Annotated in this window: 201 protein-coding genes, 2 tRNA genes and 3 pseudogenes (1 of these 206 only partly in view); 84 read left to right on the forward strand and 122 right to left on the reverse strand. The window is 57.2% G+C overall.

What is annotated here, in order from left to right; all coding sequences use genetic code 11:
• The 12 genes and pseudogenes from ETAA8_RS22045 to ETAA8_RS22100 all read right to left on the reverse strand — a co-directional run.
• On the reverse strand, positions 1–953 hold the 5' portion of the coding sequence (locus ETAA8_RS22045) for a DUF1501 domain-containing protein (protein WP_145093389.1). The gene continues 544 nt to the left of window position 1, outside the view; 953 of the gene's 1,497 nt are visible here — the first part of the coding sequence; it begins with the start codon at positions 951–953; its stop codon lies beyond the left edge, outside the window.
• A gap of 16 nt (positions 954–969) precedes the next feature.
• Complete coding sequence (locus tag ETAA8_RS22050) at positions 970–2,304, reverse strand: DUF1552 domain-containing protein (protein ID WP_145093392.1); 1,335 nt, start codon at positions 2,302–2,304, stop codon at positions 970–972.
• Positions 2,305–2,322: 18 nt separating this feature from the next.
• Positions 2,323–4,821: a DUF1592 domain-containing protein gene (locus ETAA8_RS22055; RefSeq protein ID WP_145093395.1), complete on the reverse strand. Its 2,499-nt coding sequence runs from the start codon at positions 4,819–4,821 to the stop codon at positions 2,323–2,325.
• Positions 4,818–5,756: a WD40 repeat domain-containing protein gene (locus ETAA8_RS22060; RefSeq protein WP_145093398.1), complete on the reverse strand. Its 939-nt coding sequence runs from the start codon at positions 5,754–5,756 to the stop codon at positions 4,818–4,820. Before ETAA8_RS22060 ends, ETAA8_RS22055 begins: the two co-directional genes overlap by 4 nt.
• 26 nt (positions 5,757–5,782) lie before the next feature.
• Complete coding sequence (locus tag ETAA8_RS22065) at positions 5,783–7,177, reverse strand: DUF1552 domain-containing protein (protein ID WP_145093401.1); 1,395 nt, start codon at positions 7,175–7,177, stop codon at positions 5,783–5,785.
• 60 nt (positions 7,178–7,237) lie between these two features.
• Positions 7,238–9,442 carry a DUF1588 domain-containing protein gene (locus tag ETAA8_RS22070; protein WP_145093404.1) on the reverse strand — a complete coding sequence of 735 codons (2,205 nt, stop codon included), beginning with the start codon at positions 9,440–9,442 and terminating at the stop codon, positions 7,238–7,240.
• 27 nt (positions 9,443–9,469) lie between these two features.
• The gene (locus ETAA8_RS22075; RefSeq protein WP_145093407.1) at positions 9,470–11,104 is read right to left on the reverse strand and encodes a DUF1549 domain-containing protein; all 1,635 of its coding nucleotides are present in this window, start codon (positions 11,102–11,104) and stop codon (positions 9,470–9,472) included.
• 38 nt (positions 11,105–11,142) lie between these two features.
• Entirely contained in the window at positions 11,143–12,183 is a 1,041-nt protein-coding gene (locus ETAA8_RS22080) for a WD40 repeat domain-containing protein (protein WP_145093410.1), read from the reverse strand.
• 9 nt (positions 12,184–12,192) lie between these two features.
• Positions 12,193–13,497: a DUF1501 domain-containing protein gene (locus ETAA8_RS22085; protein ID WP_145093413.1), complete on the reverse strand. Its 1,305-nt coding sequence runs from the start codon at positions 13,495–13,497 to the stop codon at positions 12,193–12,195.
• Positions 13,494–14,228: a GntR family transcriptional regulator gene (locus tag ETAA8_RS22090; RefSeq protein ID WP_202921183.1), complete on the reverse strand. Its 735-nt coding sequence runs from the start codon at positions 14,226–14,228 to the stop codon at positions 13,494–13,496. The genes ETAA8_RS22085 and ETAA8_RS22090 overlap by 4 nt, the downstream gene beginning before the upstream one ends.
• Positions 14,229–14,649: 421 nt before the next feature.
• Positions 14,650–15,669 (reverse strand): annotated as a pseudogene (locus ETAA8_RS22095) (IS4 family transposase); the annotation flags it as partial.
• Positions 15,670–15,687: 18 nt separating this feature from the next.
• Positions 15,688–16,038 carry a hypothetical protein gene (locus ETAA8_RS22100; RefSeq protein ID WP_145093422.1) on the reverse strand — a complete coding sequence of 117 codons (351 nt, stop codon included), beginning with the start codon at positions 16,036–16,038 and terminating at the stop codon, positions 15,688–15,690.
• A 1,092-nt stretch (positions 16,039–17,130) separates the two neighbouring features.
• Between ETAA8_RS22100 and ETAA8_RS22105 the strand changes: the two genes are divergently transcribed.
• Positions 17,131–20,172 carry a CHAT domain-containing tetratricopeptide repeat protein gene (locus ETAA8_RS22105; protein ID WP_145093425.1) on the forward strand — a complete coding sequence of 1,014 codons (3,042 nt, stop codon included), beginning with the start codon at positions 17,131–17,133 and terminating at the stop codon, positions 20,170–20,172.
• A 300-nt stretch (positions 20,173–20,472) separates the two neighbouring features.
• Complete coding sequence (locus ETAA8_RS22110) at positions 20,473–21,309, forward strand: hypothetical protein (RefSeq protein WP_145093428.1); 837 nt, start codon at positions 20,473–20,475, stop codon at positions 21,307–21,309.
• Positions 21,310–21,487: 178 nt separating this feature from the next.
• On the opposite strand, the pseudogene ETAA8_RS35975 reads toward ETAA8_RS22110, so the two are convergent.
• The 4 genes and pseudogenes from ETAA8_RS35975 to ETAA8_RS22130 form a co-directional block, all read right to left on the reverse strand.
• Positions 21,488–22,084 (reverse strand): annotated as a pseudogene (locus ETAA8_RS35975) (IS66 family transposase); the annotation flags it as partial.
• Positions 22,085–22,105: 21 nt separating this feature from the next.
• A pseudogene (locus tag ETAA8_RS22120) lies at positions 22,106–22,588 on the reverse strand (DUF6444 domain-containing protein); the annotation flags it as partial.
• A gap of 261 nt (positions 22,589–22,849) precedes the next feature.
• Positions 22,850–24,784 (reverse strand): hypothetical protein, encoded by a 1,935-nt coding sequence (locus ETAA8_RS22125; RefSeq protein ID WP_145093437.1) that lies wholly within the window; start codon positions 24,782–24,784, stop codon positions 22,850–22,852.
• 276 nt (positions 24,785–25,060) lie between these two features.
• Complete coding sequence (locus tag ETAA8_RS22130) at positions 25,061–26,242, reverse strand: acetyl-CoA C-acyltransferase (protein ID WP_145093440.1); 1,182 nt, start codon at positions 26,240–26,242, stop codon at positions 25,061–25,063.
• A 75-nt stretch (positions 26,243–26,317) separates the two neighbouring features.
• Between ETAA8_RS22130 and ETAA8_RS22135 the strand changes: the two genes are divergently transcribed.
• The 3 genes from ETAA8_RS22135 (at position 26,318) to ETAA8_RS22145 (ending at position 28,623) form a co-directional block, all read left to right on the forward strand.
• The gene (locus tag ETAA8_RS22135; protein WP_145093443.1) at positions 26,318–27,289 is read left to right on the forward strand and encodes an aldo/keto reductase; all 972 of its coding nucleotides are present in this window, start codon (positions 26,318–26,320) and stop codon (positions 27,287–27,289) included.
• A 52-nt stretch (positions 27,290–27,341) separates the two neighbouring features.
• Positions 27,342–28,172 carry a sugar phosphate isomerase/epimerase family protein gene (locus ETAA8_RS22140; RefSeq protein WP_145093446.1) on the forward strand — a complete coding sequence of 277 codons (831 nt, stop codon included), beginning with the start codon at positions 27,342–27,344 and terminating at the stop codon, positions 28,170–28,172.
• Between the two features lie 378 nt (positions 28,173–28,550).
• Positions 28,551–28,623: transfer RNA gene (locus ETAA8_RS22145), tRNA-Glu, on the forward strand.
• Between the two features lie 173 nt (positions 28,624–28,796).
• Here ETAA8_RS22145 and ETAA8_RS22150 read toward each other — a convergent pair.
• The 7 genes from ETAA8_RS22150 to csrA all read right to left on the reverse strand — a co-directional run bounded on the left by ETAA8_RS22150 (position 28,797) and on the right by csrA (position 35,937).
• Positions 28,797–29,015 (reverse strand): hypothetical protein, encoded by a 219-nt coding sequence (locus tag ETAA8_RS22150; protein WP_145093449.1) that lies wholly within the window; start codon positions 29,013–29,015, stop codon positions 28,797–28,799.
• A 65-nt stretch (positions 29,016–29,080) separates the two neighbouring features.
• Complete coding sequence (locus tag ETAA8_RS22155) at positions 29,081–29,437, reverse strand: SpoIIAA family protein (protein WP_145093452.1); 357 nt, start codon at positions 29,435–29,437, stop codon at positions 29,081–29,083.
• Between the two features lie 117 nt (positions 29,438–29,554).
• The gene (locus ETAA8_RS22160) at positions 29,555–30,976 is read right to left on the reverse strand and encodes a DUF1501 domain-containing protein (RefSeq protein ID WP_145093456.1); all 1,422 of its coding nucleotides are present in this window, start codon (positions 30,974–30,976) and stop codon (positions 29,555–29,557) included.
• A gap of 9 nt (positions 30,977–30,985) precedes the next feature.
• A complete protein-coding gene (locus ETAA8_RS22165; RefSeq protein WP_202921185.1) occupies positions 30,986–33,484 on the reverse strand; it encodes a DUF1553 domain-containing protein in 2,499 nt (832 codons plus the stop codon).
• Positions 33,481–35,154 carry a hypothetical protein gene (locus ETAA8_RS22170; RefSeq protein WP_145093459.1) on the reverse strand — a complete coding sequence of 558 codons (1,674 nt, stop codon included), beginning with the start codon at positions 35,152–35,154 and terminating at the stop codon, positions 33,481–33,483. Before ETAA8_RS22170 ends, ETAA8_RS22165 begins: the two co-directional genes overlap by 4 nt.
• Positions 35,155–35,443: 289 nt before the next feature.
• Positions 35,444–35,516: transfer RNA gene (locus ETAA8_RS22175), tRNA-Glu, on the reverse strand.
• Positions 35,517–35,727: 211 nt separating this feature from the next.
• Positions 35,728–35,937, reverse strand: coding sequence for a carbon storage regulator CsrA (gene csrA, locus ETAA8_RS22180; protein WP_145093462.1), 210 nt, complete (start codon positions 35,935–35,937; stop codon positions 35,728–35,730).
• A gap of 533 nt (positions 35,938–36,470) precedes the next feature.
• On the opposite strand from csrA, the gene ETAA8_RS22185 reads away from it, so the two are divergent.
• From ETAA8_RS22185 to ETAA8_RS22205, 5 genes are all read left to right on the forward strand, one after another.
• On the forward strand, positions 36,471–36,998 hold the full coding sequence (locus ETAA8_RS22185; RefSeq protein WP_145093465.1) for a 4Fe-4S binding protein: 528 nt from the start codon (positions 36,471–36,473) through the stop codon (positions 36,996–36,998).
• 36 nt (positions 36,999–37,034) lie between these two features.
• Positions 37,035–37,547 (forward strand): DUF2203 domain-containing protein, encoded by a 513-nt coding sequence (locus ETAA8_RS22190; protein WP_145093469.1) that lies wholly within the window; start codon positions 37,035–37,037, stop codon positions 37,545–37,547.
• A gap of 42 nt (positions 37,548–37,589) precedes the next feature.
• Positions 37,590–38,261, forward strand: a complete 672-nt coding sequence (locus tag ETAA8_RS22195) for an NADH-quinone oxidoreductase subunit A (protein ID WP_145093472.1) — start codon at positions 37,590–37,592, stop codon at positions 38,259–38,261.
• Between the two features lie 96 nt (positions 38,262–38,357).
• Entirely contained in the window at positions 38,358–38,888 is a 531-nt protein-coding gene (locus ETAA8_RS22200; protein ID WP_145093475.1) for an NADH-quinone oxidoreductase subunit C, read from the forward strand.
• A gap of 125 nt (positions 38,889–39,013) precedes the next feature.
• Positions 39,014–40,219: an NADH-quinone oxidoreductase subunit D gene (locus ETAA8_RS22205; protein ID WP_145093478.1), complete on the forward strand. Its 1,206-nt coding sequence runs from the start codon at positions 39,014–39,016 to the stop codon at positions 40,217–40,219.
• Between the two features lie 334 nt (positions 40,220–40,553).
• Here the strand turns inward: ETAA8_RS22205 and ETAA8_RS22210 are convergent, their stop codons facing one another.
• Positions 40,554–41,465: an ARPP-1 family domain-containing protein gene (locus tag ETAA8_RS22210; protein ID WP_145093480.1), complete on the reverse strand. Its 912-nt coding sequence runs from the start codon at positions 41,463–41,465 to the stop codon at positions 40,554–40,556.
• Positions 41,466–41,610: 145 nt separating this feature from the next.
• On the opposite strand from ETAA8_RS22210, the gene pth2 reads away from it, so the two are divergent.
• On the forward strand, positions 41,611–41,994 hold the full coding sequence (gene pth2, locus ETAA8_RS22215; RefSeq protein ID WP_202921186.1) for an aminoacyl-tRNA hydrolase: 384 nt from the start codon (positions 41,611–41,613) through the stop codon (positions 41,992–41,994).
• Between the two features lie 213 nt (positions 41,995–42,207).
• Here the strand turns inward: pth2 and ETAA8_RS22220 are convergent, their stop codons facing one another.
• Genes ETAA8_RS22220 through ETAA8_RS22230 form a run of 3 tightly spaced genes read right to left on the reverse strand, consistent with a single transcriptional unit; the run spans position 42,208 to position 43,146 of the window.
• Positions 42,208–42,507 carry a hypothetical protein gene (locus ETAA8_RS22220; RefSeq protein ID WP_202921187.1) on the reverse strand — a complete coding sequence of 100 codons (300 nt, stop codon included), beginning with the start codon at positions 42,505–42,507 and terminating at the stop codon, positions 42,208–42,210.
• A complete protein-coding gene (locus ETAA8_RS22225) occupies positions 42,494–42,844 on the reverse strand; it encodes a hypothetical protein (RefSeq protein ID WP_145093486.1) in 351 nt (116 codons plus the stop codon). The genes ETAA8_RS22220 and ETAA8_RS22225 overlap by 14 nt, the downstream gene beginning before the upstream one ends.
• Positions 42,844–43,146, reverse strand: a complete 303-nt coding sequence (locus ETAA8_RS22230; protein ID WP_145093488.1) for a hypothetical protein — start codon at positions 43,144–43,146, stop codon at positions 42,844–42,846. Before ETAA8_RS22230 ends, ETAA8_RS22225 begins: the two co-directional genes overlap by 1 nt.
• Positions 43,147–43,516: 370 nt before the next feature.
• Between ETAA8_RS22230 and ETAA8_RS22240 the strand changes: the two genes are divergently transcribed.
• The 3 genes from ETAA8_RS22240 to ETAA8_RS22250 all read left to right on the forward strand — a co-directional run bounded on the left by ETAA8_RS22240 (position 43,517) and on the right by ETAA8_RS22250 (position 45,994).
• A complete protein-coding gene (locus tag ETAA8_RS22240) occupies positions 43,517–43,879 on the forward strand; it encodes a helix-turn-helix transcriptional regulator (protein ID WP_145093494.1) in 363 nt (120 codons plus the stop codon).
• Between the two features lie 124 nt (positions 43,880–44,003).
• A complete protein-coding gene (locus ETAA8_RS22245; protein ID WP_145093497.1) occupies positions 44,004–45,197 on the forward strand; it encodes a type IV toxin-antitoxin system AbiEi family antitoxin in 1,194 nt (397 codons plus the stop codon).
• The gene (locus ETAA8_RS22250; protein WP_145093500.1) at positions 45,194–45,994 is read left to right on the forward strand and encodes a hypothetical protein; all 801 of its coding nucleotides are present in this window, start codon (positions 45,194–45,196) and stop codon (positions 45,992–45,994) included. The genes ETAA8_RS22245 and ETAA8_RS22250 overlap by 4 nt, the downstream gene beginning before the upstream one ends.
• 180 nt (positions 45,995–46,174) lie before the next feature.
• On the opposite strand, the gene ETAA8_RS22255 is transcribed toward ETAA8_RS22250, so the two are convergent.
• From ETAA8_RS22255 to ETAA8_RS22295, 9 genes are all read right to left on the reverse strand, one after another.
• Positions 46,175–46,555 carry a hypothetical protein gene (locus tag ETAA8_RS22255; RefSeq protein WP_145093503.1) on the reverse strand — a complete coding sequence of 127 codons (381 nt, stop codon included), beginning with the start codon at positions 46,553–46,555 and terminating at the stop codon, positions 46,175–46,177.
• Entirely contained in the window at positions 46,552–47,277 is a 726-nt protein-coding gene (locus tag ETAA8_RS22260) for a tyrosine-type recombinase/integrase (protein WP_145093506.1), read from the reverse strand. Before ETAA8_RS22260 ends, ETAA8_RS22255 begins: the two co-directional genes overlap by 4 nt.
• Positions 47,278–47,348: 71 nt before the next feature.
• Complete coding sequence (locus ETAA8_RS22265; RefSeq protein WP_145093508.1) at positions 47,349–47,654, reverse strand: hypothetical protein; 306 nt, start codon at positions 47,652–47,654, stop codon at positions 47,349–47,351.
• Positions 47,655–47,684: 30 nt separating this feature from the next.
• Complete coding sequence (locus tag ETAA8_RS22270; protein WP_145093511.1) at positions 47,685–48,137, reverse strand: helix-turn-helix transcriptional regulator; 453 nt, start codon at positions 48,135–48,137, stop codon at positions 47,685–47,687.
• A 93-nt stretch (positions 48,138–48,230) separates the two neighbouring features.
• Positions 48,231–49,175, reverse strand: coding sequence for an AAA family ATPase (locus tag ETAA8_RS22275; RefSeq protein WP_145093514.1), 945 nt, complete (start codon positions 49,173–49,175; stop codon positions 48,231–48,233).
• Positions 49,175–49,537 carry a hypothetical protein gene (locus ETAA8_RS22280; RefSeq protein ID WP_145093517.1) on the reverse strand — a complete coding sequence of 121 codons (363 nt, stop codon included), beginning with the start codon at positions 49,535–49,537 and terminating at the stop codon, positions 49,175–49,177. Before ETAA8_RS22280 ends, ETAA8_RS22275 begins: the two co-directional genes overlap by 1 nt.
• Complete coding sequence (locus ETAA8_RS22285) at positions 49,537–49,893, reverse strand: hypothetical protein (protein ID WP_145093519.1); 357 nt, start codon at positions 49,891–49,893, stop codon at positions 49,537–49,539. The genes ETAA8_RS22280 and ETAA8_RS22285 overlap by 1 nt, the downstream gene beginning before the upstream one ends.
• A 257-nt stretch (positions 49,894–50,150) precedes the next feature.
• Positions 50,151–51,062, reverse strand: coding sequence for an ArdC family protein (locus ETAA8_RS22290; protein ID WP_145093522.1), 912 nt, complete (start codon positions 51,060–51,062; stop codon positions 50,151–50,153).
• A gap of 128 nt (positions 51,063–51,190) precedes the next feature.
• On the reverse strand, positions 51,191–51,631 hold the full coding sequence (locus ETAA8_RS22295; RefSeq protein ID WP_145093525.1) for a hypothetical protein: 441 nt from the start codon (positions 51,629–51,631) through the stop codon (positions 51,191–51,193).
• 172 nt (positions 51,632–51,803) lie between these two features.
• Here ETAA8_RS22295 and ETAA8_RS22300 point away from each other — a divergent pair, with 172 nt between their 5' ends.
• The 4 genes from ETAA8_RS22300 (at position 51,804) to ETAA8_RS22315 (ending at position 54,655) form a co-directional block, all read left to right on the forward strand.
• A complete protein-coding gene (locus tag ETAA8_RS22300) occupies positions 51,804–52,568 on the forward strand; it encodes a hypothetical protein (protein WP_145093527.1) in 765 nt (254 codons plus the stop codon).
• A 75-nt stretch (positions 52,569–52,643) separates the two neighbouring features.
• Entirely contained in the window at positions 52,644–53,048 is a 405-nt protein-coding gene (locus tag ETAA8_RS22305) for a TspO/MBR family protein (protein WP_145093530.1), read from the forward strand.
• Between the two features lie 46 nt (positions 53,049–53,094).
• Positions 53,095–54,096 carry a phospholipase D family protein gene (locus ETAA8_RS22310; protein WP_202921189.1) on the forward strand — a complete coding sequence of 334 codons (1,002 nt, stop codon included), beginning with the start codon at positions 53,095–53,097 and terminating at the stop codon, positions 54,094–54,096.
• A 7-nt stretch (positions 54,097–54,103) separates the two neighbouring features.
• Entirely contained in the window at positions 54,104–54,655 is a 552-nt protein-coding gene (locus tag ETAA8_RS22315; RefSeq protein ID WP_145093536.1) for a DinB family protein, read from the forward strand.
• Positions 54,656–54,698: 43 nt separating this feature from the next.
• Here the strand turns inward: ETAA8_RS22315 and ETAA8_RS22320 are convergent, their stop codons facing one another.
• Together ETAA8_RS22320 and ETAA8_RS22325 are read right to left on the reverse strand one after the other, a co-directional pair.
• Complete coding sequence (locus ETAA8_RS22320; protein WP_145093539.1) at positions 54,699–55,292, reverse strand: hypothetical protein; 594 nt, start codon at positions 55,290–55,292, stop codon at positions 54,699–54,701.
• Positions 55,293–55,312: 20 nt separating this feature from the next.
• Positions 55,313–55,627, reverse strand: coding sequence for a cupin domain-containing protein (locus ETAA8_RS22325; protein ID WP_202921190.1), 315 nt, complete (start codon positions 55,625–55,627; stop codon positions 55,313–55,315).
• Between the two features lie 267 nt (positions 55,628–55,894).
• Here ETAA8_RS22325 and ETAA8_RS35400 point away from each other — a divergent pair, with 267 nt between their 5' ends.
• Genes ETAA8_RS35400 through ETAA8_RS22335 form a run of 3 tightly spaced genes read left to right on the forward strand, consistent with a single transcriptional unit; the run spans position 55,895 to position 57,141 of the window.
• The gene (locus ETAA8_RS35400) at positions 55,895–56,068 is read left to right on the forward strand and encodes a hypothetical protein (protein WP_238397494.1); all 174 of its coding nucleotides are present in this window, start codon (positions 55,895–55,897) and stop codon (positions 56,066–56,068) included.
• Complete coding sequence (locus ETAA8_RS22330; protein ID WP_145093542.1) at positions 56,065–56,529, forward strand: nucleoside deaminase; 465 nt, start codon at positions 56,065–56,067, stop codon at positions 56,527–56,529. The genes ETAA8_RS35400 and ETAA8_RS22330 overlap by 4 nt, the downstream gene beginning before the upstream one ends.
• Positions 56,530–56,565: 36 nt before the next feature.
• Positions 56,566–57,141, forward strand: a complete 576-nt coding sequence (locus ETAA8_RS22335; RefSeq protein ID WP_145093545.1) for a CIA30 family protein — start codon at positions 56,566–56,568, stop codon at positions 57,139–57,141.
• Between the two features lie 9 nt (positions 57,142–57,150).
• Here ETAA8_RS22335 and ETAA8_RS22340 read toward each other — a convergent pair whose 3' ends face one another.
• The 10 genes from ETAA8_RS22340 to ETAA8_RS34875 form a co-directional block, all read right to left on the reverse strand.
• Positions 57,151–58,050 (reverse strand): alpha/beta hydrolase family esterase, encoded by a 900-nt coding sequence (locus tag ETAA8_RS22340; RefSeq protein WP_145093548.1) that lies wholly within the window; start codon positions 58,048–58,050, stop codon positions 57,151–57,153.
• Positions 58,047–58,562 carry a dihydrofolate reductase family protein gene (locus ETAA8_RS22345; protein WP_145093551.1) on the reverse strand — a complete coding sequence of 172 codons (516 nt, stop codon included), beginning with the start codon at positions 58,560–58,562 and terminating at the stop codon, positions 58,047–58,049. The genes ETAA8_RS22340 and ETAA8_RS22345 overlap by 4 nt, the downstream gene beginning before the upstream one ends.
• A 34-nt stretch (positions 58,563–58,596) precedes the next feature.
• A complete protein-coding gene (locus tag ETAA8_RS22350) occupies positions 58,597–59,862 on the reverse strand; it encodes a Kelch repeat-containing protein (protein WP_145093554.1) in 1,266 nt (421 codons plus the stop codon).
• Between the two features lie 41 nt (positions 59,863–59,903).
• Positions 59,904–60,380 carry a cupin domain-containing protein gene (locus tag ETAA8_RS22355; protein WP_145093556.1) on the reverse strand — a complete coding sequence of 159 codons (477 nt, stop codon included), beginning with the start codon at positions 60,378–60,380 and terminating at the stop codon, positions 59,904–59,906.
• A 38-nt stretch (positions 60,381–60,418) separates the two neighbouring features.
• The gene (locus ETAA8_RS34865) at positions 60,419–61,741 is read right to left on the reverse strand and encodes an alpha/beta hydrolase (RefSeq protein ID WP_202921191.1); all 1,323 of its coding nucleotides are present in this window, start codon (positions 61,739–61,741) and stop codon (positions 60,419–60,421) included.
• A gap of 40 nt (positions 61,742–61,781) precedes the next feature.
• Positions 61,782–62,726 (reverse strand): AlbA family DNA-binding domain-containing protein, encoded by a 945-nt coding sequence (locus tag ETAA8_RS22365; RefSeq protein ID WP_202921192.1) that lies wholly within the window; start codon positions 62,724–62,726, stop codon positions 61,782–61,784.
• A gap of 26 nt (positions 62,727–62,752) precedes the next feature.
• Positions 62,753–62,890, reverse strand: coding sequence for a hypothetical protein (locus tag ETAA8_RS34870; RefSeq protein ID WP_202921193.1), 138 nt, complete (start codon positions 62,888–62,890; stop codon positions 62,753–62,755).
• A 276-nt stretch (positions 62,891–63,166) separates the two neighbouring features.
• Complete coding sequence (locus ETAA8_RS22370) at positions 63,167–63,475, reverse strand: hypothetical protein (protein ID WP_202921194.1); 309 nt, start codon at positions 63,473–63,475, stop codon at positions 63,167–63,169.
• A gap of 31 nt (positions 63,476–63,506) precedes the next feature.
• Positions 63,507–64,550 carry a lipase family protein gene (locus tag ETAA8_RS22375; protein WP_145093565.1) on the reverse strand — a complete coding sequence of 348 codons (1,044 nt, stop codon included), beginning with the start codon at positions 64,548–64,550 and terminating at the stop codon, positions 63,507–63,509.
• 46 nt (positions 64,551–64,596) lie between these two features.
• Entirely contained in the window at positions 64,597–64,764 is a 168-nt protein-coding gene (locus ETAA8_RS34875; protein ID WP_202921195.1) for a hypothetical protein, read from the reverse strand.
• Between the two features lie 149 nt (positions 64,765–64,913).
• On the opposite strand from ETAA8_RS34875, the gene ETAA8_RS22380 reads away from it, so the two are divergent.
• Positions 64,914–65,144 carry a hypothetical protein gene (locus ETAA8_RS22380; RefSeq protein ID WP_145093568.1) on the forward strand — a complete coding sequence of 77 codons (231 nt, stop codon included), beginning with the start codon at positions 64,914–64,916 and terminating at the stop codon, positions 65,142–65,144.
• Between the two features lie 216 nt (positions 65,145–65,360).
• Here ETAA8_RS22380 and ETAA8_RS22385 read toward each other — a convergent pair whose 3' ends face one another.
• Positions 65,361–66,101, reverse strand: a complete 741-nt coding sequence (locus ETAA8_RS22385) for a hypothetical protein (protein WP_145093571.1) — start codon at positions 66,099–66,101, stop codon at positions 65,361–65,363.
• Positions 66,098–66,430 carry a helix-turn-helix domain-containing protein gene (locus tag ETAA8_RS22390; protein WP_145093574.1) on the reverse strand — a complete coding sequence of 111 codons (333 nt, stop codon included), beginning with the start codon at positions 66,428–66,430 and terminating at the stop codon, positions 66,098–66,100. Before ETAA8_RS22390 ends, ETAA8_RS22385 begins: the two co-directional genes overlap by 4 nt.
• Before the next feature lie 424 nt (positions 66,431–66,854).
• Here ETAA8_RS22390 and ETAA8_RS22395 point away from each other — a divergent pair, with 424 nt between their 5' ends.
• The gene (locus tag ETAA8_RS22395; RefSeq protein ID WP_202921196.1) at positions 66,855–68,639 is read left to right on the forward strand and encodes a helicase-related protein; all 1,785 of its coding nucleotides are present in this window, start codon (positions 66,855–66,857) and stop codon (positions 68,637–68,639) included.
• 148 nt (positions 68,640–68,787) lie between these two features.
• Here the strand turns inward: ETAA8_RS22395 and istB are convergent, their stop codons facing one another.
• Together istB and istA are read right to left on the reverse strand one after the other, a co-directional pair.
• Positions 68,788–69,609 carry an IS21-like element helper ATPase IstB gene (gene istB, locus ETAA8_RS22400; RefSeq protein ID WP_145086466.1) on the reverse strand — a complete coding sequence of 274 codons (822 nt, stop codon included), beginning with the start codon at positions 69,607–69,609 and terminating at the stop codon, positions 68,788–68,790.
• Entirely contained in the window at positions 69,606–71,120 is a 1,515-nt protein-coding gene (gene istA / locus ETAA8_RS22405; protein ID WP_145086469.1) for an IS21 family transposase, read from the reverse strand. Before istA ends, istB begins: the two co-directional genes overlap by 4 nt.
• 270 nt (positions 71,121–71,390) lie before the next feature.
• Here istA and ETAA8_RS34880 point away from each other — a divergent pair, with 270 nt between their 5' ends.
• Positions 71,391–71,786: an excisionase family DNA-binding protein gene (locus ETAA8_RS34880; protein WP_202921197.1), complete on the forward strand. Its 396-nt coding sequence runs from the start codon at positions 71,391–71,393 to the stop codon at positions 71,784–71,786.
• On the opposite strand, the gene ETAA8_RS22415 is transcribed toward ETAA8_RS34880, so the two are convergent.
• From ETAA8_RS22415 to ETAA8_RS22425, 3 genes are all read right to left on the reverse strand, one after another.
• A complete protein-coding gene (locus tag ETAA8_RS22415; RefSeq protein ID WP_145093583.1) occupies positions 71,756–72,865 on the reverse strand; it encodes a tyrosine-type recombinase/integrase in 1,110 nt (369 codons plus the stop codon). The two genes, ETAA8_RS34880 and ETAA8_RS22415, sit on opposite strands and share 31 nt — an antisense overlap.
• 121 nt (positions 72,866–72,986) lie before the next feature.
• Positions 72,987–73,664, reverse strand: a complete 678-nt coding sequence (locus ETAA8_RS22420; protein ID WP_145093586.1) for a LutC/YkgG family protein — start codon at positions 73,662–73,664, stop codon at positions 72,987–72,989.
• Positions 73,654–75,108 carry a LutB/LldF family L-lactate oxidation iron-sulfur protein gene (locus ETAA8_RS22425; RefSeq protein ID WP_145093589.1) on the reverse strand — a complete coding sequence of 485 codons (1,455 nt, stop codon included), beginning with the start codon at positions 75,106–75,108 and terminating at the stop codon, positions 73,654–73,656. The genes ETAA8_RS22420 and ETAA8_RS22425 overlap by 11 nt, the downstream gene beginning before the upstream one ends.
• A gap of 174 nt (positions 75,109–75,282) precedes the next feature.
• Between ETAA8_RS22425 and ETAA8_RS22430 the strand changes: the two genes are divergently transcribed.
• From ETAA8_RS22430 to ETAA8_RS22440, 3 genes are all read left to right on the forward strand, one after another.
• Entirely contained in the window at positions 75,283–76,740 is a 1,458-nt protein-coding gene (locus ETAA8_RS22430; RefSeq protein ID WP_145093592.1) for an FAD-binding oxidoreductase, read from the forward strand.
• A 46-nt stretch (positions 76,741–76,786) separates the two neighbouring features.
• On the forward strand, positions 76,787–78,025 hold the full coding sequence (locus tag ETAA8_RS22435) for an FAD-binding oxidoreductase (protein ID WP_145093595.1): 1,239 nt from the start codon (positions 76,787–76,789) through the stop codon (positions 78,023–78,025).
• Positions 78,026–78,096: 71 nt separating this feature from the next.
• The gene (locus ETAA8_RS22440; RefSeq protein ID WP_145093598.1) at positions 78,097–79,494 is read left to right on the forward strand and encodes a (Fe-S)-binding protein; all 1,398 of its coding nucleotides are present in this window, start codon (positions 78,097–78,099) and stop codon (positions 79,492–79,494) included.
• A 482-nt stretch (positions 79,495–79,976) separates the two neighbouring features.
• Here the strand turns inward: ETAA8_RS22440 and ETAA8_RS22445 are convergent, their stop codons facing one another.
• Together ETAA8_RS22445 and dnaK are read right to left on the reverse strand one after the other, a co-directional pair.
• Complete coding sequence (locus ETAA8_RS22445; RefSeq protein ID WP_145093601.1) at positions 79,977–80,699, reverse strand: CPBP family intramembrane glutamic endopeptidase; 723 nt, start codon at positions 80,697–80,699, stop codon at positions 79,977–79,979.
• Between the two features lie 460 nt (positions 80,700–81,159).
• Positions 81,160–83,097 carry a molecular chaperone DnaK gene (dnaK, locus tag ETAA8_RS22450; protein ID WP_145093604.1) on the reverse strand — a complete coding sequence of 646 codons (1,938 nt, stop codon included), beginning with the start codon at positions 83,095–83,097 and terminating at the stop codon, positions 81,160–81,162.
• Between the two features lie 498 nt (positions 83,098–83,595).
• On the opposite strand from dnaK, the gene pheA reads away from it, so the two are divergent.
• Positions 83,596–84,693 (forward strand): prephenate dehydratase, encoded by a 1,098-nt coding sequence (pheA, locus tag ETAA8_RS22455; RefSeq protein ID WP_145093607.1) that lies wholly within the window; start codon positions 83,596–83,598, stop codon positions 84,691–84,693.
• Positions 84,694–84,786: 93 nt separating this feature from the next.
• Positions 84,787–85,653 carry a phytoene/squalene synthase family protein gene (locus ETAA8_RS22460; RefSeq protein ID WP_145093610.1) on the forward strand — a complete coding sequence of 289 codons (867 nt, stop codon included), beginning with the start codon at positions 84,787–84,789 and terminating at the stop codon, positions 85,651–85,653.
• Positions 85,654–85,735: 82 nt separating this feature from the next.
• On the opposite strand, the gene ETAA8_RS22465 is transcribed toward ETAA8_RS22460, so the two are convergent.
• Positions 85,736–87,805: a S9 family peptidase gene (locus tag ETAA8_RS22465; RefSeq protein WP_202921198.1), complete on the reverse strand. Its 2,070-nt coding sequence runs from the start codon at positions 87,803–87,805 to the stop codon at positions 85,736–85,738.
• Positions 87,806–88,199: 394 nt separating this feature from the next.
• Positions 88,200–89,102 carry an HDOD domain-containing protein gene (locus ETAA8_RS22470; protein ID WP_145093613.1) on the reverse strand — a complete coding sequence of 301 codons (903 nt, stop codon included), beginning with the start codon at positions 89,100–89,102 and terminating at the stop codon, positions 88,200–88,202.
• A 449-nt stretch (positions 89,103–89,551) separates the two neighbouring features.
• On the opposite strand from ETAA8_RS22470, the gene ETAA8_RS22475 reads away from it, so the two are divergent.
• The 4 genes from ETAA8_RS22475 (at position 89,552) to ETAA8_RS22485 (ending at position 92,914) form a co-directional block, all read left to right on the forward strand.
• Entirely contained in the window at positions 89,552–89,902 is a 351-nt protein-coding gene (locus tag ETAA8_RS22475) for a hypothetical protein (RefSeq protein ID WP_145093616.1), read from the forward strand.
• 431 nt (positions 89,903–90,333) lie between these two features.
• Positions 90,334–90,966: a metallophosphoesterase gene (locus ETAA8_RS35405; RefSeq protein WP_238397496.1), complete on the forward strand. Its 633-nt coding sequence runs from the start codon at positions 90,334–90,336 to the stop codon at positions 90,964–90,966.
• A gap of 6 nt (positions 90,967–90,972) precedes the next feature.
• On the forward strand, positions 90,973–91,455 hold the full coding sequence (locus ETAA8_RS35410) for a metallophosphoesterase family protein (protein ID WP_238397501.1): 483 nt from the start codon (positions 90,973–90,975) through the stop codon (positions 91,453–91,455).
• Between the two features lie 73 nt (positions 91,456–91,528).
• The gene (locus tag ETAA8_RS22485; RefSeq protein ID WP_145093619.1) at positions 91,529–92,914 is read left to right on the forward strand and encodes an alkaline phosphatase family protein; all 1,386 of its coding nucleotides are present in this window, start codon (positions 91,529–91,531) and stop codon (positions 92,912–92,914) included.
• A 90-nt stretch (positions 92,915–93,004) separates the two neighbouring features.
• On the opposite strand, the gene ETAA8_RS22490 is transcribed toward ETAA8_RS22485, so the two are convergent.
• Together ETAA8_RS22490 and ETAA8_RS22495 are read right to left on the reverse strand one after the other, a co-directional pair.
• Entirely contained in the window at positions 93,005–97,600 is a 4,596-nt protein-coding gene (locus ETAA8_RS22490; RefSeq protein ID WP_202921199.1) for a S8 family serine peptidase, read from the reverse strand.
• 434 nt (positions 97,601–98,034) lie between these two features.
• Entirely contained in the window at positions 98,035–99,639 is a 1,605-nt protein-coding gene (locus tag ETAA8_RS22495) for a sigma-54 interaction domain-containing protein (protein WP_145093625.1), read from the reverse strand.
• Between the two features lie 248 nt (positions 99,640–99,887).
• Between ETAA8_RS22495 and ETAA8_RS22500 the strand changes: the two genes are divergently transcribed.
• From ETAA8_RS22500 to ETAA8_RS34885, 5 genes are all read left to right on the forward strand, one after another.
• A complete protein-coding gene (locus tag ETAA8_RS22500) occupies positions 99,888–101,006 on the forward strand; it encodes a sulfate ABC transporter substrate-binding protein (RefSeq protein WP_145093628.1) in 1,119 nt (372 codons plus the stop codon).
• 103 nt (positions 101,007–101,109) lie between these two features.
• Positions 101,110–102,006 carry a sulfate ABC transporter permease subunit CysT gene (gene cysT, locus ETAA8_RS22505; RefSeq protein WP_145093631.1) on the forward strand — a complete coding sequence of 299 codons (897 nt, stop codon included), beginning with the start codon at positions 101,110–101,112 and terminating at the stop codon, positions 102,004–102,006.
• Between the two features lie 4 nt (positions 102,007–102,010).
• Entirely contained in the window at positions 102,011–102,901 is an 891-nt protein-coding gene (cysW, locus tag ETAA8_RS22510) for a sulfate ABC transporter permease subunit CysW (protein WP_145093634.1), read from the forward strand.
• A gap of 2 nt (positions 102,902–102,903) precedes the next feature.
• On the forward strand, positions 102,904–103,980 hold the full coding sequence (locus ETAA8_RS22515) for a sulfate/molybdate ABC transporter ATP-binding protein (RefSeq protein ID WP_145093637.1): 1,077 nt from the start codon (positions 102,904–102,906) through the stop codon (positions 103,978–103,980).
• A 28-nt stretch (positions 103,981–104,008) separates the two neighbouring features.
• Positions 104,009–104,221, forward strand: a complete 213-nt coding sequence (locus tag ETAA8_RS34885) for a YezD family protein (protein WP_202921200.1) — start codon at positions 104,009–104,011, stop codon at positions 104,219–104,221.
• Between the two features lie 446 nt (positions 104,222–104,667).
• Here the strand turns inward: ETAA8_RS34885 and ETAA8_RS22525 are convergent, their stop codons facing one another.
• Positions 104,668–105,024 (reverse strand): hypothetical protein, encoded by a 357-nt coding sequence (locus tag ETAA8_RS22525; RefSeq protein ID WP_202921201.1) that lies wholly within the window; start codon positions 105,022–105,024, stop codon positions 104,668–104,670.
• A gap of 8 nt (positions 105,025–105,032) precedes the next feature.
• On the reverse strand, positions 105,033–106,583 hold the full coding sequence (locus ETAA8_RS22530; protein ID WP_145093643.1) for an MFS transporter: 1,551 nt from the start codon (positions 106,581–106,583) through the stop codon (positions 105,033–105,035).
• Between the two features lie 277 nt (positions 106,584–106,860).
• Between ETAA8_RS22530 and gltX the strand changes: the two genes are divergently transcribed.
• The 6 genes from gltX to ETAA8_RS22565 all read left to right on the forward strand — a co-directional run bounded on the left by gltX (position 106,861) and on the right by ETAA8_RS22565 (position 115,459).
• Positions 106,861–108,444: a glutamate--tRNA ligase gene (gene gltX / locus ETAA8_RS22535; RefSeq protein WP_145093646.1), complete on the forward strand. Its 1,584-nt coding sequence runs from the start codon at positions 106,861–106,863 to the stop codon at positions 108,442–108,444.
• Positions 108,445–108,462: 18 nt separating this feature from the next.
• Entirely contained in the window at positions 108,463–109,338 is an 876-nt protein-coding gene (locus tag ETAA8_RS22540; protein WP_145093649.1) for a metallophosphoesterase family protein, read from the forward strand.
• A gap of 477 nt (positions 109,339–109,815) precedes the next feature.
• Positions 109,816–111,885 (forward strand): flagellar biosynthesis protein FlhA, encoded by a 2,070-nt coding sequence (gene flhA / locus ETAA8_RS22545; RefSeq protein WP_145093652.1) that lies wholly within the window; start codon positions 109,816–109,818, stop codon positions 111,883–111,885.
• Between the two features lie 30 nt (positions 111,886–111,915).
• Entirely contained in the window at positions 111,916–113,103 is a 1,188-nt protein-coding gene (gene flhF / locus ETAA8_RS22550) for a flagellar biosynthesis protein FlhF (protein WP_145093655.1), read from the forward strand.
• Between the two features lie 93 nt (positions 113,104–113,196).
• A complete protein-coding gene (locus ETAA8_RS22555; protein ID WP_145093658.1) occupies positions 113,197–114,096 on the forward strand; it encodes a MinD/ParA family ATP-binding protein in 900 nt (299 codons plus the stop codon).
• A 559-nt stretch (positions 114,097–114,655) separates the two neighbouring features.
• Entirely contained in the window at positions 114,656–115,459 is an 804-nt protein-coding gene (locus tag ETAA8_RS22565; RefSeq protein WP_145093664.1) for a FliA/WhiG family RNA polymerase sigma factor, read from the forward strand.
• A 234-nt stretch (positions 115,460–115,693) separates the two neighbouring features.
• On the opposite strand, the gene ETAA8_RS22570 is transcribed toward ETAA8_RS22565, so the two are convergent.
• Both ETAA8_RS22570 and ETAA8_RS22575 read right to left on the reverse strand, forming a co-directional pair.
• Positions 115,694–116,401 carry a DUF6690 family protein gene (locus ETAA8_RS22570; RefSeq protein ID WP_145093667.1) on the reverse strand — a complete coding sequence of 236 codons (708 nt, stop codon included), beginning with the start codon at positions 116,399–116,401 and terminating at the stop codon, positions 115,694–115,696.
• Between the two features lie 138 nt (positions 116,402–116,539).
• Positions 116,540–116,959 (reverse strand): hypothetical protein, encoded by a 420-nt coding sequence (locus ETAA8_RS22575; RefSeq protein ID WP_145093670.1) that lies wholly within the window; start codon positions 116,957–116,959, stop codon positions 116,540–116,542.
• A 56-nt stretch (positions 116,960–117,015) separates the two neighbouring features.
• Between ETAA8_RS22575 and ETAA8_RS22580 the strand changes: the two genes are divergently transcribed.
• On the forward strand, positions 117,016–118,239 hold the full coding sequence (locus ETAA8_RS22580) for a THUMP-like domain-containing protein (RefSeq protein WP_145093673.1): 1,224 nt from the start codon (positions 117,016–117,018) through the stop codon (positions 118,237–118,239).
• Here ETAA8_RS22580 and ETAA8_RS22585 read toward each other — a convergent pair.
• The gene (locus ETAA8_RS22585; RefSeq protein ID WP_202921202.1) at positions 118,229–119,272 is read right to left on the reverse strand and encodes a phosphotransferase family protein; all 1,044 of its coding nucleotides are present in this window, start codon (positions 119,270–119,272) and stop codon (positions 118,229–118,231) included. The genes ETAA8_RS22580 and ETAA8_RS22585 overlap by 11 nt on opposite strands.
• A 278-nt stretch (positions 119,273–119,550) precedes the next feature.
• Between ETAA8_RS22585 and ETAA8_RS22590 the strand changes: the two genes are divergently transcribed.
• Together ETAA8_RS22590 and ruvB are read left to right on the forward strand one after the other, a co-directional pair.
• Entirely contained in the window at positions 119,551–121,053 is a 1,503-nt protein-coding gene (locus ETAA8_RS22590; protein WP_145093679.1) for a Mur ligase family protein, read from the forward strand.
• A gap of 502 nt (positions 121,054–121,555) precedes the next feature.
• A complete protein-coding gene (gene ruvB / locus ETAA8_RS22595; protein ID WP_145093682.1) occupies positions 121,556–122,584 on the forward strand; it encodes a Holliday junction branch migration DNA helicase RuvB in 1,029 nt (342 codons plus the stop codon).
• 39 nt (positions 122,585–122,623) lie between these two features.
• Here ruvB and ETAA8_RS22600 read toward each other — a convergent pair whose 3' ends face one another.
• The 7 genes from ETAA8_RS22600 to ETAA8_RS35415 form a co-directional block, all read right to left on the reverse strand.
• A complete protein-coding gene (locus tag ETAA8_RS22600; RefSeq protein WP_238397502.1) occupies positions 122,624–123,865 on the reverse strand; it encodes a PQQ-binding-like beta-propeller repeat protein in 1,242 nt (413 codons plus the stop codon).
• A 104-nt stretch (positions 123,866–123,969) separates the two neighbouring features.
• Positions 123,970–125,100, reverse strand: coding sequence for a S1C family serine protease (locus tag ETAA8_RS22605; RefSeq protein ID WP_202921203.1), 1,131 nt, complete (start codon positions 125,098–125,100; stop codon positions 123,970–123,972).
• A gap of 50 nt (positions 125,101–125,150) precedes the next feature.
• Positions 125,151–126,182 (reverse strand): S1C family serine protease, encoded by a 1,032-nt coding sequence (locus ETAA8_RS22610; protein ID WP_145093692.1) that lies wholly within the window; start codon positions 126,180–126,182, stop codon positions 125,151–125,153.
• Positions 126,183–126,221: 39 nt separating this feature from the next.
• The gene (locus tag ETAA8_RS22615) at positions 126,222–128,237 is read right to left on the reverse strand and encodes a S1C family serine protease (RefSeq protein ID WP_145093695.1); all 2,016 of its coding nucleotides are present in this window, start codon (positions 128,235–128,237) and stop codon (positions 126,222–126,224) included.
• Complete coding sequence (locus ETAA8_RS22620; protein ID WP_145093698.1) at positions 128,234–129,457, reverse strand: NPCBM/NEW2 domain-containing protein; 1,224 nt, start codon at positions 129,455–129,457, stop codon at positions 128,234–128,236. The genes ETAA8_RS22615 and ETAA8_RS22620 overlap by 4 nt, the downstream gene beginning before the upstream one ends.
• A 74-nt stretch (positions 129,458–129,531) precedes the next feature.
• Positions 129,532–130,608: a tetratricopeptide repeat protein gene (locus tag ETAA8_RS22625; RefSeq protein WP_145093701.1), complete on the reverse strand. Its 1,077-nt coding sequence runs from the start codon at positions 130,606–130,608 to the stop codon at positions 129,532–129,534.
• A 70-nt stretch (positions 130,609–130,678) separates the two neighbouring features.
• The gene (locus ETAA8_RS35415; protein ID WP_238397505.1) at positions 130,679–132,889 is read right to left on the reverse strand and encodes a hypothetical protein; all 2,211 of its coding nucleotides are present in this window, start codon (positions 132,887–132,889) and stop codon (positions 130,679–130,681) included.
• 445 nt (positions 132,890–133,334) lie between these two features.
• On the opposite strand from ETAA8_RS35415, the gene ETAA8_RS22635 reads away from it, so the two are divergent.
• Both ETAA8_RS22635 and ETAA8_RS22640 read left to right on the forward strand, forming a co-directional pair.
• Complete coding sequence (locus ETAA8_RS22635; protein ID WP_145093704.1) at positions 133,335–134,303, forward strand: aspartate carbamoyltransferase catalytic subunit; 969 nt, start codon at positions 133,335–133,337, stop codon at positions 134,301–134,303.
• A gap of 50 nt (positions 134,304–134,353) precedes the next feature.
• The gene (locus ETAA8_RS22640; protein ID WP_145093707.1) at positions 134,354–135,634 is read left to right on the forward strand and encodes a dihydroorotase; all 1,281 of its coding nucleotides are present in this window, start codon (positions 134,354–134,356) and stop codon (positions 135,632–135,634) included.
• Positions 135,635–135,648: 14 nt separating this feature from the next.
• Here the strand turns inward: ETAA8_RS22640 and ETAA8_RS22645 are convergent, their stop codons facing one another.
• Positions 135,649–136,938, reverse strand: coding sequence for a Trx7/PDZ domain-containing (seleno)protein (locus ETAA8_RS22645; RefSeq protein ID WP_145093710.1), 1,290 nt, complete (start codon positions 136,936–136,938; stop codon positions 135,649–135,651).
• A 63-nt stretch (positions 136,939–137,001) separates the two neighbouring features.
• Positions 137,002–137,565 (reverse strand): hypothetical protein, encoded by a 564-nt coding sequence (locus tag ETAA8_RS22650; protein ID WP_145093713.1) that lies wholly within the window; start codon positions 137,563–137,565, stop codon positions 137,002–137,004.
• A gap of 288 nt (positions 137,566–137,853) precedes the next feature.
• Here ETAA8_RS22650 and ETAA8_RS22655 point away from each other — a divergent pair, with 288 nt between their 5' ends.
• The 5 genes from ETAA8_RS22655 (at position 137,854) to ETAA8_RS22675 (ending at position 142,662) form a co-directional block, all read left to right on the forward strand.
• Positions 137,854–139,356 carry a sulfatase family protein gene (locus ETAA8_RS22655; RefSeq protein ID WP_145093717.1) on the forward strand — a complete coding sequence of 501 codons (1,503 nt, stop codon included), beginning with the start codon at positions 137,854–137,856 and terminating at the stop codon, positions 139,354–139,356.
• A 58-nt stretch (positions 139,357–139,414) separates the two neighbouring features.
• Positions 139,415–139,669: a hypothetical protein gene (locus tag ETAA8_RS22660; RefSeq protein ID WP_145093720.1), complete on the forward strand. Its 255-nt coding sequence runs from the start codon at positions 139,415–139,417 to the stop codon at positions 139,667–139,669.
• Positions 139,669–140,130 (forward strand): type II toxin-antitoxin system VapC family toxin, encoded by a 462-nt coding sequence (locus ETAA8_RS22665; RefSeq protein ID WP_145093723.1) that lies wholly within the window; start codon positions 139,669–139,671, stop codon positions 140,128–140,130. The genes ETAA8_RS22660 and ETAA8_RS22665 overlap by 1 nt, the downstream gene beginning before the upstream one ends.
• Before the next feature lie 183 nt (positions 140,131–140,313).
• Positions 140,314–140,931, forward strand: a complete 618-nt coding sequence (locus ETAA8_RS22670; protein WP_145093726.1) for an NfeD family protein — start codon at positions 140,314–140,316, stop codon at positions 140,929–140,931.
• A 114-nt stretch (positions 140,932–141,045) separates the two neighbouring features.
• On the forward strand, positions 141,046–142,662 hold the full coding sequence (locus ETAA8_RS22675; RefSeq protein ID WP_145093729.1) for a flotillin family protein: 1,617 nt from the start codon (positions 141,046–141,048) through the stop codon (positions 142,660–142,662).
• An 85-nt stretch (positions 142,663–142,747) separates the two neighbouring features.
• On the opposite strand, the gene ETAA8_RS22680 is transcribed toward ETAA8_RS22675, so the two are convergent.
• The 6 genes from ETAA8_RS22680 to ETAA8_RS22705 all read right to left on the reverse strand — a co-directional run bounded on the left by ETAA8_RS22680 (position 142,748) and on the right by ETAA8_RS22705 (position 149,764).
• Positions 142,748–143,563, reverse strand: coding sequence for a hypothetical protein (locus tag ETAA8_RS22680; protein WP_145093732.1), 816 nt, complete (start codon positions 143,561–143,563; stop codon positions 142,748–142,750).
• Positions 143,564–143,595: 32 nt separating this feature from the next.
• Positions 143,596–144,045, reverse strand: coding sequence for an acyl-CoA thioesterase (locus tag ETAA8_RS22685; protein ID WP_145093735.1), 450 nt, complete (start codon positions 144,043–144,045; stop codon positions 143,596–143,598).
• 47 nt (positions 144,046–144,092) lie between these two features.
• Complete coding sequence (locus ETAA8_RS22690; protein ID WP_145093738.1) at positions 144,093–144,548, reverse strand: pyridoxamine 5'-phosphate oxidase family protein; 456 nt, start codon at positions 144,546–144,548, stop codon at positions 144,093–144,095.
• Between the two features lie 27 nt (positions 144,549–144,575).
• Positions 144,576–146,015 (reverse strand): DUF1501 domain-containing protein, encoded by a 1,440-nt coding sequence (locus ETAA8_RS22695; RefSeq protein WP_145093741.1) that lies wholly within the window; start codon positions 146,013–146,015, stop codon positions 144,576–144,578.
• 14 nt (positions 146,016–146,029) lie between these two features.
• Positions 146,030–148,789: a PSD1 and planctomycete cytochrome C domain-containing protein gene (locus tag ETAA8_RS22700; RefSeq protein ID WP_145093745.1), complete on the reverse strand. Its 2,760-nt coding sequence runs from the start codon at positions 148,787–148,789 to the stop codon at positions 146,030–146,032.
• Positions 148,790–148,927: 138 nt separating this feature from the next.
• Positions 148,928–149,764: a hypothetical protein gene (locus tag ETAA8_RS22705; RefSeq protein ID WP_145093748.1), complete on the reverse strand. Its 837-nt coding sequence runs from the start codon at positions 149,762–149,764 to the stop codon at positions 148,928–148,930.
• Between the two features lie 180 nt (positions 149,765–149,944).
• On the opposite strand from ETAA8_RS22705, the gene aroH reads away from it, so the two are divergent.
• A complete protein-coding gene (gene aroH / locus ETAA8_RS22710) occupies positions 149,945–150,373 on the forward strand; it encodes a chorismate mutase (RefSeq protein ID WP_145093751.1) in 429 nt (142 codons plus the stop codon).
• A 434-nt stretch (positions 150,374–150,807) separates the two neighbouring features.
• Positions 150,808–151,722, forward strand: a complete 915-nt coding sequence (locus tag ETAA8_RS22715; protein ID WP_145093754.1) for a DUF1571 domain-containing protein — start codon at positions 150,808–150,810, stop codon at positions 151,720–151,722.
• 624 nt (positions 151,723–152,346) lie between these two features.
• On the opposite strand, the gene ETAA8_RS22720 is transcribed toward ETAA8_RS22715, so the two are convergent.
• The 4 genes from ETAA8_RS22720 to ETAA8_RS22735 all read right to left on the reverse strand — a co-directional run bounded on the left by ETAA8_RS22720 (position 152,347) and on the right by ETAA8_RS22735 (position 155,725).
• A complete protein-coding gene (locus tag ETAA8_RS22720; RefSeq protein ID WP_145093757.1) occupies positions 152,347–152,628 on the reverse strand; it encodes a GlsB/YeaQ/YmgE family stress response membrane protein in 282 nt (93 codons plus the stop codon).
• A 76-nt stretch (positions 152,629–152,704) separates the two neighbouring features.
• The gene (locus tag ETAA8_RS22725) at positions 152,705–152,929 is read right to left on the reverse strand and encodes a hypothetical protein (protein WP_145093760.1); all 225 of its coding nucleotides are present in this window, start codon (positions 152,927–152,929) and stop codon (positions 152,705–152,707) included.
• A gap of 128 nt (positions 152,930–153,057) precedes the next feature.
• Entirely contained in the window at positions 153,058–155,250 is a 2,193-nt protein-coding gene (locus ETAA8_RS22730; RefSeq protein WP_145093763.1) for a YXWGXW repeat-containing protein, read from the reverse strand.
• A gap of 247 nt (positions 155,251–155,497) precedes the next feature.
• Positions 155,498–155,725 carry a hypothetical protein gene (locus tag ETAA8_RS22735; protein ID WP_145093766.1) on the reverse strand — a complete coding sequence of 76 codons (228 nt, stop codon included), beginning with the start codon at positions 155,723–155,725 and terminating at the stop codon, positions 155,498–155,500.
• 538 nt (positions 155,726–156,263) lie between these two features.
• On the opposite strand from ETAA8_RS22735, the gene ETAA8_RS22740 reads away from it, so the two are divergent.
• From ETAA8_RS22740 to ETAA8_RS22750, 3 genes are read left to right on the forward strand one after another with little or no spacing between them, the layout of a single operon-like run.
• Positions 156,264–157,058: a PhzF family phenazine biosynthesis protein gene (locus tag ETAA8_RS22740; RefSeq protein WP_145093768.1), complete on the forward strand. Its 795-nt coding sequence runs from the start codon at positions 156,264–156,266 to the stop codon at positions 157,056–157,058.
• Complete coding sequence (locus tag ETAA8_RS22745; RefSeq protein WP_202921204.1) at positions 157,055–157,468, forward strand: hypothetical protein; 414 nt, start codon at positions 157,055–157,057, stop codon at positions 157,466–157,468. Before ETAA8_RS22740 ends, ETAA8_RS22745 begins: the two co-directional genes overlap by 4 nt.
• Before the next feature lie 56 nt (positions 157,469–157,524).
• Positions 157,525–159,246: an arylsulfatase gene (locus ETAA8_RS22750; protein WP_145093772.1), complete on the forward strand. Its 1,722-nt coding sequence runs from the start codon at positions 157,525–157,527 to the stop codon at positions 159,244–159,246.
• Position 159,247: 1 nt separating this feature from the next.
• On the opposite strand, the gene ETAA8_RS34890 is transcribed toward ETAA8_RS22750, so the two are convergent.
• A complete protein-coding gene (locus ETAA8_RS34890) occupies positions 159,248–163,627 on the reverse strand; it encodes an FAD-dependent oxidoreductase (RefSeq protein ID WP_202921205.1) in 4,380 nt (1,459 codons plus the stop codon).
• Positions 163,628–163,794: 167 nt separating this feature from the next.
• Between ETAA8_RS34890 and ETAA8_RS22770 the strand changes: the two genes are divergently transcribed.
• A complete protein-coding gene (locus ETAA8_RS22770; protein WP_145093774.1) occupies positions 163,795–164,661 on the forward strand; it encodes an alpha/beta hydrolase in 867 nt (288 codons plus the stop codon).
• 18 nt (positions 164,662–164,679) lie between these two features.
• Here ETAA8_RS22770 and ETAA8_RS22775 read toward each other — a convergent pair whose 3' ends face one another.
• Together ETAA8_RS22775 and ETAA8_RS22780 are read right to left on the reverse strand one after the other, a co-directional pair.
• Positions 164,680–165,666, reverse strand: coding sequence for a Gfo/Idh/MocA family protein (locus ETAA8_RS22775; RefSeq protein ID WP_145093779.1), 987 nt, complete (start codon positions 165,664–165,666; stop codon positions 164,680–164,682).
• Between the two features lie 4 nt (positions 165,667–165,670).
• On the reverse strand, positions 165,671–166,957 hold the full coding sequence (locus ETAA8_RS22780; RefSeq protein WP_145093782.1) for a molybdopterin-dependent oxidoreductase: 1,287 nt from the start codon (positions 166,955–166,957) through the stop codon (positions 165,671–165,673).
• A gap of 253 nt (positions 166,958–167,210) precedes the next feature.
• Between ETAA8_RS22780 and ETAA8_RS22785 the strand changes: the two genes are divergently transcribed.
• The 8 genes from ETAA8_RS22785 (at position 167,211) to ETAA8_RS22820 (ending at position 176,898) form a co-directional block, all read left to right on the forward strand.
• Complete coding sequence (locus tag ETAA8_RS22785; protein ID WP_145093785.1) at positions 167,211–170,222, forward strand: serine/threonine-protein kinase; 3,012 nt, start codon at positions 167,211–167,213, stop codon at positions 170,220–170,222.
• Positions 170,223–170,575: 353 nt separating this feature from the next.
• Positions 170,576–172,264, forward strand: a complete 1,689-nt coding sequence (gene groL / locus ETAA8_RS22790) for a chaperonin GroEL (protein ID WP_145093788.1) — start codon at positions 170,576–170,578, stop codon at positions 172,262–172,264.
• A 90-nt stretch (positions 172,265–172,354) separates the two neighbouring features.
• A complete protein-coding gene (locus ETAA8_RS22795) occupies positions 172,355–172,654 on the forward strand; it encodes a co-chaperone GroES (protein WP_145093791.1) in 300 nt (99 codons plus the stop codon).
• A gap of 99 nt (positions 172,655–172,753) precedes the next feature.
• On the forward strand, positions 172,754–174,373 hold the full coding sequence (groL, locus tag ETAA8_RS22800; RefSeq protein ID WP_145093794.1) for a chaperonin GroEL: 1,620 nt from the start codon (positions 172,754–172,756) through the stop codon (positions 174,371–174,373).
• Between the two features lie 217 nt (positions 174,374–174,590).
• Positions 174,591–175,742, forward strand: a complete 1,152-nt coding sequence (dnaJ, locus tag ETAA8_RS22805; RefSeq protein WP_145093797.1) for a molecular chaperone DnaJ — start codon at positions 174,591–174,593, stop codon at positions 175,740–175,742.
• Positions 175,743–175,745: 3 nt separating this feature from the next.
• Positions 175,746–176,285, forward strand: a complete 540-nt coding sequence (gene grpE, locus ETAA8_RS22810) for a nucleotide exchange factor GrpE (protein ID WP_145093800.1) — start codon at positions 175,746–175,748, stop codon at positions 176,283–176,285.
• 25 nt (positions 176,286–176,310) lie between these two features.
• The gene (locus ETAA8_RS22815) at positions 176,311–176,682 is read left to right on the forward strand and encodes an FmdB family zinc ribbon protein (protein ID WP_145093803.1); all 372 of its coding nucleotides are present in this window, start codon (positions 176,311–176,313) and stop codon (positions 176,680–176,682) included.
• A 12-nt stretch (positions 176,683–176,694) separates the two neighbouring features.
• Entirely contained in the window at positions 176,695–176,898 is a 204-nt protein-coding gene (locus ETAA8_RS22820) for a DNA gyrase inhibitor YacG (protein WP_145093806.1), read from the forward strand.
• Here the strand turns inward: ETAA8_RS22820 and ETAA8_RS22825 are convergent.
• Entirely contained in the window at positions 176,895–177,569 is a 675-nt protein-coding gene (locus tag ETAA8_RS22825) for a hypothetical protein (protein ID WP_145093809.1), read from the reverse strand. The genes ETAA8_RS22820 and ETAA8_RS22825 overlap by 4 nt on opposite strands.
• A 91-nt stretch (positions 177,570–177,660) precedes the next feature.
• Between ETAA8_RS22825 and ETAA8_RS22830 the strand changes: the two genes are divergently transcribed.
• Entirely contained in the window at positions 177,661–178,992 is a 1,332-nt protein-coding gene (locus ETAA8_RS22830) for an HD domain-containing protein (RefSeq protein WP_145093810.1), read from the forward strand.
• Between the two features lie 4 nt (positions 178,993–178,996).
• On the opposite strand, the gene ETAA8_RS22835 is transcribed toward ETAA8_RS22830, so the two are convergent.
• From ETAA8_RS22835 to ETAA8_RS22870, 8 genes are all read right to left on the reverse strand, one after another.
• Positions 178,997–179,773: a GAP1-N2 domain-containing protein gene (locus ETAA8_RS22835; RefSeq protein ID WP_145093813.1), complete on the reverse strand. Its 777-nt coding sequence runs from the start codon at positions 179,771–179,773 to the stop codon at positions 178,997–178,999.
• A 119-nt stretch (positions 179,774–179,892) separates the two neighbouring features.
• On the reverse strand, positions 179,893–180,798 hold the full coding sequence (locus ETAA8_RS22840) for a TRAFAC clade GTPase domain-containing protein (protein WP_145093816.1): 906 nt from the start codon (positions 180,796–180,798) through the stop codon (positions 179,893–179,895).
• A complete protein-coding gene (locus ETAA8_RS22845) occupies positions 180,795–182,000 on the reverse strand; it encodes a formylglycine-generating enzyme family protein (protein ID WP_202921206.1) in 1,206 nt (401 codons plus the stop codon). The genes ETAA8_RS22840 and ETAA8_RS22845 overlap by 4 nt, the downstream gene beginning before the upstream one ends.
• Positions 182,001–182,027: 27 nt before the next feature.
• Complete coding sequence (locus ETAA8_RS22850; protein WP_145093822.1) at positions 182,028–183,092, reverse strand: coiled-coil domain-containing protein; 1,065 nt, start codon at positions 183,090–183,092, stop codon at positions 182,028–182,030.
• A 256-nt stretch (positions 183,093–183,348) separates the two neighbouring features.
• Positions 183,349–183,591 carry a hypothetical protein gene (locus ETAA8_RS22855; RefSeq protein ID WP_145093824.1) on the reverse strand — a complete coding sequence of 81 codons (243 nt, stop codon included), beginning with the start codon at positions 183,589–183,591 and terminating at the stop codon, positions 183,349–183,351.
• A 101-nt stretch (positions 183,592–183,692) separates the two neighbouring features.
• The gene (locus tag ETAA8_RS22860) at positions 183,693–185,084 is read right to left on the reverse strand and encodes a S8 family serine peptidase (RefSeq protein ID WP_145093827.1); all 1,392 of its coding nucleotides are present in this window, start codon (positions 185,082–185,084) and stop codon (positions 183,693–183,695) included.
• A gap of 360 nt (positions 185,085–185,444) precedes the next feature.
• Positions 185,445–185,822 (reverse strand): DUF2237 family protein, encoded by a 378-nt coding sequence (locus ETAA8_RS22865; RefSeq protein WP_145093830.1) that lies wholly within the window; start codon positions 185,820–185,822, stop codon positions 185,445–185,447.
• Between the two features lie 112 nt (positions 185,823–185,934).
• A complete protein-coding gene (locus ETAA8_RS22870) occupies positions 185,935–187,266 on the reverse strand; it encodes a DUF1598 domain-containing protein (RefSeq protein WP_202921207.1) in 1,332 nt (443 codons plus the stop codon).
• 437 nt (positions 187,267–187,703) lie between these two features.
• On the opposite strand from ETAA8_RS22870, the gene ETAA8_RS34895 reads away from it, so the two are divergent.
• Both ETAA8_RS34895 and mddA read left to right on the forward strand, forming a co-directional pair.
• Positions 187,704–187,865 carry a hypothetical protein gene (locus ETAA8_RS34895; protein WP_202921208.1) on the forward strand — a complete coding sequence of 54 codons (162 nt, stop codon included), beginning with the start codon at positions 187,704–187,706 and terminating at the stop codon, positions 187,863–187,865.
• A gap of 98 nt (positions 187,866–187,963) precedes the next feature.
• On the forward strand, positions 187,964–188,740 hold the full coding sequence (mddA, locus tag ETAA8_RS22875; protein ID WP_145093836.1) for a methanethiol S-methyltransferase: 777 nt from the start codon (positions 187,964–187,966) through the stop codon (positions 188,738–188,740).
• A 144-nt stretch (positions 188,741–188,884) separates the two neighbouring features.
• Here mddA and ETAA8_RS22880 read toward each other — a convergent pair whose 3' ends face one another.
• Together ETAA8_RS22880 and ETAA8_RS22885 are read right to left on the reverse strand one after the other, a co-directional pair.
• Positions 188,885–189,388 carry a fasciclin domain-containing protein gene (locus ETAA8_RS22880; protein ID WP_238397507.1) on the reverse strand — a complete coding sequence of 168 codons (504 nt, stop codon included), beginning with the start codon at positions 189,386–189,388 and terminating at the stop codon, positions 188,885–188,887.
• 177 nt (positions 189,389–189,565) lie between these two features.
• Positions 189,566–192,532 (reverse strand): CHAT domain-containing protein, encoded by a 2,967-nt coding sequence (locus ETAA8_RS22885; RefSeq protein WP_202921209.1) that lies wholly within the window; start codon positions 192,530–192,532, stop codon positions 189,566–189,568.
• A 440-nt stretch (positions 192,533–192,972) separates the two neighbouring features.
• On the opposite strand from ETAA8_RS22885, the gene nagB reads away from it, so the two are divergent.
• Complete coding sequence (nagB, locus tag ETAA8_RS22890) at positions 192,973–193,785, forward strand: glucosamine-6-phosphate deaminase (protein ID WP_145093841.1); 813 nt, start codon at positions 192,973–192,975, stop codon at positions 193,783–193,785.
• A gap of 27 nt (positions 193,786–193,812) precedes the next feature.
• Positions 193,813–194,097: a hypothetical protein gene (locus ETAA8_RS22895; RefSeq protein ID WP_145093844.1), complete on the forward strand. Its 285-nt coding sequence runs from the start codon at positions 193,813–193,815 to the stop codon at positions 194,095–194,097.
• 81 nt (positions 194,098–194,178) lie between these two features.
• Here the strand turns inward: ETAA8_RS22895 and ETAA8_RS22900 are convergent, their stop codons facing one another.
• On the reverse strand, positions 194,179–195,171 hold the full coding sequence (locus tag ETAA8_RS22900) for a S1C family serine protease (protein WP_145093847.1): 993 nt from the start codon (positions 195,169–195,171) through the stop codon (positions 194,179–194,181).
• A 207-nt stretch (positions 195,172–195,378) separates the two neighbouring features.
• Here ETAA8_RS22900 and ETAA8_RS22905 point away from each other — a divergent pair, with 207 nt between their 5' ends.
• Positions 195,379–195,795 (forward strand): organic hydroperoxide resistance protein, encoded by a 417-nt coding sequence (locus ETAA8_RS22905; protein WP_145093850.1) that lies wholly within the window; start codon positions 195,379–195,381, stop codon positions 195,793–195,795.
• Between the two features lie 39 nt (positions 195,796–195,834).
• Here the strand turns inward: ETAA8_RS22905 and ETAA8_RS22910 are convergent, their stop codons facing one another.
• On the reverse strand, positions 195,835–196,434 hold the full coding sequence (locus tag ETAA8_RS22910; protein WP_145093853.1) for an HAD family hydrolase: 600 nt from the start codon (positions 196,432–196,434) through the stop codon (positions 195,835–195,837).
• Positions 196,435–197,162: 728 nt separating this feature from the next.
• A complete protein-coding gene (locus ETAA8_RS22915; RefSeq protein ID WP_145093856.1) occupies positions 197,163–198,131 on the reverse strand; it encodes a UDP-glucuronic acid decarboxylase family protein in 969 nt (322 codons plus the stop codon).
• A 167-nt stretch (positions 198,132–198,298) separates the two neighbouring features.
• Here ETAA8_RS22915 and ETAA8_RS22920 point away from each other — a divergent pair, with 167 nt between their 5' ends.
• On the forward strand, positions 198,299–199,528 hold the full coding sequence (locus ETAA8_RS22920) for an amidohydrolase family protein (protein ID WP_145093859.1): 1,230 nt from the start codon (positions 198,299–198,301) through the stop codon (positions 199,526–199,528).
• On the opposite strand, the gene ETAA8_RS22925 is transcribed toward ETAA8_RS22920, so the two are convergent.
• Complete coding sequence (locus ETAA8_RS22925; protein WP_145093862.1) at positions 199,497–200,453, reverse strand: ribose-phosphate diphosphokinase; 957 nt, start codon at positions 200,451–200,453, stop codon at positions 199,497–199,499. The two genes, ETAA8_RS22920 and ETAA8_RS22925, sit on opposite strands and share 32 nt — an antisense overlap.
• A 156-nt stretch (positions 200,454–200,609) precedes the next feature.
• Complete coding sequence (gene dapA, locus ETAA8_RS22930; protein ID WP_145093865.1) at positions 200,610–201,497, reverse strand: 4-hydroxy-tetrahydrodipicolinate synthase; 888 nt, start codon at positions 201,495–201,497, stop codon at positions 200,610–200,612.
• Positions 201,498–201,765: 268 nt separating this feature from the next.
• Here dapA and floA point away from each other — a divergent pair, with 268 nt between their 5' ends.
• The 4 genes from floA to ETAA8_RS22950 all read left to right on the forward strand — a co-directional run bounded on the left by floA (position 201,766) and on the right by ETAA8_RS22950 (position 205,555).
• Positions 201,766–202,770: a flotillin-like protein FloA gene (floA, locus tag ETAA8_RS22935; protein WP_145093868.1), complete on the forward strand. Its 1,005-nt coding sequence runs from the start codon at positions 201,766–201,768 to the stop codon at positions 202,768–202,770.
• Positions 202,771–202,807: 37 nt separating this feature from the next.
• Entirely contained in the window at positions 202,808–204,490 is a 1,683-nt protein-coding gene (locus ETAA8_RS22940) for an SMP-30/gluconolactonase/LRE family protein (RefSeq protein WP_145093871.1), read from the forward strand.
• 38 nt (positions 204,491–204,528) lie between these two features.
• Complete coding sequence (locus ETAA8_RS22945; RefSeq protein ID WP_145093874.1) at positions 204,529–204,813, forward strand: hypothetical protein; 285 nt, start codon at positions 204,529–204,531, stop codon at positions 204,811–204,813.
• Between the two features lie 130 nt (positions 204,814–204,943).
• Entirely contained in the window at positions 204,944–205,555 is a 612-nt protein-coding gene (locus tag ETAA8_RS22950; protein WP_145093877.1) for a glutathione peroxidase, read from the forward strand.
• A gap of 77 nt (positions 205,556–205,632) precedes the next feature.
• Here ETAA8_RS22950 and ETAA8_RS22955 read toward each other — a convergent pair whose 3' ends face one another.
• The gene (locus ETAA8_RS22955) at positions 205,633–206,433 is read right to left on the reverse strand and encodes a phosphoribosylformylglycinamidine synthase subunit PurQ (RefSeq protein WP_145093880.1); all 801 of its coding nucleotides are present in this window, start codon (positions 206,431–206,433) and stop codon (positions 205,633–205,635) included.
• Between the two features lie 214 nt (positions 206,434–206,647).
• Between ETAA8_RS22955 and ETAA8_RS22960 the strand changes: the two genes are divergently transcribed.
• Positions 206,648–207,091 (forward strand): universal stress protein, encoded by a 444-nt coding sequence (locus ETAA8_RS22960; protein ID WP_145093883.1) that lies wholly within the window; start codon positions 206,648–206,650, stop codon positions 207,089–207,091.
• A 96-nt stretch (positions 207,092–207,187) separates the two neighbouring features.
• On the opposite strand, the gene ETAA8_RS22965 is transcribed toward ETAA8_RS22960, so the two are convergent.
• From ETAA8_RS22965 to ETAA8_RS22975, 3 genes are read right to left on the reverse strand one after another with little or no spacing between them, the layout of a single operon-like run.
• Positions 207,188–207,910, reverse strand: coding sequence for a hypothetical protein (locus ETAA8_RS22965; RefSeq protein ID WP_145093886.1), 723 nt, complete (start codon positions 207,908–207,910; stop codon positions 207,188–207,190).
• The gene (locus ETAA8_RS22970; RefSeq protein ID WP_145093889.1) at positions 207,889–208,329 is read right to left on the reverse strand and encodes a phage holin family protein; all 441 of its coding nucleotides are present in this window, start codon (positions 208,327–208,329) and stop codon (positions 207,889–207,891) included. Before ETAA8_RS22970 ends, ETAA8_RS22965 begins: the two co-directional genes overlap by 22 nt.
• 5 nt (positions 208,330–208,334) lie before the next feature.
• Positions 208,335–208,787: a hypothetical protein gene (locus tag ETAA8_RS22975; RefSeq protein ID WP_145093892.1), complete on the reverse strand. Its 453-nt coding sequence runs from the start codon at positions 208,785–208,787 to the stop codon at positions 208,335–208,337.
• 326 nt (positions 208,788–209,113) lie between these two features.
• Between ETAA8_RS22975 and ETAA8_RS22980 the strand changes: the two genes are divergently transcribed.
• Positions 209,114–209,638 (forward strand): TspO/MBR family protein, encoded by a 525-nt coding sequence (locus ETAA8_RS22980; RefSeq protein WP_238397509.1) that lies wholly within the window; start codon positions 209,114–209,116, stop codon positions 209,636–209,638.
• A 13-nt stretch (positions 209,639–209,651) separates the two neighbouring features.
• Here the strand turns inward: ETAA8_RS22980 and ETAA8_RS22985 are convergent, their stop codons facing one another.
• From ETAA8_RS22985 to ETAA8_RS23010, 6 genes are all read right to left on the reverse strand, one after another.
• Positions 209,652–210,383, reverse strand: coding sequence for a UbiA prenyltransferase family protein (locus ETAA8_RS22985; RefSeq protein WP_145093898.1), 732 nt, complete (start codon positions 210,381–210,383; stop codon positions 209,652–209,654).
• Positions 210,384–210,419: 36 nt separating this feature from the next.
• Positions 210,420–211,055 carry a hypothetical protein gene (locus ETAA8_RS22990; protein ID WP_238397511.1) on the reverse strand — a complete coding sequence of 212 codons (636 nt, stop codon included), beginning with the start codon at positions 211,053–211,055 and terminating at the stop codon, positions 210,420–210,422.
• A 63-nt stretch (positions 211,056–211,118) separates the two neighbouring features.
• The gene (locus ETAA8_RS22995; protein ID WP_145093904.1) at positions 211,119–212,939 is read right to left on the reverse strand and encodes an ATPase, T2SS/T4P/T4SS family; all 1,821 of its coding nucleotides are present in this window, start codon (positions 212,937–212,939) and stop codon (positions 211,119–211,121) included.
• Positions 212,939–214,129 carry a type IV pilus twitching motility protein PilT gene (locus ETAA8_RS23000; protein ID WP_202921210.1) on the reverse strand — a complete coding sequence of 397 codons (1,191 nt, stop codon included), beginning with the start codon at positions 214,127–214,129 and terminating at the stop codon, positions 212,939–212,941. The genes ETAA8_RS22995 and ETAA8_RS23000 overlap by 1 nt, the downstream gene beginning before the upstream one ends.
• Before the next feature lie 104 nt (positions 214,130–214,233).
• Positions 214,234–215,001: an imidazole glycerol phosphate synthase subunit HisF gene (hisF, locus tag ETAA8_RS23005; protein ID WP_145093907.1), complete on the reverse strand. Its 768-nt coding sequence runs from the start codon at positions 214,999–215,001 to the stop codon at positions 214,234–214,236.
• A gap of 369 nt (positions 215,002–215,370) precedes the next feature.
• Positions 215,371–215,874, reverse strand: coding sequence for a DinB family protein (locus tag ETAA8_RS23010; protein ID WP_145093910.1), 504 nt, complete (start codon positions 215,872–215,874; stop codon positions 215,371–215,373).
• Positions 215,875–216,096: 222 nt separating this feature from the next.
• On the opposite strand from ETAA8_RS23010, the gene ETAA8_RS23015 reads away from it, so the two are divergent.
• From ETAA8_RS23015 to ETAA8_RS23025, 3 genes are all read left to right on the forward strand, one after another.
• Positions 216,097–216,732: a sigma-70 family RNA polymerase sigma factor gene (locus ETAA8_RS23015; protein WP_145093913.1), complete on the forward strand. Its 636-nt coding sequence runs from the start codon at positions 216,097–216,099 to the stop codon at positions 216,730–216,732.
• A gap of 60 nt (positions 216,733–216,792) precedes the next feature.
• Entirely contained in the window at positions 216,793–220,599 is a 3,807-nt protein-coding gene (locus ETAA8_RS23020; protein ID WP_145093917.1) for a WD40 repeat domain-containing serine/threonine-protein kinase, read from the forward strand.
• Between the two features lie 154 nt (positions 220,600–220,753).
• Positions 220,754–222,166, forward strand: a complete 1,413-nt coding sequence (locus tag ETAA8_RS23025; protein WP_145093920.1) for a S41 family peptidase — start codon at positions 220,754–220,756, stop codon at positions 222,164–222,166.
• A 39-nt stretch (positions 222,167–222,205) separates the two neighbouring features.
• Here the strand turns inward: ETAA8_RS23025 and rsfS are convergent, their stop codons facing one another.
• From rsfS to ETAA8_RS23065, 8 genes are all read right to left on the reverse strand, one after another.
• Positions 222,206–222,592 (reverse strand): ribosome silencing factor, encoded by a 387-nt coding sequence (gene rsfS / locus ETAA8_RS23030; RefSeq protein WP_238397540.1) that lies wholly within the window; start codon positions 222,590–222,592, stop codon positions 222,206–222,208.
• Between the two features lie 148 nt (positions 222,593–222,740).
• On the reverse strand, positions 222,741–223,859 hold the full coding sequence (gene dprA, locus ETAA8_RS23035; RefSeq protein WP_238397541.1) for a DNA-processing protein DprA: 1,119 nt from the start codon (positions 223,857–223,859) through the stop codon (positions 222,741–222,743).
• 281 nt (positions 223,860–224,140) lie between these two features.
• Positions 224,141–224,770 (reverse strand): response regulator transcription factor, encoded by a 630-nt coding sequence (locus ETAA8_RS23040; RefSeq protein ID WP_145093923.1) that lies wholly within the window; start codon positions 224,768–224,770, stop codon positions 224,141–224,143.
• A gap of 137 nt (positions 224,771–224,907) precedes the next feature.
• A complete protein-coding gene (gene aroB / locus ETAA8_RS23045; protein ID WP_145093927.1) occupies positions 224,908–225,987 on the reverse strand; it encodes a 3-dehydroquinate synthase in 1,080 nt (359 codons plus the stop codon).
• Positions 225,984–226,205 (reverse strand): hypothetical protein, encoded by a 222-nt coding sequence (locus ETAA8_RS23050; RefSeq protein WP_145093930.1) that lies wholly within the window; start codon positions 226,203–226,205, stop codon positions 225,984–225,986. The genes aroB and ETAA8_RS23050 overlap by 4 nt, the downstream gene beginning before the upstream one ends.
• 459 nt (positions 226,206–226,664) lie before the next feature.
• On the reverse strand, positions 226,665–227,525 hold the full coding sequence (locus ETAA8_RS23055; protein ID WP_145093933.1) for a tetratricopeptide repeat protein: 861 nt from the start codon (positions 227,523–227,525) through the stop codon (positions 226,665–226,667).
• Between the two features lie 49 nt (positions 227,526–227,574).
• Positions 227,575–229,548 (reverse strand): arginine--tRNA ligase, encoded by a 1,974-nt coding sequence (argS, locus tag ETAA8_RS23060; protein WP_145093936.1) that lies wholly within the window; start codon positions 229,546–229,548, stop codon positions 227,575–227,577.
• Between the two features lie 264 nt (positions 229,549–229,812).
• The gene (locus tag ETAA8_RS23065; protein ID WP_202921211.1) at positions 229,813–230,598 is read right to left on the reverse strand and encodes a CAP domain-containing protein; all 786 of its coding nucleotides are present in this window, start codon (positions 230,596–230,598) and stop codon (positions 229,813–229,815) included.
• Positions 230,599–230,686 lie beyond the last annotated feature (88 nt).

Genomic DNA, 230,686 nt, shown 5'->3' on the forward strand with positions numbered 1-230,686 from the left:
GATTGATCGTTGCAGCGATAGTTGCGAAAGTGCTCCGTGTCGTAAGCGGCCAGCGTGCGCGGATCTTCTTTGAGCAGATCGAGCGCGTCGCGGACTTCGCCGCCGCGGAGGACATCGAGCGCGCGGGCATTGTTCGCATCGACGCCGTCCATCACGCCGCGGGCATCGAGCTGACGATTGAGTTGATCCAATTGCTTCAGCAATCCCAGCCGCCCGTCGAGGCGGGCATCGGGAACTTGCGGCTCCATGTCCTGCAAGAGTGGATTCTCGACGGGTTCACTCTTGCCGCGGCCCTTCTTTTTGTCCTTGGCTGCACCTTCTTTCATCGGCACCTTGATCTCGAAGGGCGAAAATGAAGCGCCGAGATATGCCGGTTGGCAACCCTCTACCACCGACTCAAACGAGCCCGCAAAGCCGGCCCTTTCCGCGGTGTGATCGAGCGTGGGGGGAATGAGTATCTGCCGCGGCATGCCAGTCTGCGGATGCACAGCTCCGGCTGCGCGGGCGTACACCGCGCCCATCCCCGGATGATTGATCGGCTTGCCGTCGGGAATGGAAGTATCGGCCGTTAAGATCTGCTTGTGAGCGCCGTTGTGCTCCGCATGGTGCGTGTGAAACGAGCGCACGATCGTCAGTCGATCGGCCAGCTCCGCCATGTGTGGAAAGTACGATGCGAACCGCACGCCAGGCAGCCTCGTTGGAATGTGCCCCGCGATGCTGGTCGAAGTGCCGATGCCATCTGGCTTGGGATCCCAAGTCTCAAGCTGACTCGGTCCTCCGCCCAGGAACAGCAGCACCACGGCCTTGTCCTTGACGTACGAACTTTCCGCCGGCGCCGCGAGCAGATTCGCGAGCGTCAATCCACTCAGGCCGAGCGAACCGGCCTGAATGAATGAACGGCGGCTGAGGCCGTCGCACATTGGTCTGCTGTTTCCGCAATCAATCCGCAGCATCTCTCTGCTCCGCGCGTTAGGCCAAAATCTCGGAGAGCGGTCCCGTGCTTTCTTTGAACGATTTCACCGGGCAGCGCATCTGCTGTAGGATCGTGAGATAAAGATCGGAAGCGGGCTTGACGCCCCCCTTCCATTTAACATGCTGGCCGTGCTTGAAGCCGAGCTTGCGACCACCGGCAAGTAGCATGGGGAAGCTACCGCCGGAGTGGCTGCTGATCTGCGAGCCACCGAGGAGCAGGACCGTATGATCGAGCAGATTGCCATCGCTGGCTTCGATGCCTTTCAGTTTGTCCATGAGCCGAGCCAGGCAAGCGCAGAACATTTCGTCCCGCAGTCCAAGCACCTTCACGTCGGGATTTTCCACGCCGCGGTTGCCCGAGCCCTTGTGATGCACATCGTGGGCGCCACGGACGGGAGCGCCTACGGACTGAGCCCAATCCTTGTAGTCGTCGTAATTCGGTCCCCCTTCGCCACCCAGGCTCTGCGTGACGACGCGGGTCATATCCGTTTGAAACGCGAGCGAGATTAGGTCCATCATTAGCTCAATGTGTTCGCGCATCCGGTTCTTGCCTTGCGGCTGCAGTTTAACCGCTGCCTCGTCAAACTTCGGCCGGCCGCGATCGAGAATCTCGCCGTTGTCAGTCATCCGTTTCTCGACTTCGCGGATTGACTCCAGGTATTGATCGAGCCGCTGCTGATCGCCGTGGCCGAGCTTGCGGCGCAGATTGCTGGTTTCTTCGATCGCTATATCGAGCACGCTGCGGTTCAGTTCTAGACGAGCCTTCGCTTGCTTCAGTTGAGCGGCATCCGCCGGCGGAAAAAGTTTTTCGAACACCGTGCGATAGTTGCCGATCGCGGGAATGTCCGCTCCCATGGCGTTGCGCGAAAGCGTTCGAGTCCCTACGCCGTCTTCAAACGAGAGCGCGAGCGACGGCACGTACGTCGGGCCCACGTGCTGGGCTGCGACCTGGTCCAGCGAGATCGTGTTCGTAATCGTCCCCGGAGTAATCTTAATATTCGTGCCGGTCAGCCAGTTGTAAGGATGCTCGTGACCGCTGATGCGACCTTGAATGTGCAAGAGGCTCGAAAGCACTGAGAACTCGTCGCGCAAATGGGCGAGCGGCCGATGCGATGGCGAGATCGTGTACTTCGGACCTTCATCGGCCGGATACCACTGATAATGGTTGATTGCCCCCGGAATATAAAAGCAGGCAAGGCGGGGCGGTTCCTTCTGCCCTATTGCAGCGGCGGCCGAGCTTCCCCCCATCACTTGCAACCAGGGAAGGGCGATCATCGCGCCGAGACCATGAAGGGCGGTGCGGCGGGTGACAATGGGATTTTTGCTATTCATTATGTTACCTGTTACGGATCATTCTTTGGTCAGTATTCGTTCGCCTAAAAACGCTCGCGAGCGGACTACGGACTGCAACAATTCTCGCAGCGGATAACCTCGCGGGCGATGAGTCGCCATGATCTGCCGGATTTCAGCCAGATCAGCAATCTCAGGTTTTCGGCCGGTGCTGTAGAGAAACACGTTCTTCAGCCAGCCGCGCACAATGTCGTCCGTATAGTACTGGAAGAGCAACTGTTTGCATTCGACAAATGACGTAAAGGTTTCGCCGCGGGGAAGTTTGCCCGTGGCATCTACGGGCCGCTCCTTCCCGCTGCCGCGCCATTCGATTTTGCCGTCCAGTTCGTTACGGACGTACTTCTCGAATTCGCTTTCTCGCCAGCGGCCGCTGAGATCGAAATTCTGGAAGGCAAATCCAAGCGGATCCATGCTTTTGTGGCAGACTGCGCACCTGGCATCTTCCTGATGTTGCACCAGCAGTTGCTTAAAACTCTTTCCGACGTTTTTGCCATCCGAAGGAATTAGCTCTGGCACTTCGAGCGGGGGAGGTGGGGGAGGATCGTCGAGAATTCGCCGCAGCGTCCAGGCGCCGCGATAAATGACCCAGTTCTCACCCATCCAGCAGAGCATCGACTGGATGCCGGCGTGACTGAGGATGCCGCCGCCGCGAGGATCGTCCTTTTTCAGCGTAACTCGCCGCAACCGCCCGCCGTGAATCTTCTCATAACCATAATGCCGGGCGAGGATGTCGTTGTGCATCGACCAGTTACTGGCGATTAGTTCGCGCGCGGGGCGATTCTGCTGCAGTAGTTCCGTCACATACGCGATAGTCTCTTGCTGCAGCGATGCCTTCAAATTCCGGCCAAAGCGGAAGTCCTGCTTCTGAATGTGATCCATCGCCAAGGTGATCGGCTGCCCCATTTCCAGCCACTGCATGACGAAGGGGTGGAAAAAGAGTTCGCTGCGGGAGTCTGTAAGGAGCCGCAACACTTGGGCGTCGAGCACTGCGGGATCGCGTAGTTTGTTCTTCGAGGCTAGGCCACGCAGTTCCGCATCTGGCGGCGCGCCCCAGAGGAAGAAGCTGAGCCGTGAGGCAATCGCGAACTGATCGTGGGGGTTGTCCGGTCCAGGCACGGACAAATAGCGGAACGACCCCGACATGAGCGCCGCATGGAAAGCTGCCCGCAGCGCTTCGTCAAAGTCCTGCCCGCGTTTCCGCTCCTGGTCATACAGCCCGAGGAACCGCTGCTGCTCTGCGACGGAAACGGGGCGTCGCCAGGCACGTTCGATCCAGATCACCAGAAGTCGCTCGGCCGATGCGCGATCATCAGACAGATCGCCCGCTCCAAACTTCCAATCGGCCGGTGGCCACTGCTGCTGAAAGTCAGCTTCGATTGCAAAGTTGTGCAGCACCACGAGCGGCACAGGCTGTTGAGTGATGGGCAGAGTCTTGGCATCAAACGCGGGGCGGAACAAGCCGCCTCCGTTGGGAATCTTCTCCTCCGGCTTGCTGCGGTCTTCGTTGGGATAGCCGTCGATCTCATATGGCATTTCCACGCGATTGGTCAGGGTAATTGCCAGGCCCTTTGCATCGGCGGTGACATCGGCCAGATGGATTTGATATTCCAGCGTTTGCGGCGCGTCCGCTGAACTGTCGATTTCGACATACGCAACATCCCGCCCGCCGACCTCAACCCACAACTGCGAGTCAGGAATTTTCGGCGACGGTTTTTGGAGCGAGACGACGAACTTGAGACGCAATATTCCGCGTTGCGTCGGCGGCGGAATGCGAATTGTCAAACCGCCCCGATCCGGCAGCCACTTCGGCTTGATGAACCATCCGGTACCCGGCTGACTGACGACATCGCCGCTATTCACGGTCACGCCGTCCGCTTTCCACGCATCGAAGACTTTCTTCACATCTTTGGCATCGCGCACGTCGGCAGCGTACAGCTTGGCTCGCGACTCCGACCGAAAGCGGATTCCATCCACCGCGCGGCGAGTGACTGCGAGCGCCTGGGCGACGGAATCGGCGGCGTCCTGCAGGCCATCGGCCCCGGTATCAAAGCCATCCACCTTGCCGTCGTCGGGGAGAGCATACGACAAATCCACCGTGAGGCCGCTCACGTCTTGCAGTGCGGCCGCCAGTTCCCGGCGGTTGAGCCGGCGAGTTGCGGCACGACCCAGCGCAAGTTGAGCCTTTTCGATCGCCGCCAGAACTTGCTGCTTGTCTTTATCGCTTGGCCTCGGCTGACCCTCGGGCGGCATTGCGCCTGAGGCGATTTGCTCATGCAGGAGCGTCCACAGATGGCGGTCCGCTGCTTCCACGGAACGCAACGCATCGAACCGCAGCTGAAACTGTTGCTCTTCAGCTCCGTGGCAATCGAAGCAATGCTGTTTGAGGAAGGGCTGAATGATGCGCTCGAAGGATTGATCCTCGGCGGCTGAAACTGTAGGTAGCACGAAACCCGTGATGCCTAGGAAAAACAACGAGCAAATAAGGAAGCGACCATTCATTTCGTCACCTCCTTGACTCGCAACTCGTGCCGCGTGCCGATTGCCACTCGCTGACCGTCCGCGTTGATAGCGACCGCAGTGATCGAATTCGCGAAGCCCGCAAACTGTGCCGTCTTCTTTCGCGTGGCGACATCCCAAACGATTACCGAGCGATCGGCGCTGCCCGAAACGAGGCGAGTTCCATCGCCGCTCAGCGAGAGCGAAGTTACGTCATCGGTATGACCGAGCAGCACTCGCACTTCACCGCCGGTTGCGGCATCCCAAATTCGCACCGAATCGTCCGCACTGCTGCTGATGACCTGCTTGCCGCTCGGGGTAAAAGTGACCGCGGAGATGGATTCCGCATGACCTGTAAACGTCAGCAGCAATTCACCGGAGCTGATGCGATACAACTTCAGCAGATTCTCGCCGTCGCCGACAACCACGAATTGCTGATCCGGGCTAAAGGCGACGCACGTTGCATCGTATTCGTTCTGTTGGTCGATGGTTAGTAAACAGCGGCGCGTCGCCAGGTCCCAAATCTTGCAAGTATCGTCACCGCTGGCCGTCGCCAGCAGCAGGCCGTCGCTGCTCATCGCCAAGCTGGTGATGTTCTCCCGGTGCGATTTCCATTGGACCTGCAGTTTTCCGTCCGAGGAGTTATGCACCTGGACCAAGCCCCGCCAGTTCCCCGTGACGAGTTGCTTTCCATCAGCAGACCATGCAACCACCGTGACTGCAGTTGTCGCTGAATGCTCCCAATGCAGTTTGCCCGAAGATTTGTTCCAGACCTTGGTGCTTTGATCGTCACTAGCCGTCGCTAAATACTTGCCGTCTGGACTGAACGAAACGGAGTTTACCCAGCGCTCGTGGCCGCGACTGACAGACCACTCCGGCTCCGCCGACCTGGCGATGGAGCATAACAGGCCAAGCAACAGCAGCCACGATTTCGACATGATTCCGAACTCCCGACCTCAATGCGTTAGGCCAGTAATTCTGTGAGCGGTCCGTGTTGATCGAATTCCTTCAATCCCGGATCAGCCTGGCCGAAGCTGGTGCGCGATGAGCCGGCGAGCTGCAGCAGCGTGACGAATAGGTTCGCTGTCGTGCGATGACCCTTGTAGCCATACGCGGGGTAGTCGACATAGCGCCCGGTCTTCAACTTGCCGTCGATGTTGCCGAGCACGACCATCGGCCATTCCCAGCAGCGGCTGTGATGCGATTCGGCGCCGTCGCTCAAGTAGATGATGACCGTGTTATCGAGCATTGTGCCGTCCCCTTCTTTGATCGCGTCGAGCTTCTTCGCGAGCTTGGCGATCTGTTCAAAGTGAAAGCGGCGGATCATGTTCGATAGTGCGAACCAATCCATGTCGTTCTCGCTGCCGCCGTGGCCGATGTGATGCTTCCCCTTCTTGAGGCCGAGTCCGGTGAAGCAAATATCGAAATCGCGGATGCCTGCCCCCGACGAAATCGTCAGCACGTTGGTGAGACCCGCGACGAGCGCCGCAGCGCCAAGGTCGAATTGCGCATCGAGTCGATCGGTCTCGACGGCGGACGTGTACTTGTCGCTCGTGACGGGCGCATGTTCCCGCAGGGTGTGCTCGATCTCGTTCAGCCGGCTTTGACGGTCGCGGAGCGTATCGAGCGTTTCGAGATAAGCACCCAGCTGCTCTCGTTCGGGTCCGGCGAGTTTATTCTCGACCCGGCGGACGTCCTCGCGGATAAAATCGAGCAGGTTGTTCTTAGCAGTGAACTCCTGCTTCGCCATGCCGCCGGCGACACTGCCGAAGAGCGCGGCATAGGCTTGGTCGGGTTTGACCATGTGCGGAAGCGGCTTGTCGGCCGCCCAGGCTGAGACGTTGTATAACACGCTGTTTTCCAGCCGCTTGGAAACACCGAGACCGAGGAAGGGAAAGATGCCCGGCAACTGCTTCGCGAGTGCGCCGTCGATCGTTTCGCTTAGCACCGCGGTACTTTCGCCACTACCGCGGCCTTGCCCGAAAGCGCCCAATGCTTGAAAGTTGGTGGAGTGTCCGCCGCTGCATACCTTGCCAGAAAGCCCCTGAACGATCGTGACCTTGTCTTTCCATGGCGTGAGCGGCGCGAGGGCCATCGGCAACGTCTGGTCGGCGAGCGACAGATCAACCAGTTCGCTTGGCCCACCCAGCGGACGCTGGTCGCGAGCTTTCCGCTTGTATCCCTCTGGCGCGCCTTGCTGCGGCGTGAAGCCGTTGCTTTCGACGACAAACACGAACCGCTTCGGCCGCGTTGCCAATCCGGCCGCTTGCGCGGTGAGCCGGGAGAGAATGGGCTGGAGCAGGAGCGTTCCCGCGCCGAGCGAGAAACCTTTGAGCAGATCACGACGTGCGAGGGACATGGCGGAGTTCCTGTTTGGTTAACTAGGAATGGCCGGAGCGGCTCAGTCGTTACTGAAAATTCAGGGATTATCGGCAGCGTTCTTTGCGGGAACACGATACAAGAATGAGTCGCTACTAAGTAAACTAACGATCAGCGCCTGCATGCTGCCATCCTTAAGGACGTAATCTTCGTGGGCTCGTCGCAGAGTAGCGGCATCGCCCAAAGTTTCGTTCCGGCCGAGCCAATAGCGGAACGCATGGCGGACAAATACCTGTTCCGTCACCGGTGAGTCCGCCAGTTTGTGCAACAATTCCACGCCGTTCTGCACATCGCCGTTTAGTTCCGCATCAAGCGTGAAATCCAGGCCGCCGGTCGAGTTGACCGGAATCTCTTTCAACACCTTGCCCAGTGGCTTGCCTTTCTTATCGAGATTGGCGGCGGTCGCTTCTGCGTCGAGCACTGTCTCCTTGGAGCGGTAGCGGCCGAAATGATCGAACACTTCAAACGGTAGGCCAACGCGGTTCATATACTGATGACATTGATAGCAGTACTTCTCGTGCGTGACGAGCATCCGCTCACGCAGCGTGTGGTGCGGTGCGTCGGGCAACTGCGCATCGACAGTAATCGGAAGATCCGGCACCACGCCGCCGAGCAACCGCTCGCGAACCCACTTGCCGCGGAGGATTGCGTGATTGTCGTCGGCAGTCGACCAAGCAACGAGCCACGAGGGTTGCGTGAGGATGCCAGCGCGCTCCTGCTTCGGAAGTTCGACAGGTTGCTGATCGGGGAAGTCCGTCAGATTGTATGATTCGTAAACTGCACGGCCCGGTAAGTTCGGCTTTTTATCTTTGAACTTCACCGGGTCTTTCTTTTTATCTTCTTCGAACTTTGCTAAGGCTTCGGCACGTTTCTTTTTGGAATCGGCGGCCCCCTTGTACATGACGAACGCTTTGTTCGTGGTGAGTAATTCTTTCAAAACCTGCTTGTCCTGTTCGAGGATATTGGAAATCAGCTGATCGGTGTCTTCGACGAGCGCCCGCGGGTCGTGAGCCGGCATGTCTTTTGTTTCTTTAAAGACCTCCACGGCGTTTTCATAACCAAAGTACTCCCGGAAGAACCGGAGGATCCGCGGTTTAGCGAGCTTCGCGTCTGCGAGCAGCTTGCGAACGGCAACGGCGACTCCTTCCTGCGTATCGAGATCGCCACTCGCTGCCGCAGCGCTCAGCCAGGCTGGGGGACGGTCGTCGGTCAGGCCGAGGCTGATGGCTGACGCGATCTCATTTGGCGACAAGCGCACCCGGCCCTTGTCATCGAGCGGACCGGCTCCGAGTTCATAGCGAAAGATCCCCTCCGGCAGCAAAAACACAGCAGCGAGCGAATAACGAACGCCAGCGACTCGCCCGGCTTCGGCGAGGTTCTTCTTCATGAACGCTGTAAATCGCTGCAATTCTTCGGCCGTCGGTTCTCGTTCGAGCGCTCGGGCGAACTGCAGCTTGATTGCCTTCTCGACTTCCGCATCGCCGAGCGGCAATCTCTCATCGACAAAAGCCAGGAAGTCTTTCTGCGCGCCGAGCCGCGGCTTAAGCTCATCCCCTTCGCGGGTGAAACCAGTCTGCCGTTCGACGAGGGCTAGCGCGTTGCTGATGATCTGCGCCGTCACCGGTTCATCGACCTTTGGCAGATGCATATCCTTGAACGTGCTTTTGCCGCTCGGCGAGAAGGGTTGGCCAATCAGGCTTTCCGCCCCTTTGCTCAAATCGCGGGTATAAGCCGAATAGATTTCCGGGCTGACGGTGCGAATCCGCGGAGGTGCATCGAGGGGTGCTGCTTGCTGGGGGGCGAACAGCATGTGATGCGGAATCTTGTTGCCGTTGTTGTATGCCTCGCGGCGGGCGAGGTGCTTGCCAGCACGTTTCATCTCGGCAGCAATCCAATCGTTCAGCGACTTGAACTCAGCATCGGTCAGCGGTGTACCTTCTTTCGGCGGCATCTCCCGCGCATTGACTTTCTCCAGCACCATCGCCCAGCGGGCAGCGCTTGTGCTCCCCTTCAAATCGGTATCGAGCGCCAGCAGATCCAGTTCCCCCTCAATCTTTTCCCCATGATGACAATTGCCACACTTCTTCGTGAGTACCGATTTCACCGAACGCTCGAATTCCGCGCGGCTTTCATCCAGTGAAGCAAACTTCAGCTCTTCGGCCGCATAAACCGACGCAATCTGAACCAGGCAAGAATAGCCCAGCGGGAGAAGTAAACAGCTGAGTGTGATGAGGTAGCGTCGCATGACAATAAACACAAACTCGCTGAAAAATCAGTAGTTAAACCGAAACTCAGCGCTGCACAGCAGCGCCCACGCCAGGTCCCAGGCGAGCGTCTCGCGCTTGGTACTGGAGTCTTTGAGGAAATCAGTAGCAGAGAGTAGTTCCTGCTCCGTGGGAGCCCGGCAGAGGATGTTGCGGTAAGCCTCGCGGACGGCGGCTTCGTCGTCCTTTTGTTTGATCAGTCTCTCGACCAGGTTGCCTTGCCTGGGCTGCAGAGGTTTGCTCGCCAGTGAGTGGTAGGAAAGGAACAATGCCTGCGCGGCGGTTGCCTCAAAGCCCTCGCTCTGGTTACGGAACCGCTGGGCAAAGTCCTGCCAATCGCGATCCCGGCCGAGCTGCATTCGGACTGCAATCGCGAGGGGAGTCTGATCCTTTAGCTCGCGCGCGACCTTGGCTCGTAGCGGTTCGAGACTGCCGCTGGCTTGATGCATACTCAATACCAGTTGCTCCGGTGACAGCGGCTTGAGAACGCCGACGGCATACAACCCCGCGCGAGGTAGCTCCCCGCTGGTCTCCCAGCGAGTCGATCGCAAATAAGTTTCGCTATGCAAGATGGCGGCCATTAGCCGGCGGATGTCAAACCCACTGGCGGCAAAGTCGTCTGCCAACAGATCGAGGACGGCGGGATGCGTCGCCGGGTTCGCAGTGTGCATTTGATCTACGGGTTCGACCAGACCACGACCGAGTAACTGCTTCCACACGCGGTTCACGAGCGCCCGCTTGAAGTATGCCGAGTCCGCCCTGAGGGCATACTCCGCCAAGGCTTGCCGCCGGCTGAAATAGGGCGCATCCGGCAGGCCGTCGGATCCTTTGACGTACCAAGCGTTCTTGTCCGTGGGGCGCTCTGGTTCGGCAATTTCGTGATTATCCAGGAACAACAGCCGTGCCGACTTTTCTTCCTTTGACTTCGTCGTGAACGAGACCTCTCCCTCGGCCCGCTCTTTCACCAACGGAAATTCCCTATACTTTGCCTCCTGAGTGCGGCCGAAAAAGGCAGCCAAGCCGTAGTAATGATCCTGCTTCAACTCATCGACGAATGGATGATCGTGGCACTTAGCACACTGCAGCTGTAGACCGAACAATCCGGTAGCAACTGCCATCGTCATGTTGTCGAGCCGCTCGCCACCATCCCCTCTCAAGCGCAGTGCGAGAAAATACGCGGAGCCTCGCTCCTCTTCGCGAGTGACATCCGGAGCGAGCAGCTGCCGCGCGATCTCGTTCCACGGGCGATTTTCAGTCAGCGCCGTTTGCAAGAACTGCAGAAAGCCTTCGCGGCCAAAATCGCGTTCCAAGGCACCGCCGTTCAGCCAATCGTCGAAGACTCCTCGCCAGTAGACAGGGAATTCTTCATGCGCGAGCAGTGCGTCGATGAGCCCATGGCTGCGGTCACTGCCTGGGAGCTCATGGAATGCGTCGATCTCGGTCGGAGTAGGAATGCGACCGAGGAGATCGAGATAGATGCGTCGGACAAGTTCGCCATCGGTTGCCCGGGGCGCGGGCTCTAGAGCTCGTGACTTCAGTGCCGTTGCGATTTCACGGTCAATGCTCGCGCTGATTGACCCCACAACTGCGGGTTCAGCTGCGCAAACCGCCACGCCGCAACTCACAACAGCAAGCAGCATCATTCCGTAAATAGTGACTCTTTCCTGCACCGCGACCGCCCTTATGTCAATTCATGAAGTTCCACGTTGCCATCCGCTTTGCCAAGAACCAATTGCCGGCCGTCGGCAGAGAAATCGAGGCCCAGGGAAAAATCGCCCCGCTTGATGCTGCTCAGCAACTTGCCGGGGATGCCTTTTGCTTTGTTATTCTTGTCTGGTTTGGCCGCGATGGCTTTGACGAGTGCGGCTTCGTCGTATTGCCATAGCTTGAACTCAATCTCGCCCGTCACGAGCAGCGGCAACTTCGGATGGAAGGCTGTGTCCATTCCGCCTTTTTCGCTGGCGAGCAACCGTCCCTCGGCGACTTCGAACAAATCGACCTGCTCGCCACCCGCTACCGCCAGCCAGCGTTGGTCATGACTCAGCGACAAGCGATGCACGCCGCTGTGCCGCGGGTTCTGCCCGAACTGATCGTTGGAATTGCCGAAAGTCCACTCGCGCTGCAGCTCGCCACGAGCAACGTCCCACACCTTGCACTGCCCGTCCTCACCGCCGCTGATGATCTGCTCGCCGGATTTTGTGAAAGCCAGATCGAAGATGGCATGCTTGTGGCCGCGCAGCGTATGCAGCAATTTCAAGTCGCTGGATTGCCAGATCTTCACGAGTCCATCAGAGCTGGCGGTCACGAGCTTGTCGCCATCTGCAGAATAAGCAATCGCCTCCACCCAGCCGTCATGCGCATTGGTTTGCAGGAGGGGATTGTCGCTCGTTTTGCCTTCTTCCCAGTTCCACAATCGAAGCGTCCGATCGGAGCCGCCGGTTGCGACTATGTTTCCTTGGGGATGCACCGCGAAGCTTCGGATCCAACCGATTTCGTGAGGACAGATCCACGTGCAAGGGACGAATTGCGAACCCCCTTTGCCTTTCTGACTCGCTTCGGCAGTCAAGTCGAACAGCGCGAGACGCCGATCCGCGGTTTGAGCGAACACTTTCTGCTCGCGCGGATGGAACCGCAGACGGGCCATCGTCAGTGGACCGCGCTTGGCGCCATCGTCGGCGTAAAACGCCTTCTCCACTTTCTTGATTTGCAAAGAGTCGGCCATGGTGTTTGCCTAAAAAACTTCGCGCACTGCTTTGCCCAACTTGTCTTCCACGAAAGGAATCGGACGCTCTTCAAACGTCAGTTCCTTGTGCGGCTCAATACCAAGCGCTTGATAAAACGTGCAGAACAGATCGTGAATGGTGACCGGCCGGTCGGTTAGTTCGGTGCCTTTGTCGTTCGTTTTGCCGATCATCAGGCCTTCCTTCAATCCACAGCCGCCAAACGAGAGAGACCAGCACTTCGTCCAGTGGTTACGCCCCGGCGAGCCTTGACCTTGCAAATCGGGAGTTCGGCCGAACTCGCCCATGAGCACGACGAGCGTGTCCTGCCACAGGCCGCGGTCACGGATGTCGTCAATGAGCGCGCCGACCGCGGTATCGAACTCGGCGTTGATCCACCGCTGGCTTTGAAACGCCCGCCGATGCTTGTCCCAGGCGAGGCCCGACTGATGCTGCACGCGCACAAAGGGCACGCCCCGCTCCAGCAAGCGGCGAGCGAGCAGGCAGTCGCGACCGAGGGCCGAATCGCCGTAGCGCTCCAGGTACTTCGCTGGCTCGCGATCGAGCGCGAATAAGCCCTGGTTCTTCAGCAGCCGGCCGACCTGGGCGAATGAGCTTTCATGCTGGGCAATTAGCTCCGCATCGCGGCCGGCGGCAAACTCCCGTCCTGCGGCCGCTCGCAGCTTTTCCCGCCGCTCGTAAGTGGCGATTGCTTCCGCGCTTGCCGCCGGCAGATCCTGCGGGCCATTACCATTGCCCGGACAGTTAAGGCCCTGCAAACCAGCTCCGAGATATCCCGCGCCCGGCACATGGAGTTTGCCGAAGTTGTCGCGTCCCAGCATGACGTATGACGGCACCATCGGATCGGGCGATGGTTGCTCGTGCGCGCAGACCGAAAGCCAATGCGGCGCCGGCGCGGTGATCGAACTCGGATTATAGCTCGTTTGCGAAATGTAGCCGGCCTGATCGTGGTCGGCATTGTTGCTCGTCATGCTGCGAATCGTGATCATCCGGTTCGCCAGCCGAGCCAGGTTCGGCAGAAACTCATCAAAATGAATGCCGGGCAGCGAAGTTGGAATCGAACAATGCGGTCCACCCGTCGGCATACCTGGCTTGGGATCCCACGTTTCAAATTGGCTCGGCCCGCCGCTCATGAAGATGAGCACAACCTTCTTGCTAGCCCGCTGAGCGGCCGCCGCCTGGTCCGCGGCAAACAACCGGCCAAAACCGCCAAAGCAGGCGCTCGCGGTAACTGCTCCTTGCAGCAGCACGCGCCGTGAGAAAGCGTGATCGATCGCTTTGCAGAACGTATTCATCGTTTGCTCCTCTCTGCCCGTCGCGGTGCACCCACAGAGGATGAGCTCCCATGTGGCAGGTGCTTAATGAAGTGCACCTGCCAAGCCCCAATGTGGGCGATCATTCGCTCTTGCGCGAGCCGGCCGTCGCGGGCTTCGAGCGCAGACAGAATGTTCAGATGCTCCTCCAGCGCCTGCTGCAGCCCCTCCGGCTCCGTCGCCATGCGGTTGAAGCCTTTGTGCAGCAGGCGATAACGATGAATATCGTGAGCGAGCCGCCGATTGCCGCTAGCCGTCGCAATGGTCGAATGAAAGACGTCATCGAACTCCGCCCAGCGAGCCGTCCACGCCTCGCCCCTCGGAGACTGCTGCAATTCCCTGGCAAAATCTTGCAGCGGCAACAACTGCCGGGCATCCATCCTCGCTGCGGCTAGCTCTGCCGCGGGGCCTTCGAGCAGCTTACGCATTTCGAAGACTTCATACACATCGTCGCTGGTCAGTCCAGCCACCCGGGCCCGGCAGTTCCGCTGGCGAACGACGAGCCCATCCTTGGCCAACTGACGCAGAGCGTCATGGACCGGCGTCCGGCTTACCTTCAACTCGCGAGCGACACCTAGTTCACTGAGCACGGCATCCTGCGGATACTTGCCCGTGAGAATGCCTTCCAACACGCGCTGATACACCATGTCTGCCAGCGATTCATCGCTCGCTTCCAGAGTGCACCGATCTTCGCTCGCCGCGGCGGTATTCATGTTTCTATTCCATGGTCGCATTAACCCGGATGGATGTTACATGAACTGCATGCACTTGTCAATGGTTTGCATTCTGTTCATCAACTGTCGAAGCGGTTTATCGACAAGATCTGCCACGTCAGAGTGGAGCGCGCAAAACGCGAATTGGCGATTTCTGACCGGGTTATTATCGAGATCGCTCTCGTTGTCGGGTTCGGTGCCCGCGGCAGTGCAATGCGTACCGTCGAGATGCCGGAACTACCCCCGCAGATCAGAACAATAATCTTGCGTTGCACACGGTCAGATTCTTCACCCTAACGTGGACTGAAAGACGGACGATGACTGGCCCGGACCGAGGCAATTGCTTGTCCCGTTTGCCACTTAATTCGCTTCGGTCCGACACACGAATGGCACTTAAAACTTGGTAAGCCCTTGAGCCATTTCACGTTTGATCTGCGCGCGGTTTTCGCAGGTAGGCGAAGTTTTTGGCGTGCCTCTTTTTGAGGCGGGGTTCGTAGCGATCCGGTCGATCGGCGACGCAGTGAACGGCGATGGCGTCAAGTAGTTCGTGGTACAAGCTCAGGCGGTGCGCGGTGTTTTGTTCGCCTTGTAGAGCGATCACCGGTTGAAATGCTTCCAAGGTTTGAATGGCACCTTTGAAGCTGAGCGAACGCGGTTCGAGCTGATGTTTCTGCGCCGCCTGGGCCAGGATGGTACGAATCAGGTTGTAGGCGAGAATGTGCGTCCACAATTCCTTCCGGACCAGCTCGGGCGTTTTGCAGCGCAGCACGTCCATCTGCATGGTTTGCTTCAGCGACTTCAGAGCGAGCTCCGCGTTCCATCTCGCGCGATACAGTTCCGCCAACTCGGACGGCGGGTAAGCAATGTGGTCCAGAAGCGTTGTGGCAATCACGAGGACTCGCACCCGAAAGCCAGGCTGCGACAACTGTATGCGACACTCGCGAATTGTCAGCGAATCGGGAAGAGTGTCGTAGGTCTTTCGATCAATGGTTCGTGGCTTCATCGGTTTATTCCAGGTCACGATGTGATCATCGTTTCCGAGACGCTGTCCACGACGAAAATCGGTCTTGCGATGTGAGGTGAACCGACAGACGCAATCGACGTTGCGCTGCTTGAGCATCACCAGTTCCGTCCAAGCGCATATCAGCCGATCGGCCAGCATGATGCTTCTTGGCTGAAAGACCGACCACATTTGACGCAGCAAACCTAACTCACTCTGCCCTTTCCCAGCGTATCGACAGGTGCCCACGTCGAGCACGGCGCCGCAAGCCAGTGAGAAGACGACTGCGATGCGCATCAAGGGAACTCTCAGACCCGGCCTCTGCTGTGGCGGCTGCGGATAGGCTTGTTGATTCTCAAGCGTGTCCGGCATCGAAACCGTCGCACCGTCGAAGATGTAAACGCGTCTATTTTTCCACAACCAACGTGATTCTGCGTTCGTATCGAGTTGCTGTCCCGTTTACTTCGCAAGCTGTGAGAAGAACTTCTCCGGCAATCGCTTGCGGGCTTGGCAATAGGCGCTGGTTTCTGGAGAGCACGCACGTTCCTTTCGCGCAACACGACGCGCAATCAGGCGCGCCACAGCTGCGCGACACGAGTGATCAGCCCTCAGCACCTGGCCCAGAAATACACACAGCGTGACGAGCGGCGTAAAGACGCAATCGATCCAACCAATCTTTAACGTTGTCAACGCTTGCTTGATCAACTCCGTGGAGAGGATGTCGCTGAAAGGGAGATTGCCATCCTGTAGGAACTGATGCTGCAAGTGTTTTACCTGTTGCCGAAACCTTCCTTGATGGAAATACCGCATTGGATGCCTCCTTGCCATGATAAGTCTGAATTACAAACTCTCTACGTAATCAAGGACCCCTTGGCCTATCTCATTTCTAACGAAGCACTTCCGGATGAACTACGTGCCATTCGTGTGTCTAGCCGAAGCATGTTGCGTCCTTTAGAAGATCTTATTTTCCTCTACAAAGACGATGGCTGGGTACCGGTGCATCGATCCGCAGTCCCGTCTCGGGAATGATCGCCTGGAGCAGTTCTACGGCTTTGCTAAAGACGATACGAACGTAAAGGGAGCAAACCCCGGAAGCCAGTTTCGAGTTCTTGCAGGGAGAAGCCGGTCGGCTGAAGAATTTGGGCCATAGCCTGCCGAACGCGGCCACCCGGGCAGGATCTGGTAGCAAAATGAAGATCTTTCGCCATTGACCAGCCGCAGCATTCTGTATGTGGCACTGTTCGGCGCGATGTGGTCGGGTACGCGGCTAGCCTTTTTGCCCCCGCAGTCCCTCTGGGTGTGAAGTGTAGCCAGCACTTTCACCAGATATTGATTGGGGCGACGCAATGACGCTGTTTATTTCTCGCGTGTGGAGTGCCGCGGCGGTGCGATTTGCCAGCAGGCGACTCGCCCTTCTATGATCGTCCGGCGCACTGTCACAGAACGAAATCTCATCGTTACTGTTTCTGAAGTCGGTCTTTGTTTGATGCCGGCAACCTTTACCCGCAAATTAGAAGTCTGACTGAGGTCCGCCTGCCACCATTGGAATCGACCTGCTTTACGCCAGGAAAGTCACTCCCAGCTGGCCGGCTTACCTCTGAAGATCGAAAGCGGCAGCCTGATCTTGCTGTGGAGCGCGACGAACGACGTTGGTCCGATAGCAGATATGGTCGCCGAAAGGAATCAAAAGCAGTTGGTAACCGACGCGAAGTGTCTCGCGATGTCTAACTATCGCCGAGCCACTCTCCGGTCAACCGTTGTATGTCGCGGGTTGGTTGCAGCTGTTGGTAGTGAGCAAACATGTTTTTGCAAAGAACTAAATTGTGCGGGCAGATGCGGCTGCGTGAAAGTATAAATAACGAACCGCCCCGGCCGCGCGACGCGCTTCAGGAGTAGCCAGGAATGTTAATTCGCATTGCTTTGCATACGCTGGCCGGATTGCTAATCCTGAACCTGAGCAGTGCCTCAACCTTCGCTCAGACCCAGGATGACTTGGAGCAGTTCGCAGCCAGCGCGTCGCAGTATATGAAACTGCGAGTGGCGGGCCGCGTAGCCGAAGCCGCGCGGGCTGCAGAGGAGACACGCGACATCGTCCGCCGCCGCTTTCCGAAACGCGACCAGTTCAAAGGGACGTTGTTACTTGCTGAGGCCCGCGGCTACGAGGGGCGTTATCGCGAGGCGGTGGAATTGTGGCAGCAAACGCTCGAACAGCTGAAGGACTTCACGCCGCAAAACGAGACCGAACGACAAATGGCGGTCTTATGCTACGGCGATTCCCTGCGGACCATTGGCGTTTGCCTGGAACGTCTCGGTCGAACTGCCGATACGATTCCCTACCACGAGGCGGCCATCCGTTTCTGGAGTCAGGTTCAGCATCCCGAGGCTCAATCGCATTTAGCCCGAGCGAAGACGTCCTTTGCCGATACGCATCGCCTACTCGGCGATCTGGACAAGGCAGCGCAATTGAGCGCTGAAGCGACCGCGATTCTCGAACCACTGGCTCGCGCCGAAACCAGCATCGGCTCGGCGACTCGCAACTTGTGCGACGCGATTCATATCGGCGGTCATGTCGCCATGCAGCAAGATCGATACGATCTGGCCGAGACCAGGTTTCGCCGCGCGCTCCGCCTGCGGGTCGCAGAAAACGGTATGCATCACTTGGATACTGCCGTCATCCTGGATTCTTTTGTGCAACTTTATGCCGTGCAGGGCCGGTGGCAAGAAGCTGAAATGTACTGCCGCGCGGAACTCGCCGCCTATGACCTGAGCGTGGGCAAAGATCATGTGGAAGTGACGAAAGTCCAGCTCCGCATGGCGCAGTTGCTGAACCATCAGGATCGCTCCGCCGAGGCCGAGCCCCTCGCGCGGCAGGCCGTTGCCAAGTTGGCTGCCGAATTAGGGACCGACAATCCGCGCACGACCTTGGCCAATCAAGAGTTGGTCAAAACGCTCTGGCTGCAAGAGAAATACAGCGAGGCCGAGCCAATCTTGAAAAACAGCCTGGACTTTGAAATCAAGATATATGGACCAGAGAGCGCCAGACTTGCTGACAGTCTCCTGCAGTACGCGCATCTCAAAATCTTTCAGGACGACCATGCAGAAACGCTGCGAATCTTGGATCGACTGACCGCGATTCACCAGCTCAGCCCGCTGCCGTCGCAGAAAGTGCAAAACCTGCTCGGCACGCGGGCGGTCGCCTTGTGGCTTTCCGGTCAGCAAGCAGAAGCAGTCACTGCGCTTGACCTGTGCCTGGAACAAACCGAGTTGCTGCGCACTTTTGCCTCTGGCGCGGAACGTGAACGAGCGGAGATGTTTCTCGGCACGAACGCCAGCTATGCGACTGCGGTCAAATGGCAAGCCGAACTCAAAGACGTCGCCAAGCTGTTTACGATGATCGAACGAGCCAAGGCCCGCTCGTTTCTGGATGAGCTGAAGCTGAAGAACATCGATCTGCTCGCGGGTTTATCCGATGCGGTACGAGATGAACTCAAGCACAACGAAAATCAGTTGCGGCAAGCAGTGATGGCTGCAGAGAATCGCCTCAACGAATTGCCCGCTCCCGGCCCGAAGCCTTCAGCAGAACTCATTACGCAACACAAGAATCTTGCCGGCGAGGTTCTGGCCGCCCGCGACGAACTCTATCAGTACCTGACAGATTTGCGCTCGGCCAGCCCCGTCTATCGCGAATTGATCGGCCAGAAGTCGAACGCGGCCACGATTCCGCAAGTTCAGCAACTGATGGGGGACGACGAACTTCACTTGACTTACTACATCGACAAGTTTGAATCATATGTCGTGGCGGTGCGAAAAACTTCGGCGGAGTTTGCTCCCTTGGTGATCGACGAAACGACCGCCGCTCAGCTGGGAGTTGCTGCCGGTCCGCTGACAGTGGGAGTGCTCAACCAGATTCTGCAGGATAAGCAGACCGGGTTGCTGACGATCATGTCCTCGCACAAACGCCACGATGAAGACCAAAGCAAGCGACTCTCCCTGCTGTGGAAGCTGTTGATTCCGCAGGCCGAACAAGATGCCCTCATCAGCGGCAAGTTGAAACTGCTGACCATCATTCCCGACGGTCCGCTGGCTTTGCTGCCGTTTGAAACGCTCGTCGTTAATGACGACATAGACAATCCTGAGTATCTGCTCGACGTTGGTCCACCGATCGCTTACGCACCGTCGGCCTCGGTCCTGCTGAACCTTGCTGGTCGCGCACCGAGCGATGCTGCCGCAGCGCAAAAGCTGCTGACGCTCGGCGATCCGAACTATGCACCGGCCAGCACCACGACCGACGCAGTCGATCGACAGCTCGGTTTGAGTCGCTCCATTGATCGTTTCCGCGCAGGGCTGACGCGGTTGCCTTACACGGGCAAGGAATCGAACTGGGTGCAACAGAATTTCGAGAAGATCGGCTTCACGACCGTCAAAGTTACTGGACCTGCGGCCACCGAAGCGGCTATTCGCCAACATGCACCCGGCCGGCAGATCATTCACCTAGCCTGTCACGGCATGGCCGATCAAAACTATGGCAACTTCTTCGGTGCCCTCGCGATTGCACCTGGCCGAGCGGGCGATCCGCGCGATGACGGCTATTTGTCCATGTCGGAAATCTACGAGCTCAATCTCGATGGCTGCGAGCTGGCGATCTTGAGCGCGTGTGAGACGAACTATGGTCCCCAGCAGCAGGGCGAAGGGGTCTGGGCTTTGTCGCGTGGCTTTCTGGTTGCCGGCAGTCGCCGCGTAGTAGCCAGCAACTGGGTCGTCGACGATGCAGCCGGCGCGACGCTCGTCAGCTACTTCGCCGGCTACCTGACTCTTGCTGGCAAAGATCCGACGGCCCGCAATTACGCATCGGCCCTGCACAACGCAAAGAAGCAAGTCCGCAAACAAGAGCAATGGAAGCACCCGTTTTTTTGGAGTAGCCTCGTGCTCGTGGGACCAAAATGACTCGAACGTTGTCACAATTCGGCAATTCGGCAATGCAGTCGGAAGTCCATCACTTTTCGTAGCTTGCTGAATAACTCTTGTGCTGGAAACACGCCCTTTCACACTGCCGACCTTTCCTGATCATGCTGGGCTTCCCCGTCTTTGCTGATCGCCTGCCTTGCCGGGTTGGTCGGCGGTGTTCCGAGTAACGGTCAATTTGAAGAGAATACTAGCCACTTCGAGAGATCAGACGTAACATTACCAGCTGTCCTACGCTAAGCAGGGCAATTGTTCTCGAATTCTCATTCGAAGGGCGTTCGTATGTTTCGCCAGTTTCAGTTCGCGACGGCAATCGCAGTAGCCTTAAATATCATTGGTACGGTGGGTTCCGCCGAAGCCCATATTGGTGGTCGCGGTGGTGGGATTCGACTCGGGGGAGGCCTGATTCCACGCGCACGGCAAGGCAACGCGATTGGGAATCGCAGTGGCGGCAATGCTGGGGTCGCGCGCGGTGCCACACCCGAAACTAAGGCTGCGGTAGCTCCTCCGGTCGTGCGAACCAGCGGCACCAATGACAATAGCGGTACCAAGCCGCCGGTGTTGAACTCAAGCACCAAGACGAACACCCCGAGTACCGATATCTCGATTAGCAACAAAGCACCGGAGAGCAAAACGCAGAGCCTCAGCGAGGAAGCTTGGGTGCCAACCAATGCGCATAACGGGCAAAACACCGCTACCGCCCAGCCAACGGGTTTGCCGTCGGAAACCAAGAAACCCCCCAGCGATGCCCCCGTATCAGCCCTTCCTGCTAACGAAATCGCACCGACCGCAGTCGCCAGCAAGAAAGTCGCCCTGCCGCAGATTCCAGTGGGAGCTACCGTGACCTTGAACTGCAAGGATCTGTCGAACAAAGAAGGCCAAGTGGTATTGCAAATCGGCGAAATCGCTTTGCCAGCCACGATCACGGAATGGAAGAACAACACCGTAGTTTGCAGACTGCCAAACCTTGGCATGACGAAGGCCAGCAAGGCGACGCTGCACGTCCTGACAGCGGACGGCAAGACCGCCAGCACGATGGACTTGGAACTGGTCACCGTGCTGCCGACTTCGGCTGATTCCAAGCCCAGCAGTATCGACTCTGCCAGGTTCGGACGGTAACAACGCCTTTTCCATGAGTAAAAACCAATCGTGCTTCATTGTCGTCTCAACTGTGAAATTCTTCTTAGGAGAAGGCGCAAAAGTACGACGCAAAATGGTCTAGGCGTGATTGGATGTTGGGTAACCGTTCACACCTTTTTACCGTTGCCTTAGCATTGGCGTGTTGAGGTCTTGCGGTTCAATTGGTTGGCGGCGGGGTGTCGCTGAAGAAGGCGCCGACCGTTTGACTGAGAAAGTCGAAGACGCTGCGGCCGTGTTGGGTGCAAGTGACGATGGCGGTCCAGATGCTTTCGGACCATTGGCGGCCGGCGAGACTGCGGGTTCCCTGGGTTACTTTGCGGACAAGGACCACGAAGCGAATGGCTTGTTCGGCGAGGTTGTTCGTGGCCGGTGTGCGGAACGTCGCCTGCGTCCAAACTTCAAAGCCTTGATCCTCGAGCGCGCCGTGAAATTCCTGTTCGCTGCCATATTCTTCGCGCCGATGAATGATGGCGAACAATTCGCGGATCGCAGCCAGCACGCCGTCGAACTCCAGGCTCCGCGTGGCGACCAGCACCTCGCTGCCGCGTGACGGATCGATCTTGAAGAGCGTAAAGAGGGGAGCGCGGAAACACCACGTCCACATCCCTTTGCCGTTATCTTTGTGTCCCGTCTCGTCGACGTTGAGGCGGTCTTGCTGCGGCAACTGAGCGAGCAGTTCGGCATACATCGGATCCAAGCTGGTCGTTACTTTGCCGCACACTTTGCGGAGTTGCCCGCAGCTGAGCGAAAGGCCGCAGACGTCTTTGAGGAACCGCTAGATCGTCGAAAAGGAACAGTGGCAGGCACCTTTGAGATAACCGATCAGCGCCGATAGTTCGGGCCCCACCAAGCCCGCCTGACGCACCGCACGCGGGAGCTTCGCGGTGAATTCTTTCTGGCATGCTCCGCAGCGGCAGACACGGCTGCGATGCTCGGTAACGGTGATCGGCTGCGCGACCAACTCCACCTGCTGGACCACGCGGGCCGGTTCATCCAGCAGTTCCAATTGGCCGCCGCAGTCGGGGCAGTGTTCCAAGCGATGGTCGGTCGTCACCTCAATCTGGTCGGGAGCAAACGCCTGCCGCTCGTGCTTCGAATGCCCCGGCTGCGCCCCGCGTTTCCGCTTCCCCTCCGCCTTGCGACGCGCGGCCGGCGGCTTGACAATATCCGACGACGGAGGCTTCGAGGAATTGGCAGACGACTTCAAAGCCGCTGCCAACTTGGCTTCCAACGCCGCAATCCGTAACTCCAGTTCGAGACACTTCGAACAGACAGATACTTCTGCTTATTCAGCCATGATGGCCACAAGCTAACCCACCCACCCCAAACCCACCAAGATCAGTTGAAAAAGTGTGAATGGTTACTACACAACTACACATAACACTTGCGATCGGAAGGCACGTTTGCAAACCAGTCCCCAACAGCAGGCAAGGGGCTCGCCGGTAGCAAAACCAACAAAAAAGGCCCGCAGCAGTTCGCTACGGGCCAGTTGCTTGTTGATGAAGATTCACCGCATTCGTTACTTGCCAGTCGCAACTGGGTCGCGAGTCAGCAGGCTGCCGACGATCCACCAGCCTTGTTCTTCGGACTGCACGAACAGGCCGGTGGGGCCGAGGTACTTTACAATCTGCGCGTAATCGGGCAGCTTGCTGCCGTCGATTTCGTTTTCACGGTTGCCGTCTTCCGAATTCGAATCGAGGATGGCGTTCAGCAGGCGGGCAAACATCGATTCAGTCTGCGGCAGCTTGTTCTGCTTCAGCATTTCATACGTAGCCCGATACGATTCCTCAGTCTTCGCAAAGTAACGAAAGCTGTCGTTTCCTTGGCCCAGGCGATTCAGCGCGGTTTCGACGCGGGTGAAATCCTTGAGCGTGGTCAGCTCTGGCTTCTTGTCTTTCACATTCTTGAGGAGTTCCACGATGTAGTCGTAGTGGGTCGCAATGACCAGGTGTCCACCGTACACGGTCACTGCCATATTCGGCAGCTTCCGTTCTTCTTCCTCTTCGTCCTTTTCGGCAGCGACGAATTCAGTCTCTGTCCCTTCGATCGAAAGCATCGGGCCACCGGCAGCAGCGGTCTGTTCGTTTTCGATTTCCCAAATCCCGTGCCCTTCGAATTCGCGGCGGCGGGCAGTAGGGTCACCCTTAAAGAACTTATCGATCGTGGCCCGCACGGTAGCTTCATTCTTAACGTCGATCGCCACCAGCATCCGTTCACTCTTTTCATTCACGGGCTGTAGCACATCGGAGATGATCGATACCCGCTCACCCAGTTCGTTGACCAAGCCTTTGTAGATGTCGATCTTCGGGCCGTGCGGATCGTCCTTCATGCTCGCCCACAGATCGTCGAACACGCCTGGCTCGCCGGCGACAGCGTCAATCAGCGTTTCCGAGTACTTGAAAGCATCTTGCAGGTGCCAATTGAGCGTCAAGTAAGTGCCGACGCTATCCTTCACCCAAGTCTGCGGCACGAGCGTTTTCGTATTGGGGAATTTCAGCATCCGGGCGGCCAGCTTGTACTTATCCTTTTCGCCGGGAATTGGTGGAGCATACGCAAATGTGCGATGCAGCAGTTCGTCGTCCGGCGTGTCGAAGAATACGTAGCCGCCGACACCCTGAATGGCGTTGAATCCTTGCGTCTGCAGAATCTTCAACAGATCTGGCCCCTTCTTGGCTTCGCGGCGATTCGCGGCCCGCGAAGCTTCCAGGAAGCCGAAGGGCTCGACGAACCAGCGAACGTGGTAGTTCAGGCCATCTTGCTTGGCAACTGCCGCGTTCCGTTCCATCGAGTATTGAAAGGCCTTGATCGAGGCCAGGCTATCTTTATTCGCTTCGTTACCGATGCGGGCTGCCATACCTTGAGCGATGGGATACCAGTCGGTCGCGACCAGGAAGTTATCCTTGATGAAGTAATAGTCCTTTTCGACGCGCGGCGCACCAGCGCGGACCTTTTGGACATATTCGACGCCGTTCAGGCCGTCGGCGATTTTCACTTCGCGGCGGGTGGCGCCTTCCTTCTTTTGCTGAATGTCGATCTTGCCCAAAAGCGTGTCAGCTTGGGCCCGCTTGCCCGTGATATCGATGATCACGGCCATCGCATACGAATTCTTATCCTTAAAATCGGGCTGGATGCGTGCGAGGGCGACTTCACCACCATACACACCTTCCATGTCTTCCCAGGTGATGCCCATGCCGTTGCCCGCTTCGTTCATTTTGCGACTGATCTGCTTTTTCAGATCTTCGATGAACGGCTGCATCAGCGGATCTTGGCTGAGAGCGCCCAGCTGTGTCGCTTGAAACTTTTTGCGTGTCTCGTCCACGTCGAGCGTGGCGATGAACAACTTGGTTGTCGCAGGCAAAATGCTCTCGACGGGCTGAGCGGCTGGCGCCACCCGCACGAGAGATCCCACGAACAAAACAGCTAACAATCCGTGCAGCAAGGCGGTACGCGCCACAAGAAAACTCCTTCGCGAGAGGCCCTCAACAGGGGAGAGGGAATCAGCGGACTGCGCCAGCACCCAACGACGAAAGCACAACCCGGCAAGCATGTTCAGTATCGGCGGAACAGACACGCGAAACGACGACAACCGCTGTCCGTCGTTTAAAGGGCAGCAACGTCATAGTTTCGCATCGATATCATAGCGAAACTCTGCCGGCTGGCAAAGCTGGATAAAACCTGCGGGCGCGCGAGCTAGCGAAAATATTCGCCAGGAAACGAGAGCTATGCGGTTCTATTTCTCCAATTCCACCAGCAGCGCCACCGCACCGCCGCCACCCAGACAAAGTGACGCGATTCCGCGCCGCTCCCCCCGTTGTTGCAACGCGTGTAATAAGGTCACCAGCGCCCTCGCGCCGCTGCAGCCAATCGGATGACCGAGCGCTATCGCCCCGCCCCGCACATTTGTCTTCTCGGGCGACAACTTGAGCTCTTGCAGGCATGCCAGACACTGCGAAGCGAAGGCCTCGTTTAGTTCGACTAGGTCAATGTCGGCCAGAGTCAGCTGAGCTTTTTCAAGCACACTGCGGATCGCCGCAATGGGAGCGAGAAACAGATCCTTCGGTGCCCGGGCAGTGCTCGCAGTAGCGACTATCCGCGCGCGGAGCGAACTTGTCGAAGCCTTTGCGATCGCTTCGCTCACGACCATCAGGGCTGCAGCACCATCACTGATTTGCGAAGCATTGCCGGCGGTCGCCGATCCCTCATTTCCAAACGACGGGCGCAACTTTGTCAGGTCCGACAAAGTGACACCAGCTCGCGGCCCTTCGTCGCGGTCGACCACAATCTCCACCTTGCCCGCTTTGACCGTCATGGGGACGATCTCCGCACGAAAAAGTCCTTCCTCTTGCGACTTCAGCGCCCGCTGCTGGCTGGCCAGCGCGAAGGCATCTTGCGCGGCCCGCGAGACCGAAGCGCCAGTAGCAGTATCATCGGCTAGGCAGCCCATCGCCCGTTGTTCGGTTGCGCACCAGAGCCCGTCGTGCAGCATTGCATCGAGCGTGGTTTGATTGCCAAACTTCCAGCCGCCGCGCGCTCCCATCAGCAGGTGAGGAGCGAGACTCATGCTTTCCATGCCCCCTGCGGCAATGATCTGCGCATCGCCCACACGAATCGCCTGATCGGCCAGCATAACCGCCTTCAGCCCGCTGCCGCAAACTTTGTTAATGGTGACTGCCGGCACTGCTGCTGGAATGCCAGCCGCCAGCGCTGCTTGCCGCGCGGGAGCTTGGCCCACACCGGCTTGCAAGACATTACCCAGAATCACTTCGTCGATCTGGTCCAATCCCACGCCGCTGTCGGCAATGGCCGCCTGCAAAGCGACAGCTCCCAGCTTGGGCGCAGGAATGCTCGAGAGTTGCCCAAGCAACTTGCCGATCGGCGTGCGACGCGCGGCGATAATGTACGACGAAGCCATTTCCATCTCCTTGCCTGAAGTCACTTCGTTATATTGTACGGGCACCCCGCCCAGTTGTACCTGCGAGATTTCCCGATGCCCGCCCCGCTTCGTCCCCTAGGTAACTCTGGCCTGCTCGTTTCGCCGGTCGCGCTTGGCTGCTGGCCCATTGCCGGCATGACGAGCCTGGGAGTAAACGATGCCGATAGTCGTGCCACGATTCACGCCGCGCTCGACGCCGGCATCAACTTTCTCGATACGGCTTATATCTATGGCACCGATGGTCAAAGCGAAAAGCTGATTGGCGAAACAATTGCCGGCAATCGCGATAAGTTGGTGATCGCCACCAAGGGTGGCATTCACTGGGATGCCAACGGGGACCGCGCATTTGACGGCAGCCGCGCGACGCTCCATCGAGAATGCCGCGAAAGTCTCCGCCGGCTGAAGATCGATGTGATCGACCTCTACTATTTGCATGCGCCCGATCCCAACCTGCCCATTGAAGAATCCGCCGCTGGGATTGCGGAACTGCAAGCCGCTGGCATGATTCGCGCAGCGGCCGTCTCGAACGTCTCGGTCGATCAACTCCGTCGTTTTCAAGCCGTTTGTCCGGTCGACGCGGTTCAGCCTGCGTACAACATGCTACAACGTCAGATCGAAGCCGACCTCGTCCCCTATTGCCGAGAACAGAATATTGGCATCTGCATTTATTGGCCACTTCTCAAGGGACTGCTCGCCGGCAAACTCGCGCGGGATCACGTCTTTGAGGCCGGCGACGGTCGTGCAAAGTATCCAATGTTCCAGGGGCAAGAATGGCAACGAAATCAGGACCTTCTCGATGATTTGCACGCGATCGCCCGCGATGCAGGGAAAACTGTGCCGCAGTTGGTCGTGCAATGGACCATCGCCCAGCCCGGCATCACGTCCGCCCTATGCGGAGCGAAACGGCCGGACCAGATTCTCGAATCGGCGGCTGCCTTGCAGGACGAAATCACACCGGAGCAACTGGCTCGCATCGCCGCGGCCCTCGACAAGCGTGGTCCCGCGATCACGCGCAGTGCGGTATGATAGCCAGCCCAACACGCACGCCTTCCTCTTACCAAGCAGCTGAGATTTCGTGATGAAATTCGCAATCTGCAACGAAACGTTCCTCGACTGGCCCTTCGATAAAGCCTTTGCCTTCGCCCGCGACGTCGGCTACACCGGCATCGAGATCGCCCCCTTCACTATCGCCACGAATGTTTTCGACATCAGCCCAGCTAAGCGAGCCGAAGTGAAGCGGCAGGCGGAAGATGCCGAACTGACGGTCATTGGCCTCCATTGGCTGCTGGCCAAGACGAATGGCTACTACCTCACTACGCCCGACGACGCAGTGCGAATCAAGACCAGCGAATACCTGGCGGAATTGGCCCGCCTCTGCCGCGACCTCGGCGGCCGTGTCATGGTTCTCGGATCGCCGCTTCAGCGCAACCTGCTCCCCGGCATTTCGCACGATCAGGGGCTCGACCTAGCCGCCGACTGCTTGAAGCGGGCCATACCGGTGCTCGAAGAGTGCAACGTCACCTTCGCGATTGAACCGCTCGGTCCCGTCGAAGGCAACTTCCTCAATACGGCGGCCCTGGGAGTTGATCTGATCGAACGCGTCGGTTCGCCGAATTGCCGGCTGCATCTCGACTGCAAAGCCATGTCGACCGAAGCCAAGTCAATCCCCGAACTGCTGCGTGAGAACCGCCAGTTGCTCGAACACTTTCACGCCAACGACCCTAACCGCCGGGGCCCCGGCATGGGCGAACTCGACTTCCTCCCCATCTTTAAGACCCTGGCCGAGATCGACTATCGCGGCTGGGTCAGCGTCGAAGTTTTCGACTACGAACCCGGCGTCGAAACCCTCGCCCGCGAGAGTTTCGAATACATGCAGCACTGCCTGCAAGAACTCGGCCATGTGGGATAGGCATCCTGCCTGTCTTCCCCGTTCTTAGTCCAGACTGTCTTAGTCTTCTCTCACTTCCTCACAGGCTGGAAGCCTATGCCACGGCCGAAGCTTTCGTCCTTGACGTAACTCGCCGTGCCGCGTGGTCCGAAACGCACCAACTTGTCCAACAATCACCCCCATTGTTGGACAGCACCTTGCATATCTCTCGGAATCGGCGCGCTTTCGTGTCCAACTTCTCGCTCCTTGTTGGACACCCCACTTTTGCGGTCACGCGGCACTTACGACCACTTTCCCCCACCGCCCGTGTTGACAACCAGCGTTCCGATGGCAAGATTAGATGCAGTCCTAGCAGGCAGACCGTCGTTTCCCTTCGGCCCGCTCGCTTCCTCACTGCACGCCCCCATCGTCTAGTGGCCCAGGACCCCGGGTTCTCAGTCCGGTAACAGGGGTTCGAATCCCCTTGGGGGTACTCGTCAAAGCCGCCGTAAGTTATTACGGCGGCTTTTTTTGGTTGCGCGCAGCCACATCTGAGTCACCTGCCTGCGAACTTTCAGCAGGGGGTGGCACAAGTCCTTCGCAATTGGACCTGAATCTCGGCTTGGCCAAGGTTGAGTAGCGCGTGGCCACTGAACACTGCAGAGACTACGGCGCAGGAGCTGGAGCTGCGGGAACAGGTGGTTCGGCTGGTCCGCCGCCAAACGGAATGAGCGATTCTTCCAGTGTGAGTACGTAAATCGCCATGGCGACGAGCATCGCGGCCACCATCCACACGCGCCAATCACGATGGGGCTTCCAACCGCTCTTGGGGTGCTTGTGTTCGTGAGAACTGCCGTGCTGATGCTCGTGCTTCTTCGTGTTCATGGATGCTTTCAAAGGTGCGAAAAATCGAGGGAGGGCGGTGGGCAACAGGCTGAGCCTCAATTTGCCTAATCTTCGAGCCAGGCCCAGGCAGCGTCGATTTGACTGGCGTCGAAATACTTGATTTGCGCCATCGTGAATGGCTTGCAAACCTTTGCCATCCAGGCTTCCCAATCTTTTTCGCCGACCAGGGCGATTCGTTCGATCTTGGTGCAGTGGGTTGTCGAGAACTTGATGTCGTCCCACAGCGCGTGTGTATCCCAACCGGAAAAATCGTGAAACCATGCCAGGAGCCGCACCTTGTTTTGCGAAGCAATGGCGGCATCCACTTGCGGAACAAAGGTTTTATAATCGGCGTCGTGCAATTTGCCGGACAACTTGAAACCGAGTACGTGACTGGAACTGCGATCAAGTGCCTCAATCATGGCAAATCTCCGTGCGAGCAGGTTGCGAATCTGAAATAGTCGCCTTCAATGGCGGACTAACAGTTTACCGTGCTCGGCGCAAGAGTGCAGCGTGGGTTCGCAGTTAATAAATTCGCGCTACGCAATCACCTGTTTCACCACACGGCCAGCGACATCCGTCAGCCGAAAGTCCCGGCCAGCATGTCGATAGGTAAGCTTCTCGTGATCGAGCCCAAGCAGGTGCAAAATCGTGGCGTGGAAGTCGTGCACGTGCACTTCATCGGCCCCCACGCTGCAGCCGTACTCGTCACTTTCGCCGTAGCTAAAGCCACCCTTCACACCGCCACCCGCGAGCCACGATGTAAACACCTCGGCATGATGCTCGCGTCCCTTGGCATCCTTCCCGGTGTTGAAGGGCGTGCGGCCGAACTCGGTCGTCCACACCACCAGCGTTTCATCCAGCATGCCGCGCGCTTTCAAGTCGCGCAGCAGGCCCGCAATGGGCTGGTCGACATTTTTCGCCAATGGACCATGCGCGTTCATATCGCCATGCGAGTCCCAATTATTGGACGCGCCGGTATCGATCAACTCAATAAAGCGCACGCCGCGCTCGGCGAGGCGTCGCGCCATCAGGCATTGCCAAGCGAAGCCCTTGGTCCCGCCGCGCGGCAGGCCATAGAGCTGCAAGGTGGCATCGGTCTCGCGCGACAGATCGAACGCTTCCGGCGCTTCCGACTGCATGCCGAAGGCCGTTTCAAACGACTTGATTCGCGCTGCTAGATTGCTATCCGTCGTGCGCTGAGCGAGATGCCGGCGATTAAACGCCTCCGCCAGACCGAGTTCCATCTCTTGCAATTCAGAGGCCGCCTGACGTCGCTTAATGTTGGCAATCGGCTCTGCTCCTGGCGCTACCAATGTTCCTTGATGGCAGCCCGGCAGAAAATCGGAAGCCCAAACCTGGCCACCGGCGTAAGGCAGATGCGGAGCCAGAACTACGAACGACGGCAAGTTCTGATTGATCGTCCCCAGCCCGTGACTGACCCAAGCTCCAATGCTGGGCCGGGCAAACGTGACGGACCCCGTGTGAATGCCCAGTGTGGCCTGAAAGTGATCGGGATGATCGTTACGCATTGAGCGAATCAAACAGAGGTCATCAGCACAGCTGGCGATATGCGGAAAGAGTTCACTGATCCAGAGCCCCGACTGGCCCCGTTGCTTAAACTCCCACTGGGGCCGTTTGAAATATTTTTCGACGACGCGATTATTCGGCGCGAAGGCCTCCAGCATCTTCTGGGGTACGTGAAACGATTGGTTGTGGTCGGCAATCAGTTTGGGCTTATAGTCGAAAGAGTCAACGTGCGAGACCCCGCCGCTCATGTTCAAAAAGATCACCCGCTTCGCTCGTGGCTCAAAATGTGGCGATCGCGGCGCTAACGGATCGGCTTCGCTTGCCGGCTTGTGATCTTGCCCGAGTAGTTCCGCCACAATGCCAGGAAGAAGCAGCGAACCTCCCACTAGGGAGTGGACGACCGAACGACGGCTGAGCGGAACTGGTGTCATTGAAGAACCTCAATCCACAAAAGCAAACTCATTCCCGCTGAGCAACACTCGCGCTAAGGCCGACCAGGCTTCGGGTTCCACTTGCGGCGGGGGCGCTCCTTTGGCTGCGAGCGCCGCGCGATACTTTTGCAAGAAGTCACTACATTCGCTCACTTCTTCGGAATTAGGCGCGCGAGTCAACGTGGTTTGATAGAGAAACTCGATTCGCTTCGGCTCCTCTGCCTGGGATGCAATTGCCAGTGCGGCCAATTTCGCCGCCGAGTCGTGCGCGAATGAATCGTTCATTAAAAAGAGAGCTTGCAGCGGAGTGGTGCTTGGCAAGCGAACGGCGGTGCTAGAACTCGGATCGGCACCATCGAAGATGGCGAGATACGGATTCTTCCGCAGTCGCTGCTGCATGAGATACACGCTGCGGCGGCGAGTTTCGTACACGGCATTGAAGGGATTGTGTTGCGTAAAGCCCCACGATGCTGCAGGCGGAAACGGATGAGCTCCTGCCGGGGTTTCGTCGAGTTGACCGCTGACAAACAGTATCGAGTCGCGCAGTGCTTCGGCGTCTAAGCGGCGGCGGGTGAACTTCCAGAACAACTCGTTGTTGGGATCGAGACGGGCACTCGTGGCAACCTCCTCGCTGGTCAATTGCCAGGTCCGCGAGAGGAGGATCTGCTTGTGCATCGCCTTGATCGACCAGCCACTTTCGACAAAACGCGCGGCGAGATAGTCGAGCAGTTCGGGGTGAGTTGGCGGCTTGCCCTGGCGGCCAAAATCATTCGGCGTTTGCACGATTCCTTTGCCAAAATGTTGCTGCCAGATGCGGTTGACCATGACTCGCGCGGTCAGCGGATTCTGCGGACTGCTGAGCCATTCGGCCAGTTGCAATCGGCCACTGGTCGCATTCTCGGGTGGCAATTCTTGCCCGCCGAGAATCGCCGGAAAATGCCGAGGCACTTCATCGCCCAATCGTTTGGGATCACCACGTAGGTGAATCTTGGCATTCTCGGGCTTTGCTTCGGCCACGGCATAAGCGTCCGCAATCGGCGGCGCTTCTTTTTGTACCGCCTGATGTTTTTGTCTCGCTTCTTTCAATGCCTTGGCGGCGGCTTCAAGCTGCGTTTTCTTCTCATCGCTGTCAGGCAGTTTCTTGGCTTCCGCTTCAACGGCTTGCAGGCGATTAACCTCGGCCTCTGCAGCCGCGACCTTTTCTCGGTGCGGCTTGAGTAACTCGTCGATTGCGGCCGGCGTCATCAGCGGAACGAAATCAACCTGCTGCCTGCCTACTTCTGCGCCGGGAAAAGGATAGCGTGTGCTGCTGAAGATGCCATACAGTCCGTAGTAATCGTGAGAGGTGAACGGGTCGAATTTATGATCGTGACAACGGGCACACGAAATGGTCGAGCCCAGGAACGCGCGGCCGACGTTGTCGATGGTGTCTTCAATCGTAAGATGGTGCTCTCCTACTCGGTCGCCGCCAAACCGCCGTGCGATTGCCAGATAGCCGGTCGCTTTGATCCGCTCAAACTTGATCTCTTCACTTTCGCCACCGAGCAAGTCTCCGGCAATCTGCTCGCGCACGAACTGGTCGTACGGCAGATTGCGATTGAAGGCCGAGATGACCCAATCGCGATAGCGATGGGCTTGCGGCACCGGGTAGTCGGAGGCATTGCCGCAGGTATCGGCATAGCGCACCACGTCCAGCCAATGCCGCCCCCAGCGCTCGCCATAGTGGGGTGAGCTCAGGAGCCGGTCAATTACTTTTTCGAACGCCTGGGGCGAATCATCGGCGAGGAATTCAGCTAGGTCATTTGGTGTCGGCGGCAGGCCGGTTAAGTCAAACGTAACTCGCCGCAAGAGCGTTCGCTTATCGGCCCGCGGCGCGGCTGCAACACCCGCAAGTTCCAGTCGATTCAAAATGAAATTGTCGATAGGCGTCAGCGGCCACGATTGGTCGGTGACGGCTGGTACCGGTCGATCTTGCACTGGCTGAAACGCCCAGAACTTGCGTCCCTCTTCCAGCGTCATACCCGACTTGGGTCGAGAATCTACGGTGCCCGCCGAAGTTGCCAGGCGTGGATCAGGGGCACCCTGTTTGACCCACGCCGTCAGGTCGTCGAGTTGTGTGGCTGAAAGTTTCTGCTCGGGGGGCATTTTCAGATCTTTGTCTGCATGCCGAACAGCAGTAATCAACAAGCTCTTTTCCGGGTCACCGGGAATGATCGCGGGCCCCGAGTCGCCACCCTTCAATAATGCTGAGCGCGAGTCGAGAAAGAGGCCACCTTCTTGCTTTTTGCGATCAGCACTGTGGCACTCGTAGCAATGTGCCACCAAGATTGGCCTGATTCGCTTCTCGAAGAACTCCAGGCCTTCAGAGCCTGCCGGGGTAGGGGTTTCTGCGCAGCACAGCCCACATGTGCCAAAGACCAGGGCAATCGCGGTGGAGAGGGCGAGGCTGGAACGGCGCGGCGGGGCGAACATTTGAGCCACGCTATCCGACTCATCATCGTCTGTCAATTTGTAGAACTCGAACCAATTGCATCAATCGGTTCATCAGCCGCTTTTGAGACAGGCTGATTGGAGGGGATGGCTGGTGCAGGAGAGTTGCTCTTCACCCGCTCATAGAGTGCGTACCGATTATTTTCCCGCAACAGGTGCCAGTCTTCGGCGCGAAACCCCTGCGGACGTTCCTTTAGGGCAATCAGCAAATAGTCGATGGTGTTCAGCCACGGCCCCGATTTTCCTTTCAGGTTCCAAGCATCGAGTTCGTTCCAACGGCGCGGCAAGTCTGGAGTGTTGAAACGATGACCATAGTAGGGCCGCACGGCGGTGTACGTTGCAGAGAGGTAACTGAGATCTTCATTCGGGGCGAGCAGCACACCTTGGAGTTGTTCGCTGTTCATCCAGGCAAACATGTCGCGCGCCTGCGGAGGCAAATAGAGACCGAGGGAAGACTTTTCTTTACCCAGGCCGAGCGTGTCTGCATAAAACGCGAGATTATCGCTGACCGCGAGGAAACCGCACGATCCTAGCACTGCCAAGCGTTGCCAGTTTGGCCAGCGTTCGCGCATGTACTGCAGCCCACTTGCGAGGAGTGGCAGCGACAGGAGCATCAGCGGCAACCAGACATAGCCGCGGGTAAAGTGAACCGGCTGTCGCGGATTGACGAACCAATCGTGCTTGGCAAGGAGGAGCGACACCACAAACGCAGTCGCGAAGAACCAAGTCTCTGGCTTGAACTCATCCTTGGACTTCGACCATTGCCAAGCTGCGAATATTGCGATCGGGCCGTATGCCAACATCAACGTATGGTTCGGCACGATCCAGGCCAGCGACCACAGCTGCCGCAGTTCGCGGTGCGTTGCCGACTGTTCGAGAAAGACAAAGTAATAACCAAGAAAGGCGGCAAGTACAGCGGTCAGTGTTAGTCCTCGCCAGAGTGCCGCAATTTGCCGACCCTTCACCAATTGCACGAGGTTCCAACTCCCCAGCACCAGCAAGTGTTGCAAACCGCTGAAGGGATGCGTTGCCGCCAGCAATGTCACCAACCCGACGGCTGTCCAGTTTCGCCCGCGCAGCACACACAGCCAGGCACCAGCGACCAGCGCGTGGTATACCGACTCGGTCGGGTACAAAAAGTTTCGTCCCCAGTCCATGAACCACCAACCATCGGCCGGGTCGAAGGCGAGTAGTTTCGCCAGGAGTGGTTCTCCACTGACGACGTTCGCCGCCATCTTGCCCGCAACCATCAGTCCCCCGCCCCACATTGTGAGCAAGAACAACAGGTACTGATCGACCGAATTAGGGACCAGGTGCTGAACGATCTTCAGAGTGAGCCAACCACCGACGAGGCCGGCGACCAGGCCGACAGAAACGTAAAGTACGCCTGGATCAATGCCCAATTGCGTGACACCGACTCCCAAGGCAAACGTGAGCCAATGGAAGTAAATAGCCGGAGCATGGGGATCGGGGTCGTACGGACTGGCGTGAAGCAACGTGCCGCCACGGTCGAATACTTCGCGCCCATTTGCCACGTAGTAGGGCATATCGTATTGAATGAAGCCCGTCGCATCCGCGCGCCACAGATGGCTCGCATAAACGGCGTAAATCGGCAACATCGAGAGCAACACCAGCAGAATCTCTTGCCCAACGACGCGATTCGGGCGAAGAGGGGGCAAGGCGTTCATGGGGGAATCCAGTCGGTGCTGCCAAGCAAATCAGCGTACATGAAGGCGTTAGAAGAGCCTTCCATCCAGTTTGCTTCACCACCGGCCGTTCGGAAGGGTTTTGCCTGCCGACCGCACGCGGTTTCGCCTGACGAAGCGCGATGATGGCGATTGTACGGGCAAGATACACGCCTGTGCTTCGAACAGGGGGGCAACAGCGCACGGAACTCAGATGCGCTCAAAGAAACTCCGCGCGGCGAATTGCGGTGAGCAGGTCTCGCAGCCATCAAGCCGCTGCGAAAACAGAGAATGACCCCAACGGGACTCGAACCCGTGTTACCGCCGTGAAAGGGCGGTGTCCTAGACCGCTAGACGATGGGGCCAGGTGAAAGAACTTGTGCCCGTTGATGGTTCCGATCAACGTGACAAGCCTTCAAACCGAAGCATGGGGTATACCGGGACAAGGCGGGGAGCGTCAAGTGGGGCTCATTTAACTTCGCAGTCGCGAGCTCCGACTTCTACTCACCAATTGGCAAGAAATGAGCAGAAACAACGACGAAATCTCGCGAGCGATAAAACACTCGCGACGGAGACTTAGCCTTCGGTACCGGTAGGTCCGGATTGTTCCAAATGGGCCGCTTCGTTGCGCTTAATTGCATCGTAAACCTCGCGGCGGTGGACGGGCACTTCTTTGGGTGCTTCCACCCCGAGGCGAACTTTGTCGCCCCGGATCTCAACGACGACAATTGTGATGTCGTTGTTGATGACGATGCTTTCGTTCTTCTTGCGTGACAATACCAACATCGGTCGATTCCTTCGCAGTTAGCGCGGTCCTAGTTCGCCGCGCGGATTCCAGTCAGGCAGATCACCTTGGTGTGTCGCTGTAACTTGTGTCACCACCTGCGAGCGCGGAAATCCTTCTCTTTATTGTGGATTGGGATTTCTGGGAGTCAAGCTTCGGCTGTCAAGAGGGGACAGTTTTCCCAAAAATCTTTTCGGTTTTTAACGCTTCCCCTGCTGCGACTTAGGTGCAATCGAGCCCAATACTCGAGGCCGCCTCTCAGCCTGTCGATGCTCTTGATCAATCGCACCAACGAAGTAAATCCTGGCTTTTGGCTTGGCTTTCGCCAATTTGCAGCAACTTGAATCATAGGTTGGATTTGCGTTTAGCGGCTTGAAACGCGATCCGGGCCTGGGATTCCGCTGGCACGTACGCTTGCGGGCTTGCCACATCCCCTTATAATTCTGTGGAAACCCGCGCAGGGGCTCGGATATTTCCTTGCGCTAGGGCAGTTTAGGTCGACTGTGTCTCTTTTTTTGCTGGAAAGCTCCTCGCCATGTTGGATTGGCTGCGCAACATCTGGCTGGCTGTCGCCACGGTGGCGCATGGTATGTATGTCACACTTCGCAACTGGCTGATTACCTACCAGCCCGAGCGTGGTGCGTTTACCGAACGATTCGAATATCCTGAAAAGCCAGTTCCAGTAGCCAATCGCTATCGGGGCTTTCACCGCTATGACCTGACGACCTGCATTTCTTGCGATCAATGTGCCAAGGCCTGTCCGGTCGATTGCATTTACATCGGTAAGGAGCGGGTCGAAGGTGGCAAGGGCTTTAAGATCACCGGCTTTGCGATCGACTACAGCAAGTGCATGTTTTGCGCATTGTGTGTCGAGCCTTGCCCCGTCGATTGTATTTTCATGGGTGCCACGCACGACCTGAGCTGCTACAGCCGTGATGGATGCATCGTTGACTTTTCGCGTTTGCCGCTCGATGTGGCCTGGGGCCGAGCGACACTTAATCCGACCGCGGTGTCGGAATCGAAGGTTATCGCCGAGCCGGTGCACGGCGGACCAAATCAATAATTAAGCGATGAATCGCAGAATCAAATAGCGAGTGTTATGCCAGTCAAGATTGAACCAGTTGCGAAGGTCTTCACCATTGAGCAGGCGAATGCCATGCTCCCGCTGGTTCGTGCGATCACCACCGACTTAACCACGCTGGCCCGAGATGTTGTCGAACGTCGCTCGCGGCTGGCTGCATTTAAGTCGCGGAAAGATCAAAAGGCTGGCGATCCCTATTCGGACGAATTGGCCAGCATGCAGCAGGCCGTGGCTGCCGACGCCCAGCGCTTGCAAGAGTACATCGACGAGTTGCGGTCGTTGGGTTTAGAGCCTAAGGGTGCCGTCGAGGGACTGGTTGATTTTCCTTCGCAATTGGACGGCCGAGTGGTCTACTTGTGCTGGAAATTGGGCGAAGCGGAAGTAACTCACTGGCACGAAGTCGAAGCCGGCTTTGCTGGCCGGCAGTCGCTCGTAGCAGGTGCAGTGGCCCATGCTGAAGACGACTTCGAATCGTTCTCTGAACCTGCAGACACGCATTCCGACAACTCGCACCCAGAACAAGCCGACTGACAACCTCTGGCCAGCGCGGCTAGACATATCCTTGGATGAACCATGTCTGCAATTGCATCGTCCGTCAATATCGTGGCTTATCTGGCACTCTTCTCCGGTGCTGGCATCATTTTTCTGTTCGTAAACCTACTCGTCGGCCGGTTTTTGCGTCCGTCGGATCCGCATGCCGAAAAGTTGGAAATCTACGAATGCGGTGAACCTACTATCGGTTCCAGCTTCGTGCAGTTCGACTTGCGGTTTTATGTTGTCGCACTCTTGTTCATTATTTTTGATGTAGAAGTTGCGTTTTTCTTTCCCTGGGCTGCCACCTTTGGCAAAGCCACGAATGCTATGCGTGAAGAATTTATCGTCGTCAACCGCGTTGATGGTCAGTTAGTTCTTACGCCGCAAGCGACCGACCTCTATCGCGAAATGGGTGTTCGCCAGCCGACTGTGCCGACCGAAGTTCCAGCCTCGCTTGTTAACGTGGTCACTTCCACAGACCCTATTGATCGCTCTAGCGATGTAATTCACGAAGGGATGCGGCAGTTGGGTTTGGTCACGGTGGTTGATATCGGTGCCTTCTTTGCCATCCTGATGATTGGCTTTGCTTACGTTTGGAAACGCGGCGACCTGGATTGGGTGCGAGCGGTCAGCCAGGAACGAGGGAAACAGGCTCTCGCCCGCACTCCACAGAGTGACCCGCTCGACGATGCTCAATATTTGTCGGCGTAGTTTCCTCTATCGCGATTGTTCCCATATTCTGACTGTCGCGGGCAATTCTGAGCTAATGACTAACGGGCTCTTTAGCCGGCAATGAGAAAGTGAATCATGAGTGGTTCGAACCTGATCGAACGATTGAAGAAGAAGTTCGGCGAAAAGATCACGAACACCAATCTCACAGCCATCGATCCCTGGATCGAAGTGGCCCCCGATGCCCTCGTTGATGTTTGCCAACATTTGAAGACCGATCCGGACGGCAAATTCGAGATGCTCAATTGCATCACCGGCATTGATTGGTTCGAACCTGACCCGAAGAAGGCAGCCAAAGCGGGCTTCGAGCCACATACCGAAGTGGTGTATCACCTGTCGAGCATCACCAAGAAGCACTCGCTGGTCATCAAGGTGCAATTGCCTCGCTGGAAGAACGATCAGCCTGGACATTTGCCGGAAGTTCCCACAGTTTCCGGCATTTGGTCGACGGCAAACTGGCACGAGCGCGAGGTTTTTGACCTGAACGGCATCAATTTCGTCGGTCATCCCGATCTACGCCGCATCTTGTGCCCCGAAGATTGGGTCGGTTATGGCTTGCGCCGCGATTACGAAATGCCGCTCGAATATCACGGTATGCGTGGAAGGTAAGCGTTCAGAGGCATGGTGAGTCGCAAGCGACTCAGCTCCTCACCCCAGCCCTCTCTCCGGAGTACCGAGGAGAGGGAGTTTGTCAAACTGACTCCCGACATCCGACTCTTGAACCTTGGCACTATATGTCGACCTATCTGGATGATCCCCGCGTTGTCGAGTTCGATGTTCGTACCGACGAAATGCTCGTCAACATGGGCCCGCAGCACCCCAGCACGCACGGCGTGTTGCGGCTCGTATTGCGTACCGATGGTGAAATCGTCTCGCAGACCGAACCGCACTTGGGCTACCTGCATCGCTGTGCCGAAAAGATCGGCGAGAATCTGACGCCGCGCCAGTGGATCCCTTACACCGACCGCATGGATTACCTCGCGGCGATGAACATGAATCTCGGCTGGTCGCTGTGCGTCGAGAAACTTCTCGGCTATCAGCTGCCTGAGAAAGCTCGCCACCTGCGCGTCATCATTTGCGAAATGGGGCGCATCGCGAGCCATCTGGTCGGCATGGGCGCTTACGGTCTCGATCTCGGCACCTTCAGCCCGTTTTTGTATGCGTTCCGCGAACGCGAAAAAATTCTCGACCTGTTCGAGGAAGCTTGCGGTGCTCGCCTCACTTACAGTTACCTCACGCCCGGTGGAGTGACTGCTGACTTGCCACGCGGCTGGATCCAGAAGTGCGAGGATTTCCTGACTCAGTTCGAGCCGATCATTCAGGAGTATCACGCGCTTCTCACGACGAACTCGATCTTCGTCAAGCGAACCGCGAACATCGGCATCCTGTCGCCCGAGATGGCGATCGACTACGGCTGCACCGGCCCGGTGCTCCGCGGCAGCGGTATCGACTATGACTTGCGCCGCGATGGCGAAGAGCGTTACACCGAAATGTACGACGGCTATGCGTTCGAAGTCATCGTGCAGAAGAACGGGCACTACCCCAAAGATCACGACTATCCCGCCGTGCCCAAAGAAGCGGTGCTTGGCGATTGCTGGCACCGGTTCTACGTTCGCATGCTGGAAGTCGTGCAGTCGATCGATATCGTCCGCCAGGCGTTCGTGAAGTACAGCCAGTCTACCGGCGATTGGGGCACGCCCATCAAGCTGGCCACCAAGTTGCCCAAAGGCGATGCCTATCTCGAAACCGAAGCGCCGCGCGGTCAAATGGGCTTCTACATTGTCAGCGACGGTTCGACCATTCCGTGGCGCGTGCGGGCACGCAGCAGTTGCTTCTGTAACCTGAGCGTGACCCACGAACTGTGCAAGGGCTGCCTCATTGCCGACGTTCCCGCGATCGTCGGTTCGCTCGACATCGTGATGGGCGAAATAGACAGATAGGTCCAGTTTCCGTAAGTGCTTACCCATAAACGGGATGCCGAGATTTTGATCGACCAAAAAAATGCACCGAATAGGGTGCATTTCATGGAATGCGGTGCATTTAGGGTTCATCCCTCACTCGACATCGTAATGTCCAGTCGGTCTTCTCGGACGACTGCGGGCGCTACTCTCAACTGACCGCCATAAGTGAAACTCGCAACTCAATTTGAAAGTCGCAACTTGATGAGCGAGATCGCAAAAGCGGCATCAACGGCACATGTCGCTTGGAAACGCACGAGCCGGTAGCAGCGGGAACGTGACGCCCACGGTTTCTTCGGTTCCGAAGCAACTGGAGTCACACCGCCGCCACCAAGCTCCCATGCACCACGGCTCCCTCGAAAGTGAGCGCCGAGGCGTGATCTCCGTGCTGTGACTCAGCCCGATATTCCTCCCCTTCTCCAACCGCTTGAGCCTGCTGCCAGGGAAGATTGCCAGCAGCACCGAGAAGCTGCTCCACATCTGCAACTGAGGCACTCTGATCGGTCGGCCCGGCTTCGAGGGCATCGAACACAACGCCCGACAGTAGCCGGTCCCAAACTTTGAGGCATGTCGAGGGTTTGTCGAACAGATCGACGGCAACCACCTTCCCGCCGATGGCGACGGCCACACCCGAAGCGCCTTCAACATACTTGAGCTTCTCTTTGAACGAGGCGATCCGGTCCTGGTGAGTGTCGAAGGCATCGGACATGGCCGAAGTGCCTGACGCCACGCCATGCGAAGCATTTAGCGAGGCGACTTCTTGCCAAACCGCACCTTGGTCAGAAGTATGCCCTCGATTTTCTCGAACCGACCGGCTCACTGATGCTTTGAGCGTCCGACGCAATTTCGACGGCGAGTGCGAACCACTCGATCCAAAGTAACGAGACTTGTAGCCCCAGCGACCTTGCTCAACGCAGGACACCGGAATCTTGACCTTTGTGTGGGCGGCAATCAGGACCGACGTGTTCAGAATGCGATTCTGCTTGGCCCCGACTAATTCCTCTCCTTCAAGGAAAAGCACTCGCAGGTCGCCTTTGTTCTCGACTAACAGATTCGGGACAGACCCGCCCTCGCTGACCTCTTCCACCAGCACGGACTGGTCGGCCAGGGCCTCGTCAGACAGTCGATAGCCGATGTCGCCGGTCGGTTCGGTGAAAAGCGGGAAGACGGACAAAGCCTCATGGCGAAGAGGCGTGCCAACACGAAGTTTGGGGAGAGCGAGGGGCATAAGAGCGTCCTTTCGAGAAGAGGGGCTGATGAAGGGACACCAGTGGAGAGTTGAGGGTTCGCCTACGAGAATGAACCCAGCCGAAGCGTTGGCTGTCTGATGGTGCTATACAGCCCCAGAACTTCCCTCCGAAGCGAGTTCTTCGATGCCCCCAATTAAGCAAGTCATCGTCATGCGGCACGACCTGGGAATGAGGCGTGGCAAGCAGATCGCCCAGGGTGCGCACGCTTCGATGTCCTTCATCTGTCGCCGCCTGCAAGACCGAGGCGCACTCTCGCTGAATGACTTCTCGGAAGCTGAGCAGGCGTGGCTCACTGGCTCGTTCGCAAAGGTGTGTTGCCGGGTTGATAGCGAGCAGGAGCTACTTGAGATTCTCGACAAGGCGAAAGCTGCGAGGTTGGAGGTCCATCTGATTACCGATAGCGGCAAGACCGAGTTTCACGGTGAGCCGACTCGCACCTGTATCGCCATAGGCCCCGATGACGCCGAGAAGATCGACGCTGTGACCGGGCATCTGAGTTTGCTTTGATTCGCATCCACAACCGATTAGGGGAACGTCACATCAAAAACGCAAAGGCCGATAACACGGGGAACCTGACCCGATGTTACTTAGCCCCTAAAGTTTATGAATCCGATTTCGGAGATTCCCAAAATGTTGCCAACTCTTCTCACAATCGCTGCCGCCATTCCTAAATAGTCTGTGGTCCTCGTTGGGACCGCATGTATGAGCCGCCGCTGCCCCTTACGAGCAGCGGCGGCTTTTTTCATGCAGCCTCGGCAGCGGGAACTTAACGAACAGATCGAGGATTGAGTCGTAGTTCTCGTCGCCCGGCTTCCACTCTTCCAACATTACGCCCATCCAGTCGAAGTAGCTCACACTGCCATCTCCCTCCGACCAGTTCAGTGTCGAGAGATTGTCGAAGAAGACCGAGCCGGGTTGCTCACCAGCAATCGGCGGCAACACGAGCGGCGTGGCTTCCATTTCGATTGCTGGCAACAGCGGTAGCGCCGCAGCCACTGCTAGGAACTCACGTCGCTTCATGTTGATCTCGCAGTAGGTGAGGTCGCTCACGTCGAATCCACGCCATCGACGTTAGCGGGTCCATGTCAATCTCGTACTCGAATCCATCGGCTGCCCGGCGCAGCACGAACTCGATTTCTCGTGCCGGATTCTCGGCGGCAAGAAAACGGGCGACGGCTTTAACTGGCTCGCCTTTGAATCCTGCTTCAATGAGCGCCACGATCTCGGCGTCGGTTGCCTGGGGAAACCACGAGACGGCATTGAAGTGTGCCGAAAAGACACCATCAACGCATCGAGCTTGACCAGGGATATACGAGCGGGACCACAAGTCGAGTTCTTCGGGGGTCGGCATTGGCATCAGTAATCTTCCGGCAATAGGATGGTCGTGGCCGCTCGCTGGCCGTTGTCGTCCTGGGCCTCGGTGACGATCCAAATCTTCGTGCTGGTCTTGAGTCGATATGCGCTCAATAGACGAGAGCCATCTTTGAGTGCCTCATCTTTGAGTGCCTTGTCTTCCTCGCAAAGAGCCTCGCCCCAATCGCCACAAGCGTGCCGTGAAAGAAAATCGCTCGGCGTCTGGCCTGCTTGCTCTAGCGCCTCAAGAGCGGCGGGCGTTGCCACTACTTGGCCGAAGGGGAATTGAGGGTTATTGCTTTTCATTGCGATCACCTTTCCATCCTCGCTCGCTTCGCTCGGTCGGCCTCTTAACCGACATGTGGCTGAAATTGAAAATAGAACCGAGGGCTGTGCTGAAACTCCAGGCTGCCCTTCTGCCCGTCGCTTTTACGTCGAACGACAACGAGCGGAGCCAGAAAACCAGTCACAATGAAGTCGGTTGCAAGTTCGGCTGTATCCCAGACTTTTCCATGTACTGCTTCAAGCGCCTCCCGTGATCCAGGCTGACTGTTGATCTCGAAAATGCGTTGACGGCGAATTGATTCAGTGGGGTCGGGCATACTCGTCTCTGGTTAGTGTGGTGAAATGGTTTGTTGCAAAGAAGACCACCGCCGACATGAGGGAGGATGAGAAAATGAAGCCAATCAACGTGCAAATCACAGTCACGCTCGATGAGGACATCTTGACTGACTTGATTCGACGAGCAGTCATCAGCGCCACGGGAATCGACCCACAGCGAGAAGCTCGGCTTCGAGCATCACAGCACGCCAACTTCGGCGGTCAAAAGCCGCCCGAAGACAAAGGGTTGCTGATCGACTTACGGGAAGCTGCGAAGCTGCTTGGACTATCGCAGCGAACCATTTGGGGAATGGCAAAGAATGGCAGGATGCCCAAACCGATCAAGATTGGTCGTGCGGCGAGATGGAGTCACGAAGAACTGCGAGCGTGGGTCAACGCCGGTGGGCCGTCGTTGAGTGATTGGAAATGGCCCAAGTAGGTATAGGGCGTCTGCCAGCGCCTCGTTGTGCAGAGATGCGCCAGAATGGGGGTATTCCCCCAGGGAAGCGTGATTTCACGTAGAATCTGGAAGATTTTCACTGCGAAAGCCGGTTTCACTGGTCGTGAAATATCGCCTGATTAGTGCAACCAGTTGCACTTTTTCACTTTCGTCGTATATTTCACTGAACGGTGAAACTATGCCTGAGAAGAAATACTTGGTGCCGGAACCGCTCATCCCAGCGGTTGATTGGATAACTCGCTTAGGCAGGGAAACCAATGCCTTCGACGTGAAGTCGGTCGTCCAAAGCACGAAGGATGAATTTGCGTGGGACCACTCCGTCACCATTTCGCTCAAAGCACCGAACCACGGCAAAGTCGAACTTCTTGTCGAAACCAAGAGTCAACTTACCCCGAAGTCGGCAGATTCCATCCTAGAGAGACGGCGTTGGGGGCCTCCTCACGGAGTGCATCTCGTGTGTTGCCCGTTCATCTCTCCACGAGTCGCTGAAAGGCTCCAAGAGGGACAGGTCAGTTACATCGACAGAGCCGGAAACTGCCATTTGGCAGCCCCCGGTCTATTCCTTCACATCGCTGGTCGCCCCAATCGCAGCACGACGAGGAGTAACCGGATTGACCCATTCTCGAAGAAATCAAGCAGGATCATCCGTACCCTCTTGAGCCAGCCAAAGGCAGAATGGCAGGTTCAGCAGTTGGCGAAAGAGGCAAAAGTCAGCCTGGGACTCGCATCGAAAGTAAAGCAAGCGCTAGTTGAAGAGGCATACCTTGAGGAGCGAGGTCGCCTCCTCCATTTGCGTGACCCAGGTAAGCTCTTGCACAACTGGTCCAAGGCATACCGCCCTCACGCCACGCCCCTGCACATATTCACCATGTGCAAAGCACCACAGAGCGAAAAGCGAATCGCAGAATGGTGCGATCAGCATGACACACCATACGCACTTACCCAACTCGCCGCTGCATGGCGATATTCCCCGATGGTTCGGTATGACAAAAGCGTTCTCTACTTCGACAAGGCAACGGCCATAGCCGGAAAGCTCAGCGAACTGTTCAGTTTCATCGACGCAAGAGAGGTTGACACGGGCGCAAACTGCACGCTCTGGTTGACGGACGACCCTGCCGTATTCGAGGGGGCGAAGAACTGCGATGGGGTAAATGTTGTCTCCCCAATCCAACTCTACCTTGATTTGAAGTCACTACCAGGACGGGGTGAAGAGGCGGCAAGGGAGCTTTACGAAAAGGAACTTCGCAAGTTGTTTGGGCAGACGGCCGACGAGTCACGGCTCGGAGACACGAAATGAACGAAGTAGCCGCTTGTCGGTCTGTCTTGATCGAAGTTCTTACCATCCTTGGCAAGGAACTCGACAATCTTGTCATAGTTGGAGGGTGGGTGCCAGAACTGGTTTTTCCAAACAAAGGGCACATTGGGTCGTTGGACGTTGACCTTGCACTCGACGCAGCAAAGCTCAAGCCCCTCATCTATGAATCAATTCGACAACGGTTGATCCAATCCGGCTACCAACAATCGTCTGAAATGCCCAATCGCTTCTTTCGCACTCTAACGGGGTCCAACACACAGATCAAAGTGGACCTAATCACTGGTGAATTTCCAGAAACGGCAGGCGTAGGCAGCCACCTACTGATTCAAGAACTATCCGTGTGGAAAGCTCGTGGAGTGGATTTGGCTTTCGCTTTCCAACAGTCGGTGCAAGTCGAAGGTATTTTGCCAGACGGAGGTCACAACGAAGTTGTGGCAAAGCTCCCAACAATCGCAGCTTATCTTTGCATCAAGGCGATCACGCTGAGCGAGCGAAAAAAAGAGAAGGATGCTTACGACATTTGCTTTTGTATCGACAACTATACTGGAGGATACAAAGCATTGGCGGAAGAGTTTCGAGGAAAGCTAGATCACAAACTCATTCAAGAAGGAGTTGCAATTCTTCGATCCAAGTTTGCCCGGCTAGACAGTATCGGACCAGTGTGGGCTGCACAGGTCGAATCTACCGCAGATTCAGGAGCAGTCTTCGAGGCAGGACAACGCCGTGCCTTCGAGCTAGTCAACGCCTTACTGCGAGAGATTGATGAGATAAAGAAATAGAAGCCTAGCGTGCGGCAAGTCCGCAAATCGGCGTTTTGACATGGCGAAGCTAAACAGCAACTAGAGGGTAGTTGCAAATGTTCGGGGAGGAAAAGTGGCGGTCTAACTGGATGACGAATTGTTCCAGACAAAACGAACGCCTGTAGCGGAAGGCAACTCGCCCCGCTCAGATTTGTGCGTTTATTTGTCGTCGATCTCAATCTCCGGTCCCTCGATCTTGAACCCGACCGTGCCCTCTTCCTCGACCGCCTCGAAAGTCGAACGCATCCGCACGCCGAAGAACTCACTAACGACTTCCTCCACGGCTTCCCGCTCCAACGCATCAAAATGGGCGGCGATGTGAAGGGGCGCTTCGATTTCGGCCCCGATATTCTCCATCAAGAACTCCCATGCCGCCTCGGCGTGTTCGTCGTTGGTCGCAGCACCAGGGGCCATCCAGCCGAAGAGCGCCGCAGCGCCGGGGTGATCTGCCCACCGCTCGACGATCTGCCACGACATGCCCTTGTCATTTTCCAAGAACCAGAAGCCTTCGTCGGTTGGGCCGACAAGAGTGAGTTTCATAGGTCCACCTTCTTCATGGCGTCCTGGTAGCGCTCCTCAAGTTGTCCGTCGAGGGCGACATGTTGATAGACCGATAACGTCTCACGTCGGGCATGACCCGTAATCAGTTGAAGCTCGGCGTCGGCCAGCCCGGAGTGGCGAGTCAGCCATGTGATCGCCTGATGTCGGAAGGTGTGTGGCGTGGCCTTCACCCCTGCGAGGTCGGCGTACTTCTCAACGATCTGCTGAACTCTACGAGTCGAGAAGCGAGTGTTCCGGCGAGTTTGGAACAGCCAGCGATTCTTTTGGTGTGCAGCGATGTGAGTGCGGAGCGCCGTGGCAAATGATTTGCCAAAAAGCACGTAGCGGTCCTTCGACCCTTTGCCCTGATTGATTCTGATTTTGCAGGCTTCCAAGTCCACGTCGGCCACTTGAACGCTGCACAACTCGGAGACACGAACGCCGGTGTAGAAGAGAAGTCGGAGCATAAGAGCGTGCTGCACGTCGTCGGCCTGATCGACCACTTGGTAGAAGCGGCGGAAGTCATCAGCCGTCAGGACACGAGGCAATTTCTTCGCCCGCTTCGCCGGGCGAAGCTCACAAACCTGCCTTACCCGTTTGGCAACGTATCGCCAATCGTCGTAGTCCAAGCCATGCTTTCGCACGATGCGGGCCACCTGGGACACGATTTCGGATTTCGCTTTTCCATTTTGTGATGCGTCGTTGGCCGGGTTATCGCTCATCTTTGATGCTCCAGGTGGGCAAATGGCCCGTCGAACTTCGTGATCTGCCTATTATGCGAAATTGGATTTCGTTACTTCTGCGGTAGTTCCAGCCTCGTGATCGACCGAATCGAGTAGACCGGGATGATCGTGGTCGTGACACCCGACACGTCGAGTAGCTCGATGTAGTCGTCACCGATCCCTACGATCTTGTGGCCGAGGGGAAGACGTTTCAGCACGATGATCTCGTAGCGACCGTTCGCCTCTTTGAGCGTGACCTCCTGCCCAACTTTCAGCTTGCCGAGGAAGCGTTTCGTCGGCTCCTGTGCATCGGCTGCCGTGATTGCCCCGACCAGGATCAATGCTGCCAACAAGAAGACTTGACGTGGGCGGATCATGTTCACTTCCCTCTCTCAAACAGGACTGTTCTATGACTTGCGTTGGAGTCTCAGGAACACCTGCCGCACGAGTTCGCCCTGGTCGATTCCATCGCAGCCGTTCGGATACAGTTCCCGAAGTGCGGTTTCAATTGCATCGCCATTGGCCGTCAGGCCGAGTGACTTTAGGGCTTCGATGATCTCGGAGTTGTTGCCACTGACTGGCTCTTTTGCTCGTCGCTGCTTCGGGGTGTTTCCACCCTTCCGCTTCCTGTTGAACAGCACCGGCGCTCCGTTCGCACCAACGCCAGTGCGCCGAATGTCGAGACACTTTTGCTGCGATTCCGAGTCGTAAACAGGACGCTTACAGGACTCGATCTGCACCGCTTTGGGAAAACTTCCAGCCTTAACCAGAGCGAAGAACCTCGACTTGGAAAGGTCGAGCATTTCGGCCATTTCTAGGGCGGAAATGAATGCTCTTCGAGACTTGTCTTGGATGGTCATGGGACGGTTCGTGGTTCACATCAGAAATGTTTGGCGATGTTTCAGACACTCAAAGAAGACCGATCTGCGACACGACAAGGGCGAGAATTAGACTCATTCAGTCACGAAAGTAGCCAGATGCTCCCGCCCCTTTTTGGTAAGCAGCCTTACCCCACCGTCCGACTTGACGATCATGCCGTGACGAAGCAGGAACGGCTCAACTGTCTTGGTCAGCACCTTGGTGGACACACCGAGCATTGAGGCAAGCACGTTGAGTCGCTGACCTGATGGTCCGAGCAAGCCGAGCAACTTTTGCTGCATGTTGTCCAGGCCCTCGGTGGAAACTCGTTCGAGTTCACAAGACTTGAGTAAGTGCGCCACGGTGATCTCTTCGGCCCCTTCGGACACGGCAACTCGTCGGGCGCTTTGCAGAAGACGCAATGCAATACGTGGCGTCTGACGACCACGCCGAGCGATCTCGATTGGAAGATCGCTCTCGTACTTCCAAGCCAGGGCGAGGCATCGTTGACGCACGACCTGGGCAAGTTCGTCGAGCGAGTAATAGTCCAGGTGCAGCACGATGCGGAATCGGTCGATCAGTGGGCCGATCAATCCATCGGGATCAGTTGTCGCACCGACCAACGTGAACGGCGCAACCGGGATCGACTGCACTGACTTACCGCCGCTCAGGAAGATGCGGCGCTTGTCAAGAACTTGCAGCAGCGAATGCTGCTGGGTCGGGTTGAGAAGATGGATTTCGTCGAGGAAGAGGATTCCGTCAGTCGCAGAAAGAAGCACGGAATTCAGTTCAGCGGTATTTGAGATCGACTGCGCAAGAACCTCTGTGAACGGCACGGCGAGTTCTTGCGCAAGCACGCTCACGAGCGCCGACTTTCCCAAGCCAGGAGGCCCACAAAGCAAAACTTCGTCCAGCTTTTTGCCTTCCTGAAAGCTGGCTTCAACAGCAATCTTCAACGCCTCCGTGACATGTCGCTGTCCGATGATGTGTCGGAAGCTCGATGGCTGTACGTCACGCAGGTCGTTCGGGTTGTCGGACATTACTCGATCTCCCTCAGTTCATCCCAATCTGGTTCGACCTGGAACGTCGCTCCAGAAAAGTCACCGTCGAGAAGCAAGCCCCGGAAACTTGTTGCCAGATATTCTTGAAGCTCTGCAATTGAAAACGGCTTCTCTCGATCAACTCTGATGGCTACGGTCGTGACCACCAGGCGCTCGGTCGAGGCCAGCGTCAATTCCGTCACCTTCGCTAACGCCTCTTCCCCGCTGTTGAACAGCAGTGCATCCTGCGGCTTCTCTGTCCAAGAGTCGCCAGTCCAGAGTTGGTTTCGGTTGTTCCTGATGACGAAGCGAGGCCAGCTTTTGCTGGCACATTCAGCGACGAATATATGAAGGTCGGGCATTATTTCTTCTCGACTGGTTTGAACGCCGCTACGACAACCTGGAATTCACCCTCTTCGACCACGGCGAATCCGTGATCGGGGTTCGTTTCGATGTAGTCACGTAGGACTTGCTTCAAACGTCGGTGTGTCATCGCAGGCTCGCTCTCCAAGCCGTGGCCGTACTTATCGACGAACCACGACTCGACCTTCTCCCACCCTTTCGGCTCTAGGTAGCCGATGTTCGGGAACTCGAACGGCAAGTTGCGCCATCCATCGACCTCCTTTGCGCCAGAAGGCACGTAAGGCTTGAGCCTTCGTCGTGCAGCCTGACGTGCGATGTCGTTGTTCACTGCGATCAGAGTTTCCAGGCCCATCATCTGTTGGTTCCTTTGGCGTAACGGTTTTGATGTGGCCCGCCAAGGCGGGCGGCAATCGTTTTTCAGAATGACCACCACCGACCGCACCGAAGGCGATCACGCTCGCCACAATTCCGTCCCCCTCGGAAGCCGAGTCAGTTCCCAAATGCGTTTGATGTATGCTCGTGCCTCTCGCTCACTGGCGAACTCACGAGGCGTCGGCCCGAATGCGTAGAAGTTGCCCGGAAAGCGGTAATACCAACGAGACATAGTTCCCCTCACACAACGATTGCAGGCTCAGGACTTGCGGCTTCCTGCTTGACATGCGATAGCAGGAAGTCAGCGACCTTCGATGCCTGAGTGCTGGCCTTGAAGATGAAGCTCGAATCCGAACGCATCGAATGGAGCCAGCTTTGGAGATACGCCGCATGATTCTCCAAGGATTCGCCTTGCGGAACTCCAAGCTCTGCTGAGAGCATTGACGCCGCTAACTCGGCCACCAACTCGCCCATTGCGTAGCCTTCCTTCTCGTGGCTCCAGCCGATTCTTGGCTCGCTAAAATGGGCTAATTCGTGCAACAGCGTTTCGTAGTAGGCCCCTGGCGGATCGAACCGCTGCCTGTTCGGCATCTGGATGTAGTCGCCAAGCCGGTCGTAGAAAGCACGCTCGCCTCCGTGCCTGATGTCAGCGCCAGTTGCGACGATCAGTTCTTCGGCGGGGCCAAAGTCGGGAACGGTCGTAGCGTCAGGTTCAACATCACCGACCTGGAACCGTTCGGCTCCAATTACTGCGTCCGCATTGAACAGCGTGAAAGTGCGGAGAAGGAAGAATCGGTCCTCCACTTGTTCCCCATCGTCGTCCTTTCGTGTCTTCGTGATCGGCTTATAGAGGACAGCGGTAGCACCCCACGAACCCGGCTCCACGTCGTCTGGGCGCTTCTTCACCGCCATGCCCATCTGCTGCCACTGCTTGAACGTGGCCCAAAACTTAGAGGAAAATCCGAAGGCATTGGCGTGCATTTGAAGCAGCGCCACATTTATGCCCCGGTAGGCGTTACCCGAAGAGACGGACGTGGGCCTGCCCGCATTAGGCGACGACCGCCACGGTTTGCGCCACGGTATGGACTTACCGCTTTCAATGGACTTTAGAATCCGGTTTGTGATCTCGGCTCTGATGACAGCATTACTCACGTCGGTTCTCGCTCTTGATTGCGTTGTTGTTCTTGAGAGATAAATGGCGACCAGGGATGTCGAGGACGAAGAAATGCGAGCAAGATGCCTCAGCCAACACTCCGTTGCTGGCCGTGGCCGCTCAACACCTAAGCGGCGGCGAGAGCCAGAGCGCCCGCAGGAACAAGCTCGACCGTCAGGTCGCTCGTGATGACCTTCCCGGCCCGATGCAGCGGCGGTAGATCGGCAATCAGTTCCTTGCGGATCGTTGCCACCGCCTGCTGCACGTCTTCGATGCGGCTCTTGATGGCGATGTCTTCCTTGACGCCTTTCGACATGGCCTCGTGCAGCGCCTCCCGCAGAGCGACGAGGGCTTCATCCCGGTCAACACCGAGCTTGTCCCAGAAGAATGCGAGCGTCGTGATGAGCGGGATGCTGACCGTTGGGATGGCGGATTCATCGTCGAGCTTCTCGACGGACCCGTGAACTCGAACGACGAACTCTTCGTCGATGAAGTGGCGACCGGGTTCGAGGTCGGCTTCTGCGTTCTTCCAAGACTTGGCGACAAGCGACTTGATGGTGTTGAGCATTTGGTTTCCCTTTCGATAAAGAGAAACCGGGGTCGCTTGGTTTGGAGGGCGAGAATCCAGAGGATGTCAGCGAAGAAATGCGCTACCTTTTCGGAACCTTGGAGGACCAGCCAATCTGGCAAAACTCACGCCGCCCGGCTACATACTTCCAGCCGCCCGGCTACATACTTCCATGAGCTTCAAATACTTTGCCGAATGGCTTCTGGACCATGAAGACCCAGGCCACATCCTCGATCTCTTCGACCTACTCGAAGTCTCAGGGCAGTTCCCAAAGGGCGAGATGAATTCGCTCTTTCGCCAACAATTCGCTCGACGTGTCTCTCAGGTAGGAACCGAAGAGGCACAGCAGCAACTCATTCAATTGCATGACTTTGATTGGATTGGGTATCTTGCCCGATCTTTAAGGAGTGCTGGCTTCAAGGACGCCGACATCGACCCGATGGCCCATGACATCGTGGTGAAATTGCTCGTGCAGGGCGGGCTTTTTCCAAATTGGGATGGTCTTTCGCCACTCATCGCCCGTTTCAAAGTCGCCACAAAGAACGCAATTCTGAATCACGTTGAAAAGCGACAGGTGCGAAGAAGGAGAATCCCGGCAACGTCGATCCACGATGACGAAGGGGTGGCAAAGGATTTGCCAGCACCAGCACCGACAAGTAGCAGCCTGATCGACCAGTTCAGAGATCACCTGCGCCGACGCCACGGAGCCGCAGCGGTCGAGGTACTCGACCAACGGTTGGAAGGCGGTGAAGTGAAGGAGTTGATCGGGCAGCCCGGCCTGGAAACCAGCTACCGCTTGAAACAGACCGTGCAGGCCATCAAGCAGGCAGCCGAAGAGTTCGCCCAGGACGAACCGGAACTCTTGAGCATGATTCGTAGGGCGATGGCGTCAGAGGCAGAGACGGTTGCGAGAAGGTTTTCAGCGAAGACGGTGTGACCTTGGTCCCGGTCGATGAATCAGCGAAGATGGACGTGGGAACAAAATAAATCGCCGCATCTGGGAAGTTGCTGAATGCCCTGGCTCGACTGGTATAACTCGCTCGCCAAACCAAGCTGGACGCCAGCACCGGCGACCATCGGGTTGATCTGGCAAATCCTCTACCCCGTCATCATCGTCACGTTCGGATTCGTGTTTGTGCAGGCGGTTCGACGCAAAGTGCCGTGGATCGTGGCGCTGCCGTTTGCAATCAACCTCGTCGCCAACTTGATTTTCACCCTGATCCAGTTCGGGATGCGCAACCTGCCGCTGGCCTCGGTGGACATCTTGATCGTGCTGGGGACCATCATCTGGATGATTGTCGCTGTGTGGCCGCACTACCGCTGGGTGGCGCTGGCACAAGTGCCGTATCTGGTCTGGGTGGCGACGGCGACCGTGCTGCAACTCTCGATCACGGCCATGAATTGGGGGAGAGCGTGAATCTACAGTCGAGGACTTCTGGACCCAGAATCAAATGCGAGGGGACATGACCAAACTAATTTACCATGATCCCTCGGTTGCCCCCGGCTCGGCTTCGGCATTTGATCGAACCATTATGGAGATCGTTGCCGGTCAATCAGTTTTGATCGCATGTCCTTACCTGAATCGAGCGATATTGGAACGAATCCTCGAACGAAGCGACAAAGAGTGGCGACTCTTGACCGACGTTGAAGAATTGTTCCGCTCGCTAACAGTTAGTGGTCGCAAGCAGTTTGAGGCATTCATCAATGACCATCGAAGCAACGTGCGTCATGTTTCTCGCCTTCACGCAAAGGTAATCATCGCAGGCAACAACGCAGTCGTTGGGTCTGCTAATTTCACCCGGAGCGGCATGACCCAGCGGACAGAAATGGCTGTGGTCTTGTCGAGTGGCGAAACCGTCGAGGAACTTCGGAGATGGTTCAATGTGCTTTGGGAAAGGAGTGCAGAAGTTGGGGCGAGCGAACTGGCAATGCTCGTGAAAACATTGCCTGCCGATCTGCCGCATCCAGTTGAAACTCCCCCATTGCTGAGTTCTCCAGGCGTCGTCGTCGAAACGACGTTGGTTTCTGCAATGGCTCGACGCTCAGGCCGGTGGTCCGAGGCTGCATTCTTTGGGAGAGTCGTTGAGCGTTGGCCTGGGCTGCTTGAAGCGCACAGCACATTGCGTGACCAGCTAAAGCGTGCAGGCTGCGCTGTGTTTCGTGGCGATGGCCCGACCTTGGCGACGTACCATATCGTAGCGCCGGGAACGGACTTGGACGTGGCTTGGGTTTACGAGAATGGCACTGTTTATGTCCGATGGAGCAAGCTGCGAGTATTTGGCGACGATGTAATCAATGCCTATCAGAGCTTGTGGGGTGACCTGATCGACCCGACCAAGCCGGACGGCACGGACAAGATCGACGGGTGCAACTTGTCCGCTGGGCTAAACCCAGAAAGCATTCCTTTGATTGAATCGAATCTGTTGAGACTTGGGGAAATGATTCGGGGACGCAAAAGAACTTGAATTGTCCATGACAACCGCCATCGCCCTCATCCAGCGCCTCCACCAGCACCGTGCCTGGGTGAACGAAAACCTGCTCGCCGCCGCATCGCCGCTGACCGACGAGCAACTGCGCCACGAGTTCCAGATCGGCCAAGGCTCGATCTGGAAGTCGCTGCTCCATCTCTACGCCGCCGAATTCGTCTGGCTGGAAGCTCTCGTCGGCAACGAAGACTCTCTCGTGCAGGGCGATCTGCCGGGGCGCATCCCTGGTAATCAGATGGGTGAAGGCGGGATCGCCTCGCTCGACGAACTGCGTGAGAAGTGGGCGGGCCTGCAAAGGCAGTGGGACAGCTATCTGGCTGACTTGTCACCAGACTCGCTCAATGATCCGGTCTTCAAGTTCGCTTTCAGCACCGGCAAGCGGGTCGCCACTCGCCGTTCCGACGTTCTGCTGCACGTCTGCACGCACGCTCAATACACCACGGCCCAGGTCGTGAACATGCTGAGGCAGGTAGGCGGGGAGAAGCTGCCTGAAACGATGCTGATTTCGCTGGCGAGGAGGGAGGCGAGTCAGACGTGAAATCACAAAAGGCGCAGGTTCGATTATCGTTCAGCGTTCCAATTCACTTCCGCCGACGCTCAACGATAGACGTGACTTCCGCTCGGCGTCCCGCAAAAACTAGCTCAGCCCGATGCTGTTCTTGTTCTGTGATTAGATCATTCGTCACGTCATACCACTGGATGGTTGCTCGTAAGCACCCATCTGACATCTCCTCAAGTGCGTTGTGAATCCGAATAAACGCAGCACCCTTGTAGAGGTAAGTCTTCTCGGCTTTCAAATCTCTGAGCTTGTGCAGATCGTCGGCGGAATCTCGGTTGGCATTCGCCTTCATCTCTACTCCAAGGACATTGCGGCTCGTGTCTCTAACGTGAACGATGATGTCGGGTCGCATTGTTCGGGGCTTGTCCGAGTCTTCCTCTGCTCGGCGTGACTTGGCCTTGTGCTTCTCTCGGTTGTACTCGCAATCGACGTGGTAACCGATGAAGCGAGGCTCAAGGTAAACGGCGATCCGATGTGCAATGGCCTGCTCGTGTCCTCCTAATGCGATCAGGTCGTAGTCTGCCTCAAGTGCCTGAGATACTGACGCCGAAAGCGCCTGTCGAATGAAGGCGTATTCGGGGAGTCCGTCTTTGTAAAGTTCTCTTTTGGCGTCCATAGGCAACTCCTGGGATCAAGTTACTTCAACAACACCAGCAGCATCACCACCGGCGTCTTCGCCTTGATCGAGTGCTTCAAGTTCGCAGGCATGTGGACCCAAGTTCCTGCCTGCGCCTCTTGAGCATCACCACCGAGTCCCACGGTCGCTTCGCCCTTCACAAAGAACAGCATGGCCGGTTTCGCCGCCGTGTGTTCGGAGAGTTCCTGCCCTTGCCCGAAGCCGAAGATCACGGCCTTGATGCGGTCGTCCTGGTGGATCGTGCGGCTCAGGATGCCGTCAGCAGGTGGCTCGGCTTCCTTGGCGAGATCGAGGATGTGGGTGTAAGTGGTCATGGTTGGCTTGGCCCATTTAATTGAACTTGCGTCATCAGCCGACACCGACATAACCGGATGCCCCGGTCAGCAGAACTGTCGGTGCAGTCAACACTTCTGTTCTTTCTAGCTCCGGTGGCAGCACGGTTCTCGCAAAACTCCCGGTTGGGACACGGTTTGCCCTGCGGATAAGATTCCAAGGGAGCTATTTTACCGTTTCTCGAACTGAGCGACATGCGAAGTGGCGCAAAGGCCGCTAGGACCAGCCTCAAATCACGAGGAAGAGTCATGGATACTTTTGAAAATGCAACGCCGCCGCAAGAGCAACCGGAGATGGTTTTGGCTTTATGCTGGGAGTGCGGCGAAAAGAAAATGTGCTACGAACATCTCGTCTGCTGCACGGGAACCCGCTTCCACACTTGCCCGGAGTGTCGGAAGAAGATCGAAGGCAAGGCAGCATGAACGATCACGAACACTTCATGCGGCGGGCTATAGCACTGGCGGCGAATGCTCCCGATCTGCCCTTTGGGGCTTTGATCGTGGATGGAGACAGCGGCACAATTCTGTCGGAAGGCTGGAACAAAACTTCGCTCAACCCGATGTGGCATGGAGAGATCGACGCCATCAACGGGTTGGCCTCATCCGGTGTTGTCATCGAGGGCAAGAGCTTAGTCTTATACACGACGGCTGAGCCATGCCCGATGTGCCAAGCAGCGATCCTTTGGAGCGGAATTGAAACGGTGGTGTTCGGCACTTCCATTCGCTCGCTTCAACGGCTGGGCTGGCGGCAAATCGACATTCTGGCGGAAGAAGTCATTCGTCGTAGCCCAGGGTGGAACTGCACTCTGATCGACGGCGTGTTGGAGCAGGACTGTGACGATTTGTTCCAAAAGGCGATGTTACAACGTGTGTCCTTCGAGTGACGTAGTTCCCGTAGAATCATCCAGAAAGAGCGTCGAATGAAACTTGCTTACTTGTCGGGCTGTTTAGCCCTGTTGATGGTGACAACGGCGATGGCCGAAGACACGCAGCAACCCCTGTTCGACTTCACCGGAGCCGACGCTACGAAGGACTGGCAGACCGTCAACGACGGCGTGATGGGCGGCGTCTCCGAAGGGAAGTTCCAGATCACCGACAAGAAGACGATGGAGTTCTCCGGTACGCTGTCTTTAGCAAACAACGGCGGCTTTGCCTCGGTGCGAACGAAGGCCAAGAAGCTCGGTCTGGAAAAAGGTGATACGCTAGTCGCCAAGGTGAAAGGCGATGGGCGGGAGTACCACATGAATCTTTCTGTTCCGACATTCCAGATCGCTTACAACTACCGAGCGGTTTTTCAGACCAAGAAAGATGAATGGATTGAGGTCAAATTGCCTTTGGACAAGTTTGAGGCAACGTCTTTCGGGCAAGTCGTCAAGAATGCCGGGCAAGTCAAGCCAACTTCTGTCAACGGTTTGGGCTTCATGCTAAGTGACAAGAAGGCCGGGCCGTTCAAGTTGGAGATTGAGTCGATCAAGGTGGAGCGGGCGAGGAAGTAACGCCTCGCCTCATTTCATCGGATGCTTCTGAAAGAACTCCCAGATCAGGTCGTTGGCCGAAATGTCGAGCGTTGACTTCCCAATCAGGCTGATCGGCGCTTTCTGTCCCGGCCAAGTGTGACCGCCGCCTTCGATCTCGATCAGAACGACCTCGGCTCCATCCTTCCCTGGCCCGTAGGTCTTCTTCGTCACGCTGGTTCCGTCTTCTTCCTTGTCGGGGAATTCAGTGGTCGTCGGCTCATCAGGGCATTCGTTGATCTTTCGCCAGATGGCGATGGATTCCTCAACTGACTTGAACGTCAGGAACTTCGGCGTGCCTTTATCGGGTCCACCGAACGGAACCATGTTGTCGGCCTTGCCGTGGAAGTGCATCACTGGCACTGGTCGTTTTGGTTTGCTGTCGTCGATGGCGATGGTTCCCGCCACGGGTGCGATGGCGGCGATACGATCCGACAGTTCGGCAGCCAGTCGATAGCACATCATGCCGCCATTGGAGATGCCCGTGGCAAAGACCCGCTTGGGATCGACGTTGGTGACGGTGGCAAGATCGTCGAGGAGTGCGCCAACGTACTTCACGTCATCGGCACTCCCCTCGGCCATCTTGCCTTGGCGACCACCGGCGTTGAGCGTCAGGAAAGGACCGAGGCCCGTGCCGTTGGGATAGACGGCGATGAAACCAGCTTCATCCGACTTCTTGCTCATGCCCGTGAAGGACACGGTGATGGCGGCGTTCGTTCCTGCACCGTGGAAGACCAACACCACCGGCGTCGGCTTCTCAGGGTCGTACTTGGGTGGAATGTGGACGAGGTAGCTCCGCTCACGGCCATCGACCGTCAGCTTGCGAGTATGGTCGCCGGGACCGAGTGGATCGGCGGCGAGGGCGGTAAGGAGCAGTAGGAGAGTGGTCATGCCTTCCTTTTGTATCTCATTTCGATCAATCCACTTTGAAACGGCGTGTTGCTCACGAACGACAGCGTGGTCATTTTCGCCTGCGGCAGGAAGAGCGGCAGTCCCGAACCCAGGATGACTGGATGCACGAAGATACGATACTCGTCGATCAGATCGTGGGCGATGAACTGCTGGATGACATCGCCGCCGCCGACCAGCCAGATGTCCTTTGTCGCTTCCGCACGAATCTGGTGGAGAATCTGCGGGGCTTCGCCTTGAACAAAACGAATCCTTTCGTCGGCGGTGCTGGTGTTTGATCGAGCGAGGACAAATACCGTCTTGCCCGCAAAAGGAACGGCCTCAAACGTCTTCGCTTGCTCCCAAGTCTTGCGACCCATTACCACAGCATCTATCGACGCCATGAACTCGGTGTAGCCGTAGTCGGCATCATGGAATAGCCAATCGACGGTTCCGTCTGGACTGGCGATGAAGCCGTCGAGGCTGGTGGCGATGAAGAGGACGACTTTCGTCATGGCTTGAATCTTAGCGCTTCGGACTTGGCCGATCTCACTTCTTGTGCCGATACACCCACATCACGCCATTGTCGCTGCTGTCACCGGCGACGTGGCAGAAGTAGGCGTTCAACTCCCGGTCGAAGAAAGTGTTGGCAGCGTACTGAAACTTGGGTCCATCAGCCGGAAAGGGAATCGGGTCTGCCCATGAATTCGTGTTTGGGTCGTACACAAAAATACCGGGCGACTTTCCCTTGAAGTGGATCGCCACCACGATGTCGATCCGAGCATCATACTCGTAGAACGCAGCGTTCGTATTCGCTGGCGGCGGGGCAGTTCCCGTGGGTTTCAGGTGGCTCCAAGAATTACTCTCGATGTCATACGCCATGAGTCCTTCGCCTTTGGAATCGTCACCATCGTTTCGGTAGAACCGGCCCCGCTTGGAATCGTAACAACCGCAGGCATCGTATCCCTTGGGGCTTGGACCTTTTGGCTTGGCATCACTCCACTGGTTCTTCGCCGGATCGTAAATCGCCACGGTGTCCGACCCCACAGCGAAGAACTGTTTCTTGGATGGGAGATAGTGGAACTGTGGAAACCCTCCAGCGTTGATCGGGGTGGTGTTGCTCGCCACCGTTCGCTCGAATCTGCACGTTGCCACGTCGTAGAACCACGGAGAGTAAACCAGTTCCTTCTTTCCTTTTAGTTCTTCTTCAAGCAGCTTTAGTCCTTCGTCCATTTGCTTCTCGCCGCCCAGAAAGTAGCGGGGAATCTTGTTGCCCAGGCCGTTCCAGCTAATGAAGGCGAATTTGTTCCGGTCGGAATCGTAGGTGAGGAACCCCCAGGCATGAACCAGTGTGTGGAGCGGGATAGGTTGCTTCTCTTTGTCGATCAACTGCCCTCTTTCATCGAGCAGCAGTTCCTTGTCCTTGACTCGCTGCGTGAACGTCTTCGTGTTCATACCGGGATAGAGGCACATCCAGGCGTGGGCGTTAATGTCGTAAAACCACAGGTCGTCCATGCTGTGACCATCGGGCTTGACGTAGGCGTGGACGCCTTCGCCGAACAGGAATGCTCCCCGCTTATCCGGTGCGAGGATCAAGGCTTTAGCGCCCCACGAGCTTCCCCGTGCCTTGCCCCACTTGGGGTCTGGGGCAGGGACGCCAAGTTCCAGCCATTCGTTGTCGCCGAGCGACTTGATCTTCTCGATGTGCGCCCCAGGTTTGCTCGGCAGATCGGCAAGCGGCCCTTTCTTGTCCTGGGCAAACACGGTCAGGCCCACAGCCAAGACTGTGATTAGTACGGTCGCAAAACGAATCATCTCGATGTTCCTCTCGAATGTTGAAATCGCCCTGGGCACGCTCAATGCCCCGGCACTCTGATCTCCACGCCATAGTTCGGAGCCACAGCCAGCAGCTTCTCGATCTCGGCCTTTGATGGCGGTGGCGGTTGCTCGCCCAACTTAACTGGCACGCCGACCTCAAGGAACATCTTTTCAAGTCCCGCAGGCGCAACCGAGATTATCATTCGTGCGGTTTTGTCCGTGGCGTTCTTAAAGCTGTGCAGGCTACCCACCGGCATGTTGGCAAACGTCCCTGCTGTAGCGACGATCCGCTCGTCACCAACCGTGAACGTGATCTCGCCTTCGAGGATCAGGAACGACTCTTCTTCCCGGCTGTGAACGTGCGGTGGAGGACCGCCGCCTGGAGGCACGATGGCTTCCCACATCGCATACTTGCCGTCCGTCTCCTCGCCGGTTGCCAAGAAGCGGTAGATGTCACCGACGACGGCGATGGTGCGGCCTTCGTTGGGTTTGCGGAGGATTGGTGGGTGGGGCATAGCTCTAGTCCTTGCTCAAGTGATTCTCAATACGCATCTTAGCCTTCCGCCCCGCATCCTTCTCCCAGAATCTCTGACGCATACTTATCGGCCATCTCCGCAACGGCGGCAGAGGAAGTGAACTTCACCTTGGTCACAACCTCTCGACCATCCTTCACTTTGGTGTGCTGTGAACTTTGAACGCCGACCCAGGCGTAGTTGCGAATTGGCTGGTTCACGAAAACGTCGATTACAATGCCTCCGCTCAATCCAGCCAATGTTGGTACGTCCTCACTTTCTGGAATTGCGTGAAAGTTCACTCCATCCTCGCTTGCTGAATCCTTTAGCCCTACCATCTTGAAGGGTACTGCCCCCAGTTGCGACTTGATCCGAGGACGTACTGCGTTGTTTTCAACCACGAATAGAACTTCTTCGTCGTGAATATGAGCGCCATCGGCCCCGTATCCCACCAAGACCCTCTTGGCTGGTGTGGCATTCAATGAATCAGGCAAATCTCGTCGCACGGCCCAAAAACCAGCGGTCTTGAGATGCTGCGCCAGATCAGGCGAGATGCACATGAATGCGATGTCAAAGTCGCTCGACAATGAATACCAAGCGGTCGCCAAGTCCTCTGGATAAAGAGACAATTCGGCAACGCTTCGAGGCCCGGATGGCACAACAAGGCTGACGCCGATGAGTCGGTCGTCTTGGTGCAATCGGGCAATCCTCTCGAAAACATGGCCTGCCGTCACCAGCACATACAGCCCTCTGGCTTCGATTACGAATCCAGAGCCAATCTCAAAGCGAGGCTTCTTCTGACCGTTCGACTCTGCATAGACGATCCCGCAAAGCCTATTACGCATGTAGGACTTAAAACCAGAGATGACCTCAGCAAACGAACGTGAGATGATAATGGGGGCCTCAACAGATTTCCTGCACGCCTCCAGCATCATCTCCAACGAATCCGGGTCAGCCAGCCTGTGATCGTTCCCCGTTTCCATCAAAGTGTAGGCCGGTAGTCTGCTGTTGCGCACGAGTTCTTCGGAGTCGGCAAAGGGGATTACGTCATCAGCCCGGCTGTGGAGGATTGTGCTGTTAGCCCTGATGGTCTTGGCCGTGCCGTATTGCTTCCACGCCGGGCAGAGCAGCACGAGTGGAGTTTCCCCAGCTTCGAGGTTCATTGCTAGTGCGCCGCCACGGCTGCTGCCCACGATTATGTCGGGCCGGTGCTTGTCGAACTCGGTCTGGGCGATGGCGAGTGCGGCGGTGAAGTCGTCGTCGGGCAAGGCGGGGTTCAGAACGGTGTGACCGTGGTCCTTCAAGTAGGTCGGTTTGACGCCGCCTGGGATGGATTGCCAGCCGTGGAGAAAGAGGATGAGCATTGCACTACCTTGGTAAACGACAAACGGGGCTGGCATTCCCCTATCGGCCTCGGACGAACTGCGTGATCTCATCCTCAAGCCGATGCCGTGAGGAAAACATCTCGAATTGGGTTGGCGTTCCGACAAAGTTTTGAGAGACAGGACGAATCTCCAGGGCAAGATTTCGTGCTAAGCCTTCCCACTGCTGCCTAAACTGCTGCCTCGGATCGGCCTCGCCTTTCAAACGGACTGTCAAGGTGATTTGCTCATTTGGTAGGAGGACGCTCCGGTCGCTGTGGCAGCAAACGCCGTCGAATAGATAACGTCGAGTCGATTCCTCTGACCACCCGTAATACTCGTGGGCCTGCTTCAAGTGAAGCCCCCAGGCTGTGGCAGATAGAAGCGATGTGTTCTCGACTGTGACGTTCAAGGCGACATGAAGACAAAGAGGCTGATTCTGGTTGTGGTCAACGGACGTGAGGACATACTGAACCTCTTTGACTTCGAGAATAGTCTTGCTTAACCGCCCTCGAAGAAGCTCCAAGTGGAAGTGCGGAGCAGGAACCGAATGCCCAGGCAGTCGGTAGAAGTAGTTCACGTCTGCCACCGACTGATGCGGTGCAGCAGGGCTATCGAAGAACTCAACGACCAACACCGACTCATTCGGCCTGCCGCTGATGGGCAAGCGACGAATCTCGAAGTTTCGGTAGTGCGGAGCCACACTTTGGGAAATCACTAGGGACAGATGGTCCTCCATCGTGGTGCGCCCCTCATGGGTTGGCACATGATCGAATGTTGTCACGCCGTCCTGCTTGCCAAGAAGCAAGTAGCCGCCGCCTGAATTGGCGAACGATGAAACGATCTTCCCTAGCTTCTGCTTCTTGAATTCCCCGAATCGTGACGGGTCAAAGATCGCAGCAGCCTTGAACTCCCATTCCGTCGTCTCGGTCGGCGGAATGATCTGGAGCAGATCATCCGTGGTCATCTTCGAGAAGTCGGGAGCCATTGTTGCCTCGATGCGCATCAGGGAATCTAGTTTTTCGTATGTAACGGTTTAGCCCGGAGGACCGACTGGAATTGCATCAGGCCAAAGAGCGGCATGTACCGCACCGAGAAGTTGCCCATACCGGGCAATTCGAGCAACTTCGTTCGCAGGTCGTGCGGGAACATTTGGGCTTGATCCCCAATATCTGCCACCCGGTTCGTTCGTATCCTGCATTACGACTACGCTGGAAATCGCAGGCCAACCGAATTGATCTACAAGCCGGTTTAGCTCGCCAAGAGGTTCGTCCCACGTCCCGTGAGGCTCATGCCACTCCTGCGTGCGGTCAAAGTATGCCTGCGAGAGATGACCGTAGGTAATCTGCCTGCCGATGCGGGCAATACCTACCAGGATCGAGTAAAGCACTTCCAAGTCAATCATTGTTTGGCCTCATCGTCGAGAAGCTAAATTGGAATTGTTCCATCATGCCATGCCCACTGGAGCCTTGCCTTCTTCAACGATGGATCAATGACTTCGAGAGCAAGAATTGCTCCTGGTGGCTCACCAAGCGTTGGCGTCATCAGCACAATTTGCCCATCACCCGACTGACGGTTCTTCACTACCTCGGCAAATCTCGTTTCGGCATCTGCGATGGCGTCCTCTCGAAGCGATCCCATCGTGCCATCCACTTTGCGCTCGAACTCCTTGCCAACGGGCGACAGAATTGGTGCGCCCACATTTCCTTGGGCGAGAATGAAGAACCGAAATCGCATATACCCTCCATTTGTTTAGAAAAGTCGCTGATTATGGACCTGCATCACTTCCTTTGCTGACGCCTCGAATCTTCTCCAGATAAAACTCCATCCCGTGGTCCTGCACCCAGGTCGAGTTTCCTTCGTAAATCGGCGTTCCATCGGGAGATCGTTTCACTTCAACGTTCTCGGATCGCAGTTGGGCCTTCAACTGCTCGAACTCCCGATCTGAAAGTGGCTTTGGCTCATCGACATTCGCCTTCGGCGGTTCGTCCGTCCCCGTTGCACCAAACGCCAAGCGCTTTGCCTTCGACCGCTTAACCCCGTCATCTGTGAACCAAACCAGCGATCCGAAGTGCGAGAAGTTTGGCGGTACTCGTGCCACGATGTCGTTGCGGTTCACGTAATGGGCAAATCTTCCGAGCAGCACGGTGTCGAGATGGGTCGCCAGTTGCGGCTTCGCAACCATCGGCTGGCCGAAGGTGATGACGCCATCGACTTCGAGCTTTTCGTTCTCGATCAAGTCGTAGGCGCAGACAACAGCAAGTGCGCCACCAAGGCTATGTCCCGTGATCCAAAGGTGCTTTGATTTTGCCGCCTTCACGAGCTTCACGATTTGTGGCTTCAACGGCTGGTAGGCGTTGAAGAACCCTTTGTGAATTGGCCCCTTGGGTGTCTGCGTCGAGCCAGCAACCAAATTGACGATCCAATCCACGTCGTTGTCCGTGCCTCGGAAGACGATCACTGTTACGTCGCTATCTGAGGCCACGTAACCGATCATTGAACTATCCACGACCGCCATGACCTGCGTGAATCCCAGCTTACGAAAGACTGGATCGACATCGACAGGCGGCTCATAGGAAGACTCGCTCATTGAGGCAAGCAACTCTGCAACCGGCCAGTCGGAGTATGCCTCCGAATCCCAGGTCATTCGGAGTGGTTCGAGTGGGCCTACTACGGGCGGCTTTGGTCCAGGGCGGTCGCCTTCATCAACGGTGTCTTCTCGTCCCGGCGACGAGTAGGCGATGTAGATGCCATAGCCGACGACACCGAGCAGCACGGCGATTACTACCAACACAAGTGTGGTTCGACTCATTTGTCATCCTCCCTGCAATTTGCGATTGCAGCCAATCGCTAACTTCTTAGTGGCATCGTGCGGCGTAATGTTCGGGCTCGAATTGCTTTACAAGTTCCGGCTCCTTCTTGCACGCATCAACGAGCGTCCGAAAGTAGGTCATGGTGCTTTGGAGAAAGTCCATGAGCGGCGGCACGACGATCATGGCTTGCGCCTCGCCGTTCGCTCCAAGCACGTCCTTACTTCGCTCTCCGTTGAACCACTTCTGGTCGATGATTTGAATTGGACGCTCGTTCTCACACTTGTCTCGGAAGACAGCTTTGGAGAGTTTCTTCTCAAATTCAGGCCACTCCGCTCCGTAGCATCAGCGACGATAATGCCGGGATGGTGCTGAATGAGAATGCACAGTCGGTGCTTTGCAAAATTGTTGCACCAGGAACACACGTTGCCGGGTGGACCTGGAATCTTCAATCCAAGCATCTTGGCAACGGATTCGAGATTGCGAACGAATTCGCTAAGAGCCACAAGGTAGAAGCGGAAGAAGACGGGGAACTCCTCTTCGATCCATTCCTTGTTGAGCAGTACCGCAATCTCGTGGGCCTCGGTCGCCAATGAGCAAGGAATGCTCAAGTGATCGGTGCAGGTTCGGCAGCCATAGCCGATCTCGCAGGCCCAACCGTTTGTTGGCCTCTTGAGGCCGTGCCGAGTTGTCTTGGTCCACGTTTCAAGAAGATGGAGCCTTGTTTTTGTAAACCAATCTGGAACCTCTGCGGGTTCACCAGATAGCGTTAATTCAGACATCGTAGCCCTCCGTAACTCGCCTTTTGATTCCTAGAACAAACTCTTCTGTCCCGTGAACTCATCTTCGCTGCGATAAATCGTCTTGTCCCCGTCCCGCAGGTAGATCAGGCCGAGTCGCCGCAGGCGCACGGTCAGGTTCGAGATATTGACCTGAGCTTCCTCGGCCAGCCGGTAGAGATTCGTCCACTTAGCAATGTCGATCCGCTCGGCTGCTTCTCGCATCAACCAGTCGGGCATCAGGAGCGACGACTGATAGCGATCAACGGCGCTCCTCTGCTCAGCCGTGTCCTGACCGTCCTTGATTTGCTGTAGCAGCTTCGCCGCTCGTGGATCGGATGCGGCTCGGTCGAGCAGAATCTCGATCACTCGATCTGACTTCTTGGCGTGGCGTTTGGCGATGCTCGGCGCAAAGTCCATGCCCGGCAGCGTCGGGTGCATGAGCTTTGCCCGATCAATGTCGATGTCGTAGTGGCCCGCCTCATGGCCGATGGTGCTGCGGAGCAGGCCGGGCTTCGAGTCGAAGAGAGCAGTGTGCTTCTCGTTCAGAAGAATCTTCTTGTTGACAGCATCCAGGCCACCGAGGATTTGTTCGCCGGGCAATTCTTCGATCTCGTCCCAATCGAAGTCGAGTCCTAAGACCTGTTCGACGATCTGCTCCACCGGCACGGGAAGACTGACGGTGACGCCGGTCTTGGATTCGTACTCTCGAATCCGTTGAGCCGTCACGCCGTCGATGGCTTCGTTGCGCAGACATTGCAGGTGGCGTTTCATTTCTCCCCTTCGTCGATCTCGTCGAGCAGCCGGTCAATCTCCTTGTCGTTCAGGTCGGCAAACTTTCGGAAAGCGTCGGGGCGTTCCATAACTCGCTTCTTGATCTGGTCCGGTATCTTTTCAGCCAGGATCATTAGTTCGCCCTCATCGGCCTCCAGCGCCGCCGCCAACTTGCGGATCAATTCCTCCCCTGGGAACTGAGCGAAGTCGAGTTTCTCGTTCTCGATCTTGCTGATGTAGGTGAAGTTCACGCCTACCTCAGCAGCGAGGTCACGCTGCGAAAGGTTCTTGGCCTGCCTCAGTTCCCGAAGTCGGTCACCAAATCGCATTGCGTTTTAGCTTTCTTTCCGGAGCTTGCACTGCTTGCATTCCACCCCCTAAAACGGTATCTTCTTTGCAGTAGATTGTCAACAACATGCAGGGCAAAGGGACGCCTGGGTGGAGAGGTCGATGAACGACGACAACATCCTGAACAAACTGACTGCGGGCACTATCCTTGAAGGCCCACACTGGACGGAGCCGGTCAAAGTTTTGACTGCCAAAGCTCGTGGCTCTCGCATTGAAATTCAGGCGGTCGGCACGTTCACCAAACGCCTCTGGACGAAGCTGCTCAAGCCGGAAGAGTTCGACGATACGATCAAAGTCACGCAGTTTGGAGAACTAGCCGCTCTCGATGGCAATCCGACACATTTCCGACTAGCCGCAGAGGCCCACCGAATCCGGCTTGCTTTCCAATACGACCCGCATTTTGCCGTGTCGGTCTCGCAAGTCGATCCGTTGCCGCACCAGATGGATGCGGTGTACACGCACCTGCTCACACAGCCACGCATTCGATTCCTGATCGCTGACGATCCAGGCGCAGGGAAGACCATCATGGCCGGGCTGACGATCAAGGAACTAAAGTTCCGAGGTCTGATCGAACGCACGCTCATTATCACACCCGCCAACCTCACCGATCAGTGGCGGCGGGAATTGCACGACAAGTTTGGGGAGACGTTTTCCGTCATCAACCGAGGCACGGTCAGTGCCTCTTATGGTCGCAACGTGTGGGAAGACTCGCCGCAGTGCATTGCCTCGGTCGATTTCGTCGCCCGGCAGGACGACATCCTCAACATGATCCGAGACGTGCATTGGGATTTGTGCATCGTCGATGAAGCTCACAAGATGGCTGCCTACCGCTACGGCACGAAGGTCAACAAGACCCAAAGGTACGTGCTGGGCGAGTTCCTTCGGGACCATACGGACCACTACCTCTTCCTCACCGCCACGCCGCACAAAGGCGACCCGGACAATTTCGCCTTGCTGCTGCAACTGCTCGATCAGGACTTGTATGTCAACGGTCAAATCCTGGCCGAGGCCAGCGCCCATGACGAGAATCGCATCATGCTGCGGCGACTCAAGGAAGACATGAAGAAGTTCGACGGGTCGCCGTGCTTTCCGCCCCGCCATGTCCAAACGCTCTCCTACAAGCTCTCGCCCGATGAACTCAAGCTGTACGACGCCGTGACGGAGTACGTCCAGCAAAACTTCCAGCGGGCCGAAGCAGCCGAAAACCGCAACGTCGGGCTGGCACTCACCGTGCTACAGCGCCGCCTCGCATCCAGTTTGGCCTCTATTCGCACATCGCTGGAACGCCGTCGCAAACGGCTCAAAGACCTTCAAAAGCTCGGTAAGCTCAAGCAGGAATATGGGGAACTTCCGGACGACATGGACGACCTCACCGAGGCCGAACGCTGGCAATTTGAGGACGACATCGTTGAACGGCTGACGATGGCCGAAAACATGGCGGAACTAGAAGCCGAAATTGAAGACCTCGACCGGCTGGTACAACTCGCTCGCCATACCGAGAAGAACGTCACCGAGACTAAGTTTGAAGAGCTACGCTCGGTAATCTCCAACCACATCTCCGGTCGGGCCGAGCGTCTGCTGGTCTTCACCGAACACAAGGACACGCTCGACTTCCTCGTCGGCAAGCTAACCAATTTGGGCTTCCACTGCTGCACAATTCACGGCGGCATGTCGCTGGAAAAACGTATCGACGCCGAACGAGAATTCTTTGAACACAAGCCGTCCGTGCTGGTTGCCACCGAGGCGGCGGGCGAAGGCATCAACCTCCAATTCTGCTCGCTGATGGTGAACTACGACATCCCGTGGAACCCAAACCGGCTTGAGCAGCGCATGGGACGCATCCATCGCTACAAGCAGGAGCGGGAGGCGATGATCTGGAACATCGTCGCCCAGAACACACGGGAAGGCGAAGTGATGGAGTGCCTTCTCCGAAAGCTCGACGACATGCGGCTGGCGCTCGGCAGCGACCGAGTTTACGACGTGATTGGGGAGATCATTCCGGCTCCCAGATTCGATGCCCTAATGAAGGACTGGCTCTCTCGTCGCCGCACGATGACGGAAATCTTATCCGACATCGAACTGCAAACTGACCCAGAGCAGGTGGCACGGATCAAGGCCGACATGCAGGACAAGGCGCTCGGATCACGCTACATCGACATGAGCAAGCTCAGCGCCAACGTGCAACTGTAAACGACGGTCGAATAGTGCAGCGCGCGGCGGTTGAAAAGTGTGGCGCTGAGGTGGGGAAGGGTCTCAGTCTAAATCAGGGTGTTGGGGCATTCCAGTAAGAATCCTTCCTCCTCCGGAGGAGGAAGGATTGCGACGGTTGTAACGACGGCTAGGATTCTGCCGTTTCATCGGCGGGTGACAAGGATGAGGTCGCCGGTTTCGGGCGCGATCCTTTGCGGCGGCGCCGCGCGTCTTGCAAGCGATAACTTTCGCCGGTCGATTCGAGGATGTGGCAGCGGTGTGTCAGCCGATCGAGCACGGCGCCGGTCAGGCGCTCGCTGCCCAGGACTTCGGTCCATTGCTCGAACGGCAGATTGGTGGTCACGATCAACGATTGGCGTTCGTAAGCGCTACTGATGACCTCGAAGAGCAACTCCGCGCCCAGCTTACTGGCGGGGACGTAACCCAGCTCATCGAGGATCAGCAGATCGAACTTGGCTAGTGACGACTTCATCCGCAGCAGCGTCCGTTCTTCTCGGGCTTCCATAAGTTGCGTGATCAGTTCCGTCACGCGGCAGAAGCGGACCCGTTTGCCCCGCTGACAGGCGGCAATGCCAAGCGCGATGGCCAGGTGCGTCTTCCCCGTGCCCGGATGCCCGAGAAAGATCACCGACTCGCGGCGTTCCACGAACTCGCACCGCAGTAGTTCTGCCACCAGCACGCGATTGAGCGAGGGCTGGGCGGCGAAGTCGAAATCACCAGGCGATTTCAGGTTGGGAAAGCGCGCTGACTTGAGCCGCCGCTCGCTGGCACGCTTCTCACGGTTGAGTAACTCCAGCTCACACAGTTGCAGCAGAAAGCCCAGATGATCGACGTTCTCCGTCGCACACCGCTGGGCCGTTTTCTCGCAGCCCTCCAGGAACGACGGCAACCGTAGGGCCTTCAAGTGATGCTTGAGCAGCACCGTGCTTTTGGTTTCGAGAGATTTCATAACACACCTCCCGTCGTCAGCGCGCAGGTCAGTTCACGGTAAGACAGGAGATTGGGAGGAGGGATCGAGTGCGACTGCAGATGCGGATGATTGTCCAGCCGAAACCACCGCGTCGGCTCTTCCAGTCCCTGCTGCACGAGCAGCCGAATCGCATCGACGGCCAGAACGTCGATCTCCAGTGCCCGCTCAATCGCCGCAGTTAATGCAGCCAGCGAGATAGTCTCCAGCAGCCGCAAGGTTTTGATGAACTCCCGGCGGCCGTGTGCGCCGCCATCTGCTTCCAGACGCCGCCGGAGGAGATCGAAACAGTCCGGCAAGCCCCAGTTTTCCAGGGGTTTCGCGAAGTCCAAGCCCCCTGGCTTCCGCTCCAAGAGTGCCAGGTAATGCAGCGGGTTGTAATGGACCTGCTCCTTCGACCAGTCGCGTGGATGCTGGGCAACCAACTTGTCGTTAACGACCAGCCGAACTTCCTCCAGGCCGCCAATTGCGGTCACTTTCTGATGAGCATACTGCGTCGGCACCGAGTAATCGTTGCCGTCGAAGCGAACCAAGGAAAGAGAGTTGGCCTGGGCCGGTTCGACTCGCCGCGCTTCAAAGCCCGACTTCGGCAGCGGCAACAACGCAGCCTGCTCCTCTGCCAACAACGTGGCTTTGTTCGCCGGTTGTCCGCGTAACTGGCGTTCCAGATCTTCACAGCACTGCCGCTCGAGTTCGGCATTCAGCACTTCCAGGCTGCCGGTCCGTGGTACCGGCACCAGGAAGTTCCGCCGCGCGAAACCGATGAGGTTCTCCGTATGCCCCTTCTCCATCGGCCGTCGCACCAGGCAGAAGTGATGCTCAAACAGATAATGACTCTGCAGCCGTAGGAACTCACGCGTCGGCGTGTCACCCCGTTTCCCCACGAACCGGGCCACAGCAATCCGGCTGTTGTCGTAGCTGATCCGGCGGGGCACGCCGCCGAAGAACTCAAAGGCCCGCTGATGGCCCGCTTGAAACGTCTCGGTGCATTCGCGAGGAAAGACCTGCACGAAGAACGCGTCGCTGTACGGCAACGACATGACGCAGTACGCGACTTTCGTCGGCATGCCTTGCAGCACCACCTCCGCTTCGCCGAAGTCGAACTGGGCTTCGCCCGGTTGATGCGACAAGGGTAAGAACACCTCCGCCGTGGTCGTTCGCCACTCCCGCACGACCTCGCCGACCACCGTGATCCCGCCGGTGTAGCCATGCTCGGCACGCAGGCGGTCGAAGATCCGTTTAGTGGTGTGGCGCTGCTTGCGGGGCGCCGTTTTGTCCTGCTCCAGGATCTCGTGGATGATCGGCAGGAACGGATCGAGTTTGGGCCGCTCCCGGGGCAGACGTTGTCGATAACCGGGCGGCTCAGGGTGCTGCAGGATCTTTTCGAGGGTCTGCCAGTGAAGGGAAAATTCCCTGCAAACCGCTCGTTTGGATTTCTTCTCGGTCAGGACAAGACGACGGATTTCGGTCCAGTTATGCATATCTCGCAGCATGGGCTACGCTCGCGGATCGTAAGGCTTGAGACGCTGGGAAGCCTCAAATCTGCCTTACGGATTCTCACGAGCAGGGCTAGCGCTGCACTTTTCGACCGACCATCGGCTCCGCCGCGCGCTGCACTATTCGACCGTCGTTTACAGGATTGGCACGCTCGGCTCAAGTGTGGCGATGATCTCGTTTTCATACCAGCATTTGGCCGCAAAGGCGCAGGACCAAACAGCGAGTCACGAAGATCGGAACGCAGTTTAACGTCGGCCATTCGACAAGTGACCATCATTGGGGAGCAGGTGAAAGTCCTCCAGCTTGACCAAGATAAGGCTGTGGATGAGACGGTACGTCGTGCGGCAATCTTGCTGGAGGACTTGCTCGAAGTCGATCCACAAGCAGAGATGCTGACCATCCGACAGGCATCCGAGCTAATGGGTTGTTCCTACGGCGAAGCTCGAAAACGGATGCAGGAGGGTCGAGTCAAGGCGATTAAGGACGGTCGCTGGTATCGAACTCGCCGAGAGTGGGTGGAGCAATACCTCGCAGATCGACTTGTGCAGAAGCCTGATCTTCAACCCGCTGAGATTAAGCAGAAGCGGTCCAAGAACAAGCAGGTCGGAAACTTCAAGAAGGGCGGCTTGGCCTACGAATTCTTGCGTTCTCGCCCCGACTGATCGCTCCTTCTGGCTCGCTGGAAGATGTCCTTCAAGTGGTCAGCATTCTTTCGAGAATGGTCGTAGTGCAACATCACCATCTGGGTCGTCTGGTGACCTAGCGCTTTGGCGACCTCGTATAGGTCGAGCCTGCCGTTCTCCAGTGCGTGTGTTGCCCATGCGTGGCGATACGAGTACGGCACGACTTCCTTTCGGATGATGCCTTTCTCCCTGGCCTTCTCAAATCGAACGTGCAGGGTCGAAATCTTCCACGGCCTACCCTGCGAATTGCGGAAGATCGGCCCCTGCGGATTCACCTTGCTCAGTCGGTGAACGATCTTCTCCAGATCGTCTGCCACGCCGATGATTCGATCCTTGCCGGTCACTCGCCCGGTCTTGTGTTCCGATGGATCAAGCCTCCATAGGCCGTCATTAAAGTGTCGAGCTTCGACCTTTGCCAACTCACCGGGGCGAGCGCCGGTGAACCACATTGCCGTAAGAAAATCGCAGAAGCAGTCGTTCTCAAAGAACTTCAAGAGCGCCTGATGTTCGTCTTCGGAGATGACGATGGCTCGGCTCGTCACTTTGGGAACCTTTGCCTCGGCAAACGGGTTCTTAGGGACGTTCAAGTTCTTTTTCTTGACCGCCCATTCCATGACCGCTTTGCAGAACGTGATGTAGGTGCGCCTGGTCTGGTCCGACTTGTATTTCTTCGCCCACGACTCCAAGTGGATCGCCTCTAGTTCGGCGTTGACCAGCAGCTTCCCAACCCGCTTTTGCTTGTATGGGAAGAGGGACAGCTTGTTGAGGATTTGCTGGTAGCGTTTTGCCAACGCCGGGTTCTCTAGCTCCAGTTCCTCGACGTAGAGGGCGATGATCGTGTCGAGGGTGTAGTCGGTTTTGGACGCCGTGTCCCGCACCGACATCAGCTTGTGGTACTCGGCAAGAATCTCGGACGGAGGGTTCCAGCGCCCATACCGCTTCACCGGCTTGGCAGCGCCCGGTGGGTGCTTGCCAAGGAAGTGCTGCTCGCCGCTCAGTTTGACGAACCAGCCGCCTTGTGAACGGGTTTCCGAATACCAGGGGTGCGGTTGCCGCATGTTGGGCCATCCTGTAGGATACGGTGCATCAAAGGTGCATTGGTATCAAGAAAGCCTACAAAACACGGCGAAAAACGTCAACTTGATTTACTGATGGGCGAGATCGATCGCTAACGCGTTCTCAACGAATGATAATGACTCGCCACCTGCCGGGGCCATGCACGCCGGTGGTGAGTTGCAATTCGATATCGCCGGTCTTGCTGGGACCAGTGATGAGTGTGATGTTGCTCGGCAGGTTTTGCACGCCCCGTTCGTGCAGAATGCGAAAGGCATCGAGCAAATCGGGTACGATCTGGCTCTGCTCGACGATCGCCACATGTACGGGGGGCAGCAGCGAAGCCAATCGTTCTTGTCCCGGATGGTGACACATCAGGAGCGTGCCCGTTTCGGCGATGGCTAAGTCGACGCTCGTAATGCCAATCTCGCAGGCCAGTTGTTCGAGTCGCCGCGCGGGCTGGGTAAGAGAGTTTGCCGAGTCGTAGTCGACGCGAGTTACGTTGCGTTCGGCGAGCAGTTCATTCAACTGCAAACGCATCAGCAGCGGATGTTGCCAACAAAGAGCCGTTTTGGCCTCTGCTTCCAGCAGATAACCGGCCAGGATTTCACGAGCCTGCCCAAGCGAATCGACGATGGTAGCAATCCCGCCGACGGCATCGATCTCTTGTGCTAGTTTTGCGCAGGCGTCACCGGTCACACCGACGTAGCCCACATCGGGAGCCAGTTGCTGATGTTCAACACGATATGCCCGGCCTATTTCGGCCGCTTGCTTCACGCGGGCGAGAAATGCTTCACGAGCCATGTCGTCCCTCTTTCTCCCACCAATCGCGGAATCGTGCTGCCGCTGGGGCTGGGAAATCACGCTTTTTCGTCCAGCCGTGCAATTTGCCCGGCAACTTTTTCAGCCAGGGACTTTTGCGATACCAGCGGCCGACGGTTCGCGTGGCGAGCCAGGTCGACAATCGATAAAGCCACGGTCGCTTGAGTGTCTTCGCCCACATTCGGTAAGCGAAAGACTCCATTCCATTCTTGAGCGTAGGCTCGTCGTGCATCTGCTCGCGCAATTTGACCAGCATCTCGGGAATCTGAATCTTCACCGGGCAAGCAGCCTGGCAAGCGCCGCACAAGCTCGAGGCATGCGGCAAATGATGATTGGCCGCGAGACCGTCATAGAGCGGTGTCAGCACCGCTCCGATGGGCCCGGCATAAACGCCGCCGTAGGCATGGCCACCAACGCTGCGATAAATGGGGCACGCGTTCAAGCACGCGCCGCAGCGAATGCAGAACAGGCTCTCGCGCAATGGACTGCCAAGAATCTGTGAACGGCCGTTATCGAGAATCACCAGATGAAACTCTTCCGCGCCGTCCGTTTCCCCTGCGCGCCGCGCGCCGGTAACGAACGAGGTGTAGACCGACAGCTTTTGCCCGGTGGCAGCGCGAGCGAGGACTTTAAGAAAATAAGGGAGGTCCGCTAGTTTCGGAATGACCTTTTCCATTCCCATCACGGCGATATGCATTTTTGGCAACGCAGTCGTAAGCCGCGCGTTCCCTTCGTTCGAAACGAGCACAATGGTGCCGGTTTCCGCCACGGCGAAATTCGCCCCCGAGATGCCAACCTCAGCCTCAGCAAATTTCTGCCGCAATTCTTGCCGCGCGAAGGCGGCCAGCGTCTCTCGTTCGGCAGCCAATGTTCGCCCAGCTGGCTGACTGAGGATTTCGGCAACCTCGACGGCCGACAAATGCAAGGCGGGGCCGACGATGTGCGACGGGCGATGACCGGCCAGTTGAATGATGTATTCGCCGAGGTCTGTTTCGACGGTCGTAATGCCAGCTGCTTCCAAGGCGGGGTTAAGGTGAATCTCTTCGCTGGTCATCGACTTCGACTTAACTACGCGCGAATAGCCTCGCTGCTTGATTAAGTCGACAATGATTTTGCTGGCCGCGTGACCGTCGTCGGCCCAATGAACCTGACCACCCCGGGCTTGCACACTAATTTCCAGCGTTTGCAAATGCTCGTGCAGATTCGCCAGCGTATCGTCTTTGATTTGCCGGGCTCGCTGCCGGACCAGATCGGAGTTCGGCAGTTGCTGCCAGGCATCGCGATTTCGCTGGCCGAGCGTATCGCCCAGTTGCCCCAGAATAATTTGCAAGCTGGGGGTGCGGAGGGCCTTCTCTGACGCCGCCAGAAACTCGTGGTGGGTACTACGGATGTAGTCGGTTTCGGTCGTCGGACTACTGCTGTTCAAGTGACGTTCCTCGCTGCGTGCGCGGCATTTGCCGAATCCAGAAAATTCCCCGCGCCCACGGGCAGCAGTTACAATACAGTGCTCCGGAGGCGAGTAAAATCCCACTGCACTGCTAGTTAGGCAAGCGGCGGCATTTATAATCGGGCCACCACTTCAGAATTATCACCTTGCTGTATGACCACCATCGTTCCTCCGACGACGCAGACTCTCACTCGCTTGGCAGACGAACTGCGCCGCGCGATTGGGAGCGAAAACGTGCTGACCGCTCGTTCCGACCTGCTCGTGTACGAGTGCGATGGCTTTGTGATCGAAAAAAACAGCCCGGACGTCGTTGTCTTTCCACGCAGCACCGCGGACGTGGTAAAGGTCGTCCAGTGCTGCAATCGGGCCGATGTCCCCTTCGTTCCCCGCGGCGCCGGTACCAGTTTGGCTGGCGGTTGCCTGCCAATCGGTGGGGGCGTGATGATCGTTCTCACGCGGCTGAAGAACATACTCGAGATCAACTATCGTGATCGCTATGCCGTCGTTGAACCGGGCGTGGTGAACGTCCATTTGACGAACGCCCTCAAAGGTTCGGGCTATCACTATGCTCCGGATCCCTCCAGTCAGGGCGCTTGCACCATTGGCGGTAACGTGGCGACGAACTCGGGCGGGCCGCACACGCTAAAGTATGGCGTGACTGTGAACCATGTTCTGGGCATCGAAGCGGTGCTCGCCGACGGTTCGGTTGTGCAATTGGGTGGCCCCGCAGAAGATCCCCTCGGACTCGATCTGGTCGGCGCGATGGTCGGCAGCGAAGGTACGCTTGGCATCGTGACCAAAGTTTGGGTCAAGCTGACGCGAAATCCTCAAGGCTGGCGCACGATGCTCGCCATTTTTGAGAGTTGCGATGATGCCACGCAGGCGATTAGCGAAATCATTGGCGCCGGAATCGTCCCCGCTGCGCTCGAAATGATGGACCAGGGAATTCTCGTCGCCATCGAAGCAGCTTTTGGTTTCGGCTTTCCACTCGATGCTCAAGCAATCTTGCTCATAGAAGTCGATGGACTTGAAGCGGGGCTTGACCAGCAGCGCGATCAGATCGTCGAGCTCTGCAAGAGGAGCAACGCCCGCGAAGTTCGTCTGGCGAAAGACGAAAAAGAACGATTGAAGCTCTGGAAATGTCGCAAGCAGGCGTTTGGAGCTATCGGCCGCTTGAGCCCCAGTTATTGCACGCAAGATGGTGTCGTCCCGCGCACGCAATTGCCGAACATTTTGCGCAAGATCATCGAAATCGGCACTCGATACGATTTGAAGATTGTGAATGTTTTTCACGCCGGCGACGGCAACATTCACCCGATTCTGCTGTTTGATGAACGTCAGCCCGAACAGGTCGAACGGGTACTCTTGGCCAGTAACGAGATTCTCGAAGCTTGCCTGGCTAGCGGCGGCAGTGTGACCGGCGAGCATGGCATCGGCGTCGAGAAGATCCATTTCATGCAAAAAATGTTCACCCCCGATGATTTGCAGGCAATGGACAATCTGCGGCAGGCGTTCAATCCGCTGGGCAAACTAAGTCCGCAGAAAATGCTGCCGACCGCTGGTGGCTGCGGTATGGAACAAAAACATCCTGGCCGCCGGGCCGCGCTTTAACCCATTTCTTATATCCCTCTCCGCCATCCGTCGAAAGCATTGCCGCGTGCCAGTATCAAGTGACATCTTGCCGTTGCAAAAGACCAGCGATCCCGCCACGGCAGCGGAAGTGGTCGACCTTGTGCAACAAGCGCGAGCTGCCACCACGCCGTTGTATCCCATCGGTGGCGGCACCAGCTTGCACTTTGGTTTGCGCGCTAAGACTCCGGGCTGGGGCGTTACACTCAGCAAACTGAACCGGGTTGTCGACTTTCCTGCCCGCGATATGACCATCACAGTCGAAGCCGGCATCACGCTGGCAGAATTGGCCCAGACGCTTGCTGCTGAAGGTCAGCGTTTACCCGTCGATGTCCCCGCAGCTGATAAGGCCACCGTGGGCGGGGTGATTGCGACGAACTGGAATGGTCCGCGCCGCTATGGCCAAGGTTCGCTGCGAGATTTTGTCATCGGCATCGAAGCCGTTGATGGAACCGGGCTTTTGTTTCATGGTGGCGGACGCGTGGTGAAAAACGTAGCCGGTTACGACTTCTGCAAACTGCTCACCGGCTCACTCGGGACGCTGGGGATCATCACGCAGGTGACGTTCAAGGTCCGTCCAATTCCCGAACGAAGTGCCTGGCTGGCTTGCAGCCTGTCATCGCCCAAACAAGCTGAGGCCATGTTGGCCGCACTGCAACAGTCGGCGGTTGTTCCGGCAGCGGTGGAGTTGCTTGCGGGTCCAGTCTGGCAATCGCAGTCGGCCCTCGATGAATTGAAACTCGATCCTCGCGGTTATGCTCTGCTTGTGCTGCTGGAAGGAACCGCGGCGGAAGTCCTCTGGATGAAAGATCACTTGCGTCGCGAGTGGCGCGATGCCGGAGTCGTCAATCCGCTGATGGAGGACGGTTGTGCCGCTCCGTGGCTGCAAATCATTGAGTTCTCGGCCGATCTCGATAGCCCCATTACTGTGCAAGCCAGCGTCAAACCGAGCGGCGTGTTGCCGTTTATCGAGGTTTGTCGCCAGCGCGATCCGAACTGTTCTGTCCTGGCTCATGCAGGGAACGGCACGGTTTTCGTGCGGTTCGCTACATTTCCAGACAAGGGACTCGGTCAACTCTTGCTGGGCGATTTGCAGCCCGCAGCCTCCGCTCAGCAGGGGCATGTAGTAATATTGAATGCGCCGCCCGGTGCCGAGGCAACAAATCAAAGCTATTGGGGTGGCGAGGCGCCTCTAGCATTGATGACAGCCGTTAAACGCCGTTTTGATCCGCTCAACCTGCTCAACCGTGGCCGTTTCGTTTATTAGTTGGAGTTCCGGCTTTAGCCGGCTTTTTTTAAGAAACTAACAGCTGCCGGCTAAAGCCGGAACTCCAACCTATGACTTCAGCCTCAGCGAATCCGCCTTCCACCATCAGCGATGCTGCAGTGGCGCGTACCGAGCCGTTGCTGCAACTGGGCGGTGCCGCGCCGCTCGTGCCCCAGGCGCGACCGGGTTCGAACATCGACTACGAATTGTTTCTTGATTGCGTTCACTGCGGTTTATGTACGGCATCTTGCCCCACTTTTGTCGAAACGGGCAACGAAAATGACAGCCCGCGCGGCCGCATCTATCTGATGCGCGCCGTGACAGATGGGCGCCTAGAACTGAATCAAAATGTTCGCCGTCACTTAGAGCTATGCCTCGACTGTCGCGGTTGCGAAACGGCTTGCCCCTCCGGCGTGCAATACGGCAAACTGATCGAGCCTTTTCGCGTGTCGATGGAACAAGCGGACAGCAACGGCAGCCGCAGTGCCAAAACCAACGACTGGTTTCATCGCTACATTTTGTTCGGGCTGTTTCCTTATCCCGAACGCCTGCAAGCTTCGCTGCGTCCAGCTCGAATCGCACAGTGGCTCGGACTCGATCAATTGCTGATTAGCACTGGCCTGTGGCGTTTGCTTCCCTCGCGACTCGGCCGGCTGGCAACGATGTTGCCCAAGCTGGAAAAACCGCTACCGCAATTGCCCACGTTTTTTGCCGCCACCGGTCGTCGCCGCGCTCGCGTTGCGCTCTTCACCGGTTGCGTCGGCGACGTGATGTTTCGCCAGACGAACTGGGCGACTGCTCGCGTTTTGCAGGCCAATGGCTGCGATGTAGTAGTGCCTCGCGAGCAAGGGTGCTGCGGTGCGATCCACCTGCATGCCGGCAGCAGCGATCCCGCCAAGGCGTTTGCCAATCAAAACCTGGCGGCCTTTGACCCCAGCAGCGTCGATGCGATCATCGTCAACGTGGCAGGCTGCGGTTCGATGCTTAAGGACTATGGTCATCACTGGCAAGACGATCAACAGCACGAGCGTGAGGAGTTCGCCGCCAAAGTTCGCGATTGCAGCGAGTTTCTCGATGACCTGGGGTTAGTTACTCCACCGGGCGAAGTGCGCGTGACGGCCACCTATCACGATGCCTGCCACCTGGCCCATGCCCAGAAGGTGCGCGAACAGCCCCGTAACCTTCTCAAACGAATTCGGGGGCTAAAGCTCATTGAACTGGCGGAGTCGGATCTTTGTTGCGGTGCCGCAGGAACCTACAACCTCACCGAGCCCGAGATGGCCGAGAAACTCGGTCGCCGTAAGCTCGACAACATTCGCAAGACCGGCGCGCGAGTGGTCATCACCTCCAACGCCGGTTGCCTGCTGCAGATCGCCCGCGAAGCTCGCATGCAGGGTGAGGTGCTGAAAATCATGCACCCCATGGACATTCTCGACCTCAGCTATCGCAAAGAGAAGCTGAAATTTTAGTGCCGGGCTGCAATCCACGCTTCAGCACAACTGTCGACCTCCTCACAGCATGACCAACTTTGTCGGCGGTGCATATCACCTCATCGAGATCGCACACCTGCGAGTAAATTTCTGGACAAGCAGCCGAAAGACCACCCCTCAATTGTGGCCTTTGAGGGCAAAACCTGCTTGAATTTACCGAAAACCACCAAGTGCCATCTTTGCAAACTGGCAATTCCCCCCGCTCGTTTTAGCCAAGTTCGTAGGCACACTCGGCGCATCTGGCGCAGCACTATTAAGCAGCGACATCAGGCGAGGTTGAGAGTAACTTCTAAGCCTCGGCGAATTACACTTCTCTCACTAGCACGACCTCTGCCATGCTCAACCGCAACCTTTGGTTGCTGTGGTCTCATTTTCTTGGCAAGCATCAATAGGCAAAGGCGCTGCAACGTCGCCGCCGCCTAAATCAACTCCACCCTCCACAACTATTGGCAATATCTCTCTTACGCTCGAAACGAGAGGAAATAGTCGAGGCTCACTCCCAGCGCCCAATGCTGCAAGACTCCTGCCCATAGTGACTTTGTACGAATCACGAGCAATCCCCAAAACAGGCTGGCCGGAATGCAGGCCAAGAGTTCGATCGAAGGTTTTCCGATATGCGCCAACGTGGCGGCCATCGTCTGAATGCAGACGGCGCTAGCCCAACCGCTGCTCGGTGTAAGCCCACTTTGCAGAAACCCACGAAAGTGAAACTCCCAACCGATATAGAAAAACAGCAGGCTCGCGGCGTGTACGAGAAAAGCCTGAGTCGAAACGCCCGCATGCCGATTGAGCGGATACTCTGCGGCAAACGCAGCGAGCGGCGAAAAGGCATAACCAATCAATACAATGATCGGGGCTGCCGCCAAGACAAACACGATCCCCGGCCCTATGTTGCCGACCCTCACTCCATAGTCGCTCAGGCTCTCTCGTAGTACCAACTTGACGATCACCATTGGAATCAAGCCCAGCAGCAGGAAACACATCGCAATTTCGTACCAGCCGGCAGTTGCAACCATGTCACCAGCTAACACGAAATGACTCGCCAGATAGTCGGTGTAGAAAGCACGGGAACCGAAGGCTCGCCACAGGCACAGGAGCAGCGAAGAACTTAAGAGCACGATTGTTGATTTGCGTTGCGGCGGGCTGAAGAGTTCCAGCAAATTGCCGACTAGTTGACCATTCATTTAGTAAGCACCTGCCGCAACCGCATCGGCAATTCGCTGCGTGAGGATTGCACCCCAAACATATTTTCATCTGCTGACGAACCACACAATCCCATCGACAGTCTCCTGATTGCCCCCATTCTAGTCAGAGCCTCGGCAGATTGAGTCGCCAGAATCCTCAATCGGGACCAGGTTGATTTGCGGCCTTATCGTCCGAAGGTGAAGTTGCACCTACATCCACTTGGTGAAAGCGACCACGGTGCTGAACCGAAGAACAATTTCCGCTGCGTGACAAGAAACAGCAAAGCCCCATGAGAGGCAACACTCGCGGCAGACGAGTGTTGCAACTCACGGGGCTTTGGGACTCTAGCCGATGCTCGTAAGCCGCGAGCTTGCACCCACGGCCACGAGACTTTGATTAACGGTCGGATGAACGGCCTGACTGGAACCTGACGGGATACCGCCTGTTCCGGCCAGGGATCTACTTCTTCACTTCAAACTCGCCTTCGATGACGTCGTCGTCGTTTTTCTTGGCGGCTTCGGGTGCTGGGGCACCTTCGGCACCAGCGTCACCGCCGGCGGCTGCACCACTCTTCTCGTACAGCATCTTGGTGAAGGCATGCGAAGCGGCTTCGAGTTGCTCGATCGCAGACTTAATGGCTGCGGTGTCGGTCCCCTTGGCTTTTTCGCGGGTGCTGTCGATAGCCTTCTGCAGAGGCTCCTTGTCGGAGTCTTGCAGTTTGTCGGCATTCTCCTTCATCGTCTTTTCAAGGGAGTAGCACATGTTGTCGGCCTGGTTACGCAGGGTAGCCAGTTCGAGTTTGTTCTTGTCCTCGTCGGCATGAGCCTCGGCATCGCGACGCATCTTTTCGATCTCCTCTTTCGAGAGACCAGAAGATTGTTCGATTCGCACGTTGGCCTGTTTGCCCGTTCCCATTTCGCGGGCCGAGACATCCAAAATGCCGTTCGCGTCGATATCGAACGTCACCTGAATTCGCGGCATTCCGCGCGGAGCTGGGGGAATGCCATCCAAACTGAAGTCGCCGAGCAGCCGGTTGTCGTTGGCCATCTTGCGTTCGCCCTGGAAGACCTTCACCTGCACGCCGGGTTGATTGTCGGCGGCTGTACTGAATTCCTTCTGAGCCTTGAACGGGATGGTCGTGTTCTTTTCGACAATCGCCGTCATCACGCCACCCTCGGTTTCGATACCGAGAGTCAGCGGGGTGACGTCGAGCAGCAGCACGTCCTTCCGTTCACCAGCGAGCACCGAAGCCTGAATCGCAGCGCCGACGGCCACCACTTCGTCCGGATTCACACCCTTATGCGGATCCTTACCGAAGAGGTCTTTCACCAGCTTCTGCACCTTCGGCACGCGGGTGCTACCACCGACGAGTACGACCTCGTCGATTTCGCCTGGCTTCAGGTTGGCATCTTTCATCGCTTGCAGCACGGGCTTGCGGCACCGTTCCACTAGCGAGTCAATCAGCTCTTCGAACTTCGAGCGGCTGATGGTCATCTGCAAGTGCTTCGGCACTCCGTTCGCCATGGTAATGAACGGCAGGTTTAAGTCGGTCTGTTGCAATGAGCTCAGTTCCTTCTTGGCTTTTTCGCAGGCTTCCTGCAGCCGTTGAAGAGCCATCGGATCCTTGCGCAAGTCGACGCCTTGTTCTTTCTGGAACTCACCGGCGACGTAGTGAATCAGCGCTTCGTCGAAGTCGTCACCGCCGAGGTGTGTGTCACCGTGGGTGCTGATGACCTGGAACAGTTGCTTGCCGCCGCCATCTTCGTCGGTGCCAACTACTTCCAGGACAGAAACGTCGAACGTACCGCCACCGAGATCGAAGACGACGATCTTCTCGTTCTTCTTCTTATCGAGGCCGTAGGCGAGGGCCGCAGCAGTCGGCTCGTTGATGATACGCGCGACTTCCAGGCCCGCGATTTGACCCGCGTCCTTGGTGGCTTGCCGCTGAGCATCGTTGAAGTAGGCAGGAACCGTGATCACGGCCTTGTTCACTTTGTGGCCGAGATACGCTTCCGCAGCTTCCTTCAACTTGCGCAGCACGAGCGCGGAGATTTCTTGGGGCGTGTACTCTTTATCGCCGATCTTGATTTTGACGTACTCTTGCGAGCCGCCGGTCACTTTGTAGGGAACCATCTTCTCTTCGGTTTCCACCTCGGAGTGACGGCGCCCCATGAACCGCTTGACCGAGTAGACGGTCTTGGTGGGGTTGGTCACGGCTTGCCGTTTCGCGGGTTCGCCCACGACCGTTTCGCCTTTTTCCGTAAAACCCACGACGCTGGGCGTCAGGCGATTGCCTTCTGCATTGGCAATCACCTTGGGTTCACTACCCTCCATGATCGCCACAACCGAGTTCGTGGTTCCCAGATCGATGCCAATGATTTTTTCGCCAGCTGCCATAGTTGTTGTGCCTCTTTAGAAAAGATTTGTGTGAGCGGAACTGTTTTGTGGAAGTTCAGTTGCGGGAACGTCAGAATTCGCCTGAAGCTCCCGGATTCGGACTTAGGAACTGGCCGCGACAAATGAATGCCTCGGCAAGCGATAGTCGCTTTAAGGCAAAGTGCATGCCGAAGAATGCTTTCACTCAAACTGCATACCGCAAGACATTACCTGATAATGACTTAAGAATATCTAAGACAGGCAAGGTTCTGCTCGCAGCGACAGTTCCGCACGCACTCCTGCCAAATTGACACTTGGTTTTCCTCCCCTTTGGAACAGACAAACTACAATTGCCAATGTGGCAGTTACGGCCAGAGTTGCTAGGGAATCGCCCGGCAGATCGGCTAATTGGTTGACACTCGATAGCTAGCTCATTACAAGTTGGTTCGCTGGAATGCTTTCGCAGCCTTGCCCAAGCGAGCCCCTAGCGGAAACCAAACCTCTCTCTGAATGACTCCCATGAGCAAAAAGAACACCGCTGCTGGTTCGTCGGCCGCTGCTGCCCGCAAGGAACTGGAACGGCTCGATCGCGAGTTGCTTAAGGTCATCAGCGATCGGGCGCGCACCTGCCAGAAATTGGCCAAAGCTCGGCAGCAGGAAGGTGGCCTGCTGCATGACATGGGCGAAGACCACGCTGCATTTCAAAAGTTGCTCGAAGCCAACAAAGGTCCACTGAGCGAAGCTGGCCTGCGAAGCATCTGGCGCGAACTGCAAGGCCAGGCCCGGAGCATGATCCAGCCGTTGCGGATTGCCTATCTCGGTCCGAAGTACAGCTATAGCCATTTGGCCGGCATTGCGCGGTTTGGCGATTCACTCGACCTGTTGTCGATGGCCACTATCAAAGCTGTGTTCGAAGCGGTGAATGTCGGCGAAGCGAACTATGGCATTGTGCCGATTGAGAATTCGACCGATGGCCGCGTGGTCGACACCCTTGACATGTTCGCTCGCGTGCCGCTGCAAATCACCGGCGAAGTGCAACTCAAGATTCATCACCAACTGCTGGGCAAATGCACGCGGTCGCAAATCACCGAGGTTTACAGCAAACCCCAAGCTCTCTCTCAGTGCCGCGATTGGCTTGCCAAGAACTTACCTAACGTCCGCACGGTCGAAATGACCAGCACCGCGCTCGCCGCGCAGATCGCCGTCGATAAACCCGGCGCTGCAGCCGTGGCCAGCTACGAAGCAGGATTGAATTACGGCCTGAATGTGATCGACGCCAACATCGAAGACAACAAGAGCAACGTCACGCGGTTTGCGGTCATTGGCGGCGATGCACCAAAACGTACGGGGCACGATAAGACAGCGCTGATGTTTGCGATTCCTCATAAACCCGGCGCGCTGGCCGATGCGATGGCTGTCTTCAAACGCGGCCGACTGAACATGACTTGGATTGAGTCTTTTCCGATGCCCAACACCAAGAACGAGTATCTGTTCTTCGTAGAACTCGAGGGGCACCAAGGCGACTCGAAAGTGAAGAGCGCACTCCTCGCCCTCGGTCGCAAGACCGACAAACTGAATGTGCTCGGGTCCTATGCTCGCGGTTTGCCGGCAGAGTAAGCAGGACAACGGAAGTAGCTGAATTCGCCAGAATTCAGACGTTTCAGGTCTCTGAATTCTGGCGAATTCAGCTACTGATTGAATTCACGGAAGATGCCGGGCAAGAACCGCGAACCGCGTTTGGAAGAAAGCTATCGCCATTGCCGAGATGTGGTTCTTCGCGCTCGCTCCAATCTGGCTCGCGCTTTCTGGCTCCTCAGGCACGATCAGCGGCGGGGTATGGATGCGCTCTATGCCTTTGCTCGCCAGGCAGATGATCTGGTCGATTGCCCAGGGAGTGAACGGGACCGGCGAACATCACTGGAACAATTTCGTCACGAACTCGATCACTCTCTGGCCGGCAAGCCCGTTGGAATGCTCTTTCCAGCGCTGATTGACACGATCCAGCACTATCAGATTCAGCCCCGGCATTGCTACGACCTGCTCGATGGCTGTGCCATGGATTTGTCTCCAAGGCGATATGCAAATTGGGATGAACTGCGAGAGTACTGCTTGCGAGTGGCCTCCAGCGTGGGACTAGCATGTTTGCAGATTTGGGATTGCACCGACGAACGGGCATTGCAGCCAGCCATCGACTGCGGACTGGCGCTGCAACTTACGAACATCCTGCGCGATGTCCGTAGCGACGCGCAGGTTGGCCGAATCTATCTGCCGCAAGATGAACTTGCTCGCTTCGGGGTGACTGAAAACGACTTGTTGAGCGGCGAGCCAACTGCAAGCATGATCGAGCTAGTGCGATTTCAAATCGTCCGCTCAAACGCGCTCTATGCTTCCGCCTGGCAAGGCTTGAGCTATGTTCCCGAACCGGCCCGCCGACTTTACTGGTTAATGCATCAAACCTATGATCGGCTGCTCAAAAAGATGGAAGCTGATCCGGCGGCCATTTTTCGCACTCGCGTGCAACTGAGCCAATCGACCAAAATCTGGCTCGCCGCACGGGCGGTATTGCGGCTGGTGTAATATTCCACCGTAAACGAGTCATTCCATGACTCACATTCCGCGTAGTCAAGTCACGGAGTGACTGGACTACGAAAAATGTCGCTTACTTCGCTGCTCGCATCGGGCGAGCCTTCAGCTTTTCGGTTAGCCCGGGGACTTGATCGTCACCACTCGGCACGCTGAAATCGGCACCGGTGAAGGCATCGCCAATGGGTTCAAAGCGACCGCCGAGATTCTGTGCCAAGAAAGCTTCGGTGATGGCGTAGAACGCAAAGCGATTCGGTGGACGTGAGAAGCCGTGCCCTTCGTCGTGAAACAGCACATAGGTCACGGGAATCTTCCGTTCGTTCATCGCTTTCACAATCTGATCGGCTTCGGGTTGTTTCACGCGCGGGTCGTTCGCCCCCTGACCAATCAGCAGCGGACGCTGAATCTTGTCGACCATGAGCAGCGGCGAGCGCGACTCGAGGAACTTCTTTCCTTCCTCCGATTGGTGATCACCGACGCGAACCTTCATCACCGGCATGAAGGGCATCCAGTATGGCGGCGGATTGCTAAGCAGCGTGATCAGGCTCGAAGGGCCAACGACGTCGACACCGCAGGCAAACACGTCGGGGGTAAAGGTCAGCCCGACCAGTGTCGCATAGCCGCCGTAACTACCGCCCATGATGGCCACTTTGTCTTTGCGAGCAATCTTATTGTCGACGACCCAATTCACGGCGTCGATCAGATCGTTGTGCATCTTGCCGGCCCACTCCTTGTCGGCCGCGTTAATGAATTCCTTGCCGAAGCCTGTCGAGCCACGATAGTTTACTGCTAGCACGGCATAACCGCGGTTGGCCAGCAGTTGATGCTCCGGGTCGTATCCCCAATCGTCGCGCGCCCATGGGCCGCCATGCACGTTCAGCACCATCGGCAGCGGCTCATTGGGGCGACCGTCGCCATCGGCGTCGCTCCCCTTGGGCAGGGTTAGATAGCTGACGAGTTCCAGCCCATCGCGGCTCTTGATTACCTGCGGGTGCATCTTTACCAGCGGCAGTTTTTCCAACTCGCGATTGCTGCTAAAGAGATAGGTCACCTTGCGATTCGGTGCGCGATCGTAGATGTAAAACTGTACCGGCCCGTTGTCCATCACGTAGGCCACGCTCCAGCGCGTATCATCGAGCGTGCGTCCGGTGATTTGCAATTCGCCATCGGTAACCGTCTTGAGATAGTCGAAATCAGGTTGAATCGCTGGATCGAGAATTTTCCAATCGGTGCGAGTGAACGTATAGCTGACGGCTTGCACGGTCTTCTTGGTGGGATGGGCAAGTGCGCCGGAAATATCGGCCCGGTCGTTTTCGGCCAGCAGTTCCGATTCGCCCGTTTTGATCGTCATCAGTTTGAGCGCGGCCGTATTGCGACCGCGACTATCCAGCATGTACAGCTTATCCCCTTCTTTGTTGAAACCAGCTGGCGAAGTGGTCATCGCATCGGCAACGCCGATCTCCATGAACGGCTTCCAGCCGTCCATGCCATCGGGCTGCAGGTAGACCTGGCCGCCAGTCGGCGAAAAGTTCATCGCCAGACGCACTTCGTAGTTGTCGTCGATTAAAAAGCCCGCGAATCCCGGGTTCAACTTCACCAACTTCTTCTCAGCAGTGTTGATGTTGATCTTGTAGATGTCGTGATAGTGCCGCTCACCTCGATCGTTGATGCCGACCAGAATCTCTTCGGGAAAGTTTTCGCTGAAGCCTTCGATCTGCGCGGCAATCTTTTCGATTGGAGTCAGATCGGTGATTTTGCCCGTATCGAGGTTGATGGCGTAGACGTGATTGTCTTCGTCGCCGTTCTTATCTTGCGTGTAGAGAATGTGCTTGTTGGTGTAGGCCCACATATAGCTGACAACGCCGCGGTGCTTGTCGAATGTGATCGGCTTGGCATTGGCTGGATTGTCGTCGGGACTGGCCCAGACATTCAGTACTCCTTCGACGGGGGCAACGTACGCCAGCCGTTTGCCATCGTGGCTCAGCCGCGCGCGAGCTTTCTCGGGATTGCCGAAGAACCTAGCTCGAGGTATGAGCGGAACTTCGGCAGCGGCACCTTGGGCAGCCGCGATGCTGGAACAGGAAGATTGCAGGCAGATTGCCGCCAAAACAAGCGGTAGCGCAACGAACAACAGACGACGCATCATGATGCCAACCCTCCGTGAGAACTAAGACTAATCGCTGAATCCGACAGCATACCGGACGCGCGTGGGCTGAACTACCTGGGAGAGGTCCGCGAGTCGATTGGCAGGGAGCCTGTGTCGATTCTCACTGCACGCGTGTCATCTAAAGCGACCCGAAGGCACTGCGCTCAATTGCGAAGCAGTGGGCAGAGTCAAGGAATCTCGCAATCAGCGCACAATAATCAATCTTTTCAATTCTGGTACGGCAATTGCTTTTGCCTTCACCAAGTCACGCTTGTCGAAGAGGGATAAGCGAACGCGGTTGCCCAACCTGAATCTGGCGGGGCACCTGTCCGGTGCAGATGTCACTTCGGTGACGTCGGCCGGACGGTGCCCTTTTTTGATTGCCAGCTCTTATCTAAACAGCGACCGGTTGTTCTTCGAAGTATTGCACCAGCGACTTTGCTGGTGCAACCAGCTTCAGCACCGGCGCGAACTCGGTGAACTCTTTGTCGACAATAGCGAGCGTCTGAGCTGGATTGGCTGTGGGCCCGGCAATTTTCGCGAACGCTTCGACAAACGCTTCTCGCTCGGCCCACAACTTGTCGCTGGCAGCGGGAAGAGACGACGACAGTGCCACGGCCAGTGCGCCGATGTCTTTGCTATCAGCAGCAATCAACTGATTGAGCTTGGTGTGGCTTTCGATCAGGCGAGCGAATTCTTCGGGCAGGCTCCAACTGCGGGCCATCACAGCAGCAGCATCGGCGTGGGTCCAGCCATATTTGGCTTGTTCGAGATCGCTGAGGCGGCTCGAACCGTTGTTGCGACCTTCGAGCAGCGTGAGATATTGCGCCGGCAGTTCTTTGGCCAGCAGTGGGACGGCCATATCTTGCAATAACGCGGCGGCAAAGAGATCTTCTGCTTCTTTCCAGCCTTTGAGTTTGCCGAACGCGCGGGCGAACAGGCCGCGGCGCAGTGAATCCTGCCACAGGCTCTTGAGATCGAACGGACCGCACTTCGGATTCGGCATTAAGCTGAACACGGCGCTCCAGAGCGCGAAGTTTTTGATTGTGCGGATGCCAACCAGCGTGATCGAGAGCTTGACGCTGGAGATCTCGCGAGAAAAACCAAAGTACGACGAATTCACGAACTTCAGCACCTGGCCGGTCAGGCCCGGATCGGCTTCGATTGGCACGGCGAACTCTGCAGGACCATTGTCCGGGTTCTGCGAGAGTTCGAGCAAACGGATGGCGCTCTGTGGCAAGGCCGGCAGTTGAGCACTACCGAGCAATTCTTTCAGACTGGGAGTTTGATTCGACATGAGGGTTCGCTTCTCACTGCGGGGCAGGCATGGAAGAATGACGTTTTGCGGCGCGTCCCCAGCTGGCTGGCTCACAACCGGATACGTCAACGCTTGCTCAAACTTAGGTCGACTCCAGCCCGCGTCAAATCAGAGCGAGGCAATCAGCAAGTCCATCTCAACCCCCTCTTGCCGAGAGCGAAGTTGACCTTTCACCCAGTGTTGTCTTCTCGCCACTGTCGACGTTGCCGAGCGTCAACGCTCAGGTTTCTCGGCGAACAGCCCTCCACGGCCCAAGTCTCGCGAACACAACACGTTGCAACTCAATGCACCGATCGCAATTAGATCAGGCACGATGGCTGCAAAGTGATGATCCAGGTTCCTGCTAGCCGGACCAGGGATGATTCTGCCGGATCATCCCTGGTCGAGGCTGGCGGGACATCTCTTTGCCATGCTCCGCGAGAACCAGCATGATCGTCACCAGCCGCAGCTTCGCGCTCTTAAAAACAACTGGTGCGATTGGAACTTTATTGCTCGTTCTTTCTGCCACAGTGGATGTGCGCGCACAGGACAACGGACTGGACGATGGTTGGCGCCGGACCAAGGACGGGTGGGAACAAATGGCGACCTGGAACTTACCGACGAATGTTGTCGCCGCAGAATTCGACGCGGAATCTTTTGCAGTGATGACTCTTCCGCGTTGGCAGGGTTCGGTCTTTTTTCATCCAGCCATGATTGCGATTTCACTGGTGGCGATTGCGGCGGCCTGTTTGAGGATTCCAGGCGCTTCGGCACCGTCGAAGGACGCAATCTCCAACTGATTGCAACTCCGTTAGTTGCGGTGGTCGCTTCCAGATCCTGCAGCACCACTTCGCCGCGAAATCTCAAACCCCATTTTCAACCTAAACGTTCAACAATACCCTCGATTGTTGAACACCAATCGCTCGGAAACCCGAGAGTTAAGCATCTCGCTGTCCAATTAATAACCCCTTAATTGAACACCCCTCTTTTGCGGTTCGCGCCAAACTAGCACACTGAGGCCGCTTGTTGCCGAGGTCGCTTTTCTGCCCGCTAACCTCAACCGAGCTCTGTGTTGCCCGTTAACGCAGAGTAAAGTTTGCGAGTAGATGGCGGCTAATCAATAGGCATTGGCTTTGGCGGACGATAGGATACTGCGAGTTTCTCGCCTAGCGATGAGCAATCTCTCGTGCGTATTCTGTCGCCGTTTTCCTCCCCGCCGGAGTCCCTTGTCATGATTCGCCTATCTCGCCGCAGCGCTCTCCAGGTCGGTACAGCTTGGGCCCTTTCGCCCGCAATGATCGCGTGGGGTCAAGTTCCAGCCACCAAAGCCACACCACCGATCGCGCCCGAGACCAAAGCCAAGGCTCCCAAAGTAGATCCCTATGCCGACGCGGTGTTCGTGAAGGGTGAACCGGAGAAGCCGGCCAAGGGTGCGTTCACGATCGCGGTCCTTCCCGATACCCAGCATTACAGCGAGAAGTACCCAGAGAACTTCTTGGCGCAAACGACGTGGCTCGTCGAGAACCAGAAAGACTTCAACATCGCCTCAGTGCTGCACCTGGGCGACGTTACCAATCACAATAGCGAAGCCGAATGGCAAAACGCCGTGAAGGCCATGGACGTGCTGAATGAGAAATTGCCGTACGCGATGGTTCCCGGCAACCACGATTACAGCAGCGGCGGCGGTTGCAAAGATCGCACGACGCGGATGAACGAGTATTTCCCGCTTGCCAAGATCAAATCGCTGAAATCGCTCGATTGCGTCTACGACAAAGAGCCCGATCGCATCGAAAACAGTGCACACCTGTTTTCGGCAGGCGGCACCGATTTCGTTGTTATCGGCCTTGAATTTGGTCCGCGTTAAGACGTCGTGCGCTGGGCAAACGAAGTGGCGGCGAAGCACAAGAATCGAGCGGCGATTCTAATTACTCACGCGTACATGTATTACGACGAAACCCGCTACGACTGGAAAAAGTACGGTGCTAAGCAAACCTGGAATCCACACAACTACGGCGTAGCCAAAGCCACCAACGACGACGTCAGCGATGGCGAGGAGTTGTGGCAGAATCTCGTGAGCAAACACGAGAATTTTATCTGCACCCTCAATGGCCATGTGCTCAACGATGGCTTGGGGCGCGTCACGACGAAGACGCCCGGGGGCCGCGCAGTGCCACAAATGTTGGTCAACTTCCAAATGAAACCCAATGGTGGTGATGGCTGGCTGCGGCTGATGGAATTCAGTACCGATGGCCGGCAAGTGAAGGTGGTCGACTATTCGCCCACTCGCAACGAGCGGAACGAATCGCCGCAAAATAAGTTCTCCTTTGCTGTCGCACCCGCTGCGAATGCTTAAAGTAGTCCAGCCAGCGCAGCGGAGACCGTCCCGCTCTGCGGCCTTCGACTTCTGCAAATTGTGAGTACTAACCATGACCCGTTTGGTTATTCGGCTATTCGTTGCCCTGTTGGTGTGTTTGCTCAACTGCCTTGCTTCACCGGCCCACGGAGCGAATCGCGACAGCCATGTGATTGTGGTGAGTATCGATGGTCTCGCAGCGTTTTTGCTCGACGATCTCAAAGCGCCGATCCCCACCATTCGCAAGCTTGCGCGCGAAGGCGCAACTGGCGAAAATGGCATGAAGGTCTCGAACCCATCCGTCACCTGGCCCAATCATTCGTCCATCGTGACAGGTGTGCGGCCGGAGAAGCACGGCGTGCTGGCGAATGGTGTGCTGGTGCGCGGTGCGATTGGCTTGCCGACCGTGGTCGATCCGAGACGCGATCAGCGCGACCTTATTCGTGTGCCAACGATCTTCGACGCCGCCCATGCGGCCGGATTAACGACCGGCGATATCAACTGGCCCTGCACACGCAACTCGAAAACGCTGGACGATACTTTTTCGGACGTGCCAGATCAGGTGACGCACATGACGCCACGCTTGCGCTCGGAACTGGTGCAGCAAGGAATCCTCACCGATGAAACACAGGCCTCGTTCGCGGCGAACAGCGTCGTTGGTCGCGATCTGGTGTGGACTGAAGCGGCCTGTCATTTGATTCGTCAACGCAAACCCAATTTGTTGCTGGTCCACCTGCTCAACTGCGATGCTACGCATCATGCGCTCGGCGCGCAAACTCCCTCGGGTTACACCGCGAATGCGTATGCCGACACTTGCTTGGCCAAGCTGGTGGCAGCGACGAAGGAGGCGCGCATTTTTGACAAGACCACGTTCATTGTGGTGGCCGATCATGGTTTTGCGATGACTCCGAAAGCTATCCGCCCTAACGTGATTCTGCGGCAACAGAAGCTCCTCTCCGTCACTGCAGGCAAGATTACCGAGGCCCGCGTGCATGTCTTTCCTGAAGGAGGCATTGGCCTCGTCTACTGCACCAATCCAGGCGATGCTCCAGCCGATCGAGAGAAGTTCAAGGAACTGATGAGTGGCCAGGAAGGCGTCGCGGATGTACTGTTCCCCGAACGCTTTGCCGAGTATGGCCTGCCTCATCCGCGCGAATACAACCAGGCACCCGATGCGGTGTTGGTAGCCAAGGACGGTTATGCTGTGTCCGGATCGGCCGAAGGAGAGACGTTTGTTACCACCAACATCGAAGCAAAAACGTCGCTAGGGTCGCATGGTTTCATTTCCACTCTCCCAAAAATGAATGCACTGTGTGTGCTGAGTGGCCGGGGCATTCGGGCTGGAGTAAAACTGGCGGACGTTGAGAACATCGACCTCACCCCGACTATCGCGAGGCTGCTGGGCGTCGACAACTTTCCCACCGATGGCAAGACACTCACTGGTGCCTTAAAAGATTGAGTGTCCGGGCAGGCTGTGACGGTCAACAAAAACACCACTACTGGCGGCCAGCAGTGGTGTGAATCTATTCGCGGTTTTGCAACTTACCGATCAGTCGAGCAGGCTACTTCGCAGTTGGGGCCCCAGGCTGAGCCAATCGGCCGCTGGTGCGTCGCTGCTGTCGGTCGAATCATCTGCATTGTCGCTATCATCTTCGCCAGTCAGCGCCATCAACTGATCGACGGCCGACAAGTAGAGGAGCTCGTTGTCGTTGCTGAAATTGCTGACCGCACCAACAGGAGCAGATTCGCTTGCCAGCGTGCCTTGGCTGACTGGCGTCAGTGCAAAGAGGACTGGTGTTGAAGAAGCACTGCTGACAGGAGATTCTTCGACCGCTTCACCAGCCGCAAAGCTGCTGACCACGGACGACGTTTGAGCAGCGAATGTCTCGCTATTGCCGACGTCCTCTCCGGCCGAAGCGCTCGGCAGCAGCGGGTGAGCATTGAGCCAGTTAATGACGACCAAGGCATCGAAGGCCGTAATCAGGCCGTCGCGGTTGGTATCGACATAGTAAGTAGGGGGCAAAGCGCCACCAATGGCCAAATCATAGTCGCTCAAGCGGCGAGTACCGATCGTGTTCAACTCGTTAATGACGCTGATCGCATCGAACGCGGTAATCTTCGTATCGGCATTGACGTCAAGTGCATTGATCTCGTTTACGAACTCAGGAGCCCCGACGACCTTGATGTTGAAAGGTGCCGAAGCTTGTAGGAAAACGAGATCATCTGTGACCTGCTGAGGGATCGGCGGATCGAGGCCAACTGGAGGTGCCAGCAGGATCTGGGTTCGGTCTTGATCGTCTTCGGCTGGATCAGCGCGGAACTCGATTGGTGCAGGCGTCGAGGCGATGGCATCAAAGCTCAACGTCGCAATCAAGATTTCGCCAGTACCAAACGGCGGGTCGTTGGGTGGCACTAGATTCGATGTGTCATGGACGGCACCGAACTCGTTCACAATTCCGTCGGGTGAGCCAAAAATTCCGTTCTCGTCGAAGAAGCGGTAGGCCGGGTTGAAGATGACTTCAGGAACGAAATTTCCGGATCCCAATGGCGACTCGACCAGGTGAGCGGCCGCGTAGCGCCGGTCGTAAAGCAGATCGAGGAAGACGGCTTCTACACCACGATCCAGGTCGCTGCCACCCGGACGAAGGTCTTCAGCAAAGACTCCGACGTAGAATGTCATGCCGACATCGATCCGTGCGGACGGATCCACACCCACCTCTTGCGTCAACCCCGGATCCGAAAAGACGCGAACAATGATCTTGGCCTGATAATCCGGATCGAGCGGTTGGTTATTGACGTTCGTCACTTGAATTGTGACTTGCGCGGTTGAATCGGCCGTGTTGGGGTCGAGATCGGTGATGGTGTAGCTGAACTGCACCGTGCCGGTAAAGTCATCAGGCGGGGTAATGACTAAATCGTTGCCAACTTGCACGACAGTGGGCGTTGGAACCGTAAAACCATAATCAGGTTGCGTAAAAGTCAACAGACTGATCGGGGCACTCGGTGTGTTTACATCGTTGACGAGCACGGGGAGCGTGTAGGAAGTCTTGACCGGATTTCCGCTCGTGTTCTTCTCGATCGTGAATGTATCATCGACCGCCCTTGGATCCTTCGCGGTTACATTCACACTGACGGTGATTTCGTCCGAGATTAAAGGGAGCCCCGTGTCGGGATCAGTATCGCCGTTGGTAACACGATAGGTAAATGATTCTATTCCGGTGAACGGACTGGCGCCCGTGCCCGGCGTGTAGAGCAGAACCTGATTCACAGTGTCAACGGTGATGACACTAATGCTGCCATTGCCGTGGTCAATGTATTTGGGGAAATCGCTGGCCACGATGGTGAGTGTGTCAAACGGCGCGAGCGGCAAGGGATCGTTCCGCAGTACATCGAGCGGGTTGTCGACGCTACCTTCTTTGATCAACTCATCAGCCGGGTAATCGACCGGTGGTGGGAACAACCAATCAGGGAACTGGTCGTCCTCGCCGGTCGGACCAGCAGTGAAGACCTCGACTAGATAATCTTCCACTTCACCGGCCTTGGCGGGGCCGTTCGGACCTATGTTGCGGTCGTAGGTATAGCGAAAGCGAGCATAGGTATCGTCGGTGGTAGCATCGACGGGAATTGGGAACTCAAGTCCCAAATTCAACCCATCGGCCAGTTGAAGATTCTTGAAAATCTGTTCGCCAGCATCGTCGAAGTCACCGTCGCGATTGAAGTCCATCCAGGCGTGCAATAAGCCCGCAGAGCGACCTATGTTAGTCGTTCGCACGTCGACGATGCCCATTTCCCCGGGCGCGATGTTGCGAAACACGACGCCATCTTCGTCATCGCCGGTGGCGGGTGTTGGCGATTGATCGTCACCCAAGGCACTGCTGGATGGCAGGCCGTCAGTCTCGAAGTCGATGGCCGTGCCGAGCATAAAGCCAGTCAGAATGCCATGCGATGGGCCGCCGTTCGCGCTCAAAGTCTTGTAAGTGGGAATGTCGACTGCGCCACCTTCTGGCAAGTCACCCCAATCGCGAGCCACGCGATTGCCGAACAGCAACGGTGGATCGTTAGGCAAGTTGCTGGTGACCGTGACCGTCAGCACAGCATCGGGCAATCCATTCGGCAATGTCGTGGTAGGCAGTGTTGGTAAATAACCGGGCGTAATAATTTCACGCACCGAATAGGTATTCGGCTGGATGTTAGGAATGACAAAATTGCCATTCGCATCGGTTTTGGCAGCCGGCTCACCCACGTTGTAGATCGAGTTGTTATTCAAATCGACATAGAACGTGATGTTGGCGATGCCTGGTTCGCCAGGATCTTGCACGCCGTCGGCATCCAAATCATTAAACTTGTGCCCCACGATCGTGCCGGCCTGTTGCCGGTTGCCGAAGTTCATTCCGCTGAAATCGACGTTGCGATTGGCCAGAGTTACTCGATGCGCTCCGCCGTTGGTGTTTGGCGCTGTCTGCACAAAGTTCGGCTGCGGAACCTGACGCAAGTTGTAAGTGCCCGGAGTCGCGTAGGCATTGAGAACGTACGAGCCATCAGCGGCACTCATCGTGGACGGTTCATTGGCATCACGCACACCGTCGTTGTCGACGTCGAGGTAGATCGTCCAACCGGCCAATCCATTTTCGCCAATCGAGTCGTAAACACGATTACCGTTCGCATCTGAAAACACGGTGCCCGTGAAGGTATTCGTCGGAATCGCGTCCAATGCGCCGCGAGCATTGGCGCGAGCATTGCTGACCGATAGGAAGTCAAGCGTCGACTTGTAGTCGGCACCGGCCATGATGTACTGCTTGGTTTCCAGCGCAGTCAGGCCGGGAGCCAGCGAATTCACCAGGGCAGCAATGCCGGTAACGTGAGCCGCCGCAAAGGAAGTCCCCGTGAAGACGTCACGAGTGTAGACGGCGATTGGCGGCCCCGGATCAGAGTAAGGCAGGGTTAGTGCCAGAATTTCGTATCCAGGCGCATGAATATCGACTGTTGCGCGGCCGAAACCTGCCGACAACACGTTCATGTTGGCAAGCGGGAAATCCGCATCATCAGAGGCCGACACAGCGATGATTTCATTGATGTTGTAACTGCTCGGGTAATCGCGAAAGATGTCGTGATTCACACCCGTATTGTCGACGGCAGCAACCAGCAAAATTCCGGCAGCGGTCATCTTTTGCACCGCATCGAATTCGGCGAAGCTGTATTGCGAGCCGCCAAAGCTGGCATTTGCCGCGACAATATTGACGCCAAACGTCTGCTTCATGCGTTGGACGTACTTATAGCCGCCAATCGCGCCGGTCACCGTAATGGTGTTCGTGGTGTCCGAGATCTTGACCGGCATGAACTTGGAATTCCAAGAGACACCGGAGATGCGCGAGGAGTTATTTCCTTGGGCACCGATGATCGACGCCATCTGTGTGCCGTGACCGAAGTAGTCGACAATGTCGCCGTTGCGATCGGCCGTGTTCGCTCCGTTGTAATCGTCGATGTAGCCGTTGCCGTCGTTATCGATCAAGTCTGGCAGTTCGCGCGGATTCACCCAAATGTTGGGCTGCAAATCCGTATTGAGGGTGTGTACCCCCGAATCGAGAATCGCCACGACTACGTCGGGATTGCCGGTCGTTAGATCCCAGGCCTCAGGGGCATCAATGTCTGCATCAGGCGCACCAATCGGCGGTGGCGGAGCTGGTACGGGAGGAGTCGCTGGTGGGGGGAAGTTGATTCCGTCGTGGATCTGGCCGGTGTTGTTTAGCGCCCATTGTCGCGGGAAAAACGTGTCGTCGGGAATTGTGGCCCGCATGTGCAGGACGAAATCAGGTTCGGCATAGAGCGTATTGCTCATTCGCAGGAAACGATGGCCCAAATCGATCTCGTCGCTGTCGGCAGGCAGCTCGAGAAACGCCATCTTTAGTTCATCGTCCCACTCTTTGATCGTGGTACCAGGGGCTTCGGCTGCGATGGAAGCTTCCGCTTCCTGCAGGGTGACTGTGTCCATGAAGCGCACGGTCAGACGATCTGACTTGAACTCGGCTGTGGACCAACTCTGTACGCGCGGGTCCGTCTCGCTCACCTTGCCGATGGGGTTACTGCCAAGCGGATCGTCGCCCGGAAGTTTGTCATCGAAGGTGGGAGTACCAGGAACAACCGTCATTAACTGACGGGGCTCGAGTTGCTCAAGGAATGATCGCCGAAAGTGCTTACGCGACTTGCGATTACGATCGACGGAGGCGTTTGCCCGAGGCGAGTTTGCACGCATAGATTTTTGACGTTGCGCCGAGAAGCTCACGACAGTGACCCTTGGGGTGAGGTCCGGGAGATGCCGATTTGAATTGGGTGGCCGAAATGCCGAAGTTCGAAAAGTCCAGCGAATTCCGCGGTAGTAGGCCAGTCTAATTGCCTCCCATGGGCGTTGCCACTGTTCCGCTCAAACTTTACCGGTTAGCTGGCATTTTCGCCCAATTGGGTGCGGAGTTAACGCACCTCCGCACGACGTTGACGCTGCCGCAACGTGAAAAGTTCCGTTGGTATCTCGATTATGCCAGCGGTCAATGCGACGGCTGGCACGATTCCTTAGCACCAATCCCCCTACCAGACGGGCTCGTCGTTGGGACGAAAGCGGGACCAGTCGATTTTCAGCTTTCGCATGCGGGCGCGGAGCGTGTGTGGATTGATTCCCAGCAGTGCCGCGGTCCCGCGGCGACCTTCAATCCGGCCACCTGTCGCTTGCAGAGCCCGCTCAATATGTTGCTTCATGGCCTCATCGAGCGAAGAAATCGCAGGCTTTGATAAGGGGCGCAAGTCGTCGGTCGTGACTTCATAGAGCGTGGGTGATACATATTCAGTCGAAGTCGGCGGAGTGATGATCGGATCGAGAAACCCGAGCGCTTTGGACACTTCCAGCGAACGACCGTCGCCCAGAATGGCCGCCCGGTCAATCACCGCCCCAAGTTCGCGAATATTCCCTGGCCAGGCGTAATTGCTCAGCGTTTGCAAATCTGCTTCGGAGGGCTCGACCGGCGTCAAACCAAAGCGCGTGGCTGCCCGCTGGGCAAAGTGCCGGGCCAGTGCAGGAATGTCTTCTTTGCGCTGATTGAGTCGCGGCAAGACGATGGGGAAGATGTTAATCCGATACCAGAGATCCTCGCGAAAAGTGCCAGCTTTCACCATTGAAGCGAGATCGCGATGCGTGGCCGTCACCAGTCGCACATCGACGCGCAGTGGCTGCTGCCCGCCCACACGCTCGATGTAGCCGTCTTGCAGCACGCGCAGCAAGCGAACCTGCGCCGGCAGCGGCAATTCGCCCATTTCGTCAAGAAACAGCGTCCCGCCATCAGCCCGCTCGAACCAGCCTTTGCGCGAGTCAGCAGCGCCAGTGAAGCTTCCTTTCTCATGACCGAATAGCTGAGAGTCGATCAATTCTGGTGGAATCGCACCGCAGTTCACGCGGATAAATGGCCCCTGCGAGCGAGGCGAGCGGGTGTGAATCGCCCGCGACACGACTTCTTTCCCGGTTCCTGTCTCGCCGAGAATTAACACTGGAACGTCCGATTGCGAGACAAGCTGCACACGCTCCATGATGTTCTTCAGTCCCGCCTCTGCACCTACAATCGTCTCGCTCATTTCATTGCGACCGAGGCGGGACAGGAGCGCGCGACGGTCAGCTTCCGCTGCTTCGCGCAGGGCATTGAGCTCGTGTAGACGACGATCGTTTTCAAGTGCGGCGGAAAATGGCTCGAGTAACTGCTTCACCAGAGCTAAGTGGCTATCTTGGAACACTCGTTGGTGATTCGCGACAAGCAGCAACACACCCGCCGGTCCATCGGGATTCATCAGTGGCCCGGCCAATACCTCTCCCTCAATCTCATCGGGCACTACGGCGGCCAAATCACCGGACCGCTTGAGTCGCTGACCGTGCAGCACTTCCGCGGTCTCGGCCCAAGAAATCACCCGTTTGAACTTAGCTGGGGTGCAAGGTGTCTTCAGCGTGGCGTGCAGAAACTGCTCCACGGGCTGCCCTTCAGCCACCGTGTCGATGCTGGAGTGTTGCAAATCGAAACGACGAACGATCAGTGCTGAGAGCGGAAGGTGCGCCGCTAGCATTTTAGCGATCGTGGTCGCTGATTCGTTGATTTCAATGTGCCGGCAGGCTTCCCGCCAAATATCCAGCAGTAGTTCGCCGTAGCGTTCCATCGTCGTCTCGATTCCTGCAGCCCATCACGGGCGATTGCTGTCCATGATATTTGCTGGATCCAATCCATCATATATCACGGATCGTGTCCAAATCTCTCGGTTTTGAGCGCCTGAGTTGACTTTACGGTGCCTCGGATTGCTTGTTCTCCGCGGCACAACCCTTGCGATAGGAAGGGCATCGAGCGAACGATATCGCTCGAAATTGAACTCCCCGCCTCGCAAGTAAGCTCCTCTCAGGCTCTCCTTTTATGACCAAGTCATTCCGCTCTATTGCCATCCTTGTGCCGCTGGCCATCATTTTTGCTGGGGCAATTTTTGGTTGCTCCAATTCGACGACACCAACCACCGGGGTGAATCAGGCCGGGGCCAAGCCAAGCAAGGTCACACTACTCAATGTCTCGTACGACCCGACTCGAGAGTTCTACGTGGAGTTCAACAAGTCCTTCGCCGACGTCTGGAAGAAGCAGGCCGGTCAGGACGTCACTGTCGAACAGTCACATGGAGGTTCCGGCAAACAGGCCCGCGCGGTTATCGATGGCCTGGAAGCCGACGTAGTGACCTTGTCCGTCGGCTACGACCTGAGTGCGATCGCACGGAAGGCCAAGCTGATGGATGAAAACTGGCAGTCAAAACTTCCACACAATAGTGCCCCCTATACATCCACCATCGTGTTCCTTGTCCGGAAGGGGAACCCCAAGGGAATCAAAGACTGGGGCGATTTGACTCAAGCAGGAATTGAGATCATCACCGCCAATCCGAAGACGGGCGGCGGATCGCGTTGGAACTACCTCGCTGCGTGGGGGTCTGTGCTGAAGCGCGAGTTAGGTGACCTGAAAAAGCTGAACGATCCAGCTGCCGCTGAAGAAGTGAAAGCTGCCCAAGCGAAGGCCCGCGAGTTCATTTCGCAGCTATACAAGCGAGTCACCGTGCTCGATTCAGGAGCCCGTGGTTCGACCAACACGTTTACCCAGCGCGGCCTCGGCGACGTGCTGCTTACCTGGGAGAACGAAGCGTTCCTGGCGGTGAAAGACCTTGGCCCGGACAAGTACGAAATTGTTGTCCCCAGCCTCAGCATTCTGGCGGAACCGCCGGTGGCGGTCGTGACGAAGGTCGCCCAGCGCAAGGGAACGCTCGAAGTTGCCGAAGCGTATTTGCAGCATCTCTATTCGCCCGCAGGTCAGCAACTGGCCGCCAAACATTATTACCGCCCTGCGATTCCGGATTCGATTTCGGATGAGCAGCGGAAGCAGTTTTTGAATGTCGAGTTATTCACGATCGACGATGTGTTCGGCGGATGGGACAAAGCCCAAGCCGAACACTTTGATGACGGCGGCGTGTTCGATTTGATCTACCAGCCTGGCAACTAGGCCCAGCGTAACTCAGTCATTTCATGACTGAGTCCTCTTGAATACGTCCGCCCCAAACCAGCGATGCGAGTCATGGAATGACTCGACTACGAGGAACGAATCGATGTCAACGTATAGTGTGCCCACGGATGAGCGTACTAGCGCATTCCGCTGGCCCTCGTTCAAACAATTTGTCTTCAAGCAACATAGTGTGTTGCCGGGCTTCGGCTTGACACTCGGTTTCACGCTGTCGTATCTCGGCTTGATTGTGCTCCTGCCTCTCTCGGCGATGTTTCTCCGCGCCGCGAGCTTGACCCCCGCACGATTTTGGGAAATCGTCACCGAGCCGCGGGTGGTGGCATCGTACAAGTTGACGTTTGGCACATCGCTGGTCGCCGCCTTGGTGAACTCCGTGTTCGGCTTCATTGTCGCGTGGTGCCTGGTCCGATATCGTTTCCCAGGTCGCAAGATTCTCGATGCCCTCATCGACTTACCGTTCGCACTGCCGACGGCTGTCTCTGGCATCGCGCTCACGGCCATTTATGCCAAGACGGGCTGGATTGGGCAGTTTCTCTATCCCCTGGGGATTCAGAGTGCGTTCTCGCCACTCGGGATATCGATCGCCCTGACTTTCATTGGTCTCCCCTTCGTCGTGCGAACCTTGCAGCCGGCCATGGAAGAACTCGATGGCGAAACGGAAGAAGCCGCGGCCAGCCTCGGTGCCAGTCGCTGGCAAACCTTCCTGCGCGTGATTGTTCCGTCGCTACTGCCGCCGCTCCTCACTGGCTTTGCGATGGCCTTTGCCCGCGCGCTGGGTGAATACGGCTCGGTCGTGTTCATCGCTGGCAACCAGCCGATGAAGACAGAGATTACGTCACTGCTGATCATTACCAAGCTCGAACAATACGACTATGCCGGCGCGACAGCGCTCGCCGTGGTCATGCTCCTGGCGTCGTTTGTGTTGCTGCTGGCAATCAACTTGCTGCAGTGGTGGACTGGCCGAGGTTACCAAAGAGGCTAAATCCATGTCGCATCCATCTGCTGCCTCGTCGGGAGGCAAGAACCGCCGCGCTGCCAACGATCCGCTCTGGCTGCAAATGCTGCTCATTAGCCTATCGCTGGCATTCGTCGGCCTCATGCTCGTGCTGCCCCTTTCGATCGTTTTCATCGAAGCCTTTCGAGATGGTGTCGGCGCTTACCTCAAGAGCTTCGACGACCGGGCTGCCTGGCAAGCCATCAAGCTCACGCTGATTGCGTCGGGGATCTCGATTCCCCTGAATCTGGTCTTTGGTTTGGCCGCTGCCTGGGCGATTGCCAAATTCGATTTCAAGGGCAAGAGCCTGCTGATCACGCTCATCGACTTGCCATTTGCCGTTTCGCCGGTGATCTCGGGTTTGATCTTTGTGCTTCTGTTCGGGTTGCAGGGCTGGCTTGGTCCTTGGCTGGCGGAACACAACATTCGCATCATTTTCGCTGTGCCGGGCATTGTCCTCGCGACGATCTTTGTCACGTTCCCCTTCATTGCCCGCGAGCTCATTCCGCTCATGCAGCAGCAAGGGTCGGACGAAGAACAAGCGGCCCTGTCGCTGGGTGCAGGTGGTTGGCAAACCTTTTGCCGGGTCACACTGCCGAACATCAAATGGGGCCTGCTCTATGGCGTGATCCTGGGTAATGCCCGCGCGATGGGTGAGTTCGGTGCCGTCTCGGTGGTCTCCGGCCACATTCGCGGCAAGACGAACACAATCCCGCTCCATGTCGAGATTCTTTACAACGAATACAACGTCGTCGCCGCGTTCGCGATGGCATCCCTGCTCGCCCTGCTCGGCCTCATAACTCTCGCGGCCAAGTCCTACCTCGAGTGGAAGGTTCAGCAGGATCTTCATCAATCCCTTGAGCCGTCGTCGGCAGAGGCCTAATCATGAGTATCGATGTCCGTAACGTCACCAAGACCTTCGGCAGTTACACCGCGCTCAGCGACGTGAACCTGCATGTGAAAGACGGCGAGCTCGTCGCGCTCTTGGGCCCTTCAGGTTCAGGCAAAACGACATTGCTGCGGATTATCGCCGGGCTGGAGATTCCCGACGACAACCCGGGTAGTTCCATCCTGTTCCACGGCGAAGATGTCGCTCGGCGACAAGTCGGCGAGCGGCAAGTGGGCTTCGTCTTTCAACACTACGCGCTCTTTAAGCACATGAGCGTGTTCGAGAACATCGCCTTCGGCCTGCGGGTGCGGCCGCGCCATTTGCGCCCCAGTAATGACGAAATCAACGAGAAAGTCAATCGCCTGCTGAAGTTGATTCAACTCGAAAATCTCGGCAAACGTTTCCCCGCACAACTCTCTGGCGGACAACGCCAGCGCGTGGCACTGGCTCGGGCACTCGCCATTGAGCCGCGCGTCCTCCTGCTCGATGAACCTTTCGGCGCGCTCGATGCCAAGGTGCGTCAAGGCCTGCGCAATTGGCTCCGGCGTTTGCACGACGAGTTGCACGTCACCAGCATTCTCGTGACGCACGATCAGGAAGAAGCCCTGGAAGTGGCCGATCGCGTGGTGGTCATGAACAATGCGCGAATCGAGCAAGTCGGCACTCCGAGCGAAGTCTTCCATAACCCGGCCTCCGAGTTTGTGATGGATTTTCTCGGCAACGTGAATGTCTTTCATGGTCGCATCGAAAACGGCCAGGCACAGCTGGGGAACTTGCTGGTGAACGTGCCCAGCATGGAGCAGAAGCCGGCGCAGAACGCCAACGTTTACATTCGTCCGCACGAGTTGCAAATCGAACTGCACGCCAACGGCACCCCTTCACTGCCGGCAACCGTCTCGCGAATTAATCCCGCCGGCTCCTATGCCAAGATCGTTCTCGCTGCCAGCGATGGCCGCGAGTTACAAGTCGATTTGCCCTTTGAGCAATTTGCCGAGTTGAATCTGCACGCGGGCGATCACGTGTTTGTGTCCCCCAAGAAGGTCCGCGTCTTCGTTCCCGAATATGTCATCTAACACTTGCTCTCCTGCCCGGAGCTCCGTCATGGCCAATGGTGAGACCCAACAGCAAGCGACCGTCGTCAATCGCCAGCATAATTCGCACGCGCGCGATGAACGGGAGCAAGACATGCAGCACATTCGCGAAGCCCTGCGCGGCCTGCGGTATGGCACGGTCAACATCATCATTCAGGATGGCGTGGTCGTGCAGATCGATCGCACCGAGAAGCGCCGCGTACGGCAAAGAGACGCGAAATAGCAGCTTACCAGACGGACTTGCGCCCGCTGCGCGCTCGCCAGGTGGATCCTCTTTGTTGACAAATGACTTGGCTTTATCAACATCACCTAGCGCAACTCTCGAGCGCCACGCAAAAAGGTGTTGATAAACTCCCGCATTTATCAACACCCCCCTTTTGCGATTTGGCGACGTAAATCATCTCGGGGTCGGGAAGTTTTTCGGGCTCGTTGGCCTCTGCCTCAGCTGCTTGACTCCGTCCCGATAATCCTCCTGAAGCCGTTCTTGCTACACCGTAGCTTCGCTTGGCTGCGCTCATCCGCTTCGCGAAGATGGCGAGCGGAGCCGCTGGCTAAATAATCGCTGAACGGTTGCAGCGATTCACCTCAGCGGGTCGGGATAATGTTTCGGGACAATCTCAAGCGGCCGCAGGCCAAGCCAACGAGCCCTAAAATTGCCAAGGCCCTGGCTTATTCCAGCGGCAACGACGGCCGCACGATCAGCACCCACCAAGCAATCAGCGCGAGCAAGCCGCCGTTAATGAAGAGGCCGATCACGGCGATCACGCCCGTATCGTAATTGCTGCGGCGAATGGCCGCGGCGAGCGCCGTCAGCCCGAGAGTGGTGCCGCTAAGCAGCATGGCTATTCCTACCGCCGAGACAACTCGATCGGCAGAACTCCACTCCGGCGACTTCTCTTTCGCGCTCAGCTGCGCATAAGCCACCTGAATCAGGCAGCAGGCCACTGCGGCAATGATCGACAGCCGCGCCAGATGCCGCGGCCAATCAATCTTGGCCGCAGCAGGATCCTTCAACGTCACATTCACGCTCGTCCCTACTCGGGCAAGGGCTTGCCGTTCGTTTCTGGCAGGAAGGGCAAAGCAAACAGCCCGATCAGGAACACCGCGCACATCGTGGCACCAGCGTAACGCAGCGGTTCATCGTAATTGGCGAAGAGGGCATTCAGACCAATTTTCACCACGGGACCGAGGGCCGCGACAAAGCGACCCACGTTGTAGCAAAAACTGGTTCCCGTGCTGCGCAGTCGTGTGGGAAACAACTCGGGAAAATAGATCGCATAGCCGCCAAATAGGGACAATTGGCAGAAGCCCATAATTGGCACCAGCACGAAGATCTGCCACATATGCTGCAGCGTCAAAAACACGTAGATCGTGGTGCCAAAGGCGGCCAGCAGGGCGATGGCAAAAGTCGGCTTGCGGCCAATAAAGTGCGATAAATAACCGAAGCCGAACATGCCGCAGAATGCACCAATGTTAATGGCGATCGACGTCAAGCTTTGGTACTTCGTCAAATCCCTTCTTACTTCCGCATCGATAATCTTTTTAATATCGAGCAGATCGGTGGGTGTCTCAGCTTCCTTGTTGGCGACCCACAATTGGTGAATCGTTTCTAGGTTCTGCACTCGCGTGGCATCGCTGGCTGCTTTGGCGGCCGCGATTTCTCGTTGGTAGACGGCTTCGGTCAAGGGCTTCGTTTGGACCTGGCGAATCAAGTCAGGCGTGTAAAAGCCGACCGCCCACAGACCGATTACGCCGGAACACGCCAGCATCAAACCGAAGAGCGCGTGCTTGCGCCAGACGGGATGCGAGAACAACTCGCTGTATGAGCCAAGCTGCTTCTCGACGACACCACCTTTCGATGCCTTTTCCCACTGCTCTGGTTCCTTCAGCCGGCGACGAATCACCAGTGCGAGCAAAGCAGGTAGGGCACCAATCAAAAACATGATTCGCCACGGGGTGGCCAGGAAGGATGGCAGGAACGAGATGCTTTCCAGCCCCTCCCCTTCCATCAAACCCAGCTGCCAGTTAATTAGCGCGGCGCTAATATTGCCAAACGCCGAGAGAGCTTGCAAAAGTGAGAGTGCGAATGGTCGTGCCTTGCTTGGCATTACTTCGGCGACGAGCGCGACACCGACCGCGAACTCACCACCGACACCGAGCCCAGTGAGAAATCGGTAGAAGGCGAAGTCATAGACCGTCTGCGACAGCGAACTGAGGCCTGTGCAGAGCGAATAGAGCAAAATGGTAATGACCATCGTTCTGGCACGACCGATGCGGTCGCCTAACATGCCGAAAATCAGACCACCGGTTGCCCAACCGGCAATGAACACACTGGTGGCGATATCGCCGCCGGTTTGCGTCCAGAACTTGAATGCCACGGGGTCGGGCTTGAGATGCTGGAGCAACTCGGCCATGGCCTGCGGTCGGGCGAGAATGAAGAGTTGTTGATCGAGACAGTCGAACAGCCAGCCGAGGGCAGCGACAATTAGCACAAACCAGTGATAGCGCGTGAGCAGCTTGTACCAAGGTCGGTTATCGTTCGGGTCATCCGGCTTGGCCGGTCCAGCTTCTTCAAAACCATGCATTGCGGGGCATACTCCAAGAAAGGTGAGAGCCTCGCAGTGTAAGTACGACGTCCGGCGGGGGCAAGGGTTTTTCCGCATGCGGCGAGAGGATTGCGGCAGGCTGAGATGGCAAACTTCGGCGGGCGAGGGTTAGTAAAAGCTTGCCGGACAATTGTCGCGAGTCGTTATCGCTCCCGCCCTCCCGCGCGTGGCGAACTTGTCGTCTAATAGGCTTGTCTGATTGGAACTGGCTTCCCGTTCGCACGCACGCACAACTCTCCGCAAGGTTTTCGGCCCGATGACCGTTCGCACTCGTTTTGCCCCCAGTCCTACTGGTTTTTTGCACATCGGCGGCGTTCGGACCGCCCTCTTCAATTGGCTCTATGCTCGGCAACATGGTGGGCAGTTCCTGCTGCGAATTGACGATACCGATGCCGGCCGCAACGTGGCTGAGGCCCTGCTGCCGATCATCAAGGGCTTTCAATGGCTGGGAATCGACTGGGACGAAGGCCCCACCGACGATGGGAAAGATAGCCGCGGACCTTACGGCCCGTACTTTCAGTCGCAGCGCCTGCCGCAGTATCAAGCCGCTGTGAAAGTGCTGCTCGAGCGCGGCTATGCCTATCGCGATTTTGCCACGACCGACGAACTAAAAGCCGAGCGCGAGCAGGCCGAGGCCGAGAAGAAGCCGTTTTTGTACAGCCGCAAGTGGATGGCCGAGACTGACGAGCAGGCCCAGGCCTATGAGGCCGAAGGTCGTCAGGGTGTCGTACGCCTGAAGATGCCCCGCGAAGCGAAGTGCATCATCGACGACCAGGTGCGCGGCATTTGCGAGTTCGACTGGGCCCGCGAGCAGGACCACGTCATTCAGCGGGCCGATGGGACTTGCCTCTATCACCTGGCCAGTGTCGTGGACGACTACGATTTTAAGATCACACACGTGATTCGCGCCGAAGAGCATCTCTCCAATACGCCAAGGCAGATCTTCATTGTGCAAGGGCTCGGCTATCCGCTGCCCGTCTATGCTCACTTGCCGTACGTGGCCGAACCGGGAAGCAAGAACAAACTCAGCAAGCGGAAGATCCCGCAGTATTTGAAGAATCCCGATTTCAAACGGCTCTACGACCACGGCGTCGAGATCGTCAGCCGCTTTGGCAAGGAGATTTCGGCCGATACCTTCAACCCGGTCATCGTCGACTTCTATCGCGACGTCGGCTATCTGCCCGATGCGATCATCAACTATCTGATGCTGCTGGGCTGGTCGCTCGACGACAAGACCGAGGATTTTACTCGCGAAGAGATGATTAAGTCGTTCACGCTCGAACGCGTGACGAAAGCGCCGGCCAGCTTCGATTGCAAAAAGCTGTGGAACTTCGAAGACCGGCACATGCAGCGATTGCCAATCAAGCAAAAGGTCGCGCTGATGTGCGACTTCCTGCAAGCGGCCAAGCTGCTGCCAACTCCGCCGCCGTGCGATGTCGCGCCCAAGCTCACCCGGATCATTAACGCCGCTGGCGATCGGTTGAAGGTGGCCGGCGATATCATTGCCTATGCCGATTTCTTCTTCATCGCCGACGACCAGATCGTCTTCGACGAAAAGGATTTTGAAAAGCGAGTCAAACCCGCTGCTTCGCTCGCAATCCTGCAGAAGTATCGCGCGAAGCTGGTCGCCGCGAGCGATTTCACGGCGCATCCGCTCGAAGAGATGACCAAAGCGTTTCTCGACGAAGAGGGGATCAAGATTGGCGACGTCGTCCACACCGTGCGCGTAGCCACCACCGGCAAGAGCGTCGGTCCTGGCTTGTACGACTGCCTGGAACTGCTCGGCAAAGAAGCTTGCCTGGCGCGAATTGATCGGGTGATTGAAAAGGCGAACCAATAAACCAGCGAGGGCTCTGCCATGCAGCGGCGCACGTTCCTGTCAGCCACGACGGCAGTGGCGACATCGTCGTTGCTGTTGCCGCGAGCTTCGTTTTCAGCTGAGCCACGCCCGGAGATCGAGTTCGTCGTCGTGACCGATACGCACCTCGGCTACAAGGACAAAGACGCGGCGCTCAAGCTATGGAGCAAGACAGCCGCGGCTATCGACAAGCAGCCCGGCAAATTCGTGCTGCATTTGGGCGATGTGGTCGATCGAGGTGTCGACGAGCAATACCCGCGCTATCTGGAAGCGCGTCAGCTGATCAAGAAGCCGGTCCACGAGATTCCCGGCAATCACGACCCGGCCGAGACTTTTCAAAAGCACCTGCGGCAAGAGATCGATACGGCCAGCGTGTACGATTGGCTGCGCGTGGTGCTGGTGAACAATAGCCACACCGACTCGCACGACGGCTTTCTTACCGAACAGCAGCTGGCCTGGCTCGCCGAGCAGGCCGCGCTGGCAGCCAAGCACCATCAGCAACTTCTCTTCTGCCTGCATGTGCCCGTGCATAGCAACAAGCACCCCGACCGAGGCTGGCACGTGAAACCGGCCAGCGGACAGACGCAATTTTACGATCTGCTGAAAGAGCACGAGGCTCGCACGCTTGCCTTATTCCACGGGCACTTTCACAACGGCCTCCGGGGCTGGCACGACCACGGCAAGTTACACGAAGTCTGCTTTCCTTCCGCGCTCTACAATCTCGACCGTCAACTCGAAGCCAAACAGGCCCCCGGCTATAACCCGGTCGAATATCGCCCCGGCTACACGCTCGTCAAAATCACCGACAAAGAAATTCAACTCCGCTTTCAAGCAACCGACGCCGCCGATGCGCTGAAGAAGAATTTGGCGGTGTAGCGGTGGTTCCTGACCAGTGTTTACTCCCAGCTGAGGCCTTTGGTGAACATGGTCACGGTGCTGCTGCGTAAGCGTTCATAGAGAGCTCCACGGAGTTGGGAAGAGACGAGTTGGGACGAGAAAAGAGTTTGGAATTCAGTCCAGCGAAACAAATTTCACACTTGTGACAGCGTGCTTCAGAACTGGTTGCGGAGCGAATCGCGCAAAACATGCGCAAATCGTTTCCACAGTATGACTTGCGCATGCCAGATGGACACGCTGTTACGCTCTTGAGAAATCGGCAAAAACTGCCCTACGACTCCGTTTGCGGTTCGTGTATCGGGCCGCTGGCGATTGAAAAACAAGCGTGCTTTGCTGGCGGAACTGACCTCGACATGATGTCGCACCGCAGGTAACTTCCCGCCCTCTTGTCTGCCCAGAAATTTCCAGCACTTTTCCAGGGAAGGGCCGCCCAATCAGCGGCCAATGCAAGCATCCATGTCTCGGTTTTCGCGGTGGCAAGATCTGATTCTCCCGATCTCGTTGATTACGAGCCTGCTCGTAATCCTCGTGCCGTTGCCGCCCGAAGTGCTGGACGTGCTGCTCGCCGGTAACATCGCCCTGTCGGTGATCGTGCTGCTCACGACCATCTATGTAAAGACGCCGCTCGAGTTCAACGTCTTCCCGTCGATGCTGTTGGCGACCACGCTCGCCCGACTGGTGCTAAACGTCGCTTCAACTCGCCTCATTCTCAGTCACGCTGGCGATGAAGGCTTGGATGCTGCGGGAGGGGTGATTCGGGGCTTCGGCAATTTTGTGGCCGGCGATCAATTGGTCGTAGGCATCATCATCTTTGTGATCATCGTGGTCATTCAGTTCATGGTGATCACCAAGGGTGCTACCCGCATCAGCGAAGTGGCCGCGCGGTTCGCCTTGGACGGCATGCCTGGCAAGCAGATGGCCATCGATGCCGATATGAACGCTGGCATCATCGACGAAAAAGAAGCTCAGCGCCGCCGCGAAGAGATTGGGCAACAGGCCGACTTTTATGGAGCGATGGACGGTGCCAGTAAGTTCGTCCGCGGCGACGCCATCGCCGGCATCATCATTACGCTCGTGAATATCGTCGGTGGCTTTGTCATCGGTGTGTTTCAGTACGGTATGGACCTCTCGGAAGCAGCCGAAGTCTTCACCAAGCTTTCGATTGGTGATGGTCTCGTCAGCCAGGTTCCAGCATTCTTGATCTCACTTGCGGCAGGTTTGTTGGTCACCCGTAGCACGCAGAAGAGTGACCTGCCCGTCGAGTTTTTACGACAGATTCTCAGCAATCCGCGCTCGCTGGTGGTCGCTGGCGGCTTCTTGTGCATTTTGATTCTGACGAGTCTGCCGACGATTCCCCTTCTCGCCATTGGTGCCGGGTGTTTTGGTTTGTCGCTGATGCTGACGAACAAAGCCAAGGCTGAAAAGACACGTCAGGCCGACCAGGAAAAAACTGAGCAACAAGCTGTGAAGCCCGCGGAAGAGCGGATCGAAGATTTCCTGGCCATCGATCCGATGGAAATCGAAATCGGAGCGGCCCTCATTCGCCTGGCAAGTCCCAAATATGGTGGCGATTTGTTGCCCCGCATCACTGCGGTTCGTCAGCAGGTGGCGGCCGAAATTGGCATCATTTTGCCGAAGGTCCGTATTCGCGATAACATCCGCCTCGGCGAAAATCAGTACCGCATCAAGATCGCTGGCAATCCAGTGGCAGCTGGCGAAGCGTATCCCGGCAAACTGCTGGCCATCGATTCCGGTGTGACAACTGGCAAGATCCCGGGCATTGAGACGAAGGATCCGGCCTTTCAGCAAAATGCAGTGTGGATCGATCCAGGCTTGGAAGAGCGGGCCCGGATGCTGAATTACACGCCTGTCGAACCGACCGCTGTACTCGCTACGCACTTGCAGGAACTGGTGCGGCGTCATGCCGACGAATTGCTGACTCGCGATGCCGCCAAGCACCTGGTCGACGAGTTGAAGAAGATCAGCCCAGCCGTAGTCGACGAGTTGATTCCCGGCCTGATGAAATTGCACGACGTGCAGCAAGTGCTGCAAATGTTGCTGCGAGAAGAGGTGCCGATCAAGCAGTTGAGCTTGATTCTGGAAACACTGGGCGACACTGCTGCTAAGACCAAAGACGCGGTCTATCTGGCCGAGTACGTTCGTCATCGTCTGGCCCGCACGCTCTGCACGCGCTATCGCGACCACGAAAGCAGATTGTTCGTCTTGACGTTGGACCCCGCGCTCGAAGATAAGATCGCCGCGGGAATCGACCACACCGAACGTGGGCTATTTGTCCGGACGCCGCCGAACACGATCGAGAAGATTTGCGACAAGATTGCTGCCGAACTACCCAAGCTGACGCGTGGCGGCCACAAGCCGATTGTCCTCGTCAGCCCCCAGATTCGCGCGGGTCTTAAGCAGATGACCTCAGGCAACCTGTCTCGCCTGGTGGTGCTGAGCTTTAACGAGATCACTCGCGATACGCGGGTCGAGATCATGGGCATCATTCCCGACACTGACAAGTAGTTTTCATTTTTGCGACGAAACAAATCAGCCATGGACCTGCGAACTTACCGAGCCCGCTCACTGCAAGAAGCCTTGCGGTTGGTACGCGCCGATCTGGGCGACGATGCAGCCGTGCTGCATACTCGCGAAGTCGGCGCGGGGCTCATGCGCTGGTTCGGCCGAACCGAAATCGAAGTCACAGCTTCGAACGAAGTAGATGTTCCCAGCCGTTTGCCTGCAGCATCGCGATTCGAACACGACGTCCACGAGTCGATTCCTGAGCCCACCAATGGCTTTGAATCGGCCCAGCACTCGCAGCCGACTGACTTCGCCGATTACCGCCTTCGGTTCCGTGAGTTGCTGCAACAAGACGACGAAGCTGGTTTTTCCGAAGTCGACGCGCAGTGTTCGCGTAACGCTCCGGCACCCGCTGCCAAGCCCAAGTTGCTCGCGACCATTCGCCAGCAGTTGCATTTGGCCGGCGTAGAAGAAGCGACTTCCGCTGCCTGGCTGGCCCAGTTGCAGGACTATCTCGCTCAATTTCCCAATGCCACCGCAACCGAGTTGGAAGATCGCTTGCTTCGCCACGTCGAAGCCGAGATTCCTCTCAGCGGGCCACTGCAGTTGCCCGCCGGTGAACGCCGCATTGTGGCACTCGTCGGACCAACTGGCGTGGGAAAGACCACGACCGTTGCCAAGTTGGCGGCTCAGTTCCGCCTGAATCAGCAGCGCCGCGTCGGTTTGATCACGATCGATACCTACCGCATCGCAGCCGTCGATCAGCTAAAGACCTATGCCGACATCATGAACTTGCCGCTGGAAGTTGCTTCGTCGCCGCGCGAAATGGCCGCGGCTCTCGCTGCACTTGCCGACTGCCAGTTGGTGCTCATCGATACCACCGGTCGCAGCCCGCGAGATGCCATGCGGATTGCCGAACAACGAAATCTGCTGGCGATTGCCGATCCTGACGAAGTTCATCTTGTCCTCAGCGCCACTTCGAGCACTGCTTGCCAACAATTGGCAATGAGAGCCTATGCGAGTGTCAGCCCGACTTCGCTGATGCTGACCAAGCTGGACGAATTGCCGCAAGTCGGCTGCCTGGCGGGCTTGCTGCGCGAGACCTCGCTACCACTCAGCTACACCACCCATGGTCAGAACGTGCCCGACGATATACGTGCGGCAGATCGCCGCATGTTGGCCCGCAGCTTGACGGGAATTCGTACTGCCGAAGTGAATTAACCAACCCAACTGTTGACCGCGGCTGCTCCTGCCTGCCAAGTAGCAACCGCGCTTCCCTGGCCCAGCCAGTTTTGATTTAGAACCCATTCAGTCATGGCAGAGCCGACCAGCGACAACACGACCAGCAACCCTAAGCAATCCACCATGCGTGATCAGGCCGACCCATTGCGAAACCTCGTCCTCCGCCAATCGGCGGCAGGAGTCGACGGTACGCAGTCGCGCATGATCGTGATTGCCGGCGGCAAGTCGGGGTTGGGCGTGACGACTTTAACGGTCAATCTCGCAGTGGCTCTTGCCCGCCATGGCCTGCGAACCGTACTCATCGATGCCGACATGCAACACGCCGATGCGGCCCTGCTGTGTGGTTGCGCAACTTCTCCCAATCTGGGCGAAGTTCTGGCTTCGCGGCGCGACATTCACGAAGTATTGCAGCGTGGTCCGGGGGGCATTCAATTAGTGCCCGGTGTCGCGTTCGAAAACTCGAGCGCAGCCTGCACTCCCAAGGCTCAACAGCGGTTCCTGCGTCAGCTTCACTCGCTCAGCAAGCATGTCGACGTGGTGGTTGTTGATGCCGGCAGTGCGCCGACCGAACTTGCTCGCCAGTTATGGGCTTGCTCCGATGAAATATTGCTCGTCACCAGTCCCGATGTCGTGGCGGTGATGGATTCTTACTCGGCCGTCAAAACCATGTTCGCGCCTGCTGCAACGAGCTCGCGCTTGCAACTGGTCGTGAATCAAGCGGAAGGACCGGCCGAAGCGGCCGACGTCTTCCGCCGTATCGATCAATCGTGTCAGCGGTTCTTGGGTGTCTCGCTAGAGTTGGCGACCGACCTGCCGGGCGACCTGCAAGCCAAGCAAGCGGCGTGTCACGGCGTGCCGGTGCTGTTGCTAGCTCCGCAGTCGCCGCTGAGTCGTTCGATCGATCACCTGGCCGACTCACTCCTGGCTCACGACGAAGCACTTCCAGAACAGGAAATCCGTCGCGTAGCCTGATCCCAAAGTCACCAAGTTAAAGCGCGTTTTCGAGATCGGAAGCCGCTGTAACTTCAACCAATTCACGTTCGCCGCATTCAGAAACTTGGAGAAACAAAAAGACCAGTTCCGCTCAACTTCGAGGGGTCTGGTAGCCGAATATGGGACAAGCGTGAAAGCGCTTGTACGAGTCAAACTGTATCGTTTGCACAAAGTTAATCGGCAAAACAAAAAATGATGGGGCGAGCTTACGCTGGTGTACTCGGACCGTTGGCCTGCACTTTGGTGCTGTGCCGCGGGGCGATCTCCGGCGGCGGAGTCGAAGCTACCCTACTCGTTGCTTGTGGTGCCATGTTTGGATTTGCAGCAGTCGGATTTGTGGCGGGCCAATTGGCGGAATCGTTCATCGCCGAAGGGGTCCGACAGAAATTCCTGACTGCCTTGGAGCAGCAACGTCAGTCGTCGACTGGCGCTGCTGTGAAGTAACACCCCCCACGGAAAACGTCGCGCATGATGTGCGACGGGTCGGTTGCGAGCGCGAGCTACCCCTTTCGCCGCAAGCCTTATCACGGAGGATAGAATGACGACCACCACGGTTGCCCCTGTTGCTGCAGCACCTGTTCTCGAGATTGATGAAGTATGGAAGCGTTACAAGGCGGATCAAAGCTGCAAGGAACATCGAAACCGGCTGGTTGAGAACTACCTTCCGCTCGTCAAATACAACGGCGAACGAATCTGGGCTCGCTTGCCCGAAGGTGTGGAACTCGACGACCTGATTTCGGCTGGCATCTTCGGTTTGATGGATGCCATCGACGCTTTCGACATGAATCGCGGCGTCAAGTTCGAGACATATTGCGTGCCGCGTATTCGCGGTGCCATGCTCGACGAACTCCGCACGATGGACTGGGTGCCGCGACTCGTTCGCAGCAAGGCCAGCAAACTCGGCGAAGCCACCAAGACTCTGGAAGCCCGCCTCGGCCGGCATCCTTCGGTGCTCGAACTCTCGGCACACATGGAATTGCCGGTGCCCGAACTTGAGCGGATGATCACCGAAGCTTCGGCGGTCAATCTCATCAGCCTGAACAAGAAGTGGTACGAAACCGACAGCTACAAAGACGTCCGCGAGATTGACATTCTCGAAGACAAAAAGGGCGAGGATCCGACCAAGCGGATTCAAAAGAATGACCTGATGCGTCTCGTCACCAAGGGGCTGAATCGGAACGAACGCCTGATCATCATTCTTTATTACTACGAAGAACTGACCATGAAGGAAATCGGCGCGACGCTCGACCTGAGCGAAAGCCGGGTCAGTCAGATGCACAGCAGCATCGTCGCCCGCCTGCAAACACAGCTCGGCCGTCGCCGTCCTGAGTTTGGTCACTAAGGCCGACTCGGGTCGCTGGGGCTAAGGTGTATTCACCATGCCCCAGATTACTTGAGCTTGATCGACAGACTGAAGGCGAGCTGCTTAAGCAGGCTCGCCTTTTTGCATTCACGCAGCCCGACGCGTCAGCGAGGGAGTTACTATGCCTAGGGTTCATTGCAAGTGAACGGAAAATCAGAATAGCTCCCTCGCCGGCGCGTCGGGCTACTTACTCATGTAGGCACAGATCTTTACCTACCAAATGCGCGGGCCAGGTGTATTCTGACCGCGTGGTTGCTCTGGCTGCTTAGCGGCCGAAACCGGGACGATCGGCCCGGGGCGATAGAGGTCGACGGCGAGCTCACAGCGAGAATTGGCCTCCGATGCTCGCACGACGGGCAAATGGTTGACTTGAGCCATGCTCGTTTTGCCGGCACCAGCAGGCGCTTGGTAGAGCCCCGCGGCAACAGTCGGGACGGGACGCAGCCCAAACTTGTTCATCAAGTGAGTGATGACTCGGCTTTCATCGCCGGTCAAGCCTGTGAACGTCACGCGCTGCAGCTGATGATGTTTATCGAAATAGTAAGTCAGCGAGCCCGCCACGTCGTGCGACTGGGTGCCGCTGACGAGTGCCACGCGCATGCCCATTTGATCGGTGTCGCCTAACACCGTGCTCACTCGTGCCCAACGAGACGTAACCCAGACCGGGCTGATGTCCATCCGCAGCGCTTCTTCCAGACTGACGGGAGGTAACGCGGGGCCCTGATCGAGCGGCAATTGCGGTGGCTGGTTCTGAAACCAGGAGAAGCTGCTGGAACTGCTGTCGGCAGTCGCTCCACTACCGCCGAAGAAGCGCTGATATTCGCTCTTGGCCGTTTTCGAGAGGCCATCGTCGAACATGACGTAAGGGACAACGATCGCCGCACCAAGCACGATCAAGAACAGCATTCCCCGATTGAACATCGCGGCTTCCCACTGGTCTATAGCTGTGATCTGTAGAGAGTTGATTTCGGTCGCCAGATGGGGAGCAATTGCGGCGGCAACACCCCGTCTCTTTATCGACGAAACAACCCTGTTTTTTTGGGAATCGGCCGGCGAGCGTTATATGCCTCCCATGCCATACTGCCGGACCAGATCGTCGACCGTCAGCCCTAACAGCGCGGCGGCATATTCTTCGTCGCTGTAATAAGCGGCCCGTTCCGAATGCCATTCGATTTTCAGCGACTGCATCAACTGCTCGGCTCGCTCGGGCGAATACTTGCGGACCAACTGACGGCGCAGCGTGCTAAACTCTTCGTATTCGCTGGCTTCCGCGACCGTCGGCCAGCGCTGCAGCAGATGACCCGGGTTATGCTCAAGCACTCGAGCCCGGCAACACGCGGCAATCGCGGGCAATTGCAGGTCGGAGGCAATTGCGGCGGCCAGCACTAGCAGGCGATCTCGCACGAGTGGGCGCTGCCGCTGGGCAGCGGTGCGGGCTAAGTGCAGATACATTCCCAGCAGATCGACGGGCGAAGTCATGCCGCGTATGATCGTCTGATTTTTCACGTCCGGCAATTGGGCAAACCTGGTTTCGCATGTCGGCTCATCATTCCAATCAACACGACTCCGAAGACTACCTTTGGCTGACATCGGAACTTGCCGCGCCGCTGCTGCGCGATCTGCAACAACAATTGGGCAATGGCGGGCAAGTCGATGTACGCCTCGCGGCCAGTTTGCGCAAATCGCAAAGTGCCTCGCGAGCTCACTTGCTGCTCGAACAGGTCGAATTGCGCAGTCGAGCGCGGGCCAAGTTCTCGCAGCCTGAAAAGATGTTCTTCACGCGCAAAGGGTTGGAGCAAACGACCGACGAAGTCCTTGCCGCGCACAAGGCGACTCGCATTGCAGAAATAGGCACGACAGAACGAATGATTGTCGATCTGTGCTGCGGTGTCGGTGGAGATTTGCTCGCATTCGCGACCAAAGGCATTGCCGCAGGGTATGACGCCGACGCAGTCACATCGCACTTCGCAGCTTGCAATCTGCGGGCCTTTGATCGCACGGCAAGTCGGGCAGTGAATGACCTTGCGACAGCAAACTCGGTGCAAGACGCCAAGGCGTGGCACATTGACCCGGATCGTCGTCCGACCGGCGAAAGGACAATTCAACTGGCCGACTACGAACCGGGGCCCGATTTTCTCCATGCTTTGCTAAAAGTGAATCCGCATGGTGCCATGAAAATTGCCCCGGCAGCTGACGTGAATGGGGCGGAATGGCCAGCCCACGAGCGCCAGTGGCTTGGCAGTCGCGGTGAATGTCGCCAGCAAGTCTTGTGGTTCGGCAATCTGGCCCAGCGACCGGGGCAACATGTGGCCACCATTGTGAGTGCAGCCGGTGTTGCCACTTCGTTCGCGGGGGAAGCGGCTGTAGTTGTCGCGCCGGCTGAAGAATTCGACGCGTATATCTACGAACCGGATGCCACGATCCTTGCTGCGCAACTGGCAGGCGCATTCGCAACTGCGTTTCAACTCTCCGGTATTACCACCGGCGGTGGCTACTTGACCGGTGCTTCGCCGATTGAGAATCCACTGCTGGCAACCTTTAAGGTTCGCGATGTGCTGCCGTTCGACGTCAAAAAGCTGAAAGCCTATTGCCGCGAGCATCATTTGGGACAACTCGAAATCAAGAAACGGGGCGTCGATCTGCAGCCCCATCATCTGCGCCGAGAAATCATGGCGAAGAGCGACGACCCGGCTGTGATCTTCGTCACGCCTTTCGCCGGCGGTGTAAAGGCGATTGTGGCTGATCGTATCATTCTCTAGCGACTGCCACGGCGTTCAACTGAGCCCCAACCGCTGGCCAGGTTGCTTGCTCGCCCAACGCAAACAACCGCTCGCTGAGTTGCACGGCAGCCTGCTTGTCATTTGCAGTCAGATAGTCGACCGGGCTCTTACCGTGCACCCGCGCCACCAGACAACCCGCTAGGTTCATGGCCGTCCGTTGCTCAAGTTCTTGCAGCTCCAGCTTCGATAGAGTTGCTTGCATGCGGCGCGCGTAAGTTTGCCAAAAGGCCTTGATCAACTGCAGGATGTTCGCCGAGTGCTGCGGCAGGTGGATCACCTTGAGCGTCAGGTGCGTGAGAAAAAAGCCAAGATCGAAGGCTGGGTCGCCGAAATGACCCACCTCGAAGTCAATCAGCATGATCTGAAGCGTTCTGGTATCGCTGGACACCAGCAAGTTCTTGGGACTGAAGTCGCCATGCACCAGCGCGTGTCGCTGCTGCCACGTCTGATCAATCAGCACCTCTAACGGCTTGGCAAGCGCCGGGTAGTTCTTCGCCGCTTGGGAATAATAAGGCTCCAAGCGTAATTCGCGAAAGTAAGTTCGATCGTCGAATTGCTCAGAGATCGCCGCATCGTGCCAACTCTGCGCGTGAAGTTGCCCAAGTATTTCTCCGCAGCGACTCGCTATGTCTGGCGAACAGGAACCGGCGAGTAATTGCTCCTTCCAAGTCAGGCTGTTGGCCGGAGCGGCGGTCATTGCGTAGGCGTAGAGTGGTCGGTCGACCCACAAAATCTCGGGAAGCTCGTTCGCTTTGGCACCGAGCAACGATCTGCTTGCTTCTAGCACTTCGACCTCGCGCCAGATTCGTTCGATGCTGCATTGCCAATCGGCCTGCACGCGCAGTTTGCCGCGGGCTTGCTTCACGACATACCGCTGCCCAGATTCTTCCACGAGTAGTACAACATTCGAGACGCCCCCCGAGAGCTCACGCACGCGGGTTCCATCTGCCGAACCAATTCTCCCCGATTGAAACAGAGCTTCTGCAGCAGTGGCTTCGGTTAATTCGAGCATGGATGAATCGCGGGGGCTGAGAAAGCGATGAATATTGCCAGCGGCCCAGGCTAGCATATTGCTGAGCAAAGCTCAGCCGCGGGAGTCAGTTCGACTTGACCGTTTGGCCGAAATGCCAACAATCACATTCACTGTTGGTGCAGTAGGTTTTCACCTCACCCGCGAGCGTGAAAGCCGCAGTTGCCAGAGCCAGGATGGCCGAGGGACTGCGGAATAGCTGACTCACCAGCAACGTAATTCTGATCGAGGCAAGTCATTCCAAGGCAAGGAGGCCTGGCATGAGTGTGACCCAGCAGCGCGCGAGCGTATCGCTCGGCAATCTTCTTCCCGCCGCCCGTTTAACCCGCGGCGCTATCATGGTTCAATCCGTCTGCACGTCTGCGGACCGTTGCCAGCCCGGCGACCTGTTCGTGGGCGTGGTGACCAGCGAAGGCGACTCGCACGACGATGCAGCCATCGCCGTAGCCAAGGGAGCCGTCGGCGTACTGACTGAACGATTGCTTCCCCTGAATGTGCCGCAGTGCATTGTGGAAGACACCCGCGAAGAGCTGGGGCGAGTTTGCCAGGCGTTGGCGGGCAATCCGTGCGACGAACTTCGCACGATTGCCGTTGTGGGAACTCGCGGCAAAACGGTCACCAGTTTGCTCATTGCATCGATGCTTGAAGCAGCAGGCGAAGCAGTGGGCGTGCTGTCGAGCATCGGCCTCAGCGATTCCCTCGAGCAAGTGATTACTCCCAGCGCGACGCCGCGGGCACCCAAGCTGGCCCATTGGCTCGAACGGATGACGCTCGCAGGTTGCCAATCGGCTGTTGTCGAACTTTCCGGCCGGGCGCTCGCCGAGCGCCGCGCCGCGGGAATGGAGTTCGATGCCGTCGTACTCACCAATCTCAAACGGAGCGAGCAATCCTGGCACGGCAGCGAAGAAAACTTCCGCCGGGCAAACCTGCGGTCGCTCGAAATGCTCAAGCCAGGCGGCTTTGCGGTCTTCAATGCCGACGATGTCGAAAGCGAGCAGGCCCTCAGCAATGTCGACCTGCCGGTCCTCACGTTCGGCATGATCAGCGATGCTCAAGTGACGGCAACCGTCATCGAACGTTGCCCCAGCGAACAAACCTTTTTGCTGCAGGCCGGCTGTGAATCGATTCCTGTGCGCACCGCCATCATCGGCGATCAGCATGTGCAGAACTGCCTGGCCGCGACAGCCACAGGGTTGGCACTGGGCATGAATTTAGCCACGATTGTCCGTGGTTTGGAAGCCGTGAAATTCATTCCCGGCCGCCTGCAACGGATCGAGTGTGGGCAGAACTTCAACGTCTTTGTCGACTCGGCGCGGTCGCCCGAAGGGCTGGCTGCAAGCTTGCGTTCGCTCCGCCAGGCTGGAACTGGCCGCATCATTTGTGTGATGGGGTGCCAAGGGGGCAAGGACAAGGAAACTCGCCCGCGCATCGGTCACGTCCTCGATCGTTGTACGCAACTGTCAATCATTACTAGCGACAACCCGCGCCACGAACAGCCGCTATCGATCGCTCACGATATTCTCGATGGTCATGAGCGGCCCCACCTGACGCACACGATCCCCAACCGCGCAAAGGCCATCCGCTTTGCCCTCGAATCGGCCCGCCCCGGCGATACGGTGTTGATCGCCGGCAAGGGCGATCGCCAAGGTCAACGAATCGGCAGCGGCAAACAGTCGCACGATGACTGCGAAGTAGCCCGCAAGTGGCTATACGAGCAAGCAACTCCCGTCCAAACTCGCCCTCAATTGCGCATCTTTGGCTGATTGCCGGAACCACCGCCTCTGGCAGGGATCGCACGCAAAAAAGTGTTTTATTGCGATTGCTTCCGTGCCGGTGCTTTGGTATTCCTCGCCCCGCACCGGCACGACATCACAAGCGATGCAGTTGCGATCTACCTCGCAACTGCATGCCAGGCGCTACATCCACGAACAATAGAAAGCTTCATCGTCCGTCATTCGTTTGCGGGAATGAATGACAACCCTCCCTCCTGGGTCGAAGCAACCAAGCTTTGGCGAGCGATTTCTGGGTCAATCGCTCGCACAAGCGCTTCACGATGAAGCTTTCCGACTGGCGGTCGAGACGGGTCACTCCAACTCGCCGCCAGGGAACACGCGAGGCACTTGCCGAAGGTGGCGAGTGCCTCGCTTTTTTATGCGCGGGTAACTGCGGGGCAATTAAACCGTGGGCCAAGTGACCTACTGAAGCCCCGGGGCGTGCAGTATATTGACGAACATTCGTCAACAACTGTTCACTGGATGGACGTGGATGGCCCGCGAGCCGATTGTCACCGAATCGCCCCTGGGTGAAGACCCAGAACGGGACTTGCGCCCCCAACGCATCGCCGATATGGTCGGCCAGCGCGAGGTGATGCAACGCCTGGACATTGTGCTCGATGCTGCCCGCAAGCGCGGCGAGCCGCTGGGACATATTCTGTTCGATGGTCCGCCGGGACTCGGCAAAACCACCTTCGCCACCTGCATTCCCCGCGAAATGAACGTGCCGCTGGTGACATCCAGCGGCCCAGCGCTGAAGGCGCCGAAGGATCTGATTCCCTATCTGACGAATCTGGAAGAAGGGGCTGTCCTGTTCATCGACGAAATCCATCGCATGCCTAAGCCCGTGGAAGAATATCTCTACACGGCGATGGAGGATTTTCGGCTTGATATCGTCCTGGGCGAAGGAGTCAACGCCCGCACGATCAACCTGAAACTGAAGCAATTCACACTCATTGGTGCGACGACGCGCGCGGGGATGCTTTCCGGGCCACTGCGGGACCGCTTCCACATTCGCGAGCACCTCGGCTTTTATACGGTCGAGGAACTGGTCGAGATCATTCGCCGCAACAGCCGCAAATTACAGATTCCGCTGACGGACGAGGCAGCGGTCGAGATTGCCCGCCGCAGCCGCGGTACACCGCGCGTCGCCAATAATCGCTTGCGCTGGGTGCGAGATTATGCCGACAGCAAAGCTGGCGGAAGCGCCACGCTGGAAGTGGCCCGCGCGGCCCTGCTGATGGCTGGCGTCGATGTCTTGGGACTCGACAAGCAAGATCGCGGTTATTTGGAAACAATCATTCGCGTTTTCGGTGGCGGGCCCGTCGGTGTCGATGCCGTGGCTCATACCATGAATCTAGCCACCGACACACTCTCTGATGAAGTCGAGCCCTTCTTGCTGCGCAGTGAACTCGTCGTCCGCACGCCGCGCGGCCGCGTCGTCACGACCAAAGCCTATCAACATCTGCAGATCAAACCGATCGAGAAGCCGAAAGAAACAGACCAGCGGATGTTTGAGTAACGTTCAACCACCCGCAACGGCTTCACGGGCCTGCGTGATTCAGCGGCTGCCGATGCGGAACAAATGCCGCTCGCCGCGAATGAAAAAGGCACCATCGGCGGCAGCGTAGGAAGCCAGCACAGCTTCTCCCAGGTCGTTCTTCGAAACGAGTTCGAACTTCTTGCTAGCCTTCACGACGGCAGCAACGCCATCTTCATTCTGAAAGTAAATGTGACCAGCGGCGTGCAACAGCGATGCCGAATAGTCGCCGCCGATTCGTTGCCGCCAATGGATTTTGCCAGTCTTGGCATCGAGACAGGTCCCCACGCCGCGATCGGAGATGACATAAAGTTCTTCTCCCACGAGAACCGGTGATGCGGTCAACCCGAGAGCGCTCGTGTCCGTCCAGGCAACGTGCGTATCGGTCACGTCACCACGACCGTCGGGACGAATGGCGAGCAGCCGAGGCTTATCGGCGCTATCGGAAACGAACACCAACCCGTGACCAGAGAGCGGGCGAGGTACATTCGAGTAACCATCTGGGGGCGCGCGAACACGCCAGACTTCACGGCCAGTAACAGGTTCGTAGGCGATGATCGCGCCTGCCGCGGGACTGATGATCTGCTGTTGGCCTGCGACTTCAATCAACAGGGGCGTCGAAAAAGCTTGTTTGTTTTCCAGATCGCATTTACGATCCATGCGCCAACGCGTCGTACCGGTGGCTTTGTCGAGGGCAATCAAGAACTGCTGGTCCTCGCCATCGCAACTAAACACCAGCATGTCGGCCACCAGAGCAGGCGAGCCGCCGTTGCCATATACCGGAATGTACTTCAAATCGGTTAGCTGCCAGAGGATCTTGCCATTCAGGTCGAGAGCGGCTGTTCCTTGATGGCCGAAGTGAAGATAGAGCCGCGTGCCGTCGCAGATGGGCGTTGGACTGGCATGCCCGTTCTTGCTGTGAATTTTGGCCGCAGTCTTACCGGCCTGACGAAAAACTTCGGTCGTCCACAGCAGTTGGCCCGTTTGCGCGTCGAGAGCCACGGCGCGCAGTGAATGGTCGATTGGGTCGCCGCCAATGGATACGGCAGTTGTCAGATAGAGGCGGCCCTTATAGACGATGGGAGACGACCAGCCCTTCCCTTCAATCGGTTGCTTCCAAACGACTGCATTCGTGGCACTCCACACCGTTGGCCAGGGTCCGCCAGGTACCAACCCTTGCCCAGTTGGCCCGCGAAATTCTGGCCAGTCCTCGGCGGTGGCCACAGCTACGACGCCGATAACGAATGCGAATGATGCAATCAAAAGGAGGAACTGCGCCAGACTCGGGCAAGGCAAGGAACTTGGTTTCATAGAACACTACTGGCGCAGGACAGGAGTGCGACAACAGCTGGCATTCAACAGCGCTGCTATTCCGGCTTCTTCTCGGGCTGCTTGCCGGGAATCAGTTTCGCGGGTGTCTTGACGGGAGGTTTAGCTTGGGTGGGCGGGACGCCGAATTCAGCTGTCAAATCAAGTTTTTCGTCGCCGCGTTGAATGTTGATCTGGGCTTTGTCACCCGCGTTGTACCGCGCGATGACCGACTGGAGGTGAGTCACATCAAGGATCTCGGTCCCATCGATAGCCTGCAAGCGATCGCCTTCCTTGATGCCCGCAATTTCGGCGGGAGATTTGGGTACTACCTTCATCACAGTAGCACCGACGGGTGGAGTTCCCTTGGGCTCGCTTTGCACACCAAGAAACGCGGGCTGCAAAGTCTTGCCAGCCTTGAGGGCTTCAAGCACCTTGTCGTTGCCGGCGAGTGGAACGGCGAAGCCAATTCCCGAGTCGTACCAATCAACGCCGGAGCCTTCGTCGCGCGATTGCGGATTGAGCGGCACGCAAATGCCAATCACCCGGCCGTCGAGGTCGATGAGTGGACCGCCATAATTGGCGGGGCTCAGGTTCGCATCGGTCTGAATCGCCTTGGCGCCAATGCGACTAGTGGCGGAGATGATTCCCGCCGTTAGTGACGGCTCGTTGCCACCAAAACCAGTGCCAAGCGCGACCGTCCATTGACCAACTCGCAAATCTTTGCGATCAGACCAGGCGGCGACAGGCAAGTTGTTCACGCCTTCTACTTTCAGCACGCAGATTTTGCGAGTCTCGTCGCGACCGAGCAATTGAGCAACCTTGCGCTCGCCAGTGGAAAGGGTGACGGTAATGATTGGCGGTTTGCGGATGAAGTTGAACGTGCTGGTGACAATGTAGCCATCGGGTGAAATGATGACGCCGCTCGTTGGTCCTTCGCCGGGCGCTTGAATGCCAGCGGCGGAGATGCCGGAAGATAGCCCGCCGATCGATTCGATGGTTACCAGCGACGGCAGTACTTTCTTGGCAGCCGCCCGAAAGGCCTTGGGGGCAAGCAACGTCCCTTGAGCAATCTTCAACTGCTGCGCCTTGGCATCAGCGGCGGTCTCTTGCGCGGCGAGCATGGACGATGCGGTTAGCGCCGCGGTCAGGCAGCCAAGAGCGATTCGGAGGGAAGGCGTGCGGTTCATCAAGGTTCTCATTTTATGGCCGACAGGTTGACCACTTTCCAGGCAATTTGCTACGGCAGGTTGAGAGAAGGAATCGATGTCTTTATCAGCGTGGGCTTAAGCCTGACGCTGAGCAGATCGTTCTTTCGTTTTACTTCGACGGTTACTTCCTCGCCGGCGATGACCCCATCGGCCAGGCGACGATAATCGCCCGAATCGCGAACGACTTCTCCGTTGATCGCAACTACCAGGTCGTCGGTTTTCAGTCCCGCTTCGGCAGCTGGACTGCCGGAGACTACGCGGTCGATGTAGGCCGGGCTCTTCCGCCCCCCCAGGGCAAACAAGCGAATGCCCAGTTCGCCCTTCTGGCCCGTTGGTGTAGCCGCTACCAACGGGGCTGCTTCTTCATTGCGCAGAAACTTCGCCAGCAAGTCAGCCGGCACTGCATAATTCAACCGCGTGCCGGTCGTTTTCCCTTCAATAACTTTCCCGATCAGTCCGACCAAATCTCCTTGCGAATTCACCACAGCACCCCCTGCAGCTCCCGGGTTGCTGGTGATGGCATCGATCAAAAAGACATCGTCTTCGTAAGGAAAGTCGTTGTAACCGCGGCGCGCGTCGAGCCGCACGCGAAGCGAAAGCACGCCAATATTCACACTCAGCGGTTCGGACCCTTCAGCCACTTTGAAGGCATTGCTGATGGCCAGCACCCAGTCTCCCTTTTTCGCTGCGGGCTGTTCGGGCAGGGCGAAGTAGTCGGGTGTCGGCACGCTTACTTTCAGCAGGGCGGTCTGCAGCGATTGGCTACGGCGAACGACTTCGCCCGGCTGTTGGCTACCGTCAGGCATCGTGACGCGAACGCTCCCCTCTCCCAGGTAAACTCCATTGGCGGTGAGAATTTGACCGTCGGGAGATATGATGATGCCCGTGGCATAACCGGGCGTGCGACCAATCGTCGCGCCGTAGATTTTCACTACGCGCTTTTGAGCGGCTGCCACTGCGGCATCGAAGGGGCCAGTGTCTTCCGATTCTTGAGCGAACAGGCCGTAATTACTCGCCGCCCAGAGTAAGGCGATGCTTAGTGCGGTGATTCGAGTGAGCATCTGCGAATTCCTTCCCAACAACGGGGATTGCTGATCGATTCACTTTGGCATTTGGAAAAGTTCTGGCTCGACTTTGCCGAGTGTTGTCACATTGGTGGTGACGATCCGCAGCAGTTCTTCTTCGGAGAGTTTGCGAACCAACGTTCGTTCGTGCGGCACACTCAGGTTCGCCACTGTTTTCCATTGTCGATAAATGGTGCTGGCGATCGGCTCATCGTCTTCGATGCCGACACCCGATTTCACGAGTTGAATCTCCGGCTGCAGTTTGTCGTTGACCACGCTGAGCCACACGAACAGTTGCTCACTATCTTTGTCGGTGAGTGACAGGCGATAGCAGAGCCGCCCCGCTGCCTTATCGGAGCCATCGAGGGCCAGCTTGCCTGCTGCTTGCCATAGCTCTTTTTGCAGAAGTCCGGCGAGTACGGTTGCCTGCGCAAAATGCGGATCGCGATGGGCTTTAGCGGCGGAGATTTCTTGCGCAGGCTTGTCAGCTGTCTGCAGCCAATACGTTTTGCCATCGCAGCCTGCAATCGTCACCTTGCCATCGATTTCATACCGAGCCAGGACCATGCCCCCAGCGGTGAAGGTAAGCGACTGGGTTCCGACTTTTGCTTCTTGACGAAGTACATCGCTGTGAAGTGTCAAACCGAAATCAGTGGAGTCAACGAACCCATCAGCCCTGGCGGCAGATTGCCAGCGGCCCGCGATTTCGCGCGCGATGGTATCATTTAATTTGGCATCGCGAATTTGGCCCGCTTTGCCAAAATTCGGCTTCTGGGCCGGCATTTTGATTTGAGGAGCAGGATTCTTGGGCTGCGGCTTCTCTGCGGGCTGCTCTTCATCCTTCTTTTCTTCGTCTTTCTTCGCTTCGCCTTGTTTCTCTTCCTGAAAAGTCGGTTCGGCCGGTTTGTCGTCAACCGGCTTTTTGTCCGCGGGTTTTCGCTCTTCCGGCTTCTTTTCTTCAGCTGGTTTCTCGGGCACCGACTGAATCTTGGGCTGCTCTTTGACGATCGGTTCGTATGGTAGCGATGTCAGACGAACAGTGACGGTCTTCTGCACACCTTCGCGTTCGAAAGTCAGTGTAACGGGCCAGCCGGCAGGATAGATGGTGACCAAGTTCGTGAACTGATTTGCGTCGTTGATCTTTACTCCTTCAAACGATACCAGGCGATCGGCCAGTTCGAGCCCCGCTTTGGCCACCGCAGAGTCGAGGTTCAGTGACTGACAGATCACGCCGCCAAGGCGATTGCCGAACTGCGCATCGAGCGTGCCATGCTGGGCCATCTTGGTGGCGAGCAATTCGGGAATGAAGTTGCGCACCTGATTCGCGGAGATTGCATAACCGAGTCCGACGTTGACGCGGCCCCGTTCTTCGAAACTGCCACGGCCATTGATGCCGATCACTTCGCCCCGCAAGTTGAACAGCGGCCCACCGGAATTGCCCGGGTTGATCGAGCTATCGACCTGAATGCAGTTGCCGTAAACCAGTTGATTCATCCCGGAACCGGGCTGGTAGCGATGTACGCCGCTGACGATGCCCAGCGTTACCGTTGGACGCTGATCTTCGGCCAGCACAAAAGGATTGCCCATCGCCATGGCCCAGTCGCCGACGCGAACTTTCTCGGAATCTGCCAGCGGGGCAACAGGAAACTTGTCTTGGCCTTGCAATTGAATGATGGCGACGTCACCACCGGGATCGGTTCCGATCAACTTCCAGCGATAAAGTTTGCCATCGGCGAGCCCCGCCCAGCCATCCAGTCCGGCAGCTGCAACGACGTGATGGTTCGTTAGCGCAAAACCTGCGGGATCGAACAGCACACCGGAACCGCCACCCTTGCGGTCGTTGCCGTAGATGGCGACGACGGTACCGTAGATCGAGTCGATGGCCGAGATCCGTGCCTCTTCGGCGGCCCGAATGGCGGCCAATTCGCTGGCGGTAGGCTCGTCGTCGGCAGCGTACAGAGAAAAAGACGGGGGCTGGCCGTTCCAAAGAACGACCGAGAGCGCAAGCAAAAGTAACCAGCGAAAACATTCCGAAGGCTGGAGCGTGTTCATTTTTTGTTTCGCATCAAGCGGACTTCGGCCCAATCGGCATGATCGGCCAAATCGAGATCGGCACCCGGCAGAACGGAGAGCGTCAGTTGCTTGCCGCGGGCAACGGGAACCTGAATATCGCGCGGCGGATCGCTGCCGCGCACTCGTTCGGAGAACAGGCGCTGGCCGTCGACATGGACTTCAAAGATGCAGTCCCCTTTGCCGCCGGCGTCGGCATCGATGCCGATCGTCGCAGCCAGCACTTCGTAATCGTCCGGCAGGTCGAAGGTCAGTTCGTTTTGAGCCTGCACGCCAATCCCTTTTTCAAACGTCTGGCTCCCCAGCGTCAGGGTGCGACCCGTCACACTGCGATCCCTTTGCCAGGGGCGGGCCAGCGTGACAAAAGCCAGTTGCTTAACTGCCGTAGGTTTGAGATCCGAAAGATAAGCAATTCGCGCTGAGCGAACCGTGACGCGTTGCACTGCTTCCCAGGGGATCTCGATTTTATTCGTACCCGCGATTTGCACTTCGGCTTTACCGGCCTCTAACGACACTAAATCGCCACCGACGATGGAACCATCACGCAATTGAAATGTGCAACGTGGCAACCGCGATTCGGGAGCAGCGAGCGCGACGACGACGCCAAAGACTCGTTCGCGCGGCAGGTTGCGAACCTGGCCATCAAGCTCAACCGCCAGTTCCGTTTCTGTCAATTTATTCACCAACCCGGTAACGCTGTCGATCTTTCCCTCCAGTGTGACGAACACGCGATCCAAGTCGGCAGCTGGCGCAGCTAGCGATTTGCCGAACTCGTCATTCACGACCGTCGGCTGAAAGCGAATCGCGCGGACGGCATCAATGGCCACCTTGAGCGGCTCGCCCAGTGACCACGCGATGATGCACTGGTCGTCAGCAATCGTCACTTGCTTCGCAGCGATACTGCCGCCGCCGGCAAGTTCCACCAAGATCTCGGGCTTCTCCACCGGAGGAAGCGGAGTTGCTGAGGTAGATGTAATCAGCCGCACATCATCAAGCGTGAGGCCAGCCGGGAGCGCTGGAGCGGTGAGACCGGCGGCCGTCACCTTCAAGTCTGCGGCAGAATAGGTCTTGCCGTCGAGCAGCGTGATTTGTGGTCCCGCTACGGGCTGCTGGGCGGCAACGGAGGTGACGAAGAATAGCAACAGCGACGGCAGAGTGATTGCCGGAGCTGACGGTCGAGTTGGAAAATCGCGAGACACCATGCCTCTATCATACTTGCCCGTACGGGCAACGTTCTAGTTGATGACGGTAAACTCACCCTGCCATTGAGGCTTGGCTAGCCACCTTCCGATTGGTCTTGGAAGCTCTTGTAATACTGTTCGATCAGCTGTTGATAGCGACCGGGGAACTTTTCCTTGATGGCACTATAAACGGGATCACGATCTTTGTCGCGCAATTGGCTCCAGGGGCTTTGTGGGCCGCCGCGATGGAGTCGCTTGACGGCCTCGGAATCGGTTCCCTTGCTGCCGCCACCTTGTGTTCCACCTTGGCCCTGACCTTGCCCTTGTCCCTGACTCTCTCCTTCGCTTCCTTCGCCCTGTTGCTCGCCGGGCTTTTTCTGCCCTTCGCCTTTTCCTTTGCCTTGCGACTCTTTTTCTTCGGCGGCCTTAATCAACTTGGCGAGCATGTCGACGATCCGGTCCTGTTGATCCCGAGTTTCTTTGCCGGTGTCTTCCAAGCCCAGTTTGCGGCGGCTGTATTCCATTCGCAATTGCACATCGGACAGCGTTCCTTCTTCGACCAATTTGAGTTGTTCAATCTGGCGAAAGGCTGCGACCCGCATCCTTTCGGGCGAAGCGGGGTAGTCCTTCAAAAACGTGGTTAGAGAGGCCATGGCCTCTTTGTGCTTGAGAAGTTGGATCTGGGCGACCCCTTGCAGGAACAGGCTTTCGCCCTGATGCGTCGAGCGATCTGCCAACTTGCCGCGCAGGTCTTCGAGGAGTGGCATGGCCGACTCAAACCGCTCGCCGATCAAGTAACCGCGAGCGAGAAAGTAAGCGGCGTCCGCAGCCAGCCAAGGGTCGGTCGATTTCGTCAACTTGGCCAGTGCTGGCAAGGCGGAGGCGAGGTTTTCGTCACCCAGGTCGGTCAGTGCTTGTTGATATTCGGGACTGATCGCTCGCAAGGCCTCCGTGACTGCGACCGACTTTCCTTCGGGATCGGCCCGCAGCGACTTGACCAACTCAGCAATCTGCTCGCGGGCTTCAGCGGGCAGCTCTTTGCGAGCGGCCAATTCGCTGACGAACTTATCGAGCGCTTGATCGGTAGAATCCGCCGCCGCAAGCGTGGTCGTCCACGATAACGCCAGCACGAGTGCAAGACTCGCGAACCAGAAGCCAGTTTGCCGAACCATCGTAAAAACTCCCCTGCCGATCAACAATTCCATCACTCGAAACAGCCGTCAACGGATCTCATCAAAAGGACTACTTCCCGCTGCGATCCAGAATCTTCAGCGTCATTTCGCCAATGTCGGATTGACGCTCCGAGACTTTACGGACTTCGCCCTTGAGCACGTCGTCGAATTCCCCTTCGGCGGGACGGGCCAGTTCGAGCGATTCGGTACGACGATTCACGCGCAGCTGAGCTGCCCGCAGCAGTTTCAGTTCGGCCGAGTTGGGCAGAAGTGGTTCGTTGCCACCACCGCCCCCTCCTCCACCGCCACCACCGCCGCCGTCTTTCTGCTTCTGAGCCTTCTGCAGCGAATCGATCAATTCTTCCAGGGTCACTTCTATTTCCCGTTGCATCGTCTGCGTGTAACCATCGGTGCGAAGATTGTCAGAAACCAGCGTGCCCACCGTAATCAGATCGTCGCGTAACTGCTCGACCACATCGGGAAAGACCACGCTAGTGCCGTCGTCGAGAATGATCTCGAGCGCCTGCTGAGCGCGGAAGGCGAGCGGAACTCGATCGGCCTGGCCTTCTTGCTTGATGATGGCTAAACCACGTTCGTCTTCGCCGAGCGACTTGAGCGTGTTGCGGTCACTGCGGGCAAGGTTACCCATGTTGTCGATTTTCTTTTTGTCGATCACCAACGTCCGGGCCGAGAGATCCTTTTGCACTGCCAGCATTTCGCGAAAGCGCGCTTCGAGCTTGGCGAGCTTTTCGATTTGCGTCTCTTCGCGCAACTGAGCCAGCCGTTCTTCAATTTCCTTCAGCGCATCTTCCAAATCTTTGATGGCTTTGCCTTGCTTGCGCGAGGCATCGGCCGGGTCTTGCTTGCGTAGATCTCCGGAGGCTTGCTCCATCGACTTCTGGGCTTGTTGAACTTTTTGCTGGCCGGGCTTGGACTTGCCACCCTCGCCACCACCCGATTCTCCGCCGGGCTGGCCACCGCCAGGCTGACCGCCACCTTCGCCACCCTTCTTCTCATCCTCCTTCATTTTCTCTTGAATCTTGCCCGTTTGATTGGCAATGTCGTCCTGCTTGCCCGCCATCTTCTCGAAGGCTTCGGGCGGAAGCGAGGCAATTCGTTGTGATTCTTTCTTCAATTCACCAAGTGCACGCTGTAGGTTTTCGAGCGCGGTCTGCTCATCTTGTTGAGCGGCCTTACCTTTGCCTTCTTGCAAATTGGCTTCGGCCTGCTTTTGATTTTCGACAGCTTGCTTTAACGGACGCTCGCCCGCCTCTTGCGGTCGCTGTGGTTGACCACCTGGCTGTCCACCACTCGGTTTACCCTCACCTGGTTTACCCTCACCTGGTTTACCCTCACCTGGTTTACCCTCACCTGGCTTACCCTCACCCGGCTTGCCTTCACCTGGCTTACCTTCACCCGGCTTGCCTTCACCTGGCTTACCTTCACCTGGCTTACCTTCACCTGGCTTACCTTCACCTGGCTTACCTTCACCTGGCTTACCTTCACCTGGTTTACCTTCACCCGGTTTGCCTTCGGCGTTACCTTCTTCAGCGGGCTTGTCGCCGGCCTCTTTGCCGATTTGTTCAGCAACCGATTGAGTTCCTTCGCGAACCTTGGCCTGCTCGCCGGCTACTTTGCCGAGTCCTTGAATACCGTCGTTGCGAGCAGCTTCAGTGGCACCAATGACACCCTTTTGCTGTTCGATGAGTGCTTCGACGGCCTTGATCTTGGCTTCGAGTGACTTCATCGTGTCGTCTTTGTTGGCGACGCGATCGGCCTCGCGTTTTTCGGCTTTTTGTTCCTGGATGACTGCTTCGATCTGTTTTTTCCATTCGCTAAGCTTTTCGAACTCTTCGCGAATCTTGTCCTTGTCATTCTTTTCATCGAGCAGCAGGGCGAGGAGTTCCTTGATATCGCCGAGAATTTTTTGCTCTTCGGCCTTGGCCGGATCGAGTTGCTGTTGATCGAGCATGCGCGTGATAGCCGACATGCGACCCTTGATGCCGAGCGCCTGAGACTGCTTGAGGGCATCGGCCAAGCGCTGAGCCCGCTCGGGTTCCGCCTTGGCGAGAGCCTGAGCCAGCTGATTGAACTTGCGCTCCAGGTCTTCCACCATTCGCTCGACGTGAGCCTGCCGCACACCCAGCGGTGTTGTTTTGAAGCTATCCGCTTCGGCAGGTTTCGTCTGAGCACTTACCGTGCTCACCAGCAGCAGGGCTGCCAGCGAAACGAATGCTCCGGCAGTAAGCCAACTCGTCTTGAGCAAAGCCAATCGATACATGGGCCAATCCTCCGAGCAGTCAGCGAACATAGGGCGCACACTTCTCCAAAGCAATTTGCCGAGTGCAAACCGTGGTTAGGCGTGAGCGCCGCGTGGGAACTGCCCCTTAGTCCAACGGGAGGGCAGTTTGGTTCAATCCTCTCCAATATGACGGGCGAAACCGGCAGCCGCAAAAGCAAATGACTAAATTTTTACAAAATGCACAGCTGCGGCAGGCTTTACGTCAGAAACTGGACCGGTTTTAGGGGCCGGCGAGCGTTATCGTGAGGTTCTTGGCAGAACGAGCAGGTAGCAGTCAACATTGAGCAGGTAACGATTTCCACACCATCAACGCATCGCTCTCCGTCCTTGCGTGAATGACTCAGGCTGCTAGAATTCCCGCAATTTTGTACGCCACTCGCTCTGCTGTTCATCAGCTGGGCACCGACTGAGCCGAGGAAACTGCATGACCGCCGCCGGGGCCGAATTTGAAACGCTGCCCGCTGTTTGGACCCGCCGTCATTTGCTCGATTTGGAAAGCCTCTCACCCGCTGAATTAACCTGCGTGCTGGACGCCGCCGATCGCTTCAAAGCTGCGACCGACGACTGCCGCCGCAAAATCAGCGTTCTCACCGGCCGCACGCTGGCCAACCTGTTCTTCGAAAACTCGACGCGCACGCGCAACAGCTTTTCCTTGGCGGCCCGCCGCTTGGGGGCCGACACCGTTGAGTTCTCGTCGTCCGGCAGCAGCACCGCCAAGGGCGAAACAGTCATCGACACGGCCAAGAATATTGAGGCCATGAATGTCGATGCCGTGGTGATTCGCCACCGCACACCTGGTTCCCCTTACTTGCTGGCGAAGAATCTCGATTGCGCGATCATCAACGCCGGCGATGGTCCGCACGAGCACCCGACCCAAGGCTTGCTCGATATTCTCACCATTCGGCAGCGCCGCGGCAGTTTGCAGGGACTTACCGTCGCGCTCGTCGGCGATATCGCTCACAGTCGTACCGCTCGGTCGAACATCTGGGGATTGCAGAAGCTCGGGGCGCACGTGATCCTCTGCGGACCACCGACGCTCGTCTCGCGCCGCTGGGAAGAATTCGGGGTGGAAGTCGCCTATCGACTGGATGACATCGTCGAGCGGTGCGACGTCCTCAACCTGCTGCGAATTCAATTCGAACGGCAATACACGCGGCCATTTCCTTCGGTTCGCGAGTACGCCCTGCTCTATGCCATGAACAGCGAGCGGATGCGGCGAGCGAAGTCGGACATTCTGATCATGGCCCCCGGCCCCATTAACCGCGGCGTTGAAATCACGCCCGACGTGGCCGATGGCCCGCAAAGCGTGATCCTCGAGCAAGTCACCAATGGCATCGCCGTCCGCATGGCTGTCCTCTGGCTCACCATGAACACCGCACAAACGAACTCCTGATCTTCAATTTTTCATCCTGCATTCTGGCTTCTTACTTCTGCATTCCCACCATGCGTTTGCTCATTCAAAACGGCCGCGTCATTTGCCCCGATCAGGGTCTCGACCGGGTTATGTCGGTGCTGGTCGAAGATGGTCGGATTGCCGCTCTTGATGCGGAAGGGCGCGGCGATGAGCAAGTCATTGATGCCACGGGCAAAGTTGTCGCGCCCGGATTGATCGATATCCACACGCAGCTTCGGGAACCGGGCTGCGAAGAAGACGAAACGATCGCCTCGGGGACTGCCGCGGCCCTGGCGGGGGGATATACAACGATCGCTTGTCTGCCCGAGACCGATCCGCCGATCGATACCGCAGCCAGCGTCGAATTTGTCCGCCAAAAAGCAGCCCGCGCGGCCAATTGCAATGTCTTCGTCATCGCTTGCGTCAGCAAAAACAAAGAAGGGAAAGAACTGGCCGAACTTGGCACTCTTTCCGAGGCGGGGGCGATTGCCTTCAGCGATGGCATGGCCTCGATTCAAAGTAGCGAGCTGCTTCGTCGCGCGCTCGAATACAGCCTGATGTTCGGCAAGCCGATTCTGCATCATCCGGAATCGATCGAACTTTCGCGTGGCGGCGTCATGCACGAGGGGAAGACTTCGCTCGTACTGGGTCTCGCCGGCATGCCTGCCGAAGCCGAGGACGTGATGACCAGCCGCGACATTCGCTTGACAGAAGCGACCCACGGACGGCTGCATCTACTCAATATTTCAAGCGCCGTGAGTATTGAATTGGTTCGGCGCACCAAACTGCGCGGGATTCACCTGACCGCCGGTGTCTGTGCGATCAATTTCACGCTGACCGATGAAGAGCTGCGGTCGTTTGATGCCGATTTCAAACTCAATCCGCCCCTCCGTTCGCGCGAACATGTCGAGGCCTGCATCGCCGGACTGAAGTTTGGCACCATCGACATCATTTCGGCGGGGCACGCGCCGCGGGCGTCGGAAAAGAAGATGCAGGAGCTTGATCTGGCCCCGTTCGGCATGAGCAGCCTCGAAACCACGTTACCACTCGTTATCACCAAACTGATCGAGCCCGGCCATCTCGATTGGATCAGTGCGCTTGCTAAGCTGACCGTGAATCCTGCGAAATTGCTCGGACTAAATAAAGGAACGCTCCGCGTCGGTGCTGATGCGGATCTCACCATCATCGATCCGGCAACGCGTTGGACCGTTGATCCCAGCAAGTTCAAATCGAAGAGTTGCAACACTCCACTTGCCGGTTACGCCATGATCGGCCGCGCCACCCAGACCATTGTGGGTGGCGAAGTGAAATACGAACGAATTGCCGATTAGCGCCGAACCGATCGCTACCACATTGGAATCGTCAGTTCCTTGCGCGCACCGGCGCGAAGCACGGTGAGCTTGACGGAATCTTGCGGGCCGTGAGCCAGCCGCATTTGCACCAGAAAGTCCGACTCGGAGAGTGGTTCACTCTTGCCATCGACGGCTACGATGACGTCTCCCGCTTTGAGTCCTGCCGCCTGCACCTTCGGTCCACCCTTGCCAAACAGACCTTTCACGACGAGTGCTAGAGTGTCGTCTTTGATGCCTTGCTTCTCACGTTCGGCCGCGGGGAGTAGCTCGAACTTGACACCCTGACGTAGCCCATACCAGGTCGAAGCGCGCCAGCCGATGTCATACTCTTTCCAATTGCCGCTGAGCGCGAGTGTCTTATTTAGCGACTTTCCATCGCGGGTCAGAGTTAGCGGTAATTCACTGGTGCTGGGTGTGGAATTAAGAATCCATTGCACGTCGGCAGTCGAAATCAACGGCTGACCGGCAAGTAAGCTGAGTGTATCGCCGGCTTGAATGCCCGCTTTGTCCGCAGCTGAGCCAGACTGCACACTTTTCACCAGCAGCCCATCGGCCGTGTCGAACGTCAGTCCGACGCGATCCGGCATGGGAAAGACGTACAGATCTTCCTTGTTCAGCCGACCCGCCTCCCACTTGGCCCGTAGGGCAAACTCTTTGACCATGTGGCAATGAATGCAGTTTTGCTTCGTACTGGCAGGCGTGGGCTTGTCGGTTAGACCCGGGGTCTTTTCGGGAACAGCGTATTCGGGGTCTTTGCCAGTTTTCGCAGCCAGTGCTGACTTGTGCTTGTCAAAGTCCCGGTGCAGGGCCAGGGCTCGTTCAGCCGCTTTGCTAAATCCTGCCTGCGAAAGAAGAATGTCAGACTGAGCACCCGTGCTGTTGCGAGTGCCATAGCGGCCATAGATCGTCAGATCGGCATTGAGAAACATGGCCGACCACGACATATCGTAGTCGTATTGAAAGGTCTTCAGGTCGAGCCCATTCGTCTGAATGACCCGCACGCAGACGAACTGCTTCTCGAGCTTCTCGAGTTCTGCATCGGGCTGCATGACTTGTTGATCGAGCGTTCGTCCTGGCGGGCACGGCACGCAGCGCAGTACCACCAGCAGCGGTTTGCCGGTGGCCTTCGCTTCTGCCTTGGCAAGGGGCAGATCGTCATAGATCCAGTGCGGTGCAACATCAATGTCTTTGAGTAGTTCGCCCAGCGGCGATTTCTCGGCCGCTTGAATTGAACTGGCGAATAACATCACAATCGAACAGGCCAATAATAGTCTTGAGTGCATCTCAACTGCTCCTGGCTGGCTGAATTGAGGCCGCCCCACCGAGGGACGACTCGTTTCGGCTGGCTACTCTTTCTTAACGAGAATTTTGGGGAGGTCAGCAACAACTTTGTCGACGGCAGCGGCGGTCAATTCGCCGGCGCGAAAGGCATGATTCGCTTCGACCTTGAAATCGCGATACAACACCACCGTTACTTCAGCATCTTTCGCCACTTCAAAGCCTTCGGGTCCAGCGACTTCGTAGGTCGAGACAATCAGTTTCTTTAGACTGTGCTTCTTCGCACTGGCGGCCAATTGCTCTTTCAGCTTGTCATCTTCATTCAAAAATACAACAAAGCTGCCCATTGCCAGAGCATCGCTGTTTGCAGTCGTCGTTTCCAATTCAGCGAGCAGCTTCCAAAGAGCTTCGCTGGGCTGGCGGGCAAAGACCATCGCGACCGGGCTGACACCGTTCTCGCAAACCAGGCAATGTCGCTCGCCGGCATGTTCACCATTCACATTCAGTGGTTCGAAAATGGCAGTGATTTTCTCGCCGGCCTGCAATCCCGAGCGAACCGGCTCAGCAGCGTATGAGTTGGCCACGAAAATTGCCAACACAAGAACGCTCGCCAATGGTGGCAACTTGGACATCAGTCGAATTCCTGTTCGTGGGAAGGGGGGGCGAAAGGCTTTGCAGGCTGCCGATTGTGGACATTGGCAGGTAACATTTCAAGTCGCAAAGTCGAATCGAAGTGAGATCGCGTAAATTCGCACTCCTGAAAATTAGATACTCGCGGCCGCGATCTTTGCAGCCCGATTTGACCGTCGCACTTTGGTTAGCGAGAATGCGATTGGCTTCGGCCGCCTAAGTCTCTCCCACCTCGCCGCCAGAAAGTGCCCGCCGCTATGCGACCGTCAGCTCTCCGTTGTTGGAACTTCATGCTATTGCTTTTGGCGATTCTTGGTTGCGGTGAGATCGTGGCTGCTCAAGAGAAAGCAGCGCGGCCGAACATTCTGTTCATCATGTCGGACGACCATGCTTATCAGGCGATCAGCGCCTATGGCAGCAAGGTGAACCAGACGCCGAACATCGATCGCCTGGCCAAAGAGGGAATGCGTTTCGACCGCTGCTTTGTGACCAACAGCATCTGCGGACCAGCGCGGGCGGTGATTCTTACCGGCAAGTACAGCCACCTGAACGGCTTCACCACGAACAACAATCGATTCAACGGCGCTCAACAAACCGTAGCAAAGTTGCTGCAAGCGGGAGGCTATCAAACCGCGATGATCGGCAAGTGGCACTTGGTGACCGATCCCACTGGCTTCGATCACTGGAGCGTGCTGCAAGGGCAAGGCCCTTACTACAACCCGGGAATGAAGACGCCGGCTGGCGTCGTCAAACACACGGGCTATACGACTGACATCATTACCGATCAGGCGCTGGAATGGCTCGAAAAAAATCGCGACACAAAGAAGCCATTTCTGCTCATGTATCAGCACAAAGCGCCGCATCGCAACTGGCAACCGCCACCGCGCTATCTGGACAAGTACAAGGACGTCAAGATTCCCGAGCCAGCCAACTTGCTCGACGACTACAAGGGTCGCGGCACACCGGCGCGCGAAAACCAGATGAGCATCGCCAAGCATCTGAGTCCCAACGACCTCAAGCTGGTGCCCCAGCAGGGTACGAATCCCGAACAACGGGCTGCGCTGACCAAAGCCTATGAAGAAGAGAACAAAAGATTCGCCGAAGCGAAGCTGCAAGGCGATGATCTGACCCGCTGGAACTATCAGCGGTATGTGAAAGATTATTTGCGTTGCGTCGACGCCGTCGACGACAACGTGGGCCGCGTACTGAAGTACCTCGATGACAGCGGACTCGCGAAGAACACGATTGTTATCTACACCTCCGATCAAGGATGGTACTTAGGCGAACATGGTTGGTACGACAAGCGTTGGATGTACGAAGAATCGTTTCGCACGCCGCTGATCGTGCGCTGGCCCGGCAAGATCAAGCCCGGCAGCGTGAACAAAGACCTGGTGATGAATCTCGATTTTCCCGAGACGTTTCTCGAAATCGCCGGCTTGCCGATCCCTGCCGATATGCAAGGCTGCAGCATCGTGCCGGTCCTGCAAGGGCAGACTCCGGACAACTGGCGCAAGAGCGTCTATTACCACTACTACGAGTTTCCGCAGCCGCACCATGTGCATCCACACTACGGCGTCCGCACCGAAAAGCACAAGCTGATTCACTTCTACACAATCAACGAGTGGGAGCTGTACGACCTGGAAAAAGATCCGAGCGAAATGCAATCTCGCTACATGGATCCCGCTTACGAGCAGATCGTGGCCGACCTCAAGCGGCAGCTAGAAGAACTGCGCAAGCAGTACAAGGACGACGGTAAGGTGGCCGAATTCGATGAGCTAACACCCAAGCCCTAACTGCAGAGCAAGGTATAATTAAGTGACGTGGCGAACGTCGATTTGAACGAGGGCAATCATGGTTATTCAACTTACTCCGCAGTTGCAAGCCACTCTGGCAGAAGAGGCCAGTAAGCTGGGTGTCACACCCGAGCAACTGGCGATTGCTGCGCTACAGGAGCGATTCCCGGCAAAGACGTCGCTGGTGCTTGCTCCGAATGTTCAGTGGATGGAACCGCAGGATGAATGGGAACGACGACTCTTTTCCATCGGCAAGGATCTCGGTTTCTCCCCACCTCGTGACTGGTTAACCAGCGAGAATTATTACGAATAATGAGCGTTTTGCTGGATACAAGCGTACTTTGCCGTTTAGCGAACAAGGTGGACGTCGATCATGCGATAACGAATGCCGTGCTGATCAAGATCCATCGGCAAGGCGAACGCTCGTGTATTACGGCACAGAACTTGATCGAATTTCGCAACGTGGCCACGCGACCGACCTCTGTTAACGGTTTGGGGATGAGCGCACACCACGCAGATTTGATGAGCGAGGATTTTGAGCGCACATTTCACTTCCTTTCCGACATGCCCACGATCTTTACCGCCTGGAAACAACTCGTTACCAATGCCGGGGTCATTGGCAAGCAGGTCCATGACGCCCGACTGGTGGCAGTCTGCCATGCTCATCAAATCGATCAACTGCTGACGTTCAATGTTGGGCACTTCGCGCGACTCGCTTCGTTTGGTCCACCTTTGAAGATTCTCGATCCGCAGTCCTATTCGCCGCCGGCTTGATCGCCCCGAGACTCGGCTTTAGTTTATCCGCCCAGCGTTTGCCTTGTCCTTCCCGCCGAATTCACTCGCGATTCACGCCATTTGCGGCAATAATTGCTTGGCACGGGCGAACTACTGCCAAAGCAACTTAACGATTCCGGCCAGACTTGGCCGGAAGCACCCGTGATCGCGGGAGAATGAGCCATGACATCTTTGTTTTTGTTTTTTGCCGTCGTCGGTGGAACCGTTCTGATCTGCCAGTTCGTGCTGACCCTAATCGGTCTGAGCGGCGGCCACGAAATTCCCGATGATCTATCCGTGGACCATGGCGGCGATTTTAGCGATGGTAGCGATCAGGGTGGTGACATCGGCCACGGACACTCCGGGGACGCGCACGCGTCAAGTTGGTTGTTCGGCGTACTTTCGTTCCGCACCTTGGTTGCCGCGAGCACGTTTTTCGGATTGGGAGGGCTCGCCGCCCGCGAAGGGGGCCTGCCATTGCTACCGCAGCTCTTGATTGCTGCAGTTTGCGGCCTAGGGGCAATGTATGGGGTACATTGGATCATGAAATTGATCGGTCGCTTGGGAGAGGATGGCACCGTTCGCATTCAGCGAGCGATTGGCCAAGAGGGCACGGTGTACATTCCCATCCCAGGTAGCAGGGCCCAGGCTGGCAAGATTCAGCTTCGCTTGCAAAACCGGTTGATGGAGTACGCAGCGGTAACCGAAGCGACGGGTCGCCTGGCGACGGGAACCAAGGTCCGCGTGGTCGGTGTCGCCGGCGATGTGCTGGAAGTCACGCCGTTGCCTAAGTCCGCCTAACAGCACCGCATGCTGCGGTTTTTCGCAATCTGATTCGCGCTTCTCACGATTCGGGCTCAACGCTCGCAACTGCGGAAGCGCCGCGCAACGCATACACACAGGGGAGATTGGACCATGTCACACGCACTACTGCTCGCCGACGCCGCGACGGTCGCTGGCATCATCGGAATCATCATCGTCTTTGTGGCAATCGTGTTTTTCGGTTTCATCATCATGCTGGTCAGGCAGTTTAAACGTTGCCCCAGCAACCGCGTGCTCGTGATCTATGGTCGCACCGGCAAAGGTGGCCAGGCCAGCAAGACGATCCACGGTGGTGCTGCGTTCGTGTGGCCGCTCGTGCAGGACTATGCCTATCTGAGCTTGGAGCCAATCCAGATTGAAGTGCCGCTGCGAGGCGCGTTGTCGTCGGAAAATATCCGCGTGAACGTCCCTAGCGTGTTCACTGTTGCCATCGATACCAAGCCAGACGTCATGCAGAACGCAGCGGTTCGATTGCTCGGACTGTCGACGCAGGAAGTCCGCAAGCAAGCCGAAGAAATGATCTTTGGTCAATTGCGGCAAGTGATCGCTTCGATGGGGATCGAAGAAATCAACCGCGACCGCGATAAGTTCCTCGAACACGTGCAGCACTCGCTCGAGCCGGAACTCGCGAAGATCGGCCTCCAACTGATTAACGTGAATATCACCGACATCACCGATGAGTCGGGCTATATCGACGCGATCGGCCAAAAGGCTGCGTCGCTGGCCATTCAACAGGCCCGCGGTGACGTCGCCGACAACGAAAAGATGGGTGAAACCCGCGTCGCGGCGGCTGAGCGCGATAAGTCGATTCAAGTATCGAATGCTCGCAAGGAACAAGCGATCGGCACTCGCGAAGCCCAGCGCGATCAGTTGGTGCGCGTTGCCGCTTTGGAAAAAGATCAAGCGGTCGGTGAGAAGCAGGCCGCGTTCGAGCGCGAAGCTTCGGTGAAAGACGCCGAGCGGCACATGCGTATTCAAGTGGCTGAGGCCGATGCCAGCGCCATCGACGGCGAAAATAGCTCCGCCGCCCGCGTGGCTGCCTCCGCTGCCGAACTGGCAATTCGCAAAGCCGAAGCCTACGAAAAGGGTGAAGGACGCCGCAAAGAAGCCGAAGCTCACGTTATGGAGATTCAAAACCGCGCCATGGCCAAGGCTGCCCTTGCCGAGGCTGAACGTGTGGAAGCAGAGCAACGAGCTAAGCTCGAAGCTCCGGCGAAGGCTCAAAAGGCCAAGCAAATCGTCGATGCCGAAGCGATCGCCGAAAAGCGCCTGATCGAAGCCAAGGCTGAAGCCGATGCGATCTTCCTCAAGCTCGAAGCCGAAGCTCGCGGTCAGTACGAGATGCTGGCCAAGAAGGGCGAAGGTCTCAAGCAGATCGTCGCGGCTTGCGGTGGCTCGAACCAGGCCTTCCAGATGCTGATGCTCGAACACCTCGACAACCTGGCCGAAGCTTCGGCCAAGGCGATCTCGAACATCAAGTTCGACAAGGTCGTGGTGTGGGAAGGTGGTGGCGCGAATGGCCGCAGCTCGACCGCTGATTTCCTCAGCGGCATGGCCCGCAGCTTGCCGCCGATGATGCAAGTGATGCGCGATATTGGCGGCGTCGAACTGCCCGAATCGCTCGTCAAACTTGGCACCGACTTGCCATCTGCTGCCGAACCTGTTGTGTCACGCAATGGTGACTCGCCGGCAAAGTCCGCCAAAACCTAAAGCGTCTCCCGCAATTCGCAACGTCAGCGCGCGATGATCGCTGACCCAAGCAAAGGCCCGCTGCTTCGATACGATCGACGGCGGGCTATTTCATTTTACTTTCCACACGCCTTACGCACTTGAGTAGGAAGGCGTGATCTTTGGCATCCCAGGGTTCGCGCAACTCGGATGCCTCCTCATAGAGATCGCGCGCTTCTTCCCAGCTCCCGCTTTGCTCAAACGCGGACGCTGCTTGTCGCAGTTCATAAGTGCGTGCGCGATTGAGTTCGCCGAGAAGGTGCCGGAGAGACTTCTCGGCTTGTGGCTTGGCGACGGCGTGATCTTGAACGAGATAGTCCGCAGCCGTGGCAATTCCCGTTTCAATTTCACTCGCCGTTGGTTCTTCGCCGGCCGGCAAGCTGGCGTGATAGAGTTCCACAGCGCGGATGTATTTCGGTTCGTTCAGCAATCGACCGACGCGAACGTGCTCGGGGGGAAAGAGATAGATGACCAGTGCGACGAAAACCACTAATAGCAGTGTCGTCACGAACCCCGGCGGAAGGCGATAAATGAGTGGCGTTTTTAACGCGGCGAATTGCTCCTTGCCGAGGATCGCAGTCAGCTGTGCAGACGAAGGCTCGAACAAGTTGCCGCCGAAATACAACAGAAAACGGCCGCGCCAATGCCAGAACGAAAATGCTGGCGAAAAGACGTACGCCCGGCGATAAGCAAAGCCCAGCGACAGATCAAATCCCGTCTCTGCCTTCAACTCTTCGCGGCGGACCGAATCGAGTTCCATCACGGGAAGGATCGTTTCTTCCCAACCGAAAGAAGGTCCCTCTTGCTGCGGCTGAGCAACTGCCGCTTGCGGCAGCAGGAGATAGATGAGGAGAAATCCACACAGGCAAAGCGTGCGTATCATCTCCTCACTCCTCGCGAGCAACGTTTTTCCGATCAGCCATCCGCGGCCGAGACAACAAAGGGCAACAGCTTGGCCCGAAACCAGTCAGGAATCGCCACCGATTGCGGCGGCTGGCCCGCGATCATCCGGCAGCAGACGCTGGTAATCTCGCCGACGGCCAACTCGCGACCGGCGAGCGCAAAGCGAAACTGATAACTGGCACTCTTCTCGCCCAGCCTGCTGATGCTAACCTCGATCTCGACGACGTCTTCGTAATGCGCCGGAATGCGAAAGTCGCAGTGGGCATGCACGCGTGGCCAACTCAATTTGCCGCCGCCCGATTTCGCAACCTCATCCTGCATGACCACGCTCAGTCCCTGCGAGCGCAACAGATCGTGCTCGGCCTGTTCCATGAATCGGAAGAAGGCCGAGAAGTGCATGATGCCTGCGGCATCGGTATCGCTGAACTCAACACGCCGCGTTGTACAAAAGGGAAGACTCATGCCGCGATTGTGAACTGCTCAGGCGATCTTCGCCACCCCTGATGAACCTACGAACTGGCCCCCAGCGGAACTTCAAAATATTCCAGACTCCACTCCTGCATGTACCGCACCTGTGTCGGGCGTATGCAGTAGACGATCAGCTGGGGATTATCGAGCGAGCCCAGATACTGCCGCATTAGTGGATTGGCGGCCCAGATTTCGGCGAGTAACGCGCGGTCAGTAACGATTTCGGCCAGCCCGGTGATGCGGACCTGGTTATGGCCGTCATCCATGTAACAGAGTTCGACGCGCGGATTGGCGGCAATCTCAACGGTCTTGTGATAGGCCCGCAGATTAGCGACGAAGATTGTGAAGCCATCGGTCTTTACGGGCGAAACTGGCCGCAAACGCGGCTGGTCGCCATCGAGCGAGGCCAGCATGGGAAAACGATCGGCGGCGACTACCTGACGCGCCAGTTCGGGAACTTGCGCGGGATCGATGGGCTGCGGTTGCGGTTTGGTCATGGCGGGCTGTACTTGCGGAGAGACGCGTCAGGCGATGATGTCGTGAATGACATTGCCGAAGTCGAGATCGAGTCGTTTGCGACCGGGAACTTCCATCAGCCGATGATCGAGCCCCAACTGATGTAAGACCGTGGCGTGAATATCGGTGACATAATGCCGATTCTCGACGGCATGAAAGCCCAGTTCATCGGTGCTGCCGTGGGCAATGCCGCCACGCAGTCCGCCGCCGGCAAGTGCGACCGAAAAACCATACGGATGATGATCGCGGCCATTGCTCCGCTCGGCCCCCGGCGTGCGGCCGAACTCGGTGCCGATCACTACGATTGTTTCGTCGAGCAGGCCCCGCTGTTTTAGGTCTTTGATGAGAGCCGCGATCGGTTGATCGACTTCGCCACACAACTTGCTGTGGCCGGCTTGCAGGTTGCTGTGCGCATCCCAGGCACCAGCCCCGCCGCCACTGCCGTGAAATAGCTGTACGAAGCGGACGCCGCGCTCGACCAGTCGCCGCGCGAGTAGGCACTGCCGACCGAAGGTTTGTGTCGGCCCTTTCTCCACACCGTAGGAGTTTTTGGTGGCCGACGTTTCCGTTGCCAGATCGACTGCTTCCGGTACCGCTCGCTGCATGTGAAAGGCTAACTCGTACGACTTGATGCGCGCGGCCAGGGCGGGATCATCGGGATACTCGACTGCTGCCAGGCGATTGAGCTTGTTCAGGAGCGAGAACTCTCGCTCCTGCTCTTCGCGAAAGACACCCTTCTCGGGCATTGCAAAGGGGAGTGGCGCGGCGGGATCGGTCGAGAGTTGCACGCCGGCATGAGCGGGACCGAGATAGTTGGCACCATGTCCCTGCTGACCACCGCAGCAATCGGCCAGCGGAGTACCGAGGACACAATAAGACGGAAGATTGTCATTCAGAGTGCCGAGGCCCCAATCGACCCAGGAACCAATGGTGGGAAAGGGGCCTTCGATGGCGTGCCGCCCCGTGTGAAATTGCAGCTGAGCGCCGTGATCGTTGTCGGTCGTCCACATGCTGCGGACGATGGCCAGATCGTCGGCACAAGTTCCCAGGTGCGGGAACCAATCGCTCATCAGCAGTCCGCTTTGGCCGCGCGGCTTGTAGCCCACCTGCAACGGGTAAATGGTCGGTTGGACCTTATGGTTCCCTTCGATGAATTCGCGCAGGTTCCGTTTGAGATACGGAGAATCGAGGACTGTTTTGAAGGGACTTTCGGCGATCGTCTTACCAGCGTGCTTGGTCAATTCGGGTTTCGGATCGAAGCTCTCCATGTGGCTCATGCCACCGACCAGAAAAATCCAAATGACATTCTTCGCGCGCGGCGCTCTCACTAATTTGCGGTGATTGGCTTCCTCACCTCGCACCACGCCCTCGCGGGCCAACATGGCTCCCATTGCCAGGCCGGCGAAGCCCATGCCGACATCGGCGAGGAATTGTCGTCGCTTATGCATCGTGCTTCTCGCTTTCAGCGGATCGTGACAAAGTCGTTGTGATTGAGCAGGACGTGCATGAGATTTTCGCGAGCACGCTGCCTGGGGTCGGCAGCCGGAGCGACAGTGCTCACGGTGCCGGCCGAGAATGCGGTCAATGTTTTTTGATCGGCCAACTGAGTCGCTTGCTCAAGGAGAAACTGCTCACACGTTTGCAGTTCGTCCGCCGTTGGTTCGCGGCAAAGGACGCATTCAAAGGCAGCGGCGATGAACGGAGCTTCGGTCGAGCCAATCTTTCTGACTGCGTGTTGTTCGCTCAGCTTTTTTGCAAGCAAACGGGCCTGGGCCAGTGAGAGAGGGCTGTTGCTCATCGCCAGAGCCTGTTGCGGGGCGATGCTTTCGCTGCGGCGATAACATTCGACAACATTCGGGCTATCGAAGACCGCCAGGAACGTCATCTTCTTCTCTTTGGTGTTGCGAAAATACAAGCTGCGGCGAGGAAGCACAAAACCCTGCGCGGGGTCGAGATCGGGCCCACCGAGCGTCAGGTCGAGCGAACCTGCGAGCGACAGCGTGGCGTCGCGCACGACTTCGGCTTCCATCCGTTTGGGATTGGCTCGCCAGTAATAAAGATTGTCAGGATCAATCGACTTGTTCGCGGCAACTACTTCGCCGGCCGCGGAATGCAGTCGGTAAGTGCGACTCGTGACGATGAGTCGATGCACGTGCTTCATCTTCCAGCCCGAATCCATCAGTTCGACCGCCAGCCAATCGAGCAGCGGTTGATTTGTTGCCGGTTTGCCGTTCATGCCCAGGTCGAACATGGTCGGCACCAGCGGCGAACCAAAGTGCCGGAGCCAAATGTGATTCACGGCCACACGGGCGGTCAGCGGATTCTTCTTATCGGTAATCCACTTTGCCAGTGCAAGTCGCCGGCCAGTACTGTTGGCCGGATAGAGGGGCGTGAGTCGCGTATAGTTCTCGTGCGGTTGCGTGGTTGCCACTCGCGCGGCGTCGATGGCTTTTACGCCGTTCAATACGGCGGTTTCCGCGGCAGCCACTGCTTGCACTGATTTGGCATCCTCAATCTTTTTGGCTCGGCGTGCGGCGAGCAAGTTGATTTCCAACTGCACAAGGTTCTTCTCGGCAGCGGCGAGTGCGACCATTCGTTCGGCAGCGCCTGCTGCGAGCGCAAGCTCTTTGGCATTGGCTGCGGGAGGCGAAGAATAGTTGGCAACATCGGCTGCCAAGCGGGCTCGGACGAACAGCAGATTTGCTTCGGCAGCCAATTGTGCTTTCTCAGCGAGTGCGCGTTGCAGTTCGGCGTCGGCAATCGCGGTGGGAACCTGCGGCGGCGACGGAGGATCGGCCTTGAATGTGTCAGGAAGTTGAGTTGCCTGCACCAGGACAGTGGCCAAATGCGAAGTTGCTGTTTTGAGTGCTTCGTACGACTTGGCAAGCTCTGCTTGTGCGGTGGATTCCGTTTCGTCGCGGACGAATTTTTGCAAACCAGGATAGACCGAGTGATTTGGGAGTGAGACTGGATTCAACGCAAATGGCACATCGCGAAAGACGCGCGGAGTTTGCGGAGGAAGTGGCTTTTCCTTGACGGGGTCTTTGTCGTTGCCGCGTGTAAATAGGTACGTTGGCGTTTCGGCTTTGGCATCGTAAACACGGACGAGCCCGTCCAGATTGACGTCCGCCTGTCCGGGCACGCGATCGGTGCGGATCTCAAGCGGCTCAAAGAACGCGCGAAGTTGATAGTACTCCTGCTGCGAGAGTGGATCGTACATGTGATCGTGACACCGAGCACAGTTGAACGTCACGCCAAGGAATGCCTTGCCTGTGTGTTCGATTGTGTTATCAAGCCAGGTGTGCCGATTGAACTTGTACCAGTTGCGCACCAAAAAGCCCGTGGCCCGCAATCGCTGCGGATCGTCCGGCGCCAGTTCATCGGCCGCCAGCATGTCGACGAGCATTTGATCGTAAGGGCGGTCGGCGTTTAGCGATTCGACAATCCAATCGCGCCACCGCCAGATATGGGGCTTGCTTTCACGAATCTCCTTGCCGTAGCCATCCCAATCGCTGTAGCGCCAGACGTCCATCCAGTGCCGCCCCCAGCGCTCACCATATTTGGACGAAGCCAGGAGCTGGTCGACGACTTTCTCGTAAGCTTGGGGCGAGTCATCGGCGAGGAAGGCTTGCAGTTCGGCCGGAGTGGGTGGCAGGCCAATCAGATCGAGATAGATCCGCCGCAGGAGCAGATTCTTTGGTGCATCGCCGACAGGGGTCAGTTTTAACTCGGCATGTTTCGCAGCCACCAGACGGTCGAGGGGATGATTCGACCAGGCGGAATCAGCGATCGGCGATAGCTCAGGACGAACGGGCGAAGTGAATGACCAGTGGTCGATCTTGGCTTCTTCTTCGGCCGAAGGAAGCTTCGCGCCGGCATCAATCCACGAACGCAGAGTGCCAATTTGCTCGGGCGTCAGTGGATCGCCTTCGGGGGGCATTTGCAGATCGCCCGTCTTCATGACCGCAGCCATCAAGCGACTATCGCCACTCTTGCCGGCAACGAAAATCACACCCGTTTCGCCCCCCTTTTTAATCGCAGCCGCTGAGTCGAGTCGCAAACCGCCTTCCTCCGCTAGCGAACTATGGCAGCGATAGCAGCGGGAGACAAGGATCGGCTTCACGTCGCGGAGAAAGGTGACTTCGGCCGCTGGTAGCCCGGCTGAACCGGCCAGTAACGCCGCAAGAGTGAGCGAGCAGCGAATGAGGGCGGGGCGTGTCATGTAGGGCTGTTCCTCGGCAGTCAAAACTCTGGCAGCAATTCCCTTGCTCAAGTTGCCTGAAAACATCGTAAGTGCTGAATGGATAAGGCTCAAGCGAAAAAATCGACGGCCGTTGATGAGTACGTGAAGCGATAAGGCTCAGCCTCCCATCGCGCGCTTCAAGAGGATCGCCAACTGAAAGGGAATCAACCAACTCGAGATAAACCCGAACGACGCCAGGAGCCAGAAAATGGTGACTGAGTTTTCGGACGAATCCAAAATGCCGTCATCAATGGCCTCGCGCATCCGCCGCGCGGCAACATATGTTGTGAGCAGCGGCGTGAACGCCAGCAGTCCGACTCCCACGATGGAACCAACCAGTGCGATCGGGGCCAGCAGGACTCCCAGTACGCCGGCGATGATAATCCCAACGATCCAGCTGCCGAGAAAGAAGCCGGCAACCTTCGTCAGCCAGCGCCGCGCGAGGAGCCAGACGATCAACAGCAACATCTGCCAACCGATGCAGCAATAGGCGGCGATACTCTCCTGCCGCAGGTTGGGCTGAAACGGCAGCACACGGCTAAAGTTAAAGGCCTGCTCGACCAATTCGCGCTGATCCTTGAAGACGAACGGGTCGCAAACCAGGCAGACGATGGGCATTAGCAGGCCCCAAACCAGGTCGAACATGAAGGCCTGACGCCGGTGATTCCCCTCAGTGCGATGTGGATAATAAACGTTTGTCCAGACCAGCGATGCGACGAACGTAATCGTAGCGCCCCACAAACCGAAGGCTCGAATCAGCCCCAGCATCACGGCGAGCAGCGTCGTTACGAGCATTAATTCTCGCAGCGAATAGCGGGGCGGAGACGCTACTGCAAATTCGCCGTCGAAGGCAAGTTGCATCGCCTCGTCGATGGCTCGACGAAACCGCGCTTCGCGAGCAGCCTCGGTTTCGACGGACTCCGAATTGGAATTGGTTTCGAGCGGTTCAGTCATGACGATTTTCGTGCTCTTCAGGCTCCCCTGATCCTATACGTTGGCAGGCCGGAAGTGTATTCTTAGCGAAAGCCCGGCGAGCAACTTCTGCTGGCTGTCGGCTGATAGATTTGCCGGGTTTGGCGATCGATTCTGTCTTAGCTGCAGGCTGGCAATTCCCAGCATCAGAAAGTTTCAGTCATGCAATGCCGAGGAGTGCGCGGGGCGACAACGGTGGAGGCCAACACGCGCGATGAAATCCTCACCAACACGCGCCAGCTCCTCGCGCTGATGATCCGGGCCAACAATATTGACCCGCAGGACGTAGCTAGTGCGATGTTCAGCGTGACTAGTGACCTGAACGCCGAGTTCCCCGCCCTGGCTGCCCGGCAATTGGGTTGGCTCGATGTTCCCCTGCTCTGCACCTATGAAATTGACGTTCCCGGTAGCCTGCGCCACTGCGTCCGCATCATGATTCATTGGAACACCGTGGTTCCGCAGCACGAAATCCGGCATATTTACATCAAAGAAGCGACCCGTCTGCGACCGGACCTCTCCAAACTTCCCCCAGTCGACTTTGCGGACCTGGAGCGCTGGATCGCCGAGCAGATGCAAAACTTCAAACGCTGAAAGAGCCGCTATCGCTAGCGGATTATAACTGCACCCGCCCCTTCCCCTCGCTCACTTTCCCTCTCGCAACGGGCGCGCGGGCAGGTTAAGATATGACGGCTTTAGCGTCTGCTGTTGCGGTACGATGCGCGAAGCTGGGGAATTTCACTTTCGTGCGGTTGAGTTTGTGAATATCAAGTTCCAACCGCGGCGATAACTTCCCTAGTCCCAGCTGTCACCACAATCGCGACTCGGCTTAGCGGCCAAACCTGCACGGTTGCTAAGAAGCTAAACAGAGTCCTACCAGGCACTTACACCTGTCGGCGGAGCGCATAGGTTGGGCGGGTCGGCATTGCAAAATGCTCCCATGGATGGACGAAGCTCAAATTCAGGGAAGAACGCGTTCGCATCGGCCAGAGGCCAATCGCGAATGACACAGCAAGGAGATTTTGCGGATGGCTGATCAATCGCTCCTTCGTGGGCTACTCGCTCGTCGCTCATTTTTGCAGGCTCTTAGCATTAGCGGCTTCAGTGCCGCCATTGCACTTGGCACACCACCCGAATCGCGAGAAGAACTCCGCGAACCAATCTTCCGGGTCTCCAAGGCCAACAACCCCCCCGTGGATGCAGCTGCCAAAGTTGCTGCTCACCCGCTCGATCCAGCCATCGACCTGGCCAACGAGACACTCATCAAAGTTCAGCGCGAAATCACCGACTACACGGCGATGATCGTGAAGCGTGAACGGGTGAACGGCAAGCTTGGCAACCACGAATTCATGGAAGCCAAGATTCGCAATCGCAAGATTATCGATGGCAAGCTGGCCCAGCCCCTTTCGGTTTACCTTAAGTTCGTGAAGCCCGACTCGATGGCCGGCCGCGAAGTCATCTGGGTCGAAGGTGCCAACAATGGCAAGATGCGGGCTCACGAAGGTGGTGCCACCGGCAAGTTCCTGCCCACGGTTTGGCTCGACCCGAACGGCATTCTGGCCATGCGTGGCCAGTTGCACCCGATTACCGAAATTGGGTTTGAAAACCTGGTGGCCAAGCTGATTGAAAAGGGCGAGAAGGATCGCAAGCACAGCGAGTGCGAAGTCGAATTCAAGCCCGGGGCCAAGATCAACGGTCGCGCCTGCACTGTGCTGCAAGTCAAGCATCCCACACCGCGTCCCCACTTCGAATTTCACATCGCCCAAATCTTCATCGACGACGAAACCAAGCTCCCTGTTCGCTACGCGGCCTTTCACTGGCCCACAGATCCCGCCGATAAGCTGGGCCCGGTAATCGAGGAATACACTTACCTCGACGTGAAGTTGAACCCAGGCCTGGTCGATGCCGACTTCGATCCGAACAACCCGAACTACAACTTCTAACAGGTGGAGCAGGCCGCTTGCCTGCCATTCTCACCGATATCGCTTGCTGGAAACACCTCGCTAGACGCTTCCAGCAAGCCGCCACGAAGGAATCTTCCTTCCTATCCGTCGCGGGCAACTTCCGCTGGCTACCCTTTTGCGTTCTCACGCCATGACCAGACTAGTCAATCAACAGTTGTATAATTGTTATGGAGGAGATCATTGCCAATTTGATAGCACGCACACGACACTTGCGACCATTGTTTCAAATTATTCGAAACGATGTCGCCAGGAAATAGTGTCGACTAATGGCGAAGTCGCGGCCCTTGTGCTGACGAAAAGAACGACGACCGCGGAGCTTGCGACAGTCAAATTGAATGGAACTTTTGGCTCGCGCATCAGGAAACTGATTTTGGAAATTTCCACAAACTTTCAACCACTTGCGCCGACACCAAGCTCCCTAACTGCCTGCCAGGTAAACGATTCGCAACTTTGCGACCGTCAAAGCGAACAGTTTGCGCGAATGAGTTTAGTGGAAATTTATTTCGTTCCACTTGCCGGTTTTCGAGATCTAGTTCGCGCTGGCACTAAGGGGCTACCGAAGTTACTAACGGCCTGGAGCAGGCCGCTAGTCACGAACCAAATTTAGACCATCGGTCGACGCCGTGAGATCAAACTGAGGACAGCGACAAAGAGGGTGGCACCGATGATTGACCAAATGATGGGGAATGTCCTGCCATTAAAATTGATGGCCAGAAAATCTCCCATCCCCAGTGCGCGAGCCAGGTAAGTGCCGAGTAAGGCACCGATCAGGCCGAGCACGATCGACACGAGGCAGCCGCCATGCGAGTAACCGACAATGGCTTGGGCGAGACTGCCGCAAACACCGGCCACGAGGAGCAGGAGCAGGATTTCTAACAGTGACATGGCAGGTCAAAACTTTCTGAGTGAGGTGCGCTTAGTGAGGTGCGAAGGTCATTCGGAAACAAACCGGGGTTGTAACTTACGAACCGGGCTTGAGGTCGACGTCGCCGGTCAGGCGTTTGACCTCGGCACCGGCCCGGTCAGTATCTGCTTTCAACTTGTCTTGATCAACGATCAGTTTGATTTCGGAGTTGTTCGTCGTGGGCTGTTGCCGACTCGAGAGAGTCAGATAGCCACGATAAAAGCTGAAACCAATCACGAGAACTACGATCAGCAGCAAAAATACTCCAAAACGACTTCGCACGGGACACCTCGATTTCAGCAGGAATGTTGACAAAAAAAACTGCGGGCAACCTCCTTGGCCATCGAGCCTTGGTCACCCACAGTCTACGTGGATCAAATCAGGCAGTTTCGCAGCGGTTCCACCGCTCGTTAGTCGCGACCCTTGCCCTTGCCTTCGCCACCACCTCCACCCCCCTTACCCTTGCCTTCGTTGCCGCCACCACGGTTAGGTCCGGGGCCAGCAGGTTGAGGATTCGGATGGGGTGCCGGTGCAGCCTTGGGAGCTTCACGCGGCGGTGCTGGATTCACTCGCTGCGGGCGAGGAGTTTCAGCCTTTGGTGCGGGAGTAGGAGTACGATCAATTCTCGGCCCTGGCTTCGGCAGATCGGCCTTGGGGGCGCCTGCCTTCGGCATGGGAGTGCGATCAATGCCGGGAGTTGTGCCCGTCTTAGGCGGGTCACGATTATCACGGAGATCATTCTGTGGACCGGGACGATCGCGTTCGACCTTTGGACGGTCGGGCGTATCGCGAGGCGTCGCCGGGTCACGCGGCGGATTGCGCAGGTCGTTCAACGGTCCTGGCAAATCGCGAGCTGACTTCGGTGCATCTTGCGGCAACGTACGTGGATCGGTTCCCCGTTCCGTTGGCTGCTTGGTGCGCGGCACATCTTCGTTACGATCCACGGGTGGAGTGAGAGGACGATCAAGCTTTGGTGCGGGAGTATCGGTGCCACGGCCAGGCAGGACATCGCGGCCAGGAACATTGTCTCGGCCAGGAACATTTTCTCGGCCAGGAACATTGTCTCGGCCAGGAACATTGTCTCGGCCAGGAACATTTTCTCGGCCAGGAACATTTTCTCGGCCAGGAACGTTGTCGCGGCCAGGAACGTTGTCTCGGCCAGGAACGTTGTCTCGGCCAGGAACGTTGTCTCGGCCAGGAACGTTGTCTCGGCCAGGAACATTGTCTCGGCCAGGAACATTGTCTCGGCCAGGCAATTCACGTCCGGGAAGATCGCGGGCGTTTTCACCACGGCCATCGCGACCGGGCTGAGTGTTTTCATCGTTAATTGGCGGCTTCAGCAGGCGAACGCGATCCGAGCCACGGTCGTCACCCTCGCGACGAGCCGTCTTGTCCGATTCGACCTTAATCCGCTGTTGACGATAGGTGTCGAGATCGCGAGAAAGCCTGCCGACGTCGCGGCGAGCATCGTCGGTAAGGTTGTTGAACTTCCAGTTGTTGTCCTTCACTTTCGCGAAGTCCTGCACCGTGCCGGCAACGAAGGAGTCGCGATTGTCGCCACGCCTTTGCCAATCAGCGTAGGTGCGGGCGGGACGGTCTTCCTCGCGGTCACGCATGTTCTCGTAGCGCGACTCGACGCGGCGTTCCCAATCGCGGTCGTCACGATTGTTCCAGCGGCTGTACGAGTAGATCGGGTCATAGCCGTAGCGGCTGTTGTTGAAGGCAAACCAAGGGAGAATGCCGCGGCCACGGTAATTGGCTGCGTAGTAATCTCCGAAGTAGTAGTGGCGATACGTGGGCCGCAGGAACAAGTGATCAACGAACGAATTCGTGTTAATCACAATCCGCGGCGAGTAGACATAGCCACTGGCCACAGGGCCACGGAAAAAGGCGGGAGCATAGAGGATGCCGCGGCGCTGCAGGTTGTAATCCCAGTAACCGTTGACATAGACATAGCCGCGCGGTGTGTAGACATAGTGGGCGTTGGTCCAAATCCAATTCTGGTGACCCTGCGACCAATAACCGGCGCGCCAAACATAGCGGTTTTGTTGCCAAACCCAGCTGCCAGGAATCCAAATCTCGGCACCGGTCGGTGCTTGGGTGCTGGGGCCCGCGTCAACTGTTTCGGGAGGGGCTGGCAGATATTCGGTTTCGGTGACTTTCATATCGGCCCAATAGCCGGGCATCCATTGAAAGCCTTTCGTCACCTGAGCCCAATAGCCGGGAACCCATTCGCGAGCAGGGGGAACAGCTCGCCAGATGCCACTGATCCAAATGAAATCGTTCCGCTCGTCGTCCCAGCCCCAATAGCCAGGAATCCAAGCGATGTTGTCACCAGCAGGACGCTGTTCTGGTGGAATCTCTTCGATCATGGCTGGTGGCTCTTTGGCCACGATCAAGCCATCCTCGACGGGAGGTGTCACCGACTGGGCGAAGGCCTCGTGCACCGGGCCGCGCGTGAGGAGTTCTACATTGTCTTGATTGTCGGTCGCAGCAGCTGCGATTGGCGCAGGATCGCGCGGGAGTTCTTGAGCACGCGCTGAGTAAGCACTCAGCCACGAAGCGCAGCCGAGAGCGGCGAGCGAGTAGATAACGCGCTTCATTGGGTTAACCTCTTCCTACGGTGTTCGGTGGTAAGCCAGTCGCAAAGAAACACTTTCTCCGCGCAACAGGCTGATGAGCGCCGAACAACGCAATTGCTATGCCATGGAGTAATTCCGCGAAGAGTGCGACGTAACTCGTTCAAGCCGCGTGCATTAAGGGCGGAGAAAGAAGGCACGCAAGAGTGGCCGTTAGTGGTCGAACGAAGCTCGCCGCGAACGCTTTGCGATCATACAGGCTTGCAACGGCTTAACTGTTATCACCCCAATGACTGGGACGAACGTGCCGATCGACATAATGCACGGGCCAGAAGACAAACTCAGCGACGCGACCGCCATGGTGATATTGCCGGGGAAGGCATCGGCCACCTGCGCGAATCTCGAGTGGTCCCGCGTTGTCTGCCAACCAAAGATAACTACCGACATAGATCAGAGGCACGCTCACGAAGCCGATGACCACAAGCGCGACTCTAGCCACCCCGGCTCGGTCGGCAGGGGATTCGGAATGAAGAGATTCAAGCGAGTGCCGAGCAGCGCCTGAGCCTGTGGAATTTGGGGTGGAGGAAGGAGAGTTGAAGGCATTCATGGGAAAGTCCAACGTGCCAAGAGATCGGTGTTAACTTGCTAACGATCCAAGTCGCTGATCGTTACAGAATCGGGCAGAGAGTTGCTTGGAGCGACTTTGAGAACGAGCGATCGCTAACTGACGGTTTGGCGCGCACCGCTAAAGCGGTGCGCGTTCAACAATGAGGATGATTGTTGAACATATAGGTTGAATTTGGGTGGTGAGAGATTGCGGCGAAAAGTTGCGTGGGGCTATTCCTATTGCTCCCGCTGCTCCCGGCGGTAGTGGTCGCTTGGACAGCTTGCCGAATTCGACCGCACCCCACTTCATGACCAGGCCAATAGATCAAATCAGCGCACTTCGCAGAATCGCCGGGCCGAACCTGCGACTGGCACGGAGTGTCTGCCGGGGATAAGTTATCGCTTCCTTACTCGCCCAGTGGAGAATCTGGATGGCTCGCATTCCGTGTTGGCAGGTCGACGCATTTACCAATCGACCTTTCGGCGGCAACCCCGCAGCAGTCTGTTGGCTGGAGCAACAGGCCGACGCCCAGTGGATGCAAGCGATGGCTGCGGAAATGAACCTGGCCGAGACAGCGTTCGTGCGCAAGCTCGACGAAGGATATGAACTGCGGTGGTTCACACCGACGGTTGAAGTCGATCTGTGTGGCCACGCCACCTTGGCCTCGGCCCACGCGCTGTGGCAAGCGGGGCTTATTCCCGATGCCGAGCCCACGCATTTTCATACTCGCAGCGGGGTCCTGACTTGCCAACGCACCGGTGAGTGGATCGAACTCGATTTTCCCGCGACCCCAGCTGTCGCTGCCACCGCACCGCCCATTCTGGCAGAAGCCTTGGGCGCGCAGCCGGTGTATGTCGCCAAGAGCAAGTTCGACTATGTTGCAGTCTACGATTCGGCAACGACCGTTCGTATCCTGCGGCCGGACTTTCGCGCCCTCGGGACGATTCCTGTGCGGGGAGTTATCGTCACGTCGATCTCTGACGATCCAGCGTTCGATTTTATCGCGCGGTTCTTTGGACCGGCATCGGGAATCGATGAGGATCCTGCGACCGGATCGGCCTATTGCAGTTTGCTGCCGTATTGGGCCGAGCGCTTGGGCAAAACGGAATGCCGGGCCTATCAAGCTTCCCAGCGCGGCGGAGTGCTGAAACTCAGATTGAACGGCGATCGCGTAATCCTGGGTGGGCAGGCAGTCACGATCTGGCAGGGAGAACTGTTGCAATGAACGATGCTCTGCTCGACGAAGTTCTGGCGCTCCTTGCTCAGAATAAGAAGCTGGAAGCGATCAAATTGCTCAAGGAGACTCTCGGACTTGGCTTGCCGGAAGCGAAGCAAGCAATCGATCAACTGCAGGCCGATAACGCGCAAGCACTGTCCGCTGTGGCAACACCAGGAACGACATCTTGGGAACCCGAAGCCCGTGAGTTGCTAAAGCAGGGGCAGAAGTTGCGCGCCATCAAGCTCGGCCGCGAACGGACAGGTTGCAATCTGAGAGACGCAAAAGAGAAAGTCGAGAGCCTGGCAGCAGAGCAAGGGATTACTCCAAAACAAGCTGGCGGCTGCGTTGGCGTTCTGCTGCTGTTAATCGGCTTTCTGGCCATGCTTGGCTCGCTGGGTTGGTCCGCGGTACATTAGCGATCCGCTGTTAAATGACGCAGCCGTTCGTTCTCTCCTCTGATCGGGGTTCGCGCATGAATCGGTTCTCCTATTTTTTCTGGCTCGCGGCGGTCTATGTCGCGACCACGACTCTCAATATTCATGCTGCCGAGCAGCCGAATATCGTTATCATCATGAGTGACGATATGGGATTTTCGGATCTAGGTTGCTACGGCGGTGAGATTCAAACGCCAAATCTCGATTCGTTGGCAGCAGGCGGCGTGAGGTTCACTCAGTTCTATAACACGGCCCGCTGTTGCCCTACGCGGGCCAGCCTGCTGACCGGTTTGTATCCGCACCAGGCGGGTATCGGCCACATGATGGAAGACCTTGGCAAGCCGGGTTACACCGGCAACCTCAACGCCAATTGCCGCACCATTGCCCAGGTTTTGCAGCCCGCCGGCTATCGAAGTTATGCAGCTGGCAAGTGGCACGTCACGCGAAATATTACGCCAGATGGCAATCGTTCCAACTGGCCACTGCAGCGCGGCTTTGACCGGTTTTATGGAATGCTTTCTGGTGCTGGCAGTTTCTATGATCCGTTCACACTGTGCCGCGATAACCGGCTGATCTCGCCGTTTGCTGACCCGGACTACAAGCCGGCAACCTATTACTTCACCGATGCCATTTCGGACCACGCGGTAAGGTTCATTGGCGATCATCAGCGCGACCACGCCCAGCAGCCGCTTTTTCTTTACGTCACTTACACCGCAGCGCATTGGCCGATGCACGCCCTGCCCGAGGATATCGCCATGTACAAGGGAAAGTATGACCACGGCTATGCAGCGATTCGCCAAGAACGGCTTGCGAAAGGGGCGAAGCTGGGATTGTTCGATGCCGACCAGGGACTCGCGCCACAGGCGGGCAACTGGGAGCAGGTAAAAAACAAAGAGCGCGAGATTGCCTGCATGGAAGTCTATGCCGCGATGGTCGATCGCATGGATCAGGGCATTGGCAAGATCATTGCCGAACTGAAACGAACCGGTCGCTTCGAGAACACGCTTATCTTTTTCCTGCAAGACAATGGCGGTTGCGCCGAACCGATGGGACGTAACCTAGCCGCTGGACGTGACGACGGTCCGCGACAAGACAAGCCCACGCGGCCGTTAATTGCGGCCGACGTACTCCCCGATCGATTGGTGCCCCAAACTCGCGATGGTTTTCCCGTTCGCCAAGGACCGAACGTCATACCCGGTCCTGCGGATACTTATATCGGCTACGGCGAAGGTTGGGCCAATGTTTCGAACACGCCATTTCGCGAATACAAGCACTGGGTCCACGAAGGGGGAATCAGCACGCCACTCATCGCCCATTGGCCGCAGGGGTTCAATGCCAAAGGTGAGCTGCGCAAAAAGCCCGCGCATCTCATCGACTTGATGGCCACCTGTGTCGACTATAGCGGCGCGAAATACCCCAGCGAAGCGACTCCGCTTGAAGGACGCAGCCTGCGCGGCGCGTTATCGGGCAAGCCCATCGAACGCGAAGCTATCTACTGGGAACACGAAGGAAATCGCGCCGTGCGCGTGGGAGATTGGAAGCTCGTCGCCATGCATGCCCGACCGTGGGAGCTGTACGATTTATCGAAAGATCGAACTGAGAAAAATGATTTGTCCAAAATAGAAGCAGCCAAAGTGCGCGAAATGTCGGCCATGTACGACGCCTGGGCAGCCCGGGCGAATGTGGCTCCGTGGCCGGCTAACCCAAACACAGGCAACAAGAAGGGGGGCAATAAAAAGGGGGGAGCGAAGAAACAGTGAGCTACTTTTCTGGCAATGGTCGCCCCGGGAGCTTGCCTGTCATTTCGCCGGACTTAAGCACCAATTGACCACGTACAAGTACATGGTCGACACCGACCGAATGCTGATGTGGGTCGAGGAACGTCGCCTTCTCAGCAATCGCGATCGGATCAAACACGACGAGATCGGCCCAGTTACCAACTGCAATTGTGCCGCGCTCCTTCCAGCCCAGACGCCGCGCGGGCAACTGCGTCATTTTGTGAATGGCCACTTCTAATTTCAACAGTTTGCGCTCGCGCCCGTAATGTCCCAAGACGCGCGGATAGCAACCATACGATCGCGGGTGCGGATTGTCTTTGCCAAACGCGAAGACGCTCCCATCGGAGGCAATCGCGGTCAGCGGATGCTGCATCACGCGGTCGACATCGCCGCCCGGGCGATCGTCGAGCGTGTGATTAATGCCAATTGCTTCTCGACCCACCAAGTCGACCAGCACTTCCGCCCCACTTCGCACCGTGATCTCACTGCCACGCATGCGCAGAATCTCCGTGAGGTTCTTTCCCGTCAGCTTTGGATCGTGAGGAGCGCGGGCAACTTGAACCCGCGTTAGAGCCACCGCTGTTTGCTCCGAATTGTCCGGCGTTTGCCCCGCTTCAAACAACTTGCGAACGAAGACTTCTTCAACACCGGCGACAATCTGGGCCCGTTCGACTGGATCGGCAATGCGGCGGCGATAAGCTTCGATCCCGCCAGAAAGTGATGCCTGCGGCACGTAAAAGGACAAACTGCCACTGCCGGCACCGTACGGATATTGATCCAACGTCACGTCGAGTCCTGCAGCGCGAGCCTCTTCGATTCGCTGCAACGTGAGACGCGTTAGTCCGAAGGCCGAAGCAGCGGAAATCTTGTGATGGGAAATATGAACGGGAACGCCAGCTTCGCGACCAATCTTGAGTGCTTCATCAAGGGCCTCGAAGACCTTCGTCCCCTCGTCGCGCATGTGCGTGGCGTAGAAGCCGCCGAACGGGGCAAGTTCCTTCGCTAGTTCGGTAATCTCCTCCGTAGTTCCGAAGGCACCAGGACTATACGTTAGGCCGGTCGACATGCCCACGGCACCTGCCTGCATCGCCTCTCTAACCAAACGCTTCATCTGGACTAATTGTTCAGAGGTCGGCGGTGCATTCAACGTTCCCACTACTTCACGTCGCACGCTGCCATGGCCGATGAGCAGGGCGATATTGGGGCCCGTACCACCGTCGCGAAGTTTTGCGAAGAACTCGGCCACTTTGGTGGGAGAGCTGCCACAATTCCCACAGACGAGCGTGGTGACACCTTGGCGGATGTAGTTTTCTGCAGCACGGAATTCGATAATTCCACTATCTGCGTGACTGTGCAAATCGATGAACCCCGGGCAGACAATTCGCTCAATCGCATCGATTGTTTCCGCGCCGGTCACATCGTTCAAATTTCCAACTGCCACGATCCGTCCGTCGTCGATCGCCACGTCCGCCCGCAATCCCGGCTTACCGGAGCCATCGATAACCGTTCCATTACGAATGACAAGATCGACCGTCGCAGACTTGACAGGTAGCTGAGCCGCTGCTGCCTGCTTATTGGCGGCTTTCTTCCCTGCAACTTTCCATTCGACGATTTGCTGATCGGCATCGAGTCGCTTGCGCAGTTTTGCATAGTCGACTTTTTGCACCGGCACCTTATCGTCGATGGCCAGCGACGCAGCAGTCGCGGCGCTTTGACTGGTGACCATAAACACCGGCTCCATCCGGATGCTGCTGAAAGCGGTGTGACTGGCCGAAAGTGCGAACGTGACGAACAGATTCTCGCACTCCTTTTCGCGAGGCACGATCGCAGCGTAGCCAATCGGATAGGGAGGCGCGCCGTCGCGGCCCCCAGCAGTTTTTCCTTCGCGCGTGACGACACCGTCTTTCACAATCCTGCGTATCTCGTGCGTATCAGTCCCGTACGAGCCCAAACTCACCGAGTTCGGTGCCGTCGAACGACCGAAAGTGTGATGCTCCGTTATCACCAGGTCGCTGATCATTCGCCGCGCTTCGCGAATGTAAAGCTGATGTGGCCAGCCTCCGCTATCTTTGAATTCATCGCGAGGCAAACCAAACTGCTTCATTTCGCCGCGGACCTTTACCGGCACGCGCTCGTCTGTCGCCAGAAAATGCAGCAGCCCGCGATGATAGTTTTCGTGCTGCTTGGCGATTTTCTCGCGCTCAGCAAACGATGCTTCGGGCCATGCCCAAGATGCTCCAGGAAGATTGCCGCCGAATGTCGCTGTGTTGAAATCCCATTTGTTATTCGGCAAGGGATCGTGCTTGCTAAACCAGCGCAGGTCGACTTCATCGCCGATTTTCGCACACGCAGCCAGAAACCGGGCGACAATCTCGTAACGCTTGGGATCGTAGTCAGCCGGTGGTTCAATCGGCAGTCGATCGGCAGCCTTAGTAAGGCAAAGTCGATAACAATAGGCCTGCACTCCCGGTGCAGGTTCGCCGGGAGTGCCGGAATCACCTGCCTCAATGAGTGGCAGCAGACCGCTTTCAGGCTTGCCGGGCACTCGATACGGATCGAGCGGGAAATCTCGGTCCCAAACGCCCTGTCCTCCTGGCACTCGGCCATGCGGACCAGGACTCAGGTGGTTCGTGCGGGGGCGGTACTTCTCGTCAAAGTAGATACCGTTATAAGTCTCGTTGTATTTTTTGTTTCCTTCACGGGCGATCGTGTACGTCACACCAGCTTTCGCCAGCAGGTCACCTTCGTAGGTAGCATCGATGAACATCTGGCCGCGAATCGAGCGGCCATCTTCGGTGGTCAACTCGACAATACGCGGGCCGTCCATCCTCACTGCTGCCAGCCGAGCACCGAGTTGGACGGGCACTCCTGCTTCGCGAACCAGTTCGTTAAACACTTCCTCCGCGACATGCGGTTCAATGGAGTAAGCCCCGCCGGTCGCAGGCCCGCCGCCGGCAGCTGTGAAGGCTTTGTCCCACTCAAGCTTTTTGCCGTAGCGGGCCACAAGTCGGGTGAAATATTCTCGGGCAATGCCGCCAACGGTGCGCGGGTCGCCGATATCGACAGCGCTCAGCCCACCCGACGTCATGCCCCCCAGATGCTTACCAGGCTCGACGATGATTGCCTTCTTTCCCATTCTCGCAGCCTGAACTGCTGCGGCCACACCACCAGAAGTGCCACCGTAAATCACAATATCTGCTTCCAGGGTCGGCGCTGGGGCGGAAGTAGGAGTGACCTTCGCTAGCGCATCGGTCTCCCGCAAGGTAAAGCGAACGGCAACGACTGAGTGCTTTTCTGCCCCCGGTCGATACTTCACGTAAGTGGTGGTGACGAATGTCCCATCAGGCAATACTTCCAGCCCCGGATAGCCACAGTCCTTGCCAGCATGGCTGTGCAGCAACTTGATGCGATACTGGCCATCTTGCTCGGAGAGGATGTCGTCGTACTTACCCACCCAGGCAACGAAATGACCATTTGTGGGGCTCTTGGGTCCGGTATCGCGAAAGGTAACAACCAGCCGACCATCCGGCGCGTACGCGGGCATGTGTCGATCGCCCCAGAGGCCGCGCGGGAGTTTGTTCGACTTCGACCACGTGCGCGCTTCATCGTCGCTGGTGAGGTAAAGTGCCTCGTGCCTGGCATTTTCTCGCAGCAGGCAAAGCAGCTGTTTGCCGTCGGGCGAGCGTACCAGGGCGGGCTCGCATGGTTTCAGGTCACCCAGGTCGAGAATGATTCGCCAGTCGGTCCAGGTGAGCCCGCCGTCGTTCGACAAACTTTGGGCAACGATGTTCGATTTCTTGTCCTTGGTTTCACCAGGGCGGCGAATATTCGTCAGCCCGAGTAGTTGCTTGCCGCCGTCGATGGGAATGATGGTGCAAAACGGCATTACACACTTCAGACCGAGCGATTTCATCGGCGTCCATGTGGTGCCGTTGTCGACACTATGAGACGAATGCATCGCGCCGTCTGGTCCTTGCCCGGCAAATACGAGCAGACGAGACTTCCCCGCTGGATCCATCAAACGGTAGATAGTCGGGCAATTTCGAACCGTGCTCCAATTCTCGGGCACAGAGAGCAGGTCGCTCCAGGTCTTTCCCCCATCGTCGCTTCGCTTCATCGGCCCGCATGGTCCGCCGTGATTGAGCGTCCAAACGGCGAATATCGTCTTTCCGTCGGGCAACAGTACTGTAGTCGGATGCCCTTGATAAGTCTCGCGCGTGCCGGCCGCTACAATCGTTTGCCGGGCTGTCTCACCAGACAAATCAATCGTTGGCAGTTCCGCGAGCGCAACGGTGGAGATATTCGCGAGCAGAAATGGAAGCAGTAGGCAATTTGACTGGTGAACTTTGGGAGATTTTGGCATGTGAAAGGAGCAGAGTGGAGTGTAAGCGAATCGATAAAATTGCGACTCGATTATACGACGTGGTTACGACAAGATGTGATTATTGCTTGACCTTCTCCAACGCGTCTTTTACGTTTGGCTCGTACCTCAAATTCCCGTCGCTATCAGTTCGTGCGTGAGAACTCTCCATGCCTCGACCTATCCGTCTACACGTTCTCTTGATCCTTTCACTTTGCGCATTTGTTGGCCAGAGCCTGACACTTTCAGCAGCCGACGAGATTCGCGTGCTGAAGGACATGCCATACAAGGCAGAGGCTACGACGGAGTACGAACAGCAACGGTGCAAGCTCGATCTGTACTTGCCGGCGAACGCCAAGAATTTTCCGACGATTGTTTGGTTTCATGGCGGAGGATTGCAAGCCGGCAGTAACGACGGAGACGGCGCGCTCGGTCGCCGCTTTGCCAATGACGGCATTGCGGTGGCCTCAGTAAATTACCGTTTGGATCCTAACGTTAAGTTTCCCGCTTACATCGAGGATGCAGCCGCCGCCTTCAGCTTCGTTCGCAAACAAATTACTGAGTATGGTGGCTCGCCAGACTCCATTTTTGTCTCTGGTCATTCAGCCGGCGGCTATTTGACGGCGATGATCGGGGCCGATGAAAAGTATCTCGCCAAGCATAATCTCAAGCTGCAGGATATAGCCGGGCTGATGCCGATCTCGGGGCAGATGATTACACATTCGACGGTGCGGGCAGAGCGGGGCATTCCTAAGACTCGCCCCGTCATCGATCAGGCAGCACCGGCCTATTACTCTTCGAGAGAAACTCCCGCATGGCTGCTTATCGTCGGCAGCCAAGACATGGCCTCGCGGGCAGAAGAGAATCGCTACTTCGGTGCGGCGTTGAAAGCAGCAGGTCACAAGGACGTTACTTACTTGGAAGTAGAAGGACGTAATCACGGTACGATTGGCAATCGGATTGGAGAGCCAACCGATACCGTGGCGCTCGCCATGCTCGAATTCATGAAACGGTTACGTCGCCCCGCATCGCCCTGAAATAATCAACTTGGAACACTAAGCTCGCTCGGCACTTGCCGCCAATTTGTCCATCCACCGCTGAACCTGCAGGCCGTCCGCATAAGTAGCCCCGACTGGCACCGGTTGCTCACCTCGGACGACCCGGCAGAAGCAGCGCAGTTCTTCCGCCATCATCCCCGTAGGTCCAATCTGGCCAGTGCGTATTTCGAGCGCGAGGGGCCAAGCGGCTTGCTCGGTCCAAAGTTCAAGAGGGCGTGGATTCGGGTTAATTCTCACGCACCACCCTGCGCCAAAGACCTCGGTTCGATCAAAGCCTCGTGGTGGCATGCCTGCAGGAGTTAAATACGAAGCCGCGAATGAACCGATGGCTCCGCTGGGCCACTGCAGTTGGGCGATCGCTAGGTCGACTTCGCCACTCGCCGTTCGATGGTACCGCGAGTGAAACGAGACAGGTTCAGCTCGATTGACGAGCACTTGCGCCATGTAGAGATCGTGAACCATCGCGGCTTGTAACGGATTCTCGCCCGGGAACTTCGCGATGATACTGGCTGGCCGATGTCGCACGGAGTCGAGGAACGAGATCGGGCCGAGACGCGCAACCTCTTCGCGCAGTTGCTGGAACTCGCTATTGAACAGAACGATGTGCCCCAGCATCAGATTCGCTGAGTCAGGTTGGACAAGAGGAGCAAGGCTCTCTGCTTCTTCCAAATTGTCAGCAATCGGCTTTTCGAGCAGCACTCTTTTGCCCGCTGTAAGCAAACTTCGAGCCACGGAGACGTGTTCCGCGGTTGTGCAAGCCACAATCCAAGCTTCAGCTGTGGACTCGTGAATGGCTTCGTCGAGATTTGTCCAGCCGGGAACTCCCGGCAGTTCATCGGCAACGGCATCAATTGACGTTTGTCGCCGAGCGACGAGTCCGACCAGTTCACACTCAGCTAAACCTGCCGCAGTGAGCGCGTGCAAGCGCCCGAATCGCCCCAGTCCGACGACACCGATTCTCACAGGCCCCGATTGAGATTGCATCACTTCAGTCAACTACTTTGAATTCGACCATTTCGATTGTGGAATGCCCCGATTTGCGAAACGGTCGAGGCATGGGCTGCGCGTGTCCTTGCGCATCGATCGTGCGGCAGCGGAAGATGTAGTCACCCTTGGGCAGGCCAGGCAAAACCGCGGCCCAATGCGTATTGGTCAGACGCATGGGCCACGTTTTGGGTGCTCCGCTTTGATCGAAGCCGTGCGTATCGGGCGGTACCTTTCCTTCGTTCAATCCGCTCCATTGCTTGGGCACCGGCAGGAGCTCGGCATCCATCCACGGGGCTTTTGTGAAGTAGGGATCCCCTTCAGGCAATGTATCTGCTTCTGAGGCGGCCCAAACTTGCACTTTCTTTAAACCCGAAATGCCCACTTGGGCGTAGCCGGAAACAGGAATCGGCTGACCTGCCTTCGCCTCGCGCGGCACTGAGATGCTGGCTGCAAATGTCTTGAGCGGGCTATCGACATCGTTGTTTTGCTCGGCATACGTGTCGTTTGCATGCGCGAGATTTGTGAGCACAACGTGGGTCAGCCACTTGATGGACTTAAAGCCATAGGCTTCTGGCACGACGACTCGCACCGGGCCTCCGCGCTCGGCATCAAGCCACTCGCCATTCAGCTTGTAGCAGAGGATGACCGGCGGCAGATCGTACGGGTCTTCGAGGATGCGACCGATCGGCAACGAGCTGCGAAACATCTGCTTGGGGTCGTCATTGTGATAGCCATAATAAAAGACGCGTCGCAGATTCTCGCGAGGTTGAGTCAACCAAATGACATCCCGCAAGGGCACTCCTTCCCACAGTCCCATGCCCAGCGGACAACCCAGATTCAGGCACGTCATTACCTTGGGAAATCGAACCGCATGCTTCTCCGCGAGTTTGAGGAGCGCCTCGAAATTGAGTGCCGTACCGGCTTCCTTCGTCAGTGGCCTGCCAAGTTTGGCCGGATTGTCTGGGTCCGCCAATACTTCCAGTTGCCAGGTCTCGCGAGTCAAACCGACTTCCCGTTTCTTTTCGTCCGGCAGCGAATGGGGTAACGGCTTCCCGCGCGAGACATCGCGAAAGTCCACGGAAGGAGTGAAATAAGGCTCCGGGCGAACTCCGGCTTTTTCAGGCTTGGTTCGCTTGACAGGTGCGGGGGACTGTTTTTCTTCGGTCGGCTTTTCGTCCGCGAAGCCGAAGTTTGCCAATTGGGTTGCGGCGAATCCCAATGCGCCTGCCTGCAGAAAGAATCGGCGAGTCAGCTCGCGATGTTCGGTCAGAAATGAATCGTGATCCATAAGAGCTATGCCGGTGAGTGAGGGTGCGGCGGACCAGCGGTGAATCTAGCAGCGGGCAATCCAACTTGAAAGTTGCAACAGCCGCTCGGTGCGCTGCAAGACGGTGCTCAAAAGCAACTTTTCCCGTCGAACTAAGTGTCCGGCGGGCAAAACCAGTTGCTAATCATGCTACCAGCAGCCAGAATCAAGGCTGTGCGCACTCTGGAATTTGCTCTCTCCACGTCTGATCCCGGGTCCCAGGAAGAGTCGAGTCATGGCCAAATTGTTGCCTGCAAGTGACACGCAAGCTTTTCTGGATTCTTTGCAAACTAGTCAACTTTTGTCATCCGAGGCGATGGCTAAGGTCCGCGAGCAGTTCGGCTCGGTCGAGGATGCCAAGATTGCGGCTCGGGATCTGGTCAAGGCTGGCACAATCACGCGGTGGCAAGCGGGCCAATTGCTGCATCAATTCACAGGCCTTGTGGTTGGAAATTACAAGTTGCTGGATCAGTTGGGCGTGGGCGAAATGGGCCGGGTCTACCTGGCCGAGCATGTAAAAATGCAGCAGAAAGTGGCCCTCAAGGTGCTCGCGCGGAAGCATACCGCGCAGCCAAACGTACTCCGGCGCATTTTAGCCGAAGCCCGCCGCGTAGCCGCAATTGAACATCCGCACATCAGCCACATTCAAGATGTAAACCAGGACGGTGAACGGTATTTCATCGTGCTGGAATATGTCGACGGCATAGACTTGCAGCGACAAGTGGAACAAAAGGGAAAGCTTTCCGCTGCCCAGGCTTGGAACTTCATACGCCAGGCAGCGACGGGACTGGCTCACGCTCACAGCAAAAAAGTTGTTCACGGCGGCCTGAAACCCTCGAATCTGCTGACCGACGCCAATGGCACGGTCAAGATTTTGGACTTTGGTCTCGCTCAACTGGCAGTCGGCGAGGCCAGCGACAACAACGACTCAGTCGACCAGGTTGCAGCGAACGCCAAACTCTACCGCGCACCAGAAGCCGCCAAGCAACCCGCAAGCGCAACCGGCGACATGTATGCCCTGGGTGCCTCGCTCTACTTCTTGCTTACCGGCAAAGCTCCCGCAGCTGGCCCGCAATCGCCAGAGCAACTAACGAAATTGGCGCCAGAAACACCGGCCAACCTGGTCGAGCTATGCAGCCGACTTATGTCTGAATCGCCGGCTAACCGTCCGCAAAACGATCAACAGTTGATGGCAGCCATTGAGACTGCCAAGCCGGGAAGTACCGGTGCGAAATCACCGGCCAAAGAAGTGGCTGCAAAAACCCCGGCACCAAAGCCATCGGCAAATCTACCGAGCGCAAAGGCCAAGTCCGACGATCTCGTCGCGGCCAAGGCTCCGCCACCACGAACCAAGAAGCCGGTTACCGCCAAGGCATTGCCGGCTGACGATGACAGCTCACCCGTAATTTCTGCCGCTGCATCACCAACGGAAACCGCTCCCAGCGACACTCCGTTTTCCGGCTTCGCCATTCAAGCTGGTGGTAAAGCGAAGGCTGCGGCAAAGTCAGGCTCTATGCCGGCCATCACCGCTGCCCCACCGCCACCGAAGAAGGAAAAGGCATCGGCTGCAGCAGAGAAAGCCGAAAAACCAGCCGCGACCGAAAAGGGAACTACCAAGGCTGCTAAGGCCGCAAAACCTGCGAAGACCAAAGAAGGTGGCAAGTCGAATCTGCCCCTGATCCTGGCCGGTGGAATCGGCGGCGGCGTGCTCGCGCTGGGCTTAATCATCGGACTCGTCATGTTCCTGATGGGTGGCAAGGGAGACGACGCCGTCGTCGCCAAAGCTGACCCGGATAAGGAAGTGACTGCTGAGGCGGCTGGTACCGAATCGAATGGTGAAACAAATCCTGGGGGCGAAGCAAATCCAGATGTGAGTGGTGAAGCTAATCCTGCTATCGCTGTCGAAGCCAATCCGGCTGTGACAACACCCAACGCTGGCGAAGCCAACCCAGTTGCTCCAGCCGCCGAAGTGAAGCCCGTCGATCCGGCCAAGACAGAGCCCGCCGTCCCCGCACCAACGGCTGAAACAAAGCCCGCTGAGGCACCACCAGCAACGCCCATGGTCGCGTCGGTCGATCCAAAACCAGAGCCCGAAGCGAAGCCGGAGCCAAAAACACCGCCAAAGACCACACCTAAGCCAACACCCAAACCAACCCCCAAGCCGGCTCCTCCCGCGAGTCCATTTGCTGGCTTTTCGCCGGCGGTTGCGTTGCCCAAAGTTGTCACTGACATGACGGAACCGCCCGCTGAAATGTTGGTGCCTGTCGTGTTGGCCCCCTGCAAGGTTCCCGACGAAAACACGGTAATTATCGCTTCGATTCGTGGCGGAGAAACCGCCTACAGCAAGGGGAAGATGAAGTTCACGCTCGAATCGGCCAACGGCGGTACTTCGCTCCGCGATTGGGAGTTTAAGGTCGGTGGAGAATTGACTGAGATGCCGGTGGTGATTGCCACCATGGCGGCCAAGAGCGATCAGCTGACGTTTCAATGGACTGCGGAAGCTGCGAAGCATCCCGCTGCTCCCTATCTTTGCAATTGCGCGATCGAATTAACTGCCGGCAACGGCAAAGCTGTTGTAGCCCTGCGCGAGTCTTCGACGGTCGAACCCATTGCCATTACGATCGATAAACGCAGCCAACCTGCCAAATTCACGATTGACCTTCCTCCCGACCCCAAACAGCTGATGTTCGAGATCACCGCCGTCGAAGGGGATGTGCCCAAGGTGAAATATGACAGCAAAGAGCTTGTGGCAGACAAATCAACAACCTTCTTCTGGGTCGGAAATGTAGAAACCGAAATGCCCCTCGGAATGAAGATCGACACGACAATTCAGAATGGCAAAACGATTCAAGTCATCAGCTTGCCACATTTCAAGCTGGAAGGGGTCAACACCCGCCCCGAGCCGTATGAGAAGAAGAAGTTGCAGGGACTCGATCAAAATATCAGCCAACAGCTGCAATTTGCCACGGGTGCACTCACTCAGGCAGCAGGGATCAAGGATAAAAAACAAAAAGAGACGATCACTCTGCAGGCGACCCAAGCTCTTGAGCCACTGCAAAAAGCTAAGGCTCAGCTTGAGCAATTGGCTAATCTGGCGAAGGGGTTGCAGTCGAACGGTAAAATCCATTTCCGCATTTATTTGAACGCAGATGACTCGAAAGTCGAATTGATGAATTCGGGCGGCGGCGCAGGCGTACCCGCAGCTCCCGCCGGTGGTGGCGGGGTCAACAACAAGGCCAAGCTGTAAGGTCGACTTCGGTTTCTTGCTTCCTGCCAAATTGACAAGGCAGGGGGTCGTTTGCCAGCAAGCATCGGTTTAATGAGGACCGGCTTGCAGCGCAAAGTCTTTTGTGGCAATACCTTGCCAGCATCTTTCTGGCCGTGGCACAGCCCTTGCATTAATGGGCCGCATCTGCGGCGGAACTGCCAAATTGGGCCCGGGTCGTGTTTTCGACCCTGAAACGGATGATCCCAGTTTGGCAATCTCGCAGCTGCCCCTTTTACGAAACATTCGGCCGCTGCCAACTGTTAAGCTGGGTCGCGGCCTTCTGGTATTCAGCAAATTAGTTTTCCGTATATCGGCAACAGGAGAATTCCATCGTGGCAAAGCAAATGGTCTTCGATGACGACGCTCGTCAGCCTCTTTTGGCGGGCGTTTCGAAGCTGGCTCGGGCAGTGCGCAGCACGCTCGGCCCCCGCGGTCGTAACGCGGTGCTCGACAAAGGTTGGGGTTCACCCAAGGTGACAAAGGACGGCGTGACCGTTGCTGAAGACATCGAACTCGACGATCCGTACGAAAATCTGGGCGCACAACTGGTCAAAGAAGCCGCCAGCAAGACCAACGAAGTCGCCGGCGATGGCACGACGACGGCCACCGTGCTGTCGGAAGCAATCTTCCGCGAAGGTTTGAAGATGATCGCCGCCGGTTACGACCCGATGGCTCTCTCGCGCGGCATCGCCAAAGCGGCCGAAGCTGTTTGCGATGAGATCTATGCGATCGCCACCCCGATCAGCGAAAAGAACAAGAAGGAATTGCAGCAGATCGCTACGATTGCTGGCAATAACGACCCAACCATCGGGTCTGTGCTCGCCGACGCCTTCCTCAAGGTTGGCAAAGACGGCGTAATCACGATCGAAGAAGGTCGCGGTGCTGAGACGACCGTCGAAGTCGTCGAAGGTATGCAATTCGATCGCGGCTTCCTCTCTCCCCACTTCGTCACCAATCAGGACGAAGTCGCGGTCGAGCTCGAAAACTGCTACGTGCTGTTGTACGAAGAAAAGATCTCGAACAACAAGAAGCTGATTCCCTTGCTCGAAGCCATCAGCAAGGCCAACAAGCCATTGTTGATCGTGGCTGAGGACGTCGAAGGCGAGGCTCTAGCCACACTCGTCGTCAACAAACTGCGCGGCATTCTGCAAGTTTGTGCCGTCAAGGCCCCCGGTTACGGCGATCGTCGCAAGGCGATCCTCGGCGACATCGGCGTGCTGACCGCTGCCACCCCGATCTTCAAGGATCTGGGCATTGAATTGGAAAGCGTCAAGATTTCGGACCTCGGCTTCGCCAAAAAGGTGAAGATCACTTCCGAAAACACCGTCTTCGTCGGTGGCAAAGGAACGAAGCAACAAATCGAAGCTCGGGCCGAACAAATCCGCCGTGAGATCGGTGTCACCGATAGCGAATACGATCGCGAAAAGCTGCAAGAACGCCTGGCCAAACTGGCCGGTGGTGTGGCTCAGATCAGCTGCGGTGCTGCGACCGAAACCGAAATGAAGGAGCGTAAGTGGCTGCTCGAAGACGGCAAGAATGCCGTGCAAGCCGCGCTCGAAAGTGGCATCGTCCCTGGTGGTGGTGTGGCCCTCATCCGCGCCGAGAAGTCGATCGACAAGCTTAAGCTTGAAGGCGACGAGAAGATGGGCGGCCAGATCATTCGCAACGTGCTCGATCAGCCATTGCGAGCAATCGCTCAGAACGCCGGCCTTGATGGCGCGGTGGTCGTCAATCGCGTTCGCCAGCTGAAAAGCAAGACTGAAGGCTACAACGCCGACACCAACCAGTACGGCGACATGCTCAAGTTCGGTGTGATCGACCCAGCTAAGGTCGTGGCAACCGCGCTGAAGAACGCGGCCAGCGTCGCGGCTTTGCTGCTCACCACCGAAGCTCTCATCACCGAAATGCCTAAGGAAGGTGGCGACGACGATCATCACGATCATCACGACCACGGTGGAATGGGCGGCGGCATGGGAGGTATGGGTGGCATGGACATGGGTGGTATGGGCGGCATGATGTAAGCAATCGCTTACAAAGTGCTCTGCTTGATTTCGCTCGAATGTCAGTCAATCAAATACAAATTCACACGACTCAGTAGAAGGAATACACACATGGCCAAGTTGAAGATCCGTCCTCTCGACGACAGAGTGGTTGTCAGCCCCCTCGAAGCTGAACAGCGGACTGCTGGCGGTATCGTGCTGCCCGATTCGGCAAAAGAACGACCCCAGCGGGGCACGGTTGTCGCAGTCGGTCCAGGCAAGCTGCTCGATAGTGGCAAGCGGGCTGAACTGGCGGTTGCCGTCGGCGATCAGGTCATTTACGGCAAGTACGGCGGCACCGATATCGAAGTCGGTGGCGACGATGTCAAGGTGCTCCGGGAGAGCGACATCTTGGCGAAGGTCGTCGAGTAAGGTTGCTTCTGAAATAACCGCCGCGGGCGCAGCCCTTGAAGCTCCGCCTGCCCATCCCCCTTCCGCAAATCATTCATCACACGTTAGAGGCCTGTAGTCGTGGCAAAACAACTGTTATTCGACGATCTCGCTCGTGCTCGCATGCTCGCGGGCGTCGACAAGCTCGCTAATGCCGTCGCGGTCACCATGGGACCGACCGGTAAGAACGTCATCATCGACAAGTCGTTCGGTGGCCCAACCGTCACCAAGGACGGCGTGACGGTCGCTAAAGAAATCGAACTCGAAGACCGCTTCGAAAACATGGGAGCCAAGCTGGTGGTCGAAGTCGCTCAAAAGACTTCGGACCTGGCCGGTGACGGCACCACGACGGCCACCGTGCTCGCGCGGGCCATTTTCAAAGAAGGCCTTCGCAGCGTCGTCGCCGGGAGCAATCCCACTGGCATTCGCCGCGGCATTGATAAGGCTGTGGAAGCTGCAACTGCCAAACTGGTCTCTATGGCCAAGAAGGTCACCAGCAAGGAAGAAGTCGCCAGCGTCGGTGCGATTTCGGCCAACAACGATCAGGCCATCGGCGACCTCCTCGCCGAAGCCCTGCATCGCGTCGGTAAAGACGGCGTGATCACGGTCGAAGAAGGCAAGACTGCTGATACCAAGGTCGACTACGTCGACGGCATGCAGTTCGATAAGGGCTTTGTCTCGCCCTACTTCATCAACCGCCATGCGTCGATGGATTGTTTACTCGAAGACGCTCTGATCCTCATTCACGAGAAGAAGATCAGCAACTTACGCGACCTGGTGCCGATCCTCGAAAAGGTCAGCTCGACCGGCAAGCCACTGCTGATCATCGCCGAAGATGTCGATGCCGAAGCACTCACCCTGCTCGTCGTCAACAAGCTCCGCGGCGTGCTGAACGTCTGTGCCGTCAAGGCTCCAGGCTTTGGCGATCGCCGTAAGGCGATGCTGGGCGATATCGCAGTTCTCACCGGCGGTACGCTGATCAGCGATGATCTTGGTTTGCAACTCGAAGCTCTGTCGCTCGAACACCTGGGTCGCGCCAAAAAGGTCTCGGTTGATAAAAGCAACACGACGATCGTCGAAGGTGCCGGCAAGCGGAACGACATCGACAAGCGTGTGCAGCAAATCAAGAACCAGATGAACCAGACCGAAAGCGAGTACGACAAGGAGAAGTTCCAAGAGCGTCTCGCCAAGCTCGCTGGCGGTGTGGCTGTCATCTCGGTCGGTGCCGAAACCGAAGCCGACATGAAGCAAAAGAAGGCCCGAGTCGAAGATGCGTTGCATGCCACGCGTGCCGCTCTCGAAGAAGGCATTCTCCCTGGTGGTGGTGTCGCTCTGCTTCGTTGCTCGGACGTGGTCGAAAAGCTCGTCGACACGCTCAAGGGTGACGAAAGCGTGGGTGCCAGCATTATTCTGCATGCTCTCTCTTCGCCCATGCGGACGATTGTCGACAACGGGGGCCGAGATGGCTCGGTTGTTTGCGACGAAGTGCTGCAAAAGCCCGTTAATATCGGCTACAACGCCCTGACCGGCGAGTATGTCGATATGTACAAGGCTGGCGTCATCGATCCGGTGAAGGTCGTGCGAACTGCTCTCGGCAATGCCGCGAGCATCGCTGCTCTCCTCCTCACCACCGAAGCGCTGGTGACCAACCTCGACAAGGACGACAAGGCCAAGCGGTCGGTCGAAGGTTCGATTCGCTAGTATCTCTCTGAGCCGGAAGCGTTAGCGCCCGGAGATCAACGAGTAACGACGACGAATCCTCCGGGCGCTGACGCCTCCGGCTCAGGTTCACGGTTATGACACGGGCCACTTCGAAAAGAGGTGGCCCCTTTTTTGGAGCAAACGGGCGAGTACCAAACTTGCTGGGCAACCTACAATTGCCGAGGCAAGCAAGTCACATCCCTTTGCACGAAGAATTATGGCGACGATGGCCAAGCGCGATTACTACGAAGTGCTGAGCATCAAGCGCGAGGCGTCCGAAAAGGAAATTGCCACCGCGTATCGCAAGCTCGCGCTCAAATATCACCCCGATACGAATCCAGGCGATCCGGATTCGATGGAAAAATTCAAAGAAGCGGCCGAAGCCTACGAAGTGCTGGCCGATGCCGAGAAGCGAGCTCGCTACGATCGGTTCGGTCATGCCGGCGGTGATCAGTTCGGTTCGCAGTTTCAAGATGCCGACGACATCATGGATGCGTTTGGCAGCATCTTTGGCGACCTGTTTGGTGGCAGTGGCGGTGGTCGCCGCTCGCGTCGTGCCCGGGCCGGCGCGAACTTGCGGGCCGATGTCAAACTCACGCTGGAAGAAGCAGCCCGCGGTGTGAGCAAGACGGTGGATTTTGCCCGCAGCAAAGTTTGCGAGACTTGCAAAGGGGGCGGCAGCAAACCGGGCTCCTCGAAAACAATGTGCCGCTACTGCGCCGGTCATGGTCAGGTGGTGCAATCAGCCGGCTTTGTCCGCGTGCAGACGACGTGTCCCCAATGCCGCGGTGCGGGCTCCGTCATTACCGAACCATGCACCGATTGTCGCGGCAATGGTTATGTCCAAGAGCGGACCAAGCTCGATGTGGCAATTCCCGCCGGCATCGACGATGGGATGCGCGTTCGTATTCCCGGTCAGGGTGAACCAAGTCCCGAAGGAGGACCGCCGGGCGACTTATTCTGCTTTATCAGCGTCAAAAAGCACAAGCTGTTCGAGCGCGAGGGGGTGCATCTCATTTTGCGTATGCCGATCACGTTCAGCCAATCTGCACTGGGTGCAACGATCGAAGTTCCCACGCTCGATGGTCCACACGATTTGAAGATTCCCGCGGGCACTGAAGCGGGCGAGGTCTTCCGCGTGCGTGGCAAGGGTTTGGCCGATCCTCGCGGCGGCAGCGGCAAAGGCGATCTGCACGTGCAGACTTACATCGAAGTGCCGAAAAAGCTCACCGCCCGTCAGCGCGAACTGCTGCAGGAGTTGGCAGAACTCGAACATGCGAATGTGACACCCCACCGCAAGACATTTTTCGAAACCATCAAGGAGTATTTCAGTCCGCCGACTGCTCCGAGCAAGAAGACCGAGGAATGATCGATGTCAGCCGAAACTGAAAAACCAACTACCGACTCGTCCGAAGACACAGTACACAATCCGCTGTTCTCTTCGGGGCCCGAAGCCAAAATCGACCAGCTGCAAGCCGAGCTCAAAAAGGCTCAGGACGAATTACTTCGTCAGCAAGCGGAGTTCGAGAATTTTCGCAAGCGCAAGGCGCGCGAAATGGAAGAAGAGCGGAAATACACGATTCTCCCCTTCGCCCGCGATCTGCTCCCCGTCGTCGACAATCTGGAGCGGGCCTTAGATGCCGCAGCCCAAAGTGGCGACACGACCTCGCTGCGCGATGGGGTGAAGATGGTCTCGGCTCAACTAATGAATGTTCTGGCCCAGCACCATTGCGAGCGAATCCCTGGCGTTGGTGCGGAATTCGACCCCAACTATCATCAGGCCATTGCGCAGGAAGCGACCAGCGAATACGCCGCCGGCACCGTTAGCCGCGAAGCGCAGGTAGGCTATAAGTTGTACGACCGCGTCGTGCGCCCTGCTCAGGTCTTTGTTTCCACCGGCCCCGCATCGTAACGAACGCTCAGCGAGATTCGAACCAATGCCCACCTACGATTACGAATGCGATGCCTGCGGACACAAGGAAGAAGTCTTTCAAAGCTTCAGCGATCCGCTGATCGAAAAGTGCCCGAAGTGCAAAAAGAAGAAGTTCCGCCGCCTGTTCGGCGCTGGTGCAGCGGTGATGTTTAAGGGAACCGGCTTCTACACCACCGACTATCGCAGCGACTCGTACAAGAAGGCAGCTTCGGCTGATTCCAAGCCGGCTGAATCCTCTGGCGGCTCCTCAGATAGTTCGACCAAGAGCGAAACAAAGCCCGCAACACCTGCACCTAAATCCGATTCTTCCTCGTCCGGTTCCAGTGGCGGTAGTTCGGGTAGCACAGGTTCCGGCGGCAAGCCCAAGAAGAACTAACCGGTCAAACGAATGAGCATCATCGTCTGCAGTGTGTGCGAACGAGTCTTCGATACGGCGACATCGACCGCGATGCCGTTTTGCTCGGAACGCTGCAAGACGATTGACTTGGGCCGCTGGTTGGGCGAAAAGTACAGCGTGCCTTACGAGCGGACCGAAGACGACGAGGAAGAAGATTCTCCTCCACCGCGCGGTCGAACCAGTGGCGAAGATTAAGCCATCTTCACCGCAGAGTCCGCCACTGCCCAGGGCAATTGCGCGATCGGCCCGCTCGCTCCTATCTTCGCTACCATGGCAATGAGAATGGTGCCGAAGCGAGTCTCCTGCACGTTGTTCAAGTCGAGTTCAACGTCCAGCAGCCACAAGTCCTCGTCGGTGGTTGCCAGCGGCAATTTCCGGCGGCGATACGGACGGTAGTGATCGTCGCGCAGAAGGCCATAGATTTCCGCGTAGGCGGGGTCTTCGCTCCCCTCCTCATAAAGCTCGCCCAAGCTGCTTGCCAACTTGGCGAGCGCATCAATTGAATACTCGCTTGTCGGACGAAACGTTCCCAAGGCCAGCGCGTGCTTCTGATCCGGACCGATGATGATGCCATGGGCGAGCAGGGGCTGATAGAGGCCGGGTTGCTGATCGGGATTCTCTCGCATTCCGGTAAATGGTTCGAAGGTCAGGAATGACCAGAGGCATTTCAGGCCATCGCGGGCCCAGCGAATGCTGACCAGCATGATTACGCCCGCGATCAGCAGAATGCCCCAGCCGAATAGACAGAGGGCAAAGGAGTTACCCAGTTCGTCCCGCACCGCCTCCGAGGCCGGATGACGGACAAATTGCACCCAATTTTGCCGGAACAGTTCGTCGTTGACTTGGATCGAGTCGTTGGCAGCCATGATGTTTTATGGAGGTTGGATGTCGCGGTCGGTTGCGATTGTTCTATGATAGAGTTCGCATCCAAGCCGGCAGTTTTATCGGACTGATCTTATGCACAACCTGGAAGAGATTCCAGAAATTCGCGGGCTCGATAGCCGCAGCGGCCTGATCCGTATTCCACACGAAATGGACGTGCCGATCACACCGCGAGTTAGGCAGTTAATCGATACTGCGGAATTCCATCGTCTCACGCGAGTTAGTCAACTGGGGCTGGTCTCGCTCGTCTATCCGGCCGCCCATCACACGCGGTTTGAACATTCGTTAGGCGTTTATCGCAACGCGCTCCTGTATCTTCGTCAGCTATCGGCCGACGAGCGCTTTCGCGCAGCGATCAAGACCGAAGATGGCGAGCTGTTGATTGTGGCAGCGCTGCTGCACGATTTGGGACACTGGCCTTTCTGTCACCCCATCGAAGACATGAAACTGCCGAGCGTCCCCTCGCACGAGATGTTTGCCAACAGCTTTCTGCTCGAAGGAGAAGTTGCCGATTGCTTGCGCGACGATTGGGGCATTCAGCCGCGCGATGTGACAACCATTCTTTCCGAGAAACCGCGCGACACGCGCCAGCGGATATTGAAAAGCCTCATGTCTGGGCCGATCGACATCGACAAGATGGACTACCTGCCGCGCGACAGTTTGCACGCCGGCGTTCCGTATGGCCGCAACTTCGACGCTCAGCGACTGATCGGGAGCCTTTGCCTAAACCAGGCTGGTGATGGTCTGGCACTGACCGACAAGGGGCGAACAGCAGCCGAGATGATGGTCTTCGCGCGGTACGTCATGTTCAGCGAGGTCTATTGGCATCACACCGTTCGCTCGGCGACTGCGATGCTCCAGCGAGGCTTCTATTTGCTGCATGGCGAACTCGATCTCGATGCTCTCTTTCGCATGGCCGAGCCGGCGTTCATCCAACACGTGCTGACCGCCTCCGAGCGCCATCCTGCTGCCGACCTGTTCGGCGGACTGTTTGGCCCGACACGCCGACTCTACAAACGAATTGCCGAGTTCAGCTTCTTTCAGAAGCGACCTTATTACGAGCAATTTGCCCGTCGGCCCTACACGTGGCTGGCGGTATGTAGCGATCATCTGGCAGAGATATTAAGTCAGCAGATTGCTCGCCGAGTGGCACCGCACGAGATTTTATTCGACGCGCCGCCGGTCAAGCGCGAAGTCGAGTTCAATGTCGAGATCCACTTTGCCAAAGAGAATACTTACCGCACGCTGGGGGAAGTATCTCCCGTGGTGAAAACGCTTGCGCAAAGCCAGTTCGACGATTACGTCAAGCGCGTCCGCATCTTCGTTCACCCACGCTTGCAAGAGGATTTGCGGCAGCAAGACTCGCTCGATACAGCCCTCGATGAAACACTGCGGCGGATGGCTTGAGCCATTAGAAGAACTTTGTGCCCGTGCTGGTCTTGGTATCGCGGGCAGGGGAACTGTTATTGCCGGGAACCTGAATGACCACCGCATGTTCGTTGCGCTGCAATTGCCGAACGAGCACTGCATCGGCAGCGATGGCCTGTAGTTGAAAAGGCCGCCGCGGCGAGATTCGCAGACCAGTTGAGAGCGAAACTCCAGGCCGATCTTCAGCGGGCAAGAGCTGCAGTGTTGCCTCCATGAGCGAGTCGAGCGGGGCATCGCCAGCCAGAAACACGGGCTGACCTGCGGCCAGCGCCCAGAGAAGTTTCTCGCAAACAGAATCGTCGAGTGTTGCCGTGAGCACTTGCTTGCCGTCACCCGAGTTGCTCGACGAACGGCCAACAAGTGAGAACGTGTCGAGCGATTCGGGCGGTTCCCGTCGCGGTTGCGTACGCCCCGCGCTCCGAAAGGCACGTAGGATGGTAAATGGATTGAACTGAAATGGTTCGAGCGCTTCGTGTGGCAGAATGAACGAATGTGTATAGACCCGACCGCCCGCGCGGCCGCTGTACTCGCTGCCTGCCAGCTGCGTGTAACCAATGCAGACCAGTTCACCTTCGAGCGGATGCACATTCACACTGGTGCGACCGAGGCGAGTTTCGAGCGAATCGTGCGCGGGCCCCCAATTGCTCAACTGCTGGGCGAGGTCGTCGTCGATGCCGCTGCTGCGCGAGGCAAGTTGATATCCGGCCATGCGCTCGCCGCGCAGGCTGGTGAAGATCGCTTGTTCCACGCGGAAGGTCATGAGGAATTACTTTCCAGCGAGCTACTTTGCCTAGGTAGCCCGACGCATCAGCGCGGGAGATTCGCCGATAACATCGTGCTTCAGTTCACCCTCGCTGACGCGTCGGGCTACGTGGGGAACTACCGTGCCACTTCTTCCAGCAGCCAGTGGAAGGGCTCGACCACGCCGCGCGGCTCGATTCGCAGCGGGACGTGAACCCGGCCGCGACCTTCGAGCCGGTAGCCACAGGCACCGGCCACTCCCGCAGCGAAGAAGGCATGCCGTTTCAACCGTTCACGACATTGCACGTATAAGCCTGGCGTATGACGTCGGGCAAATTGCTGCGGATCGTCAAAGCAGTGATCGCACTGATCGGCCTTGGTGAAGACGAGCGCGACGGCTTTGCTCGCCCAGCCCGTTTTCTTATCGGCTTGCAGTTCGCACAAGTAGCTGAGCAGCTTCATCGCGCGAAAATCCTCGTCCGCTTCACCGGCCTGACAGCGGAGCGCGTCGATCAGCACGAGTACGCCCGAGCACTTGCCCAGGAAAGCCCGAATCACCGGGTAAGTATTGGGATGGTCGATCTCTTCCAACAGCGCTTCTCCAGCCAGGTCGGGAAGAATCAATTCCACGGGCTTCAGTTTTTTGCGAAGAATTTGACAATGGACCCAGTTCCAGCGATCCGGTTCGTTCGGCGTCTTGGCAGGAAACTCACAGCGGGCCAGCGCGGCCATTGTTCGCTCTTGCAAGCCAATCGAGAACGCTCCCCGCGCAAGAAGTTGCAGGTCGTCGCGCCCCTTCGAGAGCATATCGGCCAGCATGCCGAGGTACACCGTCTTGCCTGCGCCAGATGAACCGATCGCCGCGACCATCCGTGGATGAATCTTCTGCGAGTTGGCTTGATGGACGAGTGCCATTGGCGCATAGCAATGTCGGCAAAGCTCTGCATCGAAGTTGTTGCCGCCGCCGCAAATGTAACAGGGGCACGAGACCGTGTACTGAGCCAGGCGATAGGAATCGAGTTCGAGTTGTCCGGTCGCTCTCATGCGGCGGCCTCCTGTTCTTCGGTCTCAGACGAATTTTGATAACTGGCGACGTCGCAGAAGCCGACGGCGCAACGAAACCCAATGTTGTGTTTGCGGGCCAGCGGGCTTTCGCCGCTTTGAAAGTGCAGATGACATTGCGAATCGAAGTAAGTGTCGAACGCGCCGCCGCGGATGCTGCGCATCGGCGTCGCCGTTTCGATCTTCAAATTAGCCAGATCCCACACTCCAAAGCTGGTGCTGGTCCACTCCCACACGTTGCCAACCAACTCTTGCACCCCACCCACACTCGCCCCGAGTGGGCGGCCGAACGTGCTGGTGGTATCGTCACGGCCGCTGCCCCAAACATGAACCAGCGAACGATCCAGCGCATCGCCCCACGGGTAACGCCGCTGTTGGGGCGGGGCTCCGTCGGCGACGACAGGCCAAGCGCCGGCCTTGACCCACTCGGGATCCGTAGCCAGACGCTTGCCCGCCCAACGGGCATAGGCGGCCGCTTCATACCAACAAATGCCGACCACCGGATGTTGTCGCTTCTCGTCGGTTGGGTGGCCATGCTTCCAATAACGAGGCCCCGAGAGGCCGCTTGAATCGACGAAGCCGAGTACTGCGGGCCAGATCGTGGCATCCCACAAGTTCATCTGCTCGTAGCCGCCGTCCTGGACAAAGCGAAGATAGGCTTCGTTCGTCACGGGGTAGCGATCGAGAAAGTAGCCGTCGACATCGACCGTCCGCTCATTGCGTGCGAGTTCATCTTCGTCCATATCTTCGAAGCGACGGGGCCGCATAATTACGGGACCGCCGGGAACGCACGACATGTTCGCATCGAGTGCTTGTTCTGCGGCGTACAGTTGATCGGGCTGCAAATTGTTGGCAATCTGCGGCCTGAGAAGCAGCGAATAGCGACCTGCTGCCAGCATCTTCTGGACGAGATCACCTTCTGGTTCGGCATCGCGTTCTGCAGCGGCCATCAAACTGGTGAAGGAAGCAGTCGCATCGGTCGAAGAACCATTCGCCCCTGACTTGCGCCCATAACGATTCCACGCCAGGTAGCCCAGTCCAGCCACCGCGCCCGAGGCACCTGCGGCCCACTGCTCGCTCTGCCAGGCAAGTGCCAGACATGCGGGGACAGATGCGCCAGCCGCCCACGTGGGCCAACTCACGGGCAAATTGTGCAGAATCTTTGAATTCAAAGCCACACTCATTGGCAACTCCATGCGGGGTACCAGGAACTATTTCTTCTTCCGCCGCTGGGCAACATCTTTTTGCAGGCGGGCGAACTGAGCCATTACAGAGTTCACAACGGGGTCAGCAGGCTGAGCATCGGCACCAGTGCTTTGAGGTGCTGTGGCATTCGGCACCGCCGCAGTGACCTGCGGACCTGTCGGTGCCAATGCACGTTCGAATGGCTGGCTCTTGCGGCTGAGCGACGAGAGTTGACTCTCAATGACCGACTTGAGTTGCCGCAGTTCGTCGGAAACATCGTCATGCTGCTGCGCAAGTTGATCCTGCTGATCGGCAACCACTTCTTGCAGTTCGCAGGCCCGCGTACGGACAAGTTCCAACTCTGTTTCCAGGCGATCGCGTTCTCGCAGGACTTCGCCATGCGATTTTTCTAGCGACCGCTGTTCTTGCCGCAGCGCTTCGAGTTGCTGCTGCATGTCGCTAAGTTGTTGCGGCAATACACTCCCCGCACTGTGATCGGCGGAGACGACAGAGACTCGTCCCACGGCATCGGCCAATTCGGTGCGAGTCGACAGTACATCCTGCCGCACAGCGTCGAGTTGCGAGAGGACGGTCAACCAGGAATCGTCGGAATTGCCGTTGTTGGCCGCAATGTTTCCATCGGCAGTGAAGACAGGCGCTCGGTTTTCCAAGTCGCGAATGCGCAAGAGCAACTGTTCGCGCTCGGTCAAGGCTAGCGATAGCTGCTGCGCTGTGGTCTCGCGATATCGCTCTTCCCGTTCATTGGCAGCTAGTCGCTCTTGCTCAATCTGCCCTCGTAACTGCTGCAGTTCCCCAATCGCTGCATCAAGCCGAGCCTCTTGATGTTCGAGTTGATGCGTCAGCCGCCCACTCTCTTTCCGCTGCTCGGCCAATTGCCGGCCGCGTTCGGCCAGCCGAGAACGCGCGTCGTCGACCTCTGCCATCTTCAGCTGCAATTGATCGCGAAGCTGTTCGACATCGGCAAAGACGTCATTCATCAAGCGGTCGAAGGAGGTAAACTCTTCGCGCAGTTGCAGCGCAACCGCCCGCAAGGGTTCGCCAGCTGCCGGCTGAAAATTGGAAATTGCCACGATCGGCCTATCTCAGGGCTATGGACGAAGCGGCGGCCAGCAGGCAGCAGCGACTTCCGAAAACGAGATGAGATCAACTAGAAAAGGTGCGGCTCTAGTCCGCAACTGAAACGTAGGTCAAAAAATGACCTGACGCCAAAGAACTGGCGGCGAAAGTCAGACCGACGGCGAGAGTAGATGCCTTTGGCAGGCCGAGAAATTGCTTTCGTTGGGTTGTTCGGATTGCATGACATTCACGTCGCGCACCGGGGATCGCCTATTCCGAAGATTCGGGCTGCCAGAGACCTGCCGAGATTTCCTCACTGGCGCTCATCACGCCAGCGACCTTTTTTAAGCCCGCTAATTGGGCGGCAGAGCACGTGCCGGAAATGACGCCCGTTACCGGCAGCACGCGTTCAACCTTGAGCCCCTTCGACTCCAATGTTTGGGCTAACTCTTGGATGCGGCCAAGCGCCTCATCCGTCACGGTGATTACGACCGATTTGTCAGCTGGGGGCATGTCCATCCTCCGACATGAAGTTCTGCGGCGAGTCACTCTATATTCTAGGGAGCAATGCCCGACAGGGGAAATCTTCACGTCGGAGTGAATGTTGACCCAGCCTATTGCTGCGGTGCCTGGATCAACCCCGCACCGACATCTGCCGACGCGGCACTCAAGGGCAGAGCGTTCTGAACCAGTCGATTCCACAAGGCAGCTCCCGTGTCGCCAGTTGCCTGCGACCAAAGGGCCGCGATGCCAGCCACATGCGGCGCTGCCATGCTGGTTCCCGGCAGTTTTTCATGTCCGCTGCGATAGCTGGAAAACACGGCAACGCCGGGAGCGGCAATATTCACGATCCCGCCGATACCCACCACGGTGCTGCTGCGAGCCGAGAAGGGGGCGATTCGCAGGTTTGAGTCGACCGCACCAACAGCCACCGAATTGCGCGCATTGGCAGGAGGCTCCACGAAGCCCACATTTCCCGGCCGCTGAGCATTGTTGCCAGCCGCACATACCACCAGCGTACCAGCCGTCGCAGCGCGCTTAATCGCCACTTCAAATTGGTCGACCTTCTGATTCAGGGGAAACCCGAGCGACAACGATGCCACACGGCAACCCTTGCTAACTGCCCATTCAATGCCCGCAATCACGACACCTGTTGGCGCTTGAGGCCGGGCCGCATTATTAAAGACCTTTCCCACGTGCAGATGGGCCGCGTGGGCAACACCGTAACGCCGCACACCTGACGCTGGAGTTCGAGCACCGCAGGCGGTTCCTGCGCAATGCGTACCATGTCCGTTAACGTCGTGTACAGAAATTCCGGCCATGAACGAACGACTGACAATTGCTCGCCCTGCAAAATCTGGATGCGCCATATTCAGGCCAGTATCCAGAATCGCGATCTTAATGCCTTGGCCATCATGGGGAGTTGTATCGACCTTCGTCGCTTGTAGTCCCCAAGTGAACTGGGCTGTATCTGCAAACGATGCAGCCGCCAGTGAAGCTGACAAGTCACTGCCAAAAAACTCTTCATCACCCGCCAGTAACTGATCGCACAACTGATTAACGCCCGATCGGTAGCCGCGAATGTAATCGAGCGAGAGACCACCCGGCATTGGATTCATCGCATAGGCGATATACTCGGGCTCGACTCTTAAGATCGGGCTATTCGTATCGGTTGTCGATGCACTCAGCCGCGTTGCTGCGTCTAAACCCGATACAACGGCCATTCCCAGATGTTCGAAGTGGATCGTCGCCGCATTATCGAGCGATTGCGCCGCAGTGGCACCATCCTCGAAATCGGCTGAGGAAGCCATCGCGCTCAAACCGGCCTTGTTGCTCAATGTGTTCCTGATCGATGCCGCGCTGTCTCCGCCATCCTTAAAGATAACGATATATCGGCCGGTGGTTTGCACGTCAGAATTGCCGAGGCTGGTATCGGCAGGTGGCGGCAACGAAACCGGTGGGGCCTGACTCACGCGGGCGGGTCGGACTGCTTTCTTCTTCGCCATGATGCACCTCACTGATTGAAAGTAGGGCCGTCGAGGGCCAAGCAATACTACTGACTCACGGAGGCAAACAACGGCCCCCTTTGACCGGGGGCCAATATAACCTTGTCATAACACTCGTCAAGCTGCGAAAGATAGTATTGCGGCGCAAATATTATAGATATTTATGCCTACTGCCAGCTGATATGACAATGATTGTCAGTCACTATGGTAATAATAGCTGGAAGTGCTGTTTGACGATCTTACTATTAGCGTGACATCGTTGCGTGCATTTCATGAAGAGCATGAAGCGCAATTTGATTTTTGGTCACGGCGGGCACAAGAATAGAGGGCAGCCTGCGATCGACTTCCCTGACGGCGATCTCAGTCCTGCGGCGCGTCGACGGCGTGCTTCAGCAGGTCTTCGATATCGACAAATTCCAGGGCCGAGATGTGGGTCGCGGCCAACACCACCGGCGGAGCAACGCCCGCTTCGAGGGCTTCCTTCCAACGTTCGACACACAAGCACCAACGACTATCGGGCTGCAGTCCCGGAAAGTGATAGTCGGGGTTCGGCGTCGAGAGATCATTCCCCGCCTCATAAGAAAACTCGAGGAAGTCCTCGGTCATTTGGGCGCAGACCAGGTGCAGGCCCATGTCGTCGACACCCGTCTCGCACTTGCCGGTTCGGAAGAAGCCGGTGCGAGGAGACATGCAGCAGACCTGCAATGGTCCGCCGAGAACATTCTTGGGGCCCGCCATGAGCAACTCTCGTCCTTGATCGAGGAAACTAACTCAACAAGTTGCGACAAAAATAAAGCCGGCTGATGGTCAAACCAGCCGGCTGTTTGCTTGCAAGATGATCTCGAGGTGCTTAGTTCCACCACAGGTTATTGGTCGTCGCCGATTTGGCTTTGGCTCTGGTCTCACCGACCGACGCCTTCACTTCGGTCTTGTCGGCAATTTCCCACGAGTTGATGGCCACACCACCCGAAGCCGTGATGATCCAATTATTGCCGCGCTTGAGCGCGCTGCTTTGGGTCGCAACTTTCTTTGGAGCAGGGAAGCTTTCGATTCCCATCTTGGCCGAAGAGAGTTCCGGCAGTTCGCACTTGGCTTTGGCGGGCAGGTTTTCTTTGGTGATGAGGGCAGCGACCACGCACATGTCCATGATGTTGCGGAGTTCACCAAAGACTGGTTCTTTCACTGCCAGGTCTTCGTACTTAGCAGTGAACTGATCGCTCCACTTCTGGGCGACAGGATTGACCTTACCGGTCCCCTTTACGGTGCCAGCGGCGTTATCGACGAATTCGTCTTCGGTCATTACCTTCACGCCGGTACCACGCAACTCCCAAGCCAGGCCATCTTCACTGCGGCCCAGAGGTTCGTAATTGCAGGCCATCCACCAGCGGGGCATCATGTTATCGAGTTTGCCGGGAATCATGTCGATAAAGCTGGCCAGGCCGCGCACGGGCGACTTGTCGAGCTTCATGCCGATGCGCTTCATTTTGTAGTCGGCTGCAACCAACACGCGGGCGAAGTGCGAAGTATCGGGCACGCCACTGACGGTGATCTGTTGGTTGCCCATTGCCTTCTCGATGCCATCGAGCACGGCTGGGTTGTATTGGCGCTGAGTGCTCATGTATTGTTCGAAGCGTTGACGACCTTCAGCAGTCGGGTCGATCGAGCAGGAGATGCCACCCTTGCGAGCTTCTTCCACGGTGCGGAAGGCAACCAGCAGGTCTTCCAGGCTGAGGACCGGGCGACCCGTTGTCACGCCGACCACATTTCCCTTGCCATCCAGTTCCCAGCCTTCACCAGGACCAGCGAGGACGATGTCGTTCTGTTCGGGATAGAGAAGCACGTACTGAATGCGCTGAATACCGGCGAGATACTTGATTTCGTCCGGCAACTGGGCGACTTGATTCTTATCCGAATCGCGCAGGGCTGCGTTGACCGCCTTGAGTGAGATCTTCCGGAGTTCAACGGGCTTGTTCAACTCGCCCGGAGCCGCGCGAAAGGCCTGCCCCATTCCTTCGTTCAGCACTTGCAAGCTGAGGTCGGTCGCGTTGTCGAGCACTCCCTCGACATTGATCGAAACACCACCCACCGCGCTGCTGCGGCCGATGTTATTGCCCGCGTTGGCCACGCTGCAACAGAGCGCAAAAACCAGCAATACTCGCCACAACCGATTACGACGCGACATGAAGTCACTCCTCATCAAGATCAGTAAAGCCAGACGCGGAGTCTCTCTGTTCCGAAAGAAGTGCGTGCCGGCCCGACAAAACGACACACAACAAAGCCCCTGACGTTGTGGCCATTTCGCGATGACAGCCGAATAGGAAGCCGCGCAGCTTGCGCCGGAAGCTCCGCTGTCATCAGTGATTAGCATAGTCGGCAAGTCCGCCGGTTGCAAGAAAACTCGCACCGGATGTGTCCCCGAAGCCTGCTCACAGCCCCCTCCTCACCAATTTGCTGCCCCGTTGTCTGGACGCCCTGATCGACTGGCGCTTGACCCAGCGGGCCGTTTCCGATAGTTAATACGACTTGCATCTGCTGCCAGCAGTCGTTGGGCGAGCTGCCCGCAGCACCGATGCAATCGTTACCACCGATTTCTCGCCCATTGGCCAAGGATTGTGACACGTGACCATTACGCGCCTCGGATCGAACCCCAAGCTGGCTCAAGGTTGGGATGCCGCTTTTGGCGGTAAGAAGGCAGCCGCTGCCGGCAAGAAGCAAGAAGCCCCTGCGAAGAAGTCGGCCTCGAAGAAGGCCACCCCGGCCAAGAAGAGCAAGAAGAAGTAATACCCGGCGACCAGTCAGCGGGTAATTGTCGGTAACATTTGCGGCGGAATTGCGACTGGAAAGGATATCCCTTCCTCGCAATTCCCGGAGTGCTGGCAATGTCCCGCTATGCTGCCCTGATCTATGGCCTGGCCTGTTATGCCCTGTTCGGCGTCGTTTCGATTTGGGCCCTGGCCTTTCTGGGCAATTTTTTGCCGGCAGACTCCGCGTTCGGCAGTTCTATCGATAGCCCAGCCCGCGGATGGTGGCCTGCTGCGCTCGCAGTGAACGCTCTACTGCTAACCATGTTCGCCGTGCAGCACAGCGTGATGGCCCGTCCCTGGTTCAAACGCCGCTGGACGAAGCTCATTCCCGAGCCCGTGGAACGAAGCACTTATGTCTTGTTCTCGTGCATTGCCTTGGGGCTGGTCGTGTGGCTCTGGCAGCCAATCGGTGGAATCGTTTGGCAAGTCAACTCGCCCGCCCTGCGCGCCGCGATCTATGCCTTATACTTCGCCGGCTGGCTGACCATCGTGGCCAGCAGCTTTTTTATCAACCACTTCGATCTGTTCGGCCTGCGGCAAGTTTGGCTCTACTATCAGGGCCTTCCCTACACCCACCTGCCCTTCGCCACTCCTGGTCCTTATCGCTTCATTCGTCATCCACTCTACGTCGGCTGGCTCCTCACCTTTTGGGCTGCTCCGACCATGACCTATTCGCACTTGTTTTTCGCGCTGGGAACAACTGCTTACATCTTTATTGCCGTGATCTTTGAAGAACGCGACCTGATTGCCCACTTTGGCGAAAGGTATGCCGAGTATCGGAGAAGCACACCGATGCTGGTGCCAGCACTGCGAACGAATTCATCTCGCACGGAAAAAGCTGTGACGGAATAGGCCGGAATTGTTATGAAAGAAACATAACAGTAAAAGATGACAGGCAAGATGCCTGTCCTACGTAAAAACCAATCACGCAATCCCTGCGTGTTCGGTTGCAAAAATCAAACGCACTTCACCCCCGTGAAGCGAGATGATCGAGAACTACTGCTTGGGCATCAGCACGGTGTCGACCACGTGGATCACGCCGTTGCTGCAGGCGATGTCGGCCTTGACCACGGTGGCGTCGTTAATCTTCACACCGTTCGCGGCATTAACCATCACAGCCTGACCTTGCACGGTCTTGGCTTCTTTCACCTTAACGACATCGGCTGCCATCACTTTGCCGGGGACCACGTGATAAGTGAGAATCGCGACGAGCTTGTCTTTGTTCTCGGGCTTCAGCAGCGATTCAACCGTTCCCTTCGGCAACTTGGCGAAGGCTTCATCGGTTGGGGCGAACACGGTGAATGGGCCCGAACCCTTCAGCGTGTCGATCAGGCCGCCGGCCTTCAGCGCCGCGGCCAGCGTCTTAAAGGAACCAGCTGCGACTGCCGTATCGACGATGTCCTTCTGTGCGGCAGCCGTCGGTTCGGCAGCGGTGGCCAACGTTGCTGTGGCCAAAAGTGCGAGCGAAAAGAGACCTGCGAACATTCCTGTGCGATGCATCAGACTAACTCCTGGAAGTGCTTCGTCCGCGCGCGACATCGCAGTGACTGACGACTCGCCAGCCCAATGAATTCCGCGAAGCGGCGGACGAAGATTCGTCCACTTCGTTCATGAGGATGATAGGGAGCCCGGCTAGCCCCCTGGGTCGAATTTTCAGCAAAAGATGGTGCGGCGCGCTTATTCGGCTGCGGGCTTCGCTTTTTCGCGTGGCACGTAGGCACTGCTATCGACAAGCATGTAGCCAGCCCAGAAGAAAGGATGCTCGGGTTTGAATTCTTCGAGCGTGGCTGGCGCTCGCAGGCGGCCCTCTTCGCGCGGATCGAGCGACGTACCGCGCAAGAGCGTGATTGCGCGGCGATGCGCATCGGCAGCAGGCAGATGCGGCAGCTCCTGCGAGTACTCTCGGACGAAGTCCGCTGTGCTGCGGCCGCCGACGCGCCAGCGCGAGAGAAGCATCGAGCGACTACCAGAGGCCATCAGCCCGCAGATCGTCAGGAACATTTCGTCGCCGTTGCCACCTCTCTTCAAACCATATTCGGCCGGTGAATGAAAGGTCGGAAAAACGAGCTGTTCGGGACAGCCCCAGGGAAGCGTCATCCAATCGCTAAGATTCGCCCCCGGTTTGCCGCGGTCGAGTTGCAGCGGCGACCAGCCGAACGGCAGCTTGTCGGTTTCTTCCATGTCGGTGAGCATGACCAGCCGATCGAACTGCGTCCCCAACAGGCTGCCCGGAGCCACAGTGTTGCCGGTTAGGACCGTCGAGCCAGGAAGGGCTGTGGCCAGTTGTTCCGCCACGGCTGCGGCAATTCGCTCGTCTTCGCGCGGTAAGATCTTGCCGGCAACGATCGCAGTTTTTGAAAGTGGCTTCTGGCCGCGTCTGTCGCCGAGCACCAACGACATCGTCGGCGCATAGCGAATGTTCAAATGCGAAATGAGCGAGGCACCGGTTTCACTTCCCGGCAACGGCAGCGCTTCGAAGGGGACGTACCACAGAAAACTATCAGGGACGATGATCAGCTCTTTGTACTTGGCCCAATCTTCGGCCCCCGCGCCGTTGCTGAGTTTTTTCAAGATCGCTGCAGCTGGCGTCTTCCAAGCATCGGAGGCGAGATCTTCAACCGGTACCGCTGCATTGCGATCGTACAGCGAAAGCTTTTTAAATAGGTCCATCATTTCGGCCTTCAGTTTGGCCGGCGATTCGAGCGTAAAGTAGGCATACTGCTCGTTCGTAAACGCGAATCCATGCAAGTTGCGACTGGTTTGAAAGAACGCCAGCACCAGGCTGCCCGGCGGAAGGTCCTTCTGCGTATCCTTCACCGCGCGCAAGGGCGGAAACGGTTGATCGGCGGCCGCGCGGGACAGGGCAATTTGATTGAGCAGGTGCTCTTGCCCAGTGCTGACCTGTCCTAATTGATTAAATAGCTCGAGCTGCTTTTTTTGGTCCGCATCGTCCGGTGGCAACAGCGGCAATTGCTCGAGTGCCGTGCGGGCCGCAGTGGCCTGTTGATTGAGGGCATCGTAAGCGGCAAAGCGATTCAGCAAGTCTTGCCGCTGTAATTGCGCCGATTCATCGAGCAACTCTTTGGGCGCTTGCAGTACCCAGCGCAGGGCAAGCAGTCGACCACCGAGAGGTACCACGGAGTGAAACCGATGCCGCCGAATCCGGTCGGCAATTTCCAGGGCTTTTTCGAGTTCTTTACGCGATAGCGCCAATTCGAACCAATGCTCCATCGGAATGGGATGGGGGGTCGACTGAATGGCAATGACCTCCAAAGGATCAAGTTGCCAATCGCGCGGTCGCGGCTCACGCAGCACATTCGCATAGAGCAAATCCGCCAGCCGTTCAGTGACTCCACCGGAGGTGAACATGGCGTCGGCCAGGGCGATTTGAAACAGCCCGGGCGACGCTTTGCGCTGATAGCCGAGGGCCGCGACGAGCGACGTGCCACCACCCAAGTTATTACCTTGAGCCAGTTGAATGCGAGCGGCCTGATAGTTGATTCGGCAACCCATCGTCCCCTGCAGCGCTTCGCCGCGACCGAGGTTCGAGCGGGCCTGGCCAATAGTCGCGCTGGCATTGTTCAGATCGCCGGTGACGAACAGATTCTCGGCAAGACCGGTCAGCAGCGTAACGTTCATCGTCCGCAGGCGTTTTGACTTGGCCCAGGCCGAGGCGGGAACAGCCGGCGCGAAGACGCCGGGCTGGCCAGAAATGATGTGCGTCATTTGCGCCTGACGAAAGGCTTCTTCCATGACGTCGAAGCGATCAAACCAGGCAGCCGAGTAAGTCGCTTCCATAAAGTAAGTCAGGGCGACGTCGTACTTCTCTTGGTCGAAGGCAATCCGTCCGAGTTCAAGCAGAGCGAGAGACGTGAGCGGATGATCGAGGACGCCGCCGGCGAGCAAGCCGCGCTGCAATTCCGAAATGGCCTGCACCGATTTGTTGGCACTAGCGAGAGCCAGGCCGTATTGAATTTCGACCAGGCACTGCGCCCAGTGATTTGGCGGACCAGGACGCCGCGCCAGCGCATCGACCAGCTGTCCAGTGAGAGGATCGTGTTCGCAGGTCGGTCCCATCAATTCGCCACGGCGACGAATGGAGACAGCAATGCAGCGGGCAATTTCCAGCACATTCACCGGCCGCAACGAAGGAGGCGCAATCACACCGCCTTGATTGGCCGCTTGCTGATTATCGATCCGGCCAAACAGCACCTGGAACTTTTCGGGAAAGCGGCCTATCTTCAGCGGCCTTGTGGGGGCTCCCCACGTAATGGCCACGCGCGGATTATTCTCGGCATCGATATTCGGAGGAAACTCGACCCGCAGCAGCCAATCGCGATGAGCGAGGAACAGCTTGCATGCCGAAGTGTACTGATCGAGCGCGTTCGTCAGATCGCCCATCTGGTTGTACGATTCGCCCATCATCGTGTGATAACAAATCGCATCGACCCAGCGACCTTCAATGCTCACCAATCCGCCACGGGCCGAATCGCGAAAACCGCGAACGCACGAGGCATAGTCACCGTCGTAATACGGCCCGAACATGGCGAAGTAAACATCGCCCGGCAACGTTCGATTTCCCGTCCCTTGGGCGTGCAACGAACGGGGCGCAAAGAAACCAGCGGTCAGGATAAGCAGGGTCACTGCGAAGCCAACGGCGGACCGGGCGCAAGAACGGGAAGAGATTTCGAGCCGGAACAAATCAAGGATGGCTCGTGCCCGGTTGATTGGCCTGATGGAACTCATTGCCCGTTATCTCCCTCTTCCGCCTATCGAAAAGCCCGTCTTTGATTGTACGTTGCCAGCCTAGCGAAAGGACAACTTGCTCGCAAACTTCACAGGCGCGGCAGAGGGTTTAGGGGCTCAAAGTTCTAAGTTTCAGGCCTTAAACTCCCCGGTTTTGAGTGCGCAGCGGTCAAGACCCGAAACATGTTGATTTTGCCGATTTCACCAGTTGCGCCAATTTTGAACCTTGAACTTCGAACTTGACTTCCCCTCCTCACGCTCCCCGTCACCGTTTACCATCAGGCCAGCAGTGGTTCATCGGCGCAGGGCCGACGGCGAAGACTTTCAGGAGCGAGACAGTGCGCGTCATTATCGAGTCCGATGCCCAGAGTGCGAGTCGGCGGGGAGCGAACTTTGTTACCGACCTGGTTCGAAAGAAGCCCAACTGCGTCCTCGGCCTGGCCACCGGCAGCACGCCGCAGAGCATGTACCGCGAGCTGATTCGGCGGCACAAGGAAGAGGGGCTCGACTTCTCGCAGGTTCGCACCTTCAACCTCGATGAATACGTCGGACTGGGGCCGGCACATCCGCAGAGCTATCGTTACTTCATGCAGCAGAATCTGTTCGACCACATCAATATTCCACCGGCCCAAACGCACGTCCCCGACGGCCGCGCCCTCGATTTCGAAACCCACTGCCGCCAGTACGAACAGCTGATCAAAGAATGCGGCGGCATCGATCTGCAAGTGCTGGGCGTGGGGACCGATGGGCATATCGCGTTCAATGAACCTGGGTCTTCGCTGGGGAGTCGCACGCGCCTGAAGACGCTGGCCACCGAGACGATTCGGGACAACGCCCGCTTCTTCGGCGGCGAAGACAAGGTGCCGCGTCTGGCCGTGACGATGGGAGTCGGCACCATTCTCGAATCGCGCCGCTGCTTGTTCCTGGCCTTCGGTCCGCAAAAAGCGATCGCCGTGCGCGATACGGTCGAAGGACCAATCACCGCCCAAGTTACTGCTTCGGCCCTGCAACTCCATCGCGAAGTGATCGGCGTCTTCGACGAGGCGGCTGCTCGCTTGCTCGTCCGCCGCGACTACTACGCGGAAGTCGAGCGCGCGCAATGCCTGCTCGAGGCGGGCGAATTTCGCGCGCTGGGCATCGGGGTGCAGTAACTGCAATCGAGTTGAGGGCCAGCTGGCATGTTGGGAGCTAAGGTAATCGACACGATTTTTTATACGAATGGCTGGTTAGCCAACCATCCGGAACTCGCAGCGAGGGGCGAAGGACTGCTGGCTATTCTGGATCCAGCAGAAGTTTCTGACTTGCCTGCGATTGCGGAACGGACAGTAAAAATCTTGAAGCCCGACGGTACTGTTTGTTCATTGGAGGTGACGTGCGCCGAGATCCATCATTCCGTCGTAGGGCTATTCTTCGCGGGTAAATCGCCTGAAGACATCCCGCGCCTGTCACGAATTGAATGGTAATCGGCGTAGGGTCGATAAGGAATGATTGGCCGAGCCGGCCACTTGGTAGCACGCGCACAGCCTAGGTCCGCCGTTTCCCGGTTAACTCTGCCAGGCAACTTCCACTTCAAGTTTCGTCCGTCCACGCAGCAAGGTCATGACGAGGGACGTTGCGTGCGGAATCGAAGTCAGCAGACGATGGATATCGTCGACGCTGGTCACGAGACGATCATTGATGGCCACAATGATGTCGTCCGAGCGAATGCCGCTCCGCTGAGCAACTCCGCGGGGCATGACTTCGATCACGCGGACGATTTGATCGGAGAGCAAATCGAACTCGCGAACCAACGCCTTGGGCAATCGTTCGACAGCGGCGGTCACACCTAATTGGCGGCGCCGAACACGACCATAAGCGAGAATTTCCGACGCGACCCATTCGGCTGTTTTTCCCGAGACCGCAAACCCGAGGCCCTGTGCGAGGGCAATGATGGCCGTGTTCACACCGACGACGCGACCGCGCGAGTCGACGAGTGGCCCGCCACTATTGCCGGGATTAATCGGCGCGGTGTGCTGAATAATGCTTTCAATTAAGCGGCCGTCGTTCCCGCGCAAGGTACGCCCCGTGGCACTGATGATGCCCGTGGAGACAGTCGAGTGAAGGCCCATGGGACTCCCCATGGCGATCACCAGTTGTCCGACGCGCACCGCATCGGAATCGGCCAGTTCCGCCGACGGCAGATCGCTGGCAGCAAGTCGCAACACGGCGATATCGGTCGCCGGATCATCCCCCACGACTTTGGCATCGAGGCGGTCGCCGTCGTCGGTTTGGGCGATCAACTTTTGGCGGCCGCCGACCACATGGCTGTTCGTAATCGCATAACCGTCGGCCTTGATGATGAACCCCGAGCCAGAGCCTCCCCCTTCGCCGGTCACGCTGATGACAGCTGGCGAGACTTTCTCGACCACGTTTACAACGGCCTGCGAATAGGCATCGAGCAGGTCACTTTCGCTGGGGACTGCCCCGGGAGCACGTTCGCGTCCGTCACCTGGATTGCTTGGCCCCGATATTTGTTGATAGGAAATGCGGTCTGACATGGAAGTCCTTTCGTAGGAGGCTCAGGAATCATAGGCGCGGGTAAATGCTGCGGCAAATTGGACTGAGATGAGGAAGAAGAGCGTCCCGTTGGCTACTGCCGCAAGCGGGACATTCCGCGAACTGCTTGTAAGATGGGCCGCGGCCACCGGTAATCACTGACAGTTACCAGTGTCGAATTCAGTCAGTTATTTGCGAAGGAGCCTGTCATGTCTCAACTAGAGAAAGTCCTCTACACCGCCAAGACACACACGACCGGTGGCCGCGACGGCGCGTCGCGCAGTTCGGACGGACGTCTCGAAGTCACACTGTCGTCGCCCGGCGCTGCAGGCACGGGCACAAATCCGGAACAGCTATTTGCGGCTGGTTGGTCGGCCTGCTTCATCGGGGCAATGGGAGTGGCTGCCAGCAAGCTGAAAGTAACCCTGCCAGCTGAGCGGGCCATCGATGCCGAGGTCGATCTCGGGTTGGTCGATGGCGGTTATCAACTTCGCGCTCGTTTGAACGTCAGTTTGCCAGGCTTAGATCGGGCCGTGGCGCAGGCGATCGTCGACGCGGCCCATCAGATCTGCCCCTATTCCAAGGCGACACGGGGCAACATCGATGTGGCGATCACACTTGTCTAATGACGAAATAGGTCGCAGGAAATGGAAACAAGGTTGGAGCTACAACGACTCCAGCCAGTCGAGCAGCAAGGTGGGTTCAGCGAGCGAGCGCAGCACGAGGTCCGCTCCTTCGCGATTTTCGTAAGTGTGCGGATCGACTTCGCCCGTGAGCAACACGGTTCGCGCGCCGGCGGCACGGCCGCACTCAATATCGAAGCGATAGTCGCCGATCATCACAACTTCTGCGGGGTGCACCTGCCACTCGCGGCAGATTTTTTCGATGGGCCACGGATGTGGTTTCACGGGACCATCGTCGCGGGTGATGACCTGCGGAAAGTGGAGTCCCACCCCGCGCAGGGTTGCCTCGGTCACCGGCCGGCTGTTGCGGGTGACGATGGCCTGGTGCCATTGCCGCACTTTCACGGCATGGAGCAGGTCCGCGACGCCGGGCAGCAACTGAGAGCGGGCTGCACCCTCGCGTTCGTGCCGGTCGAGAATTTCCTTACAACGGGCCGCATGATCTGGGGGTAATTTTGTGAGCGCTTCGAGAATCGCCATCTCTGGCGGTAACTGCATTTCTTCGCGCATCAGATCGAAATCGAGCCGCGAGTCGACAAGCGTGCCATCGAGATCGAAAATCACACCACGAATTGCCGGCACGTCACAAAATCCTCGCTCAGAATGCTCTCACTTAGTAAGCGATCTATTGTAGCCAACTGGCAAGATTGTTGGCTGAGTGCAACCAACGCATGCAACGCGAATTGAATAACTTTCCGAATGCGCTGTTGGAGAGCAGTGATTCTCCAGCTGGCAACGCTAGTTGCCGGATTTGAGCGGCGTGGCTCGCCCGGGCCAAAATAGCACGAAAACTTTCAGCCAAATGTTATTGACAAGTAGTCACGACATAGCAATAACTTAACTGGCTGTTTGGCAACCTGGTGGAAGGGGCGTGACTGCGCGGCAAAAACGTTGCGCGTCGTCGCGAGGCATCTGTTCTTGTCATTCGTGGCAAGCAACGAATCGCCGCGCGTGCGGCACAGAGTTTCATCCATGGGGTTTTTCAACAAACAGGATGAATTCGGAATTGGAAAGTTGGCGCAATTCATTGCTGTGAAACAGCTTGCTGACAATCTCGCAAAAGGGGGGTGTTGATAAACCTCGTGGTACTACGCCGCGGCTGAATAGCCGACAACAATTGTTCGGCGAGCCCGACCGCAATCGAGGGGGTGTTCAACAATCGGAGCCATTATTGGGCGGAAAACAGCGTAACTATCGTGTTTCCGCAAGATTTGCTACTAACAATGAGACGGATTGTTGAACATTCACGTTTTTTTAGAACGCGTGAGAGCAATTTCCCGAATCCGATTTGAATGCCCGCGGGCGAGGCATTAATAGTTCGGTGTCGGCGGGCGGTAGTGGGTCAGGTCGATGTTGCGGAACCATTCGATGGTCTTTTGCAGACCTTCGCGCAGGCTGATGGTGGGTTGCCAGCCGAGTTTGGCGAGGGCCAGCCCGATGTCGGGGCGGCGGCGGGTTGGATCGTCGGCAGGCAGGGGTTCGTGAATGATTTTGGAAGTCGAGCCGGTGAGTTGCAGCACCAGTTCGGCCAGTTCGCGAACGGTGAACTCGTCGGGGTTGCCGAGGTTGACCGGGCCGATGAAATCGTCGGGGCCTTCCATCATGCGGATCATGCCGTCGATCAGGTCGTCGCGATAGCAGAACGAGCGGGTCTGCTGGCCATTGCCAAAGAGGGTAATGTCTTCGCCCTGCAGCGCCTGGCGGATGAAGTTCGAGACGACGCGGCCATCGAACGGGTGCATCCGCGGGCCGTAGGTGTTAAAGATGCGAACAATGCGAATGTTGATGCGGTTCACACGGTGATAGTCCATGAACAGCGCTTCGGCGGCTCGTTTGCCTTCGTCGTAACAAGCGCGCGGACCGATGGGGTTCACACTGCCGCGATAATCTTCGCGCTGGGGATGTACTTCAGGGTCGCCATAGACTTCGCTGGTCGAAGCTTGCAGCACTTTGGCCCGACAACGTCGAGCCATGCCGAGAACGTTGATCGCCCCCATCACGGATGTCTTCAGTGTCTTGATGGGATTGAACTGATAGTGTCCCGGTGCGGCGGGGCAGGCAAGGTTGTAAATTTCGTCGACCTCGAGCCAGAACGGCAAGGTGACATCGTGCCGGATCAGGTCGAAGTTGGTTCGCCCGAGCAGGTGCGTGATGTTGCTCTTCTGGCTCGTAAAGAAGTTATCGAGGCAGATGACATCGTGGCCGAGTTCCACCAGCCGTTCGCATAAATGCGAACCGAGAAACCCAGCCCCACCAGTGACGAGAATGCGCTTAATCATAGAATGACGATCACCCGAATGACCCAGTCGGTTACTCCTGCCGTAATATAGGTCATCGTCGTTACGGTCGAGCGGATGGTGGTCGCACAGCAAAGATAACGGTTGCAACGAATAGTGGATGGCCGAGCATCGCGAACCGGATGACAGAGAAGGAATGATTGGAATTCATGGACCAGCGGACCACTACGACTGCTTATCGCGCCCGCTGGGTTTTTCCTGTGGAAAGACCGCCGATTGAGCAGGGTGTGGTGACGGTTGCCAATGGGCTGATCGTGGGCGTGGGCCAGCAGCCGGTTGAGGGAGCGGCCGTAGTTGACTTGGGTAATGTCGCGCTGTTGCCGGGGCTGATTAACGCCCACACGCATTTGGAGTTCAGCCTGTTTAATCGGCCGTTCGGCCAGCGAGGAACCTCGTTCGCGACCTGGCTGAAGCAAGTGGTGGCCTGGCGACGCGAGCAGCCGGCGGTGCTTGGGCAAGAAGAGTGGGCGCTCGCGCAGGGGTTGAACGAAGTGCGAACGACAGCAACAGCGGCAATTGGCGAAATTGCTACGCCGTTGTTTTCTGACTGTTGGCGCAACCAGCCAACCGAACAGGCCGGCGTCATTTTTTTGGAGTTGCTAAGTTTGAATCCGGAGCGTGTGGCACCGCTCCTTAACCTGGCCGTGGAATTCACTCGCGGCACATGGGAAGGGAATCCGCAGCGAGGGTTAAGCCCGCATGCGCCTTACACGGTTCATCCCGAGTTGCTGGCCGGTGCAGTGGAACTATCCCGGGAACGACAAATTCCGCTGACGATGCATCTGGCCGAATCGCGGGAGGAACTGGAACTGCTGGATGCGCAGACTGGTCCACTCGTCGAACTGCTGCACAATCTGGCCGCCTGGTATCCCGAGTCCTTACGGAAAGGTACTCGGCCTCTCGACTACTTGCGCGTGCTCACCAATGCTCATCATGCCCTGATCGCCCACGGCAATTATCTGCAGGCGGATGAGATTGCGTATGTGGCGGAACATCGCAAGCGGCTAACGGTTGTCTACTGCCCGCGCACGCAGGCTTATTTCGATCACGATCCGTATCCCCTGCTGCAAATGCTCCATGCGGGAGCGAGAGTGGCAGTGGGAACCGATTCGCGGGCGAGCAATCCCGATCTGTCGGTATGGAAGGAACTGCAACAGGTACGGACGACGCATGCAAACGTGTCGCCTGAGGTAATCCTAACCATGGGAACGATCGCCGGAGCAGAGGCGCTCGGCAAGCAAAGTCAGCACGGCACCCTATCGGTCGGCAAACGTGCGGAATTAACGATAATTCAATTGCCGAATGAACATGGCGATGCCTACGAAGCGCTCTTCTCCGGTGAGCAGATTACTCATCCGATTTATCGAACAGGATGCTGATCGATTGGTCGTGGTGAATCCGCTTAATGGCTTCGGCCAAGAGCGGGGCAACCGAAAGAACTTGCAAATTCGGCAGTCGCTTTTCTGCGGGTACGGGAACGGTATCGCAGACGGCCAGCGTGGTGATCTTCGAGTCTCTGATCTTTTCGATAGCCTTACCACAGAGCACGCCGTGAGTAGCCGCCACGAAGATTTCGCGAGCTCCCGCTTCGTGTACGCGGGCGGCAGCACCGCAGATCGAACCGCCGGTGGTGATCATGTCGTCGAACATGAATGCGACCTTTCCCTCAATGGGACCGCCGATGATGTGTTCCTGGCGAGTCTCCATGGCGTTATCGCGGCGCTTATCGACGATCGCTAACTTGCCACCCATCCGCTTCGCATATCCGAGAGCCCGCTTGATGCTGCCCACATCGGGACTGACGACGACTCGCTCACCTTCGCCAAACGGCAGTGACGAAGCAAACTCTTGCAGCACCGGTGCGGCGTAAAGATTATCGACCGGGCAATCGAAAAAGCCCTGAATCTGCGGCGAATGGAGGTCCATCGTCAGTACGCGGTCGGCACCAGCGCGGGTGATGAGATTCGCCACGAGCTTGGCGGTGATCGGTACGCGCCCTTCGTCTTTGCGGTCTTGCCGGGCATAACCAAAGTAAGGAATGACCGCTGTAATGCGTTCGGCCGAAGCCCGCTTACAGCTGTCGATCATGATTAGGAGTTCCATCAAGTTGTCGTTGACGGGTGGGCAGGTGGGCTGCACCAGAAAGATATCGCGGCCGCGAATGTCTTCTTCGATCTTGCAGAAGTTTTCGCCGTCCGGAAACTTGCCCAGCGTGATTTCGGCCAGCGGCAAATGCAGAAAATTGCAAATGCTCTTGGCCAAAGGTCGGTTGGCCTGGCCGGAAAAGATCTTCAGTTCACGCATTGTTTTGGTTAGCCCGACGCGTCAGCGAGGGAGAGGTGAATTAAACCGCTGCGACGTTGAGGGCGTTCTTAAATGGATCGAGAGACAAGGAACGAGAGATGTCAGATAGACGCGAAATTGCATTTCACCCTCGCTAACGCGTCGGGCTAAATGGGTTTACAGCAGCCCGTAGTTGACCAAGGTTTGCTTCAGCTTGGTCTCGCCCGCGGCATCGAGGGGCGTCATTGGCAAACGCAATTCGCCCGTGTCGCGCCCGAGCATCTTCATGGCTGCCTTAAGTGGAATTGGATTGGTAGAGAGGCCCAGCATGTCGCGACACAGGTGGAACAGCTTGTGGTGCCACTTCTCGGCTCCCTTGGTATCGCCCTGGGAATAAGCGTTGAGCAGGGCGAGCATATCCTTGGGGACGATGTTGCCGACCACGGAGATGACACCTTCGCCACCGACCGAGAGGAGTGGCAGCGTCAGGCTGTCGTCGCCACTGAGAATCGTGAGATCGGTGCTGCTGAGAATCTGCGAGGCTTGGTCGAGCGAGCCGGTGGCTTCTTTCACACAGGTGATGTTCGGCAATGTGGCCAGACGAACGAACGTTTCAGGCTCAATGTTCTTGCCAGTGCGGCCCGGAATGTTGTAGACGCAAATCGGAATACCTACTTGCTCCGCTACAGCCTTGTAATGTTGGAAGAAACCTTCCTGCGTCGGCTTGTTGTAGTAGGGAGCTACCATCAGTGCGGCGTCAGCACCTTCCTTGGCGGCCCACTTGGTCAGGCGCAGCGCTTCGGCCGTGCTGTTGGAACCGGTTCCCGGCATCACTTTGCAGCGGCCGCGGGCCGTTTGCACGACGATGGAAATGACCCGCTCGTGTTCTTCGTGCGAGAGGGTGGGGGATTCGCCGGTGGTGCCAACCGGGCAGAGCCCGTGAGTGCCGGCCGCGATTTGAAACTCGACCTGCTCCTTGAGCTTGGCTTCGTCCAATTGGCCATTCTTAAGAGGGGTGGTAATCGCAACCCACAAACCTGCAAACGCCGAACCTTTCCGCGCCATAACCACATCCACCTTAGAAGATCGCCAGCTTCGTAAAAATCGCTCTCGTCGGTTGGACTGATTGGTAAGCCAGTTCGGCCACTTTGGTCGTACCGCGAGCAAACGATCATGATAGCGCCCGCAGGCGGAAGTTCGCAATGGGCAGACTGAGCGTGCGGGCCTTGTCGCTGGCTTTCAACGGCCCGGTGCGTAGGCTATTCTGGGGGCACTTACAGAACCCTGCCGGAACGCATGTTTTGGCCGCTGAAGAAGTTGGGAGCCTGCCTCAATGATTTTTGATCTGCTACTTCTCGCGCAAGATGGTGTGCCGCCAGCCGGCGACGGCGCTTGGTTCTTTTGGACGGTCATGGCCATCGTCGTGGTCACCGGCTTCATTCTGCTCATTGCCGCCATCTCGTTCGCCGCCTTCGGCAAGATCTGGTTTCAGGCTTACATGTCGGACGCCGACGTGAGCATGCTCGCCTTGGTCGGCATGTGGTTCCGGCAGGTCAATATGCGAATCGTCGTGCAAGCCAAGATCATGGCCGCCCAAGCCGGGTTGGATATCAACCGCCGCACAGGCATCAGCACCGCCCGCGTCGAAGCCCACTATCTGGCAGGCGGTAACGTGATGAACGTCATCCACGCTATCATCGCCGCCCACCGCGCGGGAATTCCCCTTGATTTCGATCAGGCAGCTGCCATCGACCTTGCCGGCCGCGATGTGCTTGATGCAGTCCGCACGAGCGTGCATCCCAAAGTCATCGACTGCCCCGACCCGCGCCGCAGCGGCAACGATACTCTGGCAGCCGTCGCCAAAGATGGCATTGAACTCCGCGTAAAGGCCCGCGTCACCGTGCGCACGAATCTTGCCCGCCTGATCGGTGGTGCAACGGAAGACACTGTGATTGCTCGCGTCGGTGAAGGGATCATCACCTCGATTGGTTCGTCAGCTACCCATAAAGATGTGCTCGCCAATCCGAACCGCATTTCCAAAGCGGTGCTCGATCGCGGGCTGGACAATCAAACCGCTTTCGAAATCGTGTCGATCGACATTGCCCACGTGGTCGTTGGTCAAAACATCGGTGCTCGCTTGCAAGCCGATGCTGCGGAAGCGGATACACGCGTCGCCCGCGCTTTGGCAGAACAACGTCGCAGCGAAGCCGTAGCCCACGAGCAGGAAATGAAAGCCAAAGTCGCCGAAAATCGGGCGGCACTCGTCGAAGCAGAAGCCCAGGTACCGCTGGCAATGGCCACGGCATTCCAAAAGGGAAATCTGTCGACGGCGAACTGATCTAGAATAAAGTACTCCCACCGCTGAGGATGCTCCCATGCTTGCCTGGCTGTTGCTCGCTGCTACGTTCTCGGGCGAACTTGTCCCAGCAGATGTGGCGTTGCTCGAGACTTTTCGTGACGAGTTTGTACTAATCACGCCGGGATCAGGAAAGTTTCCCGCCGACGAGAAGGTTAAAGAACCGTTTGCCATTTCACGGTACGAAGTGACCCAAAACGTTTGGGGCGTCGCGCTCGGCAAGAATCCCAGCGAATGGAAAGGTGAACGCAACTCTTGCGAACGTTTCGATTTTCAGGAAGCGAAGCATTTTTGCGAACGCATTACTTCGGAACTCCGTAATCGAAAGCTGATCGGTCCCAAGCAGGAGATAAGGCTCCCCACGTCTGACGAATGGAATTACGCAGCCGCGGCCGGCACTAAAACGAAATACTCCTTTGGCGATGATGAAAGCCAACTCGGGCAGTTTGGCTGGTTCCATGGAAATGCCGCGGGCAACGATCCCGTCGTCGGCGCCAAGAAGCCGAATGATTGGGGCCTCTACGACGTGCATGGCTATTTGTGGGAATGGTGTACCACCGAAGCTGGGCCCGTGCTGCGAGGTGGTAGTTGGACCGATCCGGCCGACCAATTGGCAACGGCAATTGTGAAAAAGGTTGCCCCAGAAACGCGCGGCCCGCACATTGGTCTGCGCTGTGTGCTCGCAGGCGAAGGGATTACCACAGCGAAGTTCGTTGCCGTGGCCGAACCGATGAAAGGCGTTTTCGCGCCGGTAAAACAACGGGCGATTATCCCAGAAACGTCCAAGCTGGAAAAACTATGGGCCGAGGGTGAATTCACCGAAGGTCCAGCGACCGCGCCCGATGGCTCCATTTTGTTTTCGGATATCGGCACGAAGATTTTTCGCTTCGACCCGACGACCAAACAAACGAAGCTCTTTCGCGAACCCAGTGGCCGGAGCAATGGCTTGCTGTTCGATGCCAGTGGCCGGCTGATTGCCTGCGAAGGAGCCAACACTGGCGGCAATCGACGGATTTCGATCACCACGGGCATTCAGGGGGCGACCGACGGCAAGATTGAAACACTGGCAGACAACTTTGAAGGGAAGCGTTTCAATAGCCCGAATGACTTGGCCATTGATGGTCAGGGGCGCACCTATTTCACCGATCCACGTTACGTCGGTGACGATCCGCGCGATCTGGATTTTGAAGCAGTCTTCATCGTCGACGCGCCAACTGCTGGAAAAAAGAGCAACGTCCGCGTGGCCACTCGCGAAGTGCAAAAGCCGAATGGAATTCTGGTTTCAGCAGATGGTAAGACGGTCTTCATCGCCGACAACAATCCCAAGGGTAACGTGCAACTGGTGGCGATGAGCGTCGAGCCTGATGGCAAGCTCGCCGACAAACGGGTGCTGTTCGATTTCGTCAGCGGCCGCGGCATCGATGGCATGACGCTCGACAAAGCGGGCAATATCTACGCCACGGCTGGCACCGGCAAAAAAGCAGGAATCTACGTGTTCTCGTCCAGCGGCGAGCATCTGGCGTTTATCGCCACTCCTGGTGACCCGACCAATTGCACCTTCGGCGCGAACCAAAATGAAGGTGCTTACCTCTATATCACCGCCTCGACCGGACCGAAGAACAATGGCCAGGATCCCAAGTTCGGGTTGTTTCGCATCTTGCTGCCGGTGCAAGGTCAACACGTAGTGAAGTTGATGCCGTGAGTGCAGAGACTTGAGCCCTCCACACCACTTTTGAGTCGATGAACGCATCCTTCGAGTGTGAACTTTGCCTCCGTCTGCTCAAAGGAAAAGGGAGCCGGCATCACCTCATACCACGAGCCTGTCATCGTCGCACCTGGTTTCGCAATCGTTACTCGCGCGAGCAACGGCTGTCGACCATCGAGCTTTGCAGCGATTGCCATGCAGCCATTCACGACTTGATTCCGGACGAGCGCGAGCTGGGCCGGTCGTATTTCACGGTCGAGTTGCTGGCGAGTCATCCGGCCGTCGCTAAATATTTAGTGTGGGTCCGCAAGCAGAAGTAATCTCACAGCCAAGACTGGCATCTCGCGCGGCCAACTGCTAGGGTAGATCGACGTGGCAGCTATCGAATGCCTGCCGCAGCCGAAGCAAATGGCTTCTGGCTCCCGCCTTTCCTTCCTAGGAGAATGAATCATGTCGAAGTGGAATACCTTGCTCCTTACCGGTGTTGTTGCAGCGTGCATCAGCACTGTTTACGCCGCCGATAAAGCGCCTACCGCCGAAAAGGCCCCTGCTGTGCTCGAACACAAAGTGAAAAATATTGCCGGGCAAGAAGTCGATCTGTCGAAGTACAAGGGAAAAGTGCTGCTGGTGGTTAATGTCGCCAGCCGCTGCGGCTTGACCGACCAATATGAACAACTTCAAGGACTGCACGATAAGTACAGCGACAAGGGCTTGGCCGTGATGGGTTTCCCTTGCAATCAATTCGGCAAGCAAGAGCCCGGTTCAGAGGCTGATATCGCCGCCTTTTGCACGAAGGATTACGGCGTGAAGTTCGATATGTTCTCGAAGCTCAACGTCAACACGATCAAGAAGGACGGCAAAGTGATCGAGGAAGCCGACCCGTTTTATCAGAGCCTGACTTCGACCGAAACGAAGCCAGCCGGTAAGGGAAACATCACCTGGAATTTCGAGAAGTTCGTTATCGGTCGCAATGGCGAAGTGGTCGCCCGCTTTGCTCCCCGCACTTCACCCGACGATGCCGAAGTAGTGAAGGTGATCGAAGCCGAACTGGCCAAGAAATAATTAGTCAAGCCACCGAACAATAAATCGCTTCGCTTCAGCCCCCGGTCGGTTATCTTGCCGACCGAGGGGCTGTTTTTTTAGCCGAAGAAGCGGACTGCGTTCTCGAATACAGCCACGCCATCGCCCCGTTCGCGCAGTTCGCGAGTCCAGCGCGGATGATGCGTCGGATCGATGTGGCGTTCGGGGTGCGGCATCAAACCGAAGACGCGGCCGGTGTCATCACACAAACCGGCAACATTGCGCTGCGCGCCATTAGGATTCAGGGGGTAGGGGAGCAACCCTGCTTCCGTCAACTTCGCATCCGGGGCGGAGCCATCTTGAGGCAGGTCATATCGCAACGTGAGTTGCCCGGCGGAATCCAACTGATTGAGCGTGGCTTCGTCGCGGGCGATGAACTTTCCTTCGGCATGTGCGATCGGCAGGTACATCGATTCGATCCCCTGCAAGAAGACGCATTTCTGGCTGGCGGTGCGTAGCCAAATCCAACGATCTTCGAACTTGCCGCTGTCGTTGAGAGTAAGCGTAGCTTGCGGCTCATCCGCGCGATCGGGAAGCAAGATGCCGGACTTGATCAAGATTTGAAAGCCGTTGCAAATTCCCAGGATCAGTTTTCCTGCAGCGCGAAATTCCTGCAGCGTGTCGCGCAAGTGATGACGAATCTGGTTGCCGAAGATCCGCCCCGCGGCGATATCGTCGCCATAGCTGAAACCGCCGGGAATGCTGAGGATCTGAAAATCGGCGGCCAGGACGGGGCGCTCGAGAAGACGATTGAGATGCACCACCTCGGCCTTAGCGCCGGCGGTTTCAAACGCGAAAGCTGTTTCCTGGTCGCAATTGCTTCCCGGGGCCCGCAAGATCAACACGCGCGGAGTTGCCATCGCTCCATCCCTATCAAAATCGCTGCTTTGCTCAGCTTGACTTGTGCCAAAACCTGAACTGCCAGCGTAACAAGCGAGCCCGGTTTTCGGTAGGCGGCAGGCGGTGGCAGCGACCGTAACAATCGGGCACAGTTCGTCCGTTTCGCCTATTTCCCCTGGCAGTCATTAGGGCGATAATTGAGTAGAGATTGATTCACAACCAGGAGGCGGGACCATGCAAGCCAAAAAGATTTTGTTGCCAGTCGATTTTTCCACAGCGGGAGAAGCAGCGCTCAAGATGGCGACGATGCTCGCCCGCGACGGCGGCGGCACGCTGATTATTTTGCATGTGGAAGAACCGCCCATGGCCTATGGCGGCGGCGAACTTTATTACGGACTCGTCGAGCCCGATCGAACCGAACTCTCGCGCATGTTGCACGAGATCAAGCCTTCCGATCCCAGCATCCCGGTTGTCTATCGCCTGGTAACGGGCGACCCGGCAACATCCGTGGTACAAGCAGCTGAAGAAGAAGGGGTCGACTTTATCGTCGTAGGGTCTCATGGACGAACCGGTCTCGGCAGGCTCTTGATGGGGAGCGTTGCCGAATCGATCGTGCGGCATGCCAAGTGTCCTGTCGTCACAGTCAAGGCACCAGCCCCTGCACCGAAGAAGGCATAAAGCAGAATTGGCTCGTCTTGGCACACCACCAAGAAATGACACGGCCCATCGTGAGGTTTTCACAATGGGCCGGATTTTGTTCTGGATCTTGCTGTGTTAGGACCAGCGTTGCTCTTGTTGATTCGTCTGCTCGCCCAGGATCGAACCCTTCATCACCTGGCCACCGAGCGACGTAGTGAGCCCGTTGATTATTTCGGTCATCTGCCCTTCGAGCTGCTTCGGAACTGACTTGACGACTATGTCTCGCAGCAGTCCTAGGGCCGTTCCGACTGCTAAACCTTGTAGCTGGGTCGATGCCGGTCCGAGCCACTCACTTAGGCCAGCCATTAGTTGCGATGGCTGTTTTGGTGCCCGTTCCGCCGGGGGAGCATAATTGGACGGACGACTGGCGGGCGACGGCTCGAAACTGCTGCCGCCGTTGTAGCTGCCCTGAGGCATGCTCCCTTGCGACGCAGACAGGTGACGAAACTTCGCATCTGCAAGTTCATCGGGCGACTTTTTCATCAGCATGTAGCCGCCGACAAAGCCGACCGCAGTGGCACCCGCGACCATCGGCCAAGGATGTCGTTCGACGTGATGGGCAAGGTTGAAAGCTTCGCCCACGGCGTCGACTGTTTCGCGAACTGAAGCCTTCACGTTATACACCGTGTCTTCCACGGCATGCTTAACGTTTTCAACTGTGTCGGCTGCACCCTGAACCGTGTCGGTGACCTGCTTCTCAAGCATTCCCAACTTTTCGGTCAAGGCGTGGCGAGTTTCGTCCATCTGGCCGCGAATTGCCAGGGTCTCTTGAATGCTCATCTCTGCTGAGTGATCCATTGCACATTCTCCTTCAGCGCTCGGGCAGATTCGTCCGGCAGGGGATTGAATTCGTTAAACTTCCGCAGGGCACCATAGAAGACGAGTCCGCCGCCAGCAGCGAGCAGGCCGCCAACAGCTCCAAAGCAGCCCCACAATGGCAACTCCGTCGTTGCCTGGAGTGCGTAAACCAGCATAAAGGACAACAGCGTACCGCCGACCGAAACTAGCGCCAGACCAGTGACCAGCGAGATGACGGCTTGCTTGGTTTTCCGTACGTCTTCTTTCACTTCGGTACGAAACAAAGCCAACTGCTGCTTCATCAGATCTTGCGCGTCGGTGATAATTCCACTCACCAAGTGCGTCATACTCGGGGCAGAGTTTGACTCTGGCAGCGAATTAGCTGACGCCGGGCGATCAGATCGGAAGTCGGTCGCCATGATCGTTAGCTCCGGCTCGTAGTGCAGGCTTTAGCCAGTAGAAACCCGACGCCAGCGGCGATGAGCACAGCCGGAATCGGATTCCGCTTGATCATGGTCGTCATGTCTTCGGCCATGCCGCTGAAGCCCTGCTCTTCGATGTACTTGCCTGTGTTTTCAAGCGTTTCGGCCACCGAACATGCAGCAGAATGCATCATGTCTTCTTCTTGTGGCGCGGCCGAGCGGAGGCTTTCGCCAGCCGACTTCAGCGAACTGCCGATTGCCGACTTCGCGTCAACGGCGCGATGCCCGACGTACGAAGCAGCTTGTTCAGCACCGTGCTTGACCGACGATGCAACGTTCTTGCTCATGTCAGCAACGTAGGTGCCAGCTTCATTCGCAATGTCAGTGGCGGCAGTGGCAAGGTTGCCAGCTGAATTTTCTTCGTTCTTGGTCCGTGGATTGGCAACGTTGGACATGTCTAATCTCCTGCGTGAATTAAGTGGCTCCTCGCTGATAGGTCATCAGCATGCGAACTGTAGATTGCAATGGGCGTGCCAATATCCCGGCTGAGAGCGATTTGGCACTGCAACCTCCTTAGTTTGCCCCCAAACCCCGAAAAACACGGCCAAATCCTGCAATTTCGAATTTCCCTGACAAATCTGGATTTTGCACGACTAATAGGAACATCGAGAATTACCCTGTTGGCACCTGAATGCGGATTCTCCAGACTGGTCGACCAGCAACCGCCGCCAATAATGCCATCCGGTCGAGAAAAATCCTTACAAGCAGAGAAGAGACAGTCGTGTCCCGAGCAACTTCCCATCCCGACAAGCTGTTGAACGGGGCCCAAACCAAGGCTGGCAATTGGAGCTGGCTAAACTTTGGCTTCGCCTTTCTCGTCACTTTTGCCGCAGCTGCTTTCGGAGCGTCTTTTCAGCCGGGCAGCTGGTATGCTTCGCTAACGCGGCCGCCCCTGACACCACCGAACTGGATCTTTGGTCCAGTCTGGACGCTCCTCTATTGCCTGATCGCTATTGCTGCCGGGCGCGCGGCCAATCGCAGTTCTCCTCAACAGCGCGGCACGACGTGGGGCCTCTTTCTCATTCAGTTATTCTTGAACGCCGCGTGGTCCGCGATCTTTTTCGGCGCTCAGCAGCCGGGCTGGGCCGTGTTCGATATCGTTCTGCTCTGGCTGATGATTGCGGCCACCGCCTGGCACTTCGGTCGATTGGATCGAATCGCCGGCTGGCTCTTCGTACCCTATCTCGCCTGGGTCAGCTTCGCGACCTATTTGAACATCGGTTTTTGGTGGCTGAACCGGAGCTAGTTTGACGCTGCAGCTATTCCGTCACTTCGGTCGCCGAGTACGAATTGATCTGCCATTCAGCGAGGGTCGAACCCGGGGGAATTTCGCGTTTGGCAGAGATCCAGATCGAGCCATTGGTCGAGGGAACATGGCCGCGGACGACCTCGTAGCGAAGGGTAAAGTAGTCGGTGTTGCCCTGCACAGCGTGCGTTGTTATTTCAGCAAAAGCCAGTTCCAAGTCACTGTTCTTGGCGATGGCCGCGATGATCGGACTCCGCTGGAAGGCTTCGAATTCTTTGCCCGCTTCAAGTTGCACTTTGTAGAAACTCTCCAGGTCGGTCCCGATGGCCGTGCGCCGGCCCGCCGTCGTGGCCACCTGATGCGCTTCGTGCATCTTGCCCTGGCGAAGTAGTTCTAGCCAATCGTCGACGAATCGCTGGGCCTCGCTGGTGGACCGAACTTCGCGACTCAAGCGCTGGGCCACCGCCCAGCCGGCAAACAGCGCGGCCAGGCAGATGCCGCAGACGGCGGCATTTTTGCCGATGTAAGGCGGATCGCCGGTGCGCAACTGGCGAAAGGCCAGAAGCGCGAGCGGAATGGCAATCAGCGGAACCCACCAAAGCAATGGCCCGATTAGTGCCAGAGGCGCAGCCAAGCCGGCGATGAGCGTCGCCACGGCCCACGGGCTGATGGCGCGATATTGCGGTAGTTCTGGTTCGCCGTGATTCTGGTCCATCATCGTATTGGCTGGCGAACTGCGTTCCATGGAGGAAGTCGATTGCATAAACCTGGCCACTGCTGACTACGGAGTCATTCCTTCGAGTTCTGAGTACTTCACGCGGCGATAGCGAAATTTGAAGGGGAACTCGCTCGTTGGATCGAACGCTTCAATGTTCAATTGAGCTTGGGTATCTTTCGGGTTCTCGACGCCGGAAAAATTGCTGCGACTCAGGTAGCCGCGCGACTCCTGCTGCATGAAGCCCAGCCACATCCGATCCGGCGCGAAACCGAGGAAGACGCGATCGGTTGGACCTTTCCAAGCGCCCATAGGTTCGGGATTGTTGAGCGGTGCCATCTGCAGAGTGAACGTCGTAAAGCAGACCAACAACCAGCCGCACCACAGGGCCAGAATCGTGCGTCCCGCCATTTCGACCGGCAGGATGAATTTGACTTGCTGCTTTGAGAGGCTATCGGTAATGCCACGAAAAGCACCGAAGAAAATAAAGAACAACACCCACACGGAGACAAAGTCCCAAAAATAGGTAGCGGCGGGAGACATGTCATAGGCGAATGTCGCGACGGGCTCATAAAAGTTGGTGGCCAGCAACATCGCCAGCAACAGGTTGATGAGCGTGATGCCGTTGCTCCACAGTCCATGAAACCACAAGGTGCCTGCAGTCAGGACCAGAATGAAAACCAGCAACATGGTCATTAGCATAAGTCAAAAACCTCCGCACAAACCGCTTCCATCACTGCTGAATCGACGACCGCCGAGCACCACCTACTGCTTCAAGACTCGTTGCAGTTCGGGAAGTGAAGTCACCCCGAGCGCGATGAGCACGATTCCTTCTTCTTGCAACGACCGATTTCCCGCCTGCCTGGCGACTTGCTTTATCACTTCCAACTTGGGCTGCTGAATCAACGCTTGTTTCACTCGTTCGTCGAGCACCAAGAATTCGTAAATGGCCGTCCGGCCAAAATAGCCCAGCCCACGACACTTGGGGCAGGTGGGCGGTATTTCGTGCTTCTTCATCGTCGCCAGTTGTTCCGGCGTCGGGGGCTGGTACTCGCGATAGATGTGATCGACTCGCCCCGGCGGAATGCCTAACCGTTGGCTCAATTCGGGAGTCAGCGGGATCGCCTGTTTGCAACTATCGCACAGCTTACGGATCAGTCGCTGATTGATTACCGCTCGCATCTGCTGGGCGAATTGCGGCATCGGCGGCTTCAGAGCGAGCAAACGCAACAGCGCATCGGCTGCTTCTTTGGCCCGCAAACTGACAATGCCCAGCTTGGCATCGTCTTCGGCTTTTTGCGTTAGCACGCCGAGCACCGCCCCGCTGGTGATGTTCGGAACGCAGAGGACCTCGGGCATTTTCAGCAAGACTTTGGGGAGCACCGATTCGATCGTTTCGCCGGCGGCGCTGTTCACGCGCTGGGCATTCACGTTTTCAATTTCCGGCTCTTTTTGACCCGCGTCTTCAATCGAGATAAAGTCGCGGAGCAAGCGATCGGTAGCCCGCAGCGCGGCAACCCAAGTTGCGGTGAGACCATCGCCGGGCATCGCGCAAAATGCGACAACACCGGTGTTGCCCATTCCCAGGATTTCTTTCAGCTGATCCCGCTGCTTTTCGCGCATTCCCAACTCTTCGAGCGAGCGAATGTGCTTGGTAACGAGCAGGAGGGTGATCACAGCCCGCTCACCAGTTTGCGTCCCTTGCGACATCAAGATTGTGTCGTACTTGTTGCCGGCATATTCAATCTTCAGCTTGCCTTCTTGCTTACTGCGGCGATCGGCCGGGTTAAGCGCCGCGAGCTTCTTCAGCACGAACAGCATTTGATCGCCCCACTGGCGATTGAGCTGTTCCTTCTCGTGAATCTTCGGGTTGCCGGCGTGCCAGACGCCATCGACATAGTAGCGCAGCGCAACCGCATCGGCCGTGAAATCGAGCATGACTTTTTCAGCTCGGTTTTCGAGTGCATCGGCGATCATCTTTTTCACCGGCACATAGGCGGGTGACTGCCGCGCCTCGATCATGTTCGCCTGGTTCACCGTGGCAATCGGTCCCGTCGCTTGCATATCGACGGCGGGGCCCAGTTCCCAAGGCTGCTTCTCTTCGACGGGGCCCTTTTTACCGCGGCCAATGTTCGCGATCACACGTTTGAAGTGATCGGGGGTTAGGACCTTCCGTTCGTTGGTAACACGCCCATTGCGCAGCGCGATGTAGGTGGCCAGCGGCGCGATATAAGCAATAAGGATGAGAAAAAAGCCCGCGAGATAGATCGGAATCAGCATCGCGATGACGAACGTCAGCAAGAACGAGAAGACGACGATGGGATTCCAGAGATCGGGGGGTAGCCCGATACTATTGCCAATCTCGCCGGAATCGCGATTGATCCAGTCAGTTGTTTTCACCCACATCCAAAAGACGAGCAGGAGCAACACGATCTTCCAGATGGCCAGGTAAAAACCGCGGCCGCGAATCATCGCATGTGGATCTTCCAGGCCGGAGATATATTCGATGAATTGGGCCTGGGCAACGCCAGCGCCGATCAACACGATCAGCGCGGCGCCGATGCAGGACGTCACGATGCGAGACATTAGATGATTCCAGGCTGCGAAACGTTGATGCCTTTGAGGGCCATCTTCAGGGCGTCGGGATTCGGGGCCACTTCAAAGGCAGTCGGGCGGTCAATCAAGTTGTCATCAATCAATTGCTTCAAACTCATGGTGAAATCTTGCATGCCGTCGGCAGCGCCAATGCGGATCGCGTCGGCCAGTTTATTATCCTGCGACTCAAGCACGATCTTCTTGATGATCGCGTTGAAGAGCATGATTTCGCAAGTCGGCACGCGCGGCACGCCGGGCTTGATCGACTTGAGGAGTTTTTGCGCAACGATGCCCTTCATGTTGAACGCGATCGCCGAGCGAATGGCCTTGTGCATCGCTTCGGGGAACAAGTCGAGAATACGACCAATGGTGGAAGGGGCTGAACTGGCGTGGATCGTACCGAATACCAAGTGGCCCGTTTCGGCCGCGTGAATCGCCGTCATGAACGTTTCTTCATCACGCATTTCGCCCACCAGCATGATGTCTGGATCTTCGCGGACTGCGTGCTTCATGCCGATCTTGAAGTCCTTCACGTCAAAGCCGACTTCGCGCTGGTTAATGAGTGCTTTGTCTTCGGAGAAAATGAATTCGATCGGGTCTTCCAGCGTGAGGATGTGAACTCGCTCGCGACGATTGATAAAGTCCAGCATCGAGGCAATCGTCGTACTCTTGCCAGAACCCGTCACGCCGGCCAGCAGTACCATCCCTTGATCGTAGAAGCACAACTGCTCGATCGAGGCGGGCAAGTAGAGACCTTCGAAGTTCGGGATCTTGTTGCTGATGCGGCGGGCGACCATACCCATGCACCCGTTTTGTTGCAGCAAGTTCACGCGGAACCGCCAGCGGACGCCATCGACATCGCAGCTGTGCGAAAAGTCGGCACCACCTTCATCGTCATAGATGCGGCGATTACGGTCGTTCATCATCGGCACAAGGAGCTTGGCCATCTCGATGCGCTCGATGTTCGGATGATTGAGCGGGCGCAGTTCGTTGCGCACGCGAATCATCGGCGGCCGACCGACTTTCATGTGCAAGTCCGAGCCTTCGAACTTCACCAGCGCGCGGAAAAACTTGTCGACTTCGAGATCGTGCGTCTCGACCGACATTTTTTTGATCAGGTCTTCGATCGACGGCGCGGCAGCGGGTGGTCCCGAAGGGGCCGGTGATGGTGAGTGACTCATTTGCGTTTCCTCTTTGTTCAGTTCATTCCTGATGTCCGGAGGACAGAGGCCGGAGATCAGAAAGCACTTTCCGATCTCCGACCTCTGTTCTTCTGACCTCTGATCTACAGCCGGACGGGAATTCCTCGACTGGCCATGATTTCTTTCGTTTGACGAATGGTGAATTCACCGAAGTGGAAAATGCTGGCTGCCAAAGCAGCGTCCGCACGTCCCACTAGGATTGCATCGGCCAGGTGTTCGGGCTTGCCGGCACCACCGCTGGCGACGACGGGAATCGAAACCGCGTCACTCACGGCTCGGGTAATTTCCAGATCGTAGCCATCTTTCGTGCCGTCGCAGTCCATGCTGGTGAGGACGATTTCGCCGGCGCCGAGCGCCTCGACTTCTTTCGCCCAGGCCACAGCTTCCAGCCCTGTGGGAGTGCGGCCGCCATTGATATGCACTTCCCAGACTTCGCGGCCATCGCGCTGCACGCGTTTAGGATCGATGTTGACCACAATGCATTGATTGCCAAAACGCCGCGCCGCTTCGCGAACGAAGTTAGGATCCTTGCACGCCGCGGAATTGATCGAGACCTTGTCGCTGCCGGCGTTGAGTAGGGAGCGAATATCGTCGATGGTCCGAATGCCACCCCCGACGGTCAGGGGCATGAAGACTTGCTCGGCAGTGCGGCGAACTACGTCGAGCATGATCCCCCGCTGCTCGTGGCTGGCGGTGATATCGAGGAAGACCAACTCATCGGCACCTTCCTGCTCATAGCGCCGCGCGACTTCGACGGGGTCACCGGCGTCGCGCAATTGCAGGAAGTTCGTTCCTTTCACGACCCGGCCCTGATTGACGTCCAAACAGGGAATCACACGTTTTGCAAGCATGCACGAGTGGCCAAACGGGAGCGATGAGATTTGCCTGGCAACGTCGCGGCATAAAATGGCCCGCAACATTCCAAAAACCTACTCTAAACGCTGCTGCCACAAGGGTCAACGTAACGGCTGGCGGGCCTCGTCGCGGGAAACTTGAGCGACCAAGCCGCAACAACCAGCGCGACACCGAATCGCCCTGCTGCGGCGAAACCGAAGGTACGTCACGAAACTGCAAAAGGGGGGTGTCCAACAAAGCGGGCCTTAGTTGGACAGCACCGAGCGCAACTCTCGGGTTTCCGGCAGTTTGGTGTCCAACAATCGAGGGCATTGTTGGACGTTTAGGTTGCATTTTCTATGCACAATTGTGCCGCAAGTGCAGCATTACCGCACCGGTGCTCGTCCCAAAAGTCGCCGGAGGACTCCGATTTGCCCGGCATGGAGCATTTCGTGACAGGAGCAGAAGAGGAGGGCTCCGTACTTCGTCGGATAGGCTGCGTACGGCATGTCGATAGGCTCGTCGAGCGTGGCAGCCGCGATTTGAGGAAGTTCGAGCAGTGCCTGCTGATAGACTCGGTCGAAGGTGTCGCGGATTTCGGCGATCGGCGGGTTCTTCGCTGGATCGGGCTCGGGAACCGTGCCGCGGCTGAACTGCTTGCGAAAGCTGGAAGTCATTAGTTGCAGGTCTTCGGGCTGGCGACCGCGTTGGCGGAACAATGCCAATCCATACTGGGCCATGGCTAAGTGCCCCAGTTGCCAGCCCAGATGGGTGGACGCGCCGGCTGGCATTCGAAACCACTCGTCCGCTTGAATGTCGGCGAGCAGAGTTTCGACATATTCCCGCGCAAATTCAATTTGTTTGAGAGCCAAATCCAAGCGAGCATCCATCAACATTCATCTCCCCTAAGTGAGGACCCAGCAAACGAGTGTCCGACAACTTGACTCTGCTATCATAACGAACTGAGAAAGATTGATCGGATGTTCGTTAAAACCTCCAAGTTTCGCCCTACCATTTCGCAAAAATGACCACGACTGCGGTAGCCCGACGACAACCCGAGGGATAAAATCTCCCACCCTGATCTGTTTACCTTGCGGAAAGTCGGCTTTGCAATGAGTGCGCACGATGAATCCTCGTTCGGCGACGACGCGGAACTCTTGCGACTATTGAATCTCGCCAATCAAGGCGATACTACTTCTATGGAGCAGCTATTCGAGCGGCTGTATCCTTATCTACTGCTGTGTGCACGCGAAGAGCTCGATTCTGACCTGCGGGCGAAAGTGCGCGAGTCTGATCTTGTGCAGCAGTCGTGCCTGGAGGCGCATCGCGATTTTCGCGAGTTGTCGTGCCACAATGTGCACGATTTGCTGCACTGGCTGGAGACGATATTGCGGTCGAATGCGGCCGATTTGCGTCGGCGCTTCGAAGCCACTCGCCGCCACGGACTTGAACCGCAATTCTCACTCGATGACAGTGGTTCCGAACAAGCCCAGGATGCAAAACAGAATCTGCTCGACCAGCATCCGCTCGGCAGCGGCAGTTCAAGCGCCAAGGATTTGGAATTGGATGCGGCAATTTCCCGTTTGCCCGCCGAATATCGAGACGTGATTCTGATGCGCCACCGAGATAAACTATCGTTTGCCCAAATTGGCCAGCGAACCGAGCGAACTGCCGATGCCGCTCGCATGCTTTGGGCCCGAGCGGTGAAACGCTTGGAAGCCGATATGAACGGCCCGGAAAGCCAATAGCTTGCACCGTCAAACTGGTGGTGCCAGCAATCAACCTGATGCTGTGGGGAATCTCACGCTGTGGATGATCACGACGAAACACCAGCCAGCTCACCTGCGCACGAATCGGTGTTGCCACAGTCGTCCATTTCGTCTGGCTCCACGGCAGCTGACGATGCGACGATGGAAGATGCTACTATTGATAGTAGTTTTTTGCGACGCCTGGAGAAACGTTGGCCCACATCGAAGCTAGAGACGAAGCTCGGCCCCGCCCAGCCACTGCTTCAGCGGCTGGGGCGATTTGAAATTCGCCGCGAATTGGGTCGCGGGCGATTTGGCGTTGTCTTTCTCGCTTGGGATCCGCAGTTGCATCGGCATGTGGCGCTGAAGATTCCACAGTTCGATGCCGCGCTCGATCCTGACTTGCGCGAGCGCTTTCGGGGAGAAGCGAAAGCAGCTGGCTGCCTCGATCATCCGGGCATCGTTTCCATTCACGACGTGGGGCAAAACTCCGGCATTGACTATATCGCCATGGCGTACATCGATGGGATGACGCTGGCCGAACGTTTGAAAGCCGGGCCGCTACCACCGCTCGATGCAGCGCGGTTAACCATCGGTCTAGCGGCTGCAGTGCAACACGCCCACGAGCAAGGGGTGATTCATCGCGACCTCAAGCCAAGCAATATTCTGATCGACAAGAGCGACCAGCCTCACGTGATGGATTTTGGTCTGGCGCGACAATTGTCGGAATCGGCAATGCGGGCAACTGCCACTGGGCAAGTCCTTGGTACTCCTGCCTACATGTCGCCCGAACAAGCCACTGGCAAGAGCGATGTGGGGCCTCTCAGTGACGTATATGCCCTCGGCGTGATTTTGTACGAGGTCATTACTGGCCGGCCGCCCTTTCAAGCAGGCACATTCGCCGAAGCCATCGAATTCATCGTCAATCGGGATCCGCTGCCGCCGAGCAAGTTGATTCCTAAACTTCCACGCGAGTTGGACGCAATTACATTCAAATGCCTCGAAAAATCATCCTCCGCGCGTTACGAATCGGCTGCCGATCTGGCGGATGACTTGCAGCGTTTTCTCGATGGCCGGCCAATTCGCGCTCGTGCACAAGGCTACGTGCAGCAATCCATTCGCTGGTGTCGAAAGTATCCCTCGCGCGCTCTGCTGCTCGTTACTGTTTTCATTGCGCTCGGCTTGCTCCTCACCACCGGCAGCATCTATTCTCGCTGGCAGTATGCCGATAAGTTGGCGAAAGAACAGCAACAGAATGCAGCCACTGAACGGTACTACGCCACGGTCACGCGGGCCCGCAATTTAATCGCCCGCCGTACGCCAGATTGGACGAAAGTTGCTGAAGATCAATTGCGCGCCGCGATCGCGAACCAAACTCCCGTCGCCGATCCGCTCGAACTGCGTGCACTTGCCACGGAGTTTCTTGCCGGCTTCGATTTAAACGAAGTTGCGAATATCAATGCGGAGATGCTAGTCGAGCGAATTGCCTTCAGTCCCGATGGACAACTGCTCGCCGTGGGCGAATTGAAAGGGACGGCTACCTGCCGCGTGGTGCTGATCGATACGACGAGCCTCACGCCCAAGCACACTTTCACCATCGTCAATGTTGGGAGTAGTGTGACGCGACTTCTCGAAGGGGCCTCGCGCTGGCAGGAAGGAGTGCGCGAATTTGCCTTCAGTGGCGATAGTCGATATCTGGCTGTCGGCATGCGGTTCGGATCTATCTACTGTTATGATTTGCACAACCCCCAACAGCCTCCCAAGCATCTTCCGATTGGCGACAGTCGTGAACTCTCGCGAATCAGGATGTCGGCTGACGGGCGTGCGCTGTATGCAATCACAAAGAAAGATGACTCGCTGTTGCATTGGCCCGACTGGCGAAACGATTCGAAGGCAAGGAGCACAATCCCCGATAAATCGCTGAGTATGGCGGTTGCTGCGAGTGGGGAAGCGGTGTTTGTGCAGAGACTGAGCTCCAACGAATTGCGCATGTTTGACAGCCGGCTGCGACCACGTACCTGGTACCCGCCACTTTGTAGCATGCTCAAAGGAATTGAACGGGATCTAGCAACCAATGACGATGGCAGCTTGTTGGCGGGGGCGTCGGACTACGGTCTATGTGTTTACGAGACGGCCGGTGGCGTGATCGCTCGCCACATCCAGGCCGACACCGTGGGCGATGAACCGGTGGCCAGCGAACTTTTTATTTCCGCCGATGGTCAGTTGCTGGCCGGTTATTCGGATCGGGGTTTTGTCCGACTCTTCGATATCTCTAATGGTCGCCAACTTATTCGTCTGACTCTCGACAAGCACGATTGCCAGGATGTTGCGCTCGATCCCCAGAAGCGCTGGTTGGTGGTGGCCAACGATCGCCAATTGAGTTTTCGCAAGATTCGCGAGTCGAGAGTCTGCCGTGCAATTACGAACGCAGCGCAGAGCGTGAACGACATGAATTTTTCGCCCGATGGAAAGTCGCTGGCCTGTGCTTGGTACTCCGGTGGTATCCACGGTACCTATCTCAACTCGTTGACGACGTTCGACTGCGAAACCAGCCAACCGCTCGCAACATTCTCGGGGGGCTTCGACTCGGCTGGCTTTTCGCTCGACTGGCCGCTGGTAGCCTGGCGACCGAATGGGCAGGAACTGGTGTGGAAAAGCAACTTTGGCACAGTGGTCTGTGGAACGGTCGGTTTGCACTCGACGGAACGCTTTTTTCCACTGCCATTGCAGGGGCCGGTGGTGCCGATTGAATTTGAAATCACGGAACTGAACGGCGCGCGCCGAGGTGCGACGAAACAGGCTCCTCTAATCGCGTTAGAAGAAAACGATTCGCACCGAGTGTGGACCGTTCAGCCGAACAGTCAAGAGCTTCGTTTCACGGGTGCCCTGAAGTCGGCGTTGAGGCCCAATAAGCAAGCCGGCACACTGTTGTTCTTGATGAAGCTAGATGCTGCGTATGCCGACGAGCCACCATTTACGTTCAGCAGAATCGGCGCAAGAGAGCCCGTCAACGTTTATCTTCCAACGCGTAATCTAAAGGGTCAGTCGGCGGATTATCAGTGGTTCTCGGTCGACTTGCAGGCCAATGATTTGCCGCTGAAGGAGCTGAACTTGAAGCTAACACCCACCAGCAATCTACGCTCGTTTGCAATTGCCAGCATCCATTACGTAGCGCTCAATCTGGAATCACACCCGACCTCAGGAAAGATCTCGGCCGAACCGTTCAATCAGTTGACGTTCAATACCACAGGAGATCGTTTGTGGGGAACCATCAACGACGAAGTTCGTTGCTGGAGTTATCCGGAGTGTAAGCTTCTCACTCGCTGGACCAACCCCAGCCATTTTTTAACGGGAGCAGGCAATCAACGGAGTCTGGCCGCAGGAACGAACGGGACATTGGCCGGGACTCGGGATGGGCGCGTGCATTGGCTCAATCCACAGACCGGAACCTCCGATGCTTCCTGGCCTGGGCCCGGCAGGGAGACCGTCGTGGTTGCCTTGTGTGAACCTGCACAACTGGCACTAGCAGCTGCCGAGAATGGCAAAGTTCGCGGCATTCGCGTGCCTACGGGGGCGATCTTGTTTGATTTGCCCGCGCACCAAGACGCCATCACGGCAATGGCTGCCACACCCGATGGAGCCACGCTCGTTACCGCGTCGGCCGATCGAGAGCTAAAGATCTGGCACCGCGGCGGCGACGGATTCAAGCTCTTCACTCAGCTGCCAGATACTTCGTCACCCACGAGCGTGCTCAGGATATCGTCCGATGGTCGTTACCTGGCAGTGCTTGGCAGAGCCACCGCTTGCGTGGAGCTGTGGGACCTGAAGCATTTGCAGACCGAACTGGAATCGATGGGAATTCCGTAGCACTCGTTCTGTTGGAAGTTTCGCTCGCCTGAAATGTATCTGGAGTCGGCGCTTATCGACAGCAAGCCGAATTGACATGACAGGCGGCTCTGCGGACGATTGAGGTAGTTGTGGCGATTCGCCGCGCTCGTCAGTCCCGCGAAGGATCGGTTTTATGCCGTTACGGAATCTCTCGGTCGTTTTTCTGGCAATGCTCATTTCGGTCGCCTGTTATCGCACTGCCAGCCGCAATCGCTTCGTAGGCACATTGGCCGAGGCGATGAACCTGGTCGTCGAAAACTACGTAGACGAAGTCGACGATCGCAAGCTGTTCGAAGGAGCCATGGAAGGGATGATCGACGAGCTCGATCCCTATTCCAAATACACCACGCCGGACGAACTGCCGAAGTTTCAAGAATCGATCGGCCAGGAGTTTCCCGGCATTGGCATTGTGGTGGAACTGGACGAAAAAGAAAAACGCCTAAAGGTCCGCAGTCCCATCCCCAAGTTGCCGGCATTTATGGCGGGACTCAAGGCGGGTGACATCATCCTGAAGATTGACGGTCAGGATACGGCCGACAAATCACTCGAAGACTGCACCAAGATGATTCGCGGCGAGGAAGGTACCCTCGTCAAACTGGAGATCAAGCGCGCCAGCGAAGAAAAGCCGCTGACCTTCGAAGTGCAGCGGGCGAAGATTCCGATCGAGTCAGTGAAGGGTGACCGTCACGACGCAGCCGGCGAATGGATTTTCAATCTGCCTGGGCACGAGCGGCTCGGTTATGTGCGCATCGTCAGCTTCGGAGAGCGTACGGTCGACGAACTGAAAACTGCGCTCGAAACATTTGGTCCCGGCGCAAAAAAAATCGATGGGCTGATTATCGACCTGCGCGGCAATGCCGGGGGCCTGTTAACCGCCGCAGTCGGCGTGTGCGATGCCTTTTTGGACACGGGGCTCATCGTCAGTACACGCGGCCGCAATAAGGTAGAACTCGAAGCCCACAATGCTCGGTCGGACCTGGCGATTCCCAAAAACTTGCCTGTAATAGTGCTTGTTGACGGTTTTTCGGCCAGTGCCAGTGAGATCGTCGCCGCTTGCTTGCAGGATCATGACCGAGCCATGGTGGCCGGGCAGCGTTCGTGGGGCAAAGGGACCGTGCAAAAGGTTTATATGCTAGAAGGAAATAAGAGTGCCCTGCGGCTGACATTTGCCACCTACTGGCGACCGAGCGGCAAGGACATTCATAAGCGACGTGATGCCAAAGACACTGATGATTGGGGCGTGCGGCCCGATGAAGGACTCGAAGTACTGATCAGCAAAGAACTGCAAGAGAAGCTCTACCAGCAGCGGGCTGAACGAGACGTTTCGGCCGTCGAAGGAATGGAACCAGCGGATTCAAAGCCAGGTAAGAGCGAGCCGCCGAAGGCAGAAACGAAGAAGCCCGATTCAGAAGACTCGACTCCCGTGCCACCGATTCCGGAACCAGAGCCCGAAGGAGACACCACCGGCAAAGCGCCCGTGGAAGATCCACAACTTCAGCGCGCAATCGAGTTCTTCGCGAAGCTCAAAGCCAAAGGGGCGGCCTGAAGTGCTGCGGTCAGTGGCCGCAGATCGTTACTAGCAGAACTACTTCCACGCGACCGGCTGAGCAGCTGACCAGAGGTCTTCCAGGCGGTAGTATTCGCGAGTCTTTTCGTCGAATAGATGGACGACAACGGTGCCGAAGTCGATCAGCAGCCAGGGGCTGTCCTGATAACCTTCTTGCCCGAAGCGACCACAGGCCATTTCCTTTTGCAGCACGTCATCGATGGCGTCAGCCATTGCCCGCAACTGACGTTGGCTGGAACCCGTGGCGACCACGAAGTAATCGAAAATCGGTGCCTGGTCGCGCATGTCAAGGATGACGACATTCTTGCCGGCATTATCTTCAGCTGCCCGCGCAGCGGCGGTCGCGAGTGAAAAACTGCGGGTTGGACTTGGACGCGATTCGACCTGGCTCACAGTGCTGGCCACGGCAACTCCTGGAAACTGAGAAATCGACAGCTATCTAACTCCTAATTCTACTCTGGTTAGAGCAAAAAACCATGACCTGGGTTCAGGCTAGCCGACTGCTTCTCAAATTAGCGGAATTCAATGCGGATTTTGGGCAGGAGCACCTTCACTAGGAGCGCTGCACGCGGTTGCCGCTGACACGCCGGACGAGGCGGCGCATTTCGAGCACGCTGAGAGTGGAAAGAACGCGGGGAACGGGGAGCCCACTCTGGACAATCACCTCGTCGATCAGGCAGACTTCATCCCCAATCGCTTGCAACACGGCTTGCTCCTGCGGGTTCAATTGCAGTTCGATGGGGTGACGAATTTGCAGCCCATCTTCGCGCACACTTGGCTGCGGCAACGGACCGAGTTCTTCGAGCACATCATCGACATCTTGCACAAGCTTGGCACCATCCCGAATCAGTTGATGGCAACCGCGGGCCATGCGATTGTCGACGCGCCCGGGCACGGCGAACACTTCTCGACCTTGTTCGCTGGCATGTTTCGAGGTAATCAGGGCGCCTGAACGCTCCGCCGCTTCCACCACAATGGTCCCCAGGCTCAAGCCGGAGATCAATCGATTCCGCTGCGGGAAGGCTCCACTCAGGGGCGGAGTGCGCGGCGGGGCTTCGCTGAGCAGCGCTCCATGCGCGGCGACGTCCTTGGCCAGATCTCGATGCTCGGGTGGATAGACATTCGCAATACCACTACCGAGAACCGCGATGGTACGCCCCCCGGCCGCTATGGCACCGCGATGAGCGGCAGCATCAATGCCCCTCGCTAGACCGCTGACGATAGTGTAACCCGCTCGCGCGAGACCACCGGCCAAACGCTCCGCCTGCTGCGTGCCGTAAGCCGTGGCGTGACGAGTTCCCACGATGGCAATCGCCATTTCGTCGATCGCTTGCAACTCACCCAGCATAAACAAGACACCTGGCGGATCAGGAATCTCGCTCAGGCGGGCAGGATATTTTTCATCGCCATCAAGCAACACTTGGATTTGCTGCGCAGCGCAGTAGGCGAGCTCTTCGTCGGCATCGACATCGCGAGCAGAATCCTGAATTGCCTGGCCAAGCTTCTGGCCGATGCCGCGCACCTCGCGTAGTTCCGTCAGCGAGGCGCGGAGAACTGCTTCGGCCGTGCCAAAGCGTTCGAGCAATGCCTGCCGAGTAATGGGGCCGACGCCACTAATCAGCGCCAGGCGCAGGGCAGCCAGACGTGCGGGCTGTGGTGAAAGATGGTTCACAGGCAGGCTTCCGCGACTCACACCTCGATTAACAAAACCGCGACTCGGCTATCCACGACCGAGCCCGTTTCGCCGTCTATGATGCCGCCTGTGAGACTCTGGAGCAAGAAATAAAAAACGGTCGACCTAGATTCTCGCGCGACCTGCCTTCGCTTGAGTTCCAAATCGACCGCCACACGAATCATCACACGCGCATTGAAAAAAACAACCCCGCCGATCAGGCGGGGCGATCATGAATCGACTTGACAGTGTGTGCTTTGCGGACGAGTCAGGAAAGCGATTTAAGCCTTCTCTTCCGATTTGAAGAAATCCACCAGAAGTGCGAGGCGAACTAGCTCGGCCAGGGAGCCTGCCCCCATCTTTTTCATAATGTTCGAGCGGCGCAGTTCAACTGTTCGCAGGCCAATATCTAGGTCCGACGCGATACGCTTATTAGGCAACCCCTCAAGCATCTTGCGCATGACCGCAATCTCATCTTCGCTGAGGGTGGTCAGTTTATTTTCAACATCCGACTTCTGCTTGCGCAACGCGGCTTGAGCCTGTTCCAGGTTGAGTGCCTGTTGAATGGCCTCAATCAAATCGGCTTCGTTGCACGGCTTTTCCAGGAATGTAACCGCTCCAGCTTGCATTGCACGCACGGCGGTGGGCACATCGGCATAGGCCGTGATGATGATGACCGGCAGGTTACTTTTCGCCTCCGCCAATTTTTCCAGCAACTGCAGTCCCGACATGCCCGGCATGCGCACGTCTGAAACGACGCAACCGGTGTCGGACGGCTTCAGTGCGGTAAGAAACGATTCCGCCGACGAATAGGCCTTGGCGGTGAGTCCCCGCATCTGAACCAGGGCGAGCAAAGACTCGCGCACGGCAGAGTCGTCATCAATAATGTGAATTGTGCTTGTGTCTGCCATCGGAGTAAGGCCCAAAGCGTGCGAAACAGCTTGCGGTTAACCGTAAGGTTAGTTCAGTTATCGGACGAGATGCAAGAGAATGGGGAACTTCCTGCCGTGAATTTTCAAGGGTTTTTTGGCGCAATTGAGCCACGGCATTAGCTTTGGAGTACTTCGAGCACAACTTCGGGGGAGACGCCGCTCACGAGTTCGACATGTCCCATTCTGGTCGGCAGGACGAACCGCAATTTACCGTGTTCCACCTTTTTGTCGTGCTGCATAGCCGCTAGCAGTTGCTGCGGATCGAGCCCCGCAACCGTGGTGGGCAACTCGAGCGCCTGTAATAAATTGAGTTGCCGCATGGTGAGCGATTGTTCAATTCGGTTTAAATTCTCAGCTAGCTGAGAAGCCTGAACCATGCCGATGGCGACCGCTTCGCCATGCAGAAATCGACCGTAACCACTGACGGTCTCTATTGCGTGGCAAAAGGTATGGCCGTAATTCAGTACCGCGCGCAACCCGCTTTCTTCTCGCTCATCCTGCTCGACAACCTGAGCCTTCAGTTCGCAGCAGCGGGCCACGACCCGCTCCAGCACCACTTCATCGCGGGCGAGCAATTGGGGAACCACGCTTTCGAGATATTCGAAAAATGTTGCGTCGAGAATCATGCCGTACTTTACGACCTCGGCGAGACCAGACACATACTCGCGCCGCGGCAGCGACTGCAGCACCGCCAGGTCGATCACCACACCCGTGGGTTGCCAAAACGAGCCAACCATGTTCTTTGCTGCGGGCAGGTTGATGCCAACTTTGCCGCCGACACTACTATCGACCTGAGCAAGCAGAGTTGTAGGAACCTGAAAAAAGGCGAGCCCGCGACCGAAGGTGGCGGCCACAAAGCCCGCCAAGTCGCCGACGACTCCTCCACCCACGGCAATCACCACGCTCTTGCGATCGGTGCGGCATTCCAGCAGCGAATTCCAAAGCATTTCTGCCTGAGCAGTGCACTTGGTCGCTTCACCGGCCGGAACTGCGAGCAGATTGCAGCGGTAGCCGTTCTTGGACAGCGCGGCCGCAAGAGGTTCGCCGTAGGGCGCACGCACATTGGCGTCGCAGATCAAGACGGCATGGCGTCCCGGATGGCGCGCTTGAAAGAAGCTCGCGCTCTGGGCCAGTTGTCCGCTTGCCACTTCAATATCGTAGGCCCGCGGACCGAGATTCACGCGAACCAACTTCATTTTCGCACGCGCTGCAGGTCAGCGGCCGAAGCAGTGATCTGGCGGCAGAAGCCGGTATGGACGCGCACATACTCCAAAGCCGCACAGGCCTGCGGTTCCGCATGCAACTTCGCTTCCAATGTCGGCTTTTCGGCAGGCGAAACCGCGACATCTGCAGGCCAAACCGTATGCGTTTCGACAACGAGTGCTTCGCGGTATGGATCGAACGTATCGGCCACGGGGGCGAACTCCTACAGCAAACAAACCAACAGCACGATAACTAAGCCCGTCAATATAAAGTGTGCCTGTTTTCGCACAAGACGCGGAACACCTGGGTTGTGGGCCAGTTTGATGATCCGGCCTGGTCATGTGACGGCTTGCAATCGAATCGGGCCAGCATCCCGAGCAACGGCTACTGCCCAGAGAAACAGAGGCACCACAACTCAGCACTTCGCCGCGAAATCTCGGCCGCGAAATCTCGCGTTCTAATTTCAGCCTAAATGTTCAACATCGCCCCTCTTAATTGGACACCCAATCGCAGCTAAACCCGCGAATGGCGCACATCGCTGTTCAATTAACGACCCCTTAATTGAACACCCCCCCTTTTGCGGTTTGCGTGCCAAACTGCTACACGACGATCGCTGATTGCCGCAGTCGGTCAAATCAGTCCACGACCAACGCCCGCGGCATCCGGGCGATTAGCACAATGCCAGCGACAGAGAGCGGCGAAACGAGTTCGTAAGCGGCGAGTTTTCGCCCATGATCTTGAAGGTCGAGACCATTAGCTCTCGGCCCCGATCGCGCGAAGGTCCCGGTCCCGCTTCGACCACCGTCAAGCACTCGTTCAACCCTTCCTCATACTGCCCACCCGCCAGCAATGCTTCAGCCAATTGCAAACGCATAGGCAGATCGTTCGGTGCCTCCTTCACCTTCTGCTGCAGTGCCGACAAATCGCCGCCGGAAAGTCGGCTGCGGCGCAAATGGAGTTCCGCGAGCAGTTTTTCACCTTCGGGTTCGAGGTAGCCGCGCTCTTGCAACTTGGCGAGCGTCTGTTCAGCTTCAGTCAGTTTTTCTTGGGCCAGTTGCGTGCGGGCGACACCAATTGCCGCAGCAATCAAGTCCTCTTCTTTATCAAGTGCCTTTTGAAAGAGCGATTCGGCAATCGCCGGGTCCGTTCCCTCACAAGCTTCGGCCTGTTGCACGAGGAGGTCGGTCTCGGTGGGGAGGAGCGACTCCATCCATTGGCGCAATTGCGGTTCGGTGAGCAGTCCGACAAACGAATCGACGACCTGGCCGTTGCGCACGGCATAAACAGCCGGGATGCTCTCAACGCGAAAAGCCTGCGCTTGCTCCGGAGTCTGATCGACATCTGCTTTGACAAGCGCGATCTGCCCCGCGAATTCGGCTGTCATCTTTTCGAGCATCGGCCCGAGTTTGCGGCAAGGTCCGCACCAGGCAGCCCAGAAGTCGAGGACCACGGGCACGCCTTTGGAGCGCTCGATCACGTCCACTTCGAAGGTGGCGGCCGACGTTTCTGTGACCCAAGGAGAATTGCTCATGGTGAATTACCGCGAGAGAGGAATGATGGCCATATTCTACCGCGTTAGTCTACATCTGTTCGACTACGCCGATGCCGAGCAGGCTCAAGCCAAGGGAAATGGTGCGCGCCGTGAGATCGCACAGCAGCAAACGACTATTCTTTAGTTCCGTTGTTTCGGCCTTCAGCACCGGGCAGTTCTCGAAGAAGGTCGAGTAGCTCTTGGCCAGGTCAAACAGGTAAGTCGTGAGATAGTGCGGACGGAATTCGGCTTCAACAGTCGCCAGCGCTTCAGCCAAGCGGAGGAGTTGAATGCCCAGGGCGCGCTCTGCTGGATGCGAGAGGACGATCTTGCCACCAGCGGCGAGAACTGCGGCCGGCGTCGTTTCTGCCTTGCGAAAAATGCTGCGGACGCGGGCGTAGGAATACTGCATGTACGTCGCTGTATTGCCATTCATCGCCAGCATCTTCTCGTAGCTGAACGTGTAATCGCTTTCGCGGTTTTGCGAGAGATCTGCATACTTGAGCGCGCCAATGCCGACGGTTTCGGCAATGTTCTGCCGTTGTTCGGCCGAGAACTGCGGCCCAGTTGGGTTGGCGTCGTCGATCGACTTCACCACTTCGTTGGCCTTGGAAACCGCTTCGTCCAGCAGTCCTTCGAGCCCTACGGTGTCGCCGCTGCGGGTCTTGTAGGGACGGCCATCTTCGCCGAGGACGGTGCCGAACTTGACGTGGGCCAGTTGAATGTTTTCGCAGCCCCAGAGCTTGGCCGCAGCGAACAGCTTTTCGAAGTGGTCGCTTTGACGATGGTCGACGACATACAGAATCGCGTCAGGCTGCCACGTTTCGCGGCGATATTGAATCGTGGCGAGGTCCGTCGTGGAATAAAGAAACGCGCCGTCCTTCTTGCGAATGATCATCGGGGCTTCGAAACCCGGTAGAAAGACGCACATGGCTCCCTGACTATCCTTCGCCAGGCCGCGCGCGACAAAGTCTTCGACTACCGGCGCGAGGCGGTCATGATAGAAGCTTTCGCCCAGTTCGTGATCGAAAGTGACATTCAGCCGCTTGTAGACGCGCTGAATCTCGTCGCGGCAATGCGGCAGGAAGTCGTGCCAGAGCTTGAGGTTCTCGGCATCGCCGGCATGCAGCTTGGCGGTTTCGGCCAACACGCGTTGATCGATATCGCTATGGGCAGCTGCTGTTTTGGCTAGTTGGGGATCGCCCTCGACGGCCGCGATCTTCGTTTGCAGCGAGTCGATTTCTTCTTGCAGCGACTTGGCCTGGTTTTGGGCCTGAGCCAGCTGTTGAGCAGCTTTCTTTGCCGCCGCTTTGTCGGCCGCGGCGGGCTGCGATTGAAGCGTTTTAATCTCCGCTTGTCGCTGCGTCAGCTTTTGCTGAACGGTCGGTAGCGCGGCCAGACTCTCGCGATATTCCACCAGTTTGCTGACGAGGCGATACAGCCGGCTGAGTTCAGGGACGGGGCGAGCAGTAAACGCAGCGGCATCCGCAAAGTGCTTCCAGCCGTAGATAATCATCCCGAACTGGGTGCCCCAGTCGCCGAGGTGATTATCGCTGATGGTCTTGTGCCCGAGGAACTGGAGCGTGCGATAGAGGGCGTCGCCGATGACGGTCGAACGAATGTGGCCGACGTGCATCGGCTTGGCAACGTTCGGCGAGGAGTAGTCAATGACGAAGGTCCGCGGCTTTGTCGTTTTCTCAATGCCCAAGCGGTCGTCGGTGGTGGCTGCCTGGAGTTGAGCAGCCAGCCAGTCGTCGCGCAACTTCAGGTTAATGAAGCCGGGGCCGGCCACATCGAAAGGCAGACAGAGGTCGTCCAACTGCGTTTCGCCGGCGATCTCGGTGGCCACATCGCGGGGTGATTTGCCGAGCGTCTTTCCCAGAGACATCGCAAAGTTGGCCTGATAGTCGCCGAACTTCGCGTCTTGCGCAACGCGAATCATTTCCAGCAGGGATGCAGGATCGGTAACGCGAGATTTCAAGGCAGGAGCAAAGCGACTTTTCAGGAGGGCAAGAATGTTCATCGGCCGAAGGTTGAGTACGAGGAACGCGGTCAACGAGAGAGAGAAGTGAAAAACGGAAGGTTCAAGTGTGACGTCCCCGGGCCTGACGGGCAATGTCCGGTGCGAAAAGGGAAATTTGCGAGGGGTCGGGAACTCACAAAGCCAAGAAACGATGCCGGGGTGTGCAGCCTGCAGTGTCATGCACACCCCGTACATCAGTTGTCAGGCAAACAATGGGCAGGTTCGCTAGCAGGAAGCCTGAATTGCTTGGTTGTGAGCGAGGCCTTAGGCTCCGGTCTTGTCGTCAATCATGGGCGCGACCTTGGTCTGGGTCTTCTCGGCCGTTTCCGACTCGTCGGCATCGGCGGAAACTGCCTTCTCGGCCGCAGCTTTTTCTGCGTCCTTCTTCAGCACGGTGGCGTAATCGGCTTCGTCTTCGGCCGTGGCCGCGCCGTACACGCTGACCCAATAGGTTTGGCCGTTAGCAGAGCGGGCGTAACCAAAACCGGCATCGGTGGTGCCGCTCACAATGGCCGAGTAGTGGCCGCCACTGTTTTGCCAGCCAACAAAGGCCTGGTCGATGGTGGCATAGTTCCAGCCGATGTTCTCGCGAACGCCGCCCCGGAAGCCGAACCGGCGTGCACGTCCCACGTAGCCGCCGTTGGTGTCGTGGCTGAAGCTGCCCGTCGACGCCATGTACTCGGCGTGATTCTGGGCCGCCCGGCAGAGAGCCGGATTCAGGCGATGGCCGCGGAGGCCAACTCGGCCCCGAATACCGTTGCTGCGCTGCAGCATGGTGACCATCGTCGGATGTTGATGCAAGACAACGGGCTGCTTGGCCTGTTTCTTCGCTTCCGCCAGATTTGCTTCTTTGGTTCCTGCTGCGGTCGTTGGTGTGCTGGTTGTCGCAGAGACCGTCTTTGCCTTCGTTTGGCTTTGGGTGTCCTTACCACTCGCCCCGACGCCTTCTTGCGTCGCCTTGGCGTTGTCGGTTTTGTTTTGCGGGGCAGCTTGCTGTGCAGCTGCAACACCCGTGGTGACCAAAACCAATGCCCATGCCAATCGCTTCATTCCAAACCTCCGTGAGAAACAGTAACAATTGCGTAGAACGCATAAGTTGCGATCTATGCACAGGTCACACGACTTGTGCGGGCCCATT

Origin of the sequence: Anatilimnocola aggregata, assembly GCF_007747655.1 — a bacterium.
Classification (GTDB): domain Bacteria; phylum Planctomycetota; class Planctomycetia; order Pirellulales; family Pirellulaceae; genus Anatilimnocola; species Anatilimnocola aggregata.

Bases quoted from the DNA above. Each gene is read 5' to 3' on its own strand.
- ETAA8_RS22050 (WP_145093392.1), bottom strand. From the start codon at position 2,304: ATGAATAGCAAAAATCCCATTGTCACCCGCCGCACCGCCCTTCATGGT.
- ETAA8_RS22055 (WP_145093395.1), bottom strand. From the start codon at position 4,821: ATGAATGGTCGCTTCCTTATTTGCTCGTTGTTTTTCCTAGGCATCACG.
- ETAA8_RS22060 (WP_145093398.1), bottom strand. From the start codon at position 5,756: ATGTCGAAATCGTGGCTGCTGTTGCTTGGCCTGTTATGCTCCATCGCC.
- ETAA8_RS22065 (WP_145093401.1), bottom strand. From the start codon at position 7,177: ATGTCCCTCGCACGTCGTGATCTGCTCAAAGGTTTCTCGCTCGGCGCG.
- ETAA8_RS22070 (WP_145093404.1), bottom strand. From the start codon at position 9,442: ATGCGACGCTACCTCATCACACTCAGCTGTTTACTTCTCCCGCTGGGC.
- ETAA8_RS22075 (WP_145093407.1), bottom strand. From the start codon at position 11,104: ATGATGCTGCTTGCTGTTGTGAGTTGCGGCGTGGCGGTTTGCGCAGCT.
- ETAA8_RS22080 (WP_145093410.1), bottom strand. From the start codon at position 12,183: ATGGCCGACTCTTTGCAAATCAAGAAAGTGGAGAAGGCGTTTTACGCC.
- ETAA8_RS22085 (WP_145093413.1), bottom strand. From the start codon at position 13,497: ATGAATACGTTCTGCAAAGCGATCGATCACGCTTTCTCACGGCGCGTG.
- ETAA8_RS22090 (WP_202921183.1), bottom strand. From the start codon at position 14,228: ATGAATACCGCCGCGGCGAGCGAAGATCGGTGCACTCTGGAAGCGAGC.
- ETAA8_RS22100 (WP_145093422.1), bottom strand. From the start codon at position 16,038: ATGCGGTATTTCCATCAAGGAAGGTTTCGGCAACAGGTAAAACACTTG.
- ETAA8_RS22105 (WP_145093425.1), top strand. From the start codon at position 17,131: ATGTTAATTCGCATTGCTTTGCATACGCTGGCCGGATTGCTAATCCTG.
- ETAA8_RS22110 (WP_145093428.1), top strand. From the start codon at position 20,473: ATGTTTCGCCAGTTTCAGTTCGCGACGGCAATCGCAGTAGCCTTAAAT.
- ETAA8_RS22130 (WP_145093440.1), bottom strand. From the start codon at position 26,242: ATGGCTTCGTCGTACATTATCGCCGCGCGTCGCACGCCGATCGGCAAG.
- ETAA8_RS22135 (WP_145093443.1), top strand. From the start codon at position 26,318: ATGCCCGCCCCGCTTCGTCCCCTAGGTAACTCTGGCCTGCTCGTTTCG.
- ETAA8_RS22140 (WP_145093446.1), top strand. From the start codon at position 27,342: ATGAAATTCGCAATCTGCAACGAAACGTTCCTCGACTGGCCCTTCGAT.
- ETAA8_RS22150 (WP_145093449.1), bottom strand. From the start codon at position 29,015: ATGAACACGAAGAAGCACGAGCATCAGCACGGCAGTTCTCACGAACAC.
- ETAA8_RS22155 (WP_145093452.1), bottom strand. From the start codon at position 29,437: ATGATTGAGGCACTTGATCGCAGTTCCAGTCACGTACTCGGTTTCAAG.
- ETAA8_RS22160 (WP_145093456.1), bottom strand. From the start codon at position 30,976: ATGACACCAGTTCCGCTCAGCCGTCGTTCGGTCGTCCACTCCCTAGTG.
- ETAA8_RS22170 (WP_145093459.1), bottom strand. From the start codon at position 35,154: ATGAACGCCTTGCCCCCTCTTCGCCCGAATCGCGTCGTTGGGCAAGAG.
- csrA (WP_145093462.1), bottom strand. From the start codon at position 35,937: ATGTTGGTATTGTCACGCAAGAAGAACGAAAGCATCGTCATCAACAAC.
- ETAA8_RS22185 (WP_145093465.1), top strand. From the start codon at position 36,471: ATGTTGGATTGGCTGCGCAACATCTGGCTGGCTGTCGCCACGGTGGCG.
- ETAA8_RS22190 (WP_145093469.1), top strand. From the start codon at position 37,035: ATGCCAGTCAAGATTGAACCAGTTGCGAAGGTCTTCACCATTGAGCAG.
- ETAA8_RS22195 (WP_145093472.1), top strand. From the start codon at position 37,590: ATGTCTGCAATTGCATCGTCCGTCAATATCGTGGCTTATCTGGCACTC.
- ETAA8_RS22200 (WP_145093475.1), top strand. From the start codon at position 38,358: ATGAGTGGTTCGAACCTGATCGAACGATTGAAGAAGAAGTTCGGCGAA.
- ETAA8_RS22205 (WP_145093478.1), top strand. From the start codon at position 39,014: ATGTCGACCTATCTGGATGATCCCCGCGTTGTCGAGTTCGATGTTCGT.
- ETAA8_RS22210 (WP_145093480.1), bottom strand. From the start codon at position 41,465: ATGCCCCTCGCTCTCCCCAAACTTCGTGTTGGCACGCCTCTTCGCCAT.
- pth2 (WP_202921186.1), top strand. From the start codon at position 41,611: ATGCCCCCAATTAAGCAAGTCATCGTCATGCGGCACGACCTGGGAATG.
- ETAA8_RS22220 (WP_202921187.1), bottom strand. From the start codon at position 42,507: ATGAAGCGACGTGAGTTCCTAGCAGTGGCTGCGGCGCTACCGCTGTTG.
- ETAA8_RS22225 (WP_145093486.1), bottom strand. From the start codon at position 42,844: ATGCCAATGCCGACCCCCGAAGAACTCGACTTGTGGTCCCGCTCGTAT.
- ETAA8_RS22230 (WP_145093488.1), bottom strand. From the start codon at position 43,146: ATGAAAAGCAATAACCCTCAATTCCCCTTCGGCCAAGTAGTGGCAACG.
- ETAA8_RS22240 (WP_145093494.1), top strand. From the start codon at position 43,517: ATGAAGCCAATCAACGTGCAAATCACAGTCACGCTCGATGAGGACATC.
- ETAA8_RS22250 (WP_145093500.1), top strand. From the start codon at position 45,194: ATGAACGAAGTAGCCGCTTGTCGGTCTGTCTTGATCGAAGTTCTTACC.
- ETAA8_RS22255 (WP_145093503.1), bottom strand. From the start codon at position 46,555: ATGAAACTCACTCTTGTCGGCCCAACCGACGAAGGCTTCTGGTTCTTG.
- ETAA8_RS22260 (WP_145093506.1), bottom strand. From the start codon at position 47,277: ATGAGCGATAACCCGGCCAACGACGCATCACAAAATGGAAAAGCGAAA.
- ETAA8_RS22265 (WP_145093508.1), bottom strand. From the start codon at position 47,654: ATGATCCGCCCACGTCAAGTCTTCTTGTTGGCAGCATTGATCCTGGTC.
- ETAA8_RS22270 (WP_145093511.1), bottom strand. From the start codon at position 48,137: ATGACCATCCAAGACAAGTCTCGAAGAGCATTCATTTCCGCCCTAGAA.
- ETAA8_RS22275 (WP_145093514.1), bottom strand. From the start codon at position 49,175: ATGTCCGACAACCCGAACGACCTGCGTGACGTACAGCCATCGAGCTTC.
- ETAA8_RS22280 (WP_145093517.1), bottom strand. From the start codon at position 49,537: ATGCCCGACCTTCATATATTCGTCGCTGAATGTGCCAGCAAAAGCTGG.
- ETAA8_RS22285 (WP_145093519.1), bottom strand. From the start codon at position 49,893: ATGATGGGCCTGGAAACTCTGATCGCAGTGAACAACGACATCGCACGT.
- ETAA8_RS22295 (WP_145093525.1), bottom strand. From the start codon at position 51,631: ATGCTCAACACCATCAAGTCGCTTGTCGCCAAGTCTTGGAAGAACGCA.
- ETAA8_RS22300 (WP_145093527.1), top strand. From the start codon at position 51,804: ATGAGCTTCAAATACTTTGCCGAATGGCTTCTGGACCATGAAGACCCA.
- ETAA8_RS22305 (WP_145093530.1), top strand. From the start codon at position 52,644: ATGCCCTGGCTCGACTGGTATAACTCGCTCGCCAAACCAAGCTGGACG.
- ETAA8_RS22310 (WP_202921189.1), top strand. From the start codon at position 53,095: ATGACCAAACTAATTTACCATGATCCCTCGGTTGCCCCCGGCTCGGCT.
- ETAA8_RS22315 (WP_145093536.1), top strand. From the start codon at position 54,104: ATGACAACCGCCATCGCCCTCATCCAGCGCCTCCACCAGCACCGTGCC.
- ETAA8_RS22320 (WP_145093539.1), bottom strand. From the start codon at position 55,292: ATGGACGCCAAAAGAGAACTTTACAAAGACGGACTCCCCGAATACGCC.
- ETAA8_RS22325 (WP_202921190.1), bottom strand. From the start codon at position 55,627: ATGACCACTTACACCCACATCCTCGATCTCGCCAAGGAAGCCGAGCCA.
- ETAA8_RS35400 (WP_238397494.1), top strand. From the start codon at position 55,895: ATGGATACTTTTGAAAATGCAACGCCGCCGCAAGAGCAACCGGAGATG.
- ETAA8_RS22330 (WP_145093542.1), top strand. From the start codon at position 56,065: ATGAACGATCACGAACACTTCATGCGGCGGGCTATAGCACTGGCGGCG.
- ETAA8_RS22335 (WP_145093545.1), top strand. From the start codon at position 56,566: ATGAAACTTGCTTACTTGTCGGGCTGTTTAGCCCTGTTGATGGTGACA.
- ETAA8_RS22340 (WP_145093548.1), bottom strand. From the start codon at position 58,050: ATGACCACTCTCCTACTGCTCCTTACCGCCCTCGCCGCCGATCCACTC.
- ETAA8_RS22345 (WP_145093551.1), bottom strand. From the start codon at position 58,562: ATGACGAAAGTCGTCCTCTTCATCGCCACCAGCCTCGACGGCTTCATC.
- ETAA8_RS22350 (WP_145093554.1), bottom strand. From the start codon at position 59,862: ATGATTCGTTTTGCGACCGTACTAATCACAGTCTTGGCTGTGGGCCTG.
- ETAA8_RS22355 (WP_145093556.1), bottom strand. From the start codon at position 60,380: ATGCCCCACCCACCAATCCTCCGCAAACCCAACGAAGGCCGCACCATC.
- ETAA8_RS34865 (WP_202921191.1), bottom strand. From the start codon at position 61,741: ATGCTCATCCTCTTTCTCCACGGCTGGCAATCCATCCCAGGCGGCGTC.
- ETAA8_RS22365 (WP_202921192.1), bottom strand. From the start codon at position 62,726: ATGGCTCCCGACTTCTCGAAGATGACCACGGATGATCTGCTCCAGATC.
- ETAA8_RS34870 (WP_202921193.1), bottom strand. From the start codon at position 62,890: ATGTTCCCGCACGACCTGCGAACGAAGTTGCTCGAATTGCCCGGTATG.
- ETAA8_RS22370 (WP_202921194.1), bottom strand. From the start codon at position 63,475: ATGCGATTTCGGTTCTTCATTCTCGCCCAAGGAAATGTGGGCGCACCA.
- ETAA8_RS22375 (WP_145093565.1), bottom strand. From the start codon at position 64,550: ATGAGTCGAACCACACTTGTGTTGGTAGTAATCGCCGTGCTGCTCGGT.
- ETAA8_RS22380 (WP_145093568.1), top strand. From the start codon at position 64,914: ATGGTGCTGAATGAGAATGCACAGTCGGTGCTTTGCAAAATTGTTGCA.
- ETAA8_RS22385 (WP_145093571.1), bottom strand. From the start codon at position 66,101: ATGAAACGCCACCTGCAATGTCTGCGCAACGAAGCCATCGACGGCGTG.
- ETAA8_RS22390 (WP_145093574.1), bottom strand. From the start codon at position 66,430: ATGCGATTTGGTGACCGACTTCGGGAACTGAGGCAGGCCAAGAACCTT.
- istB (WP_145086466.1), bottom strand. From the start codon at position 69,609: ATGAAATCTCTCGAAACCAAAAGCACGGTGCTGCTCAAGCATCACTTG.
- istA (WP_145086469.1), bottom strand. From the start codon at position 71,120: ATGCTGCGAGATATGCATAACTGGACCGAAATCCGTCGTCTTGTCCTG.
- ETAA8_RS22415 (WP_145093583.1), bottom strand. From the start codon at position 72,865: ATGCGGCAACCGCACCCCTGGTATTCGGAAACCCGTTCACAAGGCGGC.
- ETAA8_RS22420 (WP_145093586.1), bottom strand. From the start codon at position 73,664: ATGGCTCGTGAAGCATTTCTCGCCCGCGTGAAGCAAGCGGCCGAAATA.
- ETAA8_RS22430 (WP_145093592.1), top strand. From the start codon at position 75,283: ATGACCACCATCGTTCCTCCGACGACGCAGACTCTCACTCGCTTGGCA.
- ETAA8_RS22440 (WP_145093598.1), top strand. From the start codon at position 78,097: ATGACTTCAGCCTCAGCGAATCCGCCTTCCACCATCAGCGATGCTGCA.
- ETAA8_RS22445 (WP_145093601.1), bottom strand. From the start codon at position 80,699: ATGAATGGTCAACTAGTCGGCAATTTGCTGGAACTCTTCAGCCCGCCG.
- dnaK (WP_145093604.1), bottom strand. From the start codon at position 83,097: ATGGCAGCTGGCGAAAAAATCATTGGCATCGATCTGGGAACCACGAAC.
- pheA (WP_145093607.1), top strand. From the start codon at position 83,596: ATGAGCAAAAAGAACACCGCTGCTGGTTCGTCGGCCGCTGCTGCCCGC.
- ETAA8_RS22460 (WP_145093610.1), top strand. From the start codon at position 84,787: ATGCCGGGCAAGAACCGCGAACCGCGTTTGGAAGAAAGCTATCGCCAT.
- ETAA8_RS22465 (WP_202921198.1), bottom strand. From the start codon at position 87,805: ATGATGCGTCGTCTGTTGTTCGTTGCGCTACCGCTTGTTTTGGCGGCA.
- ETAA8_RS22470 (WP_145093613.1), bottom strand. From the start codon at position 89,102: ATGTCGAATCAAACTCCCAGTCTGAAAGAATTGCTCGGTAGTGCTCAA.
- ETAA8_RS22475 (WP_145093616.1), top strand. From the start codon at position 89,552: ATGATCGTCACCAGCCGCAGCTTCGCGCTCTTAAAAACAACTGGTGCG.
- ETAA8_RS35405 (WP_238397496.1), top strand. From the start codon at position 90,334: ATGATTCGCCTATCTCGCCGCAGCGCTCTCCAGGTCGGTACAGCTTGG.
- ETAA8_RS22485 (WP_145093619.1), top strand. From the start codon at position 91,529: ATGACCCGTTTGGTTATTCGGCTATTCGTTGCCCTGTTGGTGTGTTTG.
- ETAA8_RS22490 (WP_202921199.1), bottom strand. From the start codon at position 97,600: ATGACGGTTGTTCCTGGTACTCCCACCTTCGATGACAAACTTCCGGGC.
- ETAA8_RS22495 (WP_145093625.1), bottom strand. From the start codon at position 99,639: ATGGAACGCTACGGCGAACTACTGCTGGATATTTGGCGGGAAGCCTGC.
- ETAA8_RS22500 (WP_145093628.1), top strand. From the start codon at position 99,888: ATGACCAAGTCATTCCGCTCTATTGCCATCCTTGTGCCGCTGGCCATC.
- cysT (WP_145093631.1), top strand. From the start codon at position 101,110: ATGTCAACGTATAGTGTGCCCACGGATGAGCGTACTAGCGCATTCCGC.
- cysW (WP_145093634.1), top strand. From the start codon at position 102,011: ATGTCGCATCCATCTGCTGCCTCGTCGGGAGGCAAGAACCGCCGCGCT.
- ETAA8_RS22515 (WP_145093637.1), top strand. From the start codon at position 102,904: ATGAGTATCGATGTCCGTAACGTCACCAAGACCTTCGGCAGTTACACC.
- ETAA8_RS34885 (WP_202921200.1), top strand. From the start codon at position 104,009: ATGGCCAATGGTGAGACCCAACAGCAAGCGACCGTCGTCAATCGCCAG.
- ETAA8_RS22530 (WP_145093643.1), bottom strand. From the start codon at position 106,583: ATGCATGGTTTTGAAGAAGCTGGACCGGCCAAGCCGGATGACCCGAAC.
- gltX (WP_145093646.1), top strand. From the start codon at position 106,861: ATGACCGTTCGCACTCGTTTTGCCCCCAGTCCTACTGGTTTTTTGCAC.
- ETAA8_RS22540 (WP_145093649.1), top strand. From the start codon at position 108,463: ATGCAGCGGCGCACGTTCCTGTCAGCCACGACGGCAGTGGCGACATCG.
- flhA (WP_145093652.1), top strand. From the start codon at position 109,816: ATGTCTCGGTTTTCGCGGTGGCAAGATCTGATTCTCCCGATCTCGTTG.
- flhF (WP_145093655.1), top strand. From the start codon at position 111,916: ATGGACCTGCGAACTTACCGAGCCCGCTCACTGCAAGAAGCCTTGCGG.
- ETAA8_RS22555 (WP_145093658.1), top strand. From the start codon at position 113,197: ATGGCAGAGCCGACCAGCGACAACACGACCAGCAACCCTAAGCAATCC.
- ETAA8_RS22565 (WP_145093664.1), top strand. From the start codon at position 114,656: ATGACGACCACCACGGTTGCCCCTGTTGCTGCAGCACCTGTTCTCGAG.
- ETAA8_RS22570 (WP_145093667.1), bottom strand. From the start codon at position 116,401: ATGTTCAATCGGGGAATGCTGTTCTTGATCGTGCTTGGTGCGGCGATC.
- ETAA8_RS22575 (WP_145093670.1), bottom strand. From the start codon at position 116,959: ATGACTTCGCCCGTCGATCTGCTGGGAATGTATCTGCACTTAGCCCGC.
- ETAA8_RS22580 (WP_145093673.1), top strand. From the start codon at position 117,016: ATGTCGGCTCATCATTCCAATCAACACGACTCCGAAGACTACCTTTGG.
- ETAA8_RS22585 (WP_202921202.1), bottom strand. From the start codon at position 119,272: ATGCTCGAATTAACCGAAGCCACTGCTGCAGAAGCTCTGTTTCAATCG.
- ETAA8_RS22590 (WP_145093679.1), top strand. From the start codon at position 119,551: ATGAGTGTGACCCAGCAGCGCGCGAGCGTATCGCTCGGCAATCTTCTT.
- ruvB (WP_145093682.1), top strand. From the start codon at position 121,556: ATGGCCCGCGAGCCGATTGTCACCGAATCGCCCCTGGGTGAAGACCCA.
- ETAA8_RS22605 (WP_202921203.1), bottom strand. From the start codon at position 125,100: ATGAACCGCACGCCTTCCCTCCGAATCGCTCTTGGCTGCCTGACCGCG.
- ETAA8_RS22610 (WP_145093692.1), bottom strand. From the start codon at position 126,182: ATGCTCACTCGAATCACCGCACTAAGCATCGCCTTACTCTGGGCGGCG.
- ETAA8_RS22615 (WP_145093695.1), bottom strand. From the start codon at position 128,237: ATGAACACGCTCCAGCCTTCGGAATGTTTTCGCTGGTTACTTTTGCTT.
- ETAA8_RS22620 (WP_145093698.1), bottom strand. From the start codon at position 129,457: ATGGTGTCTCGCGATTTTCCAACTCGACCGTCAGCTCCGGCAATCACT.
- ETAA8_RS22625 (WP_145093701.1), bottom strand. From the start codon at position 130,608: ATGGTTCGGCAAACTGGCTTCTGGTTCGCGAGTCTTGCACTCGTGCTG.
- ETAA8_RS35415 (WP_238397505.1), bottom strand. From the start codon at position 132,889: ATGTATCGATTGGCTTTGCTCAAGACGAGTTGGCTTACTGCCGGAGCA.
- ETAA8_RS22635 (WP_145093704.1), top strand. From the start codon at position 133,335: ATGACCGCCGCCGGGGCCGAATTTGAAACGCTGCCCGCTGTTTGGACC.
- ETAA8_RS22640 (WP_145093707.1), top strand. From the start codon at position 134,354: ATGCGTTTGCTCATTCAAAACGGCCGCGTCATTTGCCCCGATCAGGGT.
- ETAA8_RS22645 (WP_145093710.1), bottom strand. From the start codon at position 136,938: ATGCACTCAAGACTATTATTGGCCTGTTCGATTGTGATGTTATTCGCC.
- ETAA8_RS22650 (WP_145093713.1), bottom strand. From the start codon at position 137,565: ATGTCCAAGTTGCCACCATTGGCGAGCGTTCTTGTGTTGGCAATTTTC.
- ETAA8_RS22655 (WP_145093717.1), top strand. From the start codon at position 137,854: ATGCTATTGCTTTTGGCGATTCTTGGTTGCGGTGAGATCGTGGCTGCT.
- ETAA8_RS22660 (WP_145093720.1), top strand. From the start codon at position 139,415: ATGGTTATTCAACTTACTCCGCAGTTGCAAGCCACTCTGGCAGAAGAG.
- ETAA8_RS22665 (WP_145093723.1), top strand. From the start codon at position 139,669: ATGAGCGTTTTGCTGGATACAAGCGTACTTTGCCGTTTAGCGAACAAG.
- ETAA8_RS22670 (WP_145093726.1), top strand. From the start codon at position 140,314: ATGACATCTTTGTTTTTGTTTTTTGCCGTCGTCGGTGGAACCGTTCTG.
- ETAA8_RS22675 (WP_145093729.1), top strand. From the start codon at position 141,046: ATGTCACACGCACTACTGCTCGCCGACGCCGCGACGGTCGCTGGCATC.
- ETAA8_RS22680 (WP_145093732.1), bottom strand. From the start codon at position 143,563: ATGATACGCACGCTTTGCCTGTGTGGATTTCTCCTCATCTATCTCCTG.
- ETAA8_RS22685 (WP_145093735.1), bottom strand. From the start codon at position 144,045: ATGAGTCTTCCCTTTTGTACAACGCGGCGTGTTGAGTTCAGCGATACC.
- ETAA8_RS22690 (WP_145093738.1), bottom strand. From the start codon at position 144,548: ATGACCAAACCGCAACCGCAGCCCATCGATCCCGCGCAAGTTCCCGAA.
- ETAA8_RS22695 (WP_145093741.1), bottom strand. From the start codon at position 146,015: ATGCATAAGCGACGACAATTCCTCGCCGATGTCGGCATGGGCTTCGCC.
- ETAA8_RS22700 (WP_145093745.1), bottom strand. From the start codon at position 148,789: ATGACACGCCCCGCCCTCATTCGCTGCTCGCTCACTCTTGCGGCGTTA.
- ETAA8_RS22705 (WP_145093748.1), bottom strand. From the start codon at position 149,764: ATGACTGAACCGCTCGAAACCAATTCCAATTCGGAGTCCGTCGAAACC.
- aroH (WP_145093751.1), top strand. From the start codon at position 149,945: ATGCAATGCCGAGGAGTGCGCGGGGCGACAACGGTGGAGGCCAACACG.
- ETAA8_RS22715 (WP_145093754.1), top strand. From the start codon at position 150,808: ATGGCTGATCAATCGCTCCTTCGTGGGCTACTCGCTCGTCGCTCATTT.
- ETAA8_RS22720 (WP_145093757.1), bottom strand. From the start codon at position 152,628: ATGTCACTGTTAGAAATCCTGCTCCTGCTCCTCGTGGCCGGTGTTTGC.
- ETAA8_RS22730 (WP_145093763.1), bottom strand. From the start codon at position 155,250: ATGAAGCGCGTTATCTACTCGCTCGCCGCTCTCGGCTGCGCTTCGTGG.
- ETAA8_RS22740 (WP_145093768.1), top strand. From the start codon at position 156,264: ATGGCTCGCATTCCGTGTTGGCAGGTCGACGCATTTACCAATCGACCT.
- ETAA8_RS22745 (WP_202921204.1), top strand. From the start codon at position 157,055: ATGAACGATGCTCTGCTCGACGAAGTTCTGGCGCTCCTTGCTCAGAAT.
- ETAA8_RS22750 (WP_145093772.1), top strand. From the start codon at position 157,525: ATGAATCGGTTCTCCTATTTTTTCTGGCTCGCGGCGGTCTATGTCGCG.
- ETAA8_RS34890 (WP_202921205.1), bottom strand. From the start codon at position 163,627: ATGCCAAAATCTCCCAAAGTTCACCAGTCAAATTGCCTACTGCTTCCA.
- ETAA8_RS22770 (WP_145093774.1), top strand. From the start codon at position 163,795: ATGCCTCGACCTATCCGTCTACACGTTCTCTTGATCCTTTCACTTTGC.
- ETAA8_RS22775 (WP_145093779.1), bottom strand. From the start codon at position 165,666: ATGCAATCTCAATCGGGGCCTGTGAGAATCGGTGTCGTCGGACTGGGG.
- ETAA8_RS22780 (WP_145093782.1), bottom strand. From the start codon at position 166,957: ATGGATCACGATTCATTTCTGACCGAACATCGCGAGCTGACTCGCCGA.
- ETAA8_RS22785 (WP_145093785.1), top strand. From the start codon at position 167,211: ATGGCCAAATTGTTGCCTGCAAGTGACACGCAAGCTTTTCTGGATTCT.
- ETAA8_RS22795 (WP_145093791.1), top strand. From the start codon at position 172,355: ATGGCCAAGTTGAAGATCCGTCCTCTCGACGACAGAGTGGTTGTCAGC.
- dnaJ (WP_145093797.1), top strand. From the start codon at position 174,591: ATGGCGACGATGGCCAAGCGCGATTACTACGAAGTGCTGAGCATCAAG.
- grpE (WP_145093800.1), top strand. From the start codon at position 175,746: ATGTCAGCCGAAACTGAAAAACCAACTACCGACTCGTCCGAAGACACA.
- ETAA8_RS22815 (WP_145093803.1), top strand. From the start codon at position 176,311: ATGCCCACCTACGATTACGAATGCGATGCCTGCGGACACAAGGAAGAA.
- ETAA8_RS22820 (WP_145093806.1), top strand. From the start codon at position 176,695: ATGAGCATCATCGTCTGCAGTGTGTGCGAACGAGTCTTCGATACGGCG.
- ETAA8_RS22825 (WP_145093809.1), bottom strand. From the start codon at position 177,569: ATGGCTGCCAACGACTCGATCCAAGTCAACGACGAACTGTTCCGGCAA.
- ETAA8_RS22830 (WP_145093810.1), top strand. From the start codon at position 177,661: ATGCACAACCTGGAAGAGATTCCAGAAATTCGCGGGCTCGATAGCCGC.
- ETAA8_RS22835 (WP_145093813.1), bottom strand. From the start codon at position 179,773: ATGACCTTCCGCGTGGAACAAGCGATCTTCACCAGCCTGCGCGGCGAG.
- ETAA8_RS22840 (WP_145093816.1), bottom strand. From the start codon at position 180,798: ATGAGAGCGACCGGACAACTCGAACTCGATTCCTATCGCCTGGCTCAG.
- ETAA8_RS22845 (WP_202921206.1), bottom strand. From the start codon at position 182,000: ATGAGTGTGGCTTTGAATTCAAAGATTCTGCACAATTTGCCCGTGAGT.
- ETAA8_RS22855 (WP_145093824.1), bottom strand. From the start codon at position 183,591: ATGCCCCCAGCTGACAAATCGGTCGTAATCACCGTGACGGATGAGGCG.
- ETAA8_RS22860 (WP_145093827.1), bottom strand. From the start codon at position 185,084: ATGGCGAAGAAGAAAGCAGTCCGACCCGCCCGCGTGAGTCAGGCCCCA.
- ETAA8_RS22865 (WP_145093830.1), bottom strand. From the start codon at position 185,822: ATGGCGGGCCCCAAGAATGTTCTCGGCGGACCATTGCAGGTCTGCTGC.
- ETAA8_RS22870 (WP_202921207.1), bottom strand. From the start codon at position 187,266: ATGTCGCGTCGTAATCGGTTGTGGCGAGTATTGCTGGTTTTTGCGCTC.
- mddA (WP_145093836.1), top strand. From the start codon at position 187,964: ATGTCCCGCTATGCTGCCCTGATCTATGGCCTGGCCTGTTATGCCCTG.
- ETAA8_RS22880 (WP_238397507.1), bottom strand. From the start codon at position 189,388: ATGCATCGCACAGGAATGTTCGCAGGTCTCTTTTCGCTCGCACTTTTG.
- ETAA8_RS22895 (WP_145093844.1), top strand. From the start codon at position 193,813: ATGTTGGGAGCTAAGGTAATCGACACGATTTTTTATACGAATGGCTGG.
- ETAA8_RS22900 (WP_145093847.1), bottom strand. From the start codon at position 195,171: ATGTCAGACCGCATTTCCTATCAACAAATATCGGGGCCAAGCAATCCA.
- ETAA8_RS22905 (WP_145093850.1), top strand. From the start codon at position 195,379: ATGTCTCAACTAGAGAAAGTCCTCTACACCGCCAAGACACACACGACC.
- ETAA8_RS22915 (WP_145093856.1), bottom strand. From the start codon at position 198,131: ATGATTAAGCGCATTCTCGTCACTGGTGGGGCTGGGTTTCTCGGTTCG.
- ETAA8_RS22920 (WP_145093859.1), top strand. From the start codon at position 198,299: ATGGACCAGCGGACCACTACGACTGCTTATCGCGCCCGCTGGGTTTTT.
- ETAA8_RS22925 (WP_145093862.1), bottom strand. From the start codon at position 200,453: ATGCGTGAACTGAAGATCTTTTCCGGCCAGGCCAACCGACCTTTGGCC.
- dapA (WP_145093865.1), bottom strand. From the start codon at position 201,497: ATGGCGCGGAAAGGTTCGGCGTTTGCAGGTTTGTGGGTTGCGATTACC.
- floA (WP_145093868.1), top strand. From the start codon at position 201,766: ATGATTTTTGATCTGCTACTTCTCGCGCAAGATGGTGTGCCGCCAGCC.
- ETAA8_RS22940 (WP_145093871.1), top strand. From the start codon at position 202,808: ATGCTTGCCTGGCTGTTGCTCGCTGCTACGTTCTCGGGCGAACTTGTC.
- ETAA8_RS22945 (WP_145093874.1), top strand. From the start codon at position 204,529: ATGAACGCATCCTTCGAGTGTGAACTTTGCCTCCGTCTGCTCAAAGGA.
- ETAA8_RS22950 (WP_145093877.1), top strand. From the start codon at position 204,944: ATGTCGAAGTGGAATACCTTGCTCCTTACCGGTGTTGTTGCAGCGTGC.
- ETAA8_RS22955 (WP_145093880.1), bottom strand. From the start codon at position 206,433: ATGGCAACTCCGCGCGTGTTGATCTTGCGGGCCCCGGGAAGCAATTGC.
- ETAA8_RS22960 (WP_145093883.1), top strand. From the start codon at position 206,648: ATGCAAGCCAAAAAGATTTTGTTGCCAGTCGATTTTTCCACAGCGGGA.
- ETAA8_RS22965 (WP_145093886.1), bottom strand. From the start codon at position 207,910: ATGGATCACTCAGCAGAGATGAGCATTCAAGAGACCCTGGCAATTCGC.
- ETAA8_RS22970 (WP_145093889.1), bottom strand. From the start codon at position 208,329: ATGGCGACCGACTTCCGATCTGATCGCCCGGCGTCAGCTAATTCGCTG.
- ETAA8_RS22975 (WP_145093892.1), bottom strand. From the start codon at position 208,787: ATGTCCAACGTTGCCAATCCACGGACCAAGAACGAAGAAAATTCAGCT.
- ETAA8_RS22985 (WP_145093898.1), bottom strand. From the start codon at position 210,383: ATGGAACGCAGTTCGCCAGCCAATACGATGATGGACCAGAATCACGGC.
- ETAA8_RS22990 (WP_238397511.1), bottom strand. From the start codon at position 211,055: ATGCTAATGACCATGTTGCTGGTTTTCATTCTGGTCCTGACTGCAGGC.
- ETAA8_RS22995 (WP_145093904.1), bottom strand. From the start codon at position 212,939: ATGTCTCGCATCGTGACGTCCTGCATCGGCGCCGCGCTGATCGTGTTG.
- ETAA8_RS23000 (WP_202921210.1), bottom strand. From the start codon at position 214,129: ATGAGTCACTCACCATCACCGGCCCCTTCGGGACCACCCGCTGCCGCG.
- hisF (WP_145093907.1), bottom strand. From the start codon at position 215,001: ATGCTTGCAAAACGTGTGATTCCCTGTTTGGACGTCAATCAGGGCCGG.
- ETAA8_RS23010 (WP_145093910.1), bottom strand. From the start codon at position 215,874: ATGGATGCTCGCTTGGATTTGGCTCTCAAACAAATTGAATTTGCGCGG.
- ETAA8_RS23015 (WP_145093913.1), top strand. From the start codon at position 216,097: ATGAGTGCGCACGATGAATCCTCGTTCGGCGACGACGCGGAACTCTTG.
- ETAA8_RS23025 (WP_145093920.1), top strand. From the start codon at position 220,754: ATGCCGTTACGGAATCTCTCGGTCGTTTTTCTGGCAATGCTCATTTCG.
- ETAA8_RS23040 (WP_145093923.1), bottom strand. From the start codon at position 224,770: ATGGCAGACACAAGCACAATTCACATTATTGATGACGACTCTGCCGTG.
- aroB (WP_145093927.1), bottom strand. From the start codon at position 225,987: ATGAAGTTGGTTCGCGTGAATCTCGGTCCGCGGGCCTACGATATTGAA.
- ETAA8_RS23055 (WP_145093933.1), bottom strand. From the start codon at position 227,525: ATGAGCAATTCTCCTTGGGTCACAGAAACGTCGGCCGCCACCTTCGAA.
- argS (WP_145093936.1), bottom strand. From the start codon at position 229,548: ATGAACATTCTTGCCCTCCTGAAAAGTCGCTTTGCTCCTGCCTTGAAA.
- ETAA8_RS23065 (WP_202921211.1), bottom strand. From the start codon at position 230,598: ATGAAGCGATTGGCATGGGCATTGGTTTTGGTCACCACGGGTGTTGCA.